Genomic DNA, 222,262 nt, shown 5'->3' with positions numbered 1-222,262 from the left:
AAAAAGGCTTAGAGCATAATCCGTTCATACTGAATCGGATCATGCTCTATTTCTCTTTTGTTTTCCGCATTTTCCGAGCCAGCAGATGATGCCATCTGCTTCGAAAATGCTCTAAGGGTTGTGGGGATTCATCTTGAGTTGATGACGGCAGCAGCGAGGTAGATGATGGCCTCGAAGCTGCGATCAGTTTTGCATGCGCGCATGGCGATGCGCTTGAACTCTTTGAGTTTACAGAAGAAGTTTTCGATCAGGTGTCGCCATTTGTACATTTCGGCGTCGAGCGGGATGGGTATGGCGCGGCGAGGGTGCTGAGAGATAACGATCTTGGCGCCGCGTTGGTTGAGATCGGTAATGATGTCGTTGCTGTCGAAAGCCTTGTCGGCGAGCAACGCTCCGAACTCGACGCCTTCGATCAGCGGTGCAACACCAACGCTATCGAAGCGATTGCCCGGCATCAGACGGAAGCGCACCAGGTTGCCCAAGGCGTCGGTGAGCGCCAATATCTTGGTCGTCATGCCGCCTTTGGAGCGGCCGATGGCCTGGCTCGAAGTCCCCCTTTTGCGCCTTGTCCATGACGATGAACTTTGACGATGGTGGCATCGATCATAGCGTATTCCATGTCAGGCTGATCCGACAAAGCATCGAAAATCCGCTTGAAAACATCCGCTTCGCGCCAATCGCGAAAGCGTCGAAACGCCGTACTCCAATTGCCGAACTGTGCTGGCAGGTCGCGCCATGGACTGCCCGTTCGGACAATCCACAACACCGCTTCCATGAATAGCCTATTGTTCTTGCCGCTGCGTCCAGGATCGCTGACCTTCCCCAGACAATGTGGCTCCATCTTCGCCCATTGGGCGTCGGTCAGTACAAAGCGATCCATCCACAACATGAATCACATATCCAGATAAATGGGAATCCTAAATCCCCACAACCCTTAGAGCGCGGCCTGCCATTGCCGAACCGCATCGATCGGCCATGTCAGCATCAACACGTTGAGCGTCAGATTATCGCGGATGACCGCCAGCGCCAGCAATTCCAGCGCCAGCGCGACTATGACGGTCAGCCATGTCGGCGCCCGCGCCGCAAACAGAAAGCCCAGCGTCATCATGCCGATGTCGCTCATCGAATTCAGGATCGTGTCGCCGGAATAGCCAAGCGCGATGGTCGCCGTGCGATAACGGTCGATGATGAAGGGGCTGTTTTCTAATATCTCCCATGCCGATTCAATCGCCACCGCCAATGCAAGTCGCAGGTCGATAGAGGGCCGGCGCAGCAGCCATCGCGTGCCCGCATAGAAAAGGAAACCGTGGATCACATGGCTGAGGCTGTACCAGTCGGCGATGTGCTGACTGTTGCCGCTATCGAGCGCCCCATGCCATAAGTCGATCCGGCCACAGCTACAAATGGCCGGTCGATGCATCAGATGCAGGACGACGCCGGTCGCCACCGCGATCAGCGTAGCGATCATAAAGCCGCGCGGATTCATGCTTTTAGCCGTCCGACTCATCCCTCGTCTCCCCCAAGCTCTTGCAAAAGCCCGTCCATGAGGCCACTAGCGGCCATGGCCGACACCACCCCTATCGAGACTCCCGACTTCAAGCGCCGCGGCGTGCTCTTCGTTCTGTCCTCGCCCTCGGGCGCGGGCAAGTCCACCATCGCGCGCAAGCTGCTGGCCGCTGAGCCGGATCTGTCCATGTCGGTGTCCGCCACCACCCGGCCGATGCGGCCCGGAGAGGCGGACGGCAAGGATTATCATTTCGTCGATCTGGAAGAGTTTCGCCGCATGACGGCGGAGCATGAGTTCCTGGAATGGGCGCATGTCTTTGGCCAGCGTTACGGTACGCCGCGCGCGCCGGTTGAGGAAATGCTCAAGTCTGGCAAGGATGTGCTGTTCGACATTGACTGGCAGGGCGCGCAGCAACTGCATCAGATCGCCGGCGGCGATGTGGTGCGCATCTTCATCCTGCCGCCGTCGATGGAGGAGCTGGAACGTCGCCTGCGTGGCCGCGCGACCGACAGCAATGAAGTGATCGAGGGCCGCATGGCCCGCGCCGCGAACGAGATCGCGCATTGGGACGGCTATGATTATGTGCTGTGCAATGTCGATGCGGAAGATTGCTTCGCGCGGGTGCAGACCATCCTGCATGCCGAACGGATGAAGCGTAGCCGTCAGACCGGCCTGATTGGCTTCATTCGCCGCCTCAGCCGCTATTATCAGGAAGACTGATCGTTCCGGCGCTTGGGCCGACGATCGCGTCGGTTAGCGAATAAACCCCGCCGGGTCGGCCCAGTCGGGGTGAGTCCAGGCCATCGCCTTGAACAATATCCCCATTTCCTGATCGTCGGTCAGGCGGTGGCGGGCGGCCTCCACCTCCGACGCGCGTTCCGGCGCGGTGCGGGCCAGTTGGTCGGCGCGTGCGTCGATGCCCAGCTGTTGCAGGAACGCGCCCTGACCTACCGGGCCATGAACGCGCAGCCCCGCCTGCCGCGCCATATTGCCCAGCATGGTGAAATCCACATGGGTGGTCAGGTCCACCTCGCCCGGATTGGCGAAGGGGTCGGCGAATTTATGCGCCTTCACCGCCTGCAACGTGTCGCCCAGCGCTGGCCCTTCATAGCCATAGTCGATGATGATCGCGCCGCCGCCCTGCTTGGCGATACGGTGGGCGAGCGCATAGGCGATGCCCGCGCCCATGATCGGCGATTCGATGATCGCGCCATCGGGCGCTTCATTGGCGATTGGCGGCAGGCCCGATTCGATCCGGCGATAACCGGCGACGGGGATGAAGCGGCCTTCCTCCTCGCGGCGGATGACGACGCGCTCGCGCCACTCATCGCCAACCCGAATGCACTGGCGCACCGGCAGGGCGTCGAAAAACTCGTTCGCCACCACCAGCAACGGCCCTTGTTCGGGCAAGCTGTCGATATTGTCATGATGGACGATATGGGGGATCAGCGCGCTCTGGCGCGCGCGCAGCGCCCGGCTGGTCTCGACCAGATGCACGCGCGGCGCGACCGCGGCGCGCTCCATTGCCCGCAGCGCATCCGACGCCAGCGTCCCGCGCCCCGGCCCCAGCTCGACATAGCTGGCCTCGGGTCGCCGGCCCGACCGCATCCACATGTCGGCCAGCGCCAGCCCCACCAGTTCGCCGAACATCTGGCTGATTTCCGGCGCGGTGGTGAAATCGCCCTGCGTGCCCAGCGGATCGCGGCTGTCATAATAATGCTGGTTCGCCTCACCCATATAATGGGCGACGGAAATCGGCCCGCCTGCCGCAATCTGGCGCGTCAGGCGCTCGGCCAGCGGCAGCGGTTCGGCTGACATCGACTCAGCTGACGCTGGCGCTGCCCGCCACCGGCTCCACCCGCAGGCGGCGGCCATTGGCGGTCGCGATCAGATAGAGGCCGGCGACGATCATCGGTATGCACAGCCACTGGCCCATATGCAGGCCGGTGCGCGCGGCAAACTCCATCAACTGGGCGTCGGCTTCGCGGAAATATTCGACGCCGAAGCGGAAGCAGCCATAGCCCAGCACGAAAATGCCGACCAGCATGCCCGGCTTGTAGCGGGCGCGCGTCTTCCAGAAGGCGAAGGCGAGGATAAGGAACAGGACGATGCCCTCCAGCACCGCTTCATAAAGCTGGCTGGGGTGGCGCGCGAAGGGGCCGCCGGTCGGAAACACGATGGCCCAGGGCACGTCGGTTTCCTTGCCCCACAATTCGCCATTCACGAAATTGGCCAGCCGGCCGAAGAACAGGCCGAAGGGCACGACGCAGGCGATATAGTCATGGATGCGCAGCCAGCTCAGCTTCTCCTTCCACGCCATGTAGAGGATGCCGATCGACACGCCCGCCGCGCCGCCATGGAAGGACATGCCGCCATTCCACAGCTTGAAGATGTCCAGCGGATGCTGGAGGATTTCGGGCTGGTAGAAGATCACATAGGCCAGCCGTCCGCCGATGATGATGCCCAGCGTCGCATAGAAGATCATGTCGTCGGCATGCCGCCGCGCCATCGGTGATCCGGGCTGGTCCACTAGTTTCAGCAGATACCAGTAACCGATCAGTATGCCGGCCAGATAGGCGAGGCTGTACCATTTCAGCGTGAAGAAGCCCAGATTGAGCGCGACCGGGTCCAGCCCCAGATCTTTGAATTGAATGGCGCCCGAAGCGGCGGCGGCGAGGTCCAGGATCAAAACGGCGTCCTCATGGGAATTGGAGTGCGGGCATAGAACATGCGGCGCGGAAGATGAAGGGGGACGGTGCGGGGAAGGGCGGATTTGCGGTGGAAGAGAGCGTAGGGATAGGCTCCGTTACCCCGGAAGGGAGGCCTATTCTGCCACTTGCAGCCGTAATACCTCTCAATGGCGGACTATAGGCGACAAGCACCAACATCGCTTGTGCGAGAATATATAACTCCAGCTCCATCAGCTGCAACTTCGATGCGACCCGCATATTCTTTGGGATGCCTCACTCGATCTCTGTTTTTTCCGGGGGCCGGCAGCAACGGCCAGAAGAAGCCGATGCCTGGCGAGGGTGAGAATGCGTAGCGTCCAGTCGTGTGACGTTTCAGCCGTAATGCCGGTCGCACATTTAACTGATAGCTCGCCTTCGAGGGTTCAGCGACGTAGTTAAACGTCCGACGGGCCGGCTCGATGATGTTAATTACATCCTCGCGGATTTCGAGGGGTGGCGCATCATAGGCGACATAACATCCCCACACCAATCGTTGATCGATAGGTTCTGGACGCGCGAATATCGCTCCAAGCAGCAGGAGTGCGGCAATAGGTATGACGATGATCCCCCAGCCTATAACTTTGGCTTTGAGCGGAACATTCTGGAAAAATGATGCCGGCATACCGGCACTATGCCAAGGCAGATCATCATCGTCACGTCATAGTGTCAGCCATCTTCATGCCATAGCCAAAAGGCAATCGGCTCCCCTTCACCCCTCGACAACCGCGTCTTCCCGCCTCTTGGCCGCGCGCACGCCTGCGCGGCCGCCCTGCGCCAGCTGGCGTTTCAGGTCGCTGGGGTGCGGCGCGATCAGGAAGCCGAAGCTGACGGTGCCATGCTTGGTTTCGACCGCATGATGCAGGCGGTGGGCCTGGACGATACGCTTCATGTAGCGGGAACGGGCGACATAGCGGTGGCGCACCCGCTGGTGGACGATGATGTCGTGAAAGCCCAGATAGATGGCGCCATAGGCGGCGACGCCGGCCCCCATGGCGGTAGCCCAGCCGCCCCAGCCCCATTGCACCCCGCCCAGCAGCAACAGGATGGAGGGCATGGCGAAGATCACGAAATAGAGGTCGTTCGCCTCGAAAAAGCCGGTGCGGGGGCGATGATGGCTGGCGTGCAGGAACCAGCCGGGACCATGCATCACCCAGCGATGCATGACATAGGCAAAACCTTCCATCGCGGCCAGCGTGGCGAGGAAGATCAGCACAAGCGAGAGAAATGGCATGGCCGTACTATAGAGGTGGCGGGCAGGGGTGGCGACTCTGTAATGATGCGGAGGGGCGCGGCGTGGCGCAACAGACGAAAAAGGCCGCGATCCCTTTTCGGAATCGCGGCCCTCTCCTCCCCCCGAAGGATGGTTGATCAGAAGGCGGCGGTGATCGATCCCACAACGCCGGCCTTGCTGATATTGTGGCCAGCCGGCGAATAGAGCGACTTGTCGGTATCGACATAGGATACGCCGAAGGTCAGATGACCCCAGGTGTAGGTCGCGCCGACATTCCAGTCGGTATATTCCTTGCCGATGGTCAGGTAGCTGGGGCCAAAGCTGTGGCCCAGATGCGCCGACACGCCCAGCGGGGTGTTGGGGATCGAGGCCGACAGGTCGCTCGCGACATAGACATTGTCTTCCTTGCCATTGCCGACGGTCAGCGCCTTCGCCTTGGGGGCGTAGTTGACGGTCAGCTTGGCCGTGGCGGGGCCGAAAGTGCCCTTGACCGACGCATAGGGCTCGACAAAGTCGGTGTTCGCGCCCCCATTGCCCGGATAGTAATAATAGAGGACGCCGACGTCGATCGTGGCTGCGCCGACGGTGGTGGTGTAACCGCCGATCAGGTCGAGTTCCTGATCCGATCCATTGGCGACATATTCGTCGATCGAGCTGCCCCAGGTCGAGACATAGAAGCCCGAGCTGTGGCTGACGGTGATGCCGCCCTGCAACGCGATCTTCTTGTTCGTCTGCGAAATGCCACGGAAGCGATAATCGGTGACGACCGCGGCATTGCCGGTGACGGTCAGTTCGGGGGTGGGCTCGTCCTGGGCCATGGCCGGCGTCGAAACGGCGGCAAGAGCGCTGATGAGAGCGAAGGCCGAGAGGCCGATGATGGACTTACGCATGGGGATTCCCCTTGATGATGGTTCTGCGATCGTCCCGCCTGCGTTCAGGCGCCTTCCTCTATGCTCCCCCGCTCGGGATGGGTCGGCTGCCTCAACGCGTCTGGAAATGCCTGTCTGCGCTGCGGCGCACAAGAATTTATTGCCCATTGGTGTCTTTTGCTGCCGTAATGTTGCTGGACTGCAACAAAATCGGGCGCGCCGCATCAGCCTTTCTCGACTGAAGTCGACCCGACGCCAGGGATTTAGCGGCAATATTGATTATGGCTGGTCTGTTTCCGGCGCGCGGTGGATGACGCGCTGCGGATAGGGAATGGTGACGCCATGGTCGCGAAACAATTGCCACACGCGGCCCAGCACGTCCGACTTCACATTGCCCACGCCGCCTTCGGGATCGCTGATCCACACCAATATATCATGTTCGACGCGGCTTTCGCCAAAGGCGGTCAACCAGACATTGGGCTTGGGATTGGCCAGCACGCGCGGGCTTTCCTGCGCAGCCTGCAACATCAGTTTCTGCGCGAGCGGCAGGTCGCTGTCGAAGGCGATGCCCACCGGGATGCGGACGCGGACGTTCCGGTCGGAATAGGACCAGTTCTCCACCTCCTGCGTCATCAGATTCTCGTTGGGAATCAGATGTTCCTTGCCGTCGCGGGTCAGCACGCTGACGGCGCGCACGCCGATCTTGTTCACCCAGCCGAAACTGTCGCCCACGACGATGACGTCGCCCGGCTTGATCGACCGGTCCATCAACAGGATGATGCCGGCGATCAGATTTCCGAAGGTCTTTTGCAGGCCGAAGCCGATGGCCAGGCCCAGCGCGCCGGAAAAGACGGCGAAGGCGGTCAGGTCGATCGACAGCAAATCGACGCCGATGAAGAAGGCGGCGACGACCACGGTGATCGCGGCCAGCTTCTGCGCCAGCAACTTCTGGGTCGGATCGAATCCGCTGGCCTTCTGGATCGAGCGGCCGATCAGCTGATTGGCAAGCCGCACGGCGGCGAACAGTGCGACGCAGGTGGCGGCGATCGACAGGATGCCGAGCAAGGTGAGGCGTCGCTTGCCCAGCGTCACGCCGACCCGGTCCAGCATCTCGCCCACCGGGGCGATGCCGCCGCCGCTACCCGACACGATCAGGATGAAGAGGATCAGCGCCAGCGGCGTCACCGCCCAGCGCGGTATGGCAAGGCCGCGCAGCACATGGGCGGCCAGCAGCGCGACCGCGCCGCCCAGTACGATGCCCATCACCAGATGGCCGAGCGATCCTTCCGGGAAGAAGATGAGGCCCAGCACCAGCAGACCGGCGGCCAGCCCATGGCGGGTGCAGGCCCGCACATGGCCCGCCAGCGCATCGCCCAGTGGCGGCAGGCGACGGCGCAGGCGCGGCGCGACCAGCCGGGCAAGGCCCCAGGCGGCGGCATAGAGGAGGATGGCCAGCGCCAGCGCGACCAGCGGCTGGATCAGATCCGGGTCGCCGGGCAGCCGGTCGATCAGATCGGTCAGGCCCGGCGTCATCGCATCACTCCGCGTCGCGGATCGCGCGGAAGCGGGCAAGCCCGGCGTCCAGGTCCGCGATCAAATCGGCCGTATCTTCAAGGCCAATATGCAGGCGCACCGCCGGCCCTTCCGCTGCCCAGTTCGTTGCGCTGCGATAACGGGCCGGATCGACCGGCAGGGCCAGGCTTTCGAACCCGCCCCAGCTATAGCCGATGCCGAAATGGGCGAGGTCGTCGATCAGGGCGGCCCGCGCTTTCTCATCGCCCCCCTTCAGGATGAAGCTGAACAGGCCGGTGGAGCCGCTGAAATCGCGTCGCCACAGCGCATGGCCGGGGCAGTCCGGCAGCGCGGGATGCAGCACGCGGGCGACGTCCGGCTGCGCTTTCAGCCAGTGCGCGATGGCGACCGCGCTGTCCTGATGCTGCTTCAGCCGCACGCCCAGCGTCCGCAGCCCCCGCGCCGCCAGCCAGGCATCGTCGGGGCTGACCATCTGCCCGAACAGATAGGCGGTCTGGCGCAGCTTGCCGAACCATTCCGCATTGGCCGTCGCGCTGCCCATCATTACGTCGGAATGGCCGACAATATATTTGGTGCAGGCGAGCAGGGAAATGTCCACGCCATGCGCCATCGCCGGGAAGTAGAGCGGCGTCGCCCATGTATTGTCGAGCAGGGTGGCGACCCCGTTCGCCTTCGCCCAGCGCGTGATCGCGGGCACATCCTGCACCTCGAAAGTCAGGCTGCCGGGGCTTTCGAGGAAGATCGCGCGGATCGGCCCGCTTGCCAGATGGGCGTCGAGCGCGGCGACATCGGTCGGATCATAATAGATCGTCTCGATCCCCTGCGGACGCAGCATCTGTTCGCAGAAATTGCGGGTCGGATCATAGGCGCTGTCGACCATCAGCAGCCGGTCGCCCGGCTTCAGCACCGCCATCAGCGCGCAGGCGATCGCCGCGACGCCCGATGGATAGAGCATTGTGCCTTCCGCGCCCGGCTCCATTTCGGTGAGCGCGTCGGCAAGCGACCAGGCCGTCGGCGTGCCCTTGCGCCCGTAGAAGAGCCGTTCATGCGTGCTGCTGCCCGCCGCTTTACGCAGATGGGCGACATCATCATAGAGGATGGTCGACGCGCGCCAGACCGGCGGACTGACGATGCCGCCGGGTTGGCCGGGCATGCCCGTCCATTCGGGCCTGCGCCCGGCCTGCGCCAGCTTGGTCAGCGGCTTGCGATCATTGGGAATGCTCATGCTGCGCCTGTCGCCTTGGGTGTCGCCGGGTCGAAGCCCCATTCGGCCCAGCTGCCGTCATAGAGGCTGACGTCGGTCGCGCCGAGCGTTTCAAGGCCCGCGAGCAGGATCGCGGCGGTCACGCCGCTGCCGCAGGTGGTGATGACCCGGCGATTGAGGTCGATGCCCGCCTCCTCATAAAGCGCGCGCAGTTCTTCGGGCGATTTCATGCTGTTGTCGGCGGCGAACAGTGCGGAATAAGGCAGGTTGCGCGAACCGGGGATATGGCCGGACGCCATGCCGGGACGCGGCTCCGCCTCCGTGCCGGTAAAGCGGCCCGCGCCGCGCGCGTCCAGAACCTGCGCGACATCGCTCTCCAGATTGGCCAGCATGTCCGCCTTGCTCCGCACCTGCGTCCGGTCGATCCGGGCAACCGCAGTACCGGGGGCGGGCGTCACCGCGCCGCTTTCCGTCGCGCGCCCTTCCGCCAGCCATTTGGGCAGGCCGCCGTCCAGGATCGCGGCCGAATCCCCCACGCCATAGAGGCGCATCATCCACCAGGCGCGCGCGGCGCTGCGGATCGGGCTGTTGTCATAGAGGATGATGCGGCTGTCGGCATCAATGCCCAGCGCCTGCACCCGCTGCGTCATGAAATCGTCGGTCGGCAAGCTGTGCGGCGCGGGATCGGTCGGATCGGCCAGCGTATCGAGATCGAGGAAGGCGGCGCCGGGAATATGGGCCGCCTCAAATTCCGCGCGCGCGTCGCGCGGGGTGCCGGGCAGGAACAGGGTCGCGTCGAGGATGCGCAACGTCGGCTGGCCGAGTTCGGCCGCCAGCTCTGCGGTGGACAGGAAAATGGTCATGCGGCTCCCTTCGGCCCTTTTGCTGGCAGAGTCTTAGTGCCTGCCGGCAAGGGATAAAAGGGCCTCTTGCTTCTGGGCTTTCTTGGAAAATGCGCGAAAAGGCGCATTTTCGATACGGCACCGGCCCGCACCCCCACCCGACCGCCCATTCAGGATACCATGTGTGGGCGGTCGGGTGGGGGTGCGGGCCGGTGCGGATGCGCCAGAGGCGCATTCCCAAACAGACTCTTAAGCCGGCGTCAGTTCCGCCGCCGCGCGGGCGGCCGGGCGGCGATATTGGCGCGGTCCCTGATCCAGCCGCAATGGCGCGAGCCGTTCGGCCGGCGGTTCCTGTTCCTGCCCAACGATGAAGGCGCGGGCGGTGCGTCCCTGATCCAGCGCGTCGCCCTCCGTCGCCCAGCGATAGGCCATGTCGAAGGCGGCAAGCGGGATCAGCAGGCTGCGCTGGCCCATCGTCACCGGCGCGATCTCGTCAGGCGACAGGCGCAGTTCGCCGCCCAGCTGGATCGTTTCGCCCGGCGCGATCGACACCGCGCTATGCAGCGGCAGGCCGGTGTCGCCGGTGAAGAAGTCCTGAAGCAAGGCCGCCTGCTGCGCGCCGGCATTGCCCATGATGCCGCGGATCAGAATGTCCTGCGCCGGCCTGTCGCCACGATTGTGCAGGATCAGGCTGTACGCGACGGTCAGGCCCATCAGCGAATAGCGCGCCTGACTGACGGCCATGTCCATGTCGATCCATGGGCGATCAGCGGACGCGGCAACCGGCGCTTTGGTGATCGGCGGCGGCGCAACGGGCTGGGGCGCCGGTTCGGCCGGAGCGGGCTTTGCCGGCTGGGGGGCGGGGCGGGGCGGGGCCGCGCTTTCAACCGCCGGAGCAGGTGCGCGGCGACGGCGCAACAGCAGGAAGGCGGCCAGCAGGACGAGCGCAATCACGCCGCCGATGATCCATGGCAGGCTTAGGCCGTCTTCGGCGGTGGGTGCGGGCGTGGCGACGGGCGCGCTCGGCTCCACGGCATTGGTGGCCGGCACCGGAACCGGCAGAGACTGCGGCGCCGTTTCGACGGGCGCGCTCTGGTTCGCTGCCGCTTCCTCTTCCGTCGGTGCGGCAGGGGCTGGCGTCGCTTGCGGCGTCGGCTTTTCGCGTTCGGCGGGGCGCTGCGCCTTTGGTTCGGGCTTCGTCTGGCGCGGCGTAGCCGGTGCCGTGGTGGTGGTCGGCCGTGATGCAGCCGGGCGGGCAGGGGCCTGCTGCGGCACGGGCTGCACCGTTACTGGCGGCGGGGTAATCACGGGCTGCGATGCGCGCGGCGTCACCGGATCGCGGAAGACGTTGAGTTCCGGCCCCTGCCGATTGGGATCAGGCGTCGGCGCAGTGGTTGCGGGCGGGTTCGGCAGGCCGGTCGCCGGCGCCTCCGTCTGCTGGGCGTGGAGAGGCGCAGCCAGCATCAGCGGCGCGGCGAAAAGCAACGGACGAACAAGGAACCCCATGGCCCTGCCAAGGCACAAGAATGGCTGAACCGCAAGTGAACAATGCGAAAGGCTGACATCAGCCGTGCAATGGCGTAGACGGCACGGCATGACTGACCTTCCCACACAACCGCTGCATCTGGGCCAGACCAGCGCCCTGCCTGCCTCTCCCGAAGAAGCCGTGCTGGACTATGTGCCCAATCCGCGCCCCGGCAAACCCTATCTGGTGCGCTTCACCGCGCCGGAATTCACCTCGCTCTGCCCGGTGACGGGCCAGCCCGACTTTGCCCATCTGGTGATCGATTATGCGCCCGCCGCGACGATCGTGGAATCGAAGTCGCTCAAGCTGTTTCTGGGCGCCTTCCGCAACCATGCCGCTTTCCATGAGGATTGCACCGTGGGCATCGGCCAGCGCCTGTTCGACGAGATGAAGCCGGTCTGGCTGCGTATCGGCGGCTATTGGTATCCGCGCGGCGGCATCCCGATCGACGTCTTCTGGCAGTCTGGCGAGCCGCCCGTCGGGATGTGGCTACCCGTGCAGGATGTGCCGGGCTATCGCGGCCGGGGGTAATTCTAGTTCACGCCTTCAGGGGCCTCATCATGGAAGATACCGATAGCCTTATCGCTTTCTATCGCGCTCGTCGGGCGGAACTGGGCCCGTCCGACGGCTCGCGCTGGTATTTGCTCATCAAGGAAATTCGCCTGTTGAAAGGGTGCGGCATTGATGAAGCCCATGCCATCGCCTTGACCGATCCGGCTTGGCGGCGGTGGCTTGAGCAGCAGATTAATAGCAATCCCGCCTGTCACAAGGCGGCGTTGCGGCATATCCGTCGCAATGGCGATGCATCGCTCATCGCGCAGCAGGACGAAAGGCTTGCTGTTCTCTAATGCCAACTGAACCCTGTCGGACGAACGTGCAACAGGCTTCGACCAACGACATTTCCTTGCGAATAGTTCACTTGACCCATGCAGCCAAAGGGTCGATCCGGCGTTCATCGCTGCGCGTGACACTATCTCATCGCGCTCTGCAAGACGTGTCGGAGTCTGGAATCCTATGTCGCTCAAGAACATCCTGCCGCTGCTGATCGCGGCCGCCCCGGTCGCTTTGGCCGCGCCTGCGCTGGCCCAGACCGCGCCCGCCGGTCCCGCTGCCGGCGTCACCACCCAGTTGCCGCGCGGCGCGGCGCCCAGCCATTATGCGATCGAAGTGACGCCCGATGCGGCGAAGCTGACCTTCACCGGCAAGGTGGCGATCGACGTCAACGTCGCCACCACGCTCCCCGCGCTGGTGCTGAACGCGGCGGACCTGACCGTCTCCAGCGTCACGCTGACCCCCGCAAAGGGCAAGGCGATCACCGGCACCGCGAAGGTCGATGCCGACGCCCAGACCGTGACGTTCGATTTCGGCAAGCCGGTTCAGCCGGGCAGCTACACGCTGGCCATCGCCTATGCCGGCATCATCAACCAGCAGGCCAATGGCCTGTTTGCGCTCGACTATACCGACAATGCGGGCGCGGCCAAGCGCGCGCTCTTCACCCAGTTCGAAGCGCCCGACGCCCGCCGTTTCGTCCCCAGCTTCGACGAGCCGAGCTACAAGGCGACGTTCGACCTGTCGGCCATCGTCCCGGCGGATCAGCTGGCGGTCGGCAACATGCCGGTCAAGTCGAGCAAGGACATTGGCGGGGCCAAGAAGCTGGTGACGTTCGGCACGTCCCCAAAAATGTCCTCCTACCTGCTGTTCTTCGGCCTTGGCGAACTCGATCGCGCGACCAAGATGGCCGGCAATACCGAAGTCGGCGTCATCACCGGCAAGGGCAATACCGGCAAGGCGCAATTGGCGCTCGATGCGTCGGCGGACATCCTGCCCTATTATAACGACTATTTCGGCGTGCCCTTCCCCCTGCCCAAGCTCGACAATGTCGCAGGCCCCGGCCAGAGCCAGTTCTTCAGCGCGATGGAGAATTGGGGCGCGATCTTCACCTTCGAACGCACTTTGCTGGTCGATCCGCGCTTCACCTCGGAAGAAACCAGGCGCACCATCTTCGAAGTCGCGGCGCATGAAATGGCGCACCAGTGGTTCGGCGATCTCGTCACCATGGCCTGGTGGGACGATCTGTGGCTGAACGAAGGCTTCGCCAGCTGGATGGCGACCAAGGTGACGGACAAGCTGAACCCCGATTGGGAAGCCCTGCTGTCGCGCGTCGACGGGCGCGAGCGGGCGATGAGCCTGGATGCGCTCAAGACCACGCACCCGGTCGTGCAGAAGATCCATACGGTGGATGAGGTCAATCAGGCGTTTGACGCGATCACCTATCAAAAGGGTGAAGCGGTCATCACCATGCTGGAAGGCTATGCCGGCGAGGATGCGTGGAAGGCCGGCATCCAGTCCTACATGAAGCAACATGCCTACGGCAACACCGTGACCGACGACCTGTGGAAGGCGGTCGAGGGCGCGGGCGCAAAGGGTCTGGTCAGCATCGCCCATGATTTCACCAGCCAGCCGGGCATCCCGCTGGTCAAGGTGGACAGCGCACAGTGCCAGGGCGGCAACACGCTGCTGACGCTGAGCCAAAGCGAGTTCAGCCGCGACGCGAAGGACAAGACGCCGCTCAGCTGGAATGTCCCGGTCAAGGCGCAGGTGCTGGGTGGGCAGGCGCAGCGCCTGATCCTGTCGGGCGGCAAGGGCCAGCTGACGCTGCCGGGCTGCGGCGCCTATGTCATCAATGCGGGCCAGACGGGCTATTATCGTTCGCTCTATCCGGCCGAGAATATGAAGGCGCTGGCCAAGGGCTTTGGCCAGCTGTCCAGCATGGACCAGACCGGCCTGATGGCGGATAATTTCCAGCTGGCGCTGGGCGGATATCAGCCGGTCGGGCTGGCGCTGGACCTGATCGACGCGGTGCCGGCCAATGGCAGCCCGGCCGTGCTGGCCGAAGTGCCCGCCTATCTGAAAAGCAGCTATGACCTGATGGAGGGCGATGCCGCCGCGCAGGCGAAGATTGCCGCCTATGCCGCGCGCAAACTGACCCCGGCGCTGGCCGCGATCGGTTATGACGCCAAGGCCGGTGAAGGGGCGCAGGTGCCGGTGCTGCGCACCAGCCTAGTGTCGACGCTGGGCAGCATGGGCGACAAGGCGGTGGTGGCCGAAGCCAACAAGCGCTTCGCCGCGCTGGCGACCAACCCGGCCGCGCTGGACGGGCCGCTGCGCAATGTGTGGCTGGGCATCATCGCGCAGAACGCCGATCAGGCGACCTGGGACAAGTTGCGCGTAATGGCCAAGGGCGCGCAGAGCGATCTGGACAAGAGCACGCTTTATGCGCTGCTGGGCCGGGCGAAGGACGAGAAATTGGGCGCGCAGGCGCTGGACCTTGCCCTGACCGACGAGCCGGGCAAGACCACCAGCGCCGCGATCATCGGTCAGGTTGGCGCGGCCCATCCGATGCAGGCGGTCGATTATGTGCTGGCGCACAAGGCGCAATATGAAGCGCTGATCGACGTATCGGCGCGCAGCCAGGCGCTGGCCCGTCTGGGCGGCGGATCAGCCGATCCGGCGATGGTGACGAAGCTGGACACCTATGCCACCCAATATCTGACGCCGGAATCGCGCAAGGTGGTGGATCGCTCCATCGCCGCGATCAAGACGCGGATCGAAACGCGCAACCGGCTGAAGGCGCCGACCGCGGCATGGTTCGCCGGCAAGAAGTGAGAGCAGAGGGCGGCGGCACGATCCGCCGCCCTTTTCCTGTGGGGAAAGCATGAATCAAACGGAACCACGGGTCGGATGCGGCGCAGCCATCCTGCGCGAGGGCAAATTGCTGCTGGTCCAGCGGCGGCGCGAACCGGAAGCTGGCCATTGGGGTCTGCCGGGTGGCAAGGTCGACCTGTTCGAAACCATGGCGGCGGCAGCCGAGCGCGAGATTTTCGAGGAACTGGGCCTGAAGATCGCAGCGCGTGACCTGTTGTGCCTGACCGACCAGATCGATGAAGCGCGCGGCACGCACTGGGTCGCGCCGGTCTATCTGGTCGAGGATGCGCAGGGTGAACCCAAGGTCCGGGAGCCGGAGGCGCTGGCGGGCTGCGGCTGGTTCGCGCTGGACGCCCTGCCGCAGCCGCTGACAGCGTCGACACTGGCTGCACTGGCGGCGATCAAGGCGCGATAATCACATCATTATGCGCCGTTCATGCGCGGCGCGCTCCAGCCCTTCGCAAAAATCGGGATGGGCGATGGCGATGAGGGCGCGGGCGCGTTCGGCCAGCGATTTGCCCTTCATGTCGGCCCAGCCAAATTCGGTGACGACGATATGCGTGTCGGTGCGCGGGGTCGTCACCGGCCCGTCCAGCCAGGGGACGATGCGCGACACCTTGCCCTTCGCCGCGGTGGAATGGCAGGCGATGATCGACCGGCCGCCTTTCGACGCATAGGCGCCGCGCACGAAATCCAGCTGCCCGCCGGTGCCGCTATATTGGCGACCGTTCACATGTTCCGAATTGCAGGCGCCGCTCAGGTCCATCTGGATGGTCGCATTGACGGACAGCACCCGGTCATTCTGCGCGATGATTTGCGGCGCATTTACATAGTCGACCGGATGGGCGGCGACGGCGGGATTGTCGTGGATGAAATCATAAAGCGGCTGATCCCCCATGGCGAAGGTGAAGACCGACTGGCCCGGATGCAGCGCCTTCGCGCTGTTGTCGACCACGCCCGCCTGGATCAGGCTGACGAGGCCGGGGGTCAGCAATTCGGTGTGGATGCCCAGATGCCTGTGCCCCATCAGCGCGGCGCAGACCGCATCGGGCACCGCGCCGATCCCCATTTGCAGGCAGGCGCCATCCTCCACCATGTTCGCGATGATCGCCCCGATCGCATCGTCGGTGGCGTTGCGGGGCAATGCAGGCACCTGACAGAGCGAAACATGATTTTCGATGAGCGCCGTGACGTCGGACACATGGATCATGCAGTCGCCATGGACATAGGGCATAGCCGGGTTGACCTCCACGATCAGCCGGGCGCCGCTGCGCGCGACGGCCAGCGCATAATCGGCGTCCGTGCCCAGGCTGAAGCAGCCATTGGCGTCCATCGGCGAAACAGTGGTGATGAAGCTGTCGACACCGATATGATCGGTCAGCGTGCGGGGTATCTGGTGGAACTGGACCGGCAGCAGATCGATGCTGGGGCTAGGGCTGGGGCCGTCGCCCCGCGCCGCATCGGCTGCGCGCTCGATGCCGCCATGGAACAGGCTGACCTGCCGGATGCGGTCGGCAAGATCAGGGGACAGGATCGGCGCGGCCGATGGTGCGGGCGGCAGCATCGTATAGATGCTGGCGTCCCGCAGCCCGCCTGCACGAACCCGGTCCGCCAAGGCTGCGGCCAAGGCTGGCGGGAAGCTGACGGCAAGGCCAGTGGCGATCTTCGCGCCATCGGGAATCAGGGCAACCGCCTGATCCGCCGTCATCCTGCGGGCATGATAGAGGTGCTGGCTGGTCATGCGCTCTCCCGGACTGTTTCCAGCCTTGTCGCCCGCAGGCGGGGAGAGCGCAATCGATCCTTGGTCGAAAGGGACGCTTTCAACCGTCAGCGCGGCAGGCCGAGCGCCTTGATAATGTCGTCCCAGGCGACCAGCTTGAAATTCTGCGCCGCCGCCGCATTATGGCCATCCTGCGCGATGAACAGCCCGCCGGGATAGGCGGGGCCGAAATCGCCCAGCATCAACTCGATGCCGTCGGTTTCCTCCGACCCGCCGATGGCGCCATTCACCACGCGGAAACGGCCGACATAGCTGTCGTCACGCATATTATAGACGACATAGGCATTGTCGCCCTGACTGGAGACGAGGACATAGCCATCCTTCTCGCCGATCGGCGCGATCGCCACGCCTTCGGCATCCATCACCAGATTCTTGCTGTCGGCCGCTGCGATCTTCGTGGGGGCGGTCGATCCGGTCGCGCGCGCGTCAAACCGCCACAGGCCGACATCTTCCTCCGCGACATAGAGAATGCCGGTGCGGTCATCCACCGCGCAGCCTTCCGATTGCGTGCCCAGCTTCATGCTACGCACGATTCGGCCGGTCGGCGTCGCGCCAGATGCGTCGAGCGCGACCTGATGGATCGTGCCGTCCTTCAGCACGATGAAGGCGTAGGTCGCCTCCTGCGCTTTATACATGCACACGCCATAGGCTTCGCCCGCGCCGGCATCGACCTTGCCCAGAGCGGTCAGCTTCGCCGTCGCGCTGTCGAGGCGGAACAGCGCCAGCTTGGCGTTCGCCACGTCATTGCGGTCGCTGGCGACGACCAGAATGCCGTTCTGGCCATTGATCGCCACGCCATCGCGCAGGTCGACATTATTGACCCGCCCCGCGTCGAGGAAATCGCGGGTCTTGCCGTCCAGACCATAGACGTAAAGCCCGGCTTTCTTGTCAGTGCCGACGATCAGGCTGGCAGCCGGGTTGGCGGCATTGCGCCAGATCGCCGGATCGTCCGCTGCATCAGCATTGGGCGTGCCGACCGGCGTGGTTTCGCCGCGCGCGGTGACGGTCACGGCCGGGGTCGCATTGGCGATGCGGACTTCGACCGGCACTTCCGTTTCGGCGGTCGTGCAGGCGGCAAGGGTCAGGCCGGCGAGGCCAGGGATGAAGCAAGAGCGAAAAGGCAGAGGCATGGACAAGCCCTTTTGAAAACGGGACTTGCCGGCCGCGCTAGGGGCGCGACCGGCAAGCAGGGGAACGGGGATGGATCAGAAGCTGGCGGTGACGCCGAACTTGGCCGTCCAGTTATATTCCTCGAACTGGAGCAGGCGCTTGCCCCCAGCATAATTCTGATAGGCAAAATAGGGTTCGTTGCCGACGTTGATCCATTCGGCAAAGACCCGCACGCCCGGCGCGACGCGATATTTGGCGCTCAGGTCGAGCTGGAAATGATTGTCGACATAGCGGTCGTCCTCCGCCTTGCCGCCCAGTTCGTCCAGATATTTGTCGCGATAGGTGCCCGCCGCCCGCAGCGAGATCGGACCCTTTTCGTACCCCAGCACGATGTTGAACGTGTTCTTGGACGACGACGCCAGCGGAATGGTGCGCGGATCGGCGATGTCGCCATCCGTCAGCACCGTGCCCTTGGCGTCGGTATAGGTATAGTTGGCGTTGACCAGCAGCCCATCGAACGGCGCGGGCAGGAAGCTCATGACCTGGCTGTAGGACAGTTCGAAGCCCTTGATCTTCGCCGTATCGCCATTGATGTAGGTGGTCAGCTGATCATAGTTGACGCCATAGATGACGCCCTTCTGCTCGATCGTCTGTTCGACCACGAAATCCTTGATCGACTTCCAGAAAAAGCCGCCAGTCAGCGCCGCATTGGTGCCGAAATACCATTCGGCCGACGCATCCATGTTCCAGGCGCTATAGGGCTTGAGGTTCGGGTTGCCGAGCGTGGCTTCGCGGTCCTCGTTGATGTCGAAGCGCGGCGCCAGGTTCGACAGCTTGGGACGCACCAGGCTCTTGTAGCCGCCGAAGCGGAAGACGAGGTTGCGGACCGGCTCATAGCGCACCGTCAGGCTGGGCAGCCAGTTGGTGTAGTTGCGGATGAAGCGGGTCGGCGTGATCGTGATGTCCTCGACATCGCCGCCGGTCGCCACCGTCTGGAAAGCGCGAATGTCGTTGCGGGTCTGCTCCATACGGACGCCGGTGATGACGCGCAGCGTATCGCTGTCCCAGCGCCCCATCAGATAGCTGGAAAGAATGTCCTCCGTCACCGAATAGTCCGACGTGGTCGAATTGAGCAGCGTGTCAAAGGCGTTCAGTTCGAAATTGGACTGATTGTCGTAGAAGAAGTTGCTGGGGCCGGTGTGGCTCGCCTGCGGCAAAATGTCCTGAATGCGGTAGGTCTGACCGCCCAGCACATCGGCCAGCGTATAGCCGCCATCATAGCCGTCATAGACGTCCGACTGGAGGTCGTAGCTCTTCTTGCGCCAGCGCGCCTTCATGCCGGTCTGGACGGTGAAGGTGCCGCTATCCATGGCGAAGGCGCGGCTGATGTCGCCCTTGACCGTATATTCGCGGTCCTTGGAATTGGACAGGGTCGTGCGCTCCAGCTCGTCAAATTCATAGTTGGATGCGTCATAGAAGGCTTCGGTGTTGCCGGTGACGCTGTAAACCGGCTTCATCGGGTTGGAATAGTCGAAGCCGACATTCACGCCGTCATTGCGGAAGTCCGCCTGGAAACGGGTGGGGTCGATCGAACCATTTTCCCGCTCGCTGGCTTCCGACCAGCTGCCGGCATAGGTCAGCTTCCACGGGCCGGTATTGGTTTCACCGCCCAGCGTCAGCGACTTGATACGCTGCTTTTCGAAACGATCCTTCATGCGGCGACGCACGCGAATGCGGCCGTCTTCGTCGGAGAATTGCGCGCTGGTGGCGTCGCCCGATTCCGGCTCTGCGCTCATCTGGAAGATCACGTCGCCGCGATATTCCTGATCCTCGAACTGGCTGTAGAGGCCACGGGCGTACAGCTTGGTCGTGTCGGTCGCCAGCCAGTCGAGGCTGAGCGAACCGCCGATGCGCTTGCGCTCCACATCATAATCGCGATACTGGAGTTCCTCGGCATAGGCGACGCCGTCTTCGCTTTCGGTCCAGTCGGCTGCCTCGATATTGTCGCTTTCGAACTTGCGCTTGTAATAGCTGAGGCCACCGGCGATGCCGAAGCGGTCGGACAGCCGGGTCGAGAAATCAAAGCTGCCTTTGGGCGTCAGCGCGTCGGCGAACTCATTATAGCTGCCTTCCAGCTTGACCGAATAGAGATCCTTCTTGCGGTCGAAGGCGCTGGTGGTGTTGATTTCGATCGAGGCGCCGATGGTGTCGCCGTCCATGTCCGGCGTCAGCGACTTCTTGATCTCGATCGATTCGATCAGTTCGGACGGGATGACGTCCAGCGCGACCGAGCGGACATCGCTTTCCGGCGCGGGGATGCGGGTGCCGTTGACCGATGCGGCGTTGAGTTCCGGGTCAAGGCCGCGCACCGATACGAAGCGGCCCTCGCCCTGATCGTTCAAAATGTTGACGCCGGGCAGGCGACGGATCGATTCGGCGACATTCTGGTCGGGGAACTGGCCGATGGCGTCGCGGGTCAGGACGCTTTCGACGCCGTCCGCCGCGCGCTGACGCGACAGGGTCGACGCCTGATTGGCGACCTGACCGACGACGATGATCGAGCTGTCGACGTCAGAGCCGATGCGGATGTCGGCATCGATGTCGCCCGAAGCGGGAACGACCACGGTGGTGCGGACCGGATCAGCGCCGACATAGCGGGCCTCGATCGTGTAGGTGCCCGGCGCGACATCGGGGAAACGATAGTTGCCGTCACGGCCGGCTTCGGCGACGCGGCCATTTTCGACGATGCGCAACTGGGTGGACTGGAGCGCGCGGGTGCCGGTGCCGTCCGACACGGTGCCGGTGATGGTGCCGGCGAGGGCAGCGGCCGGCGTGGCGAGCGCAATGACGATGGCGGCGCGGCTCGCGCCACGGAAAAGACGGTTCATAGTGGAATCTCCCTGTCCGTGGCAGTGCGATATGATCCGCCTGCCGATCGGTTGAGCCGCCCATTGGGAGATTTATGTTACATGCTGATTGGAGAAGCGTGACAGTTTGATGAAGTTGCCAGGCATGTTTGTCACAGAACTGAAGGGCGGGCTGCCCGCCTGTCCGGGCGGCGTCAGCGATCGATATTGAGATAGGCGGCAACCGCTTCAACGCTGTCGCCGACAATATCGACTGCCTCTTCCAGTTCCTCGCGATCGACGCTGAAGCGATTCGTCCAGTAAAGGATCGCTGCTTCGCTGTTCAGCGTGACGCTGCCGGCATCCTGATTTTCCGACATAGCGTTCCTCCTGCCCTCACCAGCAGGAGGAACGCATAAAAGCCGCTGCTTTTCCGCTTCCCTTTAGGACATGGGTTTTCAGGACAGCGGACTGCTCGCCCAATTCTTCAGCTTGGCATAGAGGCCTGCAATGACGCCGGCAAAGACCAGCACGGCCAGCGGCACCGCCCAGTGGCTTTCGCCCACCAGCGCCAGCGGCGCGTCGCTGTCGGTGCCCGCAACGATGCCGGCGAAGGCCACGCCGAACAGGCTTTCGCCTACAATGAAGCCGGTCGCCATCAGCACGCCCATGCGCTCGGCGAACTCGGGATTGCTTTGGCGCAGCGCCCAGCGATTATAGACATGACCAATCAGCGCGCCGACCGGGATCAACAAAGTCAGCGCCATCGGCAGATAAATGCCCATGCCCACGGCCAGCGGCGGCAGGCGCAGCTTCCCGGCCTTGCCCAGAAACTCGTCGATCGCGATCACGACGACACCGATGCCCGCACCGATGCCGATCAGATTCCAGTCAAGATCGCCGCCCAGCACGCCCTTGGCCAGCGCGGAAATCAGCGCCGCCTGCGGGGCGGGCAGGGCGCTTGCCTTGGCGCCCGGCGCCCCGGCAAAGCCGAAGGCGCTGTTCAGCAGGTCCAGCACCGGCGGGATGACCAGCGCGCCGAAGATGACGCCCAGCACCAGCGCAACCTGCTGCTTCCACGGCGTCGCGCCGACCAGCTGGCCGGTCTTGAGGTCTTGCAGATTGTCGTTGGAAATGGTGGCGATGCCAAAGACGATCGCGGTGGTGAACAGCGCATAGGCGATCAGCGCCTGCGTCTGCGACTGGTCGGCATGGCCCGAGCCATAAATGGCGGCCAGCAGCAGCGACGCACCCAGCACGGCAAGGATGCCGACGCCCGAAATCGGGCTGTTGGACGCGCCGATCAGGCCGGCCATGTAGCCGCAGACCGATGCGATGACGATGCCGGCGACCAGCACATAGGCCAGCGTCAGCGCGATCACCGGGATCGGATTGGCGGCGATCGGCCCGCCCTGCGCAAAGATCCACAGCAGGATGCCGATCGGCAGCAAGGCGGCCAATATGGTGCCGCCGACGATGGAGATGGGCAGGTCGCGCTCGGTAATGTCGAGGCTGGCGGCATTGCCCGCCTTGCGCGTGGCATTGGCCGCCAGCGCAGAGCGGATGCCGCTGACGATGGGGCCAAGGATCTTGAGCAGGGTCCAGATCGCTGCAACGCCGATCGTACCCGCGCCGATGAAGCGCGCCTTCATGCGGAAGGCGGTGCCGACCACGTCGGACAGCTCCGCTCCGGCGGGCAGCGGCGCGGTGAGATAGGGGACGAGGCCGGTCCAGCTGATCAGCAGGCCGATGAACATGGCGACACCCACCGACAGGCCGACCAGATGGCCAACGCCGATCAGCGCCATGGAGAAGCTGGTCGACACCGACGTTGCGCCCGCGCCGAACTTGAAGAAGGTGGCGGCTTCCTCCGCAAGGATCTTCGTCTTGGCGACGATCGAGAAGCTGGCGGCGGCCACGGCGCTGGCGACGATGGCGGCCAGGCCGCGCTTATTTTCTTCAAGGCCTTCGCGCGATCCCGCGCCGACCTTCAGCACTTCGGCCGCCGCGACGCCTTCGGGATAGGGCAGGTCGGACCCCGTGACGAGCGCGCGGCGCAGCGGCACCGAATACATCACGCCCAATATGCCGCCGGTAGCGATGGTGAAGGCGGACAGCCAATAGGGGAAGCCCTGCCACCAGCCGATGATGACCAGCCCCGGCAGCACGAAGATGATGGCCGACAGCGTGCCCGCCGCCGACGCGATCGTCTGGACGATGTTGTTTTCCAGGATCGTGCCGGTCGCGAACAGCCGCAGCACCGCCATGGAGATGACCGCCGCAGGAATGGACGTCGCAAAGGTCAGGCCGATCTTCAGGCCCAGATAGACGTTGGCGGCGGTGAAGACGAGGGTGATGAGCGCGCCGAGGATCACCCCGCGCAGCGTCAGTTCGGCCATTGGCTGGCCGCCTGCTTTTTGAGTTGTCACCTTCTCGTCCCCTTGGCTCGCTTGTCTTGATCGGCTGGTAATAATGTTGCTTGAGCGTGGATCAATCGGAAAGTGGATCAGGACGCCTTTTCGGCCGCCGGACGCGGCGGGGCGACATGGTCCAGCCAGTCGTCGACAAGGCCGGTCCAGCGCTGATAGCCGCGCGCATTCATATGCAGCCCGTCCGGGCGAAAGAGCGATGCGTCGGGCAGGCCGTCGCGCGCCAGCAGCACGGTGCCGACATCCAGATAGACGAAGCCGTCCGCTTTTGCGCGACTGGCGACGGCGGCGTTGACCTGCGCCATCTTGGGGCGCAGCGTCCAGCGGATCGGGCTGGGTTTCAGCGACAGAAAGGCGATGGGCGCACGCGGATAGTCGGCGCGCAACTTCTTGAGCAGCGTCACGATGTCGCGCGTGACGGCGTCGGGCGTGGCGCCGGCCGCCAGATCATTTTCGCCGACATAGACGACCACCGATCGCGGCGGCACGGCCGGCAACAGTCGCTTGTAATAATGGAGCACATGCGCCGTCGTCGCGCCGCCAAAGCCGCGATTGACCGTGCCGATGTCATGGAAGCTGCCCGCTATGTCCCACAGGCGGATGCTGGAGCTGCCCAGAAACAATGTGGCGTCGCGCACCGGCGGCCCGGCCGCATTTGCGCGCGCGAACGCGTCTATCTCGTTCGAAAAGGGGAAGACCGGATCGGCGTTGAGCGGCACGACCGGCTGTGCGGGCATCGGCGGCGCAGCCATTGCCGCCCCGACGCCCACCGATACGGCGCAGGCCAGCAATAAGGCCGACGCTGCGCCCAGCCGGATCGGGCGCTTAATGGCGATGGAGCGGGCGCAGGCGATATTTGCCGTCCGCATAGCTGCCGAACATGCCCGTGATGGCGGGGTGATCGACCGGCTCGTCGCTGTCGTCGGCCACCAGATTCTGCTGGCTGACATAGGCGACATAGCTGGACTCGCCATTTTCCGCGAGCAGATGGTAGAAAGGCTGATGCTTGTCGGGCCGCGCCCCTTCGGGAATCGCTTCATACCATTCCTCGCTATTGGCGAAGACCGGATCGATGTCGAACACGACGCCGCGGAAACCGAACATGCGATGCTGCACCACATCGCCGATACTGAAGCGGGCATGGACGATCGGCGGAGCGCTGACGCCAGCGCCGAAAATCTGAATCGTGTCTTTCATTGCACCAATTTAGGGTGGTTATGCGCGTACACAAGAAAAATACCGGAAAGAGCGCTTGGCAAGTGTGAATTCATTCGCTAATGGCCGCCCCTCGACCGGGAATGCAGCGCCTTTACAGCCTGCTGAACCTTCTGCGGAGAGGTGGCAGAGTGGTCGAATGTACCGCACTCGAAATGCGGCGTGCCTTTACGGGTACCGTGGGTTCGAATCCCACCCTCTCCGCCATTTATTTCCCAAATACTTGTTGTTCGCCGGTTTTTTTTGAGCGACCGTCGCTGCGGGGCGTTTCAGCGGCGCAACGGCCCTGCGCACCGCGCGCGCTGCGTTTCTGCATGTCTTTCCATGTCGCGATAGTCAGGCCGGCGCATGCGCGCGCCGTCAGCCCATCCGCTTGAAGATCCAGCCGATGCTCGATCCGCCGGGCAGCGCCTCGCTCGTCACCACCAGTTGCTGCGCGGGGTGGGGGTGGCCATTGGCGTCGACCCACAGGCTGTCCTCGACGCTCAGCACCCCCGCGCCGGTGCGGAACTGCCACAGCGCGCCATTGTCGATGCGCAGCAGCGCGCCCTGATTGTCGGCGGTCAGCGTCGGCTCCACGCCCGGCGCCAGATGGAAACGCAACTGCACCGGCTGCTTGCCCGGCTTGCGCCGCCGCTCCGCCGGGGTCAGCATGTCCTCCCCGCGCACTTCCTTGCCGTCTCCGCTCACCAGCAGCAGGCGACGATGGATATAGCCCAGCCGCCGGACATAGCCGTCATGCGACAGGTCCAGGCGGCTGCCATTGTCGCTTTCCTGCCGGTTCAGCTCGACTTCGGTCACGCCCTTGCCCAGCGTGCCGTCGGGCATCAGGGCGGTGGAGTTGCTGTCGTTCAGGATCAGCGTGCTGTGCGCGGCGGTGGTGCGCAGCCCCTGCGCCAGATCGCCGGGCACCCACGCGCCCTCCAGCGCCGCGCCGCCGCAATTGACGATCAGGCGCATTGGCCCGTCGCTGATCTCGATCGCGCCGGTCGATGCGCAGCCCGCTTCGGCGACGCGCGCCACCGGCGGCGGCGCGGCGTCGATCTGCACCACCGTGCCGCCTGCGCTGATCCGCTGATAACCCCAGTCGCGCGCCTGCCGCAGCGGGCGGGTGCGCACCCGGCTGGCCATCACGACCGCGTCGACCATCTGCGGCGGGATCGCGCCCGCGCCCTGCCAGTTGCCAAGGCCGCCATCGCCATGGGTCAGCCCCAGCAGCGCGGGCACCGCGCGCGACAGCGCATCGGTCAGGCAGAAGGGCGCCTTTTCGCGCCGCACATCATAAACGGCGCGCAGCATGGACAGCGCCATGATCGCCTCCATCTGCGCCAATGGCGATCGCGATACGATGCCGCCGTCGCCATGGAAACTGCTGTCGATCGCGCGCTTCAGCCCCGCTTCACCAAAGACGCGCCGGGCTTCGCCGCCGGGGATCAGCAGCGCGGCGGCCAGAATGGCGCTCCACGCGACGATGCGCGGCAGGCCCATGGGCGCCTTGTCGGCGCTGCGGTCCAGATGACGGGCGGTGCGCGCAATGCAGTTGAGCACCAGCGATCGATAGACCAGATCGCTCGAAGACAGGATCAGCGGCGCGTGCGCGGTCCAGAATAGCAGCCGCCAGCCGGCATTGTCGGCGCGCCATGCCGGTTCGCTGGGCGTTTCGGCATGCGCCTCCAGCCATTTGCGCATCACCGTTTCGGCGACCGGCGCGCCCTGTTCGCGCGTGGCGCTGCTGGAAAGGTCGCGCAGCCAGCGGAAGCTGTGCAGATAATCGGCAAAGGCGGGGCTGACCGACAGGCGCGCAAAATCGAGCGGCGCGATTTGCTGTTTCTGCCCCCGGAACAGGAAATAGCCCGCACGGATCGCTGCGCCGGCGCGCCCGTCGCCGGGCACTTCGTCATCGGGCACGGCCAGCAGTTTCAGGGGATATTTGCCCTTCAGCTTGCGGCCGTGGATCGGCGTCTTCCAGCTGAGCAGGTAGAAATGATTGGCGATCCGCTGGGTCAGCGACAGGCCCTTGTCATCCGCGACGCGGATGAGCCGCTTGCCCTGCTCTATGCCATCCTCGCCCGGTTCGGGCGGCAGGTCCTGGTCTTTGCGGACGGACATGCGCCGTGGCTCGCTCACCCGCCGCGCAGCTTCCGGATATTGTCGGCATAGGCGTCGGGTCCGCCGCGGAAGGTGGCGGTGCCGGCGACCAGCACGTCGGCGCCCGCCGCGATCGCCTTGGGCGCAGTGGTGAAATCGATGCCGCCATCGACCTGCAAGTGAATGTCGCGGCCGCTCTTGTCGATCATCTTGCGAATGGCTTCGATCTTGCGCAGCTGGTTTTCGATGAAGCTCTGGCCGCCAAAACCGGGGTTGACGCTCATCACCAGGATCAGGTCGACATCATCCATCAGATAATCGAGCATCTTGGCCGGGGTGCCCGGGTTCAGCACCACGCCCGCCTTCACGCCCAGTGACTTGATATGCTGCACGGTGCGGTGAATGTGCGGCCCGGCTTCGGGATGGACGGTGATGATGTCCGCGCCGGCCTGCGCAAAGGCGTCCAGATACAGGTCCACCGGAGAGATCATCAGATGGACGTCGAACGTCTTTTGCGTGTGTGGGCGCAGCGCCTTCACAACATTCGGCCCGATCGTGATGTTGGGCACGAAATGCCCGTCCATGACGTCAATATGCACCCAGTCGCAGCCGGCGGCGTCGATGGCGCGAACCTCCTCGCCCAGACGGGCAAAGTCGGCGGACAGGATGGAGGGCGAGATGAGGATCGGACGTGTCATTGACCGTTCGCCTTAATCACCGCCGGGGCGCAGGGCAACGGACATTTGCCGCCGAGTCGCGATTGTTTGTGGAGGAGGCTCGCGCGGTGCGACATACCCCCTTCCAAACCCTTCAAAGCATGACGAAAATGGTCGGGTCCAGACGGGGGGAGGATGTCGCGCCATGGGGCAGCAACTGCTTGACGCCATGCAATGCAATGACGTCATCTTCGGCGTTCAGGATCGGCGCGGCGATCAGCCGCATGGCGCAGCGCCCGCCGCCATCGGCCTGGTTAATATCGACGTCCAGCGTGAAGCCACGCTTATGCTTGATGGCATAGGCGCGCAGCCGCTCCATCGGCTCGCGCGATTCCGGGGCGTAAAGCGATACAGACAGGGGGCGGGCGACGGGACAATCGCGCTCCAGCCCGAACATGTCATAAACGCCCGCGGTCCAACTCAGCCGATTATCGTCGGTCAGGTCGCAATGCCAGAGGCCAAGGCCCCGTTCGGCCAGCGCGATGTCGCTGCGCGCAATCTCTGCGTCCAGCAGCACCGGGGCCAGATGGGTGCGCAGGTCATAGAGCGGCCAGCTATGATGCAGGGGCAATGGCTCGATCGGACGCACGCGGCACCTTATTCAGACGAAGAGTTTCATCTAACCCCTTCAGGGTTAACGCTTAGTTCGCCGCCTTTGCAAGCCGCGCGATGAAAAAGCCGTCCGCGCCGCCCTGATCGGCCAGCATGTTGGGCAAGGAACGCAGCCAGCCCTGCGCAATGGGCGTCATGCCGGCCGGCAATTCCGCTGCATCGGCCGGCGCGAGCGCGAAATCGGGATGGTCCGCCAGAAAGCGTTCAATCTGCTCTTCGCCTTCGGCCCGCTCCAGCGAACAGGTGGCATAGACGATACGCCCGCCCGGCTTCAGCCATCCTGCCGCGCGCGCCAGCAATTCGCCCTGCAATTCGGCCAGTTCGGCAATCTGGCGCGGGCCGATGCGGTGCAGCACGTCCGGATGGCGGCGATAGATGCCGGTCGCGGTGCAGGGCGCGTCCAGCAGGATCGCGTCGACCGGGCCGTCGGGTTGCCACTGGCGCAGGTCGGCGGCGATCACGTCAGCCGACAGGCCGGTGCGCGCCAGATTTTCGCTCAGCCGCTCCAGCCTTTTCTTCGACTGGTCGACCGACAGGACGCGCCAGCCAGCCGCTGCCAGCTGCATCGTCTTGCCGCCCGGCGCGGCGCACAGGTCCAGCACCGTGCGGCCGTCTCCCGCGCCCAGCAACCGCGCTGCGCAGGACGCCGCAATATCCTGCACCCACCACGCTCCTTCTGCAAAGCCGGGCAGTTCGGGAATGGCCACGCCTTCAGGCAGGCGGACATGACCCGGCGCAAAGGATGCGCCTTGCAATGCCTCTGTCCACTTTGCCGTCTCGCCCGCATCGCGCAGGCTGATGTCGACCGGCGGCCGCACCGCATAGGCGCGCGCCGCCGCCTGCGGCATCGCCTCGCCCCATTGACCGGTCCAGCGCTCCACGACCTCGGCGGGCAAAGTCGGCGGATCGGGCAGCACCGGCTCGCTGCGCGTCACCGTGCCGAACACGCCATGGACCAGCTTGCGCGGCCCGCCATCGACCAGCGGCAGCGCGGTGGCGATCGCCGCATGGGCCGGCGTATCCATCCGCAGCACCTGCGCCAGCGCGATGCGCAGCACCATCCGCGCCTTGGCGTCATCGGGCAATATCTGTTTGGTCGCCCCGTCGATCAGCGCATCCAGATCGGGCAGGTGGCGCAGCACTTCGGCCGCGATCGCATGCACGAGCGCCCGGTCGGCGGCGGGCAGGCCCTGCGCCGCGCCATGCAGCGCCAGCTCCAGCGGATCGCCCCGGCGCAACACCGCGTCCAGCAGGCGCAGCGCGGCGCGGCGCGCGGGAAAGCCGGGCACGTCATCGGCACGGGGAGGGGTAGGGCGGCGATTTTGGGGGCGGGGCATGCGTGGCCCCTACGCGCTTTCGCCCTCAAAGAAAATGGGCGACGCCAAAACCGATGGCCAGGAACAGGGCGATCCAGCTGAAGATGCCGACCCACAAGGCCAGCCAGTCGGACCGGCGCGGCCGGGCGCGCGCGCCCCTGGGCACGGTGCGCAGCGATGTGGGGATGCGTTTGCCGCCAAGCGTTGCGACCGCGATCACCCGGCGGCCCACGCCATGGAAGAAGCGGGCAGTATGCCGGGAAAAGACATGGTCGACGGTCAGGTCAATCACCAGCCCGCCGGCATGACGAATGACCACGCCCGCGACATCGACCACGACTTCGCCGATCTCGTCGACCATCAGCGTCCGTGCGGGTCGAGCGCGCTGCGGCGCTTCGGGCCGGATGGCGGCGACGTGGTTGTCGGCGACAGGGCAGAGGGCGACTGCCATGCCGTGCGCGGCGGCGCGGCGACCGAACCCATATCCGCCGCAATATCCTGCAAAGCGGCGATGCGCTTCTCGGTCGCCGGATGGGTGGAAAACAGCTCGCTCACATGGGCCGGCACGATATAGAGTTGCGCCGCCGCCGGATTGCGCTCCGCCACCGGATTGGGGATCATTTCCGCCCGGCCCGAAATCTTGGCCAGCGCCGACGCCAGCGCATGGGGATTGCCGCTGATTTCCGCGCCCGCGCGATCCGCGCCATATTCGCGGGTGCGGCTGATCGCCATCTGCACGATCATCGCGGCAAAGGGCGCAACGATCACCGCCAGCAGACTGGCGATCATATTGCCATGCCCCTCCCGGTCGTCGCCGCGAAAGAAAAGGCCGAAATTGGCCAGCATCGAAATCGCGCCCGCTATCGTCGCCACCATCGTCATGATCAGCGTGTCGCGATTCTTCACATGGCCCAGTTCATGCGCCATCACGCCGGCCACTTCCTCGCGGCTCAGTATCGCCAGCAGGCCGGTGGTGGCGGCCACGGCGGCGTTTTCCGGGTTGCGCCCGGTGGCGAAGGCGTTGGGCGCATCCTGATCGATGATGTAGACGCGCGGCATCGGCAGCCCGGCGCGCTGCGCCAGTTCGCGCACCAGCCCGTAAAATTCCGGCGCGCTCTGCGCATCCACTTCGCGCGCGTCATGCATGCGCAGCACGATCTTGTCGGCATTCCAAAAGGTGAACAGGTTCATGCCCGCCGCCGCCAGCAGCGCGATCACCGCGCCGCCACTGCCTCCCAGCGTATAGCCCAGCGCCATGAACAGCGCCGTCAGCGCCGCCAGCAACATGGTCGTCTTCATCCCGCTCACTTGCAATGCTCTCCTTTGCGGCCCAGATAGCAGCCTCCAAGCGAATATGGGGGTGCGTGCCGCGCTCCGCAATTGAAAGGCTGCTGTCATGGGAAGTTTCAACGGCAAGCGCCCGGCGCATGTGAAGCCGCCCGCCCATCTGTCCAAAAGCCCGCCCGTGCCCCGCCCCGACCCGATCGACGCGCCTTCGCGCTATCAGGAAGAACTCAGCCCGGTCCGCTATGGCGACTGGGAGCGCAAGGGCATCGCCATCGACTTTTGATTATTTCAAAATGCGCTCTTCCGCGCATTTCCAAATAGCCCCACCATTCGCCGCCGATTTTGCACGGCTGCCGATGGTCCGTGCTGCGGCTGCGGGGAGCGCCGCCCTTCCACTCTGGCCTTTCGCGCCGTTAACTGTGCAGGCTTGGCGCATAAGGGAGATTATGGGTCGTGGGCGTACAATTGGTTTCTGACATGAATGTGAAGGCGGTTTCGGATTATGCGCCGGAGGATGCGGCGCTGCTCTGTTCGGTGGGGCGGCTGGTGTGCGCCTGGACCATGTTGGAACAGAGTTTGGAAACGAAGATTACGATGCTGCGGGAGGCGATGGGCGATGTCCGCACCGTGGGCGCCCGCACCCGGCCGACCATGACCAAGCTGATGACCGAATTGCGGACCATGGTGTCGATGCGCGATCGCCGCAACGCCAGCGCCCTGACCGAAATTTCGGGCATAGAGCGCGACATGCAGCGGATCGATCGCTTCCGCGCGCTCATCATCCAGGGCTTTCAACAGCCCGAACCGGGCGGCTTCACCTGCCGCGACGGACGCAACAATATCCAGCATGTTGCGTTGGAGCAGCTCGAAACCGAGATCGAGGCGTTGGAAACGGTCGCCAATCGCCTTCTTGCGGTCTAAGTCCGCTCGCGGCGCTTGACCTTTTTCGCATGTGCGGCAATCCAAAGCCCGGTCGCGTCAGCGTGAAGGGGAACCCAACTTGACCAAACCGATTCGCAAAGCCGTTTTTCCTGTCGCGGGACTCGGTACGCGCTTCCTGCCCGCCACGAAGGCGGTGCCCAAGGAATTGCTGCCCGTCGTCGATCGTCCGCTGCTGCAATATGCCGTGGACGAAGCGCGCGAAGCAGGCATTGAGCAATTCATCTTCGTCACCGGCCGCGGCAAGGGCGCGATCGAAGATTATTTCGACATGGCGTTCGAATGCGAGACGTTGCAGCGCGAACGCGGCAAGGATCTGTCCGCGCTGGAAGGCACGCGGCTCGATCCGGGCAATGCGGTGTTCCTGCGCCAGCAGGAATCGCTGGGTCTGGGCCACGCCATCTGGTGCGCGCGCGACATTGTCGGCGACGAACCCTTCGCCATCCTGCTGCCCGACGAGTTTATGAAGGGCGCACCGGGCCATGGCTGCATGAAGCAGATGGTCGACGCCTATGAAAAGGTCGGCGGCAATCTGGTCTGTGCGCTCGAAATCCCGATCGAACAGACGCCCAGCTATGGCGTGATCGATCCAGGCGCGCGCGATGGCGCGCTGACGGAGGTGAAGGGCCTGGTCGAAAAGCCCAAGCTCGGCACCGCGCCCTCCAACCTGATCCTGCCCGGCCGCTACATCCTTCAGCCTGAAGTGATGAAGATCCTCGCGACGCAGGAAAAGGGCGCTGGCGGCGAAATCCAGCTGACCGACGCAATGGCCGCGATGATCGGCACGCAGCCTTTCCATGGCGTCACCTTCGATGGCCGCCGCTTCGACTGCGGGTCAAAGGCCGGCTATATCGAAGCCAATCTGGCCCTTTCGCTGGAGCGCGAAGACCTCAAGGATCACATCCGCGCCTTCGCAACGGAAGAACTGGCCCGCTAGAGCGGAACGACATTAGATCAACCCTACCACCTCCGTTCGCTTCGAGCGTAGTCGAGAAGCAGGTAATATAGCGCTAGCGTTTAGCTTCGCTGAACTCGGCTCTGCCTCGTTTCTCGACTACGCTCGAAACGAACGGATCAAAATAAAGTCGTCAGGCTCTATATTGCGGGATCGCCCATCAAAAGGCGATGATCAGCCGGACGATCAGCAGCGCCGCGCCCGACAGGGCGATGGCGCCGCCGATCGCCAGTTCCAGCGGGTGGACGATCTGCCGCACGGGCACGGCGATGGCGCGTTCGATTTTGCTCATGCGCTCACTATAGGAGCTCCACTGCGCCTGTCTCACGCATGTTTCCGGTCAGACTGAACGGCCCGACCGATCAAAAGGGCGGCCTTCCCATCGGAAAGCCGCCCTTTTATCGCTTTACTCTTAATCTCGCCCGTTCGCTTCGAGCAGGTTCGAGCGAAGTCGAGAACCGTCTGTCGAGAAGTCAGTGCGTGCGTTCTCGACAGGCTCGAACGGAACGGAGATAGTCATGGTTCAGCGTTCGATTTCCAGCAGCGCTATTTCCCCTCCAGCCGCTGGCTGAAATAGACCATCTGCATCGCCTGCAACCGCGCGCCCTGTTCGATGTCGGCGTCGCCCGAATGGCCGCCGGCGGTATCCTCATAGAAATGATAGGGGATGCCATAGTCCTTCAGCCGCGCGGCGAATTTGCGGGCATGTTGCGGTCCGACGCGATCATCCTTGGTCGTGGTCCAGATATAGGGCGTGGGGTATTTCACCCCCTTGCGAATGTTCGCATAGGGCGAAATCTTTTCCAGAAACGCCTTTTCCGCCGGCACCGACACGCTGCCATATTCATCGACCCACGAAGCGCCGGCCGCAATCTGTTCATAGCGGATCATGTCCAGCAACGGCACCTGAATGACCACGCCATTCCACAGGTCGGGATGCTGGTTGAACTCCACCCCCATCAACAGCCCGCCATTGGACCCGCCATAAATGCCGAACTTCTTCGGGCTGGACAGTTTGCGCGCGAAAATATCCTGCGCCACCGCCGCGAAATCATCATAGATGATCTGGCGTTTGGTCTTCAGTCCCGCCTCATGCCAGGCCGGGCCAAACTCGCCGCCGCCGCGAATATTGGCCAGTACGAAACTATTGCCTCGCTCCAGCCACAGCTTGCCGGTGATCGCGGCATAGCTGGGCGTCATCGGCACTTCGAACCCGCCATAGGCGGTCATGATCGTCGGCGTGCCGCCGTCGGGCGTCATCCCTTTCTTGTGGACGATGAAATAGGGGATTTTCGTGCCGTCGGTGGACGTCGCCTCAAACTGGTCGACCACCAGCCCCGCCGCATCGAAGCGGGCGGGCATTGCCTTCACCTGCGCCGGCTTCGGATCGGCCGCATCCATCGCCCACAATGTCGTCGGCGCCAGGAAGCCCGCGACCGCCAGATAGGCCTTGTCGTCCTTGTCGCTCGCGCTCGCGATGGAAATGGTCGCATTGTCGGGCAGCGCCACCGGCTTGCTGGTCCAGCCAGCGGTTCCAGGGGTCAGCACCTGCACCCGCCCGCGCACATTGTCATTGATCGACAGGATCACATGGCCCTTGGTCGCCGCCACGCCGTCGATCGACTGGCGCGCATTGGGCGCGAACAGGATTTGCGGCTTCAGGACTTCGCCCGATTGCAGCGCGGCCAAAGGCACGGCGGCCAGCGATCCGCTCGGCACGGTCACGCCGCCGCTTTTCCATTCCTCGCTGGTCTGGATCAGCACCTGCCCGTCGACCATGCCCTGCAACTGGCTCCTGGTCGGCAGCGGCAGCTTCTTCACCGCGCCGTCCGTCACCAGATAGGTTTCGTTGCCGAAGAAGGTGACGCCGCGATAGAGGAAGGCGGCCCGGTTGCCCGACCCGTCGGACAGGATCATCGGGAAGGTGCCGACCTGATCGCTCGCCTCGCCGCGATAAATCTCTTTTGCGGCCGCCAGCGGTTCGCCTCGCTTTAATATCTTCACGACGAAGGGATAGCCCGACTTGGTCATGCTCCCTTCCCCCCAGTCGCGCGCGATCAGGATGCTGTCCTGGTCCAGCCAGCCCTCATTCTGCTTCGACTTGGGGATGTCGAACCCGCCCTTGACGAACTGCCCTGTCTCCAGATCGAACTCGCGCAGCGTCACCGCATCCTCACCCCCGTCGGACAGGTTCAGCAGCGCCAGCCTTTCTTCGGGGTCCAGGATATTGGCGCCCTTCCACACCCATTTCTTGCCTTCGGCCTTCGACAGCGCATCCAGATCCAGCACGGTTGTCCAATGCGGTGCGTCGGACGCATAGTCGGCCGGCGAGGTATAGCGCCAGATGCCCTGCGGATGATCGGCATCGCGCCAGAAATTATAGACCCGGCCATGGATCAGCATCGGCATGGCGATCCGGTCCTTGGCCGATGCGATGGCCAGCGCGTCCTTATAATAGCCCGCATAGCGCGGGTCTTTCTGAAAGGCGTCGACCGTCGCCTTATTCTCCGCTTCCACCCATTGCATCGCGCGCGGGCCGGTCCAGTCTTCCAGCCAGACGAACGGATCGTCGGCGGGTGCAGCGGCGGGGGAGGGCGGCGCACCGGCGCCGGTCAACAGGGCAGCGGAAACCAAGCTCATCATCCTTTTCTTCATGTCCGTCCGATCCCCCATTCCATCATTCGCCCCTTTCGGTAACGCCGCCGCAGCACCGCCCCGGCGACCAGCAGGGGCAGGGCGGCAAGGCAGGCGATCAGCCCCAGCCACACCGGCGACCATCCCATCAGGCTATGCAGGCCAAAGGCCGATGGCGCGATCAGCAACAGCGCGCCGATCGCCAGCAGCCATAATCCCCAACGGCGCGGCCGCACCGCCACCATCCGCATCTCATGCCGCAACGCCTTGCGCCCGGCTCTGGTCGATGGATCGATCCCCTGCATCATCATGGGCAAAGCTAGGGCGCGCCCATCCCCGCCGCAACCCCGGCAGGTCGGGTTTCGGGTCGGGGCTTTTCCTTTGTCGCCGCATCGGTTAAGCAGGACGCACCCCGGGGGACCGTCCGCAGATGGTTGAGAGGTGGCTATGTGGCCACGACCCGTTGAACCTGATCCGGTTGACACCGGCGGAGGGAGGGACGCGCGTCGTGACACATGTTCCGTGACACCATCCGCACTCTCTTTCCGCCTGAAGGAGAGAGAAGAGATGGCAGACGTTCCCGCCCGTACTGAAATGCGCGTTACGACTGGACCTATTCGTGGATCGAAGAAAATCCATGTCGGCCCCCGCCGCGTCGCCATGCGCGAAATCCATCTGGAACCGGGCAGCGGCGAGCCGCCCGTGCGCGTCTATGACACCTCTGGTCCTTATACCGACCCGGACGCCCATATCGACATCATGGCCGGCCTCCAGCAGCTGCGTCGCGACTGGATACGCGAACGCGGCGATGTGGAGGACTATGACGCGCGCGCGATCAAGCCGGAAGATAATGGCCTGAAGGGTCCAGATCGGTCAGGCGGCGTGCAGCCCTTCCCGAACGTGGTGAAACGTCCCCTGCGCGCCAAGCCGGGCATGAACGTCTCCCAGATGCACTATGCCCGCCGCGGCATCATCACCCCGGAAATGGAATATGTGGCGGAACGCGAGAATCTGGGCCGCGCCCGCCTCGCCGAATATGTCCGCGACGGCGAAAGCTTCGGCGCCTCCATCCCCGACTATGTGACGCCCGAATTCGTCCGTGACGAAGTGGCCCGCGGCCGCGCCATCATCCCGTCGAACATCAACCATCCCGAATCCGAGCCGATGGCGATCGGCCGCAATTTCCTGGTGAAGATCAACGCCAATATCGGCAATTCGGCCGTCGCCTCCGACGTCGCCTCCGAAGTCGACAAGCTGGTCTGGTCGATCCGCTGGGGCGCGGACACGGTGATGGACCTGTCCACCGGCCGCAACATTCACGACACCCGCGAATGGATCCTGCGCAACGCGCCCGTGCCGATCGGCACCGTCCCCATCTATCAGGCGCTCGAAAAGGTTGGCGGCATCGCCGAAGACCTGACCTGGGATATTTTCCGCGATACCCTCATCGAACAGGCCGAACAGGGCGTCGACTATTTCACCATCCATGCCGGCGTGCGCCTCGCCTATATCCCGATGGCGGCAAAACGCGTCACCGGCATCGTCTCGCGCGGCGGATCGATCATGGCGAAATGGTGCCTCGCGCACCACAAGGAGAGCTTCCTCTACGAGCATTTCGACGAGATCACGGAGATCATGAAGGCCTATGACATCGCCTACAGCCTCGGCGACGGCCTGCGTCCCGGCTCCATCGCCGACGCCAATGACGAAGCCCAGTTCAGCGAACTCTACACGCTGGGCGAACTCACCCACCGCGCCTGGAAACAGGATGTGCAGGTGATGATCGAGGGGCCGGGCCATGTGCCCATGCACAAGATCAAGGAGAATATGGAAAAGCAGCTGCAAGTCTGCGGCGAAGCGCCTTTCTATACGCTCGGGCCACTCACCACCGACATTGCGCCGGGCTATGACCATATCACCAGCGGCATCGGCGCGGCCCAGATCGGCTGGTATGGCACGGCGATGCTCTGCTACGTCACGCCCAAGGAGCATCTGGGCCTGCCCGACCGCGACGATGTGAAGGTCGGCGTCGTCACCTACAAGCTCGCCGCCCATGCCGCCGACCTTGCCAAGGGCCACCCGGCCGCGCAGCTCCGCGACGATGCGTTGTCACGCGCCCGCTTCGAATTTCGCTGGCGCGACCAGTTCAACCTGTCGCTCGATCCTGACACGGCGGAACTGTATCATGACCAGACCCTGCCGGCCGAAGGCGCCAAGAGCGCCCATTTCTGCTCCATGTGCGGCCCCAAATTCTGCTCGATGAAGATCACCCAAGAGGTGCGCGACTTCGCCGCGAAGAAGAACCAGCCCGCCGACGGCTTCCTGGAAGCCGGCCTGACCGGCGCGGAAGTGGCGCAGGCCAGCAAGGCAGCCGCCTTGAAAGGCATGGAAGAAATGAGCAGGCTCTTCAAACAAACCGGCAGCGAACTTTATATGGGCGCTGGCGGCAGGGAGCATGATTGAGGAAAGTGTATGAGTCGGCCGGAACTCCACACGATTGGTGATAGGATCGCGTGGAGTTACGCCAACCTTGCCAGTGTGCATTCGGCATTGGCGGCAGGACGAACCAAACGCGGAACGACAGACTGGATGATTCGCGCCCGGTTGTTTTCCGGGCTGCGCGATGGCGTCATGCAAATCGGCAGTCTATTCGATGATGAGCGTTTGCAACTTATGGATGCACCGACATGCGTCTATTGTGGATCGGACGAATCATTGTCAGTGGACCACCTCATTCCCCGCGCAATGGGCGGTTCGCATGCGCAGCATAATCTCGTTCGGGCCTGTCGCAGTTGCAATAGCAGCAAGGGGAAGCGTGACTTGCTTGCTTGGTTCGAAAGTCGACAGACATCTCCACCGATCATGCTCCTAAGGCGTTACCTCAAGCTGGTAGCCCTTTTCTGTGATGAAAATGGATTACTCGATCAAACAGCTGGGAATATGGAGCATCTGGACCTGCCTTTCGAGTTCGCTCGATTGCCAGAAACTTTTCCTCCACTGACTGATCTCCGGCTTTGAATGTGCAAGGATAGAAATGCATAGGGAGGGGCACGTCTCAATAATGATACCGACACTGCGCCACCTGCAGCGTCTGATCCTTGCCGCTTCCTGCTACCCGATACACCAGCCGATGCTCATGATTGATCCGGCGTGACCACCAGCCTGACAAGTTGCCGCCCAACGGTTCGGGCTTGCCGGTGCCTTTGAACGGATGGCGACGACATTCCTCTATCAAGCCATTCAGCTTGTCGAGCATCTTGGGATCATGTTCCTGCCAGTAACGATAGTCTTCCCACGCCGTCGGCCAGAACGCTACATTCATGGAAAATCGAGGCCCTTCGCCTCGCCGGCCTCAAATCCACGCACGGCTTCCAGTAACCGTTCGGCATTACGGGGCGATCGCAGCAAATATAGCGTCTCTTCGATCGACGCCCATTCGCTCTCGGATACCAGCACCGCACCTTCACCGCGCTGGCGCGTGATGGCGAGCGGCGTTCGATCGGCGACAACCTTGTCGATCATCGCTTTCAGATTCTCGCGCGCTTCGGAATAGCTGACGGATCGCATGGCTTGAATATGGACAAAAGAATGTCCAACGTCAACGGAGCCCATTTTCCATGTGGCTCAATTGCCGGCAATCCAACGGCATGTTATAACGCCCGTATGAACACGCCCCTCAAAATCACGAAGATCGGCAACAGCGCCGGAGTAATCCTGCCCAAGGAATTGCTGGCGCATCTTCAGGCCGCAGCCGGCGATAGCCTCTCGGTAGTTCTCACCCCGCGCGGGATCGAACTCTCGGCCGCCGAACCGGACTTCGACGCCCAAATGGCCGCCGCGCGGGAGGTGATGGCGCGGCGCAAACGGGCGCTACGCGAACTGGCCAAATAAGATGGCGCAGCCAGAATGGGTCTGGGTCACGTTAGCCGTGGCGGAGGCGGCGCACGCTGAACAGATTGCCGAACATGGCGGCGGGGGTGATGCCCTGCGTGATCGCGGCCTGTTCGAAAGCGCGATGGCGCGCCCACAACAATTGGCGCACTATGGCGCGCCGGATGCCGCCGCACTGGCCGCCGCCTATGCTTACGGCCTTGCGCGCAACCATCCCTTTGTCGACGGCAACAAGCGGATCGCGGCGGTGGTCAGCGAAACCTTCCTGCTGCTCAACGGCTATAATCTGATGGCGACCGACGCCGAACTTGTCGTCGCTTTCCAGGAACTGGCCGCCGGCGACCTCAGCGAAGAAGAACTGACCGACTGGTTCCGCCAGAATCGCACCCAACTCTGACCCCGCTCACCCCGCGATTGTCACCAGTCCGCGCCGCTTCTTCCACACCATCGCCACGCTGATCCGCTGGCCCCAGCTGCCGTCCCATTCCGTGCCCAGCCCCTGCGCCTCCAGCGCGGCGACGATGCGATGGCCCACGGCGATGGCGGCGGCTTCGCCTTCCTCGCACGCGCCATAATTCAGGTACAGCCCATGGCCCTCGATCGCCGATTCGGTGTCCTGCATGTGGAAAAAGGCGTAGCCCTGCGTGGCGACGCCTTCCTTCTGCGCCTCCTCCACCTCGTCCCAGATTTCCGATGCGCCGCATGTGCCGCAACAGGTGAAATTCTGCCGGGCGATGATGCCGCCTTCCTCCAGCGCGGCGAAGGCGGCGTCCAGCCGGTCGCAATCGGTAATCTCGTCCCAGTCCCGCTCGGCGGCGCGATGCTCGGCCAGCGCGGCGCGCAACGCGGCGGACGCCTCCACCCGCAACATCGGCCGGGGCAGTTCCTCCTCGAACACCTCATTGGCGTTGGTCAGGATGGCGTCGTCGTCATAAAAGCCGCCTGCCACGTCGCGCCGCACCAGATCGCGCAGCGCGGCGACGGGATCATAGCGGGTATCGGGGGCAGGGGCCGGCGCTGTACATGGGGAAGGCGCTTCCTGTTCCTTGCTCTCAGACTTCGACCCGAAAATCCGATTCCACAAAGATCCCAACATGCGCCTGCCTTGCCTCCTGCGATGCGCCGCGACTGCCCCACCATGCCGCGCGTTGCAGCAAAGGGAAAGGGGGCAATTCGATATAGACTCTTCAGACGCCCGGTCAGGGCGCGGGTTCCAGCACGACGTCCCAATGATCCTGCGTCACCGCCATGCGCCTGGCTTCCTCGGCGTCGAACGCCGCCTTGTCTGGGAACATCCGCGCCTTGGCCGCCGCCATCGCCGCCTTATAGGCTTCGCCAGCGCCCACCCCGTCCGCGCCATGTTTATAGGTGATGGTGGTGCGCACATCCCATCGGGTGCTGCCGCCCATATGGGTGAAGGGCATTTCCATCACGACATCGCTGATATAGCCTTGCCGCATCATCTCGCGCAGCAGCGCCTCATGCTGCTTGTGATAGACGCGCAGAAATTCGCCCATGCCGCCCCATTGGATCCGGTAGTAATTTTCCACCTTCAACGGCCCGTCCGCGGCTTTTGCGGCACCCTGCGCCTGCGCAACGGCAGGGAGGGCGAGCGAGAGGAGCAGGGCGGCGGGCATCATCAGGCGCATTGGGGGCAAAGCCTTTCGGGATAAGGGGAAATCCCCCTGTCAGACGATCCGCGCCGGCTTTTCCGCCGTGGGCTCTTGCCTCGCCGCGCGCGAGGCCGCACCATGGCGGCGATCACCATCCCCTCCGCCCCAAGGATCGCCCATGACCCGTCTGCTCCCTTCCGCCCTGATGCTGCTCGCGCCGCTTGCGCTGGCCGCCTGCACCGGCGGGGAGAAGGCGGACAATGCAGCCGCCCCGAATGCGACCAACGAAACCGCCAATGCCGCCGCGCCCGCCAACGCGGCCGCCCCGGTCCCCGAGACCGATTTCGCCCGCTATGTCGGCCATTATCCGTTCGATAAGGTCGGCGGGGGCAGCTGGCATGACGATCCCGCCGTGATCGCGGCGGTGACGGCGGCGGTCGGCGACAAGGATGTGCGCAAATGGGTGCTGGAAGGCGACGGCCCCTCGACCCCGATCGCCATGGTCGATGGCCGCGTCGCCTCCTGGGCATGCGAGGCGCATAATTGCGGCTCGCATCAATGGGTGACGCTGGTCGATCCCAGGAGCGGCGCGGCGGAAATCTGCTATTTCGATGACGAGGCTGATGCTGACAAGGCGCGCTGGTTCAGCGCCGGCAAGGAGGAGGCCCGCGCCGCGCCCTGCCCGCAGGTCGGCGAATGATCGCCTGTCCTACATTGAACATCGATCCTATCCTGCGAAAAGCCAGCCCGGCATAAGATAGGATCAGCCGCGCGCAACATTATGTCTAGTTCGGCGGGAAATATGCGAAGTTAAGCGAAAGCGCAGCACACCCGCCGGCTCCGCAACCGCCCGGCATTGGATAATCGCGCCACAGCGCCTAGATAGACGCCAATGCCGCCCGATACCGCCACCTCTGCCCCCACGCCGCCCATCTGGGCGACATTGCGGCGCTTCCTGCCCTATCTCTGGCCTGCCGATGCGCCCGCGCTGCGCCGCCGCGTCGTGCTCGCCATGGCCTTCGTGTTGCTGGCCAAGGCGGTCAGCCTCGCCATGCCCTTCGCCTACAAGGCGGCGGTGGACCGGATGGCCCCGGGGATGGAGCCGGCCGCCGGCCTCGCCATGGCGCTGGTCGTCGCTTATGCCGGCGCGCGCTTCGGCAGCGTCTTCTTCGACAATCTGCGCAACGCCGTCTTCGAAAAGGTGGGGCAGGAAGCCAGCCGGCGGCTGGCCGACGATGTCTTCGTCCATCTCCACCGCCTGTCGCTGCGCTTCCACCTCGACCGGCGCACCGGGGCCGTCACCAAGATTGTCGAGCGCGGCACCAAGAGCATCGACAACATGCTCTATTTCCTCCTCTTCAACATCGCGCCGACGATCCTCGAACTGGTGGCGGTCTGCGCCATCTTCCTGGTGAAGTTCGGCCCCGGCCTGGTCGCCGCGACGGTGGTGATGGTCAGCGCCTATATCTGGTTCACCCGCACCGTCACCGAATGGCGCAACCAGCTGCGCCGCGACATGGTGGACATGGACACCAGCGCCGTCGCCCATGCCGTCGACAGCCTGCTGAATTTCGAAACGGTCAAATATTTCGGCGCGGAGGATCGCGAAGCGAAACGCTATGGCGCGGCCATGCGCGATTATGCCCGCGCCGCGGTAAAGTCCGAAAACAGCCTCGCCTGGCTCAATATCGGCCAGTCGCTCATCACCAATCTGATGATGGCCGGGGCCATGGCCTACAGCGTCTGGGGCTGGAGCCATGGCCAGTTCACCACCGGCGACGTGGTGCTGGTCAACACCCTTCTGTCCCAGCTTTTCCGCCCGCTCGACCTGCTCGGCATGGTCTATCGCACCATTCGTCAGGGCCTCATCGACATGGAGGCGATGTACAAGCTGATCGACACGCGGACCGAGGTCGCCGACGCGCCCGATGCGCCGGCGCTGCATGTCGCGGGCGGCGAAGTCCGTTTCGACGCGGTGCGCTTCGGCTATGATCCCGAACGCGAAATCCTGCATGGCGTCAGCTTCACCGTGCCGGCCGGCAAGACGCTCGCCATCGTCGGGCCTTCGGGCGCGGGCAAATCCACCATCGCCCGCATCCTCTTCCGCTTCTACGACATAAAGGGCGGTCAGGTGACGATCGACGGGCAGGACATATCCGCCGTGACGCAAGCATCGCTGCGCGCCGCGATCGGCATCGTGCCGCAGGACATGGTCCTTTTCAACGACACGGTCGGCTATAATATCGGCTATGGCCGCGAAGGCGCGACCCAGACCGAGATAGAGGCGGCGGCAAAGGCGGCGTCGATCCACGACTTCATCATGGGCCTGCCCAAGGGCTATGACACCCGCGTCGGCGAACGCGGCCTCAAGCTATCGGGCGGGGAAAAGCAGCGCGTGGCCATCGCCCGCACCTTGCTCAAAGCCCCGCCGGTGCTGGTGCTGGACGAAGCGACCAGCGCGCTCGACAGCCGCACCGAAACCGAAATCCAGACCGTGCTGCGCGACATCAGCCGCAAACGCACGACCCTGGTGGTCGCGCATCGCCTGTCGACCGTGGTCGACGCCGACGAGATCATCGTGCTGGACAAGGGCGTGATCGTCGAACGCGGCCGCCACGCCGATCTGGTCCGCGCCGATGGCCTGTACGCCATCATGTGGGCGCGTCAGGCGCAGGAGCGGGAGGATATGCCCGCCGAACCCGGCATAGAGGATATATTCGAAGTGGTCGGTCGGCCCATCTGAAGGCGTCAGTGGGTTGGCAGGGGCATGGATTTGGAATCACGCCCCGACTCATCTCTCTGCCCCCGGCCGGGCAAGGACCGGACCATGCCCATCAACGGACGTTCGATGCTCCGGTGCAGCCATATGGCGACCAGCGGCGCGGCAATCATGGCAGCGACCGGCAAGAACATCATGGGCAGCGGCAGCATCGCCAGCAGGCCAAAAACGAACATGTGGCTGAGATAGAGCATATAGGATGCGTCCCCCAACCGGCGCAGCACTGCAATGTCGGGCAGTCGCCCTTCCAGCGACAGGGCGCCAATCACGATCAACGCCGCGCCGGGGGCCAGGCTGAAAAAGGGATCGGCGATCCATCCATGGCTGGCCGCCATCCACAGCAGACCCGCCGGGATCATCAGCGGATGGCCGCGCGGTGCAAGGCGGGCAATGCCCATGCCGATCAGGAACTCCCAGACGAAGGGCGACGAATAATAGGAAAGCAGGCCCGGCAGCGGCGCGGCATAATGGCTGACGCCCAGCAGCGTCAGGATCAGCGCCAGTGCCGGAAAGCGCCAGCGGACCGGCAGGAACAGCGACAGGGCGAACAGCAGGTAGAAGCCCATTTCATAATTCAGCGTCCAGCCCGGCCGCAGCAGCGGATGCGACACGCCATCGGCGCGCGGCAGGGGAATGAACAGGAAGGACGCCAGCTTGTAGAGCGTCTGGCCCGGCATGCTGCCCAGCAACAGCGCGCTGAACAGCCAATAGGCAGGCGCAACCCGCCGTATTCGCGCCGCCAGAAAGGCGCCGGGGCGCACAATCTTGCCGCGGGTCGCCTCGACCATGACAAAGCCGGAAATGAGGAAGAAAATATCGACCCCGCCGACCAGCCATCCGGTCGCGACATAGGCGGGGACAGGCGCCGTTCCCGTACTGCACAGATGATAGAGCGCCACCATCATGGCCGCCACGCCGCGCAGATAATGGACCGACCGGAACCGCATCGTCCCGCCCTAGCCGCGAAATCTTAATATTCGCGCCAGCAGCGGGACTGAAAACAGGCATTGAAAGGGGGGGGTGGGCCATCATCCGGCCCGCCCCAGGCTTCGTCAATTCTGCGAGGTCGTGACCGTGGTGGTCGTCTGTTCCGCAGAGGCCGTGCGCGGCGCGCTGGTCGTGGTCTTGCGGACGATCTTGCGCTTGGGCGCGCTGCTGCGCGCGGCGCTGGCGGTCTTCACCGTTTCGGTCGTCACGGTTGTCGTAGCCGGGCGCGCGGCGGCCGCAGCGGCGGCATTGCGGGCGGCCTGCGCGTCCATCGCGGCGGATGTGGCGGCCTGTTCGGCGGCGTCGGCGCGCGCGTTGGCGGCGTTCGCCTCAGCCTGCGCATCCACCGTCGCCTGCGCCTGCATCTGGGCGTCGGCATTGGCTTGCTGCTGATTTTCGCCGATCATCGTGTCGGCAAATTGCTGCGCCTCGACGGCGGATTTGATCGCGGCCTGCTCCTTGCCGCTCTTGTAGCTTTCCTGCGCCAGTCGCAGCGAAGCCTGCGCCTTGGCCAGCAGTTCGGGCGTTGCGCCGTTCGCCGGCAGGCGCTGGGCGGCATTGATCTTGCCCTGTGCCTGCGCGATCGCGGCAAGGGCGCGTTCTTCGTCGCCGGCAAATGCCGGGCCGGCGGTCAGGGCAAGAGCCGAAGCGGCGAGCACGCCGCCAATGGCATTTCCAAAGATGTTCTTCATGTTTCTCTCCATCCTTGTTGATGATGGCGGTAGAAACGGGCATCTTTGTCTGGCGGTTCCTTTATCTGGCGTTCAGGAAAGGGGCTGCGACCTCTGCCGGAACCCGCATCAACCGGCCGCTTTCCTTGTCGATCATGGCCCAGGTCGATTTTGCGGCGACTTTCACCTTGCCGTCCGGTCCGGTAAATTCGATGAAGCGGTCGAACCGCGCGCCGCGTGGACCTTCGGGAATCCATGTGCGACCGCTGACGACATCGCCTTCCACCACATTGCCGCGATAATCGACCTCATGCCGGGTCACGACCCAGATATAGGCGTCGACATGGGCGGGATCGGCATCGGTCATCCAGTGCTCGACCGACAATTGCTCCATCCATTGCACCCACACCGCATTGTTCACATGGCCCAGCACATCGATATGCTGGGCCTGCGCGGTGAACTGCTTGGTGAAGCTCGACGCCATCAGCCTTCCACCTTCAACTGCCAGAGTATGAAGGCGAACTCCTCCGCCGTCTCGTGCAGGCTTTCAAAGCGACCCGACTTGCCGCCATGGCCCGCGCCCATATTGGTCTTGAGCAGCAGGATATTGTTGTCGGTCTTGGTCGCGCGCAGTTTCGCCACCCACTTTGCCGGCTCCCAATAGGTGACGCGCGGATCGTTGAGCCCCGCCGTCACCATCAGCGGCGGATAATCCTGCGCGCTGACATGGGTGTAGGGATCATAGCTCTGGATCGTGCGGAACGCAGCCTCATCCTCGATCGGATTGCCCCATTCTGGCCATTCGCCCGGCGTCAGCGGCAGCGTTTCGTCCAGCATGGTGTTGAGCACGTCGACGAACGGCACATGCGCCACCACCGCGCCCCACAGGTCGGGATCGGAGTTGATCACCGCGCCCATCAGTTCGCCGCCGGCCGATCCGCCCGAAATGCTGATCCGCCCCTTGGACGAATAGCCAAGATCGATCAGCCCCTTCGCCACATCGACGAAATCGGTGAAAGTATTGGTGCGCTTGTCCAGCTTGCCGTCCAGATACCATTGCTGGCCCAGGTCATCGCCGCCGCGAATATGGGCGATGGCGAAGGCGAAGCCGCGATCGAGCAGCGACAGGCGGCTGGTCGAAAAGCCCGGCTCCATCGCCAGTCCATAGGCGCCATAGCCATAGAGGTGCAGCGGCGCGCTGCCGTCACGCGGGAAATCCTTGGGATAGACGATCGACACGGGGATTTCAGTGCCGTCACGCGCCGCGATCATCAGCCGATCAGCCGCATAGCCCGCCGTGTCATAGCCCGACGGGATTTCCTGGACCTTCAGCACCTCCAGCGCACCCGTTTCCAGATGATAGTCATAGATGGTGTCGGGCGTGACCATGGATTCATAGCCGATGCGCAGCTTCGTCACGTCATATTCGGGATTGTCGTCCAGCGACGCCGAGTAACTGGCTTCGGGGAAGGCAATGCGCTTGGCGCTGTGCGTGGCGTAATCGCGCAACTCGATCTGGTCGAGGCCGTCCTGCCGCCCTTCGGTGACGTAGAAGGTCTTGAACAGGGTGAAATCGGTCAGGTAGAAATGCGCGTCCGCGCCGATCACTTCCTCCCAACGGTCGGGCGCGTCCAGCGTCGCCTTCACCAGCCGGAAATTGGGATGGGTGTCGTTGGTCTTGATGTAGAGCGTGCCCTCATGCTCATCGACATCATATTCGCGGCCGGGCTTGCGCGCCGCGACCAGCAAGGGCGCAGCCGTGGGGTTGTCGGCGGGCACCAGCCAGGCTTCGCTGGTGACATGATCGCCGGTCGCGATGACGATCCATTTTTCCGATGACGTAAGGCCGATGGAGACGCGGAACCCCTCGTCATCCTCATGGAACAGTTCGACGTCGCTCTCGATACTCTGGCCCAGCCAGTGCAGCCGCGCATTGTCGGTCCGCCAATTCTCGTTGGCGATGCCATAGAGCAGCCCCTTTGAATCGCTGGTCCACACCAGCGACGACAGCGTATCGGGGATGACTTCCGGCAGGATTTCACCGCTCAACAGATCCTTGATCCGCGCTTCGAACCGTTCCGACCCGTTGGTGTCGATGGCATAGGCCAGATAGCGGCCGTCCGGGCTGACCGACATGGCGCCCAGCCGAAAATAGTCATGCCCCTCCGCCAGCGCCGGTTCGTCCAGAATCAGCTGATCGTCACCGCCCGCCACGGGCTTGCGATACCATTTGCGATATTGCGCGCCGGTTTCGAAGGCGCGCCAGTAGATATAGTCGCCATCCTTCTGCGGAACCGACTGGTCATCTTCCTTGATGCGCCCCTTCATCTCCTGAAACAGCGTGTCGAGCAGAGGCTTGTGCGGGGCCATCGCACCCTCGAACCAGCCATTCTCGGCCTCCAGATAGGCCAGCACATCCTTGTCCTTGACGTCGGGATAGCCCGGATCGCGCAGCCATGCATAGGGATCGTCCACCATGATCCCGTGATGCGTGAAGCTGTGGGGACGACGTTGGGCGACGGGCGGCTGCATTTGATCGGTCATTAACTATCCATGGTCCAGACAGGGGCTGCGCTGGAATAAGCGCGCCGGCCCCTCTATGTTGTCGACATTGTCGCCGGCGCAAGAGGCCGGAATGATCCAAGGCCAAATGATCCAGGGAAAGTTCGATGTCCAGTTATGAAGATCGCCTGAAGGCCCTGCGTGCTCAGTTGGTGCGCCAGACGCTCGACGGTTTCGTGGTCCCCCTGACCGATGAGCATATGAGCGAATATGTCGGCGCCTATGCCCAGCGCCTTGCCTGGCTGACTGGATTTCAGGGATCGGCCGGCAGCGCCGTGGTCCTGCCGGAGGAGGCCGCGATCTTCGTTGATGGCCGCTATACGCTTCAGGTGCGCGAACAGGTGGATGGCGCGCACTGGCAATATGAAAGCGTGCCGCAGACTTCGATTGCGGCCTGGCTGAAGGATCATGCCGGGCAGGGCGCGCGCATTGGCTATGACCCCTGGCTCCACACCCGCGCCTGGGTGAAACAGGCGACCGATGCTCTGGCGGAAAAGGGCGCAACGCTGGTCGCGGTCGACACTAACCCCGTCGACGCCATCTGGCCCGATCGTCCCGCCCGCAGCGATGCCAAGCTGGTCGTGCATGGCGATGCCTTTGCCGGCCAGTCGGCCGCAGAGAAGCGCGCGGCCATGGCAGACTGGCTGACCGGCAAAAAAGCGGATGCGGTGGTCCTCTCCGCCCTCGATTCGATCGCCTGGACCTTCAACATCCGTGGCAAGGATGTGGAGCGCACCCCGGTCGCGCTCGCCTATGCCATCGTGCATGCCGACGCGACCGCCGACCTCTATGTCGCGCCCGAAAAGATGGACGAAGCCGTCGCCCAGCATCTGGGCAACGCCGTGCGTGTGCATGACGCTGTGAACTTCGCCGCCGCGCTGGAGGATTTCGCCGGCAAGACCGTGGTGGCCGACCCCGAACGCGCGGTCGCCGCGATCTTCAACGGGCTGGACGAGGGCGGCGCGACGATCCTGTCGCTGCGCGATCCCGCCGTCCTGCCCAAGGCGATCAAGAACGCCACTGAAATCGCCGGTCACAAGGCGGCGCAGGCGCGCGACGGCGCGGCGCTCAGCCGTTTCTTGCACTGGCTCGCCGTCGAAGCGCCGAAGGGCGGCCTCACCGAACTGTCCGCCTCCGACCGGCTGGAGGCGTTCCGCAAGGATACCGGCCTGCTGGAAGACCTGTCCTTCGACACGATCAGCGGCGCAGGGCCGAACGGCGCGGTCGTCCATTACCGGGCCGAGGAAAAGACCAACCGCCCGATCGAGACGGGTAGCCTCTATCTGGTCGATTCGGGCGGCCAGTATCGTGACGGCACCACCGACGTCACCCGCACCATCGCCATCGGCACGCCGACCGATGAAATGCGCCGTCGCTTCACGCTGGTCCTTAAAGGGCATATCGCGCTCGCCCGCGCGATCTTCCCGAAGGGTACGCGCGGCGGCCAGCTCGATGCGCTTGCCCGCCAATATCTCTGGGCCGAAGGACTGGATTATGCCCATGGCACCGGCCATGGCGTCGGCAGCTTCCTGTCGGTGCATGAAGGGCCGCAGCGCATCGCGACCTTCGGCGGCGGCGATGAGCCGCTCGTTGCCGGCATGATCCTCTCCAACGAGCCGGGCTATTACAAGACCGGCGAATATGGCATCCGCATCGAAAATCTGGTGCTGGTGGGCGAACGCGCCATCCCCGGCGCGGAAAAGCCGATGCTGGGCTTCGAGACGCTGACCTTCGCGCCGATCGACCGGGCGCTCATCGCCACCGACATATTGAGCCAGGGCGAACGCATCTGGCTCGACGCCTATCATGCCGCCGTGCTGGACCTTGTCGGCCCGCAACTGGAAGGCGATGCGCTGGCCTGGCTCCAGGCCGCTTGCGCGCCGCTATAAGGCTCAGCCTTGCTGGCTATCGACAGGAGGGGGCGACGCCGTTCCCTCCTGCGCCGATTCCCGGCTCTGCGCCTTGCGGCGCCGCAAATTGTCCCGCAGCGCCTGCGCCAGCCGCGCCTTCTTCTCGTCGTTCGTTTCAGCCATGGACCGCGCATAAGCAAAATGCATCATCGGCCGCAACCCGCCTTGACATGGGCGGCGCAGGCGGCCATAGGCGCGACCTCCGAAGCGCAGACGCGCCTCGGCGAAGAAACAGAGTGCTGCCGTAGCTCAGTGGTAGAGCGCATCCTTGGTAAGGCTGAGGTCGGGAGTTCAATCCTCCCCGGCAGCACCATTTCTTCCTAAAATACAATAGCTTAGACTTTGCCTTCGGGGGTGCTCGCGGTGCTGTTTTTGTCGCGGAAGCACCACGGAAGCAGGATTGAGCGTATCCTGGCGTAGTCGGAATAATCAAACTTTCAGCTTTTGCAGACGGCTCTGTCGCAAATTTTGGGCCTGGCGTATTGGGTTGCGCCAAGGTGATGGATTTGCGGAGGAATCGGGTGTTCAAGGGACGTCATTTCGAAGGCGCGTTGATCCTGCTGTGTGTGCGCTGGTACTTGGCGTACGGGCTGAGCCTTCGAGATCTTGAGGAAATGATCGCCGAGCGGGGCATTTCGGTTGACCATTCGACAATCCATCGCTGGGTGCTGCGCTACACGCCGCAGTTGCTTAACGCCTTCAATGTCCGCAAGCGGCCGGTGATGGGTGAATGGCATGTCGATGAGACCTACATCAATGTCCGGGGGGTGTGGACGTATCTCTACCGGGCCATCGACAAGAGTGGCGCCACGGTCGATTTTCTGTTTTCGGCCACGCGCAATCTCAAGGACGCGACGCGCTTCTTCCGGCGGGCCTACATCCGTCATGGCTTGCCCGTACAGGTAACTATCGACGGCAGTCCGACCAATCTGGAAGCCGACCAGCGCTGCTATGCCGAAGCCCGCTTGCGCGCCAGATCGAACAGCTTGCCGCTCAAGGTTCGGCAGAGCCGTTACATGAACAACCGCATCGAGCAAGACCATCGCCGCATCAAGCGCCGGCTTCGCCCGATGCTCGGCTTCAAGTCCGAACATGCGGCTACCATAATCCTCGGCGGTATCGAACTGGTCCACATGATCCGCAAGGGCCAATTGAACGGCAGCGACGCCCGAAATCTGTCCCTCGCCGATCAGTTTGACCGCCTCGCGGCATAATTCACGACTCAAAGAGCCAGCCGCGACCTGATCCAAAATTTGCGACAGAGCCCCGGTAGCCGATGCAGCGTCTGGCGCGCTCAAGCCGCCGAGCGCTGAGCCGCGTCGATCTCGCCCACGCCGGTAAGCGTGAACGCGCCGGTGCCCGGCAGTTCCACGCGCAGTTCGAGCGTCCCGCCAGCAGCTTCGACGAACCGGCGCAGGGTGGAGAGGTAGAGGTCCGTCTGCCGCTCGATCTTGACCACCGAGGGCTGCTTGATCCCAAGGCTCTGGGCGATCTGCTCCTGGCTGCGCTCGGCCAGCTTGCGCAGGGCTTTCAGTCCCTCGACCTCGCGGTGCAACTCGGCGGCACGGGCCTTGATGCGCTCCTGGCGGTCCTTGGGAAGGCGCGCCATCATCTCTTCATGCGTGACCGGCATATCGCTTATCCTTTCAACGTGTCGAGATGCTCGGCGAACCGGGCATCGGCCTTGGCGATCAGGCTTTTGTAGAACCGCTGCTGCGCCACCCCGCTCTTGTCGCCCGCGATCAGGATGATCGCACGGCGCTTAGGATCGAACGCGAACGCCACGCGCCACACCCCATCATCCGCCGTGAACCGCAGCTCCTTCATATTGGCGTGCTTCGATCCCGCCAGCGTGTCGGCATGGGGACGCCCCAGCGTCGGGCCGCTCAGGACCAGAAGCTCGGCCATCGTCAGCAAGCCATCCTGCACGGCTTCCGGCAACGCCTCCAGTTCGGGGAGGAACGCATCATGGTAGAGAACCGTCCAGGCCATGTCGTTATATACCCTCAAAGCTATATCATGTCCATAGCCTTCAAGCTATGTGCAACGGGTTGCAACGGATCGGCGCTATCTGGCGGCGGTGAGGTCGTCCTCGGCCTCCTCTTCGGCGTCGAGGGCTGCGAGCAGGGCGGCGGCGGCATCGGCCTCGTCCGTGGCGGCGCGCGCGGCGAGCCGGGAGCGGATCGGCTTTGCGGGATGGGTGGCGGTGTGGACCGCCTTCAGCGCCTTTGATCGCCCCCCGAACCTGATTCAGGGGCGTTGCGTCATGTCACGTAAAGGCCATGGAGCCGTGCCGGGGCGAAGGCCGGCGCGGCTAATCCATGTATCAGGCTTGCAGGGTTGCCTATTTCGCCGCCGGCGGCGTGCGATAGGGGGTGAAATCGCCCAGCGCGCAGGATCCGGTGGTGATGCCGATCTGAAGATTGGCCGTGGTGGTGAAGTCGCCCCGGCAATATTGCGACCCGAAACTGCGCACGATCATCGTGTCGCCGGCGGTCAGGCCGTTGCAACTGCCGATCAGGTCATTCTTGTAGACCAGCCTCTTGTTGACGCGATAGAGCAGCACAGTGTTGCTGATGACGGTCAGATTGGTCTGCGGCTCGCGGTTGATGCAACTGACCTTTTCGCCCGCCACCTTGCCGGCCAGCGCCTTGTCGAGTTGTGCGGCCTGCTTGTCGGTCAGCGGCTTTGGCTCATAGCTGCCGGTGCAGCCCGCCAGGATCAGGGGCGCCGCCATCATCCACGCACGCATTGTACATCTCCGCATCTTTGGTCGCCTGAGAGACGCCATCATAGGCCAAAAACCGTCAGCCGAGCAGAGGCTAATCCGCCTTCTTTTCCTTGGCCGGCTGTTCATAGAGGGCGAAGCCGCCCATGGCGCAACTGCCCGTGCGAATGCCGCTGGCCAAATCCTCGACCACGATCGAATCGCCCCGGCAGACACGCGGCTTGTCGAGCGAAATGACCGGCTTTCCGCCTTTCATCAGGCCGTTGCAGGTGCCGATGGTGCGGCTGACGAAGCGTTTGCTGCCGACCCGATAGACCAACAGGTCGTCGCTCACCACGGTCAGCTTGAGCATCGGGGAGCGCCGCACGCACTCGACTTTTTCGGTCAGCACCCTGTCGCCAATTTCGCGGGTCAGCAGCTTTTCCTGTTCCGGCGTCAGCGCCGGCATCTGCGCCTGCGCCTGCGCCGCGCCGGCCATGGCCAGAATCATCCCCGCCATCATCCTGATCTTCATCTTTCCCCCCTCTTGCTCAAAACCCCTCAGGCCGCATCCTTGGCCGCGCGCCGCGCCGCCAGTTGATCGACTGTGGTGGCGCGCATGAAGATGTTGGTCGCGCGCTCCGCGCCGATGCTGGTCGGCACCGTCGCCTCGCCCCGCGCGCGGGCCGCCTCGACTGCTGCGACGCGGCTTGCCAGCGCATCATTGTCCGGTTCGATCGTCAGGGCGAAGCGGCCGTTGGAGAGCGTATATTCATGCGCGCAATAGACGGCCGTGTCGGCGGGAAGGGCGGACAGCCGCGCCATGTTGGCGAACATCTGCGCCGCCGTCCCTTCGAACAGCCGGCCGCATCCCATGGCGAACAAGGTGTCGCCGACGAAGACGATCTGATCCTGCGCCAGATGATAGGCGATATGCCCGGCCGTATGCGCCGGCACCGCCATCACGCTGGCGACATGGTCGCCGATCCGCACCGTATCGCCTTCGCCCACCGTCCGGTCGAGCGTGCCGATCTTCTCCGCTTCCGCCGCCGGCCCGGTGATGATGCAGCCGCCCCATGCCTGCGCTGCCGCCTTGATCGCCGCATTGCCGCCGACATGGTCGCCATGCCAGTGGGTGTTCCAGATCTGGCCGATCGTCCAGCCGCGCGTCGCCGCCGCCGCCAGCACCGGCTCCGCCACGGCGGGGTCGACCGCGACCGTCTCCCCGCTCGCATCATCGTGCAGCAGCCAGACATAATTGTCGTTGAGAACGGGAATGCGGACGACCTCCAGCATGGCGTTTACCAGTGGCCCGTGTTCGGCATGGAAGCCCAGGGTTCGGCCGGCTCCAGCCGCCCGTCCTGCAACAATTCGATCGAGATATTGTCGGGGGTGCGGATGAAGGCCATGTGCCCGTCGCGCGGCGGCCGGTTGATAGTGATGCCCGCGTCCATCAGCGTCTGGCAGGTGTCATAGATATTTTCGACCTGATAGGCGATATGGCCGAAATTGCGGCCCTCGCCATAGATTTCCGCCGGCGTGCCATCTTCCGCGGGCCAGTTGTAGGTCAGCTCGACCTGCGCATCCTCATCCCCCGGCGCGGCCAGATAGACCAGGGTGAAGCGGCCCTGTTCGCTGTCGAAGCGCTTGACCTCTTTCAGGCCCAGCAGTTCGAACAAGGCCTTGGTCTTGTCGACATCGGCGACGCGGATCATGGTGTGCAGATATTTGGGCAAGGAAAACTCCATTCGTCGCCATAAAGCAACGGTTCATCTCTGGAATGGCAGACAGGCCCCTAAGATAAGGTCGCGCATCACCGGACGGAAGAGGAAAGCAGCATGGCATTGGATGGGCGGGACAAGGTTTTTCTGGGCAGCGCGGCGTTGCTGGCCTTTGGCGTGGTGGCGGGCGGCTATTTGCTGGGCGACGGGCTGAAGCGCGCCAAGGCGGCGGACCGATCGGTCACGGTGCGCGGCCTTGCCGAAAAGGATGTGACGGCGGATCTTGCCACCTGGTCGATCAGTTACTCGGCGACCGGCTTCGACCTGCCCACCGTGCGCAGCGAAATCGACGCCAATACGAAGGAATTGCAGGGCTATTTCAAAAGTCTGGGTTTCCCGGCCGATGACCTGAAACCTGTAGGCGCGGGCGTCAACCAATGGCTCAACAATGGCGTCAACACCATCACCATCACCCAGCGGATGTTGCTGCGCACTACCGACATTGCCCGCGCGCAACGGGCGGTGGCGCAGCAGTTCGATCTCGTCCGGCGCGGGGTCACGCTTCAGGAAGGGTCGGGCATGCGCTACAGCTTCACGAAGCTGAACGACGTCAAGCCGCAGATGGTGGCCGCCGCCACCAAGGATGCCCGCGCGGCGGCGGAACAATTCGCCAAGGATTCAGGCGCAGGCGTGGGCGGCATCAAGAGCGCGACCCAGGGTTATTTCTCGATCGACGCCCGCGATGGCGAAGGGGGCGGCGACGGCGGCAGCGACACGCCCTACAAAAAGGTGCGCGTCGTCACGACCGTCGACTTCTACCTGAAGTAATCCGTCGATCTTTCGCTCGGCTCAACACCGGCCGCGGCGACGCTCCTTGCGGGTGCAGCGATCCTTGTCGCCGATGATCGCGCCAGCCGCGCCGCCGATGATCGCCCCCTCGGCGGTGCCAAGGCCCGTCGCGCTGCCAACCACCGCGCCGCCCGCGCCGCCGATCAGGCCGCCGCGCGTCGCGCCGCGCGAACAGGCGCTGGTGGCCGCCGCGCCGACGACCAGCAGGCCGATGGCGAGCGCGTTCTTGATTCTACTGTCCATGATGTCGCTATCTCCTGTCAGGCCCGCCGCAGATAAGCGAACCGGCCGCAGGGGGCAGGGGTTCCGTGACAAAGTCTTGCTGGCAGGTCAGCCCGCCGGCTTGTCCGCTGGCAGGCGCGTCAGATTGTCCGCCGCCGCCTTGCCCGCCGGTGATTCCGGCGACAGCCTGACCGCCCGTTCCCAAGCGGATCGCGCAATATCGGCATGATCGGTCAGGATCGCGACATTGCCTTCCTCCAGCGCGACCGACGCATCGTCGGGCGACAATTGCACCGCGCGGGCGATGTGCGCCTGCGCCAGCCGCATGTCGCCCGATCGCCGGGCCAGCGTGGCGGACAGCAGCCAGCCCAGCGGATCCTTGGGCGCCTGCGCCAGTGCGATGTCGATCGAATCGCGCGCGGCGTCAACCTCGCCCAGCGCGACCAGCGCCCGCGCCCGGTCCAGATGCACCTCGCCCTTCTCCATGCCGTCGGGCAGGCCACGCGCCAGCGCTGCGTCGAAATCGGTGCGCGCCTTGGCGGCGTCGCCGCCTGCCAGCGCGGCATTGCCCGCCTGCGCCCACAGCCGCGCACTCTGCGCCATTTCATTGCCGCGCTCGGCCTCCTCCGCCGCCTGTTCGAAGGCGACGATGGCCGGCGTCCAGCGTTCGGCGCGGGCATAGGCGAACCCCATGCAATGGCGGGCATAGAAGCTGCCGCCATCGATCCGCCATTTCTGGGCGAAGGCGACCCCGGCGTCGGGCGATTCCATCGCCTGATCCAGGCAGGCCTGGAAAGGGGCGGCGAATTTGGCCGGCACCGGGATGCGGCCATCTTCCCGCACCGGGGCGTTTGCGGCGGGCGGCGGGGGCGCTGCGGCTGCTGCTGCTGCGGCGGCGCGCTCCTCCCGCTTGCGCTGCTGGCTGCGCTTCATCACCGCCTCGATCTCGGGATCGAGGGTCTGGAGCAGGATCGGCAGGAAAAAGGGCATCAGAAAAGGTCCAACAGGCTGGCGACGGTGCGGATCAGCAGGGCGATGTCCTGATCGCGCGACAGGCGATGGTCGCCGTCCTTAATCAGCAGCGTCTGCACATCGGATGAACGCAGCCGCGCCGCCGTCTGCACGGCGATCTCCCACGGCACGTCGGCATCCGCCTGACCATGCAGCAGCCGCACCGGGCAGTCGATCGCGATCTCCCCCGTCAGCAGGCGCAATCGCTGGCCCGACTGCCAGAAGCCCAGCGTCGTCACATAGGGATCGTCGCTATAGGGGGTCGGCTCCTCGATCCGGCCTTCGGTCGCCAGCAGCGCCTTGTCCGCATCGGTAAAGCCCCATTCGGTAAAATCCGGCGCGGCGGCGATGCCCACCAGGCCGACCACGCGATCAGGCCGGGCCAGCGCGACCAGCAGCGCCAGCCACCCGCCCATCGACGATCCGACCAGAATCACCGGCCCTTGCGTCAGCGCATCCATCGCCAGCAGCGCATCGTCGCGCCAACTGGCCAGCGTGCCATCGGCAAAGCGTCCCTCGCTCGCGCCATTGCCGGCATAGTCGAGCCGCAGCATCGCGCGCCCTTGCGCCAATGCCCAGTCATGCAGGGCCACGGCCTTGCTGCCCTCCATGTCGGACATATAGCCCGGCAGGAAGACCAGCGTCGGCCCGATCCCGTCGCTGCGGCGATAGGCCAGCCGCAACCCATCGGGCCGGGCGAGGAAGCTGGGTGGGGGTGGCGAGGTGAGGGGGGAGGGATTGGTCATGCGGCTGCTCATCCTGCAAAAGACGTCACCCTTTGCCCCAAAACGCCCTTTTTTGCGAAACCCAAAAAATAATGCGGACAATGCGTTGACAGCATAGGAGGCCGCCGTTAGAGGCGCACTCCTACCCCGTGCCCAGATGGCGGAATTGGTAGACGCACCAGCTTCAGGTGCTGGCGATCGCAAGGTCGTGGAGGTTCGAGTCCTCTTCTGGGCACCATTTTTCTTCCCTTGCGGAAGAAAAAGAACGGCAAGGAAAAGAGCGTGTTGCGCTGTTTTTCTTGCCGTTTTCTTTTGCCTTGCGGGTGGCGACCTTCCTGTCCGCCTCTTCGAATATCGCAGGATTGTCCAAAAGCCGTTCGGCCTCGCCGCGACGTCGGGCAGCCTTCGTCCCTATGCTCCTACAAGCACGGGCGCGCGCACCGAATTGGCATGCGCCGATGGAGGGACAAGCGCTGATGGAAGGAACGGACGCGCGGGATCTGGGCGTCTATCGCGGACTGCGCTTCAGGGCGGGGCAGGTTGATCCGGTCACTGTCGATGCCGACCTGCTGATCGTGGGCATGCCGGGCATCGTCGGGAAGGCCGCGCCGATCATGGAAAACTCTACGCTGGACCGGGCCTTGCAGGGCGCCTTGTCGCGTCTGCGGGCCGGGGGGCTGTTCGACGGGGCCTTTGGCGAGACGCTGGTGCTGGCCCGGCCGCCGGCGCCCGTCCGGTGCGCGTCGCTGCTGATCGTCGGCATGGGCGATGGGGCGGCGATAGGCCCTGCGCAACTGGGCCTGCTGGCGGGCGTGGCCATGCGGGTGGCGTTGCAACTGGACTGTTGTTCGGTCGCGTGTCTGCTTGGCTTTCCCGCGCCCGAAGGGCCGACGGACCGCATCGATCAGGCCGCCCGGGCGATGATGGCCGGCGTCCTGCGCGCGATGGACGCGCATCCCGATCCCGCCCGCTTTGTCGGCATGCAATGGTTGTTTGATCTGCGCGCGGCCGATGCAAAGCGGGCCGACCCGGCATCCGCGCATATCCTGCATCATTGGCCGGATTGACAATGGACTTCGCGCCGGGATCGGCCTTAGCTGCGCCGATGCAATCGGACTCGGCCTTCAGTCACAATATGCAGCCCGCCGCGGCGCCCATATCGGTGCTGGTGGTGGACGATCATGCGTTGCTGCGCGAAGGCGTGCGCGCCGTATTGTCCACGCAGGACGATATGCGCATCGTGGGGGAGGCGGACAATGGTCGGCTGGCGGTCGACCTCTATGACCGGCTGCGTCCCGACATCGTGCTGATGGACCTGCAAATGGCCGACATGCCAGGGCTGGACGCGATTGCTGCGATCCGCAATCGGCACCCGGACGCGCGGATCATCGTCCTCACCACTTATTCGGGCGATGGCCGCGCGATCAAGGCGCTGCGGGCGGGCGCGCGGGGCTATCTGCTCAAGGCCAGCCTGCGCAAGCAGCTGCTCGACGCGATCCGGTCCGTGCATCTGGGCGGCAAGCATCTGGACGCCAGCGTCGCCACCGCAATCGCGCTGCATGTGCTGGAAGACCCGCTGACCGATCGCGAAATCGCCGTCCTCTCGCTCGCCGCCTGGGGCAACAGCAACAAGCAGGTCGCCGCCCGGCTCGACATCAGCGAGGAAACGGTCAAGGGTCATATGAAGTCCATCTTCGCCAAGCTGGACGCGACCGACCGCACTCATGCGGTGACGCTGGCGATCAAGCGCGGCCTGATCGACCTTTGACCCGCACCTGATCGCAAGGGCGCTTGCCCGTTTTGCGTTCGATTGATCGCAATCGCATCAGCCCCATCCAATACGCCGCCACAGGCCAGCGATAGAATTGCGCGCGTCGGGCACCCGGTTCCGGCGCGTCATTGCCATGCTGCATGCGATGCGCCGGGGCCGGCAATTCCGACATTTCTATTTTATAGAATGATCCGACAGATTTTATCAGAATGTTTCGGATCATTCATGCGGACTAACACTGCAACCACAGCAGCGAGACGCTGCCTCATCCAAGGAGCCGACCCATGACGATCACCGCCACCCCGACCCCTGGCAAGTCCCTGATCTCGCCGACCGACCACACCCTCATCCTGATCGATTTCCAGTCGCAGATGAGCTTTGCGACCAAGTCGATCTCGCCCGAATTGCTGCGCAACAATGCCGCCCTCATCAGCCGCGCCGCCAAGTCGTTCGGCGTGTCGACCATCCTGACCACGGTTGCCGAAAAAAGCTTTTCCGGCCCGATGTTCGATGAAATTACCGATGCCTTCCCCGACCAGCCGTTGCTGGATCGCACCAGCATGAACACCTGGGAAGATGCCGGCGTGATCGAAGAAGTGAACCGCATCGGCAAAGAACGCATCGTGTTCGCCGGTCTTTGGACCAGCGTCTGCATCGTCGGCCCGGTCGCCTCCGCAATTGATCAGGGTTTCGACGCCTATTTCATCGCCGACGCCTGCGGCGACATCAGCGAAGAAGCCCATGAACGCGCCGTGCAGCGCATGATCCAACTGGGCGCCAAGCCGATGACCTCGCTCCAATATATGCTGGAACTGCAGCGCGACTGGGCGCGCACCGAAACCTACGACTCGACCACCGGTATCGCCAAGCAGTGGGGCGGCGCTTACGGCCTGGGCATCAAATACGCCAAGACCATGTTCGGCGCCTCCGAAGGCGGCCACTAAGTCTGGCGTCGGGCCGGCGGCTTCTCCCCCTCTCTCCCCTAAGCCGCCGGTCCGTTTTCTCTCTGCCTCCTCCCCCCGCTTCTCGCAAAAAGGATCATCCCCATGAGCTTCGTGACCACCGACGATGGCGTCGACATTTTCTACAAGGACTGGGGCAGCAAGGATGCCCAACCGATCATGTTCCACCATGGCTGGCCGCTCTCGTCCGACGACTGGGACGCGCAGATGCTGTTCTTCTTGGGCAAGGGCTATCGCGTCATCGCCCATGACCGGCGCGGCCATGGCCGATCGGCCCAGGTGAGCGAAGGCCATGACATGGCCCATTATGCTGCCGACGCCGCTGCCGTCGCCCGCCATCTCGACCTCAAAAACGCCATCCATATCGGCCATTCGACCGGCGGCGGTGAAGTCGCGGCCTATGTCGCCCGTTACGGCCTGCCCGAAGGCCGCGTCGCCAAGGCCGTGCTGGTCAGCGCTGTGCCGCCGATCATGCTGGCGACCGAACGCTATCCCGGTGGCCTGCCGATGGATGTGTTCGACGGCCTGCGCGCCGGCCTCGCCGCCAACCGCGCGCAATTTTTCCGCGATGTCGCCGCCGGCCCCTTCTACGGCTTCAACCGCGAAGGCGCCGACGTGAAGCCCGCCGTTATCGACAATTGGTGGCGTCAGGGCATGATGGGCAGCGCCAAGGCCCATTATGACGGCATCAAGGCCTTCTCCGAAACCGACCAGACCGACGATCTGGTCGCCATCACTGTGCCGACTCTGGTGCTGCATGGCGACGATGATCAGGTCGTACCGTACAAGAATGCCGGCGTGTTGCAGGCGGAAATCCTGCCCAATGCGACGCTGAAGATTTATGAAGATTATTCGCATGGCATGCTGACGGTGAATGCCGACGTGCTGAACGCCGACATCCTCGCCTTCATCCAGAACTGATGCATTGAACAGGAGACCGGCGATGAAAGTCTATCTTCTCTCTCTGGGCGCCGGTCTTCTGGTCGGCATCGTTTATTCGCTGCTGGGGGTGCGCTCGCCCGCGCCCCCGGTGGTGGCCCTGATCGGCCTGCTTGGCATCCTTGTGGGCGAACAGGTCGTCCCACTCGCCAAGCGCTGGGCCGATGGTCATGAACTGGCCCGCTTCGTGCGCAATGAATGCCGCGATCATGTGCTGGGTCGCTTGCCCAACAATCAAAAGGGCGACGCATGATCACCCGCCGCGACGCCATGGCTGGGGTGGCCGCTTCCGCCCTCATCTCCCCCTTCTCCGCCAACGCCAAGGAACGCCCCATGACCGACACGATCATCGTCAATGCCAAGGTGACGACGCTGGACCGGAGCAATCCCGTGGCGGAAGCGGTCGCCATCCGCGACGGCAGGTTTCTTGCCGTGGGCAGCGAAGCCGAAGTCCGCGCCGCAGCCCCCGGCGCGACCATCATCGACGCCATGGGCCATCGCCTGATTCCCGGCCTGATCGACAGCCATATGCACATCATCCGTGGCGGCCTTAATTTCAACATGGAGCTGCGCTGGGACGGCGTGCCGACGCTGGCTGAAGCGATGGATATGCTGAAGGCCCAGGTCGATCGCACCCCAGCACCGCAATGGGTGCGCGTGGTCGGCGGCTTCACCGAACATCAGTTCGCCGAAAAGCGCCTGCCGACCATCGCCGAACTCAACGCCGTTGCGCCCGACACCCCCGTCTTCATCCTGCACCTCTATGACCGCGCTTTGCTCAACGCCGCCGCGCTGCGCGTGGTGGGCTATACCAAGGATACACCCAACCCGCCGGGCGGTGAGATCGTCCGCGACGCCGCCGGCAACCCGACCGGCCTGCTGCTGGCGCAGCCCAATGCGACGATCCTCTATTCGACGCTAGCCAAGGGGCCGAAGCTGCCGCAGGACTATCAGCTCAATTCCACCCGCCACTTCATGCGCGACGTCAATGCGCTGGGCGTGACCGGCGTGATCGACGCAGGCGGCGGCTTCCAGAATTATCCCGACGATTATGAGATTATCGAGAAGCTGCATCAGGACGATCAGCTGACCGTCCGCATCAGCTATAATCTCTTCACCCAAAAGCCAAAGGAAGAGCTGGCCGATTTCTCCGGCTGGGTGAAGCAGGTGACGCCGGGGCAGGGCGACGACACCTATCGCCACAATGGCGCAGGTGAAATGCTGGTCTATTCGGCGGCGGATTTCGAGGATTTCCGCCAGCCTCGCCCGGATATGGCGCCGAGCATGGAAGGCGACCTCGAACCCGTCATCCGTCTGCTCGCCGAACATAAATGGCCCTGGCGTCTCCACGCCACCTATGACGAAACGATCGGCCGCGCGCTCGATGTCTATGAGAAAGTGAACCGGGATACCCCGCTTCAGGGCATCAACTGGTTCTTCGACCATGCCGAAACGATCAGCGACCGCAATATCGACCGGATCGCGGCGCTGGGCGGCGGCATCGCGGTGCAGCATCGCATGGCCTATCAGGGCGAATATTTCGTCGAACGCTATGGCGCCAAGGCGGCCGAGCGCACCCCGCCGATCGCCCGTATGATCGCGGCGGGCATACCCGTGGGAGCGGGCACCGACGCGACCCGCGTCGCCAGCTATAATCCGTGGGTATCCTTGAGCTGGCTCGTCACCGGCCGCACCGTTGGCGGCTTTGCGCTGTATCGCGGCGACAATCGCGTTAGCCGCGAGAAAGCGCTGGCCATGTGGACCCATGAGAACACATGGTTCTCCAACGAGATCGGCAAGAAGGGCCAGATCAAGGCCGGGCAGCTGGCCGATCTTGCCCTGCTGTCCGCCGACTATTTCGCCGTGCCGGAGGATCAGATCGTCCATATCCGGTCGGTCCTGACCCTTCTGGGCGGCAAAGTGGTCCATGGTGAGGGGGATTACGCCCCGCTCGCCCCCGACCTGCCCAAGCCCATGCCCGACTGGTCGCCGGTCGCCACCTTTGGCGGATACCACAAGACCCGCGAAGCCCGCGCGCAACTGGCGTCGGCCTGCGGTTGCCATTCGGCTTGCGGCGTCCATGGCCATGACCATGCGGCTGCCCTGGGCGCAAATGTCCCCGCCGCTGATGTCCAGACCTTCTGGGGATCGCTGGGCTGCGGTTGCTGGGCTGTCTGATCGGGTTCCGGCCCCTTCCTCACCGAAGGGGCCGGTTTCCATCTATTCCATTATTTCGAACATGACGGTCGATTTTATTCGGATCGATCGAGCGATGGCGGCCGCCTAAAACCCGTCTTGCCCCCTGACCAATTGGAGCCACAGACATGACCCGCTTCACCATGATCCTCGCGACCCTGATGGTCGCTGCCACCCCGATCGCCGCGCCGGTAACCGCAAAGCCGGCCGCCACCGCCGATTATTCCGTCGGTCCGCAATATGACACCACCCATGTCTATGTGCCCGAAGGCCAGTTCGACGCCTTCGTCGCCAGCTTCGTCGCGACCTTCGGCGGCAAGACGTCCAAACAGGGCGAATTTCAGGTGACGCCCACCCCCAGCTTGACCAAATCGCAACTGGCGCTGACCCCGGCCGGCACCGTCTCGGTCTTCGGCTTCAAGACGCCGATCCCCTATCCCTTTGGCGATGAACGCACCGGCTATCTGGTCAGCGACATGGACGCCGCCGTCGCTTCGGCGGTGAAGCATGGCGCGGTGCGCCGCATCGCCACCTTCCCCGATCCCATCGGCCGCGACGTGGTGGTGCAATGGGCCGGCGGCGTGAACATGCAGCTTTACTGGCACACCGCCAAGCCCAACTATCCCGCGCTCGGCACGGTGCCGGAAAATCGCATCTACCTGACCGCAGACGTCGCCGACCGCTTCATCCACGACTGGACCGGCTTTGCCCATGGCAAGATCGTCTCCGACGACCACGCCGCCAAGGGCGAGGAAATCGGCCAGCCCGGCAAGGCCATCCGCCGCGTCGCCATCGACAGCGGCTATGGCAAGATGACCGTCTTCGTTTCGGACGGGCAATTGCCCTGGCCCTATGGCCGCGACATGACCGGCTATGAAGTGGCCGACCTTGATGCCACTCTGCTCAAGGCACAGGCGGCCGGCGTCGAAACGCTGGTCGCGCCGCAGACCGTCGCTGGCCGCCAGAGCGCGATCCTGCGCTTCCCCGGCGGTTACATCGCCGAAGTCCATGCTCCGGTGGCGAACTGACATGCGCCCGGTCCGCGACCCCCGCTTTGTCGACGCTATCCTCGACTGGAAGCCGACATGGTTCATCGCCCGGCTGTTGCTGGTCGGCGGCTATCTGCTGGGCGGCATCGTCAAGCTGACCGACTGGTCGGCTGCCGTCGCCGAACAGGCGCATTTCGGCATGAGCCCGCCTGCGCTCTGGGCGACGCTCACCATCGCGCTCGAACTGATCGGCCCGCTCCTGATCCTTTCTGGTCGGTTGGTCTGGCTGGGGGCGGGGATGCTGGGCGTCTTCACCCTGCTGGCCGCCTTCACCGCTAATGCTTTCTGGACGATGCCGATGGGTCAGGATCGCTTCATGGCCACAAATGCCTTTTTCGAGCATTTGGGCCTGATTGGCGGCTTCATCCTCGCCGCTCTCGTCGCTGAACAGGCGCAGCGCCGTGCTTAAGCAAGCATCGCGCGGAAAAGTGGGAACCGGTTTTCCGCAAAAAGCGATGCGCCAACAAAAGATTCAAACAGCCTGCCTCGCCCTCTCGCTCTGCGCATCTGGCCCATTGGCCGCGCAGACGACGGAGGCGTGGCAGGCCCCGACCCTGTCAATCACCCGCTATGATGAGGACTGGTCCGACCTGGCCGACGCGGAAAAGCGCGGCCACCACTGGACCGGCCCGTTCAAATATATCCCGCTGGGCGATGACATCTGGCTGTCCACCGGCGTCGAACTGCGGCTGCGCAACGAAAATTACGCCAATAATCTCTGGGGCGGGGCCGATGCGTCCGACGACAGCTATCTCTGGGCGCGGGCCATGCCCTATGCCGACCTGCATGTCGGCGCACCCGATGCGCTGCATGTCCGCGCCTTCGTTCAGCCGATCATCAGCTATGCGGTCGGCGTTGCACCCTCAGCCAGCCCGATCGACCAGAGCCGCGTCGACATGCTGCAAGGCTTCGCCGAAGTCGGCGTCGGTCCCGTCACCCTGCGCGGCGGGCGGCAGATGCTCTCGCTTGGCACCGAAAGGCTGATCGGCACCCGCTATGGTCCCAACACGCCGCTGGCCTTCGACGGCGTGCGCGGCAGCGTATCGCTGGGCAAGGGCCGCAAGCTCGACCTGTTTCTGCTCAATCCTGTGCAGCCCGGTCCCGACAGTTTCGACGATCGCACCTCCGACACGCGCAAACTGTGGGGCGCTTACGCCACGCTCCCCGAACTCGATCTCTATTATCTGGGCTACCGCAACCGCGCCGCCTGCTTCGGCGGGCTGACGGCGCGGGAGGAGCGCCACAGCATCGGCGCCCGCGCCCATGGCGTGCGGGGATCATGGCACTGGAATGTCGAGGGCGTCTACCAGTTCGGCCATTATGGCGACCAGCGCATATCCGCCTGGACGCTGGGCAGCGAAGTCGGCCGCAGCCTGCCTTTCTTGCCCCTGTCTCCCGACGCCACGCTGCGCTTCAACATCGTCAGCGGCGACCGGCATCGTGGCGACGGCACGCTCGGAACCTTCAACGCGCTTTTCCCCAAGGGCAAATATTTCGGCGAACTGTCTCCCGTCGGCCCGACCAACATCGTCAGCCTCAATCCGCGTATCAGCGCGCCATTGGGCAACGGTTTTTCCGCCAGTCTCGCCGCGATGGCCTATTGGCGCTACGCCCGCAACGACGGCGTCTACGATATACCCGGCAATCTGATCCGGGCCGCCGGCGACAGCCGCGCCCGCTTCATTGGCAAGGAAGCCGAAGCGACCCTCGCCTGGCAGGCCACGCCGGAGCTGGAACTGTCCACTTCGCTGTCTCTCTTCGCGCCGGGCGCCTTCATCCGGCAGACCGGCCCGGCCAAAACCATCGCCATGACCGGCTTCGAAGCCAATTTCCGTTTCTAACCTTTCAGGAGCATCCCCATGCCGCCAGCCCCGCAAAATTCCTCCCCTCTTCCCGGCCTGCTCCTGCTGTTGTCGGTCACGACCGGCCTGGTCGACGCCGTCAGCGTCCTTGGCCTGGGGAAGGTCTTCACCGCCAACATGACCGGCAATGTCGTCTTTCTGGGCTTTGCAGCGGCAGGGACGCCGGGCTTCAAGGTCGCGCCCTATCTGGTGGCGCTGGCGACCTTCTTCCTCGGCGCTCTGATCGCGGGCCGGGTCGGGCAGGGCTTTGGCAAGCGTCCCCTGCGCCACTGGCTGACGCTCGCCGCGCTGATCGAGGCGGCGTTGTTGTGGATCGCGGCGCTCGTGGCGCTGAACTTCCATGTGCCCACGCTTGCGCCGACCGCCGGCCTGTTCGCCATCATTGCGCTGACCGCCATCGCCATGGGTTTCCGCAACGCCACCATTCGTCAGCTCAAGGTGCCCGATCTCACCACCACCGTCCTGACCCTGACCGTCACCGGCATTGCGGCCGATTCCAGCATGGCGGGCGGCGCGAACCCCAATCTCGCCCGCCGCATCGGCGCGATCCTCGCCATCTTTGGCGGCGCTGCGGCCGGCGCGCTGATGGTCGTGCATAGAGGCCTTGCCTTGCCGCTGTTCGTATCGGGCCTGATCGTGCTGCTGGGCACCTTGCTCTGCGTGCGCCACCCGGCGGCCGCCCTGCCGCACGGGGGCTGATATTTAGCGCTGCACGACCCGCGCAAAACGGCGATCGGGCACGAACCAGAGCGCAATGACCAGGATATAGAGCGCCACCGCCATCCATTGATGGACGAAGCTCAGGGGAATGGCGACGCCGTAAATGGCCAGCGTTCCCCATCCCTTCCAGTCCATGCCCAGCGCCCGCGCCAGCTTCGAATCGACGCCGTTGCAGGCGACGATCGCCCGCTCGGTCAGGAAATAGCCGATCGCCGCCGCCCCCAGCACGATGCCATAGGCGGCGGTCGCCCCGGTCGAATAAGCGCTGTCGTCCAGCCAGCGAATGACGAATGGCACCAGGCTCAGCCAGAACAGCAGGAACAGGTTCGCCCACAGCACCCGCCCGTCGATGCGCGGATTGAGCTGGAACAGATGATGATGATTGTTCCAGTAGAGGCCGACATTCACGAAACTGAGCAGATAGGCGATCATCAGCGGCAGGCATTCGGCCAGATCGGCCAGCGATCCGCCGCGCGGCGCCTTCAGTTCCAGCACCATGATGGTGATGATGATCGCGATCACCCCGTCGGTGAAGGCCTCCAGCCGGCGGCTGTTCATGCCGCGACCTCCCTATCCTGCCATGTTCGTCGCCATAACAGCGGCGTCGTGCCCACCAGCCGTTTGAACAGACGGGTCAGATGCGCCTGATCGGTGAGGCCGCATGCGCTGGCGATCTGCGACAGGCTGTGCCGGGTTTCCAGCATCAGCATCTGCGCCCGGCGGATGCGCTGGCGGATGATATAGGCATGGGGCGTTTCGCCCATGCTTGCCTTGAACGCACGGCAGAAATGACCGGGGCTCAGGCTCGTCACCAGCGCCAGTTCCTGCGTCGCCAAAGTCTGGCAAAGGCGGGCGTCGATATAGGCCGTCACTTGCCGCATTTGCCATCCCGCCAGCCCGCCAGTCGGCGACGGCTGATGCGCATCAGGGACCGGAGACACCAGCGGCGCGGCAGGGAGCCGCACCGGCCTTCCATCGCGCAACAACATGCAGGCGCGATCCAGATAATGATCGGCCTGCGCCATATCCTGTCCGATCGCGCGCCGGGCCTTCACCAGCAGCGCCAATATCTGCGCCGTGTCGACGGCGGCAGCCGCTGCCGGATCGGGCGATCGCACGCGCTGAAATTGACCGTCCATCATGCGGGGAATGATGCGGATGCGTCACGATTTCCCCTAGCCCTGATGGAAGGGGCTTTGCCCCCCTCTATCGGGGGTCTTATCGCGGCGGGCGGTAGGGCGCTAGGGCAGGGGCGTCCTCCTTTCCATGTGACCGCCACCGGCATGAAGCACCGCGCAATTCTGTTGGCCCTGATGGCCGCGCTGCTGCCAGCGCCGGGGCTGCACGCCGGCCCGACGCTGGCGCTAGACCAGATGCGCCACACGCGCTGGACGCTGAAGGACGGCGCGCCCGGCAATGTCCGCGCGCTGGCGCAGGGCCGGGACGGCTTTTTGTGGCTGGGCGCGTCGACCGGCCTCTATCGGTTCGATGGCGTCCGGTTCGACCGCATTTTGCCCGACCGGGATGACCCGCGCCGGTCGCTTCAGGTGACGGCGCTGCTGACGGCGCGCAATGGCGACATCTGGGTCGGCTATGATTTTGGCGGGATCGCCGTCTATCGCGGCGGCCATTTGCGCGACGCCAATCCCTGGCCGGCGCAGGGCGGCGTCAGTGCGATCGTGCAGGCGCGCGACGGATCGATCTGGGTCGCGGCCGAATCGCGCGGCAAAATGCTGCTGTCCCGTTTTCAGAACGGACGCTGGACCCGCTATGGCGCGGCGCAGGGGCTGGTGGACGGCATGATGGGGCCAATGCTCGCCGCGTCCGACGGCAGCCTCTATGTCGCCCTGCCGCCAGCGCTGCTCCGACTAAAGCCGGGCGCCGCGCGGTTCGATCGTCTGCCCGATCGTGTCGCGCCCTTTGCCGCGCTGGCGCAGGATGGGAGGGGGCAGGTCTGGATCGCCGACAACAAAGGCGTCCGTGCGACGGGGCAGGGGGAGGCAAAAACCGCCCTCGCGCCGGTCAACACCCCCTATGTCACCCGTCATCTGACCATAGATCGGGACCATGCCTTCTGGATCACCGGACAAAATACCGGGCTGGCCCGCCTGCGGCCACAGGGCGGCGGTCCGGAAACGGCTGGCACGGGGGATCGCCAGCCCGCTCCGCTCAGCCTGTCGGCGCTGGAGGATCGCGAAGCCAATATCTGGATCGGCACCGAAACCGGGCTGGATCGCTATGCCGCAACGCGCCTCGTCCATGCCAATGGCACGGAATCGCTGGTGACGGGCTTCGTCGCGCCGCCCGGCGGCACCAGCCTCTTCATCGCGGGCCTTGCCGGCGTCTATCGCACCAGCCCGAATGCAGCCGCGCCCCGGCTGATCTTCCCAAAATCCGACATCGGCGTCCTGTGCGGCGACGCGCGGCAATTGCTGGCGATCAGCCTCGACGGGGCTTTCCTGCTCGATCTGGACGCCAGCGGCGACGTTCACCGCACGACGCCAGTAAAGGGGCCGCTGTCGGTCAGCTGCGCGCGCGATGCGAAAGGGCAATTCTGGACCGGCATGGACCGGCTCTACCGGCTGGAGGGCGACCGGCTGGTCCCGGCATCCGGCGCAGCAGGGCAGGCCGGCGGCACCATCACTTTGTTGCGCAGCGACGGCGCAGGCGGCCTGATCGCCGCGCGGAGCCGCCATGGCCTGCTGCGCATCCGCAGCGACGGCGTGGAAACCCCATTATTCCCCGGTCCGCCGCCCGCGATCGGCGCGGTCGTTACGATGGCGCGGGATGGCGATCGCCTGCTCCTTGGCGGGCAGAAAGGGCTGGCGCTGGTCCGCAGCGGCCGGATGGCCCTGCTCACCGAACGCGCCTATCCTTACCTTGCGGGCCTTACCGGCATTCATCGCACGGCCGACGGATGGACCTGGCTCAGCGGCGCCACCGGCATCGTGCGGATCCGCAGCGACGCACTGGACCGGGCCTTCGCTCATCCCGGCCGCGCCATCGCCTATCAGCGGATCGGCCATGATGCGGATTATCGCGCCCGCTCCAATCTGTTCGACGCCAATGACCTTGCGCAGGATGCGACCGGCCGGCTCTGGTTCGCCACCGATCAGGGTCTTGTCCGGGCTGATCCCGACCGGCTGGCGCGCAACGCCATGCCGCCGCCGGTCGTCATCCGCGCCCTGCGCGTCGATGGCAGGGAATATCCGATCGAAGGCGGCCGGATCGCGCTGCCCGCGCTCAGCAAGCGGGTCCAGATCGATTATACCGCGCTCAGCCTGACCGACGCGCGCGAAAACCGTTTCCGCTACCGGCTGAAGGGCGCGCAGGGCGACTGGTTCGACGCCGGGACCGACCGGCAGGCGCTCTACACCAACCTGTCGCCGGGCGATTATCAGTTTCGCGTGGTCGCCGCGAACAATGACGGCGTCTGGAATGAAGAGGGGGCGACCCTGTCCTTCACGATCGCGCCGGCTTTCTATCAGACGGGCTGGTTCCTCCTCCTATGCTGTGCGGCCGTGGGCGGTGTGGGCTGGCTGCTCTATCGCCGGCGCCTCCATGTCCTGACCGATCGCGCGCGCGGCCGGGTGCAGGCGCAACTGGCCGAGCGTGAGCGCATTGCGCGCGAACTGCATGACACGCTGCTTCAGGGGTTTCAGGGGCTGATGCTGCGCTTTCAGGCGGTGGTGGAGCAGTTGCCGCGCGGCACGGGCGCGCGCAAGGAACTGGAAGGCGCGCTCGACCGGGCGGAGGATGTGCTGATCGAAAGCCGGGAGCGGGTCCATTCGCTGCGGCAGGAATTGCAGCCGGTGCTGCTGGCCGATCGGCTGCGCACGCTGCTGGCGGACATGCTGGGCGATCGCCTGTCCTGGCGGATCGATCTTGACGGCGCGCCCCGGCCGATCTGCGCCCCGGTCGCCGATGAAATGGCCCGCATCGTGCGCGAAGCGCTCAGCAACGCCCTGCGCCATGCCGCTGCCGGCACCATCATCCTGCGGCTGGGCCATGCGCCCGACCGGGTGGTCATGTCCGTCATCGACGATGGCGTCGGCTTGCCCGCTGCGGTCGCCGAAACGGGCATGCGGGATGGGCATTATGGTCTGGTCGGCATGCGGGAACGCGCGCGCCGCCTGAACGGATCGCTCGACATCCTGTCCGCGCCGCAGGGCGGAACCGAAATCCGGGTCAGCGTGCCGGCGCGGATCGCCTATCCATGATGGGTTGATGATGCAGAGGCGGGCGACGCAGGCATTTGCGTCGCCAACATCCTCCGGCCGTCATCAGAACGGCACTTCGTCGTCCAGATCATTGTCGAAATTGGGGCTGCCCGCGCCGCCACGGCTGTTGCCGCCGCCATAATTGCCGCCGCCCGAGGAGGAACGTCCGCCGCCGAAGCCGCCGCCCTGACCACCACCCTGGCCGCCGCCAAAATCATCATAGTCGCCGCCGCCAAAGCCACTCGATCCGCCGCTCCAGTCGCTCACGCCCTGCTGCGATCGGCCACCGCCGCCACCGCCATAGCCGCCGCCCTGACCGCCGCCGCCCGGCGCGCCGTCCAGCATGGTCAGCACTGCGCCCGGACCCGACAGCGCCACTTCGGTCGTGTAGCGGTCATTGCCCGACTGGTCCTGCCACTTGCGGGTGCGCAACTGGCCCTCGACATAGATTTTCGATCCCTTGCGCAGGAATCGTTCGGCCACGCCCACCAGACCTTCGCCGTTGATGACGACATTATGCCATTCGGTGCGCTCCTTGCGCTCGCCGGTCATGCGGTCTTTCCAGCTTTCCGACGTGGCGATGCGCAGGTTGCAAATCTTGCCGCCATTCTGGAAGCTCTTGACCTCCGGGTCGGCGCCCAGATTGCCGACCAGAATGACCTTGTTGACCGAGCCTGCCATGATTCCTCCGAAACCTGTAAAACGGTCCTTATAAGCACCCCAAATCTGGCGTCCAGCTTAGGGTTTTCTACTTCATGCCCGCTTTATTGCTTCATTTAAATGCAACTCGTTATCAAAAAATTTGATGCATTGGGTTGCGACAATCGCATTTGCGGCTTGCGAAGTTGGAAAGATTTTCGCATTGTCTTCGCGCGCTGGCGCTCGTGGCAAAGTGCTTCATGTGGCTTGATAGCCGCGCTACCATCGTTGGACTCTAGGCTTTAGAAACCGAACGAATACTGACGAGGCCACCGACGGGTGTGTTTGCAGACACACTCCAGGTTGCCATAGCGCCAGCGTGTATAAGAACGGACATGAACCCGTTTCATACTCACCTCACTTTTAATAGCTGACTATGGGTCAGCTCCCCAAAGGCCCTCTTGGCCCCCGCGCGTTCAGGGGTGGTGAGGACGGGGAAAAGTGCGGTAGCGCGACTACCGTTGATGTTTATCGGGAGCATGACTGATTCGGTCAAGCGCCCGAAGCTATTTGTTCATGATTTGTTAGGCGCTATCCCAGCCCTGCCGCCACCGCCGCCCAATAGGTGACGCCCGCCGCCACATAGGCCAGCACGAACAGATAGCCGATCATGAAGCCGGTCCATTTCCAGCCAGCCGTTTCGCGCCGCGTCACCGCGATGGTGGAAATACACTGGGGCGCAAACACGAACCAGGCCAGGAAGGCGAGCGCGGTCGCCAGCGTCCAGCGCCCCTGCAACCGTTCGCCCAGCCCCTTGTCCAGCGCCTCCACATCATCCTCTGCATCGATGGCGTAGACGGTGGCGATGGCGGAAACGGCCACCTCGCGCGCCGCCATGGACGGCAGCAGGGCCAGGCTGATGTCGCGGTTGAAGCCGATCGGCTCGACCAGCACATTGATCCCGCCCGCAATCCGGCCGGCGATCGAATATTCGCTCTGCCGCACGCCATCGGGCGCCTTGGGGAAGCTCATCAGCACCCAGAGCACGATGTTGGTGAACAGGATGATGGTGCCCGCGCGCTTCAGGAAGATGATCGCGCGCTGCCAGAGGCCGATCAGCAAATCCTGCGGCCGGGGCCACTGATATTTGGGCATTTCCATCAGGAATCCGCTGCTCTGCCCCTTGGTCACGGTCAGCCGCAGCGCCCAGGCGGCGATCAGCGCGCCGACGATGCCGAAGACATAGAGCAGGAACATCACCAGCCCCTGCAATCCCACGCCCCAGCCCACGGTGCGGGCCGGGATGAAGGCGCTGATGATCAGGCCATAGACCGGCAGCCGCGCCGAACAGGTCATCAGCGGCGCGATCAATATGGTCGTCAGCCGGTCCTTGGGGTCGGAAATGGTGCGCGTCGCCATGATGCCGGGCACCGCGCAGGCGAAGGAGGACAGCAGCGGGATGAAGGCCCGGCCCGACAGGCCGACCCGCGCCATCAGCGCGTCCATGATGAAGGCCGCGCGCGCCATATAGCCGGTCGCTTCCAGCATCAGGATGAAGAAGAACAGGATCAGGATCTGTGGCAGGAAGACGATCACCGCGCCCACGCCGCCGACCACGCCCTGCAACAGGAAATCGTGGATGATGCCGGGGGGCAGCGTGTTCGTCACCGCCTCGCCCAGCGCCGTCACCCATCCTTCCAGCATGTCGGCGGGCGCGCTGGCCCAGCTAAACACCGCCTGGAACATCACGAACAGCAAAGCGAGCAGCAGGACGAAACCGATGACGGGGTGCAGCAGCACCCGGTCGACCGCCGCCGTCAGCCGGCGCGACGGCGTTTCGCGCACGATCGCCGCGCGGGCGATGCGCCGCGCTTCCTTGCGAACGGCATCGAAATCGCGCGCCGGCTTCGTCGTATAGGGCGCGGGCGCGCCGCTCATCAGCCCGTCCAGTTCCTGGCGCAGATGATCCAGGCCCCGCTTGCGCACCGCGACGGTGGAAATCACCGGCACGCCCAGTTCGCGCGACAGGATGTTGGCGTCCAGCTCCAGCCCGTCACGGGTGGCGAGGTCGACCATGTTGAGCGCCACCACCGTCGGCAGGCCCAGCGTGATCAGCTCCAGCGCAAAACGGAGATGATTGTCCAGGTTCGACGCATCGACCACCACGACCAGCGCGTCGGGCCGCTTTTCGCCCTCCTGCCGGCCCAATATGACGTCGCGCGTCACCTGTTCGTCCGGGCTGTTGGGGTCAAGGCTGTATGTGCCGGGCAGGTCGACCAGCTCCACCGGGCGTCCATCGGGCAGGGACAGCCGGCCCGATTTACGCTCCACCGTGACGCCGGGATAATTGCCCAGCTTCTGCCGCGCACCGGTCAGCGCATTGAACAGCGCGCTCTTGCCGGCATTGGGATTGCCGGCCAGCGCGACCAGCGGTAGGCCACTCATGCTTCACTCTCCATGCTGGACGCTTCTGCGCCCGTGCGCACAGTGATGGCGGCGGCGTGGGCGCGGCGCATGGCGATGGTCATCCGCCCGACCTTGCAGGCGATCGGTCCCTTGCCCAGAAAACCGCCATGGTGCAGCGCCTCAACGCTCGCCCCTTCGCACAGGCCGAATTCGCGCAGGCGCTGGCCTTCGGAGGGGCTAAGGGCGGACCAGTCAATCAGATCGACATAAGCGGGTTGCCGCAAGGGCAGGTCAGACAGGCGCAACGGCGGGAGACTCTCAGGCTATTTCTGCGAGTGACTATCAATACCGTTCCGGCATGGCCAGAAAAAACGGGTTTCCGGCCGATGGCTGGCGTTCAAATCGCCGGATACCGCAGCCGGCCGATGAAGCGCGACAGGCTCAGCCGCTCGCCGCCGCCCACGCCCTTGAACTGGGCCTTGACCTTTTCGAAGCGCATCACCCCCTCGATCCGCCGGGCCAGGAAAGCGCGCGTGTCGGTATGGCCTTCGCTCTCATCATCCAGAAACACCAGCATGGTGGAGGCATAGACGGCCGTCAGCGTGGTGCGCTTGGTATAATGGTTGAAATCGGCCGCAGTGTCGCCGGCGGCGCGCCAGATGACGTCGGACGCGCGCCAGGCTAGCTTGGCCGCGCGCGCGGCATTGGCCGGCAGCGCCAATATTGCGATCGCGCGGCGCAGCGCCTCCCGGTCGGGGGCGATCAGGTCCAGCCGCGCCTCGATCAGCGCCGAGATTTTCCTGCGGATCGACAGGCTGGCCAGCGTTTGCGGCGGCATCGCGTCCAGCATGCGTGCGTCGATGCTGGCGAACCAGGCGTCGATCATGTCGACCGGCCCGTCGGCAAAGGCGAGTGCGGCGATGTCCGCGTCGACGCCCATTTCCTGCGCCGCCATCGTCACCGCCTGCGACCGCCAGCCGTCAAAGGCGGCATGGCGCGCCAGTGCAGGCGCCAGCAGGGCGCGGATTTCGTCGAGGGTCAGATCCTGAATGTCGCTCATGCGCCCGGTCTACGCCCGCGAAGGCAGGCGCACAAGCACCAGCGCCGCTCCGACCGCCACCGTGCCGATCATGTCGCCGGGGCTGAGCCATTCGCCAAATAGCAGCCAGCCGAAAATCGCCGATATGGCGGGCTGCAACAGCAGGGACAGCCCCAGCACCAAAGGCGAAAACCAGCCAATTGCATAGATGAGCAGCCCCTGTCCGATCAACTGGCTCGACAGGGCCAGCAGGATCAGCGGCGTCCAGTTATGCGGCATCACCGTTTCGCCCAGCAACAGCGCGCAGAGCAGCAGCACCGGCACGCTCGCCGCGCTCGCCACCGCCAGCACCGACCAGGCGTCCAGCCGTGCCCGCGCGCCCTGCACCATCAGCAGATAGATGGTGTAAAGCACGCCCGCGAGCAGGCAGAGCAGGTCGCCCTGAAGGTTGCGAACCGACAATTCATAACTGCCGCCCATCATCACCAGCGCGCCCGCGCCCGCCAGGCTCAGGGCGATCGCCTGATTGCGCGTCGGCCGTTGCCGCAACACCAGCAGCGCCCAGGCCGGCAGAAACAGCCCGCTCATATTGCCAAAGATCGTTGCATTAGCGACCTTGGTGTAGAGAATGCCGATATGCCAGACCGCCAGATCCAGCGCGAACACCACCCCCGACAGGATCAGCACGCTCCATTCGCGCATTGTCGGCGCCGTGCGTTTCAATCCCGGAACCGCCAGCAGGATCAGGAAGGGCAGGGCGATCGACAACCGCCAGAAGGCCGCCGCCACCGGCCCCACGTCCGACAGGCGCACCAGCACCGGCCCGATCGGCAAAATCAGGTTTGCCAGAATCAACGCGGGAAAGGCCATGCGCGGCATGGAAATAGGCGCAACGGGGGTTGAAGTGGACATGGCCGCTCCCTAGCTGGCTTTGCACATCAAGTCCCGTTGCATTTTGAAACGTTGATGGAGGGAGATTTCATGACCACATTGTTCGATCCGATCCAGCTTGGCGCCGTCAGCGCGCCCAATCGCGTTCTTATGGCGCCGCTGACGCGCGGCCGGGCCACGCGCGATCATGTGCCGACCCCGATCATGGCCGACTATTATGCGCAGCGCGCCTCCGCCGGCCTCATCATCAGCGAAGCGACCGGCATTTCGCAGCAGGGGCTGGGCTGGCCCTTCGCGCCGGGCATCTGGTCGGACGAACAGGTGGAAGCATGGAAGCCGATCACCCAGGCCGTGCATGACAAGGGCGGTCGGATCATCGTCCAGCTCTGGCATATGGGCCGCGCCGTGCACAGCAGCGTCACCGGCGAGCAACCCGTGTCCTCCAGCGCCACCGCCGCGCCGGGCGAGGTTCACAGCTATGAAGGCAAAAAGCCCTATGAAACCGCGCGTCCGCTGGCGATCGAGGAGATTCCGGGGTTGATCGACACCTATGTTCGCGCCGCGCATAACGCGATCGCGGCGGGCTTTGACGGGGTGCAGATCCATGCCGCCAACGGCTATCTGATTGACGAGTTTCTGCGCGACAACAGCAATTTCCGTGACGACATCTATGGTGGCAGCGTCGAAAATCGCGTCCGGCTGCTGCGCGAAGTGACGCAGGCCGTAGTCGACGCCATCGGCGCGGATCGCGTGTCGGTGCGCCTGTCGCCCAATGGCGATTCGCAGGGCGTGAATGACAGCGATCCCGCCACCCTGTTCGCGGCGGCGGCCGATGTGCTGAACGCCATCGGCATCGCCTTTCTCGAACTGCGCGAACCCGGCCCGAACGGCACCTTTGGCGCGACCGATGTGCCGCGCCAGTCGCCGCTCATCCGCCAGCATTTCAAGGGGCCTCTGGTCCTCAACAGCGATTATGACGCGCAGCGCGCGCAGGCCGATCTGGACAGCGGCCTGGCCGACGCGATCAGCTTCGGTCGCCCATTGATGGCCAATCCCGATCTGGTGGAGCGCCTGCGCGACGGCGCGACGCTCAACGCGCCGCAGTCGATGGCGACCTGGTACGGTCAGGGCGAGGCCGGCTATACCGACTATCCGACACTGGAGCAGGAAAAGACGGCGGCGTAACAAAGGTTTAGTTCCCCCTCCCGTTTACGGGAGGGGTGTAAATTGCGGCTCCAGCGAACAAAAAAGGGGGCGGCTCCACCCGGAACCGCCCCCTTTTATCCATCAGTCGCCGCCAATCAGGCGCCGAACCGTTCCCGCAGCGCCAGCATGGCGATCGCCGCCTTGGCCGCCTCGCCGCCCTTGTCCTTCTGGTCGGGGCGGGCGCGGACCAGCGCCTGTTCTTCATTTTCGACGGTCAGGATGCCGTTGCCGATCGGGATCGCGTCCATGCTCAGCGCCATCAGGCCGCGCGCGCTTTCGTTCGACACCACTTCGAAATGATAGGTTTCGCCGCGGATCACCACGCCGATCGCGACGAAGCCGTCATAACGGCCGGTTTCCGCCGCCAGTGCCACCGCGCCGGGGATTTCCAGCGCGCCCGGCACCGTCACCACCTCATATTTATGGCCGGCCTCGTCCAGCGCAGCCTTCGCGCCTTCGATCAGCAGGTCGTTGAGATGGTCGTAGAAGCGGGCTTCGACGATCAGGAATTTCGCCATGATATAGGTTCCTTACAGCTCGATCGGGCGCTGCCCAACCACGGACAGGTCATAGCCGTCAAGCGCGATCAGGCTGTGCTGGGTGTTGGACAGCAGGATCATGTCATGCACGCCCAGTTCGGCGAGCAATTGCGCGCCCACGCCATAGTTGCGCAACTCGTCCATCCCGGCGGGCGCCTTGCCCGCATGCGCATCGACGCAGCGGGTGACGAAGCCGCCATCCTCATTGCCGGTCAGGATCACGATCAGGCCGGCGCCTTCGCGGCCGATAATCTCCATCGACCGCGCGAGCAGGTCGCCACGCGGCCCTTCCGCACCATAGACATCGTCCAGCAGCGACAATTGATGCATGCGCACCAGCGTCGGCTGGTCGGGCGAAACATGGCCCTTCTGCAACACCAGCTGTTCGCTCTGCGTCGCCTTGTTGTAAAAGCTGATCGCCTTCCAGTCGCCGCCCCATTTGCTCTGGAATGTCGTTTCCGACCGGCGTTCGACCATATGGTCATGCCGGCGGCGATAGGCGATCAGGTCGCGGATCGTGCCGATCTTCATCTTGTGTTTCTGGGCGAAGGGGATCAGGTCGTCGAGGCGCGCCATCGTGCCGTCGTCCTTCATCACTTCGCAAATGACACCGGAAGGATTGAGGCCGGCCAGCCGTGCGACGTCCACCGCCGCTTCGGTATGGCCGGTGCGCACCAGCACGCCGCCATCCTTGGCCACCAGCGGGAAGACGTGGCCCGGCGTCACGATGTCGGCCTTGCCCTTCGATCCGTCGATCGCGACGGAGATGGTGCGGGCGCGGTCGGCGGCGCTGATGCCGGTGGTCACGCCTTCGCGCGCCTCGATCGACACGGTGAAGGCGGTTTCGTGGCGCGTGCCGTTGTTGCGGCTCATCAGGCCCAGCCCCAGCGTCTCGACCCGGTCCTTGCTCAGCGCCAGACAGATGAGGCCGCGGCCATGGGTGGCCATGAAATTGATCGCATCGGGCGTCGCCATCTGCGCGGGGATGACCAGATCGCCCTCATTCTCGCGATCCTCGTCATCGACCAGAATGAACATGCGGCCGTTGCGGGCTTCGTTGATGATCTCTTCGGGACTTGCGAGCGCGGTGCCGCCCTCGCGCTTGAGCAGATAGGCTTCCAGCTTGCCCAGCGTGTCCGCCGTGGGGTTCCAGTCGCTTTCGCCCAGCTTGCGCAGGCTGTTGGCGTGCAGGCCGGCGGCGCGCGCCAGACCGGATCGGGACATGCCGCCATCGGTGACGAGGCTGCGGACGGAATCGAGAAGCGCGGACGACATGATATACTCCTTCCCCTGACGGGATGACAGTCATATCACACTACAATGTGATTCTTTCAAGTGAGGAATCACAATAAGGGCATGTTGTTCCGTTATTCCGCCGCCTGCGCCAGGCTTATCCCTTCGCGCGCAGGCTCTGCATCCGGTCGAGATAGCGGGCCAGCACATCGATCTCCAGATTGAAGGCGCGGCCGTCGGCCAACTGGTCCAGCGTCGTCGCGGCGGCGGTGTGCGGAATGATGTTCAGGCCGAAATGCACGCTGCCATCGGCCTGATCCTCGACGCTGTTCACCGTCAGCGAAATGCCGTCGACCGTGATCGACCCCTTGGCCGCCAGCGCCGCCGCCAGTTCCCCTGGCGCGCGAATGACCAGCCGGGTCGAATCGCCTTCGCGGGTCGCGGACACCAGATGGCCGATGCCGTCGACATGGCCGGTCACGATATGCCCGCCCAGTTCGTCGCCGACCTTCAGCGCGCGCTCCAGATTGAGGCGTCCGCCCTCCGCCCACAGGCCCGGAGCGGTGCGGACGACGGTTTCGGCCGACAGGTCGACCGCAAACCAGTCGTCGCCCTTTTCCACCACCGTCAGGCAGGCGCCCGAACAGGCGATCGACGCGCCGATCGCCACGCCATCCATCGCAGAGGCGCAGCCGATGACCAGCCGCAGGTCGCCGCGCTGTTCATGGCTGCGGATGGTGCCGATGTCGGTGATGATGCCGGTGAACATGGATCGATCCTATTACGCAAAGTCCGTTCGGTTCGAGCCTGTCGAGAACCCGCGCGAGACGGTTCTCGACAGGCTCGAACCGAACGGAGAATTGGAAAGCGGACTTAGGCGCTCCGAACCCGCTCGTAAACCTCCAGCCGGTCGACGCCCAGCGCGCGCACATCGGTCATGCGCCAGCGGCCATGCGCCTGCGCCAGTTCGGCAAGGCCGATGTCGCCAATCCCCGCCAGCCCCGCGCCGACGATGATGGGCGCGCGATACAGCATCAGCCGGTCGACCAGATCGGCCCGCAGGAACACGGCGGCGGTTTCCGCGCCACCCTCGACCAGCAGATGGTCCACCCGTTGCAGCGCCGCGATCTCCTCCGGCGCGCCGATGCGATCCCATCCTTTGGGGGCGTCCTTGCGGCTCAGCAGCAACCGGCGCGGCGATCGATCCTCCAGTCCGCGCAGCCGCACGTCCAGACGCGGCGCATCGGCGCGCAGCGTGCCGCCGCCCACCAATATGGCGTCATGCCGCGCCCGCTCCATATGGGCGTGGGCGCGGGCGTCCGGCCCGGTGATCCAGCGGCTCGCGCCGTCCTTCAGCGCGATCCGGCCGTCGATCGACACGCCCAGCTTCAGCGTCACATGCGGCCGTCCCAGCGTCTGGCGCAGCACGAATCCCGCCATCGCCCCGGCCGCTTCCTGCGCCATCAGCCCCATTTCGACGGCTATGCCCCGGTCGCGCAGCCAGGCCGCGCCCTGTCCGTCGGTGCGCGGATCGGGATCGCGCAGCGCGATCACCACGCGCGCCACGCCGGCCCGCGCCATCAGGTCGGCGCAGCGCGGCCCGCGCGGGCTAAGGTGAAAACAGGGTTCCAGCGTCACATAGGCGGTCGCCCCGCGCGCCCGGTCCATCGCCTGCTCCAGCGCCTGCGCCTCGGCATGGGGGCGGCCGCCCTTCTGGGTCCAGCCGCGCCCGACGATATGCCTACCCCCATCAGGAGAGGCCTTCACGATCAGGCAGCCGACATTGGGATTGGGGGTGGAAAGGCCGCGTCCGCGCCCCGACAGGGCGATGGCGGCGGCCATATAGCGGCGGTCGTCTGCGGGCGATGGCATGGGGGATCAGGGTCTGGCGGTTTCGGCGGACTTGGGCGCGGCCTTTTCGCTGGCCTCCGCCTTCGCCAGCCGTTCGTCCAGCATCGCGTCGATCGCCTTCACCGCTTCCTTGCGCTTGGCGGTGTTGCGCGCTTCCTCCTCGCGCCATTCGATGCCGAACGCGTCGGCATAGCCCTGCATCTTTTTCTGGTCCTTCTGCAACGCCGCCTCGCGCTTGGCGAAATCGATCTTCTGTTGCAAAATCACCGCCGCGTCGGATCGGTTCGCATCCCAGCTCTGGACATAGATGATCTTGTTGCGCGTCGGCATCGTGTTGGTGTTGGCGTCGATCACGAATGCCCACACAATCACCCAGGTCATCGCCACGGACAGGCCCAGCAGCGGCCATTTATGCTGCCGCTGCTGACGGAAATAACCCCAGAAGTCGCCAAGCGCGCTCTTGGGGGAAACGGGACGGGGAAAGATCGCCATGCCGCCCTTATAGGACAGGGCGGGCGCAGATGCAAAATGCTCCATCATGCTTCTCCTTTCCCGCCCCTTCCGCGTGGGAAGGGGCGGGCGGGCGACGCCGCAAGGCGGCTCTTTTTAGCGTTCAGTCAGCGTGAAGCGCACCGTCAGCACCTTGGTCGATGTGATCGCCACGCCGTCGCGCGTGGCCGGGCGGAACCGCCATTTGCGCATCGCGTGGCGCTGGGTCGCGATCCAGAAACTCTCGTCCGTGGCGGAGATCTTCTCGATCGTCGCGACCCGCCCTTCGGCGCTGATGGTCACGCGCACCGTCACCGCGCCTTCCATGCCCTGCCGGATCATCGCGCCGGGATAATCGGGCTGGAACGCGCCCATGGCGCGCGGATCTATCGACGGTTCGGTCAGCACCGGCGGGCGGGGCGGGTCGATCGGGGGCAGGGGAATGGTCGGCACGGGGTCGACGCCCGTCCCTGATTTGGTCGATCCGGTGAGGGCGGGATCGCCCTTGGGCAGGGGAATGAAGGGGTCGGTCGTGGTCGGTCGTTGGGGTTCCGGTCGTGTCTCGATCTTCGGGTCAGTCTGCGGCTGCTCGATCGGTTCGGGCGGGGGCGGCGGATCTTCGGTGACGGGATAAGTGGTCAGCGGATCGGATATGACGGTCTGGATGACCTCCTTGGGGATCAGCAGGAACGCGCCGACCACGATCGCATGGACCGCCACCGTCCCGCCAAGCCCCAGCGGCGATTTGCGCGCTGCGCCATAGCGCGCTCCTTCGTTACCGCTCCTCGTCTGCAATGCCATTGGTCGCATCATCCGGCTCCTCTGTCTGTTGCACCCTGTCGCGTCCCGCCCGGCCCGGCTTCCGGCGCATCCCGCGCCGATGTGCGGTGCCGGCATATCGGCCATGCCGGCCTTTCTGCCGTCTGCGCCATCTGCGGCGCTCGCCCTATGCCGTGTCCGACATTTGTCGCCCGCAGCTCTGCCATGCTCAGGCGTCACGCCCTTCACCGCGCCCCGCTCTTTGCACCATCCGGAACTCGGTGATGAAATGATACAACATCATTTAATGATATGTTGCAACATTCATTTTGCAAGCCTGCAACATAAGTGTCGCCTCGCGACATATGCCGGCAAAGCAGGGGTGCGAATGGGCGGACAACAGGGATCATCCTTGCAGGAGCCTCCATGCCGTCGCGCTGTATCGTCTTAACTGTCTTACTCGCTGTCTCAGCCCCGCTGTCGGCCCAGCCACCCGCTGCCCAGGGCGGCCCCTGGGCGGCCGATGCCGATGGCGACGGCCGCATCACCCGCGACGAAATGACCGCCTATATGGAGCGCCGCTTCGGCCTGATGGATCAGGATGGCGACGGGCTGGTCCCGGTGCAGGCGATGCAGCGCATGCTGGGGCATGACCGCGAACGGGCTTCGGCCGGTGCGGGCAAGGGCGAAGGGCGCGGACCGGGCAGGGGGCGTGGCGGCCCCGGCGGTGGTTCGGGCGGTCCTCCGGGCGGCGCAGGGGGTCCCCCGCCCGGTGGCTCACCTCCCGGCGGTGGTCGCCCCCCGGCAGGCGATCGGGCAGAAGGCGGCGCCCCGCCGCCGCCGCCCGGCCGCGCCATGCCCTATCCCGAAGACGCCAATGATGATGGCCAGATCGACCGCAACGAATTTCTCGCGCCCGCGCTCGCCATGTTCGCCGATCAGGATCGCAATGGCGACGGCGTGCTGACCGCCGACGAATTGCCGCCGCCACCCCCGTCATCGGCGCCGCCCGCAGGCGAAGGGCCGCCGCCGGGCGAATAGGATTTTGCGAAAGGAGCCAGCTGCCTTCTCTCCTCTGCGGGGCGGCCGGTTCCGCCGGGGTGCGTCGTTTTGGCCCGATGCCCCCGGCACTTTTTTGTGGGCATGCGCTGGCGCGCATGTTCGATGCCGCACCGGCCCTTCAAACGAGGCGCGTGACTCGTTTGAACCCGCCCGGCCACCCAGACATGGTATCCTGATGGGTGGCCGGGCGGGGGAGCGGGCCGGTGCGGTTCTTCCTAAAAAAACGTGTCGACCGCGTGGATGGCCAGTCCCACCAGCCCGCCGACGATCGTGCCGTTGATGCGGATATATTGCAGGTCGCGGCCGACGGCATGTTCCAGCCGGCTGGTCACGGTGCCCGCGTCCCAGCTGCGCACCGTATCGCTCACCAGCCGCACGATCGCATCGCCATAGCTGGCCGCCGCGCCCACCGCCGCCCGCCGCACGAAGCGATTGATCACCAGCCGCAGCCCCGCTTCCTGCTGCAATGTGCCGCCCAGTGCGCGCAGCGCTTCGCCCAGACGCCCGGCCATCGCCTTGCCCGGATCGCGCACCGCGCGCAGCAGTCCGGCGCGCGCCTGCTCCCACAATCCGTCGATCCAGCGCTGCATCGCCGGATTGTCGAGTATCTCGTCGCGGATTTGCGCCGCCTTCGCCTGCATTTCCAGATCAAATTGCAGGTCGAACGCCAGCTTCGCCATGCCTTCCTCCGCCTTCAGGCGCAGCGGATGGGCGGGATCGTCGGCCATGTCGGACAACAGCTTGCGCAGGCCATTCAGGATCGCATTGGCCAGATTTTCGTCCAGCCCGGTCCAGCGCAGCACCTTGCCCGCGCGGTCATGCACCATTTGCCGGATCAGATGTTCATTGGCCTCCAGCGTCCGGTCGGCCCACAGGACGATGCTGTTAATCACCGGCGCATGGCGGCCGTCGCGCATCGCCGCCTCGATCGCCTGACCGATCAACGGGCCGATGTTGATCGCGCGCAGCCGCTGGCCGATCGCGCCTTTCACCATCCCGCCCAGCCGTTCCTGATCCAGCGCCTCCAATATGTCGGCGATCAGCCGGGATGCGCCCTCGCGCAGTCGCCCGTCGCCGCCGGACGGACTGGCCAGGAACCGGCCCGTCGCCGCCGCCACATCCATATGCCGCATCCGCCGCGCGACCACGGCCGGGGTCAGGAAATTGTCGCGCAGGAAGGCGGCCAGCGTGTCGCCGATCCGGTCCTTGTTGCGCGGGATGATGGCGGTGTGGGGGATGGGTAGGCCCAGCGGATGGCGAAACAGGGCCGTCACCGCGAACCAGTCGGCCAGCCCGCCCACCATCGCCGCTTCGGCAAAGGCCTGCACGAAGCCGATAGCGGGATGAACATGCACGGTGGCGCGGGCCAGAATGAACAGCGCGGCCATCGCCACCAGCATGCCGCTCGCCACCAGCCGCATGCGCCGCGCGGGGTGCGGGGCAAAGGCGTCCTTGGGCCGGGGCAGGCGAAGCAGGGTCATGATGCTTCAACGGTTACGCTGCCGTTTCGTTCAGGCAAGCGCTTCTTTTTCGCCGGAGGGTGGACCGGAGCGCAACTATGTGCGTCGCTCCGGTCCGCGCCTCACTCGGCGGGCTGAGTGTGGCCAGGGACCGGCTTGCCATTGTCGCCCGGCTTGTAGGTCAGAAGACCCCGGCCCAGACGCGGCCCGACCCAGCTTTCCAGCCCGATCGCCAGGCTGAAGATGGCCGGCACGATCACCAGCGTCAGCACCGTGGACAGGATCAGGCCGCCGATCACGGTAATGCCCATCGGCGCGCGCCAGGCGGCGTCACCCGACAGCGACAGGGCGGTCGGCACCATGCCCGCCACCATCGCCACGGTGGTCATCACGATCGGCTGGGCGCGTTTGTGCCCGGCGTCGATGATCGCCGCCTTCTTGGGCACGCCCTTTTCCATTTCCTCCAGAGCGAAGTCGATGACGAGGATGGAGTTTTTCGCGACGATGCCCAGCAGCATCAGCAGGCCGATGAACACCGGCATGGACACGGGCTGCCCCGCGACATGCAGGGCCAGCGCGCCGCCCAGCGGCGCCAGCAGCAGCGACCCCAGATTGACGAAGGGCGGCATCAGGCGCTTGTACAGCAGGGTCAGCACCGCCAGCACCAGCAGGACGCCGGAAAAAACGGCGATGATGAAGTTCTGGATCATCTCCGTCTGGAATTTGGCTTCGCCGGCGTTCAGCTTCTGCAAGCCCTGCACCTTGCCGGCGAGAATATCCTTCATCAGCGGCAGGGCGTTGATCTTGGCCATGGCCTGGCTGGTGACGATGCCCGGCGCCAGGTCCGCGCCCACGACGATGCGGCGAATCTGGTTATAGCGGCGGATTTGCGTCGGCCCTGCGCCAAAGCTGATGTCGGCCACCACGCGCAACGGCACCGATCCGCCCGATACGGTCGGCACCGGCAGATTCTGGATGGTGGCAATATCCTTGCGGCTGTCCTCCGCCAGAGCGACGCGGATCGGAATCTGGCGATCCGACAGCGAGAATTTGGCGCTGTTCTGATCGATGTCGCCGATCGTGGCGATGCGGATCGACTGGCTGAGCGCCATCGTCGTCACGCCCATGCTGGCGGCCAGGTCCAGCCGCGGCTTGATGATGATTTCGGGCCGCTGCATGTCGCCCTGCACGCGCGGCGCGCGCAGTTCGGGAATGGCGGCCATTTCATGCACCAGCTGGTTGGCGGTCTTTTCCAGCAATTCCGGGTCATCCGACCCGAACATCATGATGATGTCGCGGCCGAAACCGCCGCCCGACTGCGACTGGAAATTGACGCGGGCGTCGGCGACGGTCTGGAATTTGGGCGCAACCTTGCGTTCCCAATCGACCGAACTGATCGGCCGGTCCTTCTTCAGCGTCAGGAATATGTCCGCGCCGGTCGGTTCAATATCGGCGAAGGCGGCCTCCACCATGTCCTTGTCGGCGCTCAGCATATCGGCGACCTTGCGGGTGATGGCGGTGGTCTGCGCCAGCGTGCTGCCCGGCACGGTTTCGACCTTCACCTGGCTGAAATCGGTGTTGGTGGTCGGCTGGAAGGTCATGGGCAGCGTCGCAAAGGCAATGATGGTCGCGCCAAAGGCGGCAAAACCTATGCCCAGCGTCCAGACGCGATGGTCGGTGAAAAAGCCCGCCATCCGGTTGCGGAAGCCGCCACGCGCGCGTCGTTCCTTCGCCTTGCGGTCGTCCAGCGACCAGCGCAGCACGCCCATATAACGGTCCATCAGCCAGCCTTCGCCATGGCTTTCCTCGCCATGGGCCTTCAGGAAATAGGCGGCGATCATCGGCGTGATCAGGCGCGCGACGGCCAGGCTCATCAGCACGGATACGACCACGGTCATACCGAACTGGATGAAGAATTGCCCAGCCAGACCCGGCATCAGCGCCACCGGCAGGAACACCGCGACGATCGCCATGGTGGTCGCCAGCACGGCCAGGCCGATTTCGTCCGCCGCGTCGATCGACGCCTGATAGGCGCTTTTGCCCATGCGCATGTGGCGCACGATATTCTCGATCTCCACGATCGCGTCGTCGACCAGCACGCCCGCCACCAGACTGAGCGCCAGCAGCGAAATGCTGTTCAGCGTAAAGCCCAGCATGTCCATGAACCAGAAGGCGGGGATCGCCGACAGCGGAATGGCCAGCGCGGAAATCATCGTCGCGCGCCAGTCGCGCAGGAACAGGAAGACGATCACGACCGCCAGCACCGCGCCCTCGATCATCGCCGACATGGCGCTATGATACTGGCCCTTGGTATATTCGACGCTGGAGAAAAGCTGCTTATACTGGACCTTGGGATTTTCCTTCTTCAGCTTGTCCAGCACCTTCATCGCCTCGTCATAGACGGTGACGTCCGACGATCCCTTGGCCTTTTCCAGGCTGAAGCTGGTGACTTGCCGCCCGTTCATCAGCGCCAGGCTGCGCTGTTCGGCATACATGTCGCGCACGCTGGCCAGGTCGGACAGTTTGACGGTGCGTCCGCCGGAAATGGCGATCTGCGTGTCGCCCAGCGTGCTGGCGCTGGCGGCGTTGCCCAGTACGCGGATCGACTGTTCCGCCCCGGCGATTTCGGTGCGGCCGCCCGCCGCGTTCAGGTTCACCTGCTGCAACTGGCCGTTCACCTGCGCGGCGGTGACGCCATAGGCTTGCAGCTTGGCCGGGTCCAGGATGACGCGGATTTCCCGGCTGACGCCGCCGCCGCGCTTCACCGCCGCCATGCCGCTGATCGACAACAGCCGCTTGGCGACCGTATTGTCGACATACCAGGACAGTTCCTCCAGCGTCATATCGGTCGCTTCGGCGCTGAAATAGGCGATCGGCCCGCCGTCCACGTCGATGCGCTGGACCTGCGGTTCCAATATCCCGTCGGGCAGGTCGCTGCGGATCTGGTCCACCGCATTCTTGACGTCGGCGACCGCGCGGTCGACCGGCGTGCCGATCTGGAACTGCACATTGGTCAGCGACATGCCTTCGGATGCGAAGGATGTGATTTCGTCCACGCCGCTGATGCCGCGCACGGCGGCTTCGACGCGCTGCGTGACCTGCGTTTCCAGTTCGGTCGGCGCGGCGCCCGGCTGCGACACGGTGACGCTGACCATGGGGAAGCTGACGTCGGGATTATTGTTGACGTCCATCCGCAGGAAACTGACGATGCCCGCCATCACCAGGGCGGCGAACAGCACCAGCGGCGTGACCGGATTACGGATCGCCCATGCGGAAATATTGCGAAAATCCATGACGCGCTTCCTTCGCCGGACGCTGCCCGCGTCCCTTCATCCTGTGCGGCGCGCGGATGTTTCGCGCGCACGATAATGGGCAACGCACGCAGCGTTGCCCGCCTGCGGCTTATCCCGCCTTATACCGTTCCGGCTTCACCTTCTGACCCGGCGTCAGGAAGGCGCCGGCCGACGTCACAATCTGTTCCGTGCCGGCGATTCCGCCCGTCACGGCCACGCCATTGTCGGACACCTGACCCACGGTCACATCGCGCCGCTCCACCTGTCCCTTGGCGTTGACGATATAGACATAGCTGCCCTTGGCGTCGTTCTGCACCGCCGATTCCGGCAGCAACGGCGCGCTGCCCGATCCGCTGGTGATCATGGCCGACGCAAAGCCGCCGGGCCGGATCGCGCTGTTATAGGGTATGGCGATGCGGGCGATGCCCTGCCGCGTCTGCGGGTCGACCACTGGCGAAACCTGCCACACCCGTCCGGCAAAGCCCTGCCTGCCGCCGATCGGCGTCACCGTGGCGCTATTACCCGCGCGCAGCGTCGTCAGATCGCCTTCGGCAACCTGGGCCTGCATTTCCATTTCGCCATCCTTGGCCATGCGGAACAGCACGCCGCCGCCGGCCTGAACGATCTGGCCCGGCTCGACCGTGCGGGTCAGCACCAGCCCGGACGCTGGCGCACGAATGTCCAGCCGCCCGGTGCGCGCCTGCTGTTCGGCCAGCTGCGCCTGCGCCACGCGCATCTGCGCTTCGGCCTGATCGCGGGTAGCGGTGCGCTGGTCGATGTCGGCGGCGCTGATGAAGCCGCGCCCGACCAGCGCCTTGGCGCGATCGAGCTGGGCCTGCGCCAGCTTGGCGTTGGCGCGCTGCACCTCCACCTGCGCGGCCAGCGACCGCACCTGTTCGGTCTGGACGGATCGTTCGACGGTCGCCAGCACCTGTCCGGCGCGCACCCAGTCGCCCGGCTGCACCAGCACCCGCGTCACCATGCCGCCTTCGCCGACCACGCCGACCGGCATGTCCACCCGCGCGGCGAGCGATCCCGTGGCGCTCACGGTGCGCGACACGGTGGACTGGCCGGGGCTGATCACCGTGACCACCGGCACCTGCGCCGTGGGTGCGGCGGTGTTGGCGCTGTCGCCCCCGCGCATGGAAATCGCAACCGCAGCCGTCACCAGCACAATCGCGACAACGCCCCCGATCAGCAACCGCTTGCGGCTGCGGCGCGATTCATCCTCGCTTATTACGGCTACGGCCTCGCCAGACAGCTGTGTTTCGTAATTCATGCCGATTCCATCTCTCCGGCGCTTCGCCCCATGTTGGCGACTGTATTATATGAATATAGCACCACCCTCAACCCCCAATATCATGCTTCAAAGTGAAACGGCAAAGCCATATTTCATGCTAGAAGGGGGTGGAAACGGGCCGGTAGGTTCGTTCATGACGAAAGCGTATCGTTTGGTTGGGTCGGCCGAATGGTGCGTGACGGGCAGGAATGGAAAGGGCAACGCAGAAGGGCGCGCCATGGATTTGCTGGGTTGGATATTTCTCGGCCTGATCGCGGGAGCGATTGCAAGACTGATCATGCCCGGGCGCGACCCGGGCGGCTGTATCGTGACGATATTGCTGGGCATCGCCGGCGCCTTGCTGGCGGGTTTCATCGGTCGTCTCGCGGGCATTTATATGCCGGGGGAGCGGGCGGGCTATATTGCCGCCATATTGGGCGCCGTCGCGGTGCTGGCGCTTTACCGCTGGTTCGCGGCGCGGCGATAAAAAAAGGCCGCGCCTTCGACGGGCGCGGCCTTTTTATCATATTGCGATGGGTCGGCCGTTACCGCACCGATCCGCGACGCACCAGATTGACGATCGCCAGCAGGATGATCGCGCCGACCAGCGACACGAGGAAGCTGTAGAGCGTCAGACCGTCATTGATCGAACCGCCGCTGAAGATCAGGCCGCCGATGAAGGCGCCGACGATGCCGACAACGATGTTGAGCAGAATGCCCTGCTGCGCGTCGGTGCGCATGACCATGCTGGCGAGCCAGCCGATGATGCCGCCGACGATAAGCCACAAGATGATGCCCATGATACTCTCCTTGAACCACGCCCCCTGCGGGTTGGGTGCTGTTTCAACGGAGGAAAGGGCGTCGCGTTCCATGAACGAAAAATGATTCCGGTCCGGAAACCATCCTGCCGCTGCGCCGTTTTGCGCGCCGCGACGCCCATGCGAAAAGGGCCGCCGGATGATCCGGCGGCCCTTTTCTATGCGACCCTGTTAAGAGGAAGGTATCAGAATTTCTGCTGCCGCTCATAGAGCGACTTATAATATTGGATGCGCGTGACGCGCAGGCCGTGCATGCCCGAACGGTCGACCGCGCGCTGCCAGCCGGCAAATTCCTCCAGCGTCAGATTATAGCGGGCGCAGGCTTCGTCCACGGTCAGCAGGCCGCCATTCACAGCTGCGACGACTTCCGCCTTGCGCCGCACGACCCAACGGGTGGTGTCGGTGGGGGGCAGACTGTCCAGGGTCAAAGGCTCTCCGAGTGGGCCGACGACCTGGGCGGGTCTGATTTTCTGGTTCTCGATCATTCTTACCCTCAATGTGCGGCACTGGCATTGCTGAATTCAGCCGTGAAAACCCTTATGTCGATCAGCCCTGAACAACGGCTAAACTGCAACGGTAAACACTGCCTTCATCTTTCCCTGTCCCCGATTAAACGGCTCGCAATCAGCGGGTTGAAGCTTCCCGCGAGACGCACGGCTTCGATCTTGCCGCCGGAACGTGGCGCGAAAATTCCCGCCAGTTCCTGAATCCAGTCTTCGCTTCCGTCCTGCCCCCGCAGGACGCCGGCCACCGCCTGGGCGGTGGGGCTGGCCGCCTGCGCAGCCGCCGTGGCGGCCCGCAGGAAAGGCCACGCGGGAATGCGCGGCCGGCTCAGCGGTCGGCTGGCGCCGGGCCTTAACCCGCCGCCCCGAAGAAAACTCAGATCCATGTCTGCTCTTGTAGGGGGGAATGGATAACCGTCGGTAAACCCCCGGCACGCTTTATGACGCTAATATGCGCATCCGGTCGCTAAAGCGGCGTTCGGGCGATAGAATTTGTTAACCATGACGCGCTGAAGCGTCCGTTGGACTGGCGCATTTTCAAATGGCCTCCCATGCCCTATACGCGCGCCCATGCAGCCCCAGTTTCAGCTTCCCCAGCCGCTCGATCAGCGGCGCATCGTCGTCGCCATGTCGGGCGGCGTGGACAGCAGCGTCGTCGCCGCGCTCGCCGCAAAGACCGGCGCGGAGGTCATTGGCGTCACGCTTCAGCTTTATGATCATGGCGCCGCCGTCGGCCGCACCGGCAGCTGCTGCGCCGGGCAGGATATTCGCGATGCGCGCGCGGTCGCCGATCGCATCGGCATTGCCCATTATGTCTTTGATTATGAAACCGCCTTCCGCGATTCGGTGATTGCCGACTTTGCCAATGAATATATGGCCGGCCGCACCCCCATCCCTTGCGTCAAATGCAATATGGGGGTGAAGTTCACCGACCTGTTTCAGATCGCGCGTGATCTCGGCGCGGACTGCCTCGCCACCGGCCATTATGTCCAGCGGGTGGAAGGTCCGCAGGGCGCGGAATTGCATCGCGCGGCCGATCCGGCGCGCGACCAGAGCTATTTCCTCTTCGCCACGACTCAGGCGCAGCTCGATTATCTGCGGTTTCCCCTCGGCGGCCTGCCCAAGCCGCAGGTGCGCGAAATCGCCGCCGAACTAGGCCTGTCGGTGGCCTTGAAGCCCGACAGCCAGGACATCTGCTTCGTGCCCGACGGCGATTATGCGAAAATCGTGCGCAAACTGCGCCCCGACGCGGACGAAGGCGGCGACATCGTCCATATCGACGGCCGCGTGCTCGGCCGGCACAAAGGGCTGATCCATTATACCGTGGGCCAGCGCAAGGGGCTGGAGATTGGCGGCCAGCCCGATCCGCTCTATGTCGTGCGCCTCGATGCCGAAGGCCGCCGCGTCATCGTCGGGCCAAAGGCGGCGCTGGCCGTATCGGGCGCGCTGCTCAGCGACATCAACTGGCTGGGCGGCGATTTCGCCGGGCCATTGACGGCCAAGGTCCGCTCCATGGCAAAGCCGGTGCCCGCCCGGCTGGATGGCGACCGGCTGATCTTCGACGCGCCCGAATATGGCGTCGCGCCGGGGCAGGCGGCGGTCCTTTATGCGGGCGATCGCGTATTGGGCGGCGGCTGGATCGCCGCGACGCAGGCGGCGCTGGCCCAGGCCGCCTGAACCGACTGGCGGAACGGGGGGCGGCTGAACCGGCGACCTGAACCGGGACGCTTGTTCGCCCAGCCCCCTTGACGCGCGCCGCCGTCGCTGTAGCGTCCTTCCACCCTATTCTCAGCCGGTTGGAGCGCATCGATGCGTGACGCCCTGATGCTGATTGACGCGGTGCCCTACGCCGGACCTGTTCCGTCCGGCAGTCCTCTGTCGCGCGCCCCGTTTTCCCGCCCTTCGCTCGCCCGTCATTCCCTGCGGAGCGGCCGATGACAGCAACAACAGGGGGAGAGGAACAAGCATGCAGATCATCTTCATCGCCATAGGGTGCGGCCTGCTGGCCATACTCTATGGCCTGTTCACCAGTCGTCAGGTGCTGCGCCAGTCGCCGGGCAATGACACTATGCAGGCGATTGCCGGCGCGATTCAGGAAGGGGCCAAGGCCTATCTGGGCCGGCAATACACCACCATCGCCATCGTCGGCGTGGTCGTCGCGGTGCTGGTCGCCCTGTTCCTAGGCCTCACATCGGCGATCGGCTTCCTGATCGGTGCGATCCTGTCGGGGGCGGCGGGCTTCATTGGCATGAACATTTCCGTGCGCGCCAACGTCCGCACCGCCGAAGCCGCGCGCGGCACGCTGCAAAGCGGCCTGACCGTCGCGTTTCGGGCCGGCGCGATCACCGGCATGCTGGTGGCGGGCCTCGCGCTCCTCGCGATCAGCGTCTTCTTCTGGTATCTGACCGGGCCGGCGGGGCATGCGCCCGACGATCGGCTGGTGATCGACAGCCTCGTCGCGCTGGCCTTTGGCGCGTCGCTCATCTCCATCTTCGCGCGGCTGGGCGGCGGCATCTTCACCAAGGCGGCCGATGTCGGCGCGGATCTGGTGGGCAAGGTGGAGGCCGGCATCCCGGAGGATGATCCGCGCAACCCCGCCGTCATCGCCGACAATGTGGGCGACAATGTGGGCGACTGCGCCGGCATGGCGGCCGATCTGTTCGAAACCTATGTCGTCACCGTCGGCGCGACCATGGTGCTGACCGCCCTGCTCGTCACCGGCGTCAACAACGCCTTTCTGCTCAACCTCATGGCGTTGCCGCTGATCGTGGGCGGTGTGTGCATCATCACCTCGATCATCGGCACCTATATGGTGCGGCTGGGCGCCAGCCAGTCGATCATGGGCGCGCTGTACAAGGGCTTCTGGACCACCGCCATCCTCTCCATCCCGGCCATCTATTATGTCACATGGCGGGTGCTGGGCGATATGCATGCCGTGTTCGGCGCGGACCTCGATGGGGTCGGCGGCTATACCGGCATGGCGCTTTTCTGGTCGATGATGGTGGGGCTGGCCGTCACCGGCCTGCTGGTGGTCATCACCGAATATTATACCGGCACCAATTATCGCCCGGTGCGCAGCATCGCAAAAGCCTCCGAAACCGGCCATGGCACCAACGTCATTCAGGGCCTCGCCATCAGCCTGGAATCGACCGCTTTGCCCACGATTGTCATCGTCATCGGCATCATCGTCGCACATCAGCTGGCGGGCCTGATCGGCATTGCCTTCGCCGCCACGGCCATGCTGGCGCTGGCCGGCATGGTGGTGGCGCTCGACGCCTATGGTCCCGTGACCGACAATGCCGGCGGCATCGCGGAAATGAGCCATCTCGACGACAGCGTGCGGGTGAAGACCGACGCGCTCGATGCGGTGGGCAACACGACCAAGGCGGTGACGAAGGGCTATGCCATCGGATCGGCCGGCCTTGCCGCGCTGGTGCTGTTCGGCGCCTACACCGAAGACCTTAAATTCTACAATTCGGCGCTCGGCCTCACCGCGCCGGTCGATTTCAGCCTGTCCAACCCCTATGTCATCGTCGGCCTGCTGCTGGGCGCGCTCCTGCCCTATCTGTTCGGCGCGATGGGGATGACCGCCGTGGGCCGCGCGGCCGGCGACGTGGTCAAGGACGTCCGCGACCAGTTCGCCACCAACAAGGGCATCATGGAGGGCACTTCGCGCCCCAACTATGCCCGCACCGTCGATCTCGTCACCCGCGCCGCGATCAAGGAGATGATCGTGCCCAGCCTGTTGCCGGTGCTGGCGCCGATCATCGTCTATTTCGCGATCACGGCGGTCGCCGGCGCCGACAACGGCTTTGCCGCGCTGGGCGCCCTGCTGCTGGGCGTCATCGTGTCCGGCCTGTTCGTCGCCTTGTCCATGACGTCGGGCGGCGGCGCATGGGACAATGCGAAGAAATATATCGAGGATGGCCATCATGGCGGCAAGGGCAGCGAAGCCCATAAGGCGGCCGTAACCGGCGATACGGTCGGCGATCCCTATAAGGACACCGCCGGCCCGGCGGTCAACCCGATGATCAAGATCACCAACATCGTCGCGCTGCTGCTGCTCGCCGCGCTGGCGCATGGCGGGTGACGCGCATCATCCTCTCACACGAAAATGCCCGGTCGGTGGTCCGACCGGGCATTTGTCGATGATAGGGGGCATGGACCGCTATCAGCGCTGGGCCAGCTGCACCGGCGCCTTGTGGGTGATGGTCACGCCCTGCTGCGCCCAGTCGGTCTTGCTGCGGCACTGCACCAGTGGAACCCGCGAGGATGCCTGCGCCTGGCGCACGCAATAGCGGCCGGTGGCTTCATGATAGCTGACCTTGGCGGCGCCGAAACGGCCTTCCGACTGGGCGAAGGCGGAGGTGGCGGTGGCCGAAACGGTGACGGCGGCGGCAACGATGGCGGCGGCGAAAGCGATGGTCTTCATGTCTTGGTTCCTTCCCTGAAAATCTGATGTCGATCCGTCAGTGGATCATGCCAACAGCTTTGCAGGGGGCGTGCCAATTTCAGAAAATGGCGGATTTCTGCGAATTTTTAAGGAGAGGAATTTTTGTTGCTCGAATTAAATCCGATATAAGCGAAATATTTCCCAAAATTCAGGATATTTCACGCAAACATTTTCAGTCGATGCATATTCCGCGCGCCATGGCCCTCATTTAACCATTTTTTCACCAGACCGGCGCAGCCTCTCATCAGCGGCTGCACTTTGGGGCGGGTGTGCGGGGCGCGGCTTCCCGCCTATGGGCTTGGGGAGCATCGATCAGGTTCAAGCATCGGGTTGCCCATGACGCCACAAGACAGACTGACTGACGAAGCGGGCCGCATTGCCGCCCTGCGCCGCTATCAGATCCTAGACACGCCTGCGGAGGGCGGGTTCGACAAGATCACCGACATGGTGCGCGCGCTGGTCGGCGTGCCCATTTCCGCCGTCTCCCTGATCGACACCAACCGGCAATGGTTCAAGTCGCACGTCGGGCTGGACGTGGCGGAAACGCCGCGCAGCGTCGCCTTTTGCGATCATGCGATCCGGCAGGACGCGCCGCTGATCATCCCCGACGCCTGCGCCGACGCGCGCTTTTGCGACAATCCGCTGGTGACGGGCGATCCGGGCATTCGCAGCTATGCCGGCGTGCCGCTGCGCACGCCCGAAGGCTATAATGTCGGCTCGCTCTGCGCCATCGACACCCGCGCGCGCGACTTCGCGCCCGAACAGATGGCGATCCTTCAGGGCCTCGCGCCGATCGTGATCGAACAGATGGAATTGCGCCTGCTGGCCGAGCGCGACGGGCTGAGCGGCGCGCTCACCCGCCGCGCCTTCGTCGCCGCGATCGACCGCCAGATCGCGCTTTTCACCCGGCATCAGCGGCCCGCCGCGCTGGTGCTGCTCGACATTGATCATTTCAAGCGGGTCAATGACGATCATGGCCATCCCGCCGGCGACCGGGTGATAGAGGCGGTGGCGGATCTGTGCCGCACCCTTTCTCGCCCCAGCGACTCGCTTGGCCGCCTGGGCGGCGAGGAATTCGGCCTGCTCCTGCCTGAAACGAGTGAGGCGGATGCGATGGCGGCCGCGCGCCGCTTTTGCGATGCGGTGGCCGCGCAGGTGATCCCGCATGATCCGCCGCTGCGCGTGACCGCCAGCTTCGGCGTCGCTGCTCTGGGCGGCGATCGCATGACCAGTCACAGCTGGCTCGCGGCGGCCGACGCCGCGCTCTACGAAGCCAAGCGCGCCGGCCGTAATCGCGTTGCTCTCGCCCCGCCGCCCACCGCCCGCGCCGCCTGATCCCGCCCGCCATCCTGTTGTGAGACATGATCGGGCAATGCATCGTCATCAAATTGCAATGCAGATGTAACGATGGAGTCTTGAAACGGTCATAGTGGCGCCTTCGCCGCCAGATCCGGCGGTGGAGATGATGCCCCATGCGTTCGACCGCCCTCTTGCCCCGCCTTGCTTTGCCCGCCCTGTCCCTCATCGCCGCATTGGCGCTGCCCGGCGTCGCCCATGCCAGCGAGGATGAACAGCTCTGGACCACCACCAGCGCGACGGTGAAGCTCAGCGATCACTGGCGCCTGTCGCAGGAAATCGTCGCCCGCTTCAGCAACGATCGCAACGGTCTCTATGAAGTCGAATCCAACACGCTGCTGGGCTATAAACTGTCGAAGGCGGTGACGGTCTGGGCCGGCTACACCCATGATCCGCAATATAATGGCGGCGACTTCACCGTGATGGAGCATCGCGGCCGCCAACAGGTGACGTTCGACAATATCGCCAAAATCGGCCCGGTATCTATCAGCGCCCGCATGCGGGTGGAGGAACGCTGGCGTGAGGGGATTGACGGCACCGCCTGGCGTCTTCGCCCCTATGTGAAGCTGGTCATGCCGTTTCGCGAAGGTGGCAAGGCCGCGCTGGTGCTCAGCCATGAAAGCTTCTTCGATCTTAACAAGACCAATTTCCAGCGCGTTCAGGGTGAGGAGCGGATGCGCAACCTGATCGCCATCACCACCCCGATCGCGAAAAATGTGAATGCGGAAATCGGCTATCTCCACCAGCACGGTTTCCGCCCCGGCGCGGACGACAGCAACGACAATGTTGCATCCGTTTCGCTCAGCTTCAATTTCTGATGCGCCGTTTCGGACAAAGTTTGACGCGGTTCGGGCCATTACGGACAAGCCTCTGCTTTGAGCTAGCCGACTGATCCACCAGCCTTTTCCTATTCCATCGGGGGAGGGGAAAGGGATGCGTCTCAGCTGGCCGGAAATCCGCACCAATGCCGCCCATTTTTCGGGTCAATGGATCGGCAAAGGCTATGAAAAGGGGCAGACGCACAGCTTCTACGACGAATTTTTCAACATCTTCGGCGTGCCGCGCAAACAGGTCGCGGTCTATGAACAGCGGGTCCGCTCGCTCGATCCGGGGCGTACCGGCGGCTATATCGACCTTTTCTGGCCCGGCACGCTGATCGTCGAACAGAAAAGCGCCGGCCGCGACCTCAATCGCGCTTTGTCGCAGGCGCTCGATTATTATGACTGGCTGCCCCACAGCCAGCGGCCCCGCCATCTGATGGTGTGCGATTTCCAGCGTTTCGAACTGCTGGACCTGGAAACCCGCCGCGAATGGCGTTTCCCGTTGCCCGACCTCAAGCGTCATGTGGAAGCATTCGGCTTCATCCTGGGCGTTCAGCCGCGCCTCTTCCGCAACCAGTCGCCGGTCAATCGCAAGGCGTCCGAACTGATGGGCCGGCTGCACAATGCGCTCGCCGCCGATGGCTATGTCGGTCATGATCTGGAACGGCTGCTGGTGCGGCTGCTTTTCATCCTCTTTGCCGACGACACCGGCATTTTCGAACGCAAGGACCAGTTCCTCACCTTCCTGGAACAGCGGACCAGCCCTGACGGCCGCGACCTCGGCCGGTGGCTGGGCGAATTGTTCCAGACGCTCGATACCCCGCCCGACCGGCGGCAACATGGGCTGGACCCGGACCTGGCCGACTTCCCCTATATCAATGGCGAATTGTTTCGCGAACGCATCGCCATGCCCAGCTTCGATCACAAGATGCGCGACATGCTGCTCGACGCCAGCCTGTTCCACTGGGGCGATGTGTCGCCCGCCATCTTCGGCTCCCTGTTCGAAAGCGTGATCGACAAGGTCACACGCCGCAAGCAGGGCGCGCATTACACGCCCGAACAGGCCATCCTCAAAGTGATCGAACCCCTGTTCCTGGACGATCTGCGCGCCGAATTTGCCCGCGCCAGCGCGCTGAAATCCGGTCGCGAGCGGGCCTTGCGCGCGCTGCACGACCGCATGGGTTCGCTCTCCTTCCTCGATCCGGCTTGCGGCGCGGGCAATTTCCTCGTCGTCGCCTATCGCGAACTGCGCGAACTGGAGCGGGAGATTTTGCATGAACTGCTGACCATTGATGGCCGGGTCGAACTGGTGATGGATGTCGCCGCGCTATCGAAACTGGATGTCGACCGCTTCTTCGGCATCGAACTGGACGAATTTCCCGCCATGATCGCGCAGGTCGCCTTGTGGATGACCGATCATATCGCCAACACCCGGCTGGCGGAGGATTTCGGCCAGCATTATGCTCGCATCCCGCTGGTGAAGGCGCCCGGCATCCGCCATGGCGACGCGCTGGAGATCGACTGGAACCATGTCGTCCCCGCCAGCCAGTGCAGCTATGTCTTCGGCAATCCGCCCTTTGCCGGCGCGAAGTTTCAGAGCGACAGGCAACGCGCGCAGATCCGCCGCCTCGCCGCCCTGCCGGGCAGCGGCGGCACGCTCGATTATGTCGCCGGCTGGTTCATCAAGGGCGCGCATTATGTCGCGGGCGGCAATGCCCGCATCGCCTTCGTGTCGACCAATTCGATCGTGCAGGGCGAACAGGTGGCGCAACTCTGGCCGCTGATCTTCCGCGCCGGCATGGACATCGCCTTCGCGCATCGCTCCTTCGTCTGGCCCGGCCGCGCCGCGGTCCATTGCGTCATCATCGGCCTCGCGCAACGCGGCGACGAGCCCGCGCAAAAGCGGTTGTTCAGCTATGCCGATGCGAAGGGCGAGCCGACAGAGACGCGGCATGCTGCCCTGAATGCCTATCTGATCGATGCCGGGCTGCTGGATCGGCATATGGTGGTTCGGGAAGAAGCGCGTCCGATCAATGGCGCGGGGCGCCTGGTGACAGGGACGAAACCTGTCGATGGCGGCTATCTGATATTCACGCCCGAAGAATATCGGCAAATTCCCGATGCCGACCCCATTCGCGACTGGATTCGGCCGTTCATAGGAGCGGAAGAATATATCAATGCCGGGTGCCGGTGGATATTGGCGTTGCAGAATGCGCCGCCGGCCCTGCTGCGCACATCGTCAGTGGCGCGGGCGCGCATCGGTCAGGTCGCTCGCTTTCGTCAGGGGCTTGCGCCGGCGAAGGGCAAATTGGAAATCAAGCCTCGTGGCGGCACGGCAATCGCGTTGTCGCACACGCCAACAGCCTTCCATGTTACAGTGATGCCCGACGCTGCATTTCTGGTGATACCGCAGGTGTCCTCGGACAAGCGGGACTATATCCCCATCGGCTGGCTGACCCCGCCTGTCATTCCCAGCGACAAACTGCGCCTGTTGCCCAACGCAACGCTCTGGGATTTCGGCATTCTCACCAGTCGGATGCATATGGCGTGGATGCGCCAGATCAGCGGCCGGATGAAGAGCGATTATATGTATTCCGTCGGCGTAGTGTACAACAACTTCCCCTGGCCAGACGCCACGCCCGCCCAGCGCGCGCAGGTGGAGGCGCTGGCGCAGGCGGTGCTCGACGCGCGCGCCCTGCCCAAAAACGCCACCTCGTCGCTCGCCGACCTCTATGATCCCGACAGCATGCCGGCCGAACTGCACCGCGCGCATCGCGATCTCGATCAGGCGGTCGACCGTCTTTACCGCAAAGCCGCTTTCGGCTCGGATCGCGAACGGGTGGAGCATCTCTTCACCCTCTATCAGCAACTGGTCGATCCGCTGATTCATGCCGGCGCACGGCGACCGCGTCGGGTGAAGCCTGCGCCGGGGCAGGGGCTATGAATGTCCTACACGGCGCTGGTCGGTTATCCTGAAAGCTGGTCTTTCTCCCGTAAACCATGCCTCTGTTACTTATGATTTCGCGTAACAAAGTTACCGAACCTTGCACGTAAATGTCCATTTTGGCGGGAAATATGCGAAGTTAGCGCGATGTTCAGGGGAACGGGATCGATCGCTGGTCAAGGCATCGTGGCACATAAAAGCGTGCGCTTGCCGCTCCCTCCGGCCGGGCCTATATGCGCCGCCATGACTGCCGAACCCTTCCGTTCCCAGCTCGCCGCGCTGGAGCAGCGCGGCCGGCTGCGTCGCCTCTCTCCCCGCGCCGGGCGCGACTTTGCCTCCAACGATTATCTCGCCCTTGCCGGCGATCCGATGATTGCCCAGGCCGTGGCTGATGCGGTCGCGCGCGGCGTGCCGCTGGGGTCGGGCGGATCGCGCCTGTTGCGCGGCAATGCGCCGGAACATGAAGGGCTGGAGGCGAAGGCCGCCGATTTCTTCCGCACCCAGGCGGCCTTGTTCCTCGCCAATGGCTATGTCGGCAATCTCGCCCTTTTCTCCACCCTGCCGCAGCGCGGCGACCTGATCGTCGCGGACGAACTGATCCACGCCAGCGCGCATGACGGCATGCGCATGAGCAAGGCGGCATCCGTGTTCGCCAGGCATAATGATGTGCAGAGCTTCGCCGACCTGATCACCGCCTTTCGTGCCGAAGGGGGCAAGGGCCGCATCTGGATCGCGGTGGAAACCCTCTATTCCATGGACGGCGACATGGCCCCGCTCGCCGACCTCGCCAAGCTTGCGGCGCAGCATGACGCCATGCTGCTGCTCGATGAAGCCCATGGCACCGGCGTCTTCGGCCCCGGCGGCCGGGGCCTTTCGGCCGGGCTGGACGGCCTCCACAATGTCATCACCCTCCACACCTGCGGCAAGGCGATGGGGGCGGAAGGCGCGCTCATCTGCGGCCCGCGCATCCATATCGACTATCTCGTCAACCGCGCCCGCGCCTTCATCTTCTCGACCGCGCCCTCGCCGCTGATGGCTGTCGCCGTTTCCGCCGCGCTCGACCGGATCGAACAGGCCGGCGACCTGCGCGACCGGCTGCTCACCCTGCGGCAGGATGCGGCCGAAGCGATCTGCGCGCCGCTTGGCCTGTCCGCGCCGCGCAGCCAGATATTGCCCGTGATCCTGGGCGATGACGCCCGCGCCATGGCGATCGCCGCTACCTTGCAGCAGGCCGGCTTCGACGTGCGCGGCATTCGCCCGCCGACCGTCCCGCCGGGCACCAGCCGCCTGCGCATTTCGCTGACCCTCAACGCCAGCCGGTCCGACGTCGCTGCGCTGGGCCGCGAATTGCAGCGGGTGATGCGATGAGCGTTGTGGTCGTCACCGGCACCGATACCGACATCGGCAAGACCGTCTTCGCCGCTGGCCTCGCCGGGGCGCTGGGCGCCTTTTACTGGAAGCCGGTGCAGGCCGGCGTCGATCCGTCGGGCGACAAGGAACGCGTTGCCGCCCTGTCCGGCCTGCCGCCCGAAAAGATCCTGCCCGAAGCCTATCGGCTGAACACGCCCGCCTCGCCCCATCTCGCCGCGCGGATCGACGGGGTGGAGGTCAGCCTCGATCGCCTCGCCCTGCCGCAGGTTGACGGGCCGCTGGTGGTGGAGGGGGCTGGCGGCGTCCTCGTCCCCGTCACCGAAACGCTGACCATGGCGGACCTCTTCGCCTATTGGGGGCAGCCGGTGATCCTGTGCGCCCGCACCGGCCTTGGCACCATCAACCATAGCCTGCTGAGCATCGAGGCGCTGCGCGCGCGGGGCGTGCCGATCGCCGGCATCGCCTTCATCGGCGATCCGCATGCGGAAAATGAGCGCATCATCCCGCAACTCGCCGGCGCGCCTTCGCTCGGCCGCCTGCCGCTGCTCGATCCGCTCGATCCTGCCAGCCTGCGTCAGGCGTTTGCGGCGCACATTACCCTTTCCGATACTTTCAACCGCGGATAATTTTCGACCAACGACATGGACAAGCCTGTTGGACGGGCGTTCAAGATCGGCTCATGCCGGGCGCACTAAGCAGCCCGATCTGTCACAAGCAAGGGACGCTTTGATGAACAAACTCCTCCTGGGCGCCGCCGCCAGCGCGCTCGCCCTGGCCGCCACCGTCGCCCATGCCGATCAGGCCGCCGCGCCAAAGACCGCGCCGGCCGCCAAGCCCACCTATGGCAGCTACGGCTTCGACGCCACGGGCATGGACAAGTCGGTCAAGCCCGGCGACGATTTCTATGATTATGCCAATGGCAGCTGGGCCAAGAACACGCCGATCCCCGCCGACAAGTCCAACTATGGCGCGTTCAACGTGCTGGACGATCTGTCGCGCACCCGCACCCGCGGCATATTGGAAGCGGCGCAGAAAGACCCGAACAGCAAGATCGGCAACGCCTATGCCAGCTATATGGACGCCGCCACAGTCGAGGCGAAAGGGCTGGCCCCGATCAAGCCCTGGCTGACGGAGATCAGCGGCATCACTGACCTCGCCTCCTATGCGAAGGTCGCGGCGAAGGCGGCCCGTTCCGGCGTGCCCGGCCCGTTCCGCTTCTATGTGGGACAGGATGACAAGGATCCGGAAACCTACATCCTCTCGATGATGCAGGGCGGTCTGGGCCTGCCCGACCGCGACTATTATCTGGATGCGGGCGACAAGATGGCCGCGATCCGCACCGCCTATGTCGCCCATCTGGAAAAGATGTTGACGCTGGCCGGCGAACAGGATGCCAAGGCCCGTGCCGCCGCGCTGATGGCGTTCGAAACGGAAATCGCAAAGGTCCACTGGACCCAGGTCGACAGCCGCGACGCCGACAAGACCTATAACAAGATGACGCTGGCCCAGCTTCAGCAGGCCGCACCCGGCTTCGACTTCGCGGCCTTCTATGCCGCCAATAACCTCAAGCCCGCCGAACTGCTCGTCGCCCAGCCCAGCGCCATCACCGGCGAGGCGGCGTTGATCGCCAAGACCCCGGTCGCGGTGCTCAAGGATGCGCTGCTGCTTTCCAGCCTGCACGCCTATGCCGATTATCTGCCCGACAGCGTCGCCAGCGCCGACTTCGCCTTCTACGGCACCACGCTTTCCGGGACGCCGGAGCGCGAGGAACGGTGGAAGCGCGGCGCGACCTTCCTCAAGGAATCGCTGGGGGAGGAAGTGGGCAAGGCCTATGTCGCGCAATATTTCCCGCCCGAAACCAAGGCGGCGATGGATGTGCTGGTCAAGAATGTGCTCGCCGCCATGGGCCGCCGCATCGACGCCCTGCCATGGATGAGCGACACGGCCAAGGCCCGCGCCCACAAGAAGCTGGCCGCCTTCACGCCCAAGATCGGCTATCCCGACAAGTGGCGCGATTATACCGGGCTGGAGGTGAAGCGCGACGATCTGCTGGGCAATGCGCAGCGTTCCAACGCCTTCGAATTCGACTATAATATCGGCAAGCTCGGCAAGCCCATCTATCGCTGGGAATGGGGCATGACCCCGATGGAAATCAACGCCTATGCCAATTTCGGCATGGTGGAGATCGTCTTCCCCGCCGCCATCCTGCAACCGCCCTTCTTTGATCCGCATGCCGATCCGGCGGTCAATTATGGCGGCATCGGCGCGGTGATCGGCCATGAACTCAGCCATCATTTCGACGATCAGGGCGCGAAATATGATGAGACGGGCAAGCTCAACCAGTGGTGGACCGATCAGGACGTCGCCAATTTCAAGGCGCTGACGCAAAAGCTGGGCGCGCAGTACGACGCCTATGAACCCTTCCCCGGCGCGCATGTGAAGGGCGCCTTCACCATGGGCGAGAATATCGGCGATCTGGGCGGCCTGGCCGTCGCGCTCGACGCCTATCACGCTTCGCTCGGCGGCAAGAAGGCGCCGGTGATCGACGGGCTGACCGGCGACCAGCGCTTCTTCCTGGGCTGGGCGCAGGTCTGGCGCCGCAATTATCGCGAAGCAAATCTGCGCCAGCGTCTCGTCACCGATCCGCATGCCCCGTCGCAATATCGCACCGACATCGTGCGCAATTTCGACGCCTGGTATGATGCGTTCAAGCCTGCGCCGGGCGGCAAAATCTACCTCGCGCCCAAGGATCGCGTGAAGATCTGGTAAGGACGACAGGTTCGGGCCGGGTGCTGGACGAATCCGGCCCGGCCCGATCTTGCTGCAACGCAATATTATTGCTGCGGCGAATGGGGCCTTTGTCGGGACGGGCCGTTGGAACCCATCCGCCCGCCCTTTGAATCTCACGACTCGCCGTTCAGTGCTTTCCCCGCCGGAACGATTTCAACAGCTTGACCGTCTGATTGTCATCATATCGGTCACGAGGAGAAAAAAGTTGACGGGTCTTAGCAACACCAAATTCCTGAAAGCGGGCATTGCGTCGATTGCTCTGTTCGCTGCCTATCCCGCACTTGCGCAGGACGCTGCTGCCCCTGCGGCACCGACTGCGCCCGCAGCGCCGGCCGCCGGCGCCAGCAACTTCAGCGACGCCGACATCAAGCAGTTTGCCGCCGCCGCTGTCGAAGTGACGAAGATCCAGCAGGATACGTCCATCGCTGACGCTGACAAGCAGCCCAAGATGGTCGCCGCGCTTCAGGCGTCGGGCATCCCGCCCGAAAAGTTCAACCAGATCGGCCAGGCTGCTGCCGCCGATCCGGCTTTGCAGCAGCGCATTCAGGCGGCCGCCCCGCCGGCCCCCGCAGCGCCAGCCGCACCGGCTGCCCCCGCAGCACCGGCCACGCCGCAGCAATAATATGATGAAAGGGGCGGTCATCGACCGCCCCTTTTTTCCTGGGTCTGTCGCTGCGTTGATGCGCGGCCACGCACAGGCTATTTGATGGTTCCCTTCCGTCGGAAAAATATCGGGGGTTCCCCCGTCGCCACCGCCTGACTATCCCGGCCTGATGCAGGAACAGGCACTTTCCATCGCGCTGATCGGCATATTGGGGATAGGCGCACAATGGATCGCCTGGCGAACCGGATGGCCCGCCATTGCCCTGATGCTGGCAGCGGGCGTCCTTGGCGGACCCGTCCTTCACCTTATCAATCCCGAACATGTGTTCGGCGACCTGCTGGAGCCGATGGTGTCGGTTGCGGTCGCGCTGATTTTGTTCGAAGGCGGCCTCAGCCTCAATTTCCGCGAATTGCGCAAGACTGACGGTGCCGTGACGCGTCTCGTCCTGCTCGGCTCCCCCATCGGCTGGGTGCTGGGATCGCTCGCCTGCTATTATGTCGCCGGTCTCGTCTGGCCGGTCGCCATACTGTTCGCGGGCATATTGGTCGTCACCGGGCCGACCGTGGTGCTGCCGCTGCTGCGTCAGTCCAATGTCGCGGCCCGCCCGCGCGCCATCCTGAAATGGGAAGCGATCGTCAACGATCCGACCGGCGCGCTGCTGGGCGTCGTCACCTATGAATATCTGCGCCGATCGGGCGAGGGCAGCAGCCTCGCCGCCGTCATCGTCTCGCTGATCGCCGCCGCGATCGTCGCCGGGCTGATCGGTTGGATCGCCGCGCGCGCCATCGGCTGGCTCTTCCCGCGCGGCTATGTGCCCGAATATCTTAAGGCTCCAGTGCTGCTGGTCGCCGTCATCAGCGTGTTCGTCCTGTCCAACATCATCCAGCAGGAAACCGGCCTGCTGGCGGTCACGGTGATGGGCGTGGCGCTGGCGAACATGCGCCTCGATTCCCTGCGCGACATTCAGCCGTTCAAGGAAAATGTCACCGTCCTGCTGATCTCCGGCGTGTTCGTCATCCTCTCGGCCTCGCTCGACCTCAGCGTGCTGCGCCAGTTCGAATGGCGTTTCCTCGCCTTCCTCTTCGCCTTGCTCTTCCTGGTGCGGCCGATCACCGTGCTGCTCAGCCTCGCCTTCTCGCCGGTCCCCTGGAACGAACGGCTGCTGGTGGCCTGGATCGCCCCGCGCGGCATCGTTGCGGTCGCCATCTCCGGCCTGTTCGCGCTGCGGCTCGATCGCCTCGGTTATGGCGACGGTTCGATCCTCGTCACCTTGTCCTTCGCCGTGGTGGTGGCGACGATCGTCTTCCACGGCTTTTCGATCAAACCCGTGGCCCGCCTGCTCAAAGTCACCGGCGCGCAGGAAAAGGGCCTGTTGCTGGTCGGCGCCACGCCGTTCAGCCTTGGCCTCGCGTCGCAATTGCGTGCGCTGGACGTCCCGGTGATGATCGCCGATAATAGCTGGCAGCGGCTCGCCCCCGCCCGGCATCAGGGCATTCCCACCTATCATGGCGAGATATTGTCCGAGGCGACCGAAGAGCGGCTGGACCTGGCCCAGTTTCAGGTGATGGCCGCCACGACCGACAACGAAGCCTATAATGCGCTGGTCTGCAACGAGTTCGCACCGGAAATCGGCCGCGACAATGTCCATCAGCTGGGCGACGCCAGCGATGACGAAGATCCCCGCGCTCTGCCGGAATCCCTGCGCGGCCGCGCGCTCTTCTCCTCCGGCCATGGCGTGGAGGACATCATGCAGCGCGAGGAGCAGGGCTGGACCTTCCGCAAGACCCGCATCAGCGAGCAGTTCGATTATGAGGCCGCCCGCGCCTCCCTGCCCGAAGGTGGCGACATGCTGCTGCTGCTGCGCAAAAATGGCGCGCTGCGCTTCTTCACCCATGCGTCGCGCCCGACGCCCCAGACCGGCGACACGATCCTGTCCTATGTGCCGCCCATCCTCAAACGGCCGAAAGGAGAGGAAGAATGACAAGATCGACCCCGGCCCTGCTGCTGCTTGGCGCGTTGGCCGCCTGCCAGCCGCCGGCGGAAAAGGAAGCGGCCAATGTCGCGGACAATGGCGCCAATATGCTGGCCGCCAATGAAGCCGACAATGTAGCCGAACCGCAACGCTCCATCCTGCGCCCTGAAGTCATCGATCAGCCCGAAGAACCGAAGATCAAGCCAGTCGACGGCGTGATCAGCTTTGGCCCCTCCCCCATGGCGTTGGACGACGCGGCGAAGGCTGCGATTGACGCCTTGCTCGCCAGCCCGGCGGCAAGGGAGGGCGGCCCCATCACCCTGCGCGGTCATAGCGATTCCCGCGGCAATGACGGCGACAACAAGGTCGCCTCGCGCATCCGCGCTGAAAAGGTGCGCGACTATCTGGTGGAAAAGGGCGTGCCGAAGGATCGCATCACGCTCGTTGCGCTGGGCGAAGCCCGCCCCATCGCCCCCAATGCGAAGGAGGATGGCAGCGACGATCCCGAAGGCCGCGCGAAAAATCGCCGGGTGGAGGTGCATGTTGCGCTGCCGACGGTGCTGGTGCCTCCGCCGGTGCAGCCGAAGCCTGCGGAGAAGCCATAGCCTTCGTGGCGGCTCTGGCTTAAAGGCGGGCAATGTCTTCTCCCGTCTGGCACCCCTTCACCCAGCATGGCCTCAATGAGCCGATCCCGTATGTCGTCCGCGCCGAAGGGGCCATGTTGCACCTTGCCGATGGCAGCACGCTGATCGACGGCATTTCCAGCTGGTGGGTGACGACCCATGGCCATTGCGAACCCCGCATCGCCGCCGCCATCGCCCGACAGGCCGGCCAGCTCGACCAGTTGATCTTCGCCGCCTACACCCATGAACCGGCCGAAGCGGTCGCACGCGGCCTGATCGATCTCGCCCCCCGCTTCGATGGCCAGCCGACCCTTGCTCATGTCTTCTATTCCGACAGCGGATCGACGGCGGTGGAAGTCGCGCTCAAGATGGCGCTGGGCTACTGGCACAATCTGTCGCTCGATGGTCTGGCGCAGGCGCGCAGCCGCATCCTCGTTCTCGAACATAGCTATCATGGCGACACGATCGGCGCGATGTCGATCGGCGAGCGCGGCGTCTATAATGCCGCCTGGACGCCCTTGCTGTTCGATGTCGGCACCATCCCGTTCCCTGCACCCGGCGCCGAACAATCCTGTCTCGACGCGCTGGAGGCCGCCTGCGCGCAAAAGCCGGCCGCCTTCATCGTCGAACCGCTGATCCTGGGGGCAGGGGGCATGCTGCTCTATCCCGCCCATATTCTGCGCGAGATGGCGGCGATCTGCCGCAAGCATGGCGTTCTCTTCATCGCCGACGAAGTCATGACCGCCTGGGGCCGCACCGGCACCCTCTTCGCCTGCGAACAGGCCGGCGTCGTGCCGGACATCATGGCCGTGGCGAAGGGGATTACCGGCGGCGCGATTCCGCTCGCGGCCACGCTCGCCACCGCGCCAATTTTCGACGCCCATGTTTCCACCGACCGCGCGCGCCTCTTCTACCATTCGTCCAGCTACACCGCCAACGCCATCGCCTGCGCCGCGGCCGCCGCCAATCTCGCCATCTGGCGGGGCGAGGATGTGCTGGGCCGCATCGCCACGCTGGCCGATGGCATTGCGACTCGCCTGTCGAAACTGGCTGCGCATCCCGCCTTCGCCAACCCGCGCCAGTTGGGCACGGTCGCCGCGATCGACCTGCTTGCGGCCGACGCCGGCTATCTCTCCGACCTTGCGCCGCGCCTGCGCGCCTTCTTGCTGGAACGCGGCCTCTTGCTAAGGCCGCTTGGCAACACCATTTATCTCATGCCGCCCTATTGTCTCGACGCCGATCAGCTCGATTCCGTCTTCGCGGCCCTGCATGCGGCTGGCGATATGTTCGGCGCGCATCCCTGACTTTCATTTTGCTGATTTTGGCGCTATGGCGGCGCGATTTTTCGAATTCGGGATATTATGGCTAAAGAAGAATTGCTTGAAATGCGCGGACAGGTTGTGGAGCTTCTCCCCAACGCCATGTTCCGCGTGCGGCTGGAAAATGATCACGAAATTCTCGGCCACACGGCCGGCAAGATGCGCAAGAACCGCATCCGCGTGCTCGTGGGCGACGAAGTCCTCGTCGAACTCACCCCTTACGACCTGACCAAGGGTCGGATCACCTACCGCTTCAAATAAGCCGCAATTTTGATGCGGCTCATTCTTGCTTCGGCTTCTCCCAGACGGCGTGACCTTCTGGGCCAGATCGGTGTCGTCCCCGACGCAGTCGATCCCGCCGATATTGACGAAACGCCCCGCAAAGCCGAATTGCCCGCTGCTTATGCCGCGCGCGTGGCTGCGGAAAAGGGTGCGCTCGTCGCCGCCCGGCATCCCGGCGCACTGATCCTGTCGGGCGACACGGTGGTCGCTGTCGGCCGTCGCATCCTGCCCAAGACGGAGAGCGAGGCGGAGGCGCGCGCCTGCCTGACCTTGCTGTCCGGGCGGCGGCATCGCGTGTTCAGCGCGATCACCCTGATCGACGACGAAGGCAAGGCGCGGCATCGCCTGTCGGATAATATCGTCATCTTCAAACGGCTGGAGCAGGCGGAGATCGACGCCTATATTGCCGGCGACGAATGGCGCGGCAAGGCGGGCGGCTACGCCATTCAGGGCCGTGCCGCCGGCCTCATCCGCACGATTCAGGGCAGCCACAGCGCGATCATGGGCCTGCCGCTTTACGAAACCCGCACGCTGCTGAAAGCGGCGGGCTACCCGATCGATTAGGAACGCACATGGCCGAATGGCTTTATGAAGAAGGTATCGGCGAAGCCCGCGCGGCGCTGATCGAACATGGCAAGCTGGTGGAGGCGCTGATCGAGCGCGAGGGCGATCATGCCCGCGCCGGCGCGGTGATGCAGGGCCGCCTGATCGCCACCATCATCCCCAGGAAGCGCGGCATCGTGCGCCTGATGTCGGGCGAAGAAGTGCTGCTGGAGCCTATTCCGCCCAAGCTGGCGGAGGGCGCCAATGTGCTGGTTGAAATCCTGCGCGAAGCCATTGCCGAAGAGGGGCGGCCCAAGCGCGCCAAGGGCCGGGTGCCGCTGCCCGGCATCAAGCCGCATCAGGGGCCAAGCCTGCTCCAGCGCATCCGCGCCACCGACATTCCCGTCGTCCCGTGCCCGGCGCATGAGGAAGACCGGCTCGAAGCCCATGGCTGGAGCGAGTTGATGGAAGAGGCGATGAGCGGCGAGGTCGGTGCCGAAGATGCGGCGCTGCGTCTCTATCTGACGCCCGCCATGCTGCTGATCGATGTCGATGGGTCGCTCCCCCCTGCGCAACTTGGTCCCAAGGGCGCGAAGCTGGCGGCGAAAGCCGTGCGTCGCATGGGCCTGTCCGGTTCGATCGGCATCGACCTGCCGACCATGAACAACAAGGATGAGCGGATCATCGCCGCCGCGCAGATCGACAAATATCTGCCGCTTCCCTTCGAGCGGACAGCGGTGAATGGTTTTGGTTTCCTCCAGATCATCCGCCGCCGCGAGCGCGCGAACCTGATGGAGCTGCTGCGCGAGGACAAGGTGCTGACCGCCGCGCTCGCGCTGCTGCGCCGTGCCGAACGCCATGGCCAGGGCGGCGCCGCGACCATCACCGCCGCGCCCGCCATCATCGACCTGCTGCACAAAAGGCAGGACTGGATCGAGTTGCTGGCCAAGCGTCGTGGCGGCGCGATCACGCTGAAGGCCGATGCGGCCTTGTCGCTGGCGGCGGGCCATGTCGCCTAAAGCTGCTGCCTGCCCGGTTTGCGGCCAGCCCTCCGCCCCGGAAAGCCGCCCTTTCTGCGGAACGGCCTGCCGCGATCGCGACCTGCTGCAATGGCTGGGCGAAGGCTATCGCGTGCCCGGACCGGCGGCGGATGAAGCGACGCAAAAAAATGGCAATTATGGGCTGGACAGCGAACCGGATTGACGCTTATAGGCACGCCTCCATCCGGCGGACGCCTCCGCCGATGACCCGATGCCCGGGTAGCTCAGTTGGTAGAGCATGCGATTGAAAATCGCAGTGTCGGCGGTTCGACTCCGTCCCCGGGCACCATTTCCCTTGATTTTCCTGTCCATAGCCGTCCGGAATCGATGGTATATTTTGGCCGGTTTGTGGTATCTCGTCCACCGCTGTCCGGGCGTGTACCTTGCTACCCGGATGCGCGAACGGTAGTTTTCTCGGTATCGAAACCGGGAAAATCAACGTCATGCTTACCGATGCCGCCATCCGTAAAATCGGGCTCCGCGAGAAGCCTTTCAAGGTCGGCGACATGCACGGGCTCTATCTGCTCGTGAACCCGAACGGCGCCCGCTACTGGCGCTGGAATTTCTCGCATGGCGGCAAGAAGCAGACGCTATCGCTGGGCGTCTATCCCGAAGTCTCCCTCAAGGAGGCACGCGAGAAGCGCACGGAGGCCAGCAAGCTGCTTGAGCGGGGCACGAACCCCTCCACCCACAAAAGGCTTCAGCGCGCCCTGGCGCTCAACGGCGGAGACAGCTTCGGCGCGGTTGCGCAGGAGTGACTTGCCAAGCTGGAGGCCGAAGGGCGTTCGGCCGCCACCATGGAAAAGATGCGCTGGCTGCTGCGCTATGCCGAGCCCATCATCGGCGAGCGACCGATTGGCGAACTGACCGCCCCGGAGTTTCTTGCCGTCCTGCGCACGGTAGAGGTTAAGGGCCGCTACGAATCGGCACGGCGGCTGCGGACGACATGCGGCAGCATCTTGCGGTACGCGATTGCGACCGGCCGCGCGCAGCGCGACGTCACCGCCGATCTGCAAGGAGCACTCATTACGCCCAAGGTCACGCATCGCGCCGCCATCACCGATCCCGGCGGCGTCGGCGAGCTGCTGCGCGCCATGTGGGGCTATGAAGGGCAGCCAGCTGTCGAGATCGCCTTGAAGGTCGGCGTTCACACCTTCGTCCGGCCCGGCGAGCTGCGTCACGCGGAATGGTCGGAGTTCGATCCTGATTTGGCCATCTGGACGATCCCTGCCGAGAAGATGAAGATGGGGCGCGAGCATCGCGTGCCGCTGTCCACGCAGGTCATGGATTTGCTGGAGGCGCTCTACCCGATCAGCGGCCACTCGAAATATCTGTTCCCCAGCATTCGCGACCCGAGGCGGCCGATGTCCGAGAATACTGTCAACGCGGCGCTTCGGCGGCTCGGCTATGACAAGACACAGATGACCGGACACGGCTTTCGCGCGACGGCCAGCACCCTGCTCAACGAGAGCCGCAAATGGCATCCCGATGCGATCGAACGCCAGTTGGCGCATGTCGAAAGCAACGATGTCCGGCGGGCCTATCTGCGCGGCGAGCATTGGAACGAGCGGGTCAAGATGATGCAATATTGGAGCGACTATCTCGATCAGCTTCGGGCTGCCGAGAAGGTGATCAAAGCGAGGTTTGGGCGGCGTTAAGGGGCGAAGCGCCGCCGCAGCCTATGCTATTAAACGCATAAATGACGTTTATGCGAAATATCGCATAGGCGGCAGGTCAAGTTTGCCATTTGGCAGTATAATCTATATATGATGCCATGTGGAGGAACGTTATGGCCATGCTGCAACCCATTGAGACGGTCCCCGCTCCGTTCCGGCCGGAACCCGTCACTCAGGAAGAAGGCGGTGCGATGTTTCGCGCTGCCCTCAATCTGTTTGGCAAATGGGGTGTCACGGACGAGCAGGCTGCCGTCCTGACAGATATGCCGGTTCGCAGCTTCCGTCGCTGGAAGGCAGAAGGGCCGGGCCGCATCTCGCGCGATGGGCTTGCCCGGCTCTCCAACCTTATGGGCATCCATAAGGCGCTCCGCATCATCTTTCAGGAACCCCAGCGGGGTTATGATTGGATCAAGGCGCCCAATGCGGCTTTCGAGGGCGCAAATGCGCTGAAGGTTATGCTGGGCGGTGAATTGACCGACATCATGCGAGTGCGGCGCTATCTCGACGCGGAGCGCGGCGGCTGGTGACGGGAATTGCGGTGCCGCCGGTCAGCAGGGTCGAATGGGCAGGTGCGGTCAGGATCATCCGTAGCATCTATCCTCCCATCGATCTGTTCGAGGATATTGCAGACCCCGCCGACTGGCCCCTCCTCATATCGGCCGAGCAGAAAACGAACCCGCGCATCATGACGTCGATCGGGAACATGGAGCTTGTCCCTCCTGAGCGGCGGATTGGTGGTGTGGGGTCGTCCTATCTGATGGCGTCGTTCACCCACGTCAGCCTCGATCGGCCGAGCCGATTTTCGGACGGAAGCTATGGCGTGCTCTACGTCGCGCGAAGCTATGAAACCGCTCTGTTCGAGACGATCCATCATCATGCCCAATTCATGGCCAGGACGGGCGAGCAGGCCGGGTGGACGTCACAGTTTCGGGAGATTGTCCTGACGGTCGATGCTGAGCTGCATGATCTTCGCGGCGGTGACGAGGATTATGGCCCCTGTCTTGATCCGGAGAGCTATGGGGAGGCTCAGCAACTCGCTGCCAGCCTGCGTGGCTCAGGGGCGAATGGCATGGCCTATCCGAGCGTGCGACAGGCTGGCGGCGAATGTGTCGCGCTTTTCTTTCCGGATTGCGCGTCTAATCCCCTTCAGGGCCGGCACCTCGACTATCATTGGGACGGGCGGCGGGTCGATCTCGTTCGGGACGCAGGCAGTGGGGCGGTTTTCAGGGTGGTAGAGGGGTGATGGTGAGGACCGCCGCGAAATGAACATCCCCGCGCCCGATCGCCATTCGCAGGCGGCCGATTTCCTGAGCATGCACCCTGACTATCGCGTGCAGCGTCGCCTTGTTCCTGTAACTCATTTTCATGACGCGGACCCGCTTGCCTCTAGCCGGATCGGCGTGACGATCGACGTGGAGACGACCGGCCTCGATCGCGAAACCGATCGAATCATCGAACTGGCGGTTCAGCGTTTCCGCTTCGATGATCGCGGGCAGATCATCCAGGTCGGAATGCCCCGGGTTTGGCGTGAAGACCCCGGCATGCCGATTGACCCGAAAATCACCAAGCTCACCGGTCTCGCGGCGGACGACGTTGCCGGACAGTCGATCGATGACGCGATGGCTGCGGATATTCTGTCGTCCGCCGACATCATCGTCGCCCACAATGCCGCGTTTGACAGGCCGTTCGTGGATCGGCGCCTGCCGGTCATTGCCGGGAAGCCCTGGGCCTGCTCGATGGCCGAACTGGACTGGCTTGAGCTTGGGTTCGAGGGGTGCGCGCTCGCGCACCTCGTCTCGCAATGCGGTTGGTTTTATGAGGGGCACAGGGCTGAGAATGACATTCTTGCTCTGCTCTATCTGCTTTCCCACGGATTACCAGATGGAGAGACGATCCTGGCAAAGCTCATCGCCTGTTCGGAGCGGCCGACATATCGCGTAAATGCCGTCGATGCGCCATTTGACGCCAAGGACCGGCTGAAATCTCGCGGATATCGTTGGGATGCTGCCCTGCGTTTCTGGTGGAAGAGCATTGGCGAACAGGAGAACGACGCCGAGCGCTCCTGGCTGCTGAGCGACGTCTATGGCGGATATGGCGAACCGGCCTTCATCCCGGTGACAGCCTGTGAGCGGCATCTTTAACTTTGAGTGCCAGAGATATTTAGCTCGAATCGGAGAAAAATCGCGGATGAAGTTGGCTTGAAAAATAAGGAATTTGCCCTGCCGCAGGTTCAAATTCCCGTGGCACTCTGTGCGTTTTTCGTTACCAAAGTCACATGATCCAGACCGCGACCGAATTTACAGACAACCTTTCTACGATCGACAACATCAAGTCGTATCTTGCTGGCCTCGTTGCAGCGGCATTTGACAATCGCGGAGGAGAGCCGGTTCGGTTGACATATGTGGGCGGTGAATTCGCCAAGAATATTGGCAGTCCATTCGAGAAGCATGTGACGGCTCTGGCTGACAGTGGACAAATCTCAGTGCCCAAAACGCGACGCAAGCTTGCGCCGTTCGTCGAAGCCTACTGTGGTGATATTTTTCGATCCACCCAAGATGCGGCAGGTGTCTATTTTGTTTCTCCCATTAGCGCGGGCGAACCGAATAAGCCTCATGTTCCAAACGTACAGGCTCAAGCAGTGCTTCGGTTCCACCGGGCGGTGTGGGCCGCCTTCATACGTCCAATTGAGGGAACAAGGCGCTTCCTGAACCTCGACAATATCGGCTTTACCGACGCGGCCGATCCGCCCAAGGGTGGTAGCTGGCATGAGATAGATGCTCGTTTTGTTCTTGGGCTCGCTCCCAACGCGCCCGTCGATGGTGTATTATTGCAGAGCCGAATCGAGGAGTGGGCGAATCACTCCGATATCTCTATCTCGCGTCTGGTGATCGAGGCAAAGCCGTCGCGCGCGCAGAGTCGGCATCTTGAGCAGCTATTTACGATCATCGATTCTCTTCCCCCAGCCCTGGCCGCCACATGGTCAATCCCGGCCGCTGTACTGAAGCATCTGCGCGACGCGCGTTAAGCATTTCGTCGGGCATTTCGCATGATACCCTTGAAGCGGCTCTATGTTATTGTCGGTTTTGACGATGCAGATGTCGAGCGTCAGGCGTCTGATTTGCAGCGCCAATATGAGGCTGGTACGGTCCGTTTCCTCGCGAGAGCATACCCTGCCCGAGCTGACAAGCGTGCGACCTATTTGAAATCGTTGGTGCAATCGGCGAACGATCTGATTTTCGGCTCGACGACCGCTACTAACTTTTGCCGCAAACAGGATCAGCCTTGCGCAGTCGAAGCCGGTAACGGAGGCGGCGGAAAGAAGCGCTGTGAACGGGCCACGGGCATCGAGACTGGATGCGCGCGTCAGCGACCGCAACTCGTTGTCATAATCTGCGCCGATCAGTTGTTCGATGATGTGTTCGACAGGCTTGGCCGTGGAGCGCTTATTCTCCGAATAGCAGGCCCTAAGCTACCACAAGCCGCCGCGTTGAAGGCGGCAATTGATGCATTCGAGCCGATCGCTTCACAGGTGGTTTTAACCATCTCAAACCGAGCTAAAGCGCTGTACGCTCCGCTTATGCCTGATCGGAATTTTCAGCGTTTGGGTGGGCATGGGATTGCCCGCGACGCGCAAGCCGATCCGTCGCGTTTCGCCGCGATCCTGCAGGAATATCATGCTGCATTATATCGCGGCGATTTTGCCAATCCCAAAAAACGACAAATCCGTGGAGCGTATATGCTCGATTCGGAAACGGCGTTTCAACAAGATCGATTGCATAACACCGTTCAGATTATCGGCCCAGAAAGCCGACAGGATGGCTTTCATCTTCTCAATGCCTACCATATTTATGGCGTTAAAACCGATCCCGGCTTACATTTTGACGTGATGAACGCTGATGGCGGCGCCATCAACCACACACTCGATGATGTACTTACGGGGAAACAGGGTGGTGGGGCGGAGAAACATCTCAACGCCACACCCTGCGATCGACTGCTCTGAAAGAGAAGTTAGAGTCCTTCGTGAAGGACTGAGACGAGCTTCAAATCTGAGCCTGCATAGTACGACCTCCGCATATGCGCACCGAACACCAGTTGCCTAGCTGTAACGCACCACAGAGCGACCCACAGACAGCCCGAATCGCAATTCGAACCGACCGATTTCCACTCATGTATGGCTTAGCTGGCAAATCGCTTTGCAGATGTCAAGTACAGGCTCAGGAGGTACGCGCCTAGTACGTACTGCATATGGTACTCACGCTATACCTACCAGCACACTTAACACCTTGAAACCGGGTATTGTTGAGAGGTTGAAACCCTCAAGCACGATCCTGGCTACGTCGGATCTAAAAGAGGCGTAGGCGGGAGTTATGGTCGCCTCTCGGTGAAAGGCCTGGCGGCCACCTTCGATGTTGCGCTCAGTCGGCGTCAAACTCCTGGCTGAGGCGCTGTAGCTCCGTCATCGCAGCGCGACGCTCTTCTTCTCTCTTGGCCCTGTAGGTTAGGAGATCGTTAGCCCTAATCCTGCGGTGGGAGCCGACCTTGTGATGGTCGATCACGCCCTCCTCAAGGAGCCTTACCAGGAAGGGGCGAGACACGTTCAGCAAATCATGATCTGCCCCCGCCGAGTGGACCGATTGGTTTGTTAGTGATGGGGTGGACGCCCCCCGACGGCATCGATGTGCCACAGTGGAGGTGTTGAACACCACTTGAGGGAGGCGTCCGTGTCGGAAGTTACCATAATCGGGTTGGATATCGCCAAGCATGTTTTTCAGGCGCATGGGGTAGATGCGTCAGGCCATGCGATTTTGCGTAAGAAGATTACGCGTTCGAAGTTGCTGCCGTTCTTTGCCGTTCATCCGCCTTGCCTCATTGTGTTGGAGGCATGTGGCGGAGCCCATCACTGGGCGCGCGAGTTGCTCAAGCTCGGTCACGAAGTGCGGTTGATCGCTCCGGCCTATGTGAAGCCCTTTGTGAGGCGGCAGAAGAACGACGCGGCCGATGCCGAGGCGATCTGCGAGGCAGCACAGCGTCCCAACATGCGGTTCGTACCGGTGAAAACTGAGGAACAGCAGGCAGCTGCGATGGTGTTCCGGGGGCGAGATCTGCTGGTCCGCCAACGCACCCAGATTAGCAACGCCCTGCGCGGGCACATGGCAGAATATGGTTGGATCGCGCCCAAGGGCTTGGCGCATCTGGAAAAGCTCAGGGCGCTGCTCTCCGATCAAACGGCAGTGCCTGAAGGGGTGCGGTCTGTGTGCGTGGTTTTGCTCGATACTCTGGCTAAGCTCGACCGGCAAATTGCCCTGCTCGACAAGGAGATCGTGCGACGCTCTCGGGAGGATACGGTCACGCGCCGCCTGATGACGATCCCTGGCATCGGACCGATCACCGCAACGGCGATCACCGCACTTGCGCCGCCGTTAGGAACGTTCGCCAAGGGGCGTGACTTCGCTGCCTGGGTCGGCCTTACCCCTCGTCAGCACTCAACGGGTGGTAAACAGAAGTTGGGATCTATCTCGAAGATGGGCGAGCGCACGCTACGTCGATTGCTGATTAACGGCAGTAGCGCGGTGGTGCTCCAAGCGAGCAAACGAGGCCCGGCGAAGGGATCGTGGATCGAGCAGATGCTGGCCCGCAAACCACGTATGCTGGTGACGGTCGCGCTGGCCAATAAGACGGCACGGATCGTCTGGGCGCTGATGATGAAGGATGAAGTTTACAAAGCTCCGGTCGCAGCGACGGCGTAAGCCAAGGCGGGCCAGAGGTCGTCGGAACGTAGTCGGTCGAAGGAGGGTATGGCACAACAGTCGGCGAGACGGGGTCGGAAGAACCAGGTTAATCCACCGTGCTTCATCAGCACGCGTTAGTGATGTGGTTCCGGTCCGCGAACTCCCATACGGGCCCGCAGCTATCATCGCTGCATCAGAGAGGCCGGACAGATGGCAGCATCCGACTACGTGCCTACCTCCAAATACCACTTGCGTTAATCGGGGCATCCACAGATGCATTAAGCCCATCGCCGCCATATCCGGACGGAGGTGGAGCGAAGCGGAACCGGAGGCCGGATATGGCGGTGTCGCTGTTTCCGGTGCCGGCGGTCGGTAGCCCAAGCTACTGTGAGGGCGAACGGTGTTGTAATGCCGCCGCCATGCCTCGATCAGCACCTTGGCCTCAGTGAGGCTGTAGAAGATCTCGCCGTTGAGCAGTTCGTCGCGAAGCGATCCATTGAAGCTTTCGTTATAGCCATTCTCCCATGGTGATCCCGGCGTGATGTAGAGCGTCTTCACGCCGATCTGCCCCAGCCATTTCTGGACGGCGGTCGCGATAAATTCGCTTCCGTTGTCGGACCGTATATGTGCCGGAGGACCGCGAGAAATGAACAGGTCAGCCAGCGCCGCCAGCACATCCTCGTGTTTGAGCTGCCGGGCAACGATAAGTGCCAGGCACTCCCTGCTGGCCTCATCGATGATGGTCAGGATCCGGAACTTGCGGCCATCGTGCGTGCGCCCTTCGACGAAGTCGTAGGCCCACACATGCCCGGGATACTCAGGCCGTAGGCGGATACATGATCCGTCGTTGAGCCACAGGCGTCCCCGTTTGGGCTGGCGCAGCGGGACCTTCAGTCCTTCGCGTCGCCATATCCGCTCGACCCGTTTGTGGTTCACCGTCCACCCCGCATGGCACAGCAACGCCGTCACCCGGCGGTAGCCATAGCGACCATATTGCTTCGCCAACGCGATGATGTCCTCCGTGAGAGCCTGTTCGTCATCCGCCCCACGCGGCACCTTGCGCTGTGTCGATCGATGCTGCCCTAGCACCCGGCATATCCGTCGCTCGGACACCCGGATCGGCAAATCTTGTCGCAACTGATCGATGCAGCGCCGCCGCCGCGCGGGGCTTAGAAGTTTCCCTTGGCAGCTTCCTGCAAGATCAGCTTGTCCAACGTCAGATCCGAAATCGCCCGGCGTAGCCGCTGGTTCTCTTTCTCCAGATCCTTCATCCGCCGCGCTTGGTCGGTCTTCAGGCCACCATATTCCTTGCGCCAGCGATAGTATGTCTGCTCGCTGACTGCGATCCGGCGGCACGCCTCTGCTGTCGAGGCTCCCTGCGCCAGCACAATCTCAGCTTCACGCAGCTTGCCGATAATCTCTTCCGGCTTGTGCTTCTTGCTCGGCATTCATCGTCCCTTTCGTGGTCCAGACTATCATAGTCTCTGGGCCACTCAGCGGGGGGCAGATCACTTCGGGAAGATAGATGGCGTCCGTATGGCGGGGGATGGGAAGGTGCTCAGGTCGCACTACTACCGCGATGCGATCAACTACACATATGGCGATGGCTTCATGTATCCGCTCGTCTACGGCCTCAGCTCTCTCATGAAGAGCACCGATGACGGGGTGAAGTGGATCACCGATCCGGATGATTTCATCAAGCAGAACATGGCGACGATTATGAAGTCGTTCTATGCGATGATCGCTGGCGTGAATTTCGATCCTGCAAAGGTAGGCAAGTCGGGCGGTGCCTATAACCTCGCCTGCGATTTGGTCTCCGCTGCGTTTAAGGATGAGATACTTCGTCAGCATGGGCTGACCCCCTGATAGCTTCCTAGCGCTAGCCAGGATCCACCAGCTTAAGCATCGAGGTTAGTAGTAGGCGACGGCGCCGGCCGTCGCCGACCGCCCCCTCGCGTTCGCCACAGGTCGACGCGATCGGACAATGCGGATCCTCGGCATCACGGCGCCCGACGCACCCGCAAACCGGCGGGTCAGCGAACCGGTCGTCGCGCCCAATCACCATCGCCGCCAGCGCGCGGCGTCATGGAGAACTAAAATGGCAATGGACCACGAATACTCCGTCATCGACCATCCCCGCGCCGTCGTCGGGCGCTGGCTCGGCACTGCCGCTGGCGGCCTTGCTGCGATCGCCACCTTCGCCGCCCCGATACTCGACCGATGGTTCGATCAGATGCACATGGCGATCGGCACCCCGAAGTGGGTGATAATGCCGATCACTGCCAGCCTAGCCTTTGCGATTGTGCATCTCTCCTTCGACAAGTTGCTCTGGCGCTGGCCCCTAGTCAGAGCCCTGCTCAAGATCCCGGATCTCAACGGGGTCTGGCAGGTAGCCGGTCGCACGATGAATCCGGTCGAGGGCGCGCCTGACACCTGGAGCGGCGAACTCCGCATCAACCAGACTTGGGAGAAGATCTGGGTGCAGCTTCGGACGGGGCAGTCCTCGTCGACAAGCAAGGCGGCGTCGCTGATCCGCCAGCCCGGGGCCGGCTGCGTACTGATGTACAGCTATCGGAACGAGCCTCGCATAGGCGAGCAGATCTCACCACACGTCGGCTACGCGGAGCTGACCTTCGACGAGGCCCTGACGGGCGCGGACGGCGAATACTTCAACAGCAAGGGTCGCATCACTTTCGGCCGCATGACCCTCACCAGGAGCAAGTGACATGAGCATCGACTACCGATCCAGCCTTTCGCGCCTTCGTGCGCGCCGTCTCGGCACCGACCATGGCAAAATATCGCTTCATGAAACCATCACCAAGGTCGAGCGCTACCAGACCCGGTCCACAACCGACGCCACCCAGTACACACTCGGCGCGATGCAGGAGGTCGATCCCGACTACACGCGCATCAGTAATGAGGAGGCAGACCGCGTTGCCGAAGCTCTGCGTGGGGGGCTGGCGTCGCTAGGCCGGTCCGCCTCTTACCGCCAGCAGGGCTCCGTCCCGGCAAACACGCATATTCGCGGGGCCAGCGACGTCGACCTGCTCGTGTTACTCGGCGAAGCCCTGACCTACGACGCTAGCGGCCCGGGGGCGGCGAAGGGCTGGTATACGCCTTGGAGCGGATCCGTGCTGTCGGCGGTCCGCCAGTTGCGCACCGACTGCGAGGGAATCCTAGAGCGGCGCTACTGGGGGGCGACGGTCGACACGTCCAAAAACAAGTCGATCCGACTCAGCGACGGTTCGCTACGCAGGGACGTTGATGTCGTGCCCGGACATTGGGGCGATAACGCCACTTACCAAGCGACACTGCTTGAACGGGACCGCGGCGTTCACATCCTCGACAAGTCAGTGCCGACCACAACCATGAACTTGCCGTTCTTGCATGCCGCTCGCCTCGGAGAAGGCGATGTTCCCACCAGTGGCGGATTAAAAATGGCGATCCGGATGCTGAAAAACATCAAGGCCGACAGCAGCCGCGTGATCGACCTCTCCAGCTACGACATCGCTGGTCTTATGTGGAACTGCGACCAGTCGCTCCTGCGGTTCACCTACGGCCGCGAGCTGGCGATCTTGCTCGGCACCGACCAGTGGCTTGAGACCCTCGTCCAGAACCCATCCTATGCGCGCACTCTCGATACTCCTGACGGCATCCGCAAGGTGCTGAACGAATCGGCGAAGGAGGCGGCACTCGCACTGCTTGCCTCCGAGGTCGCCGCCCTCAGGCAGGCTGTTGCGGAGGAGTGGATGCGGACACTGAAGTCCCAGAGATTCGCAACGGCCCGGCGCAGCGTTCTCGACGAGATTTTCATACCAGGCTGATCTCTCTGCAGCGTTCAGCCCGGGCCAGATGCGGCTTGCATCTGGCCCGGTGTCGCGATCCTGGAGACGACGGAGAGCGCGCTTCTCCGCTACATCAGCGGCAGTTAAGTCTGGAAAGCCGGCCGCCTCCGCGCCGCAGCCTTATTTGCCCCACGGACGTGTAAGTGGGGGCAACTATTGGCAAGAGACCGCCCAGTCCTCGCTCGAGGTCTCGGCTATCGCCGGCGCAGTTGAGAAGATGAAGCACGTTAGTGGGACAGAGAGGCGACAATCTGATCGCTGAACGCGCACTGTCCGGAAATCAAGTTTGGTCATAAAGGCGTCTAACGGCTGTAAAGGGGCGACGGCTGCCCTCGAGAAGAATGAATAAGCTGCGTAATGGGAATCGAACCGGAAGGTGAAACCCGAGCATTTCTCAATGTTTGGACGCAGGCGGTCAGAAGTGGAGTGCCCTTGCAAAATTCCTTGTATAAATTATTAGGTTATAAGTCGCGGACGGTCACCATTTGGATCTCGTGGTACTTTTCATAGTATCTCGGCAAGATCAGCGAACATCTACTTTTTTGAAATCAAACACTTATTTCTTCTCTTGGATTCCGTCCCCGGCACCATTTTTCTCCATATAAATCGCCCTTCAGATCAAGCGCCGCACCGCGTTTGTCTGATTTTTTGACGCGCGCCTTCGCAGCCGTTACCGACCGCGCCATGATTGCCCTGCTTTCCCCCGCCAAGACGCTCGATTTCGATCGCGCATTGCCGCCGCTGTCGCCTTCCGCCCCGCATTTCGGCGATCAGGCGCGCGATCTGGCGCGCTCGGCCGCCAACCTCACGCAAAAGCGGCTGGCCGAACTCATGCATATCTCGCCGCGTCTGGCCAAGCTCAACGCTGATCGGTTTCGCGACTTTGCCGACTTGCCCGAGCGGCCCGCGCTCTACGCCTTTGCCGGCGACGTCTATACCGGCTTCGATGTGGATACGCTGGAAGAGCCGGGCGTCGCCTTCGCGCAGGATCATGTCCGCATGCTCTCCGGCCTCTATGGCCTGCTGCGCCCGCTCGATGCGATCCGGCCCTATCGGCTGGAAATGGGCACGCGCTGGGCGCCCCGGCACAAGAAGCTGACCGACTGGTGGGGCGACCGCATCGCCGCGCTGCTGCGCACGCAGGTGGAAGAGGAAGGATCGGGCGTCATCCTCAACCTGGCGAGCCAGGAATATTATGCCGCGGTCGAAGGGCGGCTGCCCGGCATCCGCATCATCGACGTCGATTTCCGCGAACCCGGTCCCAACGGCCCGCGCTTCATCAGCTTCAACGCCAAGCGCGCGCGCGGCATGATGGCGCGCTGGCTGTGTGAGCATCATGTGACGGACATAGACGCGATGCGCGGTTTCGACACCGACGGCTATCGTTTCGACGCGGCCGAAAGCGATGGGGATCGCTGGCGCTTCACACGGGCCTAAGCGACCTACGTCATCTGCCCCATGCCGATATGATCGGCCCCTCCGTATGATCTTTTTATCAAGAGTTCATACAAGGGGTGCAGATGGGACGGATCGGGCATATCGCGACGGGGCTGGCACTGGCGGCGCTCTGCCCGACGGGCGCGCTCGCACAGACGCAGCAGGATGCGGACAGTCAAGCCGACATCATCGTCTATGGCCGCAACCTGCCACAGATCGGCACTGCCCTGTCCGCCTCGCAGGGGGTGGTGGGCTATCGTGACTTTGAGGATCGCCCGCTTGCCCGCGTGGGCGAGATGGTGGAAAATGTCCCCGGCGTGATCGCCACCCAGCATTCGGGTACGGGCAAGGCCAATCAATATTTCCTGCGCGGTTTCAATCTGGACCATGGCACCGATTTTGCCGGCTTCGTCGATGGCGCGCCGGTCAACATGCGCACCCATGGCCATGGACAGGGTTATCTCGACTTCAATTTCCTGATCCCCGAACTGGTCGAGCGGATCGACTATCGCAAAGGCCCTTATTTCGCCGATGTGGGAGATTTCTCCGCCGCCGGCACGGTGCAGTTCAAAACGCTCGACCGGCTCGCCCGGCCGCTGGTGGAGGTGACGGCGGGCAGTTACGGCTATTATCGTGCGCTGGCCGCCGGCAGCAGCGTGGTGGGGGGCGGCGACCTGCTGCTGGCGATCGATGGCACGCGCTCCAACGGTCCCTGGGATCTGAATGAAGATTTGAAGAAGGTGAACGGCCTTATCAAATATAGCCGGGGCACCGCCGATCAGGGCTGGAATATCGGCTTCACCGGCTATCATGCAACCTGGAATGCGACCGATCAGGTGCCCGAACGGGCGATAAGCGACGGGCTGATTTCCCGCTGGGGGACCATCGATCCGGCGCTGGGCGGGCGCACCACGCGCCTTGGCCTGACCGGCAACGCCGTGCTGGGCGCGACGCAAATATCCGCTTACGCCACCTATTATGATTTCCTGCTGACCTCCAACTTCACCTATTTCCTGAACGACCCCGTCCATGGCGACGAATTTCAGCAGCGCGACCGGCGCGGTGTTTTCGGCGGATCGGTGCGCCATGGGCTGGACGCGCATCTGGGCGCCATGCCCGTTGCCGTTACGCTGGGCGCGGAGGGGCGATGGGATCATATCGGCAAGGTCGGCCTCTATTCCTCCGTCGCCGGCGTGACGCGGGCGACGGTGCGCGAAGACAAGGTGGACGAATATAGCGGCGCGGCCTTTGTCGATGCGACCGCCGCGCTGACCGACCGGCTGCGCCTGTCGCTGGGCCTGCGCGGCGACGTCTATGGCTATGATGTCGCGGCGCGCAGCCTGCCGGTCAATTCCGGCAAGGGCAGCGACGCGATGCTCAGCCCCAAGGCGGCGCTGGCCTGGCGCGCGACCGACAGTCTGGAATTGTACGCCAATTATGGCGAAAGCTTCCATTCCAACGATGTGCGCGGCGCGGCGATCCGGGTCGATCCGGTGACGGGCGACCCCGTCGACCCCGTGCCGGTGCTGGTCAAGGCGCGCGGGCAGGAGGTCGGCGCGCGCATCGAACGACCGAATTTCACCGCCTCGATCAACGCCTTCCACCTGAGCCTGGGTTCCGAACTGGTGTTCGTGGGCGATGGCGGATCGACCGAACCCAATGATGCGACCCGCCGCTATGGCGTGGAGGCGACCATCTTCTGGCAGCCGGTCCGATGGCTGGCGCTCGACGCCGCCGGGGCGCTGACCCACACCCGATTCCATGATGTCGATCCGGGGCAGGATCATATTCCCAATGCCGTCAGCGAAGTGGTGTCGGCCGGCGCGACGCTGGATCTGGGGCGGGGGATCAGCGGATCGCTGCGCCTGCGCCATTTCGGATCGGCCCCGCTGATCGAGGATGACAGCGTCCGGTCGCGTCCCACCACGCTGGTCAACATGGGCGCCTATTACAGCCTGACGCGGATGAAGGTCGGCCTCGACATTCTGAACCTGTTCAACGCGCGCGATGCCGACATCAGCTATTATTACGCCTCCCGCCTGCCCGGCGAGCCGGCCGAGGGGGTGGAGGATCGCCACATTCATCCGGTCGAGCCGCGCCAGTTCCGCGTCTCGCTGCGGTATCAGCTATGATCGATCCCGCAGCGCTCAGCCTGCCGGTCCTGATCGCCACCGCCTTTGCGCTGGGCGCGCGGCATGGGGTGGACGCCGATCATCTCTCGGTGGTGGACGCGATTGCGCGGCGCGATGCGCTGGTGCGGCCATGGTCGGCGCGGCTGGCCGGCGCGTCCTTTGCGCTGGGTCATATCCTTGTCGTCACGCTGGTCGCGCTGCTCGCCTGCCTGCATCTCGATCGGGACGATGCGCCGCCGGACTGGCTGGCGGCGACGGGCGTGGGCATATCGGCGACCACGCTGATCCTGCTGGGCATCGTCAATTTGCGTGCGGCGTCGCGCCCGGCCCGCTCAATCGACGGCGGGGTACGCGGATGGCGCAGTCGCTGGCTTCGCCCCGCCGATCGTCACTGGCTGATCCTGCTGACCGGCGCGCTGTTCGCCATTTCGTTCGACACCATCGCCATCGCATTGGGGCTGGGCCTTGCCGGCCAATATCTGGGCGGCTGGCATCCTGCATTGCTCGCCTGCGCGGCCTTTGGCGGCGGCATGATGCTGGTCGGCCTCGCCAATGGCGCGCTGACGGTCCAGCTGCTCCGCACGGCCGGGGACGGCGCGGCGATGGCCGCCCGGGCGATGACGCTGATCATCGGGCTGATCAATCTGGCGCTGGGCGTCACGGCGCTGGCGGCGCTGTCGCTGCCCCGGCTCGATCAATGGCGCGAAGCCCATGGCGGCCTGACCAGCGCCGCCATCATCCTGCTGTTCCTGACTGCCTTTGCCTGCCTGTCGCTGGCGCAGGCATTGCGGGCGCGCCGCAGGGTCGGCTCAGCGACTGCGCGGTGACAGATGCGCATGGCCATGATGGTCATGCGCGTCCGCCTGCGCATGATTATCGCCCGGCTCCACATCCAGCAGGTTGACCGTGCCGAACCGCACGCCGCGCTCGGCCCGGACCTGATCGGCAAAGGCGCGCACCTGCGCGGTCGGCCCCTTCAGCATCACGCTTTCCAGACTATGGTCGTGGTCCAGCCGCACCAATGTGCTGGCCGCCACCAGATCATGATGCGCATGTTGCAGATCGGCCAGACGCTGGGGCAGCGATCGCACCCGCCGATCGACCACATAGGAGAGATTGGCGACGCAATGGTCGCTCAGGCTATTGTCCTGCCGCCATCGCTCGATCGCATCGCGCGCCATGTCGCGCATCGCTTCCGACCGACTGTGATAGCCGCGATCGGCGACCATCTGGTCCAGCATTTCGGCCAATTGATCGTCGATCGAAATGGTGATGCGCTGCATGGAAAACCCGGTTGGAAGGGAAGGCCGTCCATCTGTGCCGCGCCCGCATCTCCCCGTCAAATTGCAGCCGGGGCGTTACGCCTCGGGCAGGGCGATCATCGAAATCTGCCGTCCATAATCGCTTTCCTGCGCATGGCAGGACCGGCGATAGCTGTAGAATCGGTCGGGCTGGCTATAGGTATCCTCGTCCAGCAGCGCGATCTGCCCGACGCCCGCATTGGCCAGCCGTGTCGCGACATAGGCGGCGATGTCGAACTGGCAATGGCCCGGTCGCCCCGGCGTGAAAAATCGTGCATTGTCCGCATCCTCCTGCTCGAAGCGCAGCGCGAAATCGTCACCCACTTCGTAGGATGCCCGGCCGATGCACGGCCCGATGGCGCAGGCGATGCGCGCCGGGTCGGCGCCCAGCGCCACCATCGCATCGATCGTACGGTCGGTCACGCCGCCGATCGCGCCCTTCCACCCGGCATGGGCCGCGCCCACGACGCCCGCCGCCCTGTCGGCAAACAGCACCGGAACACAATCGGCGGTCAATATCCCCAGCACCAGCCCAGGCCGGTTCGTCACCATGGCGTCGGCGGCCGGGCGTTCGGTTTCGGCTATGGGGGCCGTCACCGTCACCACATCGGGCGAATGGACCTGATGCACCGTCACCAGCGCCGCGCCGGGCAGCAGGGCGTCGCGCGCCAGATCGCGATTGCGCAGCACCGCCTCGCGCGTGTCGGCCGATCCCAGCCCGACATTCAGCCCCGCATGAATGCCGGTCGACACCCCGCCGCGCCGTCCGGCAAAGCCATGGGGCACCTGTTCCAGCCCCCTGGCGCGCAGCAATTCGATCATCGGCAAGGCTCCTGTCAGTCCCGTGTCAGTCGGTCCCGCTACGACGCGGGCCTGGCCATTGCTACTGCACGGGAATGTCGCGTGAACGCAACATACTTGCGCGTGGCGGATTAGGCGATAGTCTCGCGTTCACAGCTCAAGGGGGGCGGCGTCATGCTGCCCGAGCAAAACAAATATGTGTGAAGGGCATCATTCATGATTTTCGGGCGCGTTAAGCCTCTCGACGCCATATTGGCGACGGCCGAGAAGAAATCGCTGCATCGGTCGCTGGGCGCGTTCCAGCTGACCATGCTGGGCATCGGCGCCGTCATCGGCACCGGCATCTTCGTTCTTACCGCCGAAGCCGCGCAAAAGGCCGGTCCCGGCATGATGCTCTCCTTCGTCATCGCCGGCTTCGTCTGCGCGGTCGCCGCGCTCTGCTATGCCGAAATGGCGGCCATGGTGCCGGTGTCCGGTTCCGCCTATACCTATAGCTATGCGGTGATGGGCGAACTCATCGCCTGGATGGTCGGCTGGGCGCTGATTCTGGAATATGCCGTTGCGGCGGGGGCCGTGTCGGTGGGCTGGTCCGGCTATGTCGTGGGCCTCATCGAACATACGTTCCATCTCGACATACCCGATCTGCTGACGCGCGGGCCGTTCGATGGCGGCATGGTCAACCTGCCGGCGATGCTGATCGCCTCGCTCGTCACCTGGCTGCTGGTCATCGGCACCAAGGAAAGCGCGACCGTCAACGCCATCCTGGTCCTCATCAAGGTGTCGGCGCTGACCCTGTTCATCGTCCTGTCGGTTCCGGTGATGAAGATGGATGGCTTCCACCCCTTCGCGCCGCTCGGTTTCTCGGGCATTTCCGCCGCCGCCGCATCGATCTTCTTCGCCTATGTCGGCTTCGACGCCGTTTCGACCGCCGCTGAAGAAACCAAGAATCCCCAGCGCAACATGCCGATCGGCCTGATCGGCTCGCTCGCCATCTGCACCATCTTCTACATGCTGGTCGCCGCCGGCGTGATCGGCACCGTCGGCGCGCAGCCAGTCTACAGCGCGGCCGGCGAAGCGCTGGCCCCCGGTTCGGCCGCCCTGTCGCAGCAATGCGCCGCGCTGGCCGCCGCCGGCACCGAAGCCGTCACCTGCTCGAAGGAGGCGCTGGCCTGGACCCTGCGTGAAATCGGCTGGCCCCAGATCGGCAACCTGCTTGGTCTGGCCGCCGGCCTTGCCCTGCCGTCGGTCATCCTGATGATGATGTTCGGCCAGACCCGCATCTTCTTCGTCATGAGCCGCGACGGCCTGCTGCCCGCCATGTTCTCGAAAGTGCATCCGACCTACAAGACGCCGCATGTCATCACCATCCTGACCGGCATCTTCGTCGCCCTGTTCGCCGCCTTCTTCCCGGTCGGCATCCTGGCGGACATTTCCAACTCGGGCACGCTGTTCGCCTTTGCCGCCGTGTCGATCGCGGTCATGGTGCTGCGCAAGACCGATGCGGGCCGCGCCCGTCCGTTCCGCACCCCGGCGATCAACATCACCGCGCCGATCGCGATTGCGGGCTGCATGTATCTTTTCTGGAGCCTGGGCGTCGAAACCAAGCTGATGTTCGTCGGCTGGGCCGCCGTCGGCCTGATCGTCTATTTCGCCTATAGCCGCAGCCGCAGCCATGTCGGTCGCGGCGTGGTCGATGTGGCGGAGGATGATGCGGGCATTCCGCCCCAGCCAGTGCCGCCGCTGCCGGGCGCGCCTACGCCGGGCGGCAAGGACGCCTGATCCACACACAGAAAAGGGGCGGGAAACCGCCCCTTTTTTATGCGCCGCCTTGATGCCCGTTTTAGGGCCGATCGACATTCAGATGATGGCGGAGCGAAAATGGTGGATTTTCGTGACCCGGATCAAAGTACGTGAGCACCGGAAGCACGGAAATTCGCCATTTGCAGCCCGCCAGGGCTGAATGTTGATTGGTCCTAATGAAAGTCGATTTCGCTTTCGCGCAGCGCGCCATGACGGGGGCGGGTGAACATCTTGCCCCGTTCGGCCCAGGCTACGATCAGCAGCGACAGCGCACCGAACACCAGCAACCCTGCCGTAAAAGGCAGGGTGGTGCCGTCAAAGGCGCGGCCCACGATGCTGCCCAGCGCGCTCGACAGGGCGGTCGTCAAAAACGCCTGAAAGGAAGAAGCGACGCCGGCGCCCTTGTTGAACGGCTCCATCGAAATCGCGCCGAAATTGGATGCGGTGAACGCCACCGTCATCATCGACAGCGATTGGAGTATCATGAAGGTCGCCAGCGTCTCCCATCCCGCGAGAATCACGCCCAGATGCACGGCGGCGATCAGGATAAAGGCGATCAGCGCGCTCTGGCTCATGCGGCGCGCGCCAAAGCGCGACACCAGCCGGCTGTTGATCAGGCTGCCTACACCCATCGACCCGGCGATCAGCGCGAAGCCGATGGGAAAGACTTTTTCGGCGTGAAAGACGTCGAAAAAGATCTGCTGGATCGACAGGATGAAACCGATCAGGCCGCCCATCACGACGCCACTGGCCAGCATATAGCCGATCGAACTGCGCGTGCGCAGGACGGTGCCGATGGTGTGGAGCAGCGCCCCCGGCGTGATGCGGATGCGGTTATGCGGCGGCAGCGTTTCCGGCATCCTCAACAGCATCCAGCCCAGGATCAGGCAACCCAACAGGCACAATATCCAGAAAATCCAGCGCCATGGTGCAATCCACAAAATCGCCTGACCAAAGCTGGGCGCGATCACCGGGATCAGCATGAACACGGCGAAGATCAACGACATCACCCGGGCCATCGCATCGCCCTTGAACTTATCGCGTATGATGCCAACGGTAATCACCCGGCTGGCCCCCGCAAAAAAGCCGGCGCAGCCCCGCGCGGCCAGCAACAGGGCGAAACTTTTCGCGCTGGCGCAGGCGATGGTGGACAGGATGAACAGCGCCATCGCAATGCCCAGCACCTTCTTGCGCCCATAGCGGTCGGACAGCACGCCAAACAGCAGCGACCCGAAACCCAGCCCCAGAAAATAGGTGCTGATGATCAGTTGGCGGTCATTGGGATGGGGAATCGCCAGATCGCGGCCAATGTCCGGCAGGGCGGGCAGCATCGGATCGGTCGACAGGGCGTTCATTGCCATCAGACAGGCGCACAACATCACGAACTCGCGGAACTGGATCGTGCGCGCGGGCGGCGGGGCGTTGGCTGGCGTCTGGGTCATGCCATCGGCTATGGTCGCAACCCGCCGCTTGCACCAGTCCCTAACTGCTACGGAATGCGGCGGATTCGGTCTTCATGGTCGACAACGCCCGTGCGACGGACATTCTCATGGCAAATATCGCGTTAACCATTTTTTATCGCTTCCCGGTCAAAGCTGCTGCTCGTGGAAAAAGGGGTCCAGATCCATTGAGCTAGGGTTGAGACAGGGGAAGACATCATGGGTAACAGCATCAAGAGCGCAGAATTTCTTATGGAAGCCCGCCGGTCGCGGATGGGCTATGGATCGGCGGAAGAATGTTTCGAACTGGGCGTCGCTTATAGCTGCGGCGCGGGCGACCTGCCGATCGACTTCATCGAAGCCCATAAATGGTTCAACCTCGCCGCATCGCGCGGCAGCGAAGCGGGTCAGGCGATGCGCGCCGAAATCGCCGAGGAAATGACCGCCCGCGAAATCGCAGAGGCCCAGCGCGCCGCCCGCGCGCTCATCATCGCCAGCCAGCCGCGCGCCGCCTGATCAGCCATCCTTCCTGAACGGGGTTCGCGCCTTCAGCCACAGCCGGTCGCGCTGCACGCCGTCCCGCTCGTCGGCCAGAAACGCGGCGACCGCCCGGCGGAATCCGGCATTGGGCAGATAATGCGCCGACCATGTGGGTTCGGGGGCATAGCCCCGCGCCAGCTTGTGTCCGCCCTGCGCCCCGGCCTCGACCCGGCGCAGCCCGCGCGCGATGGCGACGTCGATCGCCTGATAATAGCAAAGTTCGAAATGCAGGTTGGGTACGTCCTCGACGCATCCCCAATAGCGCCCATAGAGCGTGTCCGCGCCGATCAGGTTGAGCGCGCCCGCTATCGCCCGCCCGTCGCGCAGCGCCAGCATCAGCAGCACCTTGTCCGCCATCGTCTCGCCCAAGATCGAGAAGAAGGACCGGGTCAGATAGGGCTGGCCCCATTTGCGCGCGCCAGTGTCCTGATAGAAATCCCAGAATATGTCCCAATGCGCTTCGGTCAGGTCGCTGCCGGTCAGGTGGACGATCTCCAGCCCCTCGACCGCGCGCCGCCTTTCCTTGCGGATATTCTTGCGTTTCTCGCTCGACAGGTCGGCCAGAAAATCCTCGAACCCGCCATAGCCGCGATTGGTCCAGTGGAACTGGCTGTCTTCCCGGATCAGCCATCCCGCCGCCTCGAACAGCGGCACTTCGCTTGCGTCGATGAAGGTCGCATGGGCGGAGGACAGTTGGTTGCGGTCGACCAGCATTTCGATGCCCGCGATCAGCGCGGGGGCCTGCGCCGGGTCGCGCAGCAACAGTCGGGGACCGGGCACGGGGGAAAAGGGCGCGGCGATCTGGATCTTGGGATAGTAACGCCCGCCCGCCCGTTCCCAGGCGTCGGCCCAGCTATGGTCGAACACATATTCGCCCTGGCTGTGGCTCTTGCCATAGGCCGGCGCGGCGGCGGCGATTTCTCCGTCCGGGCCGTCGATCACGATCGGCAAAGGCTGCCATCCGCTCTCGCCGCCGACGCTGCCCGATCGTTCCAGCGCGACCAGAAAATCCCAACTTATGAATGGGTTATCATTTCCTGCGCAGGCGTCCCATGCCGCCCGGTCGAAATCCGCCACGCCCGACGCGATCCGCGCCGTCACATCAGTCATGCCCGACCTCAAAGATGATCTGGTCGGCATGGGTCGCCGCGCGGGTCCGCTCGCTCTGGCTGCGCACGGTCCATGTCAGCACGGGCAGCCCCCTTGCGCGGGCGCGGCGGGACAAAGCGGATGGCAGGTCGCGAATATCACAGGCGACAAAATCGGGTTTCGCCAGCCAAAGCGCAAGGGCGCGTTCGATTTTGCCGCGCAACCAGCCCTTGCCCTGCTGCGTCACGACAAGGCCGCGAAGCTGTCCACTTCGCTGTCGCAGGAACCATCGCACGGCATAGGGATTGAACGACATCACTGCGACCGGCGCGCCCGGCCACCCATCCAGATCGCGCGCCACCGCCCGGCACAGGCCCTCGACCTGCCGCCCGTCCGTCTTGATCTCCACCAGCAGCGGCGTCTGGCCGCCACATCGCGCCAGCAAGGCTGATAGTCGTGGAATTGCGCCGCCATCGGGCAGGGGGACGCCGTCCAGCGTCGCGGCGTCCAGCGCGGCGACCGCTTCCTCCCGTCCGGCCATCCGCGCCAGCGTTGCATCGTGAAAGACGAAGGCCACGCCATCGCGGCTGGCCCGGACATCGCATTCGATGCCATGTCCGCCGGCGATGGCGGCGTTAAACGCCGCCATGCCATTTTCGCTCACCCCCGGCCCATTCAATCCGCGATGGGCGAAGGGGCGATCTATCAGGAAATCAGGCTTCCGGGCGGACAAGAACCACCGCGTCGATTTCAACCACCGCGCCCAGCGGCAGCACCGGCACACCCACTGCGCTGCGCGCATGCTTGCCGGCGTCGCCGAAAATTTCGACCATCAGTTCGGACGCGCCATTGGCGACCTTGGGCTGGTCGATGAAGCTTGGCGCGCTGGATATGAAGGCGCCCAGTTTCACGATCCGTTCGACCCGGTCCAGGCTGCCCAGCGCCGCCTTCATCTGCGCGATGAGGTTGAGGCCACACACCCGCGCGGCCGCAACGCCATAGTCCAGGTCGCGATCCTCGCCCAGCCGTCCGGTCATCAGCCCGTCGGGCGCCAGCGCGATCTGCCCGCTGATATGCAGCAGGCCATTGGCTTCCACCGTCGGCACATAGGCGGCGACCGGCGCGGCCGCCTGGGGCAGGGTGATGCCGAGTTCGGCGATACGGGCTTCGATGCTCATGCAATAACTCCATCGGACAGGGATGTTTCGACCGGAGCCGGCCCCTGCGCCAGTCGCTCCATGATCCAGTGTTCGGCGCGCGCCCAATCGTCGATGCGGGCATGGGCATAGGGGGCGGCGGGCACATGTTCGGCAATTTCGGGTTCGCCGACCAGATGCAGCCGCCACACATGCGGCGCATGGGTGGCGACCGAATGATGATGTTCGGCCAGATCGTCGATGAACAGGGCGACGCTGGGCTTGCGATCCGCCACAATGTCGGCCAGCGGACGGCCCTTGCCCCCCTGATTCCAGTGGACCGGCAGATGCAGCCCATGGGCGGCCAGTTGCTCCGCCCGCGCCTGCTGGTGCCGCTGCGTAATATTGGTCAGCACCTCGATGTCGGCGATGACCGACAGGCGGTGCAGCGCCTCGACCGCGCCGGCAATTGGCGCCTGCCGGTGCATCTCCGTCTCGAAAAACGCCAGCAGCAATTCCCAGACATGCTGCCGCTCCAGCGGTTCGCCGCTGTCCTTGTGCCGCAGCGCCTCGACAAAGCCGCGCTCGCGCATGTCGAAATGCACGTCATGCGTCTCGTCCAGCCAGATGCGGAAGGGCACGACCATGTGCAGCAGCACTTCGTCGCAATCGGTGATGATCAGGGGACGGGTCATCGGCTCAATCTTTCCTGCGCCGCAACCAGCGCGGCGGGTGTGGTGTCGATCGCCTCGGCACAGGCGATCAGGTCAGGCTCATGGTCGGCCAGGAAGGTCAGCACTGCGGCCAAAATGGCCGGATTGTCGATCCCCGCGCGCAGGGCGTCGACATCCAGCCCGGTCAGCGCCAGCAGCCGGTCGGCGCGCGCGCCATCGCTCAATGTCCATCCCAGCGCCATCAATGCCAGCGTCGCGGCCTCTTCCGCGCTGCCTTGCCCGCTATCCGGCTTGCCATATTCTGGTCTGGGTCGCATGATGGCCTTTCGGGGCGGGGCGGCTAATGGGCGCTCCAAAAAGGCATTTTTCGGACCGCGGGTGACTGGTGGCAAAGCGCGTGCTCGTTGTCGAGGACAACGAACTCAATCTCAAACTTTTTTGCGACCTGCTGCGCGCGCACGGGCATGACGTGCTCCCACTGCGCGACGGGCGTGATCTGCTGGCGCAGGCGCATGACTTTCTGCCGGACCTCGTCATCACCGACATTCACCTGCCCCATGTCAGCGGGCTGGACCTCATTCAGTCGCTCAAGGCTGACGAGCAACTGTCGCCGGTGCCGATCATGGCCGTCACCGCTTATGCCGGGCATGGCGATGAGGAGCGTATCCGCGCCGCCGGGGCGCAAGCCTATGTGTCCAAACCCATTTCCGTGATGCGCTTCGTGGAGCAGGTGAACGCCCTTCTGTAACGCTCCGGCAACGCGCTTCACATTTTCGTCATCATCCTTTCATGCAGGCTGCATCAACCAGCCCTCTGCGCGTCATCCTTCTCTGCCAACCCCCGCTTCGCAAAGGCGCGGCGCATCGCCGACAGCCCGAACGCACAGGGGTATATTCATGTCTCATCTGACTGACGAAGCGCGCGCGCCCTATCGCGACGCGCAGCCGACCATCGACATGGGCGACAACAGCCTGGAGGCGATCGTCGCCGCCAATCCGGCGCGCCGCACCGTCCTTAAAAATGGCCTGATGGGCCTGTCGATCCTGCCGATGCTCGGCGCGCTCGCCGCCTGCGGCGACGATGATAATGACAGCAGCAGCCCGACGCCCACCCCGACGCCCACCCCGACGCCCAGCTATGGCATCAGCTTCGCGCCCGTCGCCGCCAACATGAACGACACCGTCACCGTTCCGACCGGCTATACTGTCGACATTCTGCTCAAGGCTGGCGATTCGATCGAAACCGGCACGGCCTATGCCGGCAGCTATCCGACTCCGGCCGACGCCGAAAAATGGGCCGGCGGCAACCATGACGGCATGGAGTATTTCGAACTGTCGGGCACCAACCCCAACAGCGGCGGCCTGCTGGCGATCAACTTTGAATATCCCGATTTCAACATCCTGATGGGCGGCAGCTATAACGCCGCCACCGCCACCGCCGATCAGAAGGCGCTGGCGCTGTCGGCCGTCGGCATCGGCGTGGTGGAAATCGCCAAGGCTTCGGACGGCAAATGGTCGGTCAAGTCAGGCTCCAAATATAATAAGCGCTACACCGGCAACAGCAGCTACAAGGCGACCGGCCCCGCTTCGGGCCTGCTGTCGGGCACGATCAAGGGCATGCTGAACAACTGCTCGTCGGGCCGCACCCCCTGGGGCACCTATCTGACCTGCGAGGAATCGACCGACAATTATCTCGATCCGACGCAGCCGGAGGAAAATTACGGCTGGGTGGTCGAAATTGATCCCTATCAGGAACTGGACGTGCCGACCAAGCGCACCGCGCTCGGCCGCTTCGACCATGAAAATGTCGCCCATATGGTCGACGCCAACAGCCGCGTCGCCTTCTACATGGGGCATGACGGCACACCAGGCTGCGTCTACAAGTTCGTGTGCGATCGCGCCTTCAGCAGCAGCAACCGCGCCGCCAACCGCGACATGCTCGACCATGGCACCCTCTATGTCGCCCGTTTCAACGCGGACGGCACGGGCGAATGGCGCGCACTGACCCATGGCCAGAACGGCCTGACCGTCGGCGCTTCGGACCCCGGCAACACCAGCCAGAGCGCCACGCCGATCGCGCCCACTACGGTTGATTTCAACAATCAGGCCGACGTCATGGTCAACTGCATCTCGGCCGCGCGCGTCGCCGGCGGCACCGTGATGGACCGCCCGGAATGGATCACGGTCGCGCCCGACAACAGCGCCATCTTCGTGACGCTGACCAACAACAGCAGCCGCCGTTCGGTCGACGCCGCCAACCCGCGCACCGTCAACCGCCATGGCCATATCGTGAAGTTCAAGGAAACCGGCAATTCGCCGCTCGCCATGACCTTCACCTGGGAAATCTTCCTGCTGGCGGGCGATCCGTCGCTGGCCGGTTTCGGCGATAAGCTGGAAGGCAATATCAACGGCGACACCTTCTCCAGTCCCGACGGCATCCGCATCGATCCGCAGGGCCGCCTCTGGGTTCAGACCGACCATTCGGTGCCGGGCAATTCGGGCGATTCGAGCCGCACGATCGAGCAGGTGTTCGGCCAGAACGCGATGTTCTACATCGACCAGACGACCAAGAAGTCGATGCGCTTCCTGGTCGGCCCGGAAGGCTGCGAAATCACCGGCATCGCCTATACGCCGGACCTCACCAACTTCTTCATCAACATCCAGCACCCGACGGGCAACTGGCCAGTGTCCGGTCAGGAGCCGCGCTCCTCGACCATCGTCGTGCGCCGCACGGACGCCAAGCCGGTCGGCGCCTGATCGCAGGACAGCCAAAAGAAAGGGGGGCGCCGAAAGGCGTCCCCTTTTTTGTTCAGCCGGTCAGGCGTTGAAGGAGCAGCGAACCAACGGCAAAAGGCCCGTTCCTTTGCAGGGACGGGCCTTTTTGCGTAGTCCGAAAGCCGGAAAGATCAGGCGTGCGGGCTTAATCGGCCCGCAACGGCTTACTTGATCTTGGCTTCCTTGAACTCGACATGCTTGCGCACGACCGGGTCATATTTGCTGAAGCTCAGCTTCTCGGTCTTGGTGCGGGGGTTCTTCTTGGTCACATAGAAAAAGCCAGTGTCAGCCGTGCTGACGAGGCGGATCTTGACAGTTGCCGGCTTGGCCATGGCCTTATTCCCTGGTCGTAAAGAGCGTAAAAAATAAAGCGGCTCGCCAATGGTGAGTGGCGGACCGCCCGTTTCAGCGGTGGCTCATGGGCCAGATTCGGCTCGCTGTCAAGGCCAGGGCGATCGCCGCTTCAGGCTTTACGCGCCCTTAACCCGGTCAAGCCTATGAAGAAACGGGGCGAAACAGGGGGGAGTGCATCCCATGCGACATGATCCGATGCTGGCGATTTTGACGGACCTGATGCGCCGGGTCGACGGGCTGGCGGGGCAGCGCGGCCATTTGTCGGTCATGCGGGTGCAGGATGAGGTGGACCAGATTCGCCACATCGCCCGCGCCTTTCACCTTGATACGGTGGAGGGGCTGGCCGCCACGCTGGCGTCGGCGCTGTCGCTGCACGGGCTGGGTCCGGTGGTGCTTTCCTATCTCGATCTGATGCGTGACGCGATCGTTGAAGACATGCCGGTGGCCGACATCGTGGCGGTTCTTCCGCGTGTCGCTGCGACCGTGACGCCGCTGCGGGCCTGATCGCCACCAGCCCATGGACGCATTATTGCTAGCCTTGCTCGGATGCCTGCTGGGCGAAATTGGCGACAAGAGCCAGTTGCTCGTCCTTGCGCTGGCGACCCGCTATAATCGCGACGGGGCGATCATCGCCGGAATTATCGCCGCCGCCATCGCCAACGCGGCCATTTCCGCCATCGCGGGCGTATGGATCGGGCCGATGCTGGGGGCGGACGCGCGGTTGCTGTTTCTGGCGCTTTCCATCCTCTTCCTGGGCGCGGGGCTGCTCTGGCGGGTTTCTCCGCCCGATGCGCTGGCTGGCTGGCCAACCGGGGCTTTCCTCACCAGCGCGCTCGGCCTCTTCATCCTGGGCTTTGGCGATGGACCGCAATTCCTGATTCTCGGCATCGCTACCCGCACTGGCGATCCGCTGCTGGCCGGCATTGGCGGCGCGATCGGCACGATCGTTGCGCTGGTGCCCGTCGTTGTGGCGCGCGGGGCCTTGCTGGCCGCCTTGCCGCTGCGCGCGATTCGCTGGACGGGCGGGGCGATCCTGATCGTCACCGCCGCCTGCCTTGGCCTGTCCGCCACCGGCCTGCTCTGATCGACGCGCTTCATCAGGCTGATCGGGATTTCCACCGCGAAAAAATGGCACCATCTTGTCGCACGATCATTATATGTCCGAAACCAGTTTCCCGAACAGGAGGACATGCATGACCGCTCCCGATCTCAAGACGCCGACCGACCTCAAGAGCAACGCCACCAAGTCCGTCGCGGAGGCGCTTAACGGCGCGCTGGCGGACAGTTTCGCGCTGTACCTCAAGACCAAGAATTTCCACTGGCACGTCTCCGGCCCGCATTTCCGCGACTATCATCTGATGTTCGATGAGCAGGCGACCGAAATCCTGGGCGTGACCGATCTGATTGCCGAGCGGGTGCGCAAGACCGGCAATGTCACGCTGCGCTCGATCGGCGACATTTCCCGCCACCAGACCGTGGTCGACAATGACGCTGAGTTCGTCAGCCCGGCCGACATGCTCAAGGAATTGCGCGACGACAATCTGGCGCTGGTCGAAACCTTTCGCGCGGTGAAGGCCGCCGCCACCGAGGCAGGCGACAACGCGACCGAAGGCATTGTCGACGACTGGACCGACCAGGCCGAACAGCGCGCCTGGTTCCTGTTCGAAGCCGCCCGCGGCGCCTGATCCGCGATCCGCACGAGGAAAAGGCCCGCCGGCGCAAACCGGCGGGCCTTTTCATGTCCTGCTCGAAAAAGAGATCAGTCCTCGCGGACGACCGCGATCTTCACGATCTCCACTGCTTCGACCTTGCCGGCGAAATCGACCTTCTCGCCCACCTCCGCATCCATCATCGCGCGGGCGAGGGGAGAGGAAAAGCTGATGCGACCCTCATGCGGGTTCGCTTCATCATCGCCGACGATCGCCACCGTCTTTTCCTGCCGGTTCAGCATATAGGTGACGCGCGTGCCGAACGCGACCGCCTCTCCGTCCGCCACCGGCCGCAATTCCGCCGTCGCCAACCGCGTGCGCCAGTAACGCAGCACCCGTTTGTGCTTCTTGGCGCTGTCCTCGTCCATGGCGCCGGTGTCGACCCCTTCCAGCGCCTCGACCTGTGCGCGGGTCAGCCGCAACCCGCGCGCCGTCACCCAATTGGGACCGGGCGGGATCGGCAACTCGAACTTCGGCTCCATATGCTCATCATCGCTCTCGCGACGAAAGGCGACACTCATCGTAACTACTTTCTATGCAAACAGGCCGGCCCGCCTGGGCGGAGCGGCGGGCCGACCTAATCTTCGTCGAACAAGCCTGCGAGTTGCTCTACCATCGTGCCGCCCAGCTGTTCGGCGTCCATGATGGTCACGGCGCGGCGATAGTAACGGGTGACATCATGGCCGATGCCGATCGCCACCAGCTGCACCGGCGACCGGTTCTCGATCCAGTCGATCACCTGCCGCAAATGCCGCTCCAGATAGGTGCCGCTGTTGACCGACAGGGTGGAGTCATCCACCGGCGCGCCGTCGGAAATCACCATCAGGATGCGCCGTTCTTCGTGCCGTGCGATCAGCCGACTATGCGCCCAAAGCAGCGCTTCGCCGTCGATATTTTCCTTCAACAGCCCTTCGCGCATCATCAGGCCCAGATTCTTGCGCGCCCGCCGCCAGGGATCGTCCGCCTTCTTGTAGACGATGTGGCGCAGGTCGTTGAGCCGCCCCGGCATCGGCGGACGGCCAGCAGCCAGCCATTGCTCGCGGCTCTGCCCGCCCTTCCACGCGCGCGTCGTGAAGCCCAAAATCTCGGTCTTGACCCCGCACCGCTCCAGCGTGCGCGCCATGATGTCGGCGCTGATCGCCGCGATGCTGATCGGCCGGCCGCGCATCGACCCGCTATTGTCGATCAGCAGCGTGACGACGGTATCGCGGAACTCGGTGTCGCGCTCGATCTTGTAGGACAGCGATCGCGTGGGATCGATCACGATCCGCGCCAGCCGCGCCGCGTCCAATATCCCTTCTTCCTGATCGAAGTCCCAGCTGCGCGACTGCTGCGCCATCAGCCGGCGTTGCAGCCGGTTGGCCAGCTTCGTCACCGCGCCCTGCAAGCTTACCAGCTGTTGGTCCAGGAAGCCGCGCAACCGCACCAGTTCATCCTCGTCGCACAGATCTTCGGGGCTGACCACCTCGTCGAACTTGGTCGTATAGGGCTTATAGTCGAAACCGGGCGGCAGGTCGGACATCGGCCGGTTCGGGCGGACCGGCATCATGCCTTCCTCGCCCATATCGTCCGCGCCTTCGTCGCTGTCGGCGTCGAAATCCTCGCTATAGTCGGTTTCGCCCTCTTCGGTGTCGCCGCCCTGATCCTCGGCGCGCGCCTCGGCGTTCATGTCGCTGTCGCCGGCCTCGTCCTGGCCGCTTTCGCCCTCTTCCTGCTGCTGCTCCTCATCCTCGCCCTCATCCTGCGATTCGGGTTCTTCCGTGTCGGGCGGCACATCGGCGTCGATCAGTTGGAGATGCTCCAGCATCGCCGTCGTCAGCTTCTGGAAGGCGCGCTGGTCGTCGATCGCCAGCATCAGCGAATCGAGATCGGCCCCGGCCTTGTCCTCGATCCACTGGTCGATCATCGCAACGCCGGGCGCCGCATCCTTGGGGATCGCCTGTCCGGTCAGCCGCTCGCGCACCTTGAGCGCCAATGCGGTCGACAGCGGCACTTCATCGGCGGCGCGCGCGCGCCGGATCGCGTCGGATTTCAGCCGCAGGTCCAGCGCGTGATTGAGGTTGGCGCGCACGCCCTCCATCGCCCGCGCGCCGATCGCCTCGACCCGCGCCTGCTCGACCGCGTCGAATACGGCCCGCGCCACGGCTTCGGACGGGGCGGTCGCGGCATGGACCTTCGCGTCATGATGCCGCATTTTCAGCGCATAGGCATCGGCAAAGCCGCGCGCCAGCGCCACCTGATCGGCGGGCAGAGCGCGGCCGGGCGTCGGCACCTTGATCGCCTTGCCGGCGGCATGGGGCGTATCGGCGGAAAAGCCGACCTCCACTTCCATGTCGCGGGTGATGGCGCGCGCCGTGCCGGACAGCACATCCTTGAAGGCGTCGATGGGTGATCGTTCGGTCATCAGTCCAGCAATATCCCACGCAATGTGTCGCGCTTGGCGGCATTCATGCCCAGCGCGTCCAGATAGCCATCCACCCCGCCATGCCGTTCATCCAGCGTGGTGAACAGCGTCTCCATATAGATCGTCTCGGCGCGCAGCACAGGAGTCAGCGCTTCCGCCTTCGACAGATGCATCCGCGCCATCAGCGTGTCGCGTTGCCCCAGCAGCCAGTTCCAGTCAGCGTGCAGGTTCGTCAGCAGATAATCCGCCAAGATCGCCTCTCGCGGGACATTGAGCGTCGCCAGGATCAACGCTGCACCCACGCCGGTACGATCCTTGCCCGCCGAACAATTTATCAACAGAGGCAGGCGTCCGTCGAGCAGCCGGTCAAACATGGCGCGATAAGAGTCGGCGTGGTCCGCCGGTATCACGCGATAGAGCGCGATCATCGCGTCGCGCATGTCCTGCGCTGTCGCGCCGTCACGCCGCAACATATCGCCCAGCAGTCCGCTACTTTCCCGATAGTCGCGGCAATAATAATCCACGTCTGCCCCATGCCACGCCGTAGGCTCCGCCTTGCGTTCATTGCTGCGCCGAAAGTCGCAGATCGCCTTTATGCCCAATGCGCGCAACTGATTGGCGTCTGCCTCGGACAACAGCGCCATCGTGCCGGAACGATAAAGCATCCCGCGCTTCACCTGGCGGCCATCCGTCGTCATATGACCGCCGAAATCGCGCAGGTTGAATGCGCTGGCCAGCGGCCGGCGCGCCGGATCAAGGGAAGCGGAGTCGCTCACCGCCTTTCGGGATCGCCAACGCGCGGCACGGCGATCGTTTCGATTTGCGTCTCCACCTCGCTCATCAGCTTGTGGACCGGGCATTTGGCGGCGACCGCGATCAGTCTGTCATGCTGTTCGTCGGTCATTGCCCCGGTCAGCGCGATGCGGGTTGTCAGCTTGTAGACGCCCTTGCGCTCCTCGCTCGCGTCGCGGACCACGCCGACATGGATATTCTCCACGGGAATGCCGTTGCGCTGCGCATACCAGAGCATGGTCATCGCCTTGCACGCGCCCAGCGCACTGTCATACAGGTCATGCGGGTCCGGCCCGGCGTCATGGCCGTCGGGCGCGGACATGTCCGCAATCATCTCATGCCCGCGGATGCTGATCCGGTGGGCGGTCCCCCCTGTCGGGTCGATCCGCTCTACGATGATCATCGCGCGCTCAGTTCGCCCGGCTCGCCACGCTTTCGGGCAGATCCTTGCCGAACACGCGCTGATAATATTCGGCGACCAGCGCCCGTTCCGCCTCATCGCATTTGTTGAGGAAGGACAGGCGGAAGGCGAAGCCGACATTCTTGAAGATCAGCGCGTTCTGCGCCCAGCTGATCACGGTGCGCGGCGACATGACGGTCGAGATGTCGCCGTTGATGAAGCCCTGCCGCGTCAGTTCGGCGACCTTGATCATATTCTCGACTTCCTTGCGGCCGCCCTCATGATCATATTCGCCCGACTTGGCCAGCACCACCTGCGCCTCGGTCGCGGCGGGCAGATAGTTCAGCGCCACCACCAGGTTCCAGCGGTCCATCTGGCCCTGATTGATCTGCTGCGTGCCATGATACAGGCCCGTAGTATCGCCCAGACCCACCGTATTGGCGGTCGCGAACAGGCGGAAATAGGGGTTCGGGCGGATAACGCGATTCTGGTCGAGCAGCGTCATCTTGCCGTCCGTCTCCAGCACGCGCTGGATCACGAACATCACGTCCGGCCGGCCGGCGTCATATTCGTCAAACACCAGGGCGACCGGGCGCTGCAACGCCCAGGGCAGCAGACCTTCCTTGAACTGCGTCACCTGCTGCCCGTCCTGCAACACGATGGCGTCGCGGCCGACCAGATCGATGCGGCTGATATGCGCGTCCAGGTTGATGCGGATGCACGGCCATTTCAGGCGGGCGGCAATCTGCTCGATGTGGCTCGACTTGCCGGTGCCATGATAGCCCTGCACCATGACGCGGCGATTATAGGCAAAGCCCGCCAGAATCGCGAGCGTGGTGTCCGGGTCGAACACATAGGCGGGGTCGACATCGGGCACGCGCTCGTCCGCTTCGGAAAAGGCGGGCACCTTCATATCGACGTCGACGCCGAAGATTTCGCGCGCATCCACTTCGCGGTCGGGCGCTTCCAGCAGCGTTTCGGCGCGGGTGTCAGGCTGGACGTTGGAAATATCGGTCATCGGGCAAGTCATCTTTCTGCGATTCATTCGCGCCCTAACCCAGATTCAAAGGGCGTGTCGATACAGTGGGGGCAGTTCGTTCGGGGATCAAGCTGCCCATTCTTCCAAATTGGCTTCTTCGCCGATCAGCGCCAGGCCATGGGCGATGGAGGTGAGTTCGCCCCCGGTCGCGATTCGATCCTCGCTGAACCGCTGATGGAAGACACGCCGGATCGCGGGGATGAGCGACGAGCCGCCGGTCAGGAACACCCGGTCGATCGCGTCGGCCGTCACCCCGGCCTTGGCGAGCGCCCGGTCCACCGTCTCCTCGATCCGGGCGATGTCGGGCGCGATCCAGCCTTCGAAATCGGCGCGCGACACCGTCTGCTCGATCTCGATCCCGCCGCCCGAAAAGCGGAATGTGGCGCTGTCCGCGTCGGACAAAGCGCGCTTTAATGCCCCCACCGCGTCATAAAGCGGATAGCCCAGCTCCTTTTCGATCACGGTCATCATCCGCCCGATCGCGACCGGATCGTGCGCGGCTTTTTTCAACCGCGCCAGTTCATCCATCGTCCGCCGGTTGCGCATCAGCGCCAGCCGCGACCAGTCGGCGAAATCGGCGAAATAGCTGCGCGGTATCTCCAGCGTCTTGCCGAAACTCTCATAGCTGCCGCCCTTGCCCAGCATCGGCAACACCAGATGATCGACGATGCGATAGTCGAACCTGTCGCCGGCCAGCCCGATGCCGACCGACCCCAGCGGCACGCAGCGCCGCGCCGCGCCGGGCGCCTCGACCCGGACCAGCGAAAAGTCGCTGGTGCCGCCGCCAAAGTCGGCGACCAGGATGGTGGCCGCCTCGGTCAGGCGGCTGGCATAGCTGAACGCCGCGCCCAGCGGTTCATAGACATAATGGACCTCGCTGCCGAAGCCGGCGAACATCGCGTCATAGCGTTGCCGCGCCAGCGCCTCGTCGGGCCGCGCGCCGGCATATTCGACCGGCCGGCCGACGACGATCCGTTCGGGTCGCCGGTCGAGCGCGCCGCCGGCATGGCCTATCAGCTTGCCCAGAAACATCTGCCCCAGTTCCTCGAACCGGAATCGTTTCTCGAACACATTGGCGGTTTCGAAGATCGGGCTGGCGGCGACCGACTTGAAGGATTGCAGGAAACGGCTGTCTTCGGGAAATTCCAGATATTCCGCGATCGCCCACGGCCCGGCCTCATGCGCCATGCCGCCCTTCACGTCGCTGTCATGCCAGAAGCAGAGCGCCGAACGGAAAACCTCCCCTGTCGCCTCCTTGCCTGCAAAGCTGACCAGCTGCGACTCCCCGCCGCTCGCCAGCGCGGCGACGCTGTTGGTCGTGCCGAAATCCAGGCCCAGCGCGCGTGCGTCCTGTTGCATCATCAGTCTCCGGTCTGGAAGGGCCGCGCGCTATGGCAGCGCGGCCGGCCCGGCGCAAGGGGACGGCCTGTCCTATCCAGGACCGCCATGGCAGGATAACGATCGCGCACCCGGCCTGCTTGCGCCGTTTGCGGCACGCTCTTTATCATCGCCATCATAACAGGATTTTGTAAGAAAATGTCGGGGCTTTGTAGTAAAATGCCAAATTCGGCGGGAAAAGTGCGAAGTTAGAGTTTATTTGAAAATGCGCCTCTGGCGCATCCGCACCGGCCCACTCCCCCACCCGGCCACCCAGATATGGCACCCTGATGGGTGGCCGGGTGGGGGAGTAGGCCGGCGCCGCAACGAAAATGCGCTCTTTCGCGCATTTTCCAAACGGACTCTAAGCGAAGGCTTCCGCCTTGCGCAAATGACCATAGGCTTCGATCACGCCCTGCAACGCCGACTCATGGCTGCGATCCCCGCCATTATGATCGGGATGATAGCGCCGCAGCAATTCGGTGTAGCGCGCGCGCAACGCCTTGCGATCGGCGTCGATCTCCAGCCCCATTACGTTCATCTGGCGGCGATCTTCGTGGGACAGAAATTTCCCATCCTGCCGCATCTGGTTGTCGGCGCGCGCCTTGGCGACGCGCTCCTTGAACTTCGCGCCGATGGCGTCGAGCGGATCGGAAAAATCGGCCCAGCGCGGCGGCGGGCTGGCGGCGTTGCTGGAAAAGGCGCGCGTCTCCCGCTCCCACCCGGCATAGGGGCGCTGGGCGGCGGCAATCTCGTCCGGGGTCATGCCGCTGAAGAAATTATAGCCCTGGTTGAAGGCGCGGACATGGTCCAGGCACAGCCAGCGCCATTGCGGCCCTTCATGATTGGACCGGCTGCCCTCCGGCGGCGGCGCGCGAAATTCGCCCGGTTCCGGGCAGCCCGGCACGGCGCAGGGCCGTTCGCTTTCCACGCGGCCATGAAAACGGTTGAAACGTCGGGTCGAGAAAGGGTCGCTGCTCAAGATCGTCCTGATGAAATGCCGGCAAAGCAGTCTATATAGGGGACATGACCACCGACCTCAAAGGCCCTGTCGCCACCGAAATCGACGCGCGCCTGCGCGCCGCCCTGTCGCCCGCTCATCTCGCCGTCATCGATGACAGCGAAAAGCATCGCGGCCATGCCGGCCATGACGGATCGGGCGAAAGCCATTTTACCGTGGAGATCGTGGCCGATCGCTTCACCGGCCAGAACCGCGTCGCCCGCCAGCGCATGGTCAATGCCGCGCTGGCCGATCTGCTGCGCGACAAGGTCCACGCCCTCGCCATCAAGGCGCGCGCGCCTGGCGAAGCCTGATGCATCCCGACGATCTGATCCTTCAGGCGATCACGCCCACCACCCATGATCTGGGTGATTTCAAGGTGCATCGGTCGCTGCCGGTAAAGGGCCGCACCATGGTCGGTCCCTTCATCTTCTTCGACCAGGCCGGCCCGGCGAAGATCGGCGCGGGGCAGGGGATCGACGTGCGCCCGCACCCGCACATCAACCTCGCCACCGTCACCTATATGTATGAAGGCAGCTTCCTCCATCGCGATTCGCTCGGCACGGAGCAACTGATCGAGCCGGGCGCGGTCAATCTGATGACCGCGGGCAAGGGCATCGTCCATAGCGAACGCTCGCCCGACGAAGATCGCGCCAAACTCTCGAAGCTCTCGGCCATCCAGACCTGGCTCGCCCTGCCCGATCGCTTTGAGGAAATGGACCCCGCGTTCGAGCATGTCGGCGAAGGCGGCCTGCCGGTGATCGAGGACGGATCGGCCCGCGCCCGCGTCATCATGGGATCGCTCTGGGGCGTCACCTCGCCCGTCACCACCTACGCCCAGACCATCTATGCCGACATTCAGCTCGCGCCGGGCGGCCGCATCGCCATCGATCCGTCAGCGGACGAGCGCGCCCTCTATGTCTCGGGCGGCGACGCCGCGCTCGACGGGATGTTGCTCGCCCCCCAGACGCTCTATGTCCTGCGCCCCGGCACATCGGCCACGCTGATGAGCGTGGATGGCGGCCGGGTCGTGCTGTGCGGCGGGGAAGCCTTCACTTCACCGCGCCATGTCTGGTGGAACTTCGTCGCCTCAACGCCCGACCGGCTGATGCAGGCGCGGGAAGATTGGGACGCGATGCGCTTCCCCCTCATTCCCGGCGACGATCAGGAATTTATCCCGATCCCGCAAGGACGCCCAAAGACGGTCAGCTATCCCTGACCGAGTCCCCTATCGCACAAAGGTCAGCGAGAGATTCTCGGCATTTTTGGGAATGTCGATCCGGCTTTCGTTGATCGACGCTTCCTCGCCCGGCTTCAGGCGCGTCTTGTCCGCCTTGGTGGTCCAGCTGAAGACCAGCCGGTTCTGCCGGTCGCGCAACTGCACCAGCACCGGCGGCACCGGCAGCACCTGCTGCCCGCTGTTCACGATGCGCGCGCCAAAGGCGAAATATTCCTCGCCGGTCGGCAATTTGCGCCGCTCGGCCGGCTTGGACAGGTAAAAGAGCAGGTCGGGATCGCCTTCTTCGGGCACGATCCCCATCGCCACCATCCAGGCCGGCGGCCCGAAATAATAGAGCGCGCCGCCTGCCGCTGCGACCGCCAGGAAGAAGCCGGCCGCCGCCCAGGTCCACAGCTTGAGCATGTTGCGGCGGCGCTTGACCGGCACCGGCGCGGCAAAGCTGCTCTCTTCGACTGGCGCGGTCGGCGCACCGGCATAGATGTCATCGAACCGATAGTCGGTCGGCGCGGCCGTTGGCGGTTCGGTCGCCTCCTTTTCTTCCGCGATCGCCTCTTCCGGCGGCGCAACGATTGCGGCCGGCGCTTCCGGTTCGGCGACGGGCGCAGGTTCGGGCGGGGGAGGCGGCGGCGCTGGTGGCGGGGGGGCTGGCGGCGGTGGCGTGGCCGGCGCCTCGACCACGGGCGCTGGCGTCGCATCCTCGCGCGTCGGCAGGATCGCGGGTTCCTGGAACCAGCTATGTTTGCACGCGGCGCAACGGACCTGGCGGCCATTTGGACCTACGGCGCTGTCGGGCACGACATATCGGGTCGCGCAATTGGGGCACACCAGGATCATTCCGCTTATTAGGCATGGCAGGGACTCGCGCGCAAGCGGCAACAGCAGGGGCGCGACTCGCGTGATCGCGCGGGGCGGGCTTTACGGCGGCCCGCCGGCTGTGCCATGGCTGCGGCTTCGCGAAGCAGGGAGCGCGCCAGCGCAACATCACAACCTATGTCGGCCATCGTCCAGTTCGAAAATGTCGGCCTGCGCTATGGTCTGGACAGTGAAACCCTGTCCGACGTCAGCTTCTCGCTCGCCAATGGCGGCTTTTATTTTCTGACTGGCGCGTCGGGCGCGGGCAAGACGTCGCTGCTGAAGCTGCTCTATCTGGCCCAGCGGCCCAGTCGCGGCGTGATCCGGCTGTTCGGGGAGGATGTGGTGACGTTGCCGCGCGACCGGCTGCCCGGCTTTCGCCGTCGCATCGGCGTCGTCTTTCAGGATTTCCGTCTCGTCCCGCATCTGTCGGCCTATGACAATATCGCCCTGCCGCTGCGCGTCGCGGGTATGGAGGAAAGCGCCATCGACGCGCCGGTGTCCGAAATGCTCAACTGGGTGGGGCTGGGCGATCGCGGCGAGGCCCGGCCGGCGACCCTGTCGGGCGGGGAGCAGCAGCGCGTCGCCATCGCCCGCGCGGTGATCGGCCGGCCGGAAATATTGGTGGCGGACGAACCGACCGGCAACGTCGATTCCGACATGGCCCGCCGCCTGATGACCCTGTTCGAAGCGCTCAATCGTCTGGGCACCACCATCGTCGTCGCCACCCATGATCTGCCGCTGATCGCGCAGGTGAAGGGCGCGCAGATGATGAAGCTGGACAAGGGGCGGCTGGCCGATCCCACCGGCACGCTGCGCTATCCGCCCCGATCGCAGGACGACCGCCAATGATGGCGGGCCGCGCCAATCGGAAAGCCGCCGTGGCGGCGCGCAACCGCCTGTTGCCCGAAGGGCGGGTGGCGGGGCCGATGCCCTGGATCATCGCCATCATGATGTTCCTGACGGTGCTGTCCGCCGCCGCCGGGCTGGGCCTGGGCGCGGCCGTCCGGTCGATGAGCGCAGACCTTGCCGGTCGCGCCAGCGTGCAGGTGGTGGAGGCGGATGCGCCGGCGCGCGATCGCCTGGCCGCCCAGGCGCTTCAGGCCCTGCGCCAGACGCCGGGCGTGCGCGCCGCCGATCCGGTCGATCCGGCGGCATTGGCCGATCAACTGCGCCCCTGGCTGGGCGACGCGGCGAGCAGCGGCGACCTGCCGGTTCCCGCGCTGATCGACGTCATGCTCACGCCGGGCGACACGGACGCCAAGGTCGATCGTCTTCGCCGCCAGCTGGCCGGCCTGTCGCCCAAATTGCGGATCGAACCGCACGCAGCCTTCCTGCTCCCGCTCGCCGGCCTGCTGACGGCATTGGGCTGGCTGGCGGCCGGGGTGGTGCTGTTGATGGTGCTGGCGACCGGCGCGGTTGTGGTGCTGGCGGCGCGCGGCGCGCATGACAGCCATCGCGGCACGATCGACGTGCTGCATCTGATGGGATCGACCGATGTGCAGATCGCCCGCCTGTTTCAGCGCCGCATCGGCCTCGACGCCTTTCTGGGCAGTGCGCTGGGTTTCGCCTTCGCCCTGCTGGTCATCATCCTCATCGGCTTGCGGCTGTCGGCGATGGGATCGGACCTGCTGGGCGCCGTGGGCCTCGATACGCGCAGCTGGATCATCCTCGCGCTGTTGCCGATATTGGGCGTTCTGCTGGCGACGCTGACGGCGCGCTGGACGGTGCTGCGCGCGCTGGGGCGATCCCTATGATCGTGCGCCTTTTTGCCGTTACGCTGCTGGCCTGGATGCTCGGCTTTGCGTGGTTTGCGATTTTCCTGCCCCAGCCGCTCGACGGGCGGCAGACCGACGCCATCGTCGTGCTGACCGGCGGGGCGGGGCGGATCGATCGGGGCATCGCCCTGTTGCAGGATGGCGCGGCGAAACGGATGCTGATTTCCGGCGTCGACCGGTCGGTTCGCCCGGTCGAACTGGCCGCACAATATAAGACGCCCGAACAGCTTTTCGCCTGCTGCATCACGCTGGGGCGGGAAGCGATCGACACCCGCTCCAACGCGATCGAAACGGCGCGCTGGCTGGAACGGCGCGATTACAAGACGGTGCGCCTGATCACCACCGACTGGCATATGCGCCGCTCGGCGCTGGAGCTGCGGCAGGCGCTGCCCGGCCGCGTCACGCTGGTCTATGATGCGGTGCCCAGCCGCCCCAGCCTGACCATGCTGATGCGCGAATATAATAAATATCTGCTGCGCCGTGTTGCAGCGCTGGTCGGCATCTGACAGCGGCATTCCATGCTTACGATCCTGCGCTCGCTCCTTTTCATGCTGCTTTTCTACAGCGGCACTTTATTCTTCTGTCTGTGGGCGCTGGCGACGGCGTGGATAGCGCCGACCTTTGTGCAGGGCGTCGCCACCGCCTGGAGCCGCTATCATCGCTGGTGCGTGCGCTGGCTGCTGGGGCAAAGGGTGGTGGTGGAAGGCGATCTGCCGCAAGGCCCCTATCTCTACATCTTCAAGCATGAATCGATGTTCGAGACGATCGACATTTTATGCCTGTTCGATCGGCCGGCGATCGGCGCCAAGCGGGAGCTGTTTGATATTCCGCTCTGGGGGGAGATCGCCCGCCGCTATGGCCTGATCCCGATCGAGCGGACGGCCGGGGCCAGCGCGCTGCGCGCCCTGAGGGCGGCGGCGAAGGACCGGATCGCGCAGGGACGCGCCATCTGCCTCTTCCCGGAAGGGACGCGCGTGCCCCATGGCGAATCGCCGCCGCTCAAATCCGGTTTCGCCGGTCTCTACAGCCTGCTGGGCCTGCCGGTCGTGCCGATCGCCATCGACAGCGGCCGGGTGTCGCCGCGCGGCAAATTCATGAAGCGGGCGGGCACCATCACCTACAAGGTCGGCGAAATCGTGCCGGTCGGCCTCGACCGCAAGGAGGCCGAAGCCCGCGTCCATGCCGCGATCAACGCCCTGAACTGACCGGGTTCAGGACGCTTTGCGTCAGTGTGACCGGCCAAAGTCGGGCTTGGCGTCATCCTGCCCCTGTTCGATGATCGACCGGCGGATCGCGCGGGTGCGGGTGAACAGGTTGAACAGGGCGTCCCCGTCATTCCAGCGGATGGCCCGCTGAAGCGCCGACAGATCCTCCGAAAAGCGCTGGAGCATCTCCAGCACCGCATCCTTGTTCGCCAGGAACACGTCGCGCCACATGGTCGGGTCCGACGCGGCGATGCGGGTGAAGTCGCGAAAACCGCCGGCCGAATATTTGATCACTTCGCTCTGGGTGACATTCTCCAGATCGCTTGCCGTGCCGACGATGGTGTAGGCGATCAGGTGCGGCAAATGGCTCGTCACCGCCAGCACCAGATCATGATGCGCCGGGTCCATCATCTCGACGTCTGCGCCCACGCGCCGCCACAGCTCGGCCACGCGCTCTACGGCGATCGGGTCGGCGTCCGCCGGCGGGGTGACGATCGACCAGCGGCCCTTGAACAGCGTGGCGAAGCCGGCTTCCGGCCCGCTATTTTCGGTCCCCGCCACCGGATGCGCGGGAATGATGGTCCGCCCCGGCAGCGCAGCGTTCAGCTGCGCCAGCACATCCGCCTTGCAGGAACCCACATCGCTGACGATCGCGTCGACGGGCAGGTCGTCGGCAATCTCCGCCGCCGCCGCACCCATGGCGCGCACCGGCACGCACAGCACCACCAGATCGGCGTCCGTCACCGAAGCGCCTGCGGTGTCGGTAATGTCGTCGCACAGGTCGATGCGCCGGGCGGTGTCGCGCACTGCCGGATCGGCGTCATATCCCGTGACCCGCACGGTCGGCATGTCGGCCCGGATCGCACGGGCCAATGACGATCCGATCAGCCCCAGGCCGATGATGGTGACACGCGCAAAGGGCAGCATGGCGTCAGGCCGTCTCCGCCATGGCGCGCAGCTTGGCCGCGACGGCGCGGGTCTGTTCTTCCGTACCGATGGTGATGCGCAGGCCATTGGGCAGCCCCTGTCCGGGCAGCCAGCGGGTAGCGTAACCTTCGTCCCACAGCCCCTTCATCGCCGCCTCGGCCGTCAGCGTGCCGTTGAACAGGATCAGCAGGAAGTTGGTCTTGCTGGGCACCGCGCGCAGGCCATGGTTGGACAGCGATGCGACCTCGCCCGCCAGCCATTCGCGCCACTGCGCATTATGGGCGCGGCTGGCGTCGACCCAGTCGGTATCCGCGATCGCGGCGATCGCCGCCGCCTGTCCGGCCGTCGTCACGTTGAACGGCGCACGGATGCGGTGGAGGATGTCGATCACATCCGCACTGGCATAGCCCCAGCCGATCCGTTCGGCGGCAAGGCCGTAAATCTTCGAAAAGGTGCGCGTGACGAAGACATTGGATGCGGTCCGCGCCAGTTCCAGGCCGCCATCATCTTCATCCGCATCCAGATATTCGGCATAGGCCTGATCCAGCACGAACAATATGTCGGGGCGCAGGCCCGCGTGCAGCCGCGCAATTTCTTCCCGGCTGGTCATGGTGCCGGTCGGATTATTGGGATTGGCAAGGAAGACGACCTTGGTCTTTTCCGTCACCGCCGCCAGCAGCGCATCCACATCGGTCGCATAATCTGCGTCGGGCGCCTCCACCGGGGTCGCGCCCACGCGCCGCGCGGCGATGTCATAGACCGAAAAGCCGTAGCGCACGAACAGCACTTCGTCGCCCGGCCCGGCATAGGCGCTGGCGGCGATATGCAGCAGTTCGTCCGATCCGGTGCCATAGATGATCCGGGCGGGGTCCAGGCCATGGGCGGCGCCGATCGCCTCACGCAGCTTCGCCGCGCCGGGATCGGGATAGGTGGCAAGGTCGGCGGTGGCCGCGACCAGCGCCGCGCGAGCGGCCGCGCCAGTGCCCAGTGGATTTTCATTGGCGGACAGCTTGATCAGCGGGCGGCCGTCATCGGTCGCGGCCTTGCCCGGCACATAGGCGTGAATGCCGAGAATCCAGTCCTTGGGGGCGGGTTTTGCAGCTGTCTGTGTCATGGCGCGGGGCTTTAGCGGCTTTGGCGGCAAAGGCAAAGCGGCAGGATCATCGCTTGCGCTCCAACCTGCTGTCCGGCGTCGCCTGTTTTGAACACCCTGTCTCTTGGTGCAGTCCTGATCGAGATTATGGACAGGCGCATTTTCTGAACATATCAGGAACATATGGCCCAGCTTTCCCCCCGGCAGAAACTCGAAATCCTGGCCGATGCAGCGAAATATGATGCGTCCTGCGCGTCATCGGGCACGGCGAAGCGCGACAGTCGCGGGGGCAAGGGGATCGGGTCGACCGAAGGGATGGGAATTTGCCATGCCTATGCCCCCGATGGCCGGTGCATATCGCTGCTGAAGATATTGCTCACCAACAGCTGCATCTTCGACTGTCATTATTGCATCAACCGCCGGTCGAGCGATGTGCGCCGCGCGCGCTTCACCGCGCAGGAGGTGGTCGATCTCACCCTCAATTTCTATCGCCGCAACTATATCGAAGGGCTGTTTCTCTCCTCCGGAATCATCCGATCGTCCGATTACACGATGGAGCAGATGGTTGAGGTCGCGCGGTCGCTGCGGCAGGATCATGATTTTCGCGGTTATATCCACCTCAAGACCATCCCCGATGCCGACCCGGAACTGCTGCGGCTGGCGGGGCTGCATGCCGACCGTCTCTCGATCAATGTCGAACTGCCGACCGAAACCGGCCTCAAGCGGCTGGCGCCGGAAAAGGATGGCGGCCGGATCGAGGGCGCGATGCGGCATCTGCGCGCCGAGATGGAGGATGGGCAGGACGCAAGGCGCAAATATAAGAGCGCGCCGCGCTTCGCCCCGGCCGGCCAGTCGACGCAGATGATCGTGGGCGCGGACGCCGCCGACGACCGGGCGATCATCGCGCGGGCCAGCAGCCTCTATGACCGGCACCGGCTGCGCCGCGTCTATTACAGCGCCTTCTCGCCCATTCCCTCGCCCAGCGCGGTGCTGCCATTGAAGCGCCCGCCGCTGATGCGCGAACATCGGCTCTACCAGTCGGACTGGATGATGCGCTTCTATGGCTATGAAGCGCGGGAGATTGCAGCGGCAACCGATCATGCGACCGGATGCCTGCCGCTGGACATCGATCCCAAGCTGGCCTGGGCGCTCAACCATCGGGCCATCTTTCCGGTGGACGTGAACCGCGCCCCGCGGGAGGCGCTGCTGCGGGTGCCGGGGCTGGGGGTGAAGGCGGTCGACCGCATCCTGACGAGCCGCCGCCAGCGCCGGCTGCGGCTGGAGGATGTGGCGCGGCTCACCACCTCGATCGTGAAGCTGCGCCCCTTCCTGATCGCGGCCGACTGGCGTCCGCTGGCGCTGACCGACCGGGCCGATTTGCGCGCGCGGCTGGCCCCGCCGGCAAAACAGCTCGATCTGTTCGCATAAGCGCCATTTTTGGGTTGATCGATGGGAACGATCGTGAAATCGTGGCTTCAGGGCCACATTGGGAGTTTTTGGTTTTGGCGACGGCACTGGGCAGCAGGACGCAACCGCGCAAGAGCTTTGCCAAGCGGATCAGCAGCCATCTTGCCGCCGCGCTCGTGGTCTTCTGTCTGGCCCAGATCGGCATCGTCGCAAAAATGGGCGGATCGCTGGTCCTGCATCTGGGCGTCATCATCGCAATCGGCGGCTATGCCGTGGCCGCGCGCGGGCTGGAGCATCGCTGGCAGATGCTGGAACAGGGCGGCCTGTCGCAAGGCGGCCTGGCCCTGCGCTTCCGCCGGGATGTGGCGCAGCTGTGGGCGGCCAGCATCGTCGGCGCGCTGCTGTGGATTCCCGTCGCGATCATCTACCGCTTCCTCTTCGGCTGATCGCCGCCCGGCCGTCGCGCCGGAGCCAATTGCATTCTGCGTCGTTGTCTCCCCGCGAAAGAGGAGAAGCGACCATGGCCAATGCGACGATTTTCGACCGGCTGAAACAGGATCACGACGCCCATCGCCTGTTGTTCGACAAGATGGCGCAGGCGGACCGGGACAAGGACGAGGATCGGCTGGAAAAGCTGTTCGAACAGTTCAAGGTGGAGGTGAGCGCCCATGCCGCCGCCGAGGAAGAGACGCTCTACGCCACCATGTTATCCCGCCCGGACCTGCGCGAGGATGCGCAGCACAGCGTTTCGGAACACAAGGAAATCGACGATTATCTGGAGGAATTGAGCGACCTCAAGTTCAATGGCGAAGCCTGGCGCCGCGAATTCGACAAGATGAAGAAGCGCTACCTCCATCATATCGAGGAGGAAGAGGAAGAGATGTTCCCCGATGCCGCGCAGGATTTGAGCGCCGTCGAGGAAGAGAAGCTGGGCAAGCTGTTCGCCAAGCGCAAGCCGGCCGAACTGGAGCGGGCGCAGGCGGAGAGCTGACTCTCCGCCCTCACCCTTACATACCATGCATCGCGTCTCGTTAAGCGCGCCGGACGATTTCGACGGCTGGCGCGCGGCGGCGCGACGGCTGGCTGTGGCGGGCGTCGATCCGGCGGAGATCGTCTGGCAGGTCGGCGACGCGCCGGGCGACCTGTTCGGCCATGATCCGCTGCCGCCCGATCCGATGCGCGCCGCCTTTTCGGTGCCGCGCGCCTTTGTCGATCTGGCGCAGATGGCGATCCTGCATCGCGCCCCCGAGCGGTTCGCCCTGCTCTATGCGCTGCTGTGGCGGCTGCGCGACCGGCCGGGGCTGATGGAGGATCGGGCTGATCCGCTGCTGCGCCGGATCGATGCGCTGGCCAAGGCGGTGCGGCGCGACATCCATAAGATGCGCGCATTTGTGCGCTTTCGCGAAATGGCCGATGAGGATGGCGCGCGCTTCGTCGCCTGGTTCGAGCCGGAGCATCATATCACGCGCGCCAATGCCGGCTTCTTCGTCCGCCGCTTCGCATCGATGCGCTGGTCGATCCTGACGCCGGAGTTGAGCATCCACTGGAATGGCGAGACGCTGAACGAAGGGCCGGGCGCGCGGCGATCGGGCGCGCGGCGATCGGACGCGCCCGATGGCGACCCGGTCGAGGCGCTGTGGAAAGGCTATTATGCCGCCATCTTCAATCCCGCCCGGCTGAAGACCGGGGCGATGCTGTCCGAAATGCCGAAAAAATACTGGCGCAATCTGCCCGAAGCGGCGCTGATCCCCGACCTGATCGCCGGGGCGCAGGCGCGCGAGGCGGCGATGATTGCGACAACGTCAGTCGCGCCCCGCCGGCCGGAGGATGTTGCGACCGCATGGGCGGCGCTGCGTGACGACGCGATGGGCTGCACCCGCTGCTCGCTGCACGGGCCGGCGACGCAGACGGTGTTTGGCGAAGGGCCGATCGACGCGCCGCTGATGTTCGTCGGCGAACAGCCGGGCGATCAGGAAGATCTGGCCGGCCAGCCTTTCGTCGGGCCGGCTGGGCAATTGTTCGACGCGGCGCTGGCGCAGGCGGGGGTGGACCGGTCCCGCGCCTATGTCACCAATGCGGTCAAACATTTCAAATTCGAACGGCAGGGCAAGCGGCGGCTGCACCAGTCGCCGGATGCGGGCGAGATACAGGCGTGCCGCTGGTGGCTGAAACAGGAGATCGCCCTTGTCCGCCCGCGCCTCATCGTGGCGCTGGGAGCGTCCGCCGCGCGGGCGATGCTGGGCAAGGCGGTGACGATCGGGGCGACACGCGGCACGCCGATCCCGCTGTCGGACGGCGCGGAAGGCTGGGTCACGGTGCATCCCAGCTACCTGCTGCGCCTGCCCGACGCGGCCCGTCGGGCGGAGGAGCAGGCGCGCTTCGTGGCGGAATTGCGGATGGTGGGCGAGCGACTGACCGCGCTCGCCTGATCGTTATTTCCGCAGCAGGAACACCGCATGTTCGGCGAACAGATTGGCGTTCGCATGGGTGGTTTCCTTGTCGCCCTTCAGGAACCACTGGCCGTCGATCGTCCAGCCCCGTTCCTTCACCAGCGCGCGGAAATCGTCCACCGTCACATGATGGATGTTCAGCGTGTCATACCAGGTGTCGGGCAACAGCCGCGTCACCGGCATCCGCCCGCCCCACATCAGCGACAGCCGCCCGCGCCAGTGCGCGAAATTGGGGAAGGAGACAAAGGCCTGCCGCCCGATCCGCAGCAATTCCTCCACCACCTTGTCGGGGCGACGGGTCGTCTGGAGCGTCTGGCTCAATATCGCATAGTCGAAACTGGCGTCGGGATAGTAGGTCAGGTCGGTGTCGGCATCGCCCTGTACCACCGACAGGCCACGCCCCACCGCCGCCGCGACGTTGGAGCCGTCCAGCTCCAGCCCGCGCGCGTCCACCTGACTGCTGTCGCGCATCGCCGCCATCAGCGCGCCGTCGCCGCAGCCGACATCCAGCACGCGCGCGCCCTGCCGCACCGTCCGCGCGATCAGGGCAAGGTCGGGGCGCAAAGTCTCGCTCATGCCCGGCCGCCGCGCAGGAAGCCGTCCACCACCCGGTTCAACTCCGGGCATTCCAGCAGGAAGGCGTCATGGCCGAACGGGCTGGAAAGCTCCACGAAGCTGGCCTGCGCACCCGATGCGTTGAGCGCATGGACGATGATCCGCGATTCCGCCGTGGGATACAGCCAGTCGGTATCGAAGCTGACCAGACAGAAGCGCGCGCTGGTGGCGGTGAACGCCTTGGCCAGCGATCCGCCATGGTCCTCCGCAATGTCATAATAGTCCATCGCACGGGTGATGTAGAGATAGCTGTTGGCGTCGAACCGATCGACGAAGCTGAGCCCCTGATGGCGCAGATAGCTCTCCACCTGAAAATCCGCGTCGAAGCCGAAGGTCTTCGCGTCCCGCCCCTGCAAGCGGCGTCCGAATTTCTCGGTCAGCCCCGCTTCGGACAGATAAGTGATATGCGCCGCCATCCGCGCCACGGCCAGACCTGCGCTCGGCACCTGCCCGTCGGCATAATAGTCGCCGCCGCGCCAGTTGGGATCGGCCATGATCGCCTGCCGCCCGACTTCGTGGAAGGCGATATTCTGCGCGCTGTGGCGGGCGGTCGAGGCGATGACGACGCAGCTTTCAACCCGGTCGGGGAACAAAGTGGGCCAGGTCAGCGCCTGCATGCCGCCCATCGATCCGCCGATGACGGCCGACAGACGATCCACGCCCAGATGGTCGAGCAGCAGCGCCTGCGCCCGCACCATGTCGGCAATGGTCAGCACCGGGAAACGCATCGCATGCGGATCGCCGGTGACGGGATCGAGGCTGGCCGGACCGGACGACCCCATGCAGCTGCCGATCACATTGGAACAGACGATGAAATGGCGCGCCGGATCTACAGGCTTGCCTTCGCCCACCAGCCGCCACCACCAGCCCGGCTTACCAGTAACGGGATGGTCCGACGCCACATATTGGTCGCCGGTCAGCGCATGGCAGATCAGGATGACGTTGGATTTATCCGCATTCATCTGCCCATAGGTTTCGTAGGCGATGTCGACCGGCCCAAGCTGCGCGCCGCTCGACAGACGCAGGGGACCGGCAAGGCGGGCCTGCCGACGCAGGCCGAAACGGCTGTCTTCGCTGATGGGGACGCTGGCCATGGTCGGGCCGGGCTAGGACCGGGACGGGGCGCTGTCAATCTGGCAGAGCGGGCGCGCAATGCCTAGATAGGCCGCATGAGTGAAAACAGACTTCCCCCGATCGTCGCCTATGGCCCCCTTTACCCTTATCTGAAGCAGGAACTGGAGCGCCGCTTCACCGTCCATGCGGTGGCAGCCGACGCCGACCTGTCGGCCCTGCCCGCCGATGTGCGCGAAGCGCGCGCGCTGGTCAGCTTCGGGTCGGTCGGTGCGCCGGCCGCGATTATGGACGCGCTGCCGAAGCTGGAGATGATCGGCCTGTTTTCCGTCGGCTATGACAAGGTCGATGTCGATCATGCCCGCACGAACGGCATCCGCGTCACCAACACGCCCGACGTGCTGACCGACGATGTTGCCGACCTTGCCGTTGGCCTGCTCTATGCCACGGTGCGCAATATCGCCGCCAACGACCGGATGGTGCGCGCGGGCGACTGGGCGCGCGGCGTGAAGCCGGCTCTGTCGGGCCGGGTGACGGGATCGCGCATCGGCATATTGGGTCTTGGCCGCATCGGCCGCGCCATCGCGAAACGGCTGGAGCCGGTGGCGGGCGAAATCCTCTATCACAACCGGCGCGAGGCAGCGGATGCACCCTACCGCTATGTTTCCGACGGGCTGGACTTCGCGCAGCAGAGCGACGTCATCATCGTCGCCACGTCGGGCGGGCCGGAAGCGGCCAAGCTCGTCGACGCCGCCATGCTCGACGCGCTGGGGCCGGACGGCGTGATCGTCAACATCAGTCGCGGCCGGGTGATCGACGAGGATGCTCTGGTCGCCGCCCTGGCCGACAAGCGCATTGCCGGCGCCGGCCTCGATGTGTTCGTCAACGAACCGCAGGTGCCAGAGGCTCTGTTCGCCATGGACCATGTGGTCCTGCAACCCCATCAGGGCAGCGCCACCGTCCACACGCGCAAGGCGATGGCCGATCTGGTGCTGGCCAATCTGGACGCGCATTTCGCAGGGCAACCGCTGCTGACTCCGGTCGTTTAGCGGGGCAAGCGTCGCCCGGCGGCCTGCTATTCCGCCGGGCCGCCATCCAGCACCTGCCGCACCTTCTTCGCCAGTTGATCAAAGGTGAAGGGCTTGGCGAGCAAGGCGAGGCCGGGGTCGAGCATGCCGTTATGGACGATGGCGTTGCGGGTATAGCCGGTGGTGTAGAGGACTTTCAGCCCCGGCCGCTGCGCGCTCGCCCGGTCGGCCAGCTGGCGGCCATTGATGCCGGGCATGACGATGTCGGTAAACAGCATGTCGATGCGCGGCTGGATCGCCAGCATCTCCAGCGCCTGTTCGCCATCCGACGCCTGCACCACCGTATAGCCCAGCTCCCGCAGCGAATCGACCGACATATGGCGCACCCGGTCTTCATCCTCGACTACCAGGATGATCTCCTCGCCCTGCGCGCGGGGCAGGCTGTCGGCCATCGGGGCGGCATGGTCCGGCGCAGTTTCCACGCCATAATGGCGCGGCAGATAAATCTTGATGACGGTGCCTTCGTCAGGCTCCGAATAGATTTTCACATGCCCGCGCGATTGCTTGACGAAGCCGAAGACCTGGCTGAGGCCCAGACCCGTGCCCTTGCCCACCCCCTTGGTGGTGAAGAAGGGGTCGAAGGCGCGCTCGGCGACATGCGCGGGCATGCCGGTGCCGGTGTCGGTGACGGACACCATGATATATTGGCCGGCCGTCACGTCGGAATGGCCGGCGGCATAGCCGTCGTCCAGATGCGCATTTGCGGTTTCCACCGTCAGGCGCCCGCCGCCCGGCATGGCGTCGCGGGCGTTGACGCACAGGTTCAGGATCGCGCTTTCCAGCTGGTTTGCGTCGATGCTGGCGCGCCAGAGCCCACCGGCCAGCACGGATTCGACGCGGACATCCTCGCCAATGGTGCGACGCAGCAATTCGGACATGCCGCCGACCAGCTTGTTGACGTCGGTCGGTTGCGGATCGAGCGGTTGTTGGCGTGAGAAAGCGAGCAGCCGGGCGGTCAGTTGCGCGGCGCGTTGCGCGCCTTCTGTCGCATTGTCGATGCCCTTGATCACGCGGGGATCGCCGCCTTCGCCCAGCCGCCGCCGCGCCATGTCCAGCGATCCGATGACGATCGCCAGCATATTGTTGAAATCATGCGCAATGCCGCCGGTCAACTGGCCGATCGATTCCATCTTTTGCACTTGTCGCAGCTGCGCCTGCGCCGCTTCCCGTTCTTCCACCTCCATGATCAGTCGATCATGCGCGTCGCTGAGCGCCTGTCGGCTCTGCAAGGCTTCGGTCATGCGGCGCTGGGCGGTGCGCAGCGCCAGCAGGCCCAATATGATGACCATCGCCGCGCTCAGCGCCAGGCCCGCCGTCACCATGATGCTCAGCCGGCCTGCTTCGATGCTGCGCCGCTGCAACAGCTCTTCTTCGCGCGCCTTCATATGGGCGACATGGGCGCGCAACTGTGCGGTCAGCGCCAGTCCGGGGTAGAAGGCCTGCTCGGGCAGGGATTTTCCAGCGCGCCGCCGGTCGATCCCTGTCTGGAGCAGATCCATGCGTCTGCCGATCATCCGGCCCAGCGTATCGACGGCCTCCACCTGGGGGCCATTATCGCGGACCTCGGCGCGCAGCGCACGCCATTCGCTGCGCCAGTGGATGCGAAAATCCTGATAGGGCGCCAGAAAATCATCCTGCCGCGTCAATATATAGCCGCGTTGGCTGCTTTCGGCTTCCAGCACGCGCGACAGCAGCATGGACAGCCGGTTTTCCACCCGCAACGTGTGATTGACCCAGGCGATTTCCGCCTGCTGGCCGCGATAAAGCCAGAATGTGCCGCCTACCGCCGTCACCACGACCACCAGCGCAAGCAGGAGGATGACGATTGAGCGTTCGGGGCGCAGCGCAGGCATGGGCCTCGTCATCAGCCATTCGCTGGCGCAGGGCAACCCCTGCCGCGCGACACGACGGCGGATGATTTCACTGCTCCCTGCTTGCGGCTATGCCGGGCTGCTTCGTTCCATCAGGGGCGCGACCATCGGGAGGGCGGCATGGACAGGCGGGCGTTTCTGGGCGGGGCGGCAGGCGGCGCGGGTTTTCTTACGCTGGCGGGCGGTGCGCGGGCCGCCTTTGATCCGCTGGCCGGGGTGGAGCCGATACGCGCCACGCCAGACCGTATTTTTCGCACGACCGTATGTCTGCGTCCCTTCCGCGCCGCCGGTCCGCGAATCGAGACGGAAGAGGTCGGACGCAAGCGGGTTGTCCACAATTATGGCCATGGCGGCAGCGGCTGGTCTTTGAGCTGGGGATCGGCGGAGCGGGCGGTCGCGCTGGCGCTGGCGGATGGCGTGCGCGATGTGGCGGTGATCGGCGCCGGCGCACTGGGGCTCACCGCCGCACTCACCGCCCAGCGCGCCGGCGCCAGCGTCACCATCTATGCAAAGGAGCAATTTCCTTTCGTGCGCTCGGCGCGGGCCACCGGCACCTGGTCGCCCGACAGCCGGGTGGCGATGGCGGGCGCGGTCGATCCGGGCTTTGCCGATCGTTGGGAGGGGATGGCGCGGTCATCCTTTTCCTATTTCCAAAGCCTGCTGGGGCTGGCGGGCGATCCGATCGAATGGACGGATCGCTACATCCTGTCCGACACGCCCTTCGGCCGGCGGCGGGATGATGCGCCGCCCGCGTCAACGGCGGCGCGGCGCGACGATTTCCTGCATCTGGATCAGCGTCTGGCCGACCTAACGCCGCGCAGCGTTGATCTGCCGCCCGGCAGTCATCCTTTTCGTCCCGCCTTCGTCCGGCGCACATCGTCGCTGACCTTCAACGTCGCGGATCTGATGCATCATCTGACCAGCGATTTCCTGATGGCGGGCGGGCGCATCGTCCCGATGGAATTGCATGCGCCGGGCGATCTTGCCCGGTTGAAACAGCGATCGATCATCAACTGCACCGGCTATGGCGCGCGGGCGCTGTGGCGGGATGAAACCATCATACCCGTGCGCGGGCAGATCGCCTGGCTGATTCCGCAGCCGGGCGTCACCTATGGCGTCTATTATCGATCGCTGGCGATGCTGGCCCGGCGCGACGGCATCATTGTGCAGGATGTGGGGCAGGATGAATGGTTCGGCTATGGCGACGCCAATGAAGAGCCTGATCGCGCGGCCGCCGATGCATGGGTGCGCCAGCTGGCCGGCTTCTGGGCCTGACAGCAGATTTCGGCCGCGCAGGGCTCAACCCGCTACGGATTGGCCCGATCGCCCATTCCTCGATTATCCGCGCCTCAATTGCCCGTGATCGATAGCAGCAGCAATACGCCGACCACCCACAATATCACGCTAAAGGCGATCGCCAACGGCAATGCCCGAATGAAACCGGAAATTTCATCACCATTAGAAGGGGATATTCCATAACCCGCCGATGCGGGATCGGTGCGACCCTGATCAACCATCCATCTCTCCTGCAATCGTTTGTATGTTTGTTTCATTTTTATAGCAGATTCGCAGGGATTCCGCGATTTTTTCCTTTTGTGAGAGTAATCGATTTTTTTGGTTAATCGCACGTCAATCTGGGGTGATGTTGATGTTCCGCCCCGGTCTCATAATGAAGGGTCCAATGCCTCGATCGGCCCTCCATCCGGGTTAGTTCCGCCAACTCGAATCGGTCCGGTCGATCAGCCGGATCATGGATTGGAAATCGGGCACGCCCGGCCCGACCGGCAATTGCACCTCCGCCAGATCGCGTTGATGCACCGCAATCACCTCGGGCGGGATGTCGACGGGTGTGCCGGCCGCTCCGGCCGCAACCTGAATTTCGCAGGCGCGCTGGAGCAGCCATTGCTTCAGAAATGCCTCGGTCAGGGACGGCGCCATGACCAGCGTGCCATGGTTGCGCAGCATCATGACGCGCCGGTCGCCCAGATGCGCGATCAGCCTTTCGCCTTCCTCCGGGCGAATCGTGACCCCTTCGAAATCATGATAGGCGATGTGGCCGATGAAGGCGGCGGCGTAGAAGCTGATCGGGCGCAGCCCTTCGGCGCAGGCGCTCACCGCCATCCCCGCCGTCGTGTGGGTATGGATGATGCAATGGGCGTCGGGCAGATGCCGGTGGAAAACGCTATGCTGGGTGAAGCCCGCGCGATTGACCGGATAGGGGCTGCCGTCCAGCACATGGCCGTCAATGTCGATCTTGACCAGGTTGGACGCCGTCACTTCATGATAGCCAAGGCCGAAGGGATTGATCAGGAAGGCGTCGTTTTCTCCCGGTACGCGCAGCGTGATGTGGTTGTAGATGAGTTCAGACCAGCCCAGATGGTCGAAGATGCGATAGCAGGCGGCCAGTTGCTGGCGGGCCTCCCATTCTTGCGCTGACATGTTGGGCGTGCGTGCGGCGGTTGCCATGGCGATCCTCCTGTGTCTTTTATGGCCGCACTATCCGCCCGCTCGTCGCAAATGTCGAGATTGCGGCCTTTTGGGTTGAATTTACCCCACTCCACTGGTAGGGCGCCGCCCACATGGCGCAGGGTGACCTGCGACGACTCACTGGCTTTGCTATTCGGTCGGGCCGTCGGGAAGGATGTAATGTCCCGGCGAACCGCCCGTTTTTGATTGGAGATTGACGGACTTATGCAGATCATCGTTCGCGACAACAATGTCGACCAGGCCCTCCGCGCGCTCAAGAAGAAGCTGCAGCGTGAAGGCGTGTATCGCGAAATGAAGCTGCGTCGCCATTATGAGAAGCCGTCGGAAAAGCGCGCCCGTGAAAAGGCTGCCGCTGTCCGCCGCGCGCGCAAGATGGAGCGCAAGCGCGCCGAGCGCGACGGCGTCCGTTAAGACGCTGTTTTGACGGGGTAGCCAAGCGGCCACCCCGTTTTCTGCTGATTCCCTGCCCTTAATTGCGAGATTCATCGCCATGTCCACGACGGCTGTCCCCCTTCGTCCCATCGCCAAGGGGTCGTTGACCCGGCTCTGGATCGGCGTCGCCGTCGTTGCGCTGGCGGCGGGCGGCCTTGCTTGGGCGGGGCAGCAGCACGTCGCCGCATCGCCGACCGCCTTTCTGGCCAGCAACGCGCATGAAGACGGCGTCGTGACGACCGAATCGGGATTGCAGTATAAGGTGCTGGAAGAAGGCTCGGGCGCCAGCCCGACCCCGGCTGACGTTGCGCTGGTGGGCTATAAGGGCGCGCTGCTCGACGGCACCGTGTTCGACGAGAATCCGCAGGCGCCGATGCCGGTCGACGGCGTGGTGCCCGGCTTCTCCGAAGGGCTGCAAAAGATGAAGAAGGGCGGTAAGTACCGCCTGTGGATCCCGCCGCAGCTTGGCTATGGCGATGCCGACAACGGTCCGATCCCCGGTGGTTCGGTGCTGGTGTTCGACGTCACCCTGCACGACTTCAAGTCCAAGGCGGAACTGATGCAGTTGCAGCAGCAGATGCAAATGCAGCAGGGCGCTGCGCCGCACGTCGGCAACTGATCCACAAAGCCAGTGGGAAAGGGGCGGCCCGTCCGCCCCGTCAGACCGATTGAAAAAGGGGCCGCTCGCCGGCCCCTTTTTTCATGTCCTGATCAGGCGTGGCCCTGACAGGTCTGATCGTCACCCGTATTGGTGCCAAAGGCCAGCGCGTCGGCGCTGCCGATCTTCTCTTCGCCGGCGAAGAGTTTGTCGAGCCGCGCCTTTATGTCGCGGCGATATTCGGCATTGGCGACCGATCGCGGCGCCGACACTTCAATGTCGCAGGCGATCGCGCATTTGATCCGCTCGATCGCGGCGTCGTCCAGTACGCCGGCGCGCCGCAATTCTATGCAGATCTGCAACATGCCTACCGCGGTCGCCTGCGCGCGCATGCCGACATTGGTCAGGTCGAAATGCAGTTTCTTTTCTTTGTCCAGATGGATGCCCATCGCGCGACTCCTCTCACATGGTAATTTAGATTATCATGTTGAAAATGCGCGGGACAGGCCGGACGTTCCCTTATTGCACATCATCGCCGCGCCGCTGCGACCCTGCGCCTTCGCCCGCCAGCGCCCTGGACCGTTCCTCCAGATAGACTTTGATCATCGCCACGATCGGATCGGCCAGGAACAGCCCCATGATGCCGAACAGCGCGCCGAACAATATCTGCGCCGCCAGCACCAGCGCGGGGGCAAGATCGGTGGCGCGCTTGGCCACCATCGGCACGATCAGATAGCCGTCGACGATCTGCACCGCCATATAGACGCCAAAGGCATAGAGGCCGGTGTTCGTGCCGCCCGAAAAACCGACCAGAATGATCAGCGCGCCCGACAGGATCGACCCGATATTGGGCAGGAAGGCGAACAGGCCGGTCAATATGCCCAGCAGCCCCGCCATCGGAACGCCGCCTGCCCACAGCAACAGCCATGTGCCCACGCCCTCCACCGCCATGCCGATGATCCGCCCGAACATCAGCCGCCGTAACGTCCAGCCCATCTTGTCGGCGATGGCGTAGAAATGGGCGCGCTTTTCCATCGGCAGCATCCAGGCGACGCCGCGTTCATAGAGTTTCGGCTCGACTGCGATGAAGATCGCCAGCACCAGCATCATGACCCCGCTGGTGATCGCGCCCACGGCCGTTCCGACCGCCGCCGTCACCCGGCCCATGCTGCTCATCGCCTGACTGGCCAGGCTCTTGAGGTCGTCGGGCGTGGTGGTGACGCCCATCTGCTGCATCCAGCCGCCGATCCGCCCGACCTGCGCCTCGACGATGGTGCGCATCGCCTGCGCCTGCGCCGTCAGGCTCGATCCGGTGAGGTAGACAGTATAGGCAAGGAAGGCGACAGCGCCCAGCAGCACGATCGCCAGTCGCCATCCGCGCCCGATCGGTAGCACCCGGCCCAGCAGGCGCGCGCCGCCGTCCATCATCGTCGCCAGCACCAGCGCGCCCATCACCAGCATCAGCGGTTGCGCCAGCAGCACCACCAGGCCGATGGCGATGGCCAGCGCAAACCAGACGCCGGCGCGCTTCAGTTCATGCTGGACAAGGGGGCTGCGGACTTCGCTGGGGCCGGGTTTCTCGACATGCTGCTGCTCGCTCAAAACCCAGTGCCCCTTTCGTCAGATCATTGCGATCAAATCATTTCGGCGGGGCAACGCTTTGCGGGCGCAGGCTGTTCCCCGCCCGGCCGCTGCGGAAGGCATGTAGCCAGGTCAGCGGATTCCATGTGGCGTCGCCGTCCAGGCTGAAGGTGATGAACTCCGCGCGCCCGCCGATCGCCTCGAACGGCACCGGGCCGCCCAGCCCATTTTCCTCCAGCGGCGCGCGGCTGTCGGCGCTGTTGTCGCGATTGTCGCCCATCAGGAAGACATGGTTTTCCGGCACCCGCACCGGGCCATACCAGTCGAGCGCGCTCGGCCCCATGTCGATCGTGACATAGGTTTTGCCATTGGGCAGGATTTCCTGCCGCACCGGCAGTTCGCAATAGTCCCTGCCGTCCTTGCCCGTCACCAGCGCGCCGGGGAATTGCAGCGGCGGGCAGGGGGCATTGCCATCCACCGGCAGCATCAGGGGCTTCAACGTCTTCTGCGGCACTGCCACGCCGTTCAGGATCACCTGTCCGCCGCGCACTTCGATAATGTCGCCGGGCAGGCCGATGACCCGCTTGATATAATCCTCGCGCCGGTTCTGCGGCGACACGATCACGATGTCGCCGCGTTCGGGCAGCCGGCCCAATATCCGCCCCTTCATAAAGGGAAGGGGGTGGAAGCTGGGCGAGACATAGGACCAGCCATAGGGGAATTTGCTGACCACCAGCCGGTCGCCGGTCAACAGCACCGGCATCATCGATTCGGACGGGATGTAGAAAGGCTTGGCGACGAAGCTGTGGAACGCCAGTACCGCCAGGATCAGTAGGGTGATGCTCTTGGCCTCATGCCACCAGTTGACCGGGGATTTCGTCTCCGCCGGTTCCGGGGCTTGCGGTGCGGTCTGGTCTTCAGGCAGGTCGATGGCCGTCACGGGCAGGCTTTCGTTGGAGTCGTCGGAGGAAGAAGTCACAGGGTCGGACGTCACAGGGGAAGGGCTTCGATGATGACGAAGGCCTGCGCCCATGGATGATCGTCGGTGAGCGTCAGATGAATGACCGGCTTGTGCCCCGCCGGCACCATTGATTCCAGCCGCGCGAGCGCCCCGCCGGTCAGCGCCAGCGTCGGTGCGCCCGACGGCGCATTGACGACGCCTATATCCTTCATGAAGACGCCGGCCTTGAAGCCCGTGCCGACCGCCTTGGAAAAGGCTTCCTTGGCCGCGAACCGCTTGGCCAGCGTCCCCGCCTTGGTGAAGGGGCGGCGCTCCGCCTTGACCTGCTCCACATCGGTGAAGACGCGCTGCACGAACCGCTCACCGAACCGATCGAGTGAATTCTGGATACGCTCGATATTGCAGAGGTCGGAACCGAGGCCGATGATCATGACCGCCCCCCCAGGCCGTCACCCCAGCGAAGGCTGGGGTCTCGTGCCTCCAGGTTGAACCTTTGAGGCCTGCGATCCCAGCCTTCGCTGGGATGACCACCTGCGGTGGTCACCGCGCCAGATCCATCTGCCGCCGCATCTCGCGGATGCTGCCCTCCAGCCCGCCAAAGATCGCCTCGCCGATCAGGAAATGGCCAATATTGAGTTCGGCGATCTGCGGAATGGCGGCGATCGGCGCCACATTGTCGAAGGTCAGGCCGTGGCCGGCATGGGGCTCGATGCCATTTTTGGCCGCCAGCGCGGCGGCGTCGGCGATCTTGCGCAGTTCCACCGCACGCGCCTCGCCGGCCAGATGCGCATAGGCGCCGGTGTGAAATTCCACCACCGGCGCGCCCAGCCGGATCGCCGCGTCGATCTGCGCAGCGTCCGCCTCGATGAACAGGCTGACGCGAATGCCAGCGTTGTTCAGCGTGCCTACGATCGGTTTCAGCGTCTCATATTGCCCGGCGGCGTCCAGCCCGCCCTCGGTCGTGCGCTCCTCGCGCTTTTCCGGCACGATGCAGGCGGCGTGCGGCTTATGCTTCAGCGCGATCGCCAGCATCTCGTCCGTCGCCGCCATCTCCAGGTTGAGCGGCACGTCCAGCGCCGCCATCAGCATGGCGATGTCGGCATCGCGAATATGGCGGCGATCCTCGCGCAGATGCGCGGTGATGCCGTCCGCCCCGGACTTCACCGCCAGCAAGGCGGCCTTGACCGGGTCGGGATGTTCGCCCCCCCGCGCGTTGCGGATGGTCGCCACATGGTCGATATTCACGCCAAGGCGAAGGGGGCTGGTCATCGTTACTGCTTCCGGCTGCCGGGCTTGATCGCGGGCACCGCCGCCAGTTCGGGCGGCACGGCGTCTTCATCATAGACCGGGAAGTTGATGGAGACGAGCGGGTAGAAGGGCACGCCCAGATCGACCTCGCCGGCCGAACGGTCGACCAGCGCCGCTTCGGCGACGACGATGCCGCCTTCCTTCTCGACCGCTTCGATCGCCTGACGCGACGACAGGCCGGTGGTCACGACGTCCTCGACCATCAGCACCTTTTGCCCCGGCGTGATGGCGAAGCCGCGACGCAGTTCGAAAAAGCCCTCCGGCCGTTCCAGGAACACCGCGTCCTTGTCCAGCGCGCGGCCGATTTCATGGCCGATGATCAGGCCCCCCATGGCAGGCGACACGACAAGGTCGATTTCCTGCCGCAATTCGCGGGGCAGCTTCTGTACGGTCGCGCGGGCCAGCTTGCCGGCGCGCTCCGCATTCATCAGCACGCGCGCGCATTGCAAATAATTGGCGCTGCGGCGGCCCGACGACAGGATGAAATGTCCTTCGAGCAGCGCCCCCGCCGCCCGGAATTCCGCCAAAACTTCTTCGTCCGTCATGCCGTCCATTATCCATGTCGGGCGATCCCGCGCCATTCGGCCCGGTTCGCCACCCAGTCCGCACGGCGTCCCTTCCAGTCCGCCATGATCGCGCCCCTGTGCGCGGAGCCTGCCGAATAGGCGGGCAGGGGAAGCGTTGCAACAGCGAAGAAAATCTGCTCCATCTGTGCTTGAGGCATGGGGCAAGCCTGCCTATAAGCCGCGACAGAACCGAACGGGCGAGGGATATAGCGCACATAAGTGCGTCTTCGTTGCAGCGGCGCCAAGGGGTTAGGGGTACGAAGACGCTATGAAAACGGTGAAATCGCTCGTTCTTGCCGGGTTGCTGGCCTTAGCGCCCACCCTTGTTCTGAATGGACCTGCACTCGCTCAGCATAATGCCGTCGCTGCCGCACCTGCGGCGGACAATGCGGCTGCTCCCGCTGATTCGGCCGCCAACGCCGCCGCATCCACTGCTGAGGCAGCGCCCGCCGCGCCCAAGGTCGCCGCGCCGCCGCGGATGAAGCCGACCGAAGGGATCGGCATGCCGATGCCGGGTGAAATCACCCTGCAAAAACAATTCAGCCCCACCGGGCACACCGCGCGCTGGCTGCATGACGTGCTGCTGCTGCCGCTCATCACCATCATCTCCATCTTCGTTCTGGTGCTGATGCTCTATGTGATGTGGCGCTATCGCCGCAGCGCCAATCCGGTGCCGTCCAAGACGTCGCACAATACGCTGATCGAAGTGATCTGGACGGTCCTGCCGGTCGTGATCCTGCTGGTCGTCGCCGTGCCCTCGATCGGTCTGCTCGCCGACCAGTATAAGCCCGCGCCCAAGGATGCGCTGACGGTCAAGGTCACGGGCTATCAATGGTATTGGGGCTATGAATATCCCGACAACGCCATTCCCGAATTTGTTTCCAACATGCTGCCTGAAGACAAGGCGAAGGAAAATGGCGAGCCCTATCTGCTGGCGCCCGACAATCGTCTGGTGTTGCCGGCCGGTCGCCCGATCAAGCTGATCATCACCGGCGCAGACGTCATCCACGCCTTCGCCGTGCCTTCGCTCTGGCTCAAGATGGACGCCGTTCCCGGCCGCTTGAACGAAAAGAGCGTCTTCATCGAAAAGCCGGGCGTCTATTACGGCCAATGTTCCGAACTGTGCGGCGCGCGCCACGGCTTCATGCCGATCGCGATCGAGGCGCTGCCGCCCGAACAGTTCGACCAGTGGGTGCTGTCGCAGGGCGGTAACCTGAAGGGCGCAGCGGAGAAGACGGCACAAGCCGCTCCCGCCGCGACCGAGAAGAAAATCTGATCAGGGGTAGGAACGCCATGACCACCATCACCGCAGATCATCACGGCGATCATGCTCATGATCATCATGATGCCGATCACAAACCGGCCTTCTTCCAGCGCTGGTTCATGTCCACCAATCACAAGGACATCGGCACCCTCTACCTGATCTTCGCGATCGTCGCCGGCATTATCGGCGGCGGTATTTCGGGTCTGATGCGCGCTGAACTGGCGCATCCGGGCATCCAGTATCTCCACACCTGGGCCATGTTCATGGACGGGCCGGAAGCGACCCTGGATCAGGCCTACCATCTCTGGAACGTGCTGATCACCGCGCACGGCCTCATCATGGTCTTCTTCATGGTGATGCCCGCCATGATCGGCGGTTTTGGCAACTGGTTCGTGCCGATCATGATCGGCGCGCCGGACATGGCCTTCCCCCGGATGAACAATGTCAGCTTCTGGCTGCTCATCCCCGCCTTCGCGCTGCTTCTGGGGTCGACCTTCGTCCCCGGCGGCACCGGCAATGGCGCGGGCACCGGCTGGACCGTCTATGCGCCGCTGTCGACCAGCGGATCGGCCGGCCCTGCCGTCGACATGGCGATCCTGTCGCTGCATATCGCGGGCGCCAGCTCGATCCTGGGCGCGATCAACTTCATCACCACCATTCTCAACATGCGCGCGCCGGGCATGACCCTGCATAAAATGCCGCTGTTCGTCTGGTCGGTGCTGGTCACCGCCTTCCTGCTGCTGCTCGCGCTGCCGGTCCTCGCCGCCGCGATCACCATGCTGCTGACCGACCGCAATTTCGGCACCACCTTCTATGATGCGGCTGGCGGTGGCGATCCCGAGCTTTACCAGCATCTCTTCTGGTTCTTCGGCCACCCCGAAGTTTATATCATGATCCTGCCCGGCTTCGGCATCATCAGCCAGATCGTCTCGACCTTCAGCCGCAAGCCGGTGTTCGGCTATCTCGGCATGGCCTATGCCATGGTCGCGATCGGCGTGGTCGGCTTCGTCGTCTGGGCGCACCATATGTTCACCACCGGCATGTCGGTGAATGTGAAAATGTATTTCACCGCCGCCACCATGGTCATCGCGGTGCCCACCGGCATCAAGATCTTCTCGTGGATCGCGACCATCTGGGGCGGGTCGATCAGCTTCAAGACGCCAATGGTCTGGGCGCTGGGCTTCATCTTCCTCTTCACCGTGGGCGGCGTGACCGGCGTGGTGCTGGCCAATGGCGGTGTCGACGACGTGCTGCACGACACCTATTATGTCGTGGCCCACTTCCACTATGTCCTGTCGCTGGGCGCGGTGTTCGGCCTGTTCGCCGGCTTCTATTACTGGTTCCCGAAAATGTCGGGCCGCACGTATAATGAATTCCTCGGCCACCTGCATTTCTGGGTGTTCTTCGCCGGCGTGAACATGCTGTTCTTCCCGATGCACTTTCTGGGCCTCAGCGGCATGCCGCGCCGCTATCCCGACTATCCGGCCGCCTTCGAACATTGGAACTGGGTCGCGACCATGGGCTATATGGTCATGGCCAGCGGCATGGTGATCTTCTTCGTCAACCTGATCTGGTCGCTCGCGGCCGGCAGGAAGGCAGAGGGCAATCCGTGGGGCGAAGGCGCCACGACGCTGGAATGGACCCTGTCCAGCCCGCCGCCCTTCCACCAGTTCGAAACGCTGCCCGTCGTCGACTGATGCGATACAGCGCCCGGTTCCGGCCGGGCGCGACCGCGCAACAGACAGGCGTTCCGGGGTAGGACCGTCTGTCCATTTGCCGGAATCGGCCCATGCCTGTATGGGGCGCGGCCGATGCAAGAGGAGTTTATGGCCAGTACGCCGATCATGTCCGGGGCAGCGACGCCCGCGATGCCCGCTCATTGGCGCGATTTCGTCGCGCTGACGAAGCCGCGGGTGATGACGCTGGTCGTCTTCACGGGCCTCTGCGGTCTGCTCGCCGCGCCTGGCCATATCCACCCCGTCCTCGCCTTCACTGCGATCCTTTGCATCGCGCTCGGCGCGGGCGCGGCCGCCACGTTGAATCAATGGTGGGAAGCGGACATCGACGCCAAGATGAAGCGTACCGCCAATCGTCCGCTGCCCGCCGGCCGCATGGACCGGCAGGCGGCGCTGCATTTCGGCGTCGGCCTCTCCTTCTTCTCGGTCCTGCTGATGGGCGTCGCGACCAACTGGCTCGCCGCCGCCGTCCTGACCGTCTCCATCCTCTTCTACGTTTTCATCTACACCATCTGGCTGAAACCCCGGACGGCGCAGAATATCGTCATCGGCGGCGCGGCCGGCGCCTTCCCGCCGATCATCGGTTGGGCGGCGGTGACGGGCGACATCGGCGCGCTGCCGGTGGCGCTGTTCATGCTCACCTTCTTCTGGACGCCGCCGCATTTCTGGGCGCTGGCCCTGTTCGTGCGCCCCGATTATGCCGCCGCCGGCATCCCGATGCTGCCCGTGGTCGCGGGCGAGCGGGCCACGCGCCGTCAGATATGGCTCTACACCGCGATCATGGCCGCGGCCGCGCTGGCCCCCGTCCTGATGCGCCTGACCGGCGTCCTCTATGGCGTCGTCGCGCTGGCCGGCACCGGCCTGTTCGTTGCGCTCGCCTTTCAGGTTTATCGCAGCCGCGAAACCGACCCTGCCCGCATGACGGCGGAACGGCGGCTGTTCAAATATTCGATCCTCTATCTTTTCCTGATGTTCGGGGCAGTGGTCGTCGACCGCTGGCTGCTGGCATGACGCCGGAAGATCAGGATCAGATCCGCGCCCGGCAAAAATCGCGCGCGCTCGTCACCGGCCTGCTGCTGGGGTTCCTCGCCATCCTCTTCTTCGCCATCACTTTGGCGAAGATCGGCGCGAGCCATAATATCTGATGGCCACGCTCCCGCCTTCGCCTTTCGACCGTGACCGGCGCAACCGCCGGACTTTGGTGACGATGGCGCTGGTGGGCCTCGCCATGCTGGGCCTGGGCTTCGCCTCGGTCCCGCTCTATCGCATCTTCTGCGAACAGACCGGTTTCGGCGGCACCACCCGCCGGGCGGAGGCGTCGACCAGCGTGAAGGTTGCGACCGGCCACACTTTGTCGATCCGTTTCGATTCGAATGTCCAGCCGGGCATGCCCTGGCAATTCTATCCCGAACATCCGACCGACACGGTCACGGTGGGCGCGAAGGACATGGCGATCTTCGTCGCAAAGAACATGTCGGACAAACCCGTCACCGGCACCGCCAGCTTCAACGTCACCCCGACGCAGGCGGGCGCCTATTTCACCAAGATCCAGTGTTTCTGCTTCACCCAGCAGACATTGCAGCCCGGCGAGGAGGTGCGCATGCCCGTCCTCTATTATGTCGATCCGAAAATCCTGGACGACCCGGACAATCGCGACACGCAAGAGATAACGCTCAGCTACACTTTCTACCCTGTTGAGCAGGGGAAGAAGGCAAGCTAAGCAAAGGATAAAGAACAGGAGCAGGGAAGACGGTTATGGCAGGCGCGAAGAATCACGATTATCATATCCTTCCCCCCAGCATCTGGCCGTTCTTCGGCTCCATGTCGGCGCTGGTCATGGCGCTGGGCGCCATCATGTGGATGCACCCCGACGCAATGGGGCCGGGCGGCGGCTGGATTTTCCTGCTCGGGCTTGGCGGCGTGCTGTTCACCTTCTTCAGCTGGTGGGGCAATGTGATCGCCGAAGCCCATGCCGGCGATCATACCCCGGTGGTGCAACTTCACCTGCGCTACGGCATGATCCTGTTCATCGCATCGGAAGTGATGTTCTTCGTCGGCTGGTTCTGGGCCTTCTTCGACTTCGCCCTGTTCCCCAGCGCGCTCGCGCCGATCGAAGGACTGTTCCCGTCAAAGGGCGTGGAGGTGATGAACGCCTTCGAACTGCCCTTGCTCAACACGCTGATCCTGCTCTGCTCGGGCACCACCGTCACTTGGGCGCATCATGCGCTGATCCACGGCGACCGCGACGGCCTGATCAAGGGGCTGTGGTGCACCATCATCCTGGGCGCGATCTTCTCGTGCATCCAGGCATATGAATATGCCCATGCGCCCTTCGATTTCGGCGGCAATCCGTACAGCTCGGCCTTCTACATGGCGACCGGCTTCCACGGTTTCCACGTTCTGGTCGGCACCATCTTCCTGATCGTCAATCTGGTCCGCGCCTATAAGGGGCACTTCACCCCGCGCCAGCATTTCGGTTTCGAAGCCGCCGCCTGGTACTGGCATTTCGTTGACGTTGTGTGGCTGTTCCTGTTCGTCGCCATCTATGTCTGGGGCGGCTGGGGCGCACCCATCCATGGCGGTTGAGGCACCGGCCTGCTTCTGAAAACATCATTGGCCGGGGCACATGCTCCGGCCATTTTCTTATGGAAATATTTGGCGCCTCACATAGAAGCCGTTCGGGCTGAGCCTGTCGAAGCCCCGCTCTTTTCCTGAAGAAAGAACGGACTCTACCCGTCTCGATGGACAACAAGGACCGGCCATGACCGATCAGCCCGCCAAAGCCCGCATCCCCATCATCCCGACAATCCTTGTCGCGCTGGCGGTGCTGACCATGATCGGCCTTGGCGTCTGGCAACTCCAGCGCCGGGCGGAAAAGGAGCAGGCTCTGGCGTTGATGTCGAACAACACACGCCTGCCAGCCATCGCCTTCCCAAGGTTTGGTGCCGATTTAGATCACTACCGCTTTCGACGGTCGAGCCTCGTTTGTCTCGATACACAGTTTGTCGAGATGGTCGCTGGCAAGGCGCGCAACGGAAAGACCGGCTACCGCGCGATCATGGCGTGTCGGACGGGTGCGGAAGGGCCGGGAGCCTATGTCGATGTTGGCGTATCTCCATCGCCATCACTGCCGGAATGGCAGGGTGGCGCGGTGCAGGGCGTAATCGCCCTTAAACCGACGTCCCAGTCGATTTGGGGGCGAATGACCAACGGGGCTGTCGTGGACGAGCCGTTGTTGATTGCAGATGAGCCTGCACAAGGCCGGGTGCCGACATCGCCACCAAATATCTCCGACATTCCCAACAATCATCTCGCCTATGCGGTGCAATGGTTCTTCTTCGCGGCCGTGGCGGTCATCATCTATATTCTCGCCCTGCGTCGCCGGAACGCCACAAAAGCCGCCTAAATGCTTGCTCCGCAGGCCGGGTGTCGCTACCGCGCTTTCCCATTATGCAATATCAGAGCACCAGGGGGAGCGCGCCCGCGCTCGGTTTTGAAGATGTGACGCTGGCCGGGCTGGCGTCCGATGGCGGCCTGTATCTGCCGACCAGCTGGCCGGCCTTCACCGCCGATCAGATTCGCGCCCTCTCCGGCCTCTCCTATGTCGAAACCGCCGTGCGGGTGATGACGCCCTTCGTCGCCGGTTCGCTGACGCAAGAGGAACTGCGGGAACTCTGCGCCGCCGCCTATGGCCGCTTCAGCCATCAGGCCGTGACCCCGCTGGTTCAGCTCGACCATCAGCATTGGGTGCTGGAACTCTTCCATGGCCCGACGCTCGCGTTCAAGGACGTCGCGCTCCAGCTGCTCGGCCAGCTGTTCGAACGCTTCCTCTCGCGCCGCGACGATCACATCACCATCGTTGGCGCGACCTCGGGCGACACCGGCTCGGCCGCGATCGATGCGGTGGCGGGCCGCGCGAAGATCGACATCTTCATGCTCCATCCCGAAGGCCGCGTGTCGGACGTTCAGCGTCGCCAGATGACCACCGTGCTGGCCCCCAACGTCTACAACATCGCCATCGACGGCAGCTTCGACGATGCGCAGGCGCTGGTGAAGGCGATGTTCAACGACGTCGCTTTCAAGAGCCGCTTCAACCTGTCCGCCGTGAACAGCATCAACTGGGCGCGGCTGATGGCGCAGGTCGTCTATTATTTCTACGCCGCCGTGCGCCTGGGCGCGCCCGATCGCGCAGTCGCCTTCTCCGTCCCCACCGGCAATTTCGGCGATGTGTTCGCCGGCTATGTCGCGGCGCAGATGGGCCTGCCGGTCGACAAGCTGATCGTCGCGACCAACGTCAACGACATTCTTCACCGCGCGCTGGCCGAAGGCGATTACAGCCAGGGTCAGGTCGTGCCGACCGCCACGCCCAGCATGGACATTCAGGTCAGCTCCAACTTCGAACGCCTGCTGTTCGACGCTGGCGGCCGCGACGGCCTTGCGCTCGCTGATCAGATGCGCGGGTTCGAAGCCAGCAAGGCGATGCGCCTCACCAACGCCCAGCGCGAAGGCGCAGCCGCCCTCTTCTCCTCCTCGCGCGTCGATGCCGATGGCATGACCATGGCGATGCGCTGGGCCTATGACGCGGCGGGTCAGATCATTGATCCGCACAGCGCCATCGGTCTGGCCGCCGCCCGCACCGCCGGGGTGGATGCTTCCATCCCCGTCGTCACGCTGGCGACCGCCCATGCCGCCAAATTCCCCGATGCGGTCGAACGCGCCACCGGCACTCGTCCGCCGCTGCCTTCGCGCGTGGGCGATCTCTTCTCGCGGGAAGAAAGCTACGCCAAGCTGCCCGGCACGTTCGAAGCGATCACCGCTTACGTCGCCGAACGCGCGACCCCGCGCGGCTAAGCCCCTTGGAACTCAAGACCCTCATCGGTGAGCCTTGGTCGGATTACGGCCTGCTGGATTCGGGCGATGGGCGAAAGCTGGAGCGCTATGGCCGCTTCCGCTTCATTCGTCCCGAACCGCAGGCGATGTGGAAGCCCGCGACGACCGACTGGAAGGCGGACGGCGAATTCATCCCGGGTTCCGATGAAGATGGCGGCGGCCGCTGGTATTATGACAAGCCCGTCCCGGCCGAAGGCTGGCCGCTGCACTGGAAGGAAGTAACCTTCCAGTCGAGCTGCACCCCCTTTCGCCATCTGGGCTTCTTCCCCGACATGGCGCCCATCTGGGACGAACTGCGCGCCACCTATGCCGACAAGCCGGACGCAGAGGTGATGAACCTGTTCGGCTATACCGGCGTCGGCACGCTGGCCCTGTCGGCTGGCGGCGCGCGCATGGTCCATGTCGATGCGTCAAAGAAATCGGTGGCGCAGGCCCGCGCCAATGCCGCGCTGTCGGGCATGGACGATCGTCCCGTCCGCTGGATCGTGGAGGACGCCGCCAAGTTCGTCGCCCGCGAAGTGCGCCGCAACCGCCGCTATGACGGCATATTGCTCGATCCGCCCAAATATGGCCGTGGCCCCGATGGCGAAGTCTGGCGTCTGGAGGAGGATCTGCCCGGCCTCATCGCCAATTGCCGTGCGCTGCTCGACGCGGACAGCCGCTTCCTGTTCCTGACCGTCTATGCGGTGCGCATGTCGGCGCTGGCGATCGGCGAATTGCTGCGTCAGGCGTTCGCCGACCTGCCCGGCACGGTCGATGCGGGCGAACTGGCGGTGCGCGAAGAAGCGCGCGGCATTGCCCTGCCGACCGCCATCTGGGCGCGCTGGCGGCGCTGACGCCACCACACGGTTCGGCGCAAAAGTGGAAATTCGTTAACCAATACCGAATAACGTCGCGGCTCACCAAAAAGGTCGCGCATGTTCTCCTCTCTAACCGCCCGGATCGCTGCTTTTGGCATGCTGGTCATGATCGCCCTTGTGGCGCTCATCTGGATGCTGGTCGACGCATCGACCCAGACCCGTGACAGCTTTCGCTGGGTCACGCATTCGGCTGACGTGATCGAAACGATGGACGATGCGCTCGCTGCCCTGCGAGAGGCTGAATCGGGTCAGCGCGGCTTCGTGCTGACGCGCAACGCCAGCTTCGCCGATCCGGCCGATGCGCGCATCGTCGCCGCGCATGACGCGATGGCGCGCCTGACCCGGCTCACCGCCGACAACCCGACCCAGAATATGCGGGCACGCGAACTCAGCAGCCTGATCGAGCGCCGGATCGGCCTGTTGCGCGGCACGCTGGCGCAGGCGCGACGCGGCGATTTCGATCAGGCGCGCGCCAGCATTGCGGCGGGCGGCGGCCGCGATCTCATGACCATGGTGTCGCTGCGCGCGGACAGTTTCCTGGCCGAGGAACGGGCGCTGCGCGTGACCCGAATCGACGCGGCGGATCGTCGCCTGACATGGGTGCGGCAACTGGCGCTGGTCGGCGGGCCGCTCTTTGCGCTGCTGATTTGCGCGATGTCGCTGCTGCTGATCTGGGGCATTCGTCGCCCGGCTGGCCATATTCGCCGGGCGATGACCGCATTGGGGCAGGGGGATCGCAGCGCGCGCGTCACCGGCATGATGGGATCGCAGGAATTTGCCCAGCTGGCGGACGGCTATAACGCCATGGCCGATCATTTGCAGGCGGCGCTCGCGGATCAGGGGCGCAGCGAACAGGAGCTGAAGGCCGCGCATGGCGCCTTGCTGCGCAACAGCGATACGCTGCGCGAACGCGGCGAAGTGATCGAATTGCTGGGCGGCATGGCCCACCGCATGCAGGCCGCCCGCACCGATGATGAACTGGCGCAGGTCATCGGCGTGTTCGTGCCGCGCGTGCTGCCCGGTATCGCCGGCGGCCTCTACGCCCATAATAACAGCCGCAACCTGCTGGTGCCGGTGGCGGGATGGGGCGGCTATGTGCCGCAGGCGGACGGCTTCGCCCCGGACCAGTGCTGGGCCTTGCGCCGGGGGCAGGCCCATTTCGTAGCGGAGCATGGCGGCGACATCGTCTGTTCCCATGTCGACCCCGACGCCATCTATCATTGCGAGCCGCTGCTGGCCGGCGGCGAAGTGATCGGTACCCTCTATCTGGAGGGCGTGGTGGAGGACGAGCATCGCTTCCGCCTGACCGTGATGGCGGAAAATATCAGCTCCGCACTGGTCAACCATCGCCTGCAACGCGGCCTGCGCGAACAGACGATCCGCGATCCGCTGACCGGCCTGTTCAACCGCCGCTATATGGAAGAAGCGCTGGCGATCGAGATCGCCCGTTCCCGCCGCTCGGGCATCCCGCTCAGCGTCGTCATGTGCGACGTCGATCATTTCAAGCGCTTCAACGACGAATTTGGCCATGATGCCGGCGACACCGTGCTTCAGTCGGTCGCCGCCGAAATGCGCAGTCGCTTCCGCGATGGCGACATCGTCTGCCGCTATGGCGGGGAGGAATTCACCATCATTGCGCCTGGCACCACGGCGCAGGCGCTGTCGGCGCGGGTCGAACTGCTGCGCAAGGGCATCACCGAAATCGTCCTGCGTCAGGGCGGCCGGGCGTTGGGATCGACCAGCATGTCCTTCGGCATCGCCACCTGGGACGATGCGATGGCGCGCGACGGATCGACGCTGCTACAGGCGGCCGACGCGGCGCTCTATCGCGCCAAGCGCAGCGGCCGCAATCGCATCATCCTCGACACGCCCGAAGCCGATGACGATGCGATCGACCTTATTCCCGCGCCGGCTCCCGCTCAGGCAAGCGTCAGGTAAATCTCCGCCTCGATCACCCATGCGCCGCCGACCTCGCGCCATTTGGCGCTATAACGGCCGGACGCCTGCGTGACGCCCGCGACCACGCCCCGCCAATGGCCATGCTCCATGGCGATCGGTTCGACCGGGGATGCCTCGATCGTCTCGGGCGTGCGGGTATAGATCATCCGCTCTTTCGCGGCGAACTCCCGTTTCCACGCCATCAACTGCGCCTTGCGCCCGCTGATGACCGCGCTGTCGGTGCCTGTCACCATCACCACGTTCATGGCAAGCAGCGGCCCGATGGCGTTCAGGTCCGCCTCCGCCAGCGCCCGGTTGAACGTCGCGCGCGCCATACGGATGGCCAGATCGGCAGTGGCAGTCATGGAAAATATACCCTGCTAAACCGTTCGGCCCTTCGACTTTGCTCAGGAGAGTTTGTCGAAGCCCCGTCCTTCTTTGAGAGAACGGCCCTTCGACTGGCTCAGGGCGAACGGAAATGTCTAACCGCAGCGCGCGGACGTAATCACCATCGCATCATCATAGCTGACGGTCAGCCGGTCGGGCCGGAAATCCATGGTCATCGCCATGCCCGGCCCGCCCCAACGCAGCGTCTTTGCGCCCGACGCCTTCAGCAAGGCCGCGCCGGTGTCGGCGCTCGCCTTCTGCCCGACAAAGCCATCCAGCCCGTCATTACGGCATGGTCCTTCGGCGGATGCGGCGGGCGGCGTGTCCGGTCCCTGTTCGCCCGCGCCGGCGCAACCCGCCAGACACAGCGCCATCAGGCCCGTACCGATCATCCGCATCGCCGCTCTCCTTATTCCGTGCGCGTCATCTTCAGCCGGCCATTTTTGACCGCAAAGGCCATGCGTCCTTCGACCAGATCAACCGCGTCGCGCCCAAATTGTTCATAGCGCCAGCCTTGCAGGATGGACAAATCCTCGCGCACGCCCGCCGCCAGCGCGTCAATATCGTCGCTCCGCGCGATCAGCCGGGCCGCGACATTGATGTCGCGCGACCGGATCTTGAGCAGCAGCTTGAGCAAATCCGCCACCAGGGCGCCATCCTTGCCCAGCCCCGGCCGGCGCGGTTCGCGATCGGGCATTTCGTCGCGGCCGAGCGGCTGATGCTTGGCCAGCGCATTCATCAGGCGCGCGCCAATATCGTTGGTCCGCCATGTGGCGGAAAGGCCGCGCACCTTGCCCAGATCCTCCTGCGCGCGCGGCGGATGGCTGGCAATGTCGGCCAGCGTTTCATCCTTCACGATGCGCCCACGCGGCAGATTCTTGTCCTGCGCTTCTTTTTCGCGCCAGGCGGCCAGCGCCTTCAGCCGGCCCAGAACATCGGGCTTCTTGCTGGCGATGCGCACGCGCTGCCACGCATCCTGCGGATTATTTTCATAATTGGACGGATCGCTGATCCGCTCCATTTCCTGATCCAGCCAGTCGCCGCGCCCGGTCTTGCGCAGTTCGTCCAGCATCTTGGGGAAAATCTGAATGAGGTAGGTGACGTCGCCGATCGCATAGTCGATCTGGCGCTTGTCCAGCGGCCGCCGCGCCCAGTCGGTAAAGCGCGCGCCCTTGTCCAGCTGCACGCCCATCCACGCATCGACCAGATTGCCATAGCCGATCTGTTCGCCCAGCCCCAGCGCCATGGCGGCAATCTGGGTGTCGAACATCGGATGCGGCGTCTTGCCGGTCAGGTTGTGGACGATTTCAATATCCTGCCCGCCGGCATGGAAGACCTTGAGCACATCCTCATTATTGACCAGCAGGTCCAGCAGCGGCGTCATGTCCAGCCCCGGCGCCTTCGGATCGATCGCCGCCGCCTCATGCGGGTCGGCGACCTGCACCAGGCACAGTTCGGGCCAATAGCTGTTTTCGCGCATGAACTCGGTGTCGACGGCGATATACGGGGATTTCGCGATGCGGGCGCAGAAATCGGCAAGGGTCTTGCTGTCGGTAATCAGCGGATGAATTTGCATATGGTCTTCGATCTTATTATGGGCTGGCCCGTCGCTCACGGGCTCGTCAATGCTTGACAGGACCGGGCATAGCGACGCTGCAACAGTTTGTCATTTCCGTAAAACGCATCTGAAAGATACAAAACGCCATGCACGCCTATCGCACTCACACCTGCGGCGCCCTGACGACAGCCGAAGTCGGCAATCAGGTCCGGGTATCGGGCTGGGTGCATCGCAAGCGCGATCATGGCGGCGTATTGTTCGTCGACCTGCGCGATCATTATGGCATCACCCAGATCGTGGCGAAGGCGGACAGCGATCCGCTCCGTGCGCTGGAAAGCCTGCGCCTTGAATCGGTCGTGACGATCGAAGGCGCAGTGGTCGCGCGCGCCGCCGAGGCGATCAACCCCCGCATGGTCACCGGCGAGATCGAAGTCGTGGCCGACAGCGTCACCATCCTGTCGACCGCCGCCGAACTGCCGCTGCCGGTGGCCGGCGAACAGGACTATCCCGAAGACATCCGCCTGCGCTACCGCTTCCTCGATCTGCGCCGCGAAACGCTGCACGCGAACATCGTCACCCGCACGAAGATCATCCGCGACATGCGCCGCCGGATGGAAGATGCCGGCTTCACCGAATATTCGACTCCGATCCTGACGGCGTCGTCGCCCGAAGGCGCGCGCGACTTCCTCGTGCCCAGCCGCATCCATCCCGGCAAATTCTACGCCCTGCCGCAGGCGCCCCAGCAATATAAACAGTTGCTGATGGTCGCCGGCTTCGACCGCTATTTCCAGATCGCGCCCTGCTTCCGCGACGAAGACCCGCGCGCCGACCGCCTGCCGGGCGAATTTTATCAGCTCGATCTCGAAATGAGCTTCGTCACGCAGGAAGATGTCTGGAACACGATGGAGCCGGTCATCGCCAGCGTGTTCGAGGAATTTGCCGAGGGCAAGCATGTGACCCCGGCGGGCAGCTTCCCGCGCATCCCGCACGCCGAAGCCATGCTGAAATATGGCAGCGACAAGCCCGACCTGCGCAACCCCATCCTCATTCAGGACGTGACGGATCATTTCGTTGGTTCGGGCTTCGGCATCTTCGCGAGCCTGGTCGAAGGCGGCGCACGCATTCGCGCCATTCCCGCGCCCGGCGCTGGCGCTGGCAGCCGCAAATTCTTCGACGACATGAATGTCTGGGCGCGTGGCGAAGGCTATTCGGGCCTTGGCTATATCAACATCAAGGATGGCGTGCCCGGCGGCCCGATCGCCAAGAATCACGGCGAAGAAGCGACCGCCAAGCTGATCGAAGCGCTCGGCCTTGGTCCCAATGACGGCGTCTTCTTCGCCGCCGGCAAGGAAACGCAGGCCGCCAAGCTCGCTGGCCTCGCCCGCATCCGCGTTGGCGAACAGCTTGACCTGATCGACAAGGATCGGTTCGAACTCTGCTGGATCGTGGACTTCCCCTTCTATGAATATGATGAGGACACGAAGTCGATCGACTTCGCCCACAATCCCTTCTCCATGCCGCAGGGCGGTCTGGACGCGCTGAACGGTCAGGACCCGCTGACCATCAACGCCTTCCAATATGACATGGTCTGCAACGGCTATGAAATCGCGTCGGGTTCCATCCGTAACCAGTCGCCCGAACTGATGGTCAAGGCGTTCGAAAAGGTCGGCCTCAGCCAGCAGGATGTGGAGGAACGCTTCGGCGGCCTCTATCGCGCCTTCCAATATGGCGCACCGCCCCATGGCGGCATGGCCGCTGGTGTCGACCGCATCGTGATGCTGCTGTGCGGCGCGCAGAATCTGCGTGAAATCACGCTCTTCCCGATGAACCAGCGCGCCGAAGACCTGCTGATGGGCGCGCCGAGCGCCGCCGAATTCAAGCAGCTGCGCGAACTCCATGTCCGCGTCGTGGAGCCGCAGACGAAGGGTTGATCGATCCTACTTGTTCCTGTCCTCGCGTCTGTTAGCTTTGCTGACCGGGGGGACAGGCGGCTTTGGCTATATCGGAACAGTATCGTCCGCAACTCGATGGCGTGCGCGCCTTTGCCATAGGCGGGGTGCTCTACAGCCATTATTGGGACGAGGGGTCGATGTTCGGGCATGTCGGCGTCCGGCTGTTCTTCGTCCTGTCCGGCTATCTCATCACCTTGATGCTGATCGAGAATCTGGATCGGCGGGCCGATGGCGGCGGGCAACCGCTGTGGCATTTCTATGTTCGGCGCGCCCTTCGCTTGTGGCCCGCCTACATGCTCATCCTGGGGCTGGCGGCCCTGCTGGACTTGCAGAATATTCGCGATACATTCTGGTGGCATTTCTTTTACGCCACCAATTTCCTGTTCGCCATCACCAATGAATGGCAGCCATGGACGACGGCGGGCTGGTGGTCGCTGTCGGTGGAAGAACAATTCTATCTTGTCTGGCCGGCGCTGTTGCTGGTCACGCCCCGGCGGTGTCGGGAAATCATGGCCCTGACATGCTGTGCCCTGGGCGTGGCCGTGCGCATGAGCATCGCCCCCGACACGGTCGCCTTCACGACCCTGCCGTTCAATTCACTCGATGCCCTGTCCGGCGGGGCGCTGCTCGCCATGGTCGATCATCGCGGCAAATTGTCCCGCTGGTTCCCGCTGGTGACGCCGATCGCCGCCGCGGCGATCATATTGTCTTGGCGTTTTTCGGGATGGTTCATCCTGCATGTCGATGAAATGCTGTTCGTGATCCTGTTCATGGGCATCGTCGCCTTTGCCCGGCACGGACATGGCGGCCCGGCCCAGTGGATTCTGGGCAACCCGGTTACGCGCTATATCGGGCGCATCAGCTATGGCATGTATCTCTATCACCTGTTCGCCATGGCGATCCTGCTGAAATATGGATCGCCCTATTTTGACATGTTCCAGCATCGCGGCTGGGGGCTGATGCTGTTTGGCAGCATTCTCACCATATTGATCGCCACCTTGTCCTGGTATCTGGTCGAAGCGCCGATGAACCGGCTTAAGAAGCGCTTTCCATTCCCCTGATGATCATGGCATTGTGGCATCCATGACCATCGACCTTGCCGATTACGAACAGGGCGCGAAGTATAAGGGCGATTATGCGGCGGACCTCGCCGCCCTTCAGCATCGCCTCGCCAAGATTCAGGTCGCGCATATCCTGCATGGCCGGCGCAGCGTCATCCTGCTGGAAGGGTGGGACGCGGCAGGGAAGGGCGGCATCATCAAGCGGATGAGCGCTGACTGGGATCCGCGCTATTATCAGGTCCATCCCATATCCGCCCCGACGCAGGAGGAGCGCGACCATCATTTCCTCTGGCGCTTCTGGACCCGCCTGCCCGCCAGCCGCAACATCGCCATCTTCGACCGCAGCTGGTATGGCCGGGTGCTTGTGGAGCGGGTCGAGGGCTTTTGCAGCAAGGCCGACTGGAAGCGCGGCTATGACGACATCAACGCCTTCGAAGCGCAACTGGCGCAGGCCGGCACCCATTTCGTGAAGCTGTTCGTTCACATCACGCAGGAAACGCAGGATGAACAGCTTGCCCAGCGGCTCGATACGCCGTGGAAGCGATGGAAGACCGGCGCCGACGATTATCGTAACCGCGCCCGTCGCGCCGACTATCTCGACGCCATGCACGCCATGTTCAAAAAGACGAACAGTAAGGTCGCGCCCTGGCAGGTGATCGACAATAATCATCGCAAGGCCGGCCGGATCGCCGCGCTGACCCATGTCGCCGATCGGCTGGAGGCGCTGGTGCCGATGGATTTCCCCGATGCCGATCCCGCCGTCGTCACATTGGCGCGCGCTGCCTTTGGCTATAAAGGCAAATAAAAACAGTTACTTGTAACAAAATTGTCATGAAATTCTAACGGCGCATTTACCATTGCTGTCTAAGTCGCTGTCTCATGTTCGCAGTCCCCGTCGCTCTCCCCCATGCCGATCCGCCTCTGGCCGACCGCTCTCCCGTCGTCCGCCTCGGCCAGCCGCTCAGCGAAGCGGTCGACTGGTTCCAGCGCGATTCGGCGCTGCGCCTGCTTCCCGTGCTGGACGCGGCCGATCGCCCGGTCGGCGCGATCTATGAGCGCGACATGCGCCGCATCCTGTTCAACCCCTTCGGCCACGCCCTGCTGCGCAACCCCAGCTTTGGCGGCCGGCTGGACGATCATGTCCGTCCCTGCGTCCTGGTCGATCAGGCGACGGATATTGAGGCGCTGGTCGATCTCTACGCCGCGCAAGGGGCGGGCTGCGAAGGGCTGATCGCCACCGCGCAGGACCGCTATGCCGGCGTGCTGGGCGGCGCGCTGCTGCTGCGGCTGACGGCTGAGCGCGACGCCCGCGTAGCGCTGGCGCGGGCCGAGCGGGTCGATCGCATCACCCGCCAGAGCGCCGACTTCCGGCAGGACATCGCCGCCATGATCGCCGATATGGCGACCATGGCCGACCGGCTCGCCGCGCTTGCCAGCCAGTCGGCCGAGCGCGCCGCCGGGGACAGCGCCGATTCCGCCGCCATGGCCGTCGCCGCCGCCCAGACCGCCGAACGGCTGGCGGAACTGGCCGCCGGCGGTACGGATCTCAGCCAGCTTTTTCAGTCGATGGAGGCCGAAGCGCAGGACGCCGGCGCCACCATCGCCGAAGCGGCCGCGCACAGCAGGTCCGGCGTCCTGCGCAGCGACGCCCTGCGCGGCGAGGCGGACGGCATCGGCGAAGTCGTGGCCCTGATTGACGACATCGCCCGCGCCACCGCCATGCTCGCCCTCAACGCCGGAATAGAGGCCGCCCGCGCCGGGGAAGCAGGGCAGGGGTTCGCCGTCGTCGCGCGCGAAGTCCAGTCGCTCGCCCAGCAAACGCGCGAAGCCGCCGCCGGCATCGCCGGCCGTATCGACCAAATCCGCGCCACCATTGCCGATGTCGCCGCCGGCCATGCGCATATGGACGCCACCATGACCCGCGCCGATCGCCTGTCCGCCGCCGTGTTCGAAGCGGTCGCCCGGCAAAGCGCCTTCAGCCGCGCCATAGCCGACAGCGTGGCGGAGGCCGGCGCGTCGAGCGCCCATATCCGCGCCGGCGCCCGCCAGATCAGCGACAATGCGCAATCCAGCGTCCTTGCTGCGCGCGGCATGCGCGACGTGGCGGATCGACTGGCGGACGAAGCCCATCGTCTGGAACAGCGCGCCGGCGGCTTCATCGCGGCGATGCACGCCGCCTGAAATGCTTCGCGCGTAACTCTCCGCTGGCGTCCGCGCCGGAAAGCGCTAGCATGGTCGCCCATAAAAAGGAGAGGACGCCATGCTCGTGATGTTCGTCGGCACGGATCGCACCCAGACTGCGGTCAACCCCGCGCAGGTCACATTCGTCACCCAGGTCAGCGACGGCACCCGCATCCGCTTTGGCGAGGGGCGCAGCGTCACCGTAACCGAACCGATCGCCGCCGTGCTAGAGGGCCTCAATCAGGCCCTCCGCCCGCACGAATAGAGACGCCGTGCTCCTGCGAAAGCAGGAGCCCAGGGTGGCCGTTCACTCCGCCAGTTTCTTCCCCAGCGCCGCCTCCGCCCGCCCGGCATAAAGGCGGCAGGCGTTGGGATCGATAAACGGGTTGGGCGTGCGCGCCTTCATCAACCGCGCCACCCGCCCGGCATCGCCCTCCAGCGGGTGCGACGCGATCAGCATGTCGCACCGCATCCCCTTCATCGTGGCAAAACTGCCGCGAAAGGCGTCGACGAAGCGCCGATGCCTTGGATCGGCAAAGCGCCACCCGTCCACCGCGATCGGGTTCAGGCTGGCGGCGAAGACGATCGTCCGGCACTCTTTCCCCTCACAGCTTTCCCAGCTCCAGCTCATGCTGCCCAGCGTATGGCCCGGCGTCGCATGAGCGGTAATGGCCGTATCGCCCAGCCTTATCACCTCGCCATCGCGCGCCACGCTCAGTTTCGCGACGCCCGGAAAGCGCTCCAGCCAGGCCGCCTGCGGATCGTCCGGGTCGCCGCCGCCCTGCCGCAGCACATCGGCGGCGGGGCCGCTGGCGATCACCGTCGCGCCACTGTCCCGCGCCAGTGCGGCGATGCCGCCAGCATGGTCGAAATGCGGCTCCGTGCTCAGGATCAGCTTCACCTGCTTGATCGAAAAGCCCAGCGCCCGGATCTTCGCCTCTATATCGCCCACCGCCTGCGGCACCGCCCCATCGATCAGGATCAGCCCCGCGCTGGTGCGGATCAGCGCGACGTTCAGCCCGCCAAAGCCGACCAAGTATGTCCGGCCATGCAATCGCACCGGCGGCTGCGGCGCCAGCCAGCGCTTCGACGATTCCGGCGCAATCGGCCGGGTTAGCGGGTCGTCCACCTTGCCGGCCCCCATCACCATTATCCCAGCCAGACTAATAGCCAATATCGCCAACTTCCGCATGCTCTCGCCTCCATTCCCTTGAGAAGGCCAGATTGCCGCCTGCCATCGTATCCGGCAAAGCATCATTTCTCGACAGAGCCATGAGGGCAGCTTATGCCTTTCGCCCCATGGACCGCGCCCAACTGCCCCTCAACGCCCTGCGCGCCTTCGAGGCGGCGGCCCGCCATCTCAACTTCACCAAGGCGGCGATTGAACTCTGCGTCAGTCAGGGCGCCGTCAGCCAGCAGGTCGCGCAGCTGGAGGCGCGGCTGGGCGCGCCGCTTTTCCGCCGCCTGCCCCGCGGCCTGATGCTGACGGATGAAGGGCGCGCGCTGTTGCCGGTCATGGGTGACGCGCTCGACCGGATCGGCGCGATGCTGGGCCGGATCGAGGGCGGTCGTCCCCGCGAAATCCTGAACCTGGGCGTCGTTGGCACCTTTGCGGGTGGCTGGCTGCTCGACCGGCTGGAGGATTTCGCCCGCGCCTGCCCGCATGTCGATCTGCGCATCATGACCAACAATAATCGCGTCGATCTGGCGGGGGAGGGGCTGGATCTCGCGATCCGTTTCGGTGACGGCGCCTGGCACGGCACCCATGCCGACCCGATCCTGCGCGCGCCGCTCGCCCCGCTCTGCACGCCGGATATGGCGGCTCGCCTGCCCGATCCCGCCGCGCTCGCCCGCGAAACCCTGCTGCGCTCCTATCGCGCCGACGAATGGCCCCGCTGGTTCGCCGCCGCCGGCGCGCCTTGCCCGCCGCTGCGCGGGCCGCTGTTCGACAGTTCGATCCTGATGGTCCGGGCGGCGCTGCGCGGCCTCGGCGTCGCTCTCGCGCCGGCGGCCCTTTTCGATCACGAACTGCGCACCGGCCAGTTGGTCCAGCCCTTCGCCGCGTCGGTCGACCTTGGCGGCTATTGGCTCACCCGCCTCATGTCCCGCGCCGACAGCCCGGCCATGGCGGACTTCCGGGCGTGGCTGCGCGAAACGGCTCAGGCCGGATAGGCGATGTCCATCACCTCATATTCCTTCTCGCCCGCCGGCAGTCGCACGCGGCGCAGATCGCCCACCGTCGCGCCGCGCAGCGCGCGCGCCATCGGCGATCCCCAGCCGATCCGGCCGGCATCCACATCCGTCTCGTCATTGCCCACGATCGTCACGGTGCGGTGATTGTCATCTTCATCGGCGATGGTGACGGTGGCGCCGAAATAGACCTTGTCCTTGTCGGGTTGCTGCCGGGGATCGACGACCTTGGCGTCCTTCATCTTCTTCGACAGGCGCTTCAACTGCCCGTCAATTTCGCGCATCCGCTTGCGCCCATAAAGATAGTCGCCATTTTCGCTGCGATCGCCATTGCCCGCCGCCCAGCTCACCACCTCGACGATTGCCGGTCGCTCCACGCCCAGCAACTGGTCATATTCGGCCCGCAGCTTCGCGAACCCTTCGGGCGAGATATAATTGGGATAGGGCGTGGTCATCGCCACCCTCTAACGCAAACTTAGCCGGGTGTCTGCTTCCCCAAATACCGGCTCAGCACGGCGCTCGTCCCCCGGAACTTCGCCCGCTCCGGGTTCATCGCTTCATAGACGACCGCATTTTCCAGCACCCGCTGCACATAGTTGCGCGTCTCGAAAATCGGAATCTGTTCGATCCAGCGCAGCATGTCCGCACCGGGCAGGCGGGGGTCGCCATTGGCCCGCACCCATTTGTTCACATTGCCCGGCCCGGCATTATAGGCCGCCACCGCCAACGGATAGCTGCCGCCATAATAGTCCAGCATCCGCTGGAAATAGGCCGAACCCAGCATGATGTTATAGCTCGGCTCGTCCAGCGATCCGGGGTTGTAGCCCATGCCAAGCTTCCCCGCCTGCTCGCGCGCGGTGCCGGGCATCAGCTGCATCAGGCCGCGTGCGCCGGCATGGGACACGATCTGCTTGTCGAACTGGCTTTCCTGCCGGGCGATGGCATGGACCATGGTCCAGTTATATTGCGCTTCGGACGGCACGGGCACGCGGGGGAAGGCGCTCGTGCCATAGCCGGTCAGGCCGCTCGACACCGCGCGTCGGCCCACCATCACTCCCATGTCCGGGCGGCCGATTTTCTGCGCCAGTTCGGCCGCCAGATAATGGTCGGCGTCGCTGTCGGCATTGTTGGCGATGGCGCGGGCGAATTTGCTCTGATCTCCCCAATAGCCCATCTGGCCCAGCGCCGTGACCGCGCGCACGACCGACCGGCTCTCGAAAGCCGCGCGCTCCGCGGCGGAGATCGGCACCGGCCGCTCGACCGTGGCGGGCGCGGGGATCGGCCGGCCCAGCCGCTCCAGCGCCAGTTGCCCGTAAAACTGGTCGGGATAGAGGCCCGCCTGCCCGAAATAACTGTTGGCGCTGGCCGCGTCCCCGGCCTGAAGCGCCGCGCGCCCGGCCCAATAATAGCCTTTCGACCGGGTCTGGGGCGATTTGGCCGCATCGGCATAGCGGCGGAACATCGTCACTGCGTCGGTTGGGCGATTGAGATTATAGAAGGCGGTGCTGCCCGCCAGCCAGGCCAGACTCGTATAATCGTCGCGCACGCCGATCGGCTGGTCGCTCATCTGCACGCCGGGCGCGACCGCATCGTCGATCTTGCTGGCGATGCCATAGGCAAAGCTCCACTGGCTGTCATTCGCGGCGGCCCGCGCCTGATTCAGCAGCACCTCATAGAATTTCTCGGCGTTGCTCGGCCGGTATGTCACGGCATTGCGGTTCGCCAGATATTGCCGCGCCGCGACCCAGTTGCCGCTGTCGCGCAGCCACACCGCCTTGTCCGCGACGAAGCCGGCATCGCTCGCCCCGGTCGCTTCGGCCGCCTGCATCAGCATCGGCGCATCGGGCGACTTGCGGCGGAAGGCGATGCGCGCTTCGAACGCGGCCCGGCGCGCCGGGCTGACATAGGCGATCATCCGGCTCGCACCGGCCGTGTCATTGGCCCACAGCAGCGCATCGGCGCGCAGATCATGATCGGCCGGCGTCAGGCTCGATCCGAACAGCGACAGCAGTCGCGCTTCGTCCGTGGGGGAGAGCGATCCGCCGATCCAGGCATTGCGCGCGGCGACCCGCGCTTCATTCATACGACCCAGCTGCATCAGTGCCACGGCGTTGCGGGCATGGCCGGTCGCGGTGCGCGCCGGGAAGCGGGCGAAGAAGGTCGCGACCTGCACCGGATCGAAACTGTCGGGGTTGATTCCCGTTTCGGCCAGCCGCCGCATCCGGTCCTCGCCCGGCCATCCGGGATTGGCGATCATGAAACTGGCATAGGTGGAAAAGCCCAGCCCATCGCTCGATTGCAGCGCCCGCCACTGGCTGATCGTGCCCGCGATGCTGCCATCCTGCGCCACGCCGATCCGGCTCTGCGCCTGTTGCCAGGGGCTGGGGTGCGTGTCGGCGGAAGGCAGCGGCTGCACCACCGGGCCCTGGGCGGGGTATTCGGGCGGGATGCGCTGCACCATTTCGGTTTGCGCGCCCGCGCCGGCGGTCATGAGCAACAAGGCAATAATCGGCATGCGGATCAGGTAACTTTCGACATGAGAAGAGGCGCGCATGCTGGACATTATCCCCATTGCATCCTTATCAGGCCCTGAATGACGCGCTATAGCGCGCCGCTGATTTGATCATGCCCCGGCCGCCCGGAGATTTGAAGGAGTTTAATCATGTTTTCGGGCTCGATTCCGGCTCTGATCACCCCGTTTCGCGACGACCGGATCGATGAGGCGGCATTTCGCGCCTTTGTCGACTGGCAGATTGCCGAAGGATCGAGCGCGCTCGTCCCCTGCGGCACCACCGGCGAAAGCGCCACCATGACGGTGGAGGAGCATAACCGCGTCATCGCCATCTGCGTCGATCAGGCCGCCGGGCGCGTCCCCGTGATCGCCGGTTGCGGGTCCAACGACACGCGAATCGCGCTGGAACATATGTATGCCGCGCAGGCCGCCGGGGCGGATGCCGCTTTGGTGGTCGCGCCTTATTACAACAAGCCCAATCAGGATGGCGTCTACCAGCATTTCGCCTATCTCGCCGAACGCTGCGACCTGCCGATCGTGCTCTACAACGTCCCCGGCCGCACCATCACCGACATCGGCGTGCCGGTCATGTATCGTCTGGCCGAAGAATATCAGTCGATCGTCGGGATCAAGGACGCCACCGGGAATCTGGGGCGTGTCACCGCCCAGCGTCTGGCCTGCGGGCCGGACTTCTGCCAGCTTTCGGGCAATGACGAAACGGCGCTGGGCTTCAACGCGATGGGCGGCAGCGGGTGCATCAGCGTCACCGCCAATGTCGCGCCGCGCCTCTGCGCCGATTTTCAGGCGGCGATGGCCGCGCATGACTGGGATGGCGCCTTGGCGCTTCAGGATCGTCTCTATCCCCTGCATGACGCGCTGTTCAGCGATTCTTCACCGGGGCCTGTCAAATATGCGCTCACCCGCGTGCGGCCCGACATGCCCGGCGACGTCCGCCTGCCAATCACCTGGCCGTCGGAATCGAGCCGCGCCGCTGTCGACCGCGCGCTGGAGATTGCGGGATTGGTTTAAGGCGCAGCCGACACCATATCCCGTTCCTTCCGGGCGTTCGCACGGAATAGAGCTGGGGCGCAGCGCGTATATTCGGCGCATGCGCCCGACACGAACGGAAGTATAAGTTAGAATCATGGCCCGCCCCCGTCCCGCCACCTTCGACAAGAAGAAGATCGTCGCCGAAAACCGGCGGGCGCGCTTCGATTATTTCATCGAGGACGTGTTCGAAGCCGGCATCGCCCTGCAGGGGACCGAGGTGAAAGCCCTTCGAGGAGGCGAGGGCAATATCGCCGAAAGCTATGCCGAGGTGAAGGGCAATCAGGTGTGGCTGGTGAACAGCAACATCCCCGAATATAGCCATGGCAACCGCGAAAATCACACGCCCAAGCGCCCCCGCAAGCTGTTGCTGCATGAGCGCGAGATCCAGAAGATGCACGGCGCGGTCGAGCGCAAGGGCATGACGCTGGTGCCGCTGATGATCTATTTCAACAGCCAGGGCCGGGCCAAGGTCGAACTGGCGCTGGCCAAGGGCAAGCAGAATCACGACAAGCGCGACAGCATCAAGGAGCGCGACTGGAAGCGGGATCAGCAGCGCATCATGCGGGACAAGGGTTGATCTGATGAGCAATCGCCTTACTCGCTGGTGGCACGCGAATGCCCCGACCCGCGAATCGCTGGAACAGAGCAAGGTGCTCGCCCCCGTCGCCCATCGTGTGCTGGAACCCTCGCTCTGGCGCTTCACCCGCCGGTCGGTGCCGCGCGGCGTGGCGCTGGGCCTGTTCGTCGGCATCTTCCTGCTGATCCCGGGGGTGCAGATCGCCGGGGCGGCGCTCTTCGCTTTGCCGTTCCGCGCCAATATCCCGGTCGCCGCGGCCATGACCTTCCTGTCCAATCCCGCCACCACGCCGCTGATCCTGATGGCGTCGGTATGGCTGGGCAACTGGATATTGGGCCGCAGCGCCGACGCCACCGGCTTCATGGCGCTGGTCGACGGCAACGCCACGATCGGCCAGTGGTGCAGCTGGCTTTTCTCCGAAGCGGCCCCCGCCATGCTGCTCGGCCTCTTCCTCATCTCGCTCGCCAGCGCGGTGATCGGCTATTTCATCGCCGACTGGTTTTGGCGCCATCGCATGGGCCGCAAATGGCAGGCGCGCAAATTGAGGATTGGCAAGGTCGGCAAAAGCAGCGCATTGGAGGAAGCCGCCCGCGTCTGACGCGCGGCGTTCCGGTTGCGCATCAGGGGTATGGTTTTGAAAAGAGGTGAAGAGGCCTGGCTGATCCAGCCGCGCTCGCGTGTTGCGTTGCCGCTGCTGATCCTTGCCGCCCTCGTCTCCGCCGGGCTGGTCCTCTATGCGGCGGGCAGCTGGGCGCTGGCCGCCGGCTTCGGCGCGACCATCCTGACCGCCGCTGCGCTGCTGAGCTGGTATCAACATCTCTATCCGCCCCAGCTGTCCGACCGGGAATCGACCCCGGACTGGACCGTCGCCCGCGCCGCAGCCGACGCCTCCAGCATGGCGATCGCCGTCACCGATCGCGCCGGCCGGCTGGTCTGCGCCAGCGACCTGTTTGGCGAATGGTTCCCCGGCTATCCCACGCCGCCGGCCGTCACCGCCGACACCGCATTGGCCGACAGCCTCGCCACCGCCGCCCGCGCCGCCTGGCGCGATGGGGAGGCGCGGCATGAAGGCATGGTGCAGGGCGCATTGCGCCTTGATGTCGACGTCGCCCGCACCGGCCGGACGGAGGATTATCTCCTCTGGCGCTTCACCCCCGTTCGTCAGCCCAGCGCGCTAGACGATGTGCATCGCTTCCTGACCGGGGAGGCCGGTCGTCAGCTTGGCGAAGCGGGCATCATGGCGGCGATGATCGGCGGGGAAGGGCGCATTCGCGCCGCCAATGGCGCCTTCCTGCTGCGCGCCGCCGGCCGCATCGACGCCAATATCACCGGCCGCGATTTCGCGGCCCATATGCGCGTGGATGACAAGGGCCGGCTGTTCCTGGCGCGCGAGGAGCAGGGCGGCCTGCCGCTGCGCCTGCTGCAAGTGCCCTTGAAGCGCGCCGCCCAGCCCAACGGGTCGCAGGCGTCGGCGCAGGACGGCCCGATGCTGCTGCTGCTCATTGATGAGCCGGCCGGCGGCGGCGGCACCTCCGCGCTTTCCTATATCGAAACCCTGCTCTCGCTGCTGCCCTTCGGCCTTGCCATGGCCGATCGCGATGGCCGCATCCTCTTCGTCAACAACGCCTTCGCTCGCGTCGCCGGCCTCAAGAGCGGAGAAAAGCCCAGCTATCCCGGCGATCTTGTCGTGCGCGAAGATCAGGCGGCGGTGGCCGATGCGGTGCGCCGTTTCGCCGTCGGCCCGCAAATGTCCGGCGACATCGCCGTGCGGATGCGCGACACGCCTGACGATCCGATCGCGCTCAGCCTGGCGGGCGTGCGCGGCCTTGGCGAAGCGGCCGTGCTCCTCTCCCTCAAGGACAATAGCGAGGAGAGCAAGCTCAAGCGGCAGGTCGCGCAGGCGACCAAGATGCAGGCGATCGGCCAGCTTGCCGGCGGCGTCGCGCATGACTTCAACAATATCCTGACCGCCATCATCGGCCATTGCGACCTGATGCTGATGCGCCATACGCCCGGCGACAGCGACTATGACGATATTCAGCAGGTCAAATCGAACAGCAACCGCGCAGCCGGCCTCACCCGTCAGCTGCTCGCCTTCTCGCGGCAACAGACTTTGCGCCCGCAAATCCTTCAGCTGCCCGACATCGTCGCCGACGTGTCGACCCTGCTGAAACGCCTGCTGGGCGAAAATGTGAAGCTCGACGTCACCCATGGCCGCAATCTGGGCGCGGTGCGCGCCGACCCCGGCCAGATGGAGCAGGTGATCGTCAACCTGGCGGTCAATGCGCGCGACGCCATGCCCGAAGGCGGCACCGTCAATATCCAGACCTATGCCGTGCCCGCCGCCCGCGTCCGCGAAATGCGCCAGCAAATCCTGCCCGCCGGCGATTATAGCGCGCTGCGCGTGTCCGATACCGGCCTTGGCATCCCGCCCGATATCCTCGCCAAAATCTTCGAACCCTTTTTCACCACCAAGGAACTGGGCAAGGGAACGGGGCTGGGCCTCTCCACTGTCTATGGCATCGTCAAACAGTCGGGCGGCTATATTTTCGCCGAATCCGAACTGGGGCGCGGCGCCAGTTTCGTCATCTATCTGCCCGTCTATGCCGGGGCGGACGTCGAACAGCCGGTGGAGATGAAGCCCGCCGCGCCGCGCACCGAAACCTGGGGCACCGGCACGGTGCTGCTGGTGGAGGATGAGGATATGGTCCGCGCCGTCGCCGAACGCGCGCTCACGCGACAGGGCTATAAGGTGCTGACCGCCAATGACGGCGAACAGGGGCTGGAAGTGCTGGGCGGCGGCGAACAGATCGACCTGCTGATTTCCGACGTGGTGATGCCGAACATGGACGGTCCCGCCATGGTGGCGCAGGCGCGCCGCACCCATCCGCATCTGCCCGTCCTCTTCATGTCCGGCTATGCCGAGGAGCAACTGCGCAAGTCGATCGACATCGCCAATGTCGCCTTCCTGCCCAAGCCCTTCTCCGTCAACCAACTGGCCGAAGCCGCCCGCGACGCCCTCCTGACCCGCCCGGCGGCGGAATAATACCCTCTTCACTCCCCTCCCGCTTGCGGGAGGGGCAGCGAGACTTGCGAGCGTAGCGAAGTTAGTCGCAGCGGGGTGGGCAGGCGCGCGATGCTGAAAGCAAATTCGCTCGCCCATTCCTTGTTCTCGATCAATCCATGCCCTCTGTGCAATCGCCTCCCGATGCGATAGCGAAGCACACATTCATAAATAAGGTTCTCCGCATGTCCGAAGCCAAATCCATTTTGATCGTTGAGGATGAGGCGATGATCGGCATGATGCTCGAAGATTATCTCGACGCGCTCGGCTATCGGCTGCACGCCATCGCCGCCACGGTCGATGAAGCCTGCGACCATGCGCGCGCCGGCGGGTTCGACGCGGCGCTGGTCGACTGCAATTTGCAGGGCGAAAAAAGCTGGCCCGTGGCGGACATATTGGCGCAGGCCGACATTCCCTTCGTCTTCGCCACCGGCGGCATGGCCGACGATCTGCCGTCCGACCATGCCGGGCGGCCGACGCTGGCCAAGCCCTTCACCATCGGCGCGGTCGAACGCGCGCTGGGCAAGGTGCTGGGCGGCTGAACCGCGCGCGATAGGGGGCGGATAGGAAATTTCCGTTCCCCTCTTGTTCTATAGGAACAAACGGGATACATCATTGGTCAGACGCACGGAATGCTTGCGTTCCGCTTGACAGAGGACTGGCCGATGACTGCACTGCTCTCACTCATCGATTCCAAGAAGACGGGAAACATGGACAGACAGAAAGCATTGGACGCGGCGCTCGCACAGATCGACCGCGCCTTCGGCAAGGGCAGCGCGATGAAGCTGGGCAGCCGGGAGAAGATCGAGATTGAATCGATCTCGACCGGCTCGCTCGGCCTCGACATCGCGCTTGGCATCGGCGGCCTGCCCAAGGGGCGGATCATCGAAATCTATGGCCCGGAAAGCTCGGGCAAGACCACGCTGACCCTGCATGCCATCGCCGAAGCGCAAAAGGCCGGCGGCACCGCGGCCTTTGTGGACGCTGAACATGCGCTCGACCCCATCTATGCCAAGAAGCTGGGCGTCGATATCGATGAACTGATCGTGTCGCAGCCTGATACTGGCGAACAGGCGCTGGAAATCGTCGATACGCTGGTTCGCTCCAACGCCATCGACATTCTCGTGATCGACTCGGTCGCCGCCCTGGTGCCGCGCGCCGAAATCGAAGGCGAAATGGGTGACAGCCATGTCGGCCTTCAGGCTCGCCTCATGTCGCAGGCGCTGCGCAAGCTGACCGGCTCGATCGCGCGGTCCAAGTGCATGGTGATCTTCATCAATCAGGTGCGCATGAAGATCGGCGTGATGTACGGCAACCCGGAAACCACGACCGGCGGCAACGCACTCAAATTCTACGCTTCGGTCCGTCTCGACATTCGCCGCACCGGCCAGATCAAGGATCGCGACGATATTGTTGGCAATGCGACCCGCGTGAAGGTGGTCAAGAATAAGGTGGCGCCGCCCTTCAAGCAGGTCGAATTCGACATCATGTATGGCGAAGGCATCTCCAAGATCGGCGAAATGCTCGATCTGGGCGTGAAGGCTGGGCTGGTCGAAAAGTCGGGGGCATGGTTCTCCTATGATTCGGTCCGCATCGGTCAGGGCCGCGAAAACGCCAAAACCTATCTCAAGGAACATCCCGAACTCGCGGACAAGCTGGAAAAGGCGATCCGCGGCAAGACCGAACAGGTTGCCGAAGGGATGATGACCGGACCCGATGCGGAGGATGATGGCGAATAAGCAGGGGATCGGTGTCCGGCCGGATCAGCCGGACACTACCCTTGCAGGCTCGCCCGCCTTGCGCATCACGCACTGAAAAGGCCCGCCGCGCTCCCTGCGCGACGGGCCTTTTACCGTCGGGACGAAAAGGGGGCGACTTTCCGATAGGATCCGCCCAGCGCACGAAAATGTCCGATTCGGCGGGAAATATGCGAAGTTAAGCCGAATATAGTGGGCCGGAACCGCCCAACCCCCGTTCGTTTCGAGCGTGTCGAGAAACGGAAAGCGCCATGTTCTCCGCCGCACCCTTTCGTTTAACCCGGATAATATGCAATCCGCTTGCTAACCCCTTGCAGCCTCCCGATGCTCATTCCCGCAGGTCGAATCGGCCCGCCCCCTCTGACATTCGGACCCCACCGCCATGCGCGTCGCGATCGAAGCGATCCTCGACTATGATTTTGCCGAGCAGACCGACGTCCTGCTCGCGGTGGAGGCGGCCGCGCTTCCCGATCAGCGGGTGGTGGAACAATCCCATATCATCGACAATGCGGGGCCACTCACCAACAAGGTCGGCGGCAGCGGCGTCGGGCGCCGCACTTGGACCCGCACCGGCATCGGACGCATGGTCAGCACTTATCGCGCCACGATCGACGTCGAACGCCCGGCCATCGACATCACCACCCTTGCCCGCAGCCCGCTGCCCAGCCTGCCCGAAGATGTGCTGCCCTTCATCTGGCCCAGCCGCTATTGTGAGGCGGATCGGTTCGTCAGCTTCGTCTGCGGCCATTTCCCCGATCTGGACGGAGGCGCGCTGGTCCATGCGCTGGTCGAATGGGTCCACGCCAATCTCGTCTATGTGCCGGGCAGCTCCAACGTCACCACCACCGCCGCCGACACTTTCGTCGCGCAGCAGGGCGTGTGCCGCGACTATGCCCATCTCACCGCCGCGCTGATCCGCTCGCGCGACATTCCCGCCCGGCTCGTCTCGGTCTATGCCCTCGATCTCGATCCGCCCGATTTCCATGCCGTGGTGGAGGTCTGGCTCGACGGCGCCTGGCACATTGTCGATGCGACCGGCCTGGCTCCTGTCGAAACCATGGTCCGCATCGCCGTCGGTCGCGACGCCACCGACATCGCCTTCATGACCGTCTTTGGCGGCGCAACCATGAACGCCCAGTCGATCACCGTGAGTCGCGCCTGATCAATAATCCTTCGAATAACGCAGGTTCGCCGACGATCCGGCATTGGTGCCGGTCTTCGACAACAGGCTCAGCGTCTTCGACAGCGCGATTTCCAGTTGGGTGGCGGTGAAGCCCTTCGAATCGGTGATCACCTCGACATAGATATTGTTCGAAATATGCTGCCCGACGGCCAGCGACGTGCCGCGCCCGGTCGCTTCGTCGCCGCCCACGATGCCGATCCGGTCGATGCCCGACGCGCCCTGCAACTTGCCCATCGGGTTCAGCCCGCCGCTGCCGCCGCGCAGCCCGTTGAGCGCCGCCGCCAGCTGCACCGCCTGCACCGCCGACAGGTTGGCCACATTGTCGCCGAACAGGATGCGCGACAGGATTTCGTCCTGCGGCAGGGTCGGCGTCGAAATGAAGGCGATGTCGGGTTGCTGCGCGCTGCCCGTCACCTGAATGCCCGCCGTCACCGTGTCGATCCGCGTTTCCGCCTTGATCTGCAACGTCGGGTTCAGCATCGGCCCATTGAAGGTGATGACGCCCTGTTCCAGATCGAACTGATGGCCGGAGAAACTATAGCGCCCGCGCAGCGATTCAATCTTGCCCACCACGCGCGGATTGGCGGTGGTGCCGGTGACGCGCATGTTGGTCTTCCATTCGGAATCCAGCCCCATGCCGGTCACGTAAATCTCATTGTCTGCCCGCACGCGAATATCGAGTTTCCAGTCGGCCGGCTTGGCGGCGGCCTTGCGCGCGGCCAGCCGCTGGTCCAGCGCATCCGGCCCGGCGCCCTTGCGCCGCACCCCGGTCAGCTCGCGAATCTCGGTGCCGCCCTGCCACGCTACGCGATAGCGGGTTTCGGGTAGCGACAGGTCGCCCTTGATCAGGCCGCCATTGGCTGTGCTGTTGGTGATGTTCAGCGTTCCGCTCACCACGCTGGTGATCGCCTCGCTGCGCGCCAGCCGCGCCCGGTTGAGCTTCAGCGCAATATCCATCGGGAAGCCGCTGTCCGCCGCCAGCCCGACATTGCCCGATGCCTGCACCGTGCCGTCGCCCGCCCGGCCAGAGAAATCGCGAATCTCCAGATGATCGTTGGTGAAGCGGCCATCCAGCTTCATCTGCGTGACGCGCGTGCCGAACGTCTCATTCTCATAGGTCAGCGCATTGGCCCGCACCACGCCATTCAGGCGCGGATCGGTCAGCCGCCCGCTGAAGTCGGCGGCAACGGCCAACCCGCCGGTCAGCTGCTGGTCGGCCAGCCCGGCAAAGGAGAAGAGCACATCGGCCGGCCCGGCATAGCGGATGCCCCCGCCCAGCGGCGCATTTTGCAGCTGCTCGCTCCAGCTCGCGCCCGCGCCCGGCGGCGCCAGCGTCGCGACGAAGCGGCCCAGCGTCGCATTGCCCTCGCGGATCAGTCCGCGCAGGTCGCCGCCGGCCGATGACAGCTTGCCCTCGACATTCATCGAAACCGGGTCGGACACAGCGGTCAGGCTCGACCGGCGGAAATCGTTGATGGCAAGGCGCGTCGTCGCCGTCGGGAAGGCGCTGCCGACCTGACTATAATCCAGCGTGCCGGTCGCCCGCCCGCCTATGCCCAGCCCCGGCGAGGCGATATTGGCGATGGCCAGGTCGAAATCCTTGAACCGCGCCTGCGCCGTCGTCGTGTCGCCGAACCGCCCGGCCAGATCGACCTTGCCCTGCGGCAGCACCAGACTGGCCGGCTCCAGTCGATAACCGGCCTTCTCCACGCGAATGATGGCCGGCTGCGCCAGTTTGAAGTCGATATTCGCCGCCTTGCCCTGCAAAGCCACGGCATAAAGGTCGGGGCGAAGCGCCGCATTGGCCGCGATCGAGAAGGGCACGCCGCTCGACCCGTCGGCCACCAGCTGCGCGCGACCCCGCCCGCCCTGATAGTCCAGGCGCGCCCGCGCCTTGCGCACGACATAGTCGCCATAGGCGGCGTTGGCGATCTGCGCGTCGGCCTTCACCTGCGGTTGATCGGTCAGCAGCATGGATGCGGTCACGATCGCCCGGCCGATCACAACATCGGCCTCGCCCGGCAATTTGGCGTTGCTGGCGGTCGCGTTGACGTCCACGCCCTGCACCTTGCCGACCGCCGCCAGTTTGACCGCGCCAGTGATGCCCGATCCGTTCATCGCCAGCTGCCCGACATAGGGACCGGCGGCGCTCTGCTGGATGCGACCGTTCATGTCGACCCCGGCAAAGCGCGCCTTGGTGACGTCGATGGTCAGTGGCCCCTGCGCCGTGCGGATCAGGACATTGGCGAAGAAGGGGCCATAGGGCGATCCACCGGTGGCCTCCAGCCGATACCCCGCCGCCTCGCCATTCAGCTTTGCGACCACATCGGTCAGTTGCACGCCGACATTGGGCCGCGCCGCCCGCAACACCGCCTGCGGCCGCTCCATCGTGCCGCGCACCGTCAGCGCCAATGGACCATATTGTCTGGAGGAAGCCGTCGCGTCGAAGGCGACCTGACCGTCCGTATCATAGCTACCCGAACCGCTGTGGATCGTGAAATTGGGCGCAGCGCCCTTCAGCCCCGCCAGCGTGAACTTGCCCTCCGGCGTCATGCCGATTCGCCCGGACATGACCGCATTGCCGCCCAGAAAGTCGCGCACCGATGCATTGTCCCAACGCGCCGTGCGCACGCCGAATCGCCCGCCCAGACCAAATCCGCCCCTGGGTCCGGGGATCAGCTCGACGTCGGTGTTCAGGTTGACGATGCCGACGCCGTCGATCTTATAGTCATTGACCCGCCCTTTGAGCGCGCCGCGATAGATGGCGTTGTCCAGATCGGCCAGCACGATCGCGGTGGCGTCGATCTTGTTGCTGTCGATCTTCATATTGTCGCTGATCAGCTTGCCCGCCGCATAGGCGAAATCGCCCTTCACGCGCAGATTTTGCATCAGCCCGCCGGCCGCTGCGTTCAGGCCCGTCACGCGGGTCGCGGTGGCGTTTACCGGAATGCGGATGCGGTCGGCGTCGATCACCGCCCGGCCGCTGGCCTTCAGATTCTCGATGCCTGTCGCGTCGAAGGCGATGCTTTTGGCGCTGATGTCATAATCGATGAACGGCGTCGCCATCGGCCCGTCGAGGATGATGGAGGCGCGGACATCCTGCCCCTTCACCTTCTCCATGATCGCGCCCGGCGTCAGCAGCGCGGCATTGATCTTCAACGCGCTGAACTGGCTCTTGCCGAGGTCAATCAGACCCTGCGCGTCGGCGGTCATGGCGGGCGATCGCAGCTTGCCTTTCAGGTTCACGCGCCGCTCGTTGAGGCCGGCAAACAGGTCGACGTCCAACTGCGGCGCGGTCAGCCGGTCGACCGTCCCGGCAAAGACCAGCCCCGGCCGCACCGGACCTTTGGCGGTGAAATTGCCGTCGCGCGCCGTCAGCAGGATGTTCGCCAACTCGCCCTTGGGCGACGTTGCGACGATCCGGCCGTCCCATGCCTGCCATGTGCCCTTGCCGTCCAGCGTCGCGGTCATGCCGTCGGTCAGGCCGGACATGGCGGCGATGACGCCACCCTTGGGCGCCGTCAGCGTACCGCTCATGGCCAGCCTGTTCTGCGCCGGCACCGCGTCCAGCTTCGCCTGCAAACGGTCGCCGCTGTCGACGATGGCATCGGCCGACAGGATCGCCCGACCGTCCGAAATATGGGTGACGCCGTCGATCGCGATTTCGCGCTTCTGGCCGATCACCGGCTTGGCCAGTATGAATTTGCCGATCTTCATCCGGTCGACGTCAATGTCCAGATCCGGCAGGATCGGCGCGTTGGGATCGCTTTCCACCACGTTGAACTGCGGGCTGCGCGCCAGCACGACCAGGGGCGTTTCCAGCAGGCTGACCGAAATATGGTTGTTGATGTAGCGGAACGGCCGCCAGATCACATGCACCTTGGGGCTGACCGCAAACACACCCTTGGGATCGCGCAGTACCAGATCGTGGATCGTCATGTCGCTGTAGATCGATCCCTCGATCCGCCCCACCTCGATCTTCATGCCAGATTCCATTTGCAGCGCGGCAATCTGCTGGATCAGGAATTTCTTGCCAGGCTGGGTGTTGAGGCCCAGCAGCAGGCCAGCGACCAGCACGACCAGCGCGACGACCAGTCCAACCGCGCCGATCGCGATCTTCTGCCACAGGGGGCGCTTTTCGCGGACCACTACAGTCTCGGTTGCGGTTTCGGTCGAAATATCGTCCTGCGCCATCAGAATGCCTGCCCGATGCCGATATAGAGGGCGAATTTGGATTCACCCGGCTGCCGGTTGATCGGCATGGCGATGTCCGCACGGAAAGGCCCGAAATTGGTATAGAACCGGCCGCCTATGCCAACGCCATATCGCATGTCGGAAAATTTGGGCATGGAGCTTTCATAAACCTGACCGCCGTCGACAAAGGCGACGACGCCGTAGTTGCCGAAGCGATAGCGGCCTTCGACCGCAAATTCATTGACTGACCGGCCACCGATCGGATCGTTGTTCGCGTCCTTCGGTCCCAGTTCCTGATAGCCAAAGCCGCGCACCGATCCGCCGCCGCCGGCATAGATGCGCCGCGATGGCGCCACATCATTACGGCTGACCCCGGTAATCGTGCCCACCTTCGCCCGCCCGGCGATGACCAGAGCGTCCGACACCGGATAATAGCCGGTCAGATCGAAACTGGCGCGCAGATAGGGGGAGAAGCTGCCCTGCAACGATCCTTCCGGTTCGGCGCGCAGATTGGCGCGGAACCCCTTGGTCGGATTGAGCAGGTCGTTGGACCGGTCATAGCCGATCTGCACCGGCAACCCACCGATGAAATAGGTGCGCCGCGTCTTGTCCGCCGTGGTGGGGTCGAGCACCACCTGTTCGTTGGTCAGCAGGATTTCCGCGCCATAGCTGTATGTCCAGCGCTTCTGGAAGATCGGCGTCGACTGGCGCGACCAGCCGACGTTGAGGCCCGCGGTGAACGCCTCATAGGCGTCGTAATTCTGGTGATTAAGCGTTATGCCGGTCTGGAAAGTCCGGTCGCGCTTGCCTGCGTTGGACCGGCGGAAGGTGCCCGACACGCCCTGTTCCTGCGTGCCTGCGATCACGCCGCCGATCAGCGCGCCTTCGGGCCGGAACAGATTGCGATGCGTCCATGTGCCTTCCGCGCGGAAACCCTGACCCGTGCCATAGCCCAGTTCGCCCGCCAGCGTGCGCGGCGGCCCCGCCTCCTGCTCGACCATCAGGTCGACATATTCGGTGCCGTCTGGCGCGACTTCGCCGGTGCGGACCGGATCGACCGCAACGCTGGAAAACAGGCCGGTCGCCACCAGCGCCTTGCGCAGATCGTCGACCTTGCGGCTGTCATAAATCTGACCCGGCTTGTACCGGCGGATCACCTCCATATGGTCCGCGCCGAACGCCTGCTTTTCGCCCGATGTGGTGATCTTGCGGAATGTGCCGCGCGGCCCGACATCGACCGGCAACGTATAGTCGCCCGTCACGGTTGCGGGGTCCAGCAATATGTCGCGGTCCCCGACCTTGGCGAAGGGATAGCCATTTTCCGGCAGCTTCAGCGCCACATTCGCTTCCGCCCCCTCGACATCGGTGGCGATGATATAGTCGCCGGTCTTGAGCGGCAGGCTGTCGCGCACCAGCGACGGCGGGGTCGTCGGATCGGCGGTGATGACGATATTGCCGATCTTGTACCGCTTGCCGGGCGTGACCGAAATCACCGCCTTCAATGTCCCGTCGCCGGCCTGATCCAGGCTGGCGAGCGCGGTCCCGTCATAATAGCCCTGTGAATGAAGCAGCCGGTTGGCCAGCTTCTCATCCTCCTGCGCGCGCGCCTGCACCATGGCGGCGGTTTCGGCCTTGCCATCCCCGTCGATTAGGGCGGATGCGGCGCGGAATTCGTCTTCCAGCCCCGTCTTGCCAAATCCCTCGATGCTGGTCGCATAACGGACATCGGGCAGCTTGGCGTTGGGATCGTCATTGGACGCGACATTGGCGGGCACGGTCACGCTGTCGAGCGCGGGCAACGGCTGTGCCAGTTCCTGTTCCTCGGCCGGGTCGGTCGCGGGCGGCAATTCGGCGGGCGCCGTGGATTGCGCCGGCATCTGCTGGTCGATCCAGCTGTCGATCGAAGGCAGGGGCGCATTTGGATCAGCGGCCGGCGCCTTGGGCAGGCGGGCTTCGAACTGATCGTCGGGCAGGATCGGCTCCTCCGCCTCATTCTGGGCAGGCGGGGGCGTCGGCGCGGCTGTCTGCGCCATCAGCGGCAGCGGCGATGCGGTCAACAGGAGCAGGCCCAATGAATATGCCTGTCGTCTGTACATGAACCTGCGCTGCCCCTTTCGCGCCGCGCATTCCACATGCCCGGCAAAGAGGCAATACGCAGAAGGGGTTGCGACGGTTCCGCCTGCGACATGATTTGGTGCGGCTTCCCACCGGACTCATGGGTCGCTACAGCCGCTGCATGACATTTGCCCTCAATATTTCGCGATCGATTTCGGGTCAGCCATGGCGTTGGCGGGGCGGCGGGGCCGACGCCCGCGATCCGGGCTACAGGCCCGACGATCTGGTGACGCAATTGCTGCTGGCGCGCGGCTGTCCCCGTGACGCGGTGGAGGCGCATCGCAATCCCACCATCCGCCAGTTCATGCCCGATCCCAGCCTGTTCCGCGACATGGATGCCGCTGCCGATCGTCTGGCCGACGCGGTGCAGCGTGGCGAGGATGTGCGCATCTTCGGCGACTATGACGTCGACGGCGCAACCAGCGCCGCCTTGCTGATCCGCCTGCTGCGCGATCTGGGTCTGAACGCGAAACCCTATATCCCCGACCGGCTGATGGAAGGCTATGGTCCGTCCGGTGAGGCTCTGGTGCGGCTGGCGGGGGAGGGGGCGACTCTGATCGTCACCGTCGATTGCGGCGCGCAGGCGTTCGAAGCGCTGTCCATGGCCCGGGCGACCGGCGTTGATGTGGTGGTGGTCGACCATCATAAATGCGCGACCCAATTGCCCGAGGCGTTTGCGCTGGTGAACCCCAATCGATTGGACGAGCATCCCGATGCCGCCCTTCACGGTCATCTGGCGGCGGTCGGCGTCGCTTTCCTGCTGGGCGCGCGATTGCTCAAGGCGCTCGACGCGCGCGGCTGGTTCGCCGTCCGGGGCAAACCCAACATATTGGACCTGCTCGACATCGTCGCGCTGGGCACCGTGGCCGACGTGGCGCAGCTCAAGGGGCTGAACCGCGCCTTCGTGGCGCAGGGGCTGAAGGTGATGGCCAGGCGGCGCAATATCGGCCTGTCCGCGCTGATCGACGCCAGCCGCCTGACCCGCGCGCCGCTCTGCCATGACCTCGGCTTTGCGCTTGGCCCGCGCATCAATGCCGGCGGGCGCGTGGGGCAGGCGGATCTGGGCGTGCGTCTGCTCACCACCGAAGATCCGGCCGAAGCGGCTCGCATCGCCGCGCAGCTCGATCATTTTAATGAAGAACGCCGCGCAATCGAATCGACCGTGCAGGAGCAGGCCGAAGCGCTGCTGGCGGCGCAGGGCAATCGCGCTGTCGCCGTAATTGCGGGCAAAGGCTGGCACCCCGGCGTCATCGGCATCGTCGCGGGCCGAATCAAGGAGAAGGCGGGGCGCCCGGCCATCGTCATCGCCGTCGATGAGGCCGGCGTGGGCAAGGGGTCGGGCCGCTCCATTTCCGGCGTGGACCTTGGCGCGGCGGTGCTGGCGGCCAAGGATAGCGGCTTGCTGGTCGCGGGCGGCGGCCACGCCATGGCTGCGGGCCTGACGGTCGCGGCCGACCGGATCGACGCGCTGGCCGATTATCTCGACGAACGACTGTCCGCTTCGGTGGGCAGGGCGCATGACGACCGCGCGCTGCTGATCGACGCGGTTCTTGCGCCCGCAGGCGTGAACCCGGATTTCATCGCCGCGATCGAACAGGGCGGACCTTATGGCGCCGGCTGGCCCGCGCCGCTGATCGCCGCCGGGCCGATGCGGGTGATCAAGGCGGACGTCGTGGGCAACGGCCATTTGCGCGCGATCATGAGCGGGGAGGATGGCCGCTCGATCAAGACCATCGCCTTTCGCAAGGCGGAAACCGATCTGGGGCAGGCGATATTGGGCGCGCCGCGCGACCGCAGGCTGTGGGTTGCGGGCAAGGCGAAGCTGGACGACTGGGGCAGCCGACCCGCCGCCGAACTGCATCTGGAGGATGCCGCCTGGGCCGACTGAACAAAGATTGTAATTTTCTTGTCTTTAGGGGGTTGACCGTTTCGCCGTCCCCGCCTAATTGCGCCCTCGCTTCGCAGCGCTGCCACGGCGGCGACAACGAACGGCCCCTTCGTCTAGCGGTTAGGACGCGGCCCTTTCACGGCTGAAACACGGGTTCGATTCCCGTAGGGGTCACCATTTCGGTGACAGGTTCATCGAAATCGGATGCGCTCAGGCGCTCTTTAATAGCGAAGCAAGATCTCTGATTTTATCCAGGTTGCCCTGACTGTTACGGTCTGGCTGTCATTCATATCCTGCTTCAGCGGGCAAAAGTCGTTCCATGGCATGGAACCGCGCGCCGCCATCAGGCGTATGGGCCGGATCATCGACGTCCTGCCGTGCAATAACTGCGGGATATTCCCGTAAATAGGGCATAAGTCGTGCAAAGGCGGATGGACCAGACAGGTCGGAATGGCTAAGTCCGCAGTTCAACTACCAAGGGAAAGGACCCCCTCACATGAACAATGCTGACCTCGCCGAGACCGTCGCCGGCGCCAGCGGCCTTTCGAAGGCCGACGCGAAGAAGATCGTGGACGGTCTGTTCGCGGCGATCGCGGACGCGGCCGCCAAGGGCGAGGAAGTGTCGCTGAACGGCTTCGGCAAGTTCAAGGTCAAGGAAAGCGCCGCTCGTGAAGGCCGCAACCCTGCCACCGGCGCTACCATCCAGATCGCTGCGTCGAAGAAGCTGAGCTTCACCCCCGCCAAGGCGGTCAAGGACAAGCTGAACGGCTGATCGACCTATGCTGGCGCAGCGGCTTTGCCGCGCGCCAGCATATCCCTCCGGCTTTTGGGCCGGATGGAAGGCCCGCTCGCCATCATGGCTGGAGCAATATCGGCCTTCCCTCTTTTCCTGAAATGACTTTCAGATCCGACCTTTGAGCGTCAGGCCATAAAGGCGCGGTTCGCCGATCGAAGCGAGCGCCACGCCATAGGTCGAATTGACGCTGATCGTGTTGTAATAATCCTTGTTGAACAGGTTGCGGACCCAGACCGACACATCCCATTTGCCTTCGCTCTGGCGGATGCCCGCATGGGCGCCGAACAGCGCATAGCCCGGTATGCGTGAATAAGGGTCCAGATTGACCGTGGCGTAATAGCTCGACCGATAGCTGCCATCCGCACCGATGTAGAGGTCGCGGTCCCCGCCGGCCTGATGCGTGTAATCGATCGTTCCGCCAAGCGACCATTTGGGGGCGCCCGAAGCCTGTCGCCCGGACAGGTCGACCGACGTCTTGTCGCTGTTCAGATAGTCCGGCACCGCATTGGCGTAGCTGGTATATTTGGCATCATTATAGGTTGCCGCGAAAGTCGCGCTCAGCCCTTCGACCGGGGCGAAGCGGGCGTCCAGTTCCACCCCGCGCGACCGCAGCGTGCCGACATTGGCGATATAATAGGCCGCCGGACTGACTGAGGTGTTGGCATAATTGGCCTGATAATTCTTGTCTTGCGTCCAGAACAGCGCGCCGTTCAGTTCCACCGCACCCCCGGCAAAGCGGGTCTTCAGCCCCAGTTCGAACGCATCGACCTTTTCCGGCTTCACAAAGATGTCGACGCCCAGAGTCTGGCGCACCAGATTGATGCCCGGCGATTTATAGCCCCGCGAATAGCTGTAATAAGCATGGGCATTGTCCGACAGGTCATAGGCGGCGATCAGCGTGCCGGAAATATTGTCGCTGTTCCTCTTCGCATAATAGCTGGCGACCGGCGCATAGGCGGCGCGCAGGGCGATGGCAGTCGCCTGATATTCGACCGGCAGACTGCTGATCGGCGCTACGTCGCCGCGCGCGTCCGCGTCATAGAGGCCGGTCTTGTGCTCATAGGTGTAGCGCAGCCCGCCCGTCAGGCGAAACCGCGGCGATATGTTCCAGGTCGCCTGCCCATAGGCGGCATAGCTGTGCGTCGCCGGCACGACATGGGCATAGGCTTCCAGACCGTCCAGAATCGCCGAGGGCAACGGCGATACGGTCGCGGTCGGCGTGTTGGCGGTGCGCAGCCAGGCGACGGCATCACGGCCATAGACGCTGCGTTGCACGTCATCTGCCTCCTGCCAGAAGAAATAGAGGCCGGCGCTATAGTCGATCGTCCGTTCGCCGGTAGAGGCAACGCGGAATTCCTGGCTGAATTGCTGCTGGTCGGTCTCCACCACGCCCAGCGTGGAAATCTGTGCGCCGATCTGGTCCCCGTCATAATTGGGGATCCACTTCCAGTTGCGGTAGGCGGTGATGGAGGTCAGCGTCACGCCGCTCAGGTCCAGGTCGGCCTGCGCCTGAAAGCCGTAGCTGGGCATTTCATCATATTGGCTGCTGTCCAGGTCCACCCGCCGGTCGAACGCATTGACGCTGACCGGCGTGTAGCCGACATCGGCCGCCCGGCGATAGAAGCCCCGCACCTGCGTCCCGTTGCTCAGCGTGGTTGGCAGCACCGCGGCAATGCTCTGGAAACCCACATCGCCCTTCTGGATCGAATAATCGGCGATGAAGCGCAGGCGGAAAGTGTCGGTCGGCTTGTACAGCAGGTCGAAGCGCGCCGAATGATTGTTCAGATTATCCCAATCCTCGTCATAGACGCTATTGCGGATCAGGCCGCCTCGGGACGTGCGCAGATAGGAGACGCGGAACGCCAGTTCATCGTTCAGCGCCGCGTTCAGGCTCACATAGCCGCGGAAATAGTCATAATTGCCATAGGTCGCCTCCGCTTTCGCTTCGTTGGTGAAGCTGGGCGCGCGCGTCTTGATGTCGATCGCGCCGGCGACCGTGTTCTTGCCGAACAATGTGCCTTGCGGTCCGCGCAGCAACTGGATGCTGTCCACATCGATCAGGTCGGTGATGACCGATCCGGTGCGCGGCCGATAGACGCCGTCGACATAAAGGCCCACACCCTGTTCCAGCCCGTCGTTGGTGCCGCCCGAATTGGTGCCGATGCCGCGAATGGTGATGGTCTGGTTACGGCCGCTGAACCCCTGAATGTTCAGACTGGGAAGTTGTTGCACGCTTTGCTTCAGGTTGAACGCCCCCTGCGCGGCAATCGTGTCGCCGCTGATGGCGCTGATTGCGATCGGCACCTTCTGTGCGTCTTCCTTGCGGTAGCGGGCGGTGACGACGATGCTCGCCACGCTGGCGTCGGCGGCATCCGGCGCGGCGGGTGTCGTTTGCGCCACGGCGGGCAAGGCGATCAGCGCGCCGCCCCCTAGCAAGGTTATGATGAAACTCCGTCCGATGGTCCGCGCCCGATAATCCCGCATGATGTTCCCCGAATATGTCTGTGGGCGAGAGGCATGATATGGGCAGGCGGGCATTTCCAACGCGGATCGCACGGCGTCCTATGCGTATTGTCAAAGCGTTGAACATCGCTCGCCAACCGATCGGTTTCGCTCAACCTTGCCGCCGCGTGGCGGCAGCGGCTAAGCAACGGCGATGCGACACCAGCCTGCCTATCGCCAGATCGGAATCGTCGGGACCGGGCGGGTGGCCCGCGCGATGGCGCTGGCCTTGCGGCGTCATTCCACTGCCCCCGTGATGCTATGGGGGCGCAACGCCAGCCATATGCGCGCTGTTGCGGACGAAATGGATGGCCGGACCGTGGAAAGCCTCTCCATGCTTGCTATGGCATGCGACCTTGTCCTGATCGCCGTATCAGATGATGCCCTGACTGATGTGGTGACGGCGCTGGCCCCGGATCGGCCGGTGCAGAAGGGCATATTCGTCTGCCACATGAGCGGTCGCAGCGGCGCAGCCATTCTCGCGCCGCTACGGGACGGCGGCATGCTGACGGCGGCGGTGCATCCGGCCATGACCTTCACTGGCGATCCGGAACAGGAGGTCGCGCGTATGGCCGGCGCGTGCTTCGTCATCACCGGCGATGGGCCGCAGGCGACGGGTGCGGCCGAACGGCTGGTCGATGTGTTGGGCGGGGTCGCCGAACAGGTGGAGGAGGCGCAGCGCGCGCTCTATCACGCGGCCCTGTGCCATGCGGCCAACCATTTGGTGACCTTGCTGGCCGGATCGAATGATGCCTTGCGGGCGGCGGGGATCGCCGAACCCCAGGCCTTGCTGGCGCCGCTGGTTCGGGCAGCGCTGGAAAACAGTCTGGATCGGGGTTTCGCCGCTCTTTCTGGGCCGTTGTTGCGCGGGGATGAGGCGACGATCCGCGACCATCTGGCGGCGATGACGATTGACTGCCCGTCGCTGTTGTCGCCCTATCGCGCCATGGCGCGCGCCACGCTGGAGCAACTCACGCGCGCAGGCCATACCGTTGCGCCGGGGCTGGAAACTCTACTGGACTGATGCGAGCGCCTGTTTGGAAATGCGCCTCTGGTGCGGCAACGAAAATGCGCTCTTTCGCGCATTTTCCAAACGGCCTCTGAGCAATCGCTCGGATTGAACAGTTGCAGCATAGAGTGAGTGTCTGCAAATTACGTAAAATCATCGGATAAGATTACGAAAAATCGCCAGTAGTTCTACCTTTTAGCGCTTCATGACTGGGTGATTGGCAATTGCCTGGGCGGATAATGCAGCGCTTTCTGAATAGTTGTTATGATTAACCAATATAAAACTCTCCATCCGGCACAATGCCGGTATGAGACGGGAAAGGGCTGAAACGGATATTAAGGTCGTTTCCTCCTTTGTGGAGGAAACGGGGATTGGGCCATCTGTCATGCGACAGGGGCGCAAGGCCGCGTGGACCGCCTGCATCCCGGCTTTGCTCCTTCTTGGCGTCGGACTGTGCGGTCTTGGGGCGGCCTCGCTTCTGGATGGGCGGCAGTCGGGCTGGTATCTCGTCATCGCCGCGCCGGGTTCGACCTTGGCGAATACGATCAATCTCGTCAGCGCTGCCGATGGCCGTCTGGTGCAGAAGGGGCGTTTTTCCAACATCGTCATCGCCGGATCGACCCGGCCCGACTTTCCGGCCGCGCTGCGCAAGGCAGGCGCCTGGCTGGCAGTCGCTGCGCCTTCGCGCGGCGGGTGCTTCGACTCTTCCCAGCAGGAACAGAGCCTATGACCATCGAACTGGATACGCTGCGCTATCATTTCGGCCGGTTCCTCGTGCCCCTTTTCTGGGCGCATGTGCCATTGCTCGCGACCGTGGCGCTGCTGGCGGGGCATTCGCCTGTCGCAGCGGCTTTGGCGGGGGGCGTTCTTGCGGCTGCCTATCATCTGATGTGGTGGCGGCAGGGGATCGCGCCTGCGACGCGCTATCTGTCGGCGATCGCCCTGATGGGCGAACCGGCCATGCTTCTCTTCCTCATGCGCGGCCATCCCTGGCAGATGGACATGCACATGTATTTCTTCGCCATGCTGGCGCTGACCATCGCCTGGTGCGATAAGCGCGCCATCCTGGCGGCGGCGACGGCAACGGCGCTGCATCATCTGCTGCTGCTCTATCTGCTGCCCTATGCGGTGTTCCCCGGACAGGGCAACCTGGAACGAGTGCTGCTGCACGCCGGCATCGTCGCCTTCCAGACGACCGTGCTGGTGTGGCTCAGCGACAAGCTGGTCGAGAGCTTCGGCCGCAACCAGCGCATGGGCGAAGAGATATTGGCGAAGAATGAGGCGTTGGAGGCGCGCACCTGCGAGGCGGAGGAGGCCAACCGCGCCAAGAGCCTGTTCCTGGCCAATATGAGCCATGAAATCCGCACCCCCATGAACGCCATATTGGGCTTCTGCCATCTGGTGATGCGGACCGACCTTGAACCCAAGCAGATGGATTATGTCAGCAAGATCAATCATGCTGGCGTGTCTCTGCTGCGGCTGATCAACGACATTCTCGACTTTTCGAAGAATGAGGCAGGCAAGCTGACGCTGGAATCCAATCCGTTCAACCTGCGGCGCGCAATCGAAAATCAGGTTCATCTGGTCGCCGACAATGCCGAAATGAAGCAGGTCAAACTGGTTTCGCAGGTCGATGCCGATGTGCCGGAACGACTGGTGGGTGATGAGATGCGCTTTTGTCAGGTTGTCCTCAACCTGCTGAGCAACGCTGTCAAATTCTCGGAAGAAGGGACCGTCACCATCAAGCTGATCCTTGCGGCGGAACAGGATGGCCAGGTGACGCTGGAACTGTCGGTGCGCGACACCGGCATCGGCATGACGGCGGAGCAGCAACATTCGCTGTTCCATTCCTTCACCCAGGCCGACAGTTCGACCACGCGCCGCTTCGGCGGCACCGGCCTTGGCCTTGCCATCTGTCGCCAGATTGTCGAGCAGATGGGCGGCAACATCCGCGTCGACAGCCAGCCGGGCCATGGCAGCACCTTCACCTGCCAGATGCGAATGGCGCGTGAGGATGACATGGTGGCGCTGGAAACGCCGCTGCCCGAACATGTGCGCCGGCTTCGGGTTCTGGCCGCGGACGACAATACCGCCTCGCGCCAGATCATGCATGACGTCTTCGCCGGTTGGGGCATGGCGGTGGATCTTGTCGCGTCGGGGCATGAGGCGCTGGCCGCGATCGACGATGCGGATCAGGGCGGGAAGCCCTATGATCTGGTCCTGCTCGACTGGAAGATGCCCGGCATGGACGGCATGCAGGTGGTCGAGGAAATGCGCGAGACTCAATATCGCGTGGCGCGACCCAAGACCTTGATCGTCACCGCCTATGGCGCCGACGACTTCGTCAAGGGCATTCAGGATGGCGACGTTGCCGCCTTCCTCACAAAGCCGGTGGTGCCCAAGACCCTGCTCGACACCATCATCGACATATTCACCCAGCCTGACGTCGTGCCGGTGACGGTCGTGTCGCCGGTCGATGCGCTGCCGATGGTGGCCGAACATCTGCGCGGGCTTCAGGTGCTGCTGGTCGAGGATAATGAGATCAACCGGGAAATCGCCACCGAATTGCTCGCCGATGCCGGCTTGCTGGTCGATTGCGCCGAAAATGGCCGTATCGCCTGCGACAAGGTGCAGGAGCGCGGCGGCACTTATGCTGCGGTGCTGATGGATGTACAGATGCCCGAAATGGATGGCGTCACCGCCACCCGGATCATTCGGGAAAGCTGGCCTGCCGATCGTCTGCCGATCATCGCCATGACGGCCCATGCCTATGAAGAGGAAAAGCAGCGCTGCCTGTCGGCAGGTATGAACGATCATATCGCCAAGCCGGTCGATCCGGCCGGACTGTTGCGGACGCTCAACCAGTGGCTAAAGTCGGTGCCCGCGCCGGCTGCGCCTGCGCCCGCCATCGTGGAAAAGGCGCCGACAGCCCTATTGCCCGACAGCCTGCCGCCCTTCGACCTGCGCGCCGCGCTGCTGCGGGTCAATGGCAAGGCCACCTTGCTGCACAAGCTGATCATCACCTTCGGAGACACTTATGCCGATGTGGCAGGGGAGTTGCGCGTCCTGATCGCCACTGGGATGCTGCCCGATGCCCGCCGGCTGGCGCACAGCCTGAAGGGCGTGGCCGGTTCCCTGGAACTGCCCGATGTGCAGGCTATGGCGGCCGGTATCGAACGGATGCTGGCGGCTGGCGATGCTGTTCAGGCGCGGGCGAGCCTGCCTGCGCTGGATCGCGCCATCGCGCCCGCCATTGCGGCGGCCAGAAGCCTGGGCGCCAGCCGCCAGGGGGCGTCTCCGATCGCGCTGACGCCGGCGGATGGCGACAGCATTGCAGCGGCGCGGACCGAACTGCGCGATCTCGTCTTCCGGCGCAGCCTGGGCGCGCGCGCCGGCTTCCGCCGTTTTGCCGATGCGCTCGGCCTGACGGAAGAGGCGCGGGCGGGCCATCCCGTCCATCAGGCGTTGGAAAAGCTGGACTATGAATCGGCGTTGGCGCTGATCGACGCGGAGGCGTTGGCCGATGTCGAACATGCCAAGCCTGATCGACGGACGGGGGTGCTGTCATGAACAAGGCGACAATTCTGATCGTCGATGATGAAATCTCCAACATCGAAATCATGAATGCGGTGTTGGAGGACGACTATGAGGTCTGCTTCGCCACGTCGGGCCAGCAGGCGCTGGACACGGCGCGCGCCGCCCAGCCCGATCTGGTGCTGCTCGACGTGCTGATGCCGGGCATTGACGGGTTCGAAGTCTGCCGCCAGCTCAAGGCCGATACGTTATTGGCGGACATCCCCGTCATCTTCACCACGGGTCTGGGCGACACGGAGGATGAGATGCGGGGGCTGTCGCTGGGCGCGATCGATTATGTCACCAAGCCGATCCAGCCCGCCATATTGCGCGCCCGCGTCGGCAATCATGTCGAACTCAAGCGGTTGCGCGATCAGCTGGCGATGCTGGCCGTCACCGATGCGCTGACGGGTTTGAGCAACCGCCGTCATCTGGAACGGTCGTTGCAGACGGAAGCGGCGCGGCTAGCCCGGACCGAGGATTGGTTGTCGGTCATCATGCTGGACATTGATTTCTTCAAGCAGTTCAACGACACCTATGGCCATCCGGCGGGGGACCGCTGCATCATGATGGTGGCCTCTGCCCTGATCCGTGCGGTCAAGCGCGCGACCGATCTTCCGGCCCGCTATGGTGGTGAGGAATTTGCCTGCATATTGCCGGGCACCGATCCGCAGGGGGCGGAACTGGTGGCGCAGGAAATCCGGTTGCAGATCCAGTCGCTCAACATCCCGCACGAACGATCGCAGGTCAGTCCGTTCATCACCGTCAGCATCGGCGTAGCCAGCGCGCGTTGCCAGCCGAACATGTTGGCGGAAAAGTGGATTTCGGAAGCGGACCGTCAACTCTATATCAGCAAGCAGGAAGGCCGGAACCGCATTTCGCTGGTCGAATTTGACCAGCGTGAGGAATATTGCCGGACCTGAGCGGAGACCTGCTGCCGGACGGTCAGTCGTGGCGGAAGATGGCGACGATCTGGGCTGCGATCTGTGCGCGGGTGAGCCGGCCCGGCCGATACCAGTCCGCTGCCGAATTGAGCTGCGACAGCAGCAGGTTGCGGTAGATGGACGGATCGATATGCGCGGGCAGCGGCAATTGCGCGATTAGCCCGCGGAACAGATCCTCGAACCTGTCGCGCCTTGCGATCAATTGGATTCGCATCGCGTCGGGCACTGCGCGAAAATCATTCATCATCGGCGTCGTTAGCGAATCGGGGGCCAGCTGGATGTCGAGCAGCGTCGTGCAGGCGGCCTCCAGCCGCGCCCATGGCTCCTGCTGCGCCGCCACGGCCTGCGCGATCCGCGCCTCCGCCGCGTCGAGCGCGCTGTCATGCAGTTCGATGAACAGCGCATCCTTCGACTTGATGTGATGATAGAGCGATCCGCCCAGCACCCCTGCCTGCTCGCCAATGTCCCGCATCGACGTGCCGCGATACCCTTTGCGGGCAAAGAGTTGCGCCGCGATTTCCAATATCTGGCGGCGGCGGCCTGAGCGTTCGTCGGTGGAAGAAACGGGGGAGGGCGGCACGGTCATCGCACCGTGGGTAGCATATCCATTTGCGAAAAGGCACGCATGGATGCAATTGCGTGCTGCATCCGGCGCGCCTGCTTCCGTGGAGATGGGTCATTGTCCGCCGGCCTGCGCCCGCGCATAGGCTTGGGTGCCGTGGGTGAAGACATGATCTTCCGGCAGCACGGATGCGATCCCTATGTCCGCTTCTGCTTCCACATCGGCGTAAAGCGGCGCCAGATCGGTGTCGAGCGTCTGGCGCAGCAGATCCTCGAAACTGTCGATCACGAAATAGGTCTGCTGATAATCGTCGATGCGATAGCCGGTGCGCATCACGCGCTTCAGATCAAAACCGATCCGGTTGGGCGACGGGTCATCCAGCGCAAAAAGCGATTCGCCATGCGATGATACGATGCCCGCGCCAAATATGCGCAGCCCTTCGTTGTGGCGGATCAGCCCAAACTCGACGGTGTACCAGTACAGACGCGCCAGCCGCTCGATCGCGCCCAGCGCCCCGGCGCGCTGTCCGCCCTGACCATAGGCCTGCATATAGTCGGCGAACACCGGATGGGCCAGCAGGGGGACATGGCCGAACACGTCATGGAACACGTCGGGTTCCTGCAAATAGTCGATCTGGTCGGGCGTTCGAATGAAGTTGCCGCACACGAAGCGGCGGTTGGCGAGGTGATCGAAGAAAACGTCGTCCGGGATCAATCCGGGGACGGCGACGACCCGCCATCCGGTCAGCTTCATCAGCCGCTCGGACAGAGCGTCAAAGCGAGGGACGCCCGGTTGATCCATGCGCAGCACATCCAGTCCCGCCAGAAATTCGGGCGCCACCCGTCCCGGAAGCAACCGCGCCTGCCGATCAAACAGCTTGTCCCACATGGCATGATCGGCCGCGGTGTAATGGTCCCATTCCTGCGGAACGGTCCAGTCCGGGGCGGCGTGATCGGGGCGCTTTGCGTCATGTGCCATGGCAGGATTATGACATGGCACGACGGCAATCTCTTCTCAAATTTCGGGAATTTGATGTTTTTGATGAAAGGAAAATTCCATGGATCGGGATAATATGAAATTTCTATTTCATTAACTGATGCGTCGCCGTGACTTTCCGGGCCACACGCCTGGCCCCTGTGCGACACATCAAGCGTGCCCTATGTGGCGGTCCATCGGATGGCAGGCGCTGACGCGTGTTGAAATGTGGCGGAGCGGGAGCCAGTCAAAGCAAGCGACTAAGTTACTATATTAGATAGATAAATTTTCGCCTTTTTGGCGCAATACCATGGATTATACCATGGCGATTATTTTTGCCCGTTCGGTTTCCCAATATGGGAATCGAACAGGCGGCGCCGATACCATATGATCGCGTCACTCTTCCCGCGAATCTGAGGTCACTATGCAGACGAATGAACAGGGCGAACCATTCGGCGCCTGGCTGCTAAAGCAGGCCGGCCGCCATGACTGGATCGGCACGCTGGCGAAGCAGGCCAAGGGCGATCCGAAGTTTCAGAAGTCCCTCACGCCGGACGATCTGAGGAAGCGCCTTCATGACGCGGGTGCCGAGGGTGACACATTCGAAGCGCTGGATGATGCTGAAATCGAGTGGCTGAGCGCTTAGAGCCAGTGATGACCGATTGGGAGCTTTGGGCCGTTGCGGGAAAGGTCATCGCCTCCGAAAGGGAGGACGTTGGCGAGTTCCTCGCGGATCGGGTTCGCTGCCTGACAGATGTCGGTGACGACGAGGGCGTGAAGATATGGCTCGCGGTCGCTGACCGGGTGCAGCAACTGCTAATGGATAGACCCGTCGATCCGAGCGAAGTGAATTAGTACATGCTGTGAACCGGCATGATGGCGTCCAGGCTATTGCCGCGCGCGTCGATCAGCTTATGCACTACCGCCGCGCCCGGACATGGGCCGTCAGTGAAAGAGAACGAATGCCGCTAGTGATCTTGGACGCCCTGCCTGCGGGGCAGGCGATCGTGAATACCGATGATATTGTACTGGTCAGGGCGGGACACAGCCATATCGAGATAGTGTTGCGAGGCGTGTCGCAAAACGTCTTGCTTCCCCATTCATCCGTTGTGGATGTGGCCAGAGATCTGCGTGATCCCGCTAACATTGTGGACCCGGCATGCGACCGTCAGTCCTGATCGGAACCAAGGGGGACTGACCGCGTATGAAGTCTGGGCCGGTAGCATCCCCTGGCCCTTGAGCGACAACTTAGCCCTACTTCACAGTAGGGCTTTTTTTGTTGGAACCCGCCGCCCTCTGGAGCGTCTAGCCGCCTGAGCCCCAAGACCTCGGCTCTTGCGAAACCTTGCCCCGCGACATCTTCCCTTAGACCGCGGGGCATTTTTGCGGTCGATATTCGATCAACCAGCTAGGGCTGGTTCGGGTGAGATGCTCAACCCCTAAGGTCCGGCCCCATGCCTTTAACCTTTCGTCAATAATTATGCGCGAGAAGTTAACGTGCTTCACAGATCCCTAAATGTGAGGTTTCCTTCGATCGGCCCCGGCGCTCCCCCCCCAACGATGGCGCCGGGGTCGCCCGTTCATTTCATATCTTTCTTGGCATGACACCCGGCTACGCGGCAGGGAATAACTTGCTGACCGATGATTCGCAGCCGATCAGCCTGTGACGCAGGCGCTACGGAGGAACTATATGTCATGGTACGTCGTCACTTATGAAATACGCGGCAGTCACGATTTGAAAGATGAACTAAAAATCGAGGAAGAACTGCGCAAAAGCGCCGAATGGTGCATGCCGATGCCTTCTCACTGGATCATAAAAAGCAATAAATCGGCGACGCAGGTTCTGGAGGGGTTGAAGAAGGCGGGAGCAATTCATGAATCGGATGCTATCTTCATTCTCGAAACTACATTGAAGGGCAGTTTTCAGCAGCCCACTCGTTTCGCCAAGGGCTGGCTCGAAGAGAATTTGCAGGCAAGTTGATGCTTGCATCCTTCCTGCACTACCGTTGACTCGTTGGCGCTTAAAGCTAATTTATCTCTGATCCCGGCGCGTTTGGACGCGACCACATCCTGTGCGTCGGGATCAACTTTCTTCGGTTGGGCGTCATGTGGCGACTAATGGCGTTGCCGCAAATGCCGGGAGCAGCGGAATGCCCTGCACGGCCCCCGCTAGCGGCATTTCCGCATTGGCATAGCTCTCATAGAGCATCCCATTAGTGAGGATCGTTTCCGCCGCGATCTGGCCATTGCCCACAGCGGCGGGCCAGTTGGCCAGATAGCGGATGCGCGTGTTCGGCGCCCAATTGCCGGACGATCGGGTCAGTGTGATGCTGTTGCCGCTGAGCGCCGGGGTGAAGGCGATGGCACCACCCATCTTGCTCCAACTGCTGCCGCCGTCTTCGCTCACTTCGAACTCTGCCGGGGTCGCACCATTCACGCCGGTCATCAGTGCCCCGCCATTTTTCATCGTTGCGGGCAGGGTAATGACCGCGCCGCTGCGGGTGGCGCTCGCAAAGGCAGGTGTCGGATCATATGCCTCGATATGGCAGGCGCGGGCCAGCGCATGCGCCCAGCGCTGGCAGAAACGGATATTGCCGCGTGGGTCGGTGCGGTCCTGATGCGCGCTATCAGACGGCCCCAGGAGGAAGTCGAGCCGGTAGGCGCCCAGCGTCGCATCAATGCCGGCGTCCAGCCCGACGCCACTGAGTGCCCAATCGTGCTGAATTTTTCGGAACGTCTCATAGCCGGACCCGCTGCCCGCCGGATTCGCGCTGATGTCGCGATGGCGGCCGACCGGGATCGTCACCACCCATGGTCGATTGACGAGGCCCAATTTTTGGAAGTTCTGCCGCTCGGCCCGCTCCGTGCTGTCCGCCGTCGACTTGGGCACGCCCGCGAACAGTTCGGCCACCCGTTCGACCCATGGTCGCTCGACAGGCGTCCGCGAGCCGTAAGCGGTCGCGAAGGTCAGCGCCGTGCCGCCCGCTGCCGCCGTTGACGTGTCGCTGGTGGACCAATCGAGGAGGAAGCCGGTGATCCGGTTGCGCTTGGCGGCCATGGTGCCCGTCACCATGCCGCTCGTCGGCGTGACACTGTCACCCCATAGATCGAAGCCGTTCGACACGTCGCGATACATGAAATTGTGCGTCGCGCTGCCATTCTGGAACAGGCCGACCAACTCGATCGGGACGCCCGCGCCGATGACTTCCCAGAGCTGGGCAAAGGCGACCATCCCATCGGACACCACATTCCGCGTCCCGATGGCCCCGCCATCGATCGGCGTGTAGCGCGCACCAGCCCCGCGCATGGCGCAGAAGCTGACCAGCCCGCTCGTCGGCGGATCGAGGGTGACGGACGTTGCATCGAAAAACGCGATCTGCGCCTGCGACTGCCCGATGATGGCCATGACCGGGCCGATGCGTTCATAGTCGCGACTGATCGAAATCACCGTGCGATCGTCGGCGCGGCGGAAGAGCCAGCGATAGGTGCCGGTCGGCACGTTGGGCAGGGTCAGCGTCTGCAAGCCGGTAAAGGGTGCCGCGCTGATCTGCGTCCAGTCGACCATCACCCGATCGTCACTTTCGCGCACGGCGCGCGCTTCGACATGGGTGGCGGCCCCGACGATCAGCACCTGGCGCACCACATCACCCGTCTTGTTGATCAGGTCGGCCGCGCTGGTTGCGCTGCGCACGGCGGCGGGCGGCAGGGCATGGGTATAGCGCCGCCAGAGCGGCCATGCATGGATGCCGTTTGCGCCGCTGCGCACCGGGCGCAATTCTGTGCCACGAATATGGCCAGTGCCGATCAGGGTTGCCGCAGCATAGGCGCGGCTGCCCGCCGTCTTGGCCAGATCGGTCGGCCCGCCCAGCCGGTAATGCGCCGCCAGCGATGCGCCCCAGATCGTTGCCGGGTCGCCGCCGCGCGCGAAGTCCTGCCACTCTGCGTCGGTCCCGCCGCTGCCGTCCAACTGGAGGAAATCAGCCAGAGTGCCGGGGAAATACTGGCCATAGGCCGCCGTCGCGCCGAAATAGGAACCGAATACCATGGAGTTGGCCGGCGTCGCGTTGCCCATGAAACCAGCCGGCGTGAAGGTGTCACCTGCCTGCAAGGTGCCGTCGTTCCGCACGAATCGAACCTGAAACTGCCCAGCGCCATCCAGCGACAGGATCACCGTGCCGCAAATGACGCCTGTGTCGTCGGGCGTGACGATCGCAGACCGAAGCCCGCGCGTGCTGGCGGACGAACCGGCCGCGCCGGTGGTCGGATCGCGGTCGCCGCTATAGACCCCGCCACGATCGCGATTGTACCAGATGAAGCGGCCGGCAAAACCCGCCTGCGACGCGCCGGCGGGAACCCAATAGAGGGTGCAACTACGGCTGGCCGTGGTGCCCCCAGAGCCAAGGATGGGGATGCCCTGCGTGTTGCTGGCGGACGCGCTGTTGACGATAATGCCGCCGGGCTGGAAACGAACCCGGATGGCGATGGCGCCGGGGATCTGGCCGCCCGCCGTGCCCGCGTTGTTGCCGTTGCCGAACAGGTTTG

At 64.2% G+C, this 222,262-nt stretch carries 224 protein-coding genes, 5 tRNA genes, 2 pseudogenes and 1 riboswitch (2 of these 232 cut by a window edge); of the genes and pseudogenes, 122 read left to right on the top strand and 109 right to left on the bottom strand.

Annotation, left to right across the window (positions count from 1 at the left end; translation table 11 throughout):
- Positions 1-12, top strand: partial view of a hypothetical protein gene (locus ACFOKF_RS17795; RefSeq protein ID WP_380797348.1) — the final stretch only. Its footprint begins 330 nt before the window's first position; only the last 12 of its 342 coding nucleotides appear in the window; its start codon lies beyond the left edge, outside the window; its stop codon occupies positions 10-12.
- Between the two features lie 116 nt (positions 13-128).
- Here the strand turns inward: ACFOKF_RS17795 and ACFOKF_RS17790 are convergent.
- Positions 129-841: pseudogene (locus ACFOKF_RS17790) on the bottom strand (IS5 family transposase).
- 93 nt (positions 842-934) lie between these two features.
- Positions 935-1,486, bottom strand: a complete 552-nt coding sequence (locus tag ACFOKF_RS17785) for a DUF2585 family protein (RefSeq protein ID WP_380797346.1) — start codon at positions 1,484-1,486, stop codon at positions 935-937.
- A gap of 75 nt (positions 1,487-1,561) precedes the next feature.
- Here ACFOKF_RS17785 and gmk point away from each other — a divergent pair, with 75 nt between their 5' ends.
- The gene (gene gmk / locus ACFOKF_RS17780; protein ID WP_380797345.1) at positions 1,562-2,227 is read left to right on the top strand and encodes a guanylate kinase; all 666 of its coding nucleotides are present in this window, start codon (positions 1,562-1,564) and stop codon (positions 2,225-2,227) included.
- Positions 2,228-2,260: 33 nt separating this feature from the next.
- On the opposite strand, the gene ACFOKF_RS17775 is transcribed toward gmk, so the two are convergent.
- The 8 genes from ACFOKF_RS17775 to ACFOKF_RS17740 all read right to left on the bottom strand — a co-directional run bounded on the left by ACFOKF_RS17775 (position 2,261) and on the right by ACFOKF_RS17740 (position 11,421).
- The gene (locus tag ACFOKF_RS17775; RefSeq protein ID WP_380797343.1) at positions 2,261-3,325 is read right to left on the bottom strand and encodes a class I SAM-dependent methyltransferase; all 1,065 of its coding nucleotides are present in this window, start codon (positions 3,323-3,325) and stop codon (positions 2,261-2,263) included.
- 4 nt (positions 3,326-3,329) lie between these two features.
- Entirely contained in the window at positions 3,330-4,196 is an 867-nt protein-coding gene (lgt, locus tag ACFOKF_RS17770) for a prolipoprotein diacylglyceryl transferase (protein ID WP_380797341.1), read from the bottom strand.
- A 749-nt stretch (positions 4,197-4,945) separates the two neighbouring features.
- Positions 4,946-5,467 carry a beta-carotene hydroxylase gene (locus ACFOKF_RS17765; RefSeq protein WP_380797339.1) on the bottom strand — a complete coding sequence of 174 codons (522 nt, stop codon included), beginning with the start codon at positions 5,465-5,467 and terminating at the stop codon, positions 4,946-4,948.
- Between the two features lie 137 nt (positions 5,468-5,604).
- Entirely contained in the window at positions 5,605-6,357 is a 753-nt protein-coding gene (locus tag ACFOKF_RS17760) for a TorF family putative porin (protein ID WP_380797337.1), read from the bottom strand.
- 258 nt (positions 6,358-6,615) lie between these two features.
- Complete coding sequence (locus ACFOKF_RS17755) at positions 6,616-7,869, bottom strand: mechanosensitive ion channel family protein (RefSeq protein WP_380797336.1); 1,254 nt, start codon at positions 7,867-7,869, stop codon at positions 6,616-6,618.
- 4 nt (positions 7,870-7,873) lie between these two features.
- A complete protein-coding gene (gene metC, locus ACFOKF_RS17750) occupies positions 7,874-9,094 on the bottom strand; it encodes a cystathionine beta-lyase (RefSeq protein ID WP_380797335.1) in 1,221 nt (406 codons plus the stop codon).
- Complete coding sequence (locus ACFOKF_RS17745) at positions 9,091-9,936, bottom strand: sulfurtransferase (protein ID WP_380797334.1); 846 nt, start codon at positions 9,934-9,936, stop codon at positions 9,091-9,093. Before ACFOKF_RS17745 ends, metC begins: the two co-directional genes overlap by 4 nt.
- A gap of 228 nt (positions 9,937-10,164) precedes the next feature.
- Positions 10,165-11,421 carry a hypothetical protein gene (locus ACFOKF_RS17740; RefSeq protein WP_380797333.1) on the bottom strand — a complete coding sequence of 419 codons (1,257 nt, stop codon included), beginning with the start codon at positions 11,419-11,421 and terminating at the stop codon, positions 10,165-10,167.
- An 88-nt stretch (positions 11,422-11,509) separates the two neighbouring features.
- On the opposite strand from ACFOKF_RS17740, the gene queF reads away from it, so the two are divergent.
- The 4 genes from queF (at position 11,510) to ACFOKF_RS17720 (ending at position 15,560) form a co-directional block, all read left to right on the top strand.
- A complete protein-coding gene (queF, locus tag ACFOKF_RS17735) occupies positions 11,510-11,971 on the top strand; it encodes a preQ(1) synthase (RefSeq protein WP_380797332.1) in 462 nt (153 codons plus the stop codon).
- Positions 11,972-12,000: 29 nt separating this feature from the next.
- Positions 12,001-12,288, top strand: coding sequence for a hypothetical protein (locus ACFOKF_RS17730; RefSeq protein WP_380797331.1), 288 nt, complete (start codon positions 12,001-12,003; stop codon positions 12,286-12,288).
- A gap of 166 nt (positions 12,289-12,454) precedes the next feature.
- The gene (locus ACFOKF_RS17725) at positions 12,455-15,106 is read left to right on the top strand and encodes a M1 family metallopeptidase (protein ID WP_380797330.1); all 2,652 of its coding nucleotides are present in this window, start codon (positions 12,455-12,457) and stop codon (positions 15,104-15,106) included.
- Between the two features lie 49 nt (positions 15,107-15,155).
- Positions 15,156-15,560 (top strand): NUDIX domain-containing protein, encoded by a 405-nt coding sequence (locus ACFOKF_RS17720; protein ID WP_380797329.1) that lies wholly within the window; start codon positions 15,156-15,158, stop codon positions 15,558-15,560.
- Here ACFOKF_RS17720 and ACFOKF_RS17715 read toward each other — a convergent pair whose 3' ends face one another.
- The 7 genes from ACFOKF_RS17715 to hspQ form a co-directional block, all read right to left on the bottom strand.
- A complete protein-coding gene (locus ACFOKF_RS17715) occupies positions 15,561-16,886 on the bottom strand; it encodes an acetyl-CoA hydrolase/transferase family protein (protein ID WP_380797328.1) in 1,326 nt (441 codons plus the stop codon).
- An 86-nt stretch (positions 16,887-16,972) separates the two neighbouring features.
- Positions 16,973-18,055, bottom strand: coding sequence for a phytase (locus ACFOKF_RS17710; RefSeq protein ID WP_380797327.1), 1,083 nt, complete (start codon positions 18,053-18,055; stop codon positions 16,973-16,975).
- A gap of 75 nt (positions 18,056-18,130) precedes the next feature.
- A complete protein-coding gene (locus tag ACFOKF_RS17705) occupies positions 18,131-20,923 on the bottom strand; it encodes a TonB-dependent receptor (RefSeq protein ID WP_380797326.1) in 2,793 nt (930 codons plus the stop codon).
- Between the two features lie 173 nt (positions 20,924-21,096).
- Positions 21,097-21,261: a DUF3606 domain-containing protein gene (locus ACFOKF_RS17700; protein ID WP_380797325.1), complete on the bottom strand. Its 165-nt coding sequence runs from the start codon at positions 21,259-21,261 to the stop codon at positions 21,097-21,099.
- 78 nt (positions 21,262-21,339) lie between these two features.
- Entirely contained in the window at positions 21,340-23,280 is a 1,941-nt protein-coding gene (locus ACFOKF_RS17695; protein ID WP_380797868.1) for an OPT family oligopeptide transporter, read from the bottom strand.
- Between the two features lie 107 nt (positions 23,281-23,387).
- Complete coding sequence (locus ACFOKF_RS17690; protein WP_380797323.1) at positions 23,388-24,179, bottom strand: GDSL-type esterase/lipase family protein; 792 nt, start codon at positions 24,177-24,179, stop codon at positions 23,388-23,390.
- On the bottom strand, positions 24,136-24,507 hold the full coding sequence (gene hspQ / locus ACFOKF_RS17685; RefSeq protein WP_380797321.1) for a heat shock protein HspQ: 372 nt from the start codon (positions 24,505-24,507) through the stop codon (positions 24,136-24,138). The genes ACFOKF_RS17690 and hspQ overlap by 44 nt, the downstream gene beginning before the upstream one ends.
- Before the next feature lie 135 nt (positions 24,508-24,642).
- Between hspQ and ACFOKF_RS17680 the strand changes: the two genes are divergently transcribed.
- Positions 24,643-24,732: transfer RNA gene (locus ACFOKF_RS17680), tRNA-Ser, on the top strand.
- Between the two features lie 153 nt (positions 24,733-24,885).
- Here the strand turns inward: ACFOKF_RS17680 and ACFOKF_RS17675 are convergent.
- From ACFOKF_RS17675 to htpX, 6 genes are all read right to left on the bottom strand, one after another.
- Positions 24,886-26,634 carry a heparinase II/III family protein gene (locus ACFOKF_RS17675; protein WP_380797319.1) on the bottom strand — a complete coding sequence of 583 codons (1,749 nt, stop codon included), beginning with the start codon at positions 26,632-26,634 and terminating at the stop codon, positions 24,886-24,888.
- A 14-nt stretch (positions 26,635-26,648) separates the two neighbouring features.
- Entirely contained in the window at positions 26,649-27,311 is a 663-nt protein-coding gene (gene rpe / locus ACFOKF_RS17670) for a ribulose-phosphate 3-epimerase (RefSeq protein WP_298399893.1), read from the bottom strand.
- A 112-nt stretch (positions 27,312-27,423) separates the two neighbouring features.
- Positions 27,424-27,918 carry a diguanylate cyclase gene (locus ACFOKF_RS17665; protein ID WP_380797318.1) on the bottom strand — a complete coding sequence of 165 codons (495 nt, stop codon included), beginning with the start codon at positions 27,916-27,918 and terminating at the stop codon, positions 27,424-27,426.
- A gap of 52 nt (positions 27,919-27,970) precedes the next feature.
- Entirely contained in the window at positions 27,971-29,278 is a 1,308-nt protein-coding gene (locus ACFOKF_RS17660) for an RsmB/NOP family class I SAM-dependent RNA methyltransferase (protein ID WP_380797316.1), read from the bottom strand.
- A 25-nt stretch (positions 29,279-29,303) separates the two neighbouring features.
- Complete coding sequence (locus ACFOKF_RS17655; RefSeq protein ID WP_380797315.1) at positions 29,304-29,618, bottom strand: hypothetical protein; 315 nt, start codon at positions 29,616-29,618, stop codon at positions 29,304-29,306.
- On the bottom strand, positions 29,618-30,556 hold the full coding sequence (gene htpX, locus ACFOKF_RS17650; protein ID WP_380797867.1) for a zinc metalloprotease HtpX: 939 nt from the start codon (positions 30,554-30,556) through the stop codon (positions 29,618-29,620). Before htpX ends, ACFOKF_RS17655 begins: the two co-directional genes overlap by 1 nt.
- Positions 30,557-30,653: 97 nt before the next feature.
- On the opposite strand from htpX, the gene ACFOKF_RS17645 reads away from it, so the two are divergent.
- From ACFOKF_RS17645 to ACFOKF_RS17635, 3 genes are all read left to right on the top strand, one after another.
- The gene (locus ACFOKF_RS17645) at positions 30,654-30,827 is read left to right on the top strand and encodes a DUF1674 domain-containing protein (RefSeq protein ID WP_380797313.1); all 174 of its coding nucleotides are present in this window, start codon (positions 30,654-30,656) and stop codon (positions 30,825-30,827) included.
- Between the two features lie 194 nt (positions 30,828-31,021).
- Positions 31,022-31,465: a hypothetical protein gene (locus ACFOKF_RS17640; protein WP_380797866.1), complete on the top strand. Its 444-nt coding sequence runs from the start codon at positions 31,022-31,024 to the stop codon at positions 31,463-31,465.
- A 79-nt stretch (positions 31,466-31,544) separates the two neighbouring features.
- Complete coding sequence (locus tag ACFOKF_RS17635; protein ID WP_380797312.1) at positions 31,545-32,420, top strand: UTP--glucose-1-phosphate uridylyltransferase; 876 nt, start codon at positions 31,545-31,547, stop codon at positions 32,418-32,420.
- Positions 32,421-32,598: 178 nt separating this feature from the next.
- Here ACFOKF_RS17635 and ACFOKF_RS17630 read toward each other — a convergent pair whose 3' ends face one another.
- From ACFOKF_RS17630 to ACFOKF_RS17620, 3 genes are all read right to left on the bottom strand, one after another.
- Positions 32,599-32,730, bottom strand: coding sequence for a hypothetical protein (locus ACFOKF_RS17630; protein WP_380797311.1), 132 nt, complete (start codon positions 32,728-32,730; stop codon positions 32,599-32,601).
- A 254-nt stretch (positions 32,731-32,984) separates the two neighbouring features.
- Entirely contained in the window at positions 32,985-35,081 is a 2,097-nt protein-coding gene (locus tag ACFOKF_RS17625) for a prolyl oligopeptidase family serine peptidase (protein ID WP_380797310.1), read from the bottom strand.
- A gap of 8 nt (positions 35,082-35,089) precedes the next feature.
- Positions 35,090-35,377, bottom strand: coding sequence for a hypothetical protein (locus tag ACFOKF_RS17620; protein WP_380797864.1), 288 nt, complete (start codon positions 35,375-35,377; stop codon positions 35,090-35,092).
- Positions 35,378-35,475: 98 nt separating this feature from the next.
- A riboswitch (TPP riboswitch) is annotated at positions 35,476-35,585 on the top strand.
- A gap of 54 nt (positions 35,586-35,639) precedes the next feature.
- Between ACFOKF_RS17620 and thiC the strand changes: the two genes are divergently transcribed.
- Entirely contained in the window at positions 35,640-37,535 is a 1,896-nt protein-coding gene (gene thiC / locus ACFOKF_RS17615) for a phosphomethylpyrimidine synthase ThiC (protein ID WP_380797308.1), read from the top strand.
- A 9-nt stretch (positions 37,536-37,544) separates the two neighbouring features.
- Positions 37,545-38,090 carry an HNH endonuclease gene (locus tag ACFOKF_RS17610; protein WP_380797307.1) on the top strand — a complete coding sequence of 182 codons (546 nt, stop codon included), beginning with the start codon at positions 37,545-37,547 and terminating at the stop codon, positions 38,088-38,090.
- Positions 38,091-38,127: 37 nt separating this feature from the next.
- Here the strand turns inward: ACFOKF_RS17610 and ACFOKF_RS17605 are convergent, their stop codons facing one another.
- The gene (locus tag ACFOKF_RS17605; protein ID WP_380797306.1) at positions 38,128-38,394 is read right to left on the bottom strand and encodes a Txe/YoeB family addiction module toxin; all 267 of its coding nucleotides are present in this window, start codon (positions 38,392-38,394) and stop codon (positions 38,128-38,130) included.
- Positions 38,391-38,684: a type II toxin-antitoxin system Phd/YefM family antitoxin gene (locus ACFOKF_RS17600; RefSeq protein WP_380797305.1), complete on the bottom strand. Its 294-nt coding sequence runs from the start codon at positions 38,682-38,684 to the stop codon at positions 38,391-38,393. The genes ACFOKF_RS17605 and ACFOKF_RS17600 overlap by 4 nt, the downstream gene beginning before the upstream one ends.
- 51 nt (positions 38,685-38,735) lie before the next feature.
- On the opposite strand from ACFOKF_RS17600, the gene ACFOKF_RS17595 reads away from it, so the two are divergent.
- Positions 38,736-38,963: an AbrB/MazE/SpoVT family DNA-binding domain-containing protein gene (locus tag ACFOKF_RS17595; protein ID WP_179043835.1), complete on the top strand. Its 228-nt coding sequence runs from the start codon at positions 38,736-38,738 to the stop codon at positions 38,961-38,963.
- Position 38,964: 1 nt separating this feature from the next.
- The gene (locus tag ACFOKF_RS17590) at positions 38,965-39,360 is read left to right on the top strand and encodes a type II toxin-antitoxin system death-on-curing family toxin (protein ID WP_380797303.1); all 396 of its coding nucleotides are present in this window, start codon (positions 38,965-38,967) and stop codon (positions 39,358-39,360) included.
- Between the two features lie 6 nt (positions 39,361-39,366).
- Here the strand turns inward: ACFOKF_RS17590 and ACFOKF_RS17585 are convergent, their stop codons facing one another.
- Together ACFOKF_RS17585 and ACFOKF_RS17580 are read right to left on the bottom strand one after the other, a co-directional pair.
- Positions 39,367-40,059, bottom strand: coding sequence for a DUF6891 domain-containing protein (locus ACFOKF_RS17585; protein WP_380797301.1), 693 nt, complete (start codon positions 40,057-40,059; stop codon positions 39,367-39,369).
- 103 nt (positions 40,060-40,162) lie between these two features.
- A complete protein-coding gene (locus ACFOKF_RS17580) occupies positions 40,163-40,612 on the bottom strand; it encodes a hypothetical protein (protein ID WP_380797299.1) in 450 nt (149 codons plus the stop codon).
- A gap of 142 nt (positions 40,613-40,754) precedes the next feature.
- Here ACFOKF_RS17580 and ACFOKF_RS17575 point away from each other — a divergent pair, with 142 nt between their 5' ends.
- Entirely contained in the window at positions 40,755-41,276 is a 522-nt protein-coding gene (locus ACFOKF_RS17575) for an Ivy family c-type lysozyme inhibitor (RefSeq protein ID WP_380797298.1), read from the top strand.
- 192 nt (positions 41,277-41,468) lie between these two features.
- Complete coding sequence (locus tag ACFOKF_RS17570) at positions 41,469-43,319, top strand: ABCB family ABC transporter ATP-binding protein/permease (protein WP_380797297.1); 1,851 nt, start codon at positions 41,469-41,471, stop codon at positions 43,317-43,319.
- A gap of 5 nt (positions 43,320-43,324) precedes the next feature.
- Here the strand turns inward: ACFOKF_RS17570 and ACFOKF_RS17565 are convergent, their stop codons facing one another.
- The 4 genes from ACFOKF_RS17565 to ACFOKF_RS17550 all read right to left on the bottom strand — a co-directional run bounded on the left by ACFOKF_RS17565 (position 43,325) and on the right by ACFOKF_RS17550 (position 47,557).
- Positions 43,325-44,302 (bottom strand): acyltransferase family protein, encoded by a 978-nt coding sequence (locus tag ACFOKF_RS17565; protein WP_380797296.1) that lies wholly within the window; start codon positions 44,300-44,302, stop codon positions 43,325-43,327.
- A gap of 105 nt (positions 44,303-44,407) precedes the next feature.
- Positions 44,408-45,034, bottom strand: a complete 627-nt coding sequence (locus tag ACFOKF_RS17560; RefSeq protein ID WP_380797295.1) for a hypothetical protein — start codon at positions 45,032-45,034, stop codon at positions 44,408-44,410.
- A gap of 61 nt (positions 45,035-45,095) precedes the next feature.
- Positions 45,096-45,497 carry an acyl-CoA thioesterase gene (locus ACFOKF_RS17555; RefSeq protein ID WP_380797294.1) on the bottom strand — a complete coding sequence of 134 codons (402 nt, stop codon included), beginning with the start codon at positions 45,495-45,497 and terminating at the stop codon, positions 45,096-45,098.
- Positions 45,497-47,557 (bottom strand): S9 family peptidase, encoded by a 2,061-nt coding sequence (locus ACFOKF_RS17550; protein ID WP_380797293.1) that lies wholly within the window; start codon positions 47,555-47,557, stop codon positions 45,497-45,499. The genes ACFOKF_RS17555 and ACFOKF_RS17550 overlap by 1 nt, the downstream gene beginning before the upstream one ends.
- A 125-nt stretch (positions 47,558-47,682) precedes the next feature.
- Between ACFOKF_RS17550 and ACFOKF_RS17545 the strand changes: the two genes are divergently transcribed.
- A complete protein-coding gene (locus tag ACFOKF_RS17545) occupies positions 47,683-49,464 on the top strand; it encodes an aminopeptidase P family protein (RefSeq protein WP_380797292.1) in 1,782 nt (593 codons plus the stop codon).
- A gap of 3 nt (positions 49,465-49,467) precedes the next feature.
- Here the strand turns inward: ACFOKF_RS17545 and ACFOKF_RS17540 are convergent, their stop codons facing one another.
- Positions 49,468-49,608, bottom strand: a complete 141-nt coding sequence (locus ACFOKF_RS17540) for a hypothetical protein (RefSeq protein WP_380797889.1) — start codon at positions 49,606-49,608, stop codon at positions 49,468-49,470.
- A 115-nt stretch (positions 49,609-49,723) separates the two neighbouring features.
- Between ACFOKF_RS17540 and ACFOKF_RS17535 the strand changes: the two genes are divergently transcribed.
- Positions 49,724-49,798, top strand: a tRNA-Thr gene (locus ACFOKF_RS17535).
- A gap of 187 nt (positions 49,799-49,985) precedes the next feature.
- Entirely contained in the window at positions 49,986-50,699 is a 714-nt protein-coding gene (locus tag ACFOKF_RS17530; protein ID WP_380797863.1) for an IS6 family transposase, read from the top strand.
- An 80-nt stretch (positions 50,700-50,779) separates the two neighbouring features.
- Here the strand turns inward: ACFOKF_RS17530 and ACFOKF_RS17525 are convergent, their stop codons facing one another.
- Positions 50,780-51,118, bottom strand: a complete 339-nt coding sequence (locus tag ACFOKF_RS17525; protein WP_380797290.1) for an XRE family transcriptional regulator — start codon at positions 51,116-51,118, stop codon at positions 50,780-50,782.
- 5 nt (positions 51,119-51,123) lie between these two features.
- Complete coding sequence (locus tag ACFOKF_RS17520) at positions 51,124-51,477, bottom strand: type II toxin-antitoxin system RelE/ParE family toxin (RefSeq protein ID WP_380797289.1); 354 nt, start codon at positions 51,475-51,477, stop codon at positions 51,124-51,126.
- A 27-nt stretch (positions 51,478-51,504) separates the two neighbouring features.
- Here ACFOKF_RS17520 and ACFOKF_RS17515 point away from each other — a divergent pair, with 27 nt between their 5' ends.
- Positions 51,505-51,717, top strand: a complete 213-nt coding sequence (locus ACFOKF_RS17515; protein WP_380797288.1) for a hypothetical protein — start codon at positions 51,505-51,507, stop codon at positions 51,715-51,717.
- 112 nt (positions 51,718-51,829) lie between these two features.
- Here ACFOKF_RS17515 and ACFOKF_RS17510 read toward each other — a convergent pair whose 3' ends face one another.
- From ACFOKF_RS17510 to ACFOKF_RS17495, 4 genes are all read right to left on the bottom strand, one after another.
- Positions 51,830-52,237, bottom strand: a complete 408-nt coding sequence (locus ACFOKF_RS17510; protein ID WP_380797287.1) for a hypothetical protein — start codon at positions 52,235-52,237, stop codon at positions 51,830-51,832.
- 70 nt (positions 52,238-52,307) lie between these two features.
- A complete protein-coding gene (locus tag ACFOKF_RS17505; RefSeq protein ID WP_380797286.1) occupies positions 52,308-52,727 on the bottom strand; it encodes a hypothetical protein in 420 nt (139 codons plus the stop codon).
- Between the two features lie 26 nt (positions 52,728-52,753).
- Positions 52,754-53,488: a hydroxyacylglutathione hydrolase gene (gloB, locus tag ACFOKF_RS17500; protein ID WP_380797285.1), complete on the bottom strand. Its 735-nt coding sequence runs from the start codon at positions 53,486-53,488 to the stop codon at positions 52,754-52,756.
- A 5-nt stretch (positions 53,489-53,493) separates the two neighbouring features.
- Positions 53,494-53,928, bottom strand: a complete 435-nt coding sequence (locus tag ACFOKF_RS17495) for a VOC family protein (protein WP_298401183.1) — start codon at positions 53,926-53,928, stop codon at positions 53,494-53,496.
- A 102-nt stretch (positions 53,929-54,030) separates the two neighbouring features.
- On the opposite strand from ACFOKF_RS17495, the gene ACFOKF_RS17490 reads away from it, so the two are divergent.
- Entirely contained in the window at positions 54,031-54,741 is a 711-nt protein-coding gene (locus ACFOKF_RS17490) for an SIMPL domain-containing protein (RefSeq protein WP_380797284.1), read from the top strand.
- Between the two features lie 21 nt (positions 54,742-54,762).
- Here the strand turns inward: ACFOKF_RS17490 and ACFOKF_RS17485 are convergent, their stop codons facing one another.
- From ACFOKF_RS17485 to ACFOKF_RS17475, 3 genes are all read right to left on the bottom strand, one after another.
- A complete protein-coding gene (locus tag ACFOKF_RS17485; protein WP_380797283.1) occupies positions 54,763-55,005 on the bottom strand; it encodes a hypothetical protein in 243 nt (80 codons plus the stop codon).
- An 87-nt stretch (positions 55,006-55,092) separates the two neighbouring features.
- On the bottom strand, positions 55,093-55,974 hold the full coding sequence (locus ACFOKF_RS17480) for a tetratricopeptide repeat protein (RefSeq protein WP_380797281.1): 882 nt from the start codon (positions 55,972-55,974) through the stop codon (positions 55,093-55,095).
- The gene (locus ACFOKF_RS17475; RefSeq protein ID WP_380797279.1) at positions 55,974-56,741 is read right to left on the bottom strand and encodes an alpha/beta fold hydrolase; all 768 of its coding nucleotides are present in this window, start codon (positions 56,739-56,741) and stop codon (positions 55,974-55,976) included. Before ACFOKF_RS17475 ends, ACFOKF_RS17480 begins: the two co-directional genes overlap by 1 nt.
- A gap of 130 nt (positions 56,742-56,871) precedes the next feature.
- Between ACFOKF_RS17475 and ACFOKF_RS17470 the strand changes: the two genes are divergently transcribed.
- The 11 genes from ACFOKF_RS17470 to ACFOKF_RS17420 all read left to right on the top strand — a co-directional run bounded on the left by ACFOKF_RS17470 (position 56,872) and on the right by ACFOKF_RS17420 (position 66,198).
- Positions 56,872-56,958, top strand: a tRNA-Leu gene (locus ACFOKF_RS17470).
- Between the two features lie 238 nt (positions 56,959-57,196).
- Positions 57,197-57,787 carry a M17 family peptidase N-terminal domain-containing protein gene (locus ACFOKF_RS17465; RefSeq protein WP_380797278.1) on the top strand — a complete coding sequence of 197 codons (591 nt, stop codon included), beginning with the start codon at positions 57,197-57,199 and terminating at the stop codon, positions 57,785-57,787.
- A 38-nt stretch (positions 57,788-57,825) separates the two neighbouring features.
- Complete coding sequence (locus tag ACFOKF_RS17460) at positions 57,826-58,488, top strand: response regulator (protein WP_380797861.1); 663 nt, start codon at positions 57,826-57,828, stop codon at positions 58,486-58,488.
- A gap of 287 nt (positions 58,489-58,775) precedes the next feature.
- Positions 58,776-59,435: a hydrolase gene (locus tag ACFOKF_RS17455; protein ID WP_380797276.1), complete on the top strand. Its 660-nt coding sequence runs from the start codon at positions 58,776-58,778 to the stop codon at positions 59,433-59,435.
- Positions 59,436-59,537: 102 nt separating this feature from the next.
- Entirely contained in the window at positions 59,538-60,374 is an 837-nt protein-coding gene (locus ACFOKF_RS17450; protein ID WP_380797275.1) for an alpha/beta fold hydrolase, read from the top strand.
- 22 nt (positions 60,375-60,396) lie between these two features.
- Entirely contained in the window at positions 60,397-60,645 is a 249-nt protein-coding gene (locus ACFOKF_RS17445; RefSeq protein ID WP_380797273.1) for a XapX domain-containing protein, read from the top strand.
- Between the two features lie 80 nt (positions 60,646-60,725).
- Entirely contained in the window at positions 60,726-62,570 is a 1,845-nt protein-coding gene (locus ACFOKF_RS17440) for an amidohydrolase (protein WP_380797860.1), read from the top strand.
- A 146-nt stretch (positions 62,571-62,716) separates the two neighbouring features.
- On the top strand, positions 62,717-63,616 hold the full coding sequence (locus ACFOKF_RS17435; protein WP_380797272.1) for a VOC family protein: 900 nt from the start codon (positions 62,717-62,719) through the stop codon (positions 63,614-63,616).
- Between the two features lies 1 nt (position 63,617).
- The gene (locus ACFOKF_RS17430) at positions 63,618-64,046 is read left to right on the top strand and encodes a DoxX family protein (RefSeq protein ID WP_380797270.1); all 429 of its coding nucleotides are present in this window, start codon (positions 63,618-63,620) and stop codon (positions 64,044-64,046) included.
- Between the two features lie 46 nt (positions 64,047-64,092).
- Positions 64,093-65,478, top strand: coding sequence for an alginate export family protein (locus ACFOKF_RS17425; RefSeq protein WP_380797268.1), 1,386 nt, complete (start codon positions 64,093-64,095; stop codon positions 65,476-65,478).
- Positions 65,479-65,496: 18 nt separating this feature from the next.
- Positions 65,497-66,198, top strand: coding sequence for a YoaK family protein (locus ACFOKF_RS17420; protein WP_380797267.1), 702 nt, complete (start codon positions 65,497-65,499; stop codon positions 66,196-66,198).
- A 3-nt stretch (positions 66,199-66,201) separates the two neighbouring features.
- Here ACFOKF_RS17420 and ACFOKF_RS17415 read toward each other — a convergent pair whose 3' ends face one another.
- Positions 66,202-66,777, bottom strand: coding sequence for a TMEM175 family protein (locus tag ACFOKF_RS17415; protein WP_380797266.1), 576 nt, complete (start codon positions 66,775-66,777; stop codon positions 66,202-66,204).
- On the bottom strand, positions 66,774-67,361 hold the full coding sequence (locus tag ACFOKF_RS17410) for a helix-turn-helix domain-containing protein (protein WP_380797264.1): 588 nt from the start codon (positions 67,359-67,361) through the stop codon (positions 66,774-66,776). The genes ACFOKF_RS17415 and ACFOKF_RS17410 overlap by 4 nt, the downstream gene beginning before the upstream one ends.
- A gap of 141 nt (positions 67,362-67,502) precedes the next feature.
- On the opposite strand from ACFOKF_RS17410, the gene ACFOKF_RS17405 reads away from it, so the two are divergent.
- Positions 67,503-70,439, top strand: a complete 2,937-nt coding sequence (locus ACFOKF_RS17405) for a sensor histidine kinase (RefSeq protein WP_380797263.1) — start codon at positions 67,503-67,505, stop codon at positions 70,437-70,439.
- A 63-nt stretch (positions 70,440-70,502) separates the two neighbouring features.
- Here ACFOKF_RS17405 and ssb read toward each other — a convergent pair whose 3' ends face one another.
- The 5 genes from ssb to ACFOKF_RS17380 form a co-directional block, all read right to left on the bottom strand.
- Positions 70,503-71,120 carry a single-stranded DNA-binding protein gene (gene ssb, locus ACFOKF_RS17400; RefSeq protein WP_380797262.1) on the bottom strand — a complete coding sequence of 206 codons (618 nt, stop codon included), beginning with the start codon at positions 71,118-71,120 and terminating at the stop codon, positions 70,503-70,505.
- A gap of 549 nt (positions 71,121-71,669) precedes the next feature.
- Positions 71,670-73,523: a ferrous iron transporter B gene (gene feoB, locus ACFOKF_RS17395; protein ID WP_380797261.1), complete on the bottom strand. Its 1,854-nt coding sequence runs from the start codon at positions 73,521-73,523 to the stop codon at positions 71,670-71,672.
- Positions 73,520-73,789, bottom strand: a complete 270-nt coding sequence (locus tag ACFOKF_RS17390) for a FeoA family protein (RefSeq protein WP_380797259.1) — start codon at positions 73,787-73,789, stop codon at positions 73,520-73,522. Before ACFOKF_RS17390 ends, feoB begins: the two co-directional genes overlap by 4 nt.
- A gap of 92 nt (positions 73,790-73,881) precedes the next feature.
- Positions 73,882-74,544, bottom strand: coding sequence for a COQ9 family protein (locus ACFOKF_RS17385; protein WP_380797257.1), 663 nt, complete (start codon positions 74,542-74,544; stop codon positions 73,882-73,884).
- Positions 74,545-74,553: 9 nt separating this feature from the next.
- Positions 74,554-75,435, bottom strand: a complete 882-nt coding sequence (locus tag ACFOKF_RS17380) for a DMT family transporter (RefSeq protein ID WP_380797256.1) — start codon at positions 75,433-75,435, stop codon at positions 74,554-74,556.
- A 69-nt stretch (positions 75,436-75,504) separates the two neighbouring features.
- Here ACFOKF_RS17380 and ACFOKF_RS17375 point away from each other — a divergent pair, with 69 nt between their 5' ends.
- Positions 75,505-76,599 (top strand): alkene reductase, encoded by a 1,095-nt coding sequence (locus ACFOKF_RS17375; protein WP_380797255.1) that lies wholly within the window; start codon positions 75,505-75,507, stop codon positions 76,597-76,599.
- A gap of 116 nt (positions 76,600-76,715) precedes the next feature.
- Here the strand turns inward: ACFOKF_RS17375 and ribH are convergent, their stop codons facing one another.
- The 6 genes from ribH to ACFOKF_RS17345 form a co-directional block, all read right to left on the bottom strand.
- Positions 76,716-77,138, bottom strand: a complete 423-nt coding sequence (ribH, locus tag ACFOKF_RS17370) for a 6,7-dimethyl-8-ribityllumazine synthase (RefSeq protein ID WP_380797254.1) — start codon at positions 77,136-77,138, stop codon at positions 76,716-76,718.
- 12 nt (positions 77,139-77,150) lie between these two features.
- Positions 77,151-78,434 (bottom strand): 3,4-dihydroxy-2-butanone-4-phosphate synthase, encoded by a 1,284-nt coding sequence (gene ribB / locus ACFOKF_RS17365; protein WP_380797253.1) that lies wholly within the window; start codon positions 78,432-78,434, stop codon positions 77,151-77,153.
- A 115-nt stretch (positions 78,435-78,549) separates the two neighbouring features.
- Positions 78,550-79,161: a riboflavin synthase gene (locus tag ACFOKF_RS17360; protein ID WP_380797252.1), complete on the bottom strand. Its 612-nt coding sequence runs from the start codon at positions 79,159-79,161 to the stop codon at positions 78,550-78,552.
- A 104-nt stretch (positions 79,162-79,265) separates the two neighbouring features.
- Entirely contained in the window at positions 79,266-80,264 is a 999-nt protein-coding gene (gene ribD / locus ACFOKF_RS17355; protein ID WP_380797250.1) for a bifunctional diaminohydroxyphosphoribosylaminopyrimidine deaminase/5-amino-6-(5-phosphoribosylamino)uracil reductase RibD, read from the bottom strand.
- Between the two features lie 6 nt (positions 80,265-80,270).
- Positions 80,271-80,780, bottom strand: a complete 510-nt coding sequence (locus ACFOKF_RS17350; protein WP_380797859.1) for a hypothetical protein — start codon at positions 80,778-80,780, stop codon at positions 80,271-80,273.
- A gap of 69 nt (positions 80,781-80,849) precedes the next feature.
- Complete coding sequence (locus tag ACFOKF_RS17345; protein WP_380797248.1) at positions 80,850-81,533, bottom strand: energy transducer TonB; 684 nt, start codon at positions 81,531-81,533, stop codon at positions 80,850-80,852.
- Between the two features lie 384 nt (positions 81,534-81,917).
- Here ACFOKF_RS17345 and ACFOKF_RS17340 point away from each other — a divergent pair, with 384 nt between their 5' ends.
- Positions 81,918-82,532, top strand: a complete 615-nt coding sequence (locus ACFOKF_RS17340) for a hypothetical protein (RefSeq protein WP_380797246.1) — start codon at positions 81,918-81,920, stop codon at positions 82,530-82,532.
- Between the two features lie 236 nt (positions 82,533-82,768).
- On the opposite strand, the gene ACFOKF_RS17335 is transcribed toward ACFOKF_RS17340, so the two are convergent.
- The 3 genes from ACFOKF_RS17335 to ACFOKF_RS17325 form a co-directional block, all read right to left on the bottom strand.
- Positions 82,769-84,034, bottom strand: coding sequence for a DUF445 domain-containing protein (locus ACFOKF_RS17335; RefSeq protein WP_380797245.1), 1,266 nt, complete (start codon positions 84,032-84,034; stop codon positions 82,769-82,771).
- A 101-nt stretch (positions 84,035-84,135) separates the two neighbouring features.
- Positions 84,136-87,306: an efflux RND transporter permease subunit gene (locus tag ACFOKF_RS17330; RefSeq protein WP_380797243.1), complete on the bottom strand. Its 3,171-nt coding sequence runs from the start codon at positions 87,304-87,306 to the stop codon at positions 84,136-84,138.
- Between the two features lie 109 nt (positions 87,307-87,415).
- Positions 87,416-88,585, bottom strand: a complete 1,170-nt coding sequence (locus tag ACFOKF_RS17325) for an efflux RND transporter periplasmic adaptor subunit (RefSeq protein ID WP_380797242.1) — start codon at positions 88,583-88,585, stop codon at positions 87,416-87,418.
- A gap of 238 nt (positions 88,586-88,823) precedes the next feature.
- Between ACFOKF_RS17325 and ACFOKF_RS17320 the strand changes: the two genes are divergently transcribed.
- Positions 88,824-89,072: a GlsB/YeaQ/YmgE family stress response membrane protein gene (locus ACFOKF_RS17320; RefSeq protein ID WP_380797240.1), complete on the top strand. Its 249-nt coding sequence runs from the start codon at positions 88,824-88,826 to the stop codon at positions 89,070-89,072.
- Between the two features lie 58 nt (positions 89,073-89,130).
- Here the strand turns inward: ACFOKF_RS17320 and ACFOKF_RS17315 are convergent, their stop codons facing one another.
- From ACFOKF_RS17315 to ACFOKF_RS17305, 3 genes are all read right to left on the bottom strand, one after another.
- Entirely contained in the window at positions 89,131-89,385 is a 255-nt protein-coding gene (locus ACFOKF_RS17315) for a GlsB/YeaQ/YmgE family stress response membrane protein (RefSeq protein WP_298400306.1), read from the bottom strand.
- A 203-nt stretch (positions 89,386-89,588) separates the two neighbouring features.
- Entirely contained in the window at positions 89,589-89,888 is a 300-nt protein-coding gene (sciP, locus tag ACFOKF_RS17310; protein ID WP_380797238.1) for a CtrA inhibitor SciP, read from the bottom strand.
- Between the two features lie 104 nt (positions 89,889-89,992).
- Complete coding sequence (locus tag ACFOKF_RS17305) at positions 89,993-90,292, bottom strand: hypothetical protein (protein WP_380797236.1); 300 nt, start codon at positions 90,290-90,292, stop codon at positions 89,993-89,995.
- A gap of 184 nt (positions 90,293-90,476) precedes the next feature.
- On the opposite strand from ACFOKF_RS17305, the gene mnmA reads away from it, so the two are divergent.
- Entirely contained in the window at positions 90,477-91,583 is a 1,107-nt protein-coding gene (gene mnmA, locus ACFOKF_RS17300; protein WP_380797235.1) for a tRNA 2-thiouridine(34) synthase MnmA, read from the top strand.
- Positions 91,584-91,872: 289 nt separating this feature from the next.
- On the top strand, positions 91,873-93,996 hold the full coding sequence (locus ACFOKF_RS17295; protein ID WP_380797233.1) for a sodium-translocating pyrophosphatase: 2,124 nt from the start codon (positions 91,873-91,875) through the stop codon (positions 93,994-93,996).
- 81 nt (positions 93,997-94,077) lie between these two features.
- On the opposite strand, the gene ACFOKF_RS17290 is transcribed toward ACFOKF_RS17295, so the two are convergent.
- Positions 94,078-94,338 carry a hypothetical protein gene (locus ACFOKF_RS17290; RefSeq protein WP_380797231.1) on the bottom strand — a complete coding sequence of 87 codons (261 nt, stop codon included), beginning with the start codon at positions 94,336-94,338 and terminating at the stop codon, positions 94,078-94,080.
- A gap of 26 nt (positions 94,339-94,364) precedes the next feature.
- Between ACFOKF_RS17290 and ACFOKF_RS17285 the strand changes: the two genes are divergently transcribed.
- The 23 genes from ACFOKF_RS17285 to ACFOKF_RS17175 all read left to right on the top strand — a co-directional run bounded on the left by ACFOKF_RS17285 (position 94,365) and on the right by ACFOKF_RS17175 (position 115,700).
- Positions 94,365-94,571, top strand: coding sequence for a hypothetical protein (locus ACFOKF_RS17285; RefSeq protein ID WP_380797230.1), 207 nt, complete (start codon positions 94,365-94,367; stop codon positions 94,569-94,571).
- Positions 94,572-94,695: 124 nt separating this feature from the next.
- On the top strand, positions 94,696-95,694 hold the full coding sequence (locus ACFOKF_RS17280; RefSeq protein WP_380797228.1) for a sensor domain-containing diguanylate cyclase: 999 nt from the start codon (positions 94,696-94,698) through the stop codon (positions 95,692-95,694).
- Positions 95,695-95,831: 137 nt separating this feature from the next.
- Positions 95,832-96,533 (top strand): DUF2490 domain-containing protein, encoded by a 702-nt coding sequence (locus ACFOKF_RS17275; RefSeq protein ID WP_380797226.1) that lies wholly within the window; start codon positions 95,832-95,834, stop codon positions 96,531-96,533.
- Positions 96,534-96,648: 115 nt separating this feature from the next.
- Positions 96,649-99,480 (top strand): DNA methyltransferase, encoded by a 2,832-nt coding sequence (locus ACFOKF_RS17270; RefSeq protein ID WP_380797224.1) that lies wholly within the window; start codon positions 96,649-96,651, stop codon positions 99,478-99,480.
- A gap of 243 nt (positions 99,481-99,723) precedes the next feature.
- Positions 99,724-100,848 carry an 8-amino-7-oxononanoate synthase gene (locus tag ACFOKF_RS17265; RefSeq protein ID WP_380797222.1) on the top strand — a complete coding sequence of 375 codons (1,125 nt, stop codon included), beginning with the start codon at positions 99,724-99,726 and terminating at the stop codon, positions 100,846-100,848.
- Positions 100,845-101,477, top strand: coding sequence for a dethiobiotin synthase (gene bioD, locus ACFOKF_RS17260; RefSeq protein ID WP_380797220.1), 633 nt, complete (start codon positions 100,845-100,847; stop codon positions 101,475-101,477). The genes ACFOKF_RS17265 and bioD overlap by 4 nt, the downstream gene beginning before the upstream one ends.
- A 103-nt stretch (positions 101,478-101,580) precedes the next feature.
- Positions 101,581-103,620 carry a M13 family metallopeptidase gene (locus ACFOKF_RS17255; RefSeq protein ID WP_380797219.1) on the top strand — a complete coding sequence of 680 codons (2,040 nt, stop codon included), beginning with the start codon at positions 101,581-101,583 and terminating at the stop codon, positions 103,618-103,620.
- A gap of 226 nt (positions 103,621-103,846) precedes the next feature.
- On the top strand, positions 103,847-104,263 hold the full coding sequence (locus ACFOKF_RS17250; protein ID WP_380797218.1) for a DUF4168 domain-containing protein: 417 nt from the start codon (positions 103,847-103,849) through the stop codon (positions 104,261-104,263).
- 151 nt (positions 104,264-104,414) lie between these two features.
- Positions 104,415-106,226, top strand: a complete 1,812-nt coding sequence (locus ACFOKF_RS17245; RefSeq protein ID WP_380797216.1) for a cation:proton antiporter — start codon at positions 104,415-104,417, stop codon at positions 106,224-106,226.
- Positions 106,223-106,822, top strand: a complete 600-nt coding sequence (locus ACFOKF_RS17240) for an OmpA family protein (RefSeq protein ID WP_380797215.1) — start codon at positions 106,223-106,225, stop codon at positions 106,820-106,822. The genes ACFOKF_RS17245 and ACFOKF_RS17240 overlap by 4 nt, the downstream gene beginning before the upstream one ends.
- A gap of 32 nt (positions 106,823-106,854) precedes the next feature.
- Complete coding sequence (locus tag ACFOKF_RS17235; protein ID WP_380797214.1) at positions 106,855-108,144, top strand: adenosylmethionine--8-amino-7-oxononanoate transaminase; 1,290 nt, start codon at positions 106,855-106,857, stop codon at positions 108,142-108,144.
- Positions 108,145-108,201: 57 nt separating this feature from the next.
- Positions 108,202-108,420, top strand: a complete 219-nt coding sequence (gene infA / locus ACFOKF_RS17230) for a translation initiation factor IF-1 (protein ID WP_003049127.1) — start codon at positions 108,202-108,204, stop codon at positions 108,418-108,420.
- A 12-nt stretch (positions 108,421-108,432) separates the two neighbouring features.
- On the top strand, positions 108,433-109,005 hold the full coding sequence (locus tag ACFOKF_RS17225; protein ID WP_380797212.1) for a Maf family protein: 573 nt from the start codon (positions 108,433-108,435) through the stop codon (positions 109,003-109,005).
- Positions 109,006-109,013: 8 nt separating this feature from the next.
- Positions 109,014-110,003, top strand: a complete 990-nt coding sequence (locus ACFOKF_RS17220) for a ribonuclease (protein WP_380797211.1) — start codon at positions 109,014-109,016, stop codon at positions 110,001-110,003.
- Complete coding sequence (locus ACFOKF_RS17215; protein WP_380797209.1) at positions 109,993-110,187, top strand: DNA gyrase inhibitor YacG; 195 nt, start codon at positions 109,993-109,995, stop codon at positions 110,185-110,187. Before ACFOKF_RS17220 ends, ACFOKF_RS17215 begins: the two co-directional genes overlap by 11 nt.
- A 50-nt stretch (positions 110,188-110,237) precedes the next feature.
- Positions 110,238-110,313 (top strand) — tRNA-Phe (locus tag ACFOKF_RS17210).
- Between the two features lie 154 nt (positions 110,314-110,467).
- Positions 110,468-110,782 carry an Arm DNA-binding domain-containing protein gene (locus tag ACFOKF_RS17205; protein ID WP_380797207.1) on the top strand — a complete coding sequence of 105 codons (315 nt, stop codon included), beginning with the start codon at positions 110,468-110,470 and terminating at the stop codon, positions 110,780-110,782.
- Positions 110,783-110,791: 9 nt separating this feature from the next.
- On the top strand, positions 110,792-111,682 hold the full coding sequence (locus ACFOKF_RS17200) for a tyrosine-type recombinase/integrase (RefSeq protein ID WP_380797857.1): 891 nt from the start codon (positions 110,792-110,794) through the stop codon (positions 111,680-111,682).
- A gap of 131 nt (positions 111,683-111,813) precedes the next feature.
- Positions 111,814-112,227, top strand: a complete 414-nt coding sequence (locus ACFOKF_RS17195) for an MbcA/ParS/Xre antitoxin family protein (RefSeq protein WP_380797205.1) — start codon at positions 111,814-111,816, stop codon at positions 112,225-112,227.
- Positions 112,224-112,943 carry an RES family NAD+ phosphorylase gene (locus ACFOKF_RS17190; RefSeq protein WP_380797204.1) on the top strand — a complete coding sequence of 240 codons (720 nt, stop codon included), beginning with the start codon at positions 112,224-112,226 and terminating at the stop codon, positions 112,941-112,943. The genes ACFOKF_RS17195 and ACFOKF_RS17190 overlap by 4 nt, the downstream gene beginning before the upstream one ends.
- A gap of 19 nt (positions 112,944-112,962) precedes the next feature.
- The gene (locus tag ACFOKF_RS17185; RefSeq protein ID WP_380797203.1) at positions 112,963-113,841 is read left to right on the top strand and encodes a 3'-5' exonuclease; all 879 of its coding nucleotides are present in this window, start codon (positions 112,963-112,965) and stop codon (positions 113,839-113,841) included.
- Between the two features lie 134 nt (positions 113,842-113,975).
- On the top strand, positions 113,976-114,725 hold the full coding sequence (locus ACFOKF_RS17180; RefSeq protein ID WP_380797202.1) for a hypothetical protein: 750 nt from the start codon (positions 113,976-113,978) through the stop codon (positions 114,723-114,725).
- A gap of 30 nt (positions 114,726-114,755) precedes the next feature.
- The gene (locus tag ACFOKF_RS17175; protein WP_380797199.1) at positions 114,756-115,700 is read left to right on the top strand and encodes a hypothetical protein; all 945 of its coding nucleotides are present in this window, start codon (positions 114,756-114,758) and stop codon (positions 115,698-115,700) included.
- 415 nt (positions 115,701-116,115) lie between these two features.
- On the opposite strand, the gene ACFOKF_RS17170 is transcribed toward ACFOKF_RS17175, so the two are convergent.
- Positions 116,116-116,463 (bottom strand): excisionase family DNA-binding protein, encoded by a 348-nt coding sequence (locus ACFOKF_RS17170; RefSeq protein WP_380797855.1) that lies wholly within the window; start codon positions 116,461-116,463, stop codon positions 116,116-116,118.
- Between ACFOKF_RS17170 and ACFOKF_RS17165 the strand changes: the two genes are divergently transcribed.
- The gene (locus tag ACFOKF_RS17165) at positions 116,422-117,447 is read left to right on the top strand and encodes an IS110 family transposase (protein WP_380795869.1); all 1,026 of its coding nucleotides are present in this window, start codon (positions 116,422-116,424) and stop codon (positions 117,445-117,447) included. The genes ACFOKF_RS17170 and ACFOKF_RS17165 overlap by 42 nt on opposite strands.
- Positions 117,448-117,702: 255 nt before the next feature.
- Here ACFOKF_RS17165 and ACFOKF_RS17160 read toward each other — a convergent pair.
- A pseudogene (locus ACFOKF_RS17160) lies at positions 117,703-118,877 on the bottom strand (IS3 family transposase); the annotation flags it as partial.
- An 88-nt stretch (positions 118,878-118,965) separates the two neighbouring features.
- Between ACFOKF_RS17160 and ACFOKF_RS17155 the strand changes: the two are divergent.
- The 6 genes from ACFOKF_RS17155 to ACFOKF_RS17130 all read left to right on the top strand — a co-directional run bounded on the left by ACFOKF_RS17155 (position 118,966) and on the right by ACFOKF_RS17130 (position 125,670).
- On the top strand, positions 118,966-119,295 hold the full coding sequence (locus tag ACFOKF_RS17155; RefSeq protein WP_380797198.1) for a hypothetical protein: 330 nt from the start codon (positions 118,966-118,968) through the stop codon (positions 119,293-119,295).
- Positions 119,296-119,413: 118 nt separating this feature from the next.
- The gene (locus ACFOKF_RS17150) at positions 119,414-120,154 is read left to right on the top strand and encodes a Cap15 family cyclic dinucleotide receptor domain-containing protein (RefSeq protein WP_380797196.1); all 741 of its coding nucleotides are present in this window, start codon (positions 119,414-119,416) and stop codon (positions 120,152-120,154) included.
- 1 nt (position 120,155) lies between these two features.
- The gene (locus tag ACFOKF_RS17145; protein ID WP_380797195.1) at positions 120,156-121,253 is read left to right on the top strand and encodes a hypothetical protein; all 1,098 of its coding nucleotides are present in this window, start codon (positions 120,156-120,158) and stop codon (positions 121,251-121,253) included.
- A 705-nt stretch (positions 121,254-121,958) separates the two neighbouring features.
- Positions 121,959-122,711, top strand: a complete 753-nt coding sequence (locus tag ACFOKF_RS17140) for a YaaA family protein (protein ID WP_380797852.1) — start codon at positions 121,959-121,961, stop codon at positions 122,709-122,711.
- An 83-nt stretch (positions 122,712-122,794) separates the two neighbouring features.
- Positions 122,795-124,843 (top strand): TonB-dependent receptor, encoded by a 2,049-nt coding sequence (locus tag ACFOKF_RS17135; RefSeq protein WP_380797193.1) that lies wholly within the window; start codon positions 122,795-122,797, stop codon positions 124,841-124,843.
- Complete coding sequence (locus ACFOKF_RS17130; RefSeq protein ID WP_380797191.1) at positions 124,840-125,670, top strand: HoxN/HupN/NixA family nickel/cobalt transporter; 831 nt, start codon at positions 124,840-124,842, stop codon at positions 125,668-125,670. The genes ACFOKF_RS17135 and ACFOKF_RS17130 overlap by 4 nt, the downstream gene beginning before the upstream one ends.
- Here the strand turns inward: ACFOKF_RS17130 and nikR are convergent.
- Complete coding sequence (gene nikR / locus ACFOKF_RS17125) at positions 125,653-126,126, bottom strand: nickel-responsive transcriptional regulator NikR (protein WP_380797189.1); 474 nt, start codon at positions 126,124-126,126, stop codon at positions 125,653-125,655. The genes ACFOKF_RS17130 and nikR overlap by 18 nt on opposite strands.
- Before the next feature lie 75 nt (positions 126,127-126,201).
- Positions 126,202-126,966 (bottom strand): peptidoglycan editing factor PgeF, encoded by a 765-nt coding sequence (gene pgeF, locus ACFOKF_RS17120; protein WP_380797187.1) that lies wholly within the window; start codon positions 126,964-126,966, stop codon positions 126,202-126,204.
- 195 nt (positions 126,967-127,161) lie between these two features.
- Between pgeF and ACFOKF_RS17115 the strand changes: the two genes are divergently transcribed.
- The gene (locus ACFOKF_RS17115) at positions 127,162-128,724 is read left to right on the top strand and encodes an amino acid permease (protein WP_380797185.1); all 1,563 of its coding nucleotides are present in this window, start codon (positions 127,162-127,164) and stop codon (positions 128,722-128,724) included.
- Positions 128,725-128,918: 194 nt separating this feature from the next.
- Here the strand turns inward: ACFOKF_RS17115 and ACFOKF_RS17110 are convergent, their stop codons facing one another.
- Positions 128,919-130,187: a multidrug effflux MFS transporter gene (locus ACFOKF_RS17110; RefSeq protein ID WP_380797184.1), complete on the bottom strand. Its 1,269-nt coding sequence runs from the start codon at positions 130,185-130,187 to the stop codon at positions 128,919-128,921.
- Between the two features lie 216 nt (positions 130,188-130,403).
- Here ACFOKF_RS17110 and ACFOKF_RS17105 point away from each other — a divergent pair, with 216 nt between their 5' ends.
- Complete coding sequence (locus tag ACFOKF_RS17105) at positions 130,404-130,700, top strand: hypothetical protein (protein ID WP_380797182.1); 297 nt, start codon at positions 130,404-130,406, stop codon at positions 130,698-130,700.
- Here ACFOKF_RS17105 and ACFOKF_RS17100 read toward each other — a convergent pair whose 3' ends face one another.
- Genes ACFOKF_RS17100 through ACFOKF_RS17080 form a run of 5 tightly spaced genes read right to left on the bottom strand, consistent with a single transcriptional unit; the run spans position 130,701 to position 133,940 of the window.
- On the bottom strand, positions 130,701-131,834 hold the full coding sequence (locus ACFOKF_RS17100) for a GNAT family N-acetyltransferase (RefSeq protein WP_380797180.1): 1,134 nt from the start codon (positions 131,832-131,834) through the stop codon (positions 130,701-130,703).
- Positions 131,827-132,546 carry a glycerophosphodiester phosphodiesterase family protein gene (locus tag ACFOKF_RS17095; protein ID WP_380797178.1) on the bottom strand — a complete coding sequence of 240 codons (720 nt, stop codon included), beginning with the start codon at positions 132,544-132,546 and terminating at the stop codon, positions 131,827-131,829. The genes ACFOKF_RS17100 and ACFOKF_RS17095 overlap by 8 nt, the downstream gene beginning before the upstream one ends.
- A complete protein-coding gene (locus ACFOKF_RS17090) occupies positions 132,527-132,991 on the bottom strand; it encodes a RidA family protein (RefSeq protein ID WP_380797176.1) in 465 nt (154 codons plus the stop codon). Before ACFOKF_RS17090 ends, ACFOKF_RS17095 begins: the two co-directional genes overlap by 20 nt.
- Positions 132,988-133,644, bottom strand: coding sequence for an HAD family hydrolase (locus ACFOKF_RS17085; RefSeq protein ID WP_380797174.1), 657 nt, complete (start codon positions 133,642-133,644; stop codon positions 132,988-132,990). Before ACFOKF_RS17085 ends, ACFOKF_RS17090 begins: the two co-directional genes overlap by 4 nt.
- Complete coding sequence (locus ACFOKF_RS17080; RefSeq protein ID WP_380797173.1) at positions 133,641-133,940, bottom strand: DUF3572 domain-containing protein; 300 nt, start codon at positions 133,938-133,940, stop codon at positions 133,641-133,643. Before ACFOKF_RS17080 ends, ACFOKF_RS17085 begins: the two co-directional genes overlap by 4 nt.
- A 68-nt stretch (positions 133,941-134,008) precedes the next feature.
- Between ACFOKF_RS17080 and ACFOKF_RS17075 the strand changes: the two genes are divergently transcribed.
- Together ACFOKF_RS17075 and ACFOKF_RS17070 are read left to right on the top strand one after the other, a co-directional pair.
- Positions 134,009-134,371: a response regulator gene (locus ACFOKF_RS17075; RefSeq protein ID WP_380797171.1), complete on the top strand. Its 363-nt coding sequence runs from the start codon at positions 134,009-134,011 to the stop codon at positions 134,369-134,371.
- A gap of 148 nt (positions 134,372-134,519) precedes the next feature.
- The gene (locus ACFOKF_RS17070; RefSeq protein ID WP_380797169.1) at positions 134,520-136,379 is read left to right on the top strand and encodes a PhoX family protein; all 1,860 of its coding nucleotides are present in this window, start codon (positions 134,520-134,522) and stop codon (positions 136,377-136,379) included.
- A 182-nt stretch (positions 136,380-136,561) separates the two neighbouring features.
- Here the strand turns inward: ACFOKF_RS17070 and rpmG are convergent, their stop codons facing one another.
- A complete protein-coding gene (gene rpmG / locus ACFOKF_RS17065) occupies positions 136,562-136,729 on the bottom strand; it encodes a 50S ribosomal protein L33 (RefSeq protein WP_006959016.1) in 168 nt (55 codons plus the stop codon).
- Between the two features lie 202 nt (positions 136,730-136,931).
- On the opposite strand from rpmG, the gene ACFOKF_RS17060 reads away from it, so the two are divergent.
- From ACFOKF_RS17060 to ACFOKF_RS17050, 3 genes are all read left to right on the top strand, one after another.
- Complete coding sequence (locus ACFOKF_RS17060; protein WP_380797167.1) at positions 136,932-137,255, top strand: hypothetical protein; 324 nt, start codon at positions 136,932-136,934, stop codon at positions 137,253-137,255.
- A 13-nt stretch (positions 137,256-137,268) separates the two neighbouring features.
- On the top strand, positions 137,269-137,835 hold the full coding sequence (locus ACFOKF_RS17055) for a TMEM165/GDT1 family protein (RefSeq protein WP_380797165.1): 567 nt from the start codon (positions 137,269-137,271) through the stop codon (positions 137,833-137,835).
- Positions 137,836-137,944: 109 nt separating this feature from the next.
- Positions 137,945-138,436: a Dps family protein gene (locus tag ACFOKF_RS17050; RefSeq protein WP_380797163.1), complete on the top strand. Its 492-nt coding sequence runs from the start codon at positions 137,945-137,947 to the stop codon at positions 138,434-138,436.
- Between the two features lie 74 nt (positions 138,437-138,510).
- On the opposite strand, the gene ACFOKF_RS17045 is transcribed toward ACFOKF_RS17050, so the two are convergent.
- From ACFOKF_RS17045 to ACFOKF_RS17015, 7 genes are all read right to left on the bottom strand, one after another.
- Complete coding sequence (locus tag ACFOKF_RS17045) at positions 138,511-138,981, bottom strand: GreA/GreB family elongation factor (protein ID WP_380797162.1); 471 nt, start codon at positions 138,979-138,981, stop codon at positions 138,511-138,513.
- 56 nt (positions 138,982-139,037) lie between these two features.
- A complete protein-coding gene (cobT, locus tag ACFOKF_RS17040) occupies positions 139,038-140,864 on the bottom strand; it encodes a cobaltochelatase subunit CobT (protein WP_380797160.1) in 1,827 nt (608 codons plus the stop codon).
- Positions 140,864-141,640 carry a tyrosine-protein phosphatase gene (locus tag ACFOKF_RS17035; RefSeq protein ID WP_380797158.1) on the bottom strand — a complete coding sequence of 259 codons (777 nt, stop codon included), beginning with the start codon at positions 141,638-141,640 and terminating at the stop codon, positions 140,864-140,866. Before ACFOKF_RS17035 ends, cobT begins: the two co-directional genes overlap by 1 nt.
- Positions 141,637-142,059, bottom strand: a complete 423-nt coding sequence (locus tag ACFOKF_RS17030; protein ID WP_380797157.1) for an OsmC family protein — start codon at positions 142,057-142,059, stop codon at positions 141,637-141,639. Before ACFOKF_RS17030 ends, ACFOKF_RS17035 begins: the two co-directional genes overlap by 4 nt.
- A 7-nt stretch (positions 142,060-142,066) precedes the next feature.
- On the bottom strand, positions 142,067-143,074 hold the full coding sequence (cobS, locus tag ACFOKF_RS17025) for a cobaltochelatase subunit CobS (protein ID WP_380797155.1): 1,008 nt from the start codon (positions 143,072-143,074) through the stop codon (positions 142,067-142,069).
- An 87-nt stretch (positions 143,075-143,161) separates the two neighbouring features.
- Positions 143,162-144,454: an Hsp70 family protein gene (locus tag ACFOKF_RS17020; RefSeq protein ID WP_380797850.1), complete on the bottom strand. Its 1,293-nt coding sequence runs from the start codon at positions 144,452-144,454 to the stop codon at positions 143,162-143,164.
- A gap of 382 nt (positions 144,455-144,836) precedes the next feature.
- Complete coding sequence (locus tag ACFOKF_RS17015; RefSeq protein WP_380797154.1) at positions 144,837-145,454, bottom strand: DnaJ domain-containing protein; 618 nt, start codon at positions 145,452-145,454, stop codon at positions 144,837-144,839.
- A gap of 44 nt (positions 145,455-145,498) precedes the next feature.
- On the opposite strand from ACFOKF_RS17015, the gene ACFOKF_RS17010 reads away from it, so the two are divergent.
- Entirely contained in the window at positions 145,499-145,786 is a 288-nt protein-coding gene (locus ACFOKF_RS17010; protein ID WP_380797153.1) for a BolA family protein, read from the top strand.
- Complete coding sequence (locus ACFOKF_RS17005) at positions 145,786-146,691, top strand: pirin family protein (RefSeq protein WP_380797151.1); 906 nt, start codon at positions 145,786-145,788, stop codon at positions 146,689-146,691. Before ACFOKF_RS17010 ends, ACFOKF_RS17005 begins: the two co-directional genes overlap by 1 nt.
- A gap of 9 nt (positions 146,692-146,700) precedes the next feature.
- Here the strand turns inward: ACFOKF_RS17005 and ACFOKF_RS17000 are convergent, their stop codons facing one another.
- Positions 146,701-147,546: a zinc-ribbon domain-containing protein gene (locus ACFOKF_RS17000; protein WP_380797149.1), complete on the bottom strand. Its 846-nt coding sequence runs from the start codon at positions 147,544-147,546 to the stop codon at positions 146,701-146,703.
- A 156-nt stretch (positions 147,547-147,702) separates the two neighbouring features.
- Here ACFOKF_RS17000 and ftsE point away from each other — a divergent pair, with 156 nt between their 5' ends.
- Genes ftsE through ACFOKF_RS16980 form a run of 4 tightly spaced genes read left to right on the top strand, consistent with a single transcriptional unit; the run spans position 147,703 to position 150,547 of the window.
- Positions 147,703-148,416, top strand: a complete 714-nt coding sequence (gene ftsE / locus ACFOKF_RS16995; protein WP_380797147.1) for a cell division ATP-binding protein FtsE — start codon at positions 147,703-147,705, stop codon at positions 148,414-148,416.
- Positions 148,416-149,321, top strand: a complete 906-nt coding sequence (locus ACFOKF_RS16990) for a cell division protein FtsX (RefSeq protein ID WP_380797849.1) — start codon at positions 148,416-148,418, stop codon at positions 149,319-149,321. The genes ftsE and ACFOKF_RS16990 overlap by 1 nt, the downstream gene beginning before the upstream one ends.
- Positions 149,318-149,848: a YdcF family protein gene (locus ACFOKF_RS16985; RefSeq protein ID WP_380797145.1), complete on the top strand. Its 531-nt coding sequence runs from the start codon at positions 149,318-149,320 to the stop codon at positions 149,846-149,848. Before ACFOKF_RS16990 ends, ACFOKF_RS16985 begins: the two co-directional genes overlap by 4 nt.
- A gap of 12 nt (positions 149,849-149,860) precedes the next feature.
- Positions 149,861-150,547 (top strand): lysophospholipid acyltransferase family protein, encoded by a 687-nt coding sequence (locus tag ACFOKF_RS16980; RefSeq protein ID WP_380797144.1) that lies wholly within the window; start codon positions 149,861-149,863, stop codon positions 150,545-150,547.
- 21 nt (positions 150,548-150,568) lie between these two features.
- On the opposite strand, the gene ACFOKF_RS16975 is transcribed toward ACFOKF_RS16980, so the two are convergent.
- Both ACFOKF_RS16975 and hisC read right to left on the bottom strand, forming a co-directional pair.
- On the bottom strand, positions 150,569-151,474 hold the full coding sequence (locus tag ACFOKF_RS16975) for a prephenate/arogenate dehydrogenase family protein (protein ID WP_380797143.1): 906 nt from the start codon (positions 151,472-151,474) through the stop codon (positions 150,569-150,571).
- A 4-nt stretch (positions 151,475-151,478) separates the two neighbouring features.
- Positions 151,479-152,588, bottom strand: a complete 1,110-nt coding sequence (gene hisC, locus ACFOKF_RS16970) for a histidinol-phosphate transaminase (RefSeq protein WP_380797142.1) — start codon at positions 152,586-152,588, stop codon at positions 151,479-151,481.
- Positions 152,589-152,750: 162 nt separating this feature from the next.
- On the opposite strand from hisC, the gene ACFOKF_RS16965 reads away from it, so the two are divergent.
- From ACFOKF_RS16965 to ACFOKF_RS16950, 4 genes are all read left to right on the top strand, one after another.
- Positions 152,751-153,995 carry a putative DNA modification/repair radical SAM protein gene (locus ACFOKF_RS16965; RefSeq protein WP_380797140.1) on the top strand — a complete coding sequence of 415 codons (1,245 nt, stop codon included), beginning with the start codon at positions 152,751-152,753 and terminating at the stop codon, positions 153,993-153,995.
- A 74-nt stretch (positions 153,996-154,069) separates the two neighbouring features.
- A complete protein-coding gene (locus ACFOKF_RS16960; RefSeq protein ID WP_380797139.1) occupies positions 154,070-154,420 on the top strand; it encodes a hypothetical protein in 351 nt (116 codons plus the stop codon).
- A 74-nt stretch (positions 154,421-154,494) separates the two neighbouring features.
- Positions 154,495-154,965 carry a hemerythrin domain-containing protein gene (locus ACFOKF_RS16955; RefSeq protein WP_380797137.1) on the top strand — a complete coding sequence of 157 codons (471 nt, stop codon included), beginning with the start codon at positions 154,495-154,497 and terminating at the stop codon, positions 154,963-154,965.
- A gap of 25 nt (positions 154,966-154,990) precedes the next feature.
- Positions 154,991-156,403: a UdgX family uracil-DNA binding protein gene (locus ACFOKF_RS16950; RefSeq protein WP_380797136.1), complete on the top strand. Its 1,413-nt coding sequence runs from the start codon at positions 154,991-154,993 to the stop codon at positions 156,401-156,403.
- A 3-nt stretch (positions 156,404-156,406) separates the two neighbouring features.
- Here ACFOKF_RS16950 and metW read toward each other — a convergent pair whose 3' ends face one another.
- A complete protein-coding gene (gene metW, locus ACFOKF_RS16945; RefSeq protein ID WP_093016978.1) occupies positions 156,407-157,000 on the bottom strand; it encodes a methionine biosynthesis protein MetW in 594 nt (197 codons plus the stop codon).
- The gene (gene metX / locus ACFOKF_RS16940) at positions 156,997-158,133 is read right to left on the bottom strand and encodes a homoserine O-acetyltransferase MetX (protein WP_380797134.1); all 1,137 of its coding nucleotides are present in this window, start codon (positions 158,131-158,133) and stop codon (positions 156,997-156,999) included. The genes metW and metX overlap by 4 nt, the downstream gene beginning before the upstream one ends.
- Positions 158,134-158,208: 75 nt before the next feature.
- Here metX and ACFOKF_RS16935 point away from each other — a divergent pair, with 75 nt between their 5' ends.
- On the top strand, positions 158,209-159,159 hold the full coding sequence (locus tag ACFOKF_RS16935; RefSeq protein WP_380797133.1) for a 2-hydroxyacid dehydrogenase: 951 nt from the start codon (positions 158,209-158,211) through the stop codon (positions 159,157-159,159).
- 26 nt (positions 159,160-159,185) lie between these two features.
- Here ACFOKF_RS16935 and ACFOKF_RS16930 read toward each other — a convergent pair whose 3' ends face one another.
- Positions 159,186-161,051 (bottom strand): CHASE3 domain-containing protein, encoded by a 1,866-nt coding sequence (locus ACFOKF_RS16930; protein ID WP_380797847.1) that lies wholly within the window; start codon positions 161,049-161,051, stop codon positions 159,186-159,188.
- A 138-nt stretch (positions 161,052-161,189) separates the two neighbouring features.
- On the opposite strand from ACFOKF_RS16930, the gene ACFOKF_RS16925 reads away from it, so the two are divergent.
- Complete coding sequence (locus ACFOKF_RS16925; RefSeq protein WP_380797132.1) at positions 161,190-162,344, top strand: FAD-dependent oxidoreductase; 1,155 nt, start codon at positions 161,190-161,192, stop codon at positions 162,342-162,344.
- A gap of 74 nt (positions 162,345-162,418) precedes the next feature.
- On the opposite strand, the gene ACFOKF_RS16920 is transcribed toward ACFOKF_RS16925, so the two are convergent.
- Positions 162,419-162,586: a hypothetical protein gene (locus ACFOKF_RS16920; RefSeq protein WP_380797131.1), complete on the bottom strand. Its 168-nt coding sequence runs from the start codon at positions 162,584-162,586 to the stop codon at positions 162,419-162,421.
- Positions 162,587-162,776: 190 nt separating this feature from the next.
- Positions 162,777-163,535 carry a class II aldolase/adducin family protein gene (locus ACFOKF_RS16915; RefSeq protein WP_380797130.1) on the bottom strand — a complete coding sequence of 253 codons (759 nt, stop codon included), beginning with the start codon at positions 163,533-163,535 and terminating at the stop codon, positions 162,777-162,779.
- A 225-nt stretch (positions 163,536-163,760) separates the two neighbouring features.
- Here ACFOKF_RS16915 and rpsU point away from each other — a divergent pair, with 225 nt between their 5' ends.
- Together rpsU and ACFOKF_RS16905 are read left to right on the top strand one after the other, a co-directional pair.
- Positions 163,761-163,967 carry a 30S ribosomal protein S21 gene (gene rpsU / locus ACFOKF_RS16910; RefSeq protein WP_021226581.1) on the top strand — a complete coding sequence of 69 codons (207 nt, stop codon included), beginning with the start codon at positions 163,761-163,763 and terminating at the stop codon, positions 163,965-163,967.
- 79 nt (positions 163,968-164,046) lie between these two features.
- On the top strand, positions 164,047-164,607 hold the full coding sequence (locus tag ACFOKF_RS16905; RefSeq protein ID WP_380797129.1) for an FKBP-type peptidyl-prolyl cis-trans isomerase: 561 nt from the start codon (positions 164,047-164,049) through the stop codon (positions 164,605-164,607).
- Between the two features lie 92 nt (positions 164,608-164,699).
- On the opposite strand, the gene ACFOKF_RS16900 is transcribed toward ACFOKF_RS16905, so the two are convergent.
- The 7 genes from ACFOKF_RS16900 to ACFOKF_RS16870 all read right to left on the bottom strand — a co-directional run bounded on the left by ACFOKF_RS16900 (position 164,700) and on the right by ACFOKF_RS16870 (position 169,160).
- Positions 164,700-165,035 (bottom strand): hypothetical protein, encoded by a 336-nt coding sequence (locus ACFOKF_RS16900; RefSeq protein WP_380797128.1) that lies wholly within the window; start codon positions 165,033-165,035, stop codon positions 164,700-164,702.
- Positions 165,036-165,105: 70 nt separating this feature from the next.
- Complete coding sequence (locus ACFOKF_RS16895; protein ID WP_380797126.1) at positions 165,106-166,188, bottom strand: AI-2E family transporter; 1,083 nt, start codon at positions 166,186-166,188, stop codon at positions 165,106-165,108.
- A gap of 37 nt (positions 166,189-166,225) precedes the next feature.
- Positions 166,226-167,107, bottom strand: a complete 882-nt coding sequence (gene lepB, locus ACFOKF_RS16890; protein ID WP_380797124.1) for a signal peptidase I — start codon at positions 167,105-167,107, stop codon at positions 166,226-166,228.
- Between the two features lie 50 nt (positions 167,108-167,157).
- On the bottom strand, positions 167,158-167,559 hold the full coding sequence (gene acpS, locus ACFOKF_RS16885) for a holo-ACP synthase (RefSeq protein ID WP_380797122.1): 402 nt from the start codon (positions 167,557-167,559) through the stop codon (positions 167,158-167,160).
- A 109-nt stretch (positions 167,560-167,668) separates the two neighbouring features.
- Complete coding sequence (locus ACFOKF_RS16880; protein WP_380797121.1) at positions 167,669-168,397, bottom strand: pyridoxine 5'-phosphate synthase; 729 nt, start codon at positions 168,395-168,397, stop codon at positions 167,669-167,671.
- 2 nt (positions 168,398-168,399) lie between these two features.
- Complete coding sequence (gene pyrE, locus ACFOKF_RS16875) at positions 168,400-168,981, bottom strand: orotate phosphoribosyltransferase (protein ID WP_380797119.1); 582 nt, start codon at positions 168,979-168,981, stop codon at positions 168,400-168,402.
- Between the two features lie 8 nt (positions 168,982-168,989).
- Positions 168,990-169,160: a hypothetical protein gene (locus ACFOKF_RS16870; RefSeq protein ID WP_380797117.1), complete on the bottom strand. Its 171-nt coding sequence runs from the start codon at positions 169,158-169,160 to the stop codon at positions 168,990-168,992.
- A 110-nt stretch (positions 169,161-169,270) separates the two neighbouring features.
- Here ACFOKF_RS16870 and coxB point away from each other — a divergent pair, with 110 nt between their 5' ends.
- From coxB to ACFOKF_RS16820, 10 genes are all read left to right on the top strand, one after another.
- Complete coding sequence (coxB, locus tag ACFOKF_RS16865) at positions 169,271-170,278, top strand: cytochrome c oxidase subunit II (RefSeq protein ID WP_380797116.1); 1,008 nt, start codon at positions 169,271-169,273, stop codon at positions 170,276-170,278.
- Positions 170,279-170,295: 17 nt separating this feature from the next.
- Positions 170,296-171,963 carry a cytochrome c oxidase subunit I gene (ctaD, locus tag ACFOKF_RS16860; RefSeq protein WP_380797115.1) on the top strand — a complete coding sequence of 556 codons (1,668 nt, stop codon included), beginning with the start codon at positions 170,296-170,298 and terminating at the stop codon, positions 171,961-171,963.
- Between the two features lie 129 nt (positions 171,964-172,092).
- The gene (locus ACFOKF_RS16855) at positions 172,093-173,013 is read left to right on the top strand and encodes a heme o synthase (RefSeq protein WP_380797113.1); all 921 of its coding nucleotides are present in this window, start codon (positions 172,093-172,095) and stop codon (positions 173,011-173,013) included.
- Complete coding sequence (locus ACFOKF_RS16850; RefSeq protein ID WP_380797111.1) at positions 173,010-173,147, top strand: hypothetical protein; 138 nt, start codon at positions 173,010-173,012, stop codon at positions 173,145-173,147. Before ACFOKF_RS16855 ends, ACFOKF_RS16850 begins: the two co-directional genes overlap by 4 nt.
- Entirely contained in the window at positions 173,147-173,722 is a 576-nt protein-coding gene (locus tag ACFOKF_RS16845; RefSeq protein WP_380797110.1) for a cytochrome c oxidase assembly protein, read from the top strand. Before ACFOKF_RS16850 ends, ACFOKF_RS16845 begins: the two co-directional genes overlap by 1 nt.
- Positions 173,723-173,757: 35 nt before the next feature.
- On the top strand, positions 173,758-174,588 hold the full coding sequence (locus ACFOKF_RS16840) for a cytochrome c oxidase subunit 3 (RefSeq protein WP_380797109.1): 831 nt from the start codon (positions 173,758-173,760) through the stop codon (positions 174,586-174,588).
- A gap of 175 nt (positions 174,589-174,763) precedes the next feature.
- Positions 174,764-175,408 (top strand): SURF1 family protein, encoded by a 645-nt coding sequence (locus ACFOKF_RS16835; RefSeq protein WP_380797108.1) that lies wholly within the window; start codon positions 174,764-174,766, stop codon positions 175,406-175,408.
- Positions 175,409-175,452: 44 nt separating this feature from the next.
- Positions 175,453-176,853 (top strand): threonine synthase, encoded by a 1,401-nt coding sequence (thrC, locus tag ACFOKF_RS16830; protein ID WP_380797107.1) that lies wholly within the window; start codon positions 175,453-175,455, stop codon positions 176,851-176,853.
- A 5-nt stretch (positions 176,854-176,858) separates the two neighbouring features.
- Entirely contained in the window at positions 176,859-177,728 is an 870-nt protein-coding gene (locus ACFOKF_RS16825; RefSeq protein ID WP_380797106.1) for a class I SAM-dependent methyltransferase, read from the top strand.
- 81 nt (positions 177,729-177,809) lie between these two features.
- Entirely contained in the window at positions 177,810-179,690 is a 1,881-nt protein-coding gene (locus tag ACFOKF_RS16820) for a diguanylate cyclase (RefSeq protein WP_380797105.1), read from the top strand.
- On the opposite strand, the gene ACFOKF_RS16815 is transcribed toward ACFOKF_RS16820, so the two are convergent.
- The 3 genes from ACFOKF_RS16815 to rnd all read right to left on the bottom strand — a co-directional run bounded on the left by ACFOKF_RS16815 (position 179,672) and on the right by rnd (position 181,653).
- Positions 179,672-180,055: a nuclear transport factor 2 family protein gene (locus ACFOKF_RS16815; protein WP_380797104.1), complete on the bottom strand. Its 384-nt coding sequence runs from the start codon at positions 180,053-180,055 to the stop codon at positions 179,672-179,674. The genes ACFOKF_RS16820 and ACFOKF_RS16815 overlap by 19 nt on opposite strands.
- Positions 180,056-180,172: 117 nt before the next feature.
- Entirely contained in the window at positions 180,173-180,475 is a 303-nt protein-coding gene (locus ACFOKF_RS16810; RefSeq protein ID WP_380797102.1) for an I78 family peptidase inhibitor, read from the bottom strand.
- Between the two features lie 11 nt (positions 180,476-180,486).
- Positions 180,487-181,653 carry a ribonuclease D gene (rnd, locus tag ACFOKF_RS16805; protein WP_380797844.1) on the bottom strand — a complete coding sequence of 389 codons (1,167 nt, stop codon included), beginning with the start codon at positions 181,651-181,653 and terminating at the stop codon, positions 180,487-180,489.
- Between the two features lie 128 nt (positions 181,654-181,781).
- Here rnd and aspS point away from each other — a divergent pair, with 128 nt between their 5' ends.
- The 5 genes from aspS to ACFOKF_RS16780 all read left to right on the top strand — a co-directional run bounded on the left by aspS (position 181,782) and on the right by ACFOKF_RS16780 (position 187,094).
- On the top strand, positions 181,782-183,566 hold the full coding sequence (gene aspS / locus ACFOKF_RS16800; protein ID WP_380797100.1) for an aspartate--tRNA ligase: 1,785 nt from the start codon (positions 181,782-181,784) through the stop codon (positions 183,564-183,566).
- A gap of 62 nt (positions 183,567-183,628) precedes the next feature.
- A complete protein-coding gene (locus ACFOKF_RS16795) occupies positions 183,629-184,648 on the top strand; it encodes an acyltransferase family protein (RefSeq protein ID WP_380797098.1) in 1,020 nt (339 codons plus the stop codon).
- Positions 184,649-184,670: 22 nt separating this feature from the next.
- Positions 184,671-185,453 (top strand): polyphosphate kinase 2 family protein, encoded by a 783-nt coding sequence (locus ACFOKF_RS16790; protein ID WP_380797097.1) that lies wholly within the window; start codon positions 184,671-184,673, stop codon positions 185,451-185,453.
- A gap of 74 nt (positions 185,454-185,527) precedes the next feature.
- On the top strand, positions 185,528-186,829 hold the full coding sequence (locus ACFOKF_RS16785) for a methyl-accepting chemotaxis protein (protein ID WP_380797096.1): 1,302 nt from the start codon (positions 185,528-185,530) through the stop codon (positions 186,827-186,829).
- Positions 186,830-186,908: 79 nt separating this feature from the next.
- Positions 186,909-187,094 carry a hypothetical protein gene (locus ACFOKF_RS16780; protein ID WP_093018497.1) on the top strand — a complete coding sequence of 62 codons (186 nt, stop codon included), beginning with the start codon at positions 186,909-186,911 and terminating at the stop codon, positions 187,092-187,094.
- A 42-nt stretch (positions 187,095-187,136) separates the two neighbouring features.
- Here ACFOKF_RS16780 and bla read toward each other — a convergent pair whose 3' ends face one another.
- Positions 187,137-188,021 carry a subclass B3 metallo-beta-lactamase gene (bla, locus tag ACFOKF_RS16775; protein WP_380797094.1) on the bottom strand — a complete coding sequence of 295 codons (885 nt, stop codon included), beginning with the start codon at positions 188,019-188,021 and terminating at the stop codon, positions 187,137-187,139.
- A 107-nt stretch (positions 188,022-188,128) separates the two neighbouring features.
- On the opposite strand from bla, the gene ACFOKF_RS16770 reads away from it, so the two are divergent.
- A complete protein-coding gene (locus ACFOKF_RS16770; RefSeq protein ID WP_380797843.1) occupies positions 188,129-189,001 on the top strand; it encodes a LysR family transcriptional regulator in 873 nt (290 codons plus the stop codon).
- Here the strand turns inward: ACFOKF_RS16770 and greB are convergent.
- On the bottom strand, positions 188,989-189,474 hold the full coding sequence (gene greB / locus ACFOKF_RS16765; RefSeq protein WP_380797091.1) for a transcription elongation factor GreB: 486 nt from the start codon (positions 189,472-189,474) through the stop codon (positions 188,989-188,991). The two genes, ACFOKF_RS16770 and greB, sit on opposite strands and share 13 nt — an antisense overlap.
- Before the next feature lie 20 nt (positions 189,475-189,494).
- Positions 189,495-191,582, bottom strand: a complete 2,088-nt coding sequence (locus ACFOKF_RS16760; RefSeq protein WP_380797090.1) for a lytic transglycosylase domain-containing protein — start codon at positions 191,580-191,582, stop codon at positions 189,495-189,497.
- Positions 191,583-191,681: 99 nt separating this feature from the next.
- Here ACFOKF_RS16760 and dapA point away from each other — a divergent pair, with 99 nt between their 5' ends.
- The 7 genes from dapA to ACFOKF_RS16725 all read left to right on the top strand — a co-directional run bounded on the left by dapA (position 191,682) and on the right by ACFOKF_RS16725 (position 199,141).
- Positions 191,682-192,560: a 4-hydroxy-tetrahydrodipicolinate synthase gene (gene dapA / locus ACFOKF_RS16755; protein WP_380797089.1), complete on the top strand. Its 879-nt coding sequence runs from the start codon at positions 191,682-191,684 to the stop codon at positions 192,558-192,560.
- 115 nt (positions 192,561-192,675) lie between these two features.
- Entirely contained in the window at positions 192,676-193,158 is a 483-nt protein-coding gene (gene smpB, locus ACFOKF_RS16750) for an SsrA-binding protein SmpB (RefSeq protein ID WP_380797088.1), read from the top strand.
- Between the two features lie 4 nt (positions 193,159-193,162).
- A complete protein-coding gene (locus ACFOKF_RS16745) occupies positions 193,163-193,756 on the top strand; it encodes a DUF2062 domain-containing protein (protein WP_380797087.1) in 594 nt (197 codons plus the stop codon).
- Positions 193,757-193,792: 36 nt separating this feature from the next.
- Complete coding sequence (locus tag ACFOKF_RS16740) at positions 193,793-196,204, top strand: hybrid sensor histidine kinase/response regulator (RefSeq protein WP_380797085.1); 2,412 nt, start codon at positions 193,793-193,795, stop codon at positions 196,202-196,204.
- Positions 196,205-196,407: 203 nt separating this feature from the next.
- Positions 196,408-196,764 carry a response regulator gene (locus ACFOKF_RS16735; protein WP_380797084.1) on the top strand — a complete coding sequence of 119 codons (357 nt, stop codon included), beginning with the start codon at positions 196,408-196,410 and terminating at the stop codon, positions 196,762-196,764.
- A 123-nt stretch (positions 196,765-196,887) separates the two neighbouring features.
- Positions 196,888-197,961, top strand: a complete 1,074-nt coding sequence (gene recA / locus ACFOKF_RS16730; protein WP_298400394.1) for a recombinase RecA — start codon at positions 196,888-196,890, stop codon at positions 197,959-197,961.
- A gap of 400 nt (positions 197,962-198,361) precedes the next feature.
- A complete protein-coding gene (locus tag ACFOKF_RS16725) occupies positions 198,362-199,141 on the top strand; it encodes a transglutaminase-like domain-containing protein (protein WP_380797083.1) in 780 nt (259 codons plus the stop codon).
- Here the strand turns inward: ACFOKF_RS16725 and ACFOKF_RS16720 are convergent, their stop codons facing one another.
- A complete protein-coding gene (locus ACFOKF_RS16720) occupies positions 199,142-203,356 on the bottom strand; it encodes a translocation/assembly module TamB domain-containing protein (protein WP_380797081.1) in 4,215 nt (1,404 codons plus the stop codon).
- Positions 203,356-205,452 (bottom strand): autotransporter assembly complex protein TamA, encoded by a 2,097-nt coding sequence (locus ACFOKF_RS16715; RefSeq protein WP_380797080.1) that lies wholly within the window; start codon positions 205,450-205,452, stop codon positions 203,356-203,358. The genes ACFOKF_RS16720 and ACFOKF_RS16715 overlap by 1 nt, the downstream gene beginning before the upstream one ends.
- A 140-nt stretch (positions 205,453-205,592) precedes the next feature.
- Here ACFOKF_RS16715 and recJ point away from each other — a divergent pair, with 140 nt between their 5' ends.
- The 3 genes from recJ (at position 205,593) to ACFOKF_RS16700 (ending at position 208,131) form a co-directional block, all read left to right on the top strand.
- The gene (recJ, locus tag ACFOKF_RS16710; RefSeq protein WP_380797079.1) at positions 205,593-207,359 is read left to right on the top strand and encodes a single-stranded-DNA-specific exonuclease RecJ; all 1,767 of its coding nucleotides are present in this window, start codon (positions 205,593-205,595) and stop codon (positions 207,357-207,359) included.
- 102 nt (positions 207,360-207,461) lie between these two features.
- Positions 207,462-207,536 (top strand) — tRNA-Glu (locus tag ACFOKF_RS16705).
- A gap of 319 nt (positions 207,537-207,855) precedes the next feature.
- Positions 207,856-208,131 (top strand): HU family DNA-binding protein, encoded by a 276-nt coding sequence (locus tag ACFOKF_RS16700; protein WP_298396648.1) that lies wholly within the window; start codon positions 207,856-207,858, stop codon positions 208,129-208,131.
- 129 nt (positions 208,132-208,260) lie between these two features.
- On the opposite strand, the gene ACFOKF_RS16695 is transcribed toward ACFOKF_RS16700, so the two are convergent.
- Positions 208,261-210,639 (bottom strand): TonB-dependent receptor, encoded by a 2,379-nt coding sequence (locus ACFOKF_RS16695; protein ID WP_380797078.1) that lies wholly within the window; start codon positions 210,637-210,639, stop codon positions 208,261-208,263.
- Between the two features lie 172 nt (positions 210,640-210,811).
- Here ACFOKF_RS16695 and ACFOKF_RS16690 point away from each other — a divergent pair, with 172 nt between their 5' ends.
- From ACFOKF_RS16690 to ACFOKF_RS16675, 4 genes are all read left to right on the top strand, one after another.
- Entirely contained in the window at positions 210,812-211,681 is an 870-nt protein-coding gene (locus ACFOKF_RS16690) for a Rossmann-like and DUF2520 domain-containing protein (RefSeq protein ID WP_380797076.1), read from the top strand.
- Between the two features lie 370 nt (positions 211,682-212,051).
- On the top strand, positions 212,052-212,396 hold the full coding sequence (locus ACFOKF_RS16685; RefSeq protein ID WP_380797075.1) for a hypothetical protein: 345 nt from the start codon (positions 212,052-212,054) through the stop codon (positions 212,394-212,396).
- Positions 212,393-215,236, top strand: a complete 2,844-nt coding sequence (locus tag ACFOKF_RS16680; protein WP_380797074.1) for a response regulator — start codon at positions 212,393-212,395, stop codon at positions 215,234-215,236. Before ACFOKF_RS16685 ends, ACFOKF_RS16680 begins: the two co-directional genes overlap by 4 nt.
- Entirely contained in the window at positions 215,233-216,162 is a 930-nt protein-coding gene (locus ACFOKF_RS16675) for a diguanylate cyclase (RefSeq protein WP_380797073.1), read from the top strand. The genes ACFOKF_RS16680 and ACFOKF_RS16675 overlap by 4 nt, the downstream gene beginning before the upstream one ends.
- Before the next feature lie 22 nt (positions 216,163-216,184).
- On the opposite strand, the gene ACFOKF_RS16670 is transcribed toward ACFOKF_RS16675, so the two are convergent.
- A complete protein-coding gene (locus ACFOKF_RS16670; RefSeq protein WP_380797071.1) occupies positions 216,185-216,769 on the bottom strand; it encodes a TetR/AcrR family transcriptional regulator in 585 nt (194 codons plus the stop codon).
- 90 nt (positions 216,770-216,859) lie between these two features.
- Positions 216,860-217,723 (bottom strand): phenylalanine 4-monooxygenase, encoded by an 864-nt coding sequence (gene phhA / locus ACFOKF_RS16665; RefSeq protein WP_380797069.1) that lies wholly within the window; start codon positions 217,721-217,723, stop codon positions 216,860-216,862.
- 421 nt (positions 217,724-218,144) lie between these two features.
- Between phhA and ACFOKF_RS16660 the strand changes: the two genes are divergently transcribed.
- The 3 genes from ACFOKF_RS16660 to ACFOKF_RS16650 all read left to right on the top strand — a co-directional run bounded on the left by ACFOKF_RS16660 (position 218,145) and on the right by ACFOKF_RS16650 (position 219,701).
- A complete protein-coding gene (locus ACFOKF_RS16660; RefSeq protein ID WP_380797068.1) occupies positions 218,145-218,366 on the top strand; it encodes a hypothetical protein in 222 nt (73 codons plus the stop codon).
- A gap of 8 nt (positions 218,367-218,374) precedes the next feature.
- Complete coding sequence (locus ACFOKF_RS16655) at positions 218,375-218,575, top strand: DUF6961 family protein (RefSeq protein WP_380797066.1); 201 nt, start codon at positions 218,375-218,377, stop codon at positions 218,573-218,575.
- Between the two features lie 835 nt (positions 218,576-219,410).
- Positions 219,411-219,701, top strand: coding sequence for a hypothetical protein (locus ACFOKF_RS16650; protein ID WP_380797064.1), 291 nt, complete (start codon positions 219,411-219,413; stop codon positions 219,699-219,701).
- A 123-nt stretch (positions 219,702-219,824) separates the two neighbouring features.
- Here ACFOKF_RS16650 and ACFOKF_RS16645 read toward each other — a convergent pair whose 3' ends face one another.
- Positions 219,825-222,262, bottom strand: partial view of a hypothetical protein gene (locus ACFOKF_RS16645; protein WP_380797063.1) — the 3' portion only. It continues 175 nt past the right edge of the window; the window shows 2,438 of its 2,613 coding nt (coding positions 176-2,613); its start codon lies beyond the right edge, outside the window — the gene reads right to left on this strand; the stop codon is at positions 219,825-219,827.

It is taken from the genome of Sphingobium rhizovicinum, assembly GCF_042647625.1.
Lineage (GTDB): Bacteria > Pseudomonadota > Alphaproteobacteria > Sphingomonadales > Sphingomonadaceae > Sphingobium > Sphingobium rhizovicinum.
This window is presented reverse-complemented; position numbering and strand designations above follow the sequence as displayed.

Bases quoted from the DNA above. Each gene is read 5' to 3' on its own strand.
- ACFOKF_RS17785 (WP_380797346.1), bottom strand. From the start codon at position 1,486: ATGAATCCGCGCGGCTTTATGATCGCTACGCTGATCGCGGTGGCGACC.
- gmk (WP_380797345.1), top strand. From the start codon at position 1,562: ATGGCCGACACCACCCCTATCGAGACTCCCGACTTCAAGCGCCGCGGC.
- ACFOKF_RS17775 (WP_380797343.1), bottom strand. From the start codon at position 3,325: ATGTCAGCCGAACCGCTGCCGCTGGCCGAGCGCCTGACGCGCCAGATT.
- ACFOKF_RS17765 (WP_380797339.1), bottom strand. From the start codon at position 5,467: ATGCCATTTCTCTCGCTTGTGCTGATCTTCCTCGCCACGCTGGCCGCG.
- ACFOKF_RS17760 (WP_380797337.1), bottom strand. From the start codon at position 6,357: ATGCGTAAGTCCATCATCGGCCTCTCGGCCTTCGCTCTCATCAGCGCT.
- ACFOKF_RS17755 (WP_380797336.1), bottom strand. From the start codon at position 7,869: ATGACGCCGGGCCTGACCGATCTGATCGACCGGCTGCCCGGCGACCCG.
- metC (WP_380797335.1), bottom strand. From the start codon at position 9,094: ATGAGCATTCCCAATGATCGCAAGCCGCTGACCAAGCTGGCGCAGGCC.
- ACFOKF_RS17745 (WP_380797334.1), bottom strand. From the start codon at position 9,936: ATGACCATTTTCCTGTCCACCGCAGAGCTGGCGGCCGAACTCGGCCAG.
- ACFOKF_RS17740 (WP_380797333.1), bottom strand. From the start codon at position 11,421: ATGGGGTTCCTTGTTCGTCCGTTGCTTTTCGCCGCGCCGCTGATGCTG.
- queF (WP_380797332.1), top strand. From the start codon at position 11,510: ATGACTGACCTTCCCACACAACCGCTGCATCTGGGCCAGACCAGCGCC.
- ACFOKF_RS17730 (WP_380797331.1), top strand. From the start codon at position 12,001: ATGGAAGATACCGATAGCCTTATCGCTTTCTATCGCGCTCGTCGGGCG.
- ACFOKF_RS17725 (WP_380797330.1), top strand. From the start codon at position 12,455: ATGTCGCTCAAGAACATCCTGCCGCTGCTGATCGCGGCCGCCCCGGTC.
- ACFOKF_RS17720 (WP_380797329.1), top strand. From the start codon at position 15,156: ATGAATCAAACGGAACCACGGGTCGGATGCGGCGCAGCCATCCTGCGC.
- ACFOKF_RS17715 (WP_380797328.1), bottom strand. From the start codon at position 16,886: ATGACCAGCCAGCACCTCTATCATGCCCGCAGGATGACGGCGGATCAG.
- ACFOKF_RS17710 (WP_380797327.1), bottom strand. From the start codon at position 18,055: ATGCCTCTGCCTTTTCGCTCTTGCTTCATCCCTGGCCTCGCCGGCCTG.
- ACFOKF_RS17705 (WP_380797326.1), bottom strand. From the start codon at position 20,923: ATGAACCGTCTTTTCCGTGGCGCGAGCCGCGCCGCCATCGTCATTGCG.
- ACFOKF_RS17700 (WP_380797325.1), bottom strand. From the start codon at position 21,261: ATGTCGGAAAATCAGGATGCCGGCAGCGTCACGCTGAACAGCGAAGCA.
- ACFOKF_RS17695 (WP_380797868.1), bottom strand. From the start codon at position 23,280: ATGGCCGAACTGACGCTGCGCGGGGTGATCCTCGGCGCGCTCATCACC.
- ACFOKF_RS17690 (WP_380797323.1), bottom strand. From the start codon at position 24,179: ATGCGGACGGCAAATATCGCCTGCGCCCGCTCCATCGCCATTAAGCGC.
- hspQ (WP_380797321.1), bottom strand. From the start codon at position 24,507: ATGAAAGACACGATTCAGATTTTCGGCGCTGGCGTCAGCGCTCCGCCG.
- ACFOKF_RS17675 (WP_380797319.1), bottom strand. From the start codon at position 26,634: ATGTCCGTCCGCAAAGACCAGGACCTGCCGCCCGAACCGGGCGAGGAT.
- rpe (WP_298399893.1), bottom strand. From the start codon at position 27,311: ATGACACGTCCGATCCTCATCTCGCCCTCCATCCTGTCCGCCGACTTT.
- ACFOKF_RS17660 (WP_380797316.1), bottom strand. From the start codon at position 29,278: ATGCCCCGCCCCCAAAATCGCCGCCCTACCCCTCCCCGTGCCGATGAC.
- ACFOKF_RS17655 (WP_380797315.1), bottom strand. From the start codon at position 29,618: ATGGTCGACGAGATCGGCGAAGTCGTGGTCGATGTCGCGGGCGTGGTC.
- htpX (WP_380797867.1), bottom strand. From the start codon at position 30,556: ATGAAGACGACCATGTTGCTGGCGGCGCTGACGGCGCTGTTCATGGCG.
- ACFOKF_RS17645 (WP_380797313.1), top strand. From the start codon at position 30,654: ATGGGAAGTTTCAACGGCAAGCGCCCGGCGCATGTGAAGCCGCCCGCC.
- ACFOKF_RS17640 (WP_380797866.1), top strand. From the start codon at position 31,022: ATGAATGTGAAGGCGGTTTCGGATTATGCGCCGGAGGATGCGGCGCTG.
- ACFOKF_RS17630 (WP_380797311.1), bottom strand. From the start codon at position 32,730: ATGAGCAAAATCGAACGCGCCATCGCCGTGCCCGTGCGGCAGATCGTC.
- ACFOKF_RS17625 (WP_380797310.1), bottom strand. From the start codon at position 35,081: ATGATGAGCTTGGTTTCCGCTGCCCTGTTGACCGGCGCCGGTGCGCCG.
- ACFOKF_RS17620 (WP_380797864.1), bottom strand. From the start codon at position 35,377: ATGCAGGGGATCGATCCATCGACCAGAGCCGGGCGCAAGGCGTTGCGG.
- thiC (WP_380797308.1), top strand. From the start codon at position 35,640: ATGGCAGACGTTCCCGCCCGTACTGAAATGCGCGTTACGACTGGACCT.
- ACFOKF_RS17610 (WP_380797307.1), top strand. From the start codon at position 37,545: ATGAGTCGGCCGGAACTCCACACGATTGGTGATAGGATCGCGTGGAGT.
- ACFOKF_RS17605 (WP_380797306.1), bottom strand. From the start codon at position 38,394: ATGAATGTAGCGTTCTGGCCGACGGCGTGGGAAGACTATCGTTACTGG.
- ACFOKF_RS17600 (WP_380797305.1), bottom strand. From the start codon at position 38,684: ATGGGCTCCGTTGACGTTGGACATTCTTTTGTCCATATTCAAGCCATG.
- ACFOKF_RS17595 (WP_179043835.1), top strand. From the start codon at position 38,736: ATGAACACGCCCCTCAAAATCACGAAGATCGGCAACAGCGCCGGAGTA.
- ACFOKF_RS17590 (WP_380797303.1), top strand. From the start codon at position 38,965: ATGGCGCAGCCAGAATGGGTCTGGGTCACGTTAGCCGTGGCGGAGGCG.
- ACFOKF_RS17585 (WP_380797301.1), bottom strand. From the start codon at position 40,059: ATGTTGGGATCTTTGTGGAATCGGATTTTCGGGTCGAAGTCTGAGAGC.
- ACFOKF_RS17580 (WP_380797299.1), bottom strand. From the start codon at position 40,612: ATGCGCCTGATGATGCCCGCCGCCCTGCTCCTCTCGCTCGCCCTCCCT.
- ACFOKF_RS17575 (WP_380797298.1), top strand. From the start codon at position 40,755: ATGACCCGTCTGCTCCCTTCCGCCCTGATGCTGCTCGCGCCGCTTGCG.
- ACFOKF_RS17570 (WP_380797297.1), top strand. From the start codon at position 41,469: ATGCCGCCCGATACCGCCACCTCTGCCCCCACGCCGCCCATCTGGGCG.
- ACFOKF_RS17565 (WP_380797296.1), bottom strand. From the start codon at position 44,302: ATGCGGTTCCGGTCGGTCCATTATCTGCGCGGCGTGGCGGCCATGATG.
- ACFOKF_RS17560 (WP_380797295.1), bottom strand. From the start codon at position 45,034: ATGAAGAACATCTTTGGAAATGCCATTGGCGGCGTGCTCGCCGCTTCG.
- ACFOKF_RS17555 (WP_380797294.1), bottom strand. From the start codon at position 45,497: ATGGCGTCGAGCTTCACCAAGCAGTTCACCGCGCAGGCCCAGCATATC.
- ACFOKF_RS17550 (WP_380797293.1), bottom strand. From the start codon at position 47,557: ATGACCGATCAAATGCAGCCGCCCGTCGCCCAACGTCGTCCCCACAGC.
- ACFOKF_RS17545 (WP_380797292.1), top strand. From the start codon at position 47,683: ATGTCCAGTTATGAAGATCGCCTGAAGGCCCTGCGTGCTCAGTTGGTG.
- ACFOKF_RS17540 (WP_380797889.1), bottom strand. From the start codon at position 49,608: ATGGCTGAAACGAACGACGAGAAGAAGGCGCGGCTGGCGCAGGCGCTG.
- ACFOKF_RS17530 (WP_380797863.1), top strand. From the start codon at position 49,986: ATGGATTTGCGGAGGAATCGGGTGTTCAAGGGACGTCATTTCGAAGGC.
- ACFOKF_RS17525 (WP_380797290.1), bottom strand. From the start codon at position 51,118: ATGCCGGTCACGCATGAAGAGATGATGGCGCGCCTTCCCAAGGACCGC.
- ACFOKF_RS17520 (WP_380797289.1), bottom strand. From the start codon at position 51,477: ATGGCCTGGACGGTTCTCTACCATGATGCGTTCCTCCCCGAACTGGAG.
- ACFOKF_RS17515 (WP_380797288.1), top strand. From the start codon at position 51,505: ATGTCCATAGCCTTCAAGCTATGTGCAACGGGTTGCAACGGATCGGCG.
- ACFOKF_RS17510 (WP_380797287.1), bottom strand. From the start codon at position 52,237: ATGCGTGCGTGGATGATGGCGGCGCCCCTGATCCTGGCGGGCTGCACC.
- ACFOKF_RS17505 (WP_380797286.1), bottom strand. From the start codon at position 52,727: ATGAAGATCAGGATGATGGCGGGGATGATTCTGGCCATGGCCGGCGCG.
- gloB (WP_380797285.1), bottom strand. From the start codon at position 53,488: ATGCTGGAGGTCGTCCGCATTCCCGTTCTCAACGACAATTATGTCTGG.
- ACFOKF_RS17490 (WP_380797284.1), top strand. From the start codon at position 54,031: ATGGCATTGGATGGGCGGGACAAGGTTTTTCTGGGCAGCGCGGCGTTG.
- ACFOKF_RS17485 (WP_380797283.1), bottom strand. From the start codon at position 55,005: ATGGACAGTAGAATCAAGAACGCGCTCGCCATCGGCCTGCTGGTCGTC.
- ACFOKF_RS17480 (WP_380797281.1), bottom strand. From the start codon at position 55,974: ATGCCCTTTTTCCTGCCGATCCTGCTCCAGACCCTCGATCCCGAGATC.
- ACFOKF_RS17475 (WP_380797279.1), bottom strand. From the start codon at position 56,741: ATGACCAATCCCTCCCCCCTCACCTCGCCACCCCCACCCAGCTTCCTC.
- ACFOKF_RS17465 (WP_380797278.1), top strand. From the start codon at position 57,197: ATGGAAGGAACGGACGCGCGGGATCTGGGCGTCTATCGCGGACTGCGC.
- ACFOKF_RS17460 (WP_380797861.1), top strand. From the start codon at position 57,826: ATGCAATCGGACTCGGCCTTCAGTCACAATATGCAGCCCGCCGCGGCG.
- ACFOKF_RS17455 (WP_380797276.1), top strand. From the start codon at position 58,776: ATGACGATCACCGCCACCCCGACCCCTGGCAAGTCCCTGATCTCGCCG.
- ACFOKF_RS17450 (WP_380797275.1), top strand. From the start codon at position 59,538: ATGAGCTTCGTGACCACCGACGATGGCGTCGACATTTTCTACAAGGAC.
- ACFOKF_RS17445 (WP_380797273.1), top strand. From the start codon at position 60,397: ATGAAAGTCTATCTTCTCTCTCTGGGCGCCGGTCTTCTGGTCGGCATC.
- ACFOKF_RS17440 (WP_380797860.1), top strand. From the start codon at position 60,726: ATGACCGACACGATCATCGTCAATGCCAAGGTGACGACGCTGGACCGG.
- ACFOKF_RS17435 (WP_380797272.1), top strand. From the start codon at position 62,717: ATGACCCGCTTCACCATGATCCTCGCGACCCTGATGGTCGCTGCCACC.
- ACFOKF_RS17430 (WP_380797270.1), top strand. From the start codon at position 63,618: ATGCGCCCGGTCCGCGACCCCCGCTTTGTCGACGCTATCCTCGACTGG.
- ACFOKF_RS17425 (WP_380797268.1), top strand. From the start codon at position 64,093: ATGCGCCAACAAAAGATTCAAACAGCCTGCCTCGCCCTCTCGCTCTGC.
- ACFOKF_RS17420 (WP_380797267.1), top strand. From the start codon at position 65,497: ATGCCGCCAGCCCCGCAAAATTCCTCCCCTCTTCCCGGCCTGCTCCTG.
- ACFOKF_RS17415 (WP_380797266.1), bottom strand. From the start codon at position 66,777: ATGAACAGCCGCCGGCTGGAGGCCTTCACCGACGGGGTGATCGCGATC.
- ACFOKF_RS17410 (WP_380797264.1), bottom strand. From the start codon at position 67,361: ATGATGGACGGTCAATTTCAGCGCGTGCGATCGCCCGATCCGGCAGCG.
- ACFOKF_RS17405 (WP_380797263.1), top strand. From the start codon at position 67,503: ATGAAGCACCGCGCAATTCTGTTGGCCCTGATGGCCGCGCTGCTGCCA.
- ssb (WP_380797262.1), bottom strand. From the start codon at position 71,120: ATGGCAGGCTCGGTCAACAAGGTCATTCTGGTCGGCAATCTGGGCGCC.
- feoB (WP_380797261.1), bottom strand. From the start codon at position 73,523: ATGAGTGGCCTACCGCTGGTCGCGCTGGCCGGCAATCCCAATGCCGGC.
- ACFOKF_RS17385 (WP_380797257.1), bottom strand. From the start codon at position 74,544: ATGAGCGACATTCAGGATCTGACCCTCGACGAAATCCGCGCCCTGCTG.
- ACFOKF_RS17380 (WP_380797256.1), bottom strand. From the start codon at position 75,435: ATGTCCACTTCAACCCCCGTTGCGCCTATTTCCATGCCGCGCATGGCC.
- ACFOKF_RS17375 (WP_380797255.1), top strand. From the start codon at position 75,505: ATGACCACATTGTTCGATCCGATCCAGCTTGGCGCCGTCAGCGCGCCC.
- ribH (WP_380797254.1), bottom strand. From the start codon at position 77,138: ATGGCGAAATTCCTGATCGTCGAAGCCCGCTTCTACGACCATCTCAAC.
- ribB (WP_380797253.1), bottom strand. From the start codon at position 78,434: ATGTCGTCCGCGCTTCTCGATTCCGTCCGCAGCCTCGTCACCGATGGC.
- ACFOKF_RS17360 (WP_380797252.1), bottom strand. From the start codon at position 79,161: ATGTTCACCGGCATCATCACCGACATCGGCACCATCCGCAGCCATGAA.
- ribD (WP_380797250.1), bottom strand. From the start codon at position 80,264: ATGCCATCGCCCGCAGACGACCGCCGCTATATGGCCGCCGCCATCGCC.
- ACFOKF_RS17350 (WP_380797859.1), bottom strand. From the start codon at position 80,780: ATGGAGCATTTTGCATCTGCGCCCGCCCTGTCCTATAAGGGCGGCATG.
- ACFOKF_RS17345 (WP_380797248.1), bottom strand. From the start codon at position 81,533: ATGGCATTGCAGACGAGGAGCGGTAACGAAGGAGCGCGCTATGGCGCA.
- ACFOKF_RS17340 (WP_380797246.1), top strand. From the start codon at position 81,918: ATGCCGTCGCGCTGTATCGTCTTAACTGTCTTACTCGCTGTCTCAGCC.
- ACFOKF_RS17335 (WP_380797245.1), bottom strand. From the start codon at position 84,034: ATGACCCTGCTTCGCCTGCCCCGGCCCAAGGACGCCTTTGCCCCGCAC.
- ACFOKF_RS17330 (WP_380797243.1), bottom strand. From the start codon at position 87,306: ATGGATTTTCGCAATATTTCCGCATGGGCGATCCGTAATCCGGTCACG.
- ACFOKF_RS17325 (WP_380797242.1), bottom strand. From the start codon at position 88,585: ATGAATTACGAAACACAGCTGTCTGGCGAGGCCGTAGCCGTAATAAGC.
- ACFOKF_RS17320 (WP_380797240.1), top strand. From the start codon at position 88,824: ATGGATTTGCTGGGTTGGATATTTCTCGGCCTGATCGCGGGAGCGATT.
- ACFOKF_RS17315 (WP_298400306.1), bottom strand. From the start codon at position 89,385: ATGGGCATCATCTTGTGGCTTATCGTCGGCGGCATCATCGGCTGGCTC.
- sciP (WP_380797238.1), bottom strand. From the start codon at position 89,888: ATGATCGAGAACCAGAAAATCAGACCCGCCCAGGTCGTCGGCCCACTC.
- ACFOKF_RS17305 (WP_380797236.1), bottom strand. From the start codon at position 90,292: ATGGATCTGAGTTTTCTTCGGGGCGGCGGGTTAAGGCCCGGCGCCAGC.
- mnmA (WP_380797235.1), top strand. From the start codon at position 90,477: ATGCAGCCCCAGTTTCAGCTTCCCCAGCCGCTCGATCAGCGGCGCATC.
- ACFOKF_RS17295 (WP_380797233.1), top strand. From the start codon at position 91,873: ATGCAGATCATCTTCATCGCCATAGGGTGCGGCCTGCTGGCCATACTC.
- ACFOKF_RS17290 (WP_380797231.1), bottom strand. From the start codon at position 94,338: ATGAAGACCATCGCTTTCGCCGCCGCCATCGTTGCCGCCGCCGTCACC.
- ACFOKF_RS17285 (WP_380797230.1), top strand. From the start codon at position 94,365: ATGTCGATCCGTCAGTGGATCATGCCAACAGCTTTGCAGGGGGCGTGC.
- ACFOKF_RS17280 (WP_380797228.1), top strand. From the start codon at position 94,696: ATGACGCCACAAGACAGACTGACTGACGAAGCGGGCCGCATTGCCGCC.
- ACFOKF_RS17275 (WP_380797226.1), top strand. From the start codon at position 95,832: ATGCGTTCGACCGCCCTCTTGCCCCGCCTTGCTTTGCCCGCCCTGTCC.
- ACFOKF_RS17270 (WP_380797224.1), top strand. From the start codon at position 96,649: ATGCGTCTCAGCTGGCCGGAAATCCGCACCAATGCCGCCCATTTTTCG.
- ACFOKF_RS17265 (WP_380797222.1), top strand. From the start codon at position 99,724: ATGACTGCCGAACCCTTCCGTTCCCAGCTCGCCGCGCTGGAGCAGCGC.
- bioD (WP_380797220.1), top strand. From the start codon at position 100,845: ATGAGCGTTGTGGTCGTCACCGGCACCGATACCGACATCGGCAAGACC.
- ACFOKF_RS17255 (WP_380797219.1), top strand. From the start codon at position 101,581: ATGAACAAACTCCTCCTGGGCGCCGCCGCCAGCGCGCTCGCCCTGGCC.
- ACFOKF_RS17245 (WP_380797216.1), top strand. From the start codon at position 104,415: ATGCAGGAACAGGCACTTTCCATCGCGCTGATCGGCATATTGGGGATA.
- ACFOKF_RS17240 (WP_380797215.1), top strand. From the start codon at position 106,223: ATGACAAGATCGACCCCGGCCCTGCTGCTGCTTGGCGCGTTGGCCGCC.
- ACFOKF_RS17235 (WP_380797214.1), top strand. From the start codon at position 106,855: ATGTCTTCTCCCGTCTGGCACCCCTTCACCCAGCATGGCCTCAATGAG.
- infA (WP_003049127.1), top strand. From the start codon at position 108,202: ATGGCTAAAGAAGAATTGCTTGAAATGCGCGGACAGGTTGTGGAGCTT.
- ACFOKF_RS17225 (WP_380797212.1), top strand. From the start codon at position 108,433: ATGCGGCTCATTCTTGCTTCGGCTTCTCCCAGACGGCGTGACCTTCTG.
- ACFOKF_RS17220 (WP_380797211.1), top strand. From the start codon at position 109,014: ATGGCCGAATGGCTTTATGAAGAAGGTATCGGCGAAGCCCGCGCGGCG.
- ACFOKF_RS17215 (WP_380797209.1), top strand. From the start codon at position 109,993: ATGTCGCCTAAAGCTGCTGCCTGCCCGGTTTGCGGCCAGCCCTCCGCC.
- ACFOKF_RS17205 (WP_380797207.1), top strand. From the start codon at position 110,468: ATGCTTACCGATGCCGCCATCCGTAAAATCGGGCTCCGCGAGAAGCCT.
- ACFOKF_RS17195 (WP_380797205.1), top strand. From the start codon at position 111,814: ATGGCCATGCTGCAACCCATTGAGACGGTCCCCGCTCCGTTCCGGCCG.
- ACFOKF_RS17185 (WP_380797203.1), top strand. From the start codon at position 112,963: ATGAACATCCCCGCGCCCGATCGCCATTCGCAGGCGGCCGATTTCCTG.
- ACFOKF_RS17180 (WP_380797202.1), top strand. From the start codon at position 113,976: ATGATCCAGACCGCGACCGAATTTACAGACAACCTTTCTACGATCGAC.
- ACFOKF_RS17170 (WP_380797855.1), bottom strand. From the start codon at position 116,463: ATGCTTGGCGATATCCAACCCGATTATGGTAACTTCCGACACGGACGC.
- ACFOKF_RS17155 (WP_380797198.1), top strand. From the start codon at position 118,966: ATGGCGGGGGATGGGAAGGTGCTCAGGTCGCACTACTACCGCGATGCG.
- ACFOKF_RS17150 (WP_380797196.1), top strand. From the start codon at position 119,414: ATGCGGATCCTCGGCATCACGGCGCCCGACGCACCCGCAAACCGGCGG.
- ACFOKF_RS17145 (WP_380797195.1), top strand. From the start codon at position 120,156: ATGAGCATCGACTACCGATCCAGCCTTTCGCGCCTTCGTGCGCGCCGT.
- ACFOKF_RS17140 (WP_380797852.1), top strand. From the start codon at position 121,959: ATGATTGCCCTGCTTTCCCCCGCCAAGACGCTCGATTTCGATCGCGCA.
- ACFOKF_RS17135 (WP_380797193.1), top strand. From the start codon at position 122,795: ATGGGACGGATCGGGCATATCGCGACGGGGCTGGCACTGGCGGCGCTC.
- ACFOKF_RS17130 (WP_380797191.1), top strand. From the start codon at position 124,840: ATGATCGATCCCGCAGCGCTCAGCCTGCCGGTCCTGATCGCCACCGCC.
- nikR (WP_380797189.1), bottom strand. From the start codon at position 126,126: ATGCAGCGCATCACCATTTCGATCGACGATCAATTGGCCGAAATGCTG.
- pgeF (WP_380797187.1), bottom strand. From the start codon at position 126,966: ATGATCGAATTGCTGCGCGCCAGGGGGCTGGAACAGGTGCCCCATGGC.
- ACFOKF_RS17115 (WP_380797185.1), top strand. From the start codon at position 127,162: ATGATTTTCGGGCGCGTTAAGCCTCTCGACGCCATATTGGCGACGGCC.
- ACFOKF_RS17110 (WP_380797184.1), bottom strand. From the start codon at position 130,187: ATGACCCAGACGCCAGCCAACGCCCCGCCGCCCGCGCGCACGATCCAG.
- ACFOKF_RS17105 (WP_380797182.1), top strand. From the start codon at position 130,404: ATGGGTAACAGCATCAAGAGCGCAGAATTTCTTATGGAAGCCCGCCGG.
- ACFOKF_RS17100 (WP_380797180.1), bottom strand. From the start codon at position 131,834: ATGACTGATGTGACGGCGCGGATCGCGTCGGGCGTGGCGGATTTCGAC.
- ACFOKF_RS17090 (WP_380797176.1), bottom strand. From the start codon at position 132,991: ATGAGCATCGAAGCCCGTATCGCCGAACTCGGCATCACCCTGCCCCAG.
- ACFOKF_RS17085 (WP_380797174.1), bottom strand. From the start codon at position 133,644: ATGACCCGTCCCCTGATCATCACCGATTGCGACGAAGTGCTGCTGCAC.
- ACFOKF_RS17080 (WP_380797173.1), bottom strand. From the start codon at position 133,940: ATGCGACCCAGACCAGAATATGGCAAGCCGGATAGCGGGCAAGGCAGC.
- ACFOKF_RS17070 (WP_380797169.1), top strand. From the start codon at position 134,520: ATGTCTCATCTGACTGACGAAGCGCGCGCGCCCTATCGCGACGCGCAG.
- rpmG (WP_006959016.1), bottom strand. From the start codon at position 136,729: ATGGCCAAGCCGGCAACTGTCAAGATCCGCCTCGTCAGCACGGCTGAC.
- ACFOKF_RS17060 (WP_380797167.1), top strand. From the start codon at position 136,932: ATGCGACATGATCCGATGCTGGCGATTTTGACGGACCTGATGCGCCGG.
- ACFOKF_RS17055 (WP_380797165.1), top strand. From the start codon at position 137,269: ATGGACGCATTATTGCTAGCCTTGCTCGGATGCCTGCTGGGCGAAATT.
- ACFOKF_RS17050 (WP_380797163.1), top strand. From the start codon at position 137,945: ATGACCGCTCCCGATCTCAAGACGCCGACCGACCTCAAGAGCAACGCC.
- ACFOKF_RS17045 (WP_380797162.1), bottom strand. From the start codon at position 138,981: ATGAGTGTCGCCTTTCGTCGCGAGAGCGATGATGAGCATATGGAGCCG.
- cobT (WP_380797160.1), bottom strand. From the start codon at position 140,864: ATGACCGAACGATCACCCATCGACGCCTTCAAGGATGTGCTGTCCGGC.
- ACFOKF_RS17030 (WP_380797157.1), bottom strand. From the start codon at position 142,059: ATGATCATCGTAGAGCGGATCGACCCGACAGGGGGGACCGCCCACCGG.
- cobS (WP_380797155.1), bottom strand. From the start codon at position 143,074: ATGACCGATATTTCCAACGTCCAGCCTGACACCCGCGCCGAAACGCTG.
- ACFOKF_RS17020 (WP_380797850.1), bottom strand. From the start codon at position 144,454: ATGCAACAGGACGCACGCGCGCTGGGCCTGGATTTCGGCACGACCAAC.
- ACFOKF_RS17010 (WP_380797153.1), top strand. From the start codon at position 145,499: ATGACCACCGACCTCAAAGGCCCTGTCGCCACCGAAATCGACGCGCGC.
- ACFOKF_RS17005 (WP_380797151.1), top strand. From the start codon at position 145,786: ATGCATCCCGACGATCTGATCCTTCAGGCGATCACGCCCACCACCCAT.
- ACFOKF_RS17000 (WP_380797149.1), bottom strand. From the start codon at position 147,546: ATGATCCTGGTGTGCCCCAATTGCGCGACCCGATATGTCGTGCCCGAC.
- ftsE (WP_380797147.1), top strand. From the start codon at position 147,703: ATGTCGGCCATCGTCCAGTTCGAAAATGTCGGCCTGCGCTATGGTCTG.
- ACFOKF_RS16990 (WP_380797849.1), top strand. From the start codon at position 148,416: ATGGCGGGCCGCGCCAATCGGAAAGCCGCCGTGGCGGCGCGCAACCGC.
- ACFOKF_RS16985 (WP_380797145.1), top strand. From the start codon at position 149,318: ATGATCGTGCGCCTTTTTGCCGTTACGCTGCTGGCCTGGATGCTCGGC.
- ACFOKF_RS16980 (WP_380797144.1), top strand. From the start codon at position 149,861: ATGCTTACGATCCTGCGCTCGCTCCTTTTCATGCTGCTTTTCTACAGC.
- ACFOKF_RS16975 (WP_380797143.1), bottom strand. From the start codon at position 151,474: ATGCTGCCCTTTGCGCGTGTCACCATCATCGGCCTGGGGCTGATCGGA.
- hisC (WP_380797142.1), bottom strand. From the start codon at position 152,588: ATGACACAGACAGCTGCAAAACCCGCCCCCAAGGACTGGATTCTCGGC.
- ACFOKF_RS16965 (WP_380797140.1), top strand. From the start codon at position 152,751: ATGGCCCAGCTTTCCCCCCGGCAGAAACTCGAAATCCTGGCCGATGCA.
- ACFOKF_RS16955 (WP_380797137.1), top strand. From the start codon at position 154,495: ATGGCCAATGCGACGATTTTCGACCGGCTGAAACAGGATCACGACGCC.
- ACFOKF_RS16950 (WP_380797136.1), top strand. From the start codon at position 154,991: ATGCATCGCGTCTCGTTAAGCGCGCCGGACGATTTCGACGGCTGGCGC.
- metW (WP_093016978.1), bottom strand. From the start codon at position 157,000: ATGAGCGAGACTTTGCGCCCCGACCTTGCCCTGATCGCGCGGACGGTG.
- metX (WP_380797134.1), bottom strand. From the start codon at position 158,133: ATGGCCAGCGTCCCCATCAGCGAAGACAGCCGTTTCGGCCTGCGTCGG.
- ACFOKF_RS16935 (WP_380797133.1), top strand. From the start codon at position 158,209: ATGAGTGAAAACAGACTTCCCCCGATCGTCGCCTATGGCCCCCTTTAC.
- ACFOKF_RS16930 (WP_380797847.1), bottom strand. From the start codon at position 161,051: ATGCCTGCGCTGCGCCCCGAACGCTCAATCGTCATCCTCCTGCTTGCG.
- ACFOKF_RS16925 (WP_380797132.1), top strand. From the start codon at position 161,190: ATGGACAGGCGGGCGTTTCTGGGCGGGGCGGCAGGCGGCGCGGGTTTT.
- ACFOKF_RS16920 (WP_380797131.1), bottom strand. From the start codon at position 162,586: ATGGTTGATCAGGGTCGCACCGATCCCGCATCGGCGGGTTATGGAATA.
- ACFOKF_RS16915 (WP_380797130.1), bottom strand. From the start codon at position 163,535: ATGGCAACCGCCGCACGCACGCCCAACATGTCAGCGCAAGAATGGGAG.
- rpsU (WP_021226581.1), top strand. From the start codon at position 163,761: ATGCAGATCATCGTTCGCGACAACAATGTCGACCAGGCCCTCCGCGCG.
- ACFOKF_RS16905 (WP_380797129.1), top strand. From the start codon at position 164,047: ATGTCCACGACGGCTGTCCCCCTTCGTCCCATCGCCAAGGGGTCGTTG.
- ACFOKF_RS16900 (WP_380797128.1), bottom strand. From the start codon at position 165,035: ATGGGCATCCATCTGGACAAAGAAAAGAAACTGCATTTCGACCTGACC.
- acpS (WP_380797122.1), bottom strand. From the start codon at position 167,559: ATGATCATCGGCCTCGGTTCCGACCTCTGCAATATCGAGCGTATCCAG.
- ACFOKF_RS16880 (WP_380797121.1), bottom strand. From the start codon at position 168,397: ATGACCAGCCCCCTTCGCCTTGGCGTGAATATCGACCATGTGGCGACC.
- pyrE (WP_380797119.1), bottom strand. From the start codon at position 168,981: ATGACGGACGAAGAAGTTTTGGCGGAATTCCGGGCGGCGGGGGCGCTG.
- ACFOKF_RS16870 (WP_380797117.1), bottom strand. From the start codon at position 169,160: ATGCCTCAAGCACAGATGGAGCAGATTTTCTTCGCTGTTGCAACGCTT.
- coxB (WP_380797116.1), top strand. From the start codon at position 169,271: ATGAAAACGGTGAAATCGCTCGTTCTTGCCGGGTTGCTGGCCTTAGCG.
- ctaD (WP_380797115.1), top strand. From the start codon at position 170,296: ATGACCACCATCACCGCAGATCATCACGGCGATCATGCTCATGATCAT.
- ACFOKF_RS16855 (WP_380797113.1), top strand. From the start codon at position 172,093: ATGGCCAGTACGCCGATCATGTCCGGGGCAGCGACGCCCGCGATGCCC.
- ACFOKF_RS16850 (WP_380797111.1), top strand. From the start codon at position 173,010: ATGACGCCGGAAGATCAGGATCAGATCCGCGCCCGGCAAAAATCGCGC.
- ACFOKF_RS16845 (WP_380797110.1), top strand. From the start codon at position 173,147: ATGGCCACGCTCCCGCCTTCGCCTTTCGACCGTGACCGGCGCAACCGC.
- ACFOKF_RS16840 (WP_380797109.1), top strand. From the start codon at position 173,758: ATGGCAGGCGCGAAGAATCACGATTATCATATCCTTCCCCCCAGCATC.
- ACFOKF_RS16835 (WP_380797108.1), top strand. From the start codon at position 174,764: ATGACCGATCAGCCCGCCAAAGCCCGCATCCCCATCATCCCGACAATC.
- thrC (WP_380797107.1), top strand. From the start codon at position 175,453: ATGCAATATCAGAGCACCAGGGGGAGCGCGCCCGCGCTCGGTTTTGAA.
- ACFOKF_RS16820 (WP_380797105.1), top strand. From the start codon at position 177,810: ATGTTCTCCTCTCTAACCGCCCGGATCGCTGCTTTTGGCATGCTGGTC.
- ACFOKF_RS16815 (WP_380797104.1), bottom strand. From the start codon at position 180,055: ATGACTGCCACTGCCGATCTGGCCATCCGTATGGCGCGCGCGACGTTC.
- ACFOKF_RS16810 (WP_380797102.1), bottom strand. From the start codon at position 180,475: ATGCGGATGATCGGTACGGGCCTGATGGCGCTGTGTCTGGCGGGTTGC.
- rnd (WP_380797844.1), bottom strand. From the start codon at position 181,653: ATGCAAATTCATCCGCTGATTACCGACAGCAAGACCCTTGCCGATTTC.
- aspS (WP_380797100.1), top strand. From the start codon at position 181,782: ATGCACGCCTATCGCACTCACACCTGCGGCGCCCTGACGACAGCCGAA.
- ACFOKF_RS16790 (WP_380797097.1), top strand. From the start codon at position 184,671: ATGACCATCGACCTTGCCGATTACGAACAGGGCGCGAAGTATAAGGGC.
- ACFOKF_RS16785 (WP_380797096.1), top strand. From the start codon at position 185,528: ATGTTCGCAGTCCCCGTCGCTCTCCCCCATGCCGATCCGCCTCTGGCC.
- ACFOKF_RS16780 (WP_093018497.1), top strand. From the start codon at position 186,909: ATGCTCGTGATGTTCGTCGGCACGGATCGCACCCAGACTGCGGTCAAC.
- bla (WP_380797094.1), bottom strand. From the start codon at position 188,021: ATGCGGAAGTTGGCGATATTGGCTATTAGTCTGGCTGGGATAATGGTG.
- ACFOKF_RS16770 (WP_380797843.1), top strand. From the start codon at position 188,129: ATGGACCGCGCCCAACTGCCCCTCAACGCCCTGCGCGCCTTCGAGGCG.
- greB (WP_380797091.1), bottom strand. From the start codon at position 189,474: ATGACCACGCCCTATCCCAATTATATCTCGCCCGAAGGGTTCGCGAAG.
- ACFOKF_RS16760 (WP_380797090.1), bottom strand. From the start codon at position 191,582: ATGTCCAGCATGCGCGCCTCTTCTCATGTCGAAAGTTACCTGATCCGC.
- dapA (WP_380797089.1), top strand. From the start codon at position 191,682: ATGTTTTCGGGCTCGATTCCGGCTCTGATCACCCCGTTTCGCGACGAC.
- smpB (WP_380797088.1), top strand. From the start codon at position 192,676: ATGGCCCGCCCCCGTCCCGCCACCTTCGACAAGAAGAAGATCGTCGCC.
- ACFOKF_RS16745 (WP_380797087.1), top strand. From the start codon at position 193,163: ATGAGCAATCGCCTTACTCGCTGGTGGCACGCGAATGCCCCGACCCGC.
- ACFOKF_RS16735 (WP_380797084.1), top strand. From the start codon at position 196,408: ATGTCCGAAGCCAAATCCATTTTGATCGTTGAGGATGAGGCGATGATC.
- recA (WP_298400394.1), top strand. From the start codon at position 196,888: ATGACTGCACTGCTCTCACTCATCGATTCCAAGAAGACGGGAAACATG.
- ACFOKF_RS16725 (WP_380797083.1), top strand. From the start codon at position 198,362: ATGCGCGTCGCGATCGAAGCGATCCTCGACTATGATTTTGCCGAGCAG.
- ACFOKF_RS16720 (WP_380797081.1), bottom strand. From the start codon at position 203,356: ATGGCGCAGGACGATATTTCGACCGAAACCGCAACCGAGACTGTAGTG.
- ACFOKF_RS16715 (WP_380797080.1), bottom strand. From the start codon at position 205,452: ATGTACAGACGACAGGCATATTCATTGGGCCTGCTCCTGTTGACCGCA.
- recJ (WP_380797079.1), top strand. From the start codon at position 205,593: ATGACATTTGCCCTCAATATTTCGCGATCGATTTCGGGTCAGCCATGG.
- ACFOKF_RS16700 (WP_298396648.1), top strand. From the start codon at position 207,856: ATGAACAATGCTGACCTCGCCGAGACCGTCGCCGGCGCCAGCGGCCTT.
- ACFOKF_RS16695 (WP_380797078.1), bottom strand. From the start codon at position 210,639: ATGCGGGATTATCGGGCGCGGACCATCGGACGGAGTTTCATCATAACC.
- ACFOKF_RS16690 (WP_380797076.1), top strand. From the start codon at position 210,812: ATGCGACACCAGCCTGCCTATCGCCAGATCGGAATCGTCGGGACCGGG.
- ACFOKF_RS16685 (WP_380797075.1), top strand. From the start codon at position 212,052: ATGCGACAGGGGCGCAAGGCCGCGTGGACCGCCTGCATCCCGGCTTTG.
- ACFOKF_RS16680 (WP_380797074.1), top strand. From the start codon at position 212,393: ATGACCATCGAACTGGATACGCTGCGCTATCATTTCGGCCGGTTCCTC.
- ACFOKF_RS16675 (WP_380797073.1), top strand. From the start codon at position 215,233: ATGAACAAGGCGACAATTCTGATCGTCGATGATGAAATCTCCAACATC.
- ACFOKF_RS16670 (WP_380797071.1), bottom strand. From the start codon at position 216,769: ATGACCGTGCCGCCCTCCCCCGTTTCTTCCACCGACGAACGCTCAGGC.
- phhA (WP_380797069.1), bottom strand. From the start codon at position 217,723: ATGGCACATGACGCAAAGCGCCCCGATCACGCCGCCCCGGACTGGACC.
- ACFOKF_RS16660 (WP_380797068.1), top strand. From the start codon at position 218,145: ATGCAGACGAATGAACAGGGCGAACCATTCGGCGCCTGGCTGCTAAAG.
- ACFOKF_RS16655 (WP_380797066.1), top strand. From the start codon at position 218,375: ATGACCGATTGGGAGCTTTGGGCCGTTGCGGGAAAGGTCATCGCCTCC.
- ACFOKF_RS16650 (WP_380797064.1), top strand. From the start codon at position 219,411: ATGTCATGGTACGTCGTCACTTATGAAATACGCGGCAGTCACGATTTG.